The organism is Cytobacillus sp. FSL M8-0252, assembly GCF_038007345.1.
Taxonomy (GTDB): domain Bacteria; phylum Bacillota; class Bacilli; order Bacillales; family Cytobacillaceae; genus Cytobacillus; species Cytobacillus kochii.
In genome coordinates, this window is the sequence record NZ_JBBOWZ010000001.1 from 4496540 (window position 1) to 4727225 (window position 230686).

Below are 230686 nucleotides of genomic sequence, written 5' to 3' on the forward strand. Positions count from 1 at the left end.
GTAATACCTGCAATCTCTTCTATTGCAAAGTGATTCAAAATTGTATGTTTCAAACCTTCTAAATCATTCGTTTCTGCTATAACAACCTCACAATCAATTAATGTCAATTGCTCATAACGGCTAGAATTATTTGTTATGAACACTGGCCTTAACCCTAGTTCCACCGTTTTTTCCAGTGCCAGCATTCCTGTACCAGTCGTATTAGATTCAATAAACAGCAACTTCTTCATTCACTTTCTCCCCTCGATTGATATGGGTATATGACCAATTACACACATCCTTAATATCCTTTTCCTCGACAGGATTCATGTTTAAACAATTGCTGAAGATACCGTGTTTCCTTAAATACTTCTCATCATATATTGAATGAAAATAGCGATCCCCTCTGTCTGGAAAAATGCCAACAATCACATTGTCTTTGTTGACTTGTGTACTTAGCCATCTACTTACAGCATAAACACTCCCCGAGCTATTTCCAGCAAATATCTTCTCATGTCTAGCAAGTTCTAGAGTCCATGAAAAAGCTTCCTGATCATTCAGCCAATGCACACTATCTATTATGGAGTAATCAACATTTTGCGGCTTCAAGCTATTCCCCAATCCTCCTTGGAGTCTGTGGGGCTGATCTTTTTGTTGGAAAATCGCACTTCCTACTGCATCTACTGCAATAACCTTTAATGAGGGATTCTCCTTTTTTAAAGCTTTAGCCGTTCCACATAAGGACCCTCCACTTCCCACTGCCGCTACCAAATAATCAACTCTACCGATATCATTGATTAAGTCATTGGCCAAACCCTCATAAGCAAGGGGGTTATTAGGATTTTCATATTGTCTTGGCCAAAAGGCATTGGGATGGGATTCCATAAAGCGATGAAGGTAATTAAGTCTCGCCCTTTGCCACCCTCCCTCCTCTTCCATTTCTTTTACAATATGAACATGGGCTCCCAAAGCCTTCATTTTTGCCAACGTTAACTGATCAATACGTGGATCCGTAATAATATGCACATCATAGCCGAGATACGTTCCTACTAATGTAACTCCCATAGCCAATGTACCTGAAGAACTTTCTACAATGACGCCTCCAGGTTTTAAAACTCCCGCATTGATTGCTTCATAAATTGCCTTTTTTGCTACGCGATCCTTCATACCGAAAGGATTATTCATCTCTAACTTTGCATAAACCGGTGCGACACTATTTGCTTCCAGCCGTAGCCTGACTGCTGGTGTCCTACCTATAAGATTGATCATACTATCATTCACCAAAGCCACCCCCCGCCTTCTCTTGTAGAGGGTAGGGAGTGAAAGACTTCAGCACTTAGTCCAAAGGATTTAAACTTTTCAATACCCTTTTTCAATTTATCTATATAATTGGGATCCGTATCCGATAGTAAAACTCCAATATAAGTACCACTATGAGCTGTAACTATACCAACCCCTCCTATTTCTTGATTAATTCTTTTCATTTTATCTATTAACAATTTCGGTCTAACCTTTTGATTCATCTCTGTACTTCTTGTCGCTACCTGCCCCAATAAGTTCACATCGCCTACTACAATAGCACCTTCTGCCTGTTGTAAAAGACGTTCATATTCTACCTTTTCTTTTTGATCAAATGGTTTAATTTGGTGGTTGAACTCAATTGTATCTACTACCCCACCTTCATCAATTGCAAGAACGGTTAATGGTGGACAACTACCAAAGTTGCCTCTAATCTTAACTTCGCGATGGTAATAAGACACAACGCCTTCATACATAATGCCATCGGAGGGCTCAATTCTTCTCATCATCTCTTCTAAAAGATAAATAGGAATCTTAATTGGGTAACAGTCTTCTATTGCCCTTATAGCTGCCACCATATCAGCAGTCGAGCTCGCCAACCCTTTCCCCTCAACAAGCTCACTATCTATTTCCAGTCTTCCTCCTGTAGGTAAGTTAAAATAAGACAAAATATTAATAGCTAATTGTCTAGTTTTTTTCTTATGGGGAGGAAAAACTTCTAACTCTTGAGCAGATGGGGATGAGTTAAAATAGCAAGTCGAAAACCGATTAATTGGAAAAGTGACTAAAAATTCCTGATTATCTGGTAGGATCCCTTGTAGGAATTCTCCAAAGGTACCACATGCTCTACCAACACCGGTAATCACTTCGTTATCACATACCATTTTGGCTTCCTTAATCATTTACATTTTCCTTTCCGGGCACCCATTTATTCAATCTCTGCTTTGCCTCGGTCACCTTTTCTGTTATCCGATTAAAACGACGAATAAACTCTGCGTTTTGCCTTTTCTGACACTCTATGATTTCATTTACTTCCTCAGGATGAACAGAGCCGGCTGTAATTTTTACAAACAAAGCCTTTTCTGGGTCAAATATATCAACTAAAGTAGCTTGATTCATCTGAAGCTGTTTATAGCCATACCGCTCGCAGACTTGTGATAATAATAAAATAGGTAGTTTTTTTGGCGCAATTCCCTCATTGATTGCTAAGGTGATGAATTCACCTGAAATGACTTGGGCCTTACGATAAGGAATGCCTTCTTTAGCTGATAAATAATTGGCTAACGTAAATCCACCAAGGTAATCCTCTTCACATCTTTTTTTCATCTTATTTATGTTGAAATCAATATTCTCAAAAATAAGTAGCAGAAGATCAGCAATGTCATTTGCTGTTTGGAAAAGCCGTGGAAGGTTGCTCGATGATTCCTTTGAAACCTCCACTAGATTACTAAAGGGTGTATTCCGTTGACCCAACATAAAATCCTGATAATAACTAATTAGATGACTTGTTTTTCCTCTGATTCTCTCTAGTATAGGAAGATTTCTTTTTTGTGGCATGGAGGAAGAGATACCTACTAGTTCATCAGGAAAATGAAGGAATTGATATTCACTACTCCCCCAGTTCATCATATCTGTCATGAAACGGCTCATATTCACACCAAAGAATGCCAGACTCTCTCCTATTTCTAAGATCCAATCCCGTGATGCCACACATACTAAAGCATGTCCACCAAATGAATCGAAACCTAGATCATTTGCCATCATTTCCAAATCCCATGGATACTCCTGACCTGACATTGCCCCAGAGCCTAATGGACAACTTTCATTTATAGACTCCAAACAAAGAACCATTTTCTCTAATGTCTTCTGTATATGACGGCTTATGGCAGTCAGATAGAATCCTACACTCATCACCTGCGCCGTTTGAAAGTGTGTATAGCCTGGCATAATCGTCCTTTTGTACTTAGAAGCCAGTGCCCATAACTCTATCAAGAGCTTTTGAAATTTTTGAATGAGACTGATCCATGAATCCCTTGCATACATTAACTGTCCGCATGCCTGTAAATCATTTCTGCTTCTGTCTAAATGCCAATTTAATACTGGCTTACCCAAGTTCTCATCAATTGCCTTTTCAATAGAAAAGGCAATATCATTCATATTAGAATAGGCGCTTTTAATAATATTTTCTTTTTGTACAGATTCTACGCTTTCTAAGAGTTTTACAGCATCTGTTGTATTAATTAAATTCATTTCCTCATAAGATTTTATGAGCACTTTTTCAATAGAAAGATAATGTTCTAGATAGTTTTCTGACTCAAACAATAGCTGCGGATATAATATAAGCTTATTCATGATTTCATGCGGGGGACTCTTGACTCTTCCTGTCATTCTCAATTTGCTTCATCTCCTTTAACGATAATAATTGATCCATCATTGTTCCTATTACTACAGAATGTGGAGATTCCAGTAAATTATTATGATTACCATCAACTGGTATGACCGTTACCTTGCCTAACGTCCTATTCCGCCAAATGTTTTCATCTACAAGTGCATGAGGCTGAGTCTCATCAATCTTTTGACATTTAAAAAGAATTAAATCTGAAGTAATTTCTTGAACAAACTTATACGACTCGCATGCAATGTTATTCTGCCCCATTACTTCAATGATTCTTTTGACATCCTCTTGTTCTGAGCCTTTAGGTAGTACACCTTTTCTAATCGCTCTCTCTAAGACTTCTGCATATTTATCCTTATTTGAAAGTTGACTAAATGCCTCTAAGTCCATCCCTAAACTATGTGCCCATACGATCAATGGATCCCTATTAGCTACTGACTGCAAGTTATGAAAAGGGTGAGCATCAAAAAGTATCACTGATGACACATGATAGTTTCGCTCTTCTAATATTCTTGCCATTTCTACCGCAATTGTCCCACCCATGGACCAACCAGCTATTCTGTACGGACCTTCTGTTTGAATTTTTAATACTTCCTCCACATATTTAACTGCCATTTCTTGTATAGTACTTAATGGTTGCTGATTATCTCCATATCCAATGGATTCTATTCCATATATAGTAAGATTTATAGACATATCTTTCACGAGAGGCATATAACAGAGTGCCCCCCCACCTCCCGGATGAATCAAAAATAATGGGGGGTGAGTTGTATCTGATTGCTTTAAAACAACTACATTATTATCAACTTTCACTTTGTTGCCATCTTCAATAAATTCACTCAATTGTTCAATCGTTCTATACTTAAATAAATCAGAAATCGTCATACTGATATTAAACTCTTTTCGAACGGCAGCAACTACTTCAATGGCTTTTATACTGTAACCACCGAGATCAAAGAAATCCTCTTTAACCCCCAATTCTTTAATACCTAATACCTCTTGCCAAATGTGACAAAGTTTGATTTCCACATGGCTCTTTGGCATTAACTTCACTTTGCTCACAAGGTCATTTCGCTCAAAAGGCAATTCGTTGACGAGAAGTTTACCATTTGAGGAGAGGGGAATTTCATCCACCCAAACAAAGGATGCTGGTACCATATAATGCGGAAGCACTTGTTGCAGTCTGCGTTTAATGTTTGCAGCTATTATTTGACTATCTTTATTTTTAACAAGAAAAGCATAGATTTGATTTTCTCCATTATTTATATGTGTAACGACTGCAGCATCTGTTATCTCAGGGTAATCTAGAATGGTACTTTTTATCTCGTTTAATTCTATTCGAAAACCTCTAATCTTTACTTGGGAATCCTTCCTTGATATAAACAAAAACTCATTGTTTGCCAGTTGCTTCACAATGTCCCCTGTTTTGTAAAACATTTGATTTTTTCCACTTACATCTAAAGTAATAAATGTGTTTTTTGTTAACTCTTCATTGTTAATATACCCCTGTGATACACTTGGACCACCAATAAACAATTCTCCTTCAACGCCTTTAGGAACGAGTTGAAGATTCTCATCTAATACTATTAGTTGGTAACCTCCAAAGTTTTTCCCTATTGGCATCGTTACGTTAGGGTATGTTTTACTACATATATGATAACTTGCCGCAACAGTCGCTTCTGTTGGCCCATATAAGTTGACTAGTGTTGCATCGATATTAATCGACCTATAGAATTTTTCTACTATTCTCCTATTGAGTGCTTCACCTCCTGTGAAAACCAGTCGAAGCGAGTCATTATTATTAAATAGAGATTGATCATTCAATTTATCTATTAAACTATGAAACAGCTGTGCTCTCGTGACTCTTTCTTGATACATTAAATTCGCTAAATAAGCGATATCAAATTGATTCTCTTGTTTCGTGAGAACCAATGTACCTCCTCCTATCAGCGAACCAAATATTTCGGTTATTGACGCATCAAAAGTAAAATTTATGTTTTGTAAGACCCTTTCACTTTCTTGATAAGGAAACACTTCTAAGTAATCATCAATATGATTGAGCAATGATGCATGTGTAACTTTAACTCCTTTTGGTTTGCCGGATGAACCCGATGTATATATTACATATGCTAGCATCTCATCTGGAGGCAATTCCTTTAAACACAGGAGTGGTTTATCCAGCTCTGATTGCATTGCCTCTTTTATGTTTATAATCTGATAAGGGACCCCATGTTGATTCACTACTTTATCAGTCAACAAAAGCGGGGCATTTGCATCACTAAGCATATAATTCATCCTGTTTACAGGAAGCGCTGGATCAATTGGTAAATACGCACACCCGCTTTTGATAATTCCCAATATTGCCGCTATTTGCTCTAAAGTCCGACTCATCGAAAGACCTATTATGCTCCCTAGTTTACTACCGTTTCTTCTTATTATGGCTGCAATCTGATTACTCTTTCTCTCCAATTCTGCAAAAGTATAACTGCCTGAATCTGTTTTGACAGCGCAGGCATTTGGCTTATAAAGAGAGTGATAGGCAATCCTATCATGGATATAAGATGGCGGCCTTCCCTTCATATTAAAGCTTGTTAATTCGGCAATTTCATGCTTACTCATAAAGCTCAATTTAGATATTGGCTTATTAGGATCCGCCATAATATCTTGAACTAATTGAATATAATGATTAATGAACCTTTCCATTGATTGCTTGCTTAAAATATCAGGGTTGTACTCAATTTCTGCATATGCTTGATTTCCTTCAGCATTTATATACAGGACCTTATCAAACTTTGATGTACCTGTATTAATTTTTTCATACTCGACCTTTAAACATTGTTCACCTTCTGTTCCTTGCTCATGGTAAGTAAATAGAACCTGAAATATCGGATGATAAGAGTTTTCCCTTTTGGGATTAACCTCTTGGACAATTCTCTCAAATGGAACCGTACTGTTTTCGTATACATTTAGAAAAGATTTGATTGTCTTTTTCAATACGGATGAAAATTTACTATAGGGTTTTAAAGACATACGGATAGGAAGTGTATTAACAATAAATCCAATCATATCTTCGGTAAATGCTGCTTTTCTATTAGATATTGGACTACCTATCACAATATCTTTTTGACCGGTATATCTATAAAGCAAAATAAAATAGGCTGCCATAAAAAAGGCGTTCATTGTGGATCCACTCTTTTGAGTATACTCCCTTACCTTTCCTACCAACTCGTTAGGAAAAGATAGCCTAATATTGTTGCCGCTGTAGGTTTGTTCTCTTGGTCTTGGGAAATCAGCTTGTAATTGTAAAAAGGGAGAAGCATCTTTCAAGTATTCCTTCCAGAAGCCAATACTCTGTTCTAGTTTCCCATCAAGAAGTGACTCACTTTCCCAATTAGCAAAATCCGCATAGTGATATTCAGGATCGCTAATTTGAAGCTCATCCCCTTTTTCTAAGTGTGTATATATATTTAAAAGTTCTTTTTTGAATATATCTAAGGACCACGCATCATAAATAATATGGTGTACATTAAAAAGAAAGTAATGAAAATGCTCATCGATTTTAATTAATTCAAAATTAATGAGAGGACCCTTTTCGATATCAAATGCTTTTTTTGCAAAGCTCTGTATATACTCTTCTAACTTTACTTCTTCCTCAATTTCTTGCTTATTTTTCATTATCAATTTAAAAGTTGGAGAAGAGACAGAAACTTTTTGTACTGGCTCTCCATCCACTTCAAGAAATGTCGTTCGAAATATTTCATGCCTTTCAATCATTTTCATAATTGAAAGTTCTAGTATGTTTTCATTTAATCTACCACTAAGCTTAAAGATAAAAGGAATATTATAAGTTGGACTCTTTTGAAATAACTTTTCAAAATACCATATTCTCTTTTGTCCAAAAGAAGCCGGGAGAAGATACACATTTTCTTCTAATGACTCGTCCATTTTTTCACTCCTTTCCACTATAAGTAACTGTTCTTTTTATTCGCTCAACTTTTCTCACAGCTACGGTCTTATTATCACTTTGACCTGCTTTTAGAGAAAGATAGGCCGTTAAGCTTCGTATCGTAGGGTATTTAAAAATATCAATTAAGGATAAATCCTTGCCGATTTCATCTTTTACAGCGGCAATCATACGTACAATTAGCAAAGAATAGCCACCCAATTCAAAGAAATTGTCATCGGGACGTATCACTTTTCCTGGTAGAAGATGATCCCATATTCTTTTCATATCCTTTTCCATTTTTGTTTGAAAAGAATAAGAGCCCGTGTGTTCCTGTTGACTAGACCAAGCCATTAACTTCAATACATCTACTTTTCCATTTTTCGTAACAGGAATTTCTGGTATGGATATAAATTTGTTAGGTATCATCGACAATGTCAGTACTTCTCTCAACCGAATCCGTAGTTCATTCGGATTAAACATTTCCTTGTTTACTACGACAAAAGCAATTAAGTGAACATCTTCATCTGTATTTACATCTATTACTGCACAATCAGTAATTTGAGTTTCATTAACAATAGCCGCTGCTACTTCATTCTTATCTACTCTTACACCTCTTATTTTTATTTGATGATCTTTCCTACCCAAAATCTCAATTAATCCATCTGGACGATATCTCCCCAAATCACCTGTCCTATATAACACATCATCTGAAGAACCTGACCATTTATGTTGTTCAAATATCTTGTCTCGGGAATTAATATAGCCCTTAGACATATAAGGTGTTCTTATTGTAATTTCACCCATTTCACCAACTCCACATTGATCACCACTTTTATTCACAATAAGAAGTTGAGCATCAGAAATAGGGCTACCAATAGGCATTACTGTATTACTTTGTAATGCTGAATCGATGGGACAACTGCTCTTGGCTAAAGTTGTTTCCGTTTGACCGTAAAAATTATTGACCTGGGCACATGTTACCTCTCTCCACTTCTCTACCAAATAATCAGGTAACGGTTCACCGGCAAAAAATATGTGCCTTAATGAAGGCAATTTTATCTTCAAACCACTTCTAAACCAGTGCATGGTAATAGACGGGACAGCGTGAAGGAGCGTGATTTTTTTCTCATTGAGCCAATGAAAAATATCTTCCTCCTCATCCTCTACAGGTACACAAACTGTAGATCCACTTGTTAACGGTAAAAATATATCACGTAAGTATACATCAAACGTTGTATGAGTCAGCTGGGCACTTCTATCTTCATTACTGACACTAAAATGGTTTCTTTGCCAATTGAGAAAATGTGAAAGGCTATTATGAGATCCTAATATTCCTTTCGGTTGACCTGTAGTACCTGAAGTAAAGAATATATAAGCATTGTCATGATTGATAGGTTTCATACTTCTTGAATTCTCCAACCTATTAACAAACTCATCTACATGGTAAGTAGCGAGAGTACTAATTGAAAAAACGCTCTGATGAATGCCTAAATTGTCAGTAAGAATAATTGCCTTAGCTTTCGACTGCTCAATCATTTGAGTAACCCGTTGTGCAGGTAGGTCATTATCAATATTTAAAAACGTTCCGCCTGCCTTTAATACACCTACGATTGTGCCTATCATCGAATAACTTCTTTTGCCTTGAATAGCAATAACATCCCCTGGTTTAATGCCACATCTTCGTAAACCAATGCTCACTTTATTAGAATAATTAGATAATTGCGTATACGAGTAAAATTTATTACCTTCTTCCACGGCGATTTTCTCGGGCGTGTTCTTTGCCCAATATTCAACCTGTTCGGTAACAGAAGGATAGCTTTTTTTGTACAGTGGTTTCTCTGGGTTAGGTAATATTTTTTTTGATTTTCCCGTCATTAAACTCGGTTGTAGGATTGATTGTTCTTTGTTAGCGATAAAAGTATTTAATAGACTCAAGTATTGTTCAAAAAAGTCTTCCATTCGCTCCACTGAAAATAAATGATTTTGATAAGCTATACTGAATTTAAATTGATCTGCTGTCTCTTCAATATATAAAGTCATCAGGAATTTAGACGTTATATCCGCTACTTCTAGTTCAGCTATTTCCTCACCATGAACGCTGAACGTTTTTTGCTCTTCAAACTTCCGAAAATTTATTAATATGTCAAATAACGGATTCCGGTCTATATTTCTTTCAGGTTGAACAGCCTCAACAATTTGTTCAAAAGGAATATCTTGATTTTCGAATGCGCCCAAGACAATTGCTTTTGTCTTCATTAAAAACTCGGTAAAACTCAAATGCTCATTGATATCCGCTTTAAGTGGTAGCGTATTTAAATATAACCCTACTGCCTTTTCTAATTCGGTATTACTTCTATTAATAATCGGTGTACCTAGAGTAATTTCCTTTTGCCCACTTAAGCGGGATAAAAGAACATAAAATGCACTCAAGAAAAACATAAATGGGGTTACTTTATTGCTTCTAACAAAAGCCCTAATTTCATTGGCTTTATTCAAATCAATTTTTTTGTGAATCGTATGATTATATCTTGTGTTATTTTCTAAATGATCCATTGGAAGCTGAATAATTGGAATATCTTCATTAAATATCTTTTTCCAATATTCTAGTTGATGTTGGATTTTACTCTGCTTATTAGACAACCAATAAGTATAATCTAAATACTGAATTGGCTCTTCTGCAAAACAATCCTCATTCCCCATATAAACTTGAATAAGCTCATTTTTTAGTACATTTATAGACCAACCGTCACAAATAATATGGTGAAGTATTAGTACGAAGATATCTCGTTCCTCACATCGCAAAACACTTCCTCTAATTAACGGCGGGTCTTCTAGGTTAAATTTCATTTTCATCTCAAGATTAATGCACTCTTGTAAAGTAGCCTCACTTGCCTCTATAACCTTCACACACTGTTCATATCCAGGAATGACCTTCTGAAAAGGAAAACCATCGATTTCTAAAAATTGAGTCCTCAATGATTCATGCCGAATAATAAGTTTGTTTATTGCATCATTTAAACGATTTATATCAAACCTGCCAGTTGATTTTAAGATAAGCGGAAGGTTATAACTCGTATTATCTGTATTTAATTTTTCTAAAAACCAAATTCTTTGCTGTGCATCAGTCAAAGGATGCCAATCTTGTCTATCTGCTACCTTAACAATCGGTGACAATTCTGAAATAGAAGTAGAAGCTTGAATCAAATTGGATAATTGTTTAACTGTAGGATTTTCAAATAATGATCGTACGGTTAAAGAGATTTGAAAGGCTTTGTTTATTTGCGAGATAATCTGTACGCCTAATAAAGAATGGCCGCCTAATTCAAAAAAATGATCATTCAGTCCAACAGAATCAATGCCTAATCTTTCACTCCAAATATCTGCTACTTTTTTCTCTATCTCACTTTCAGGGATTGCGTAATCCTGATTAATCATAAGATGTTCCGCATTGGGTTGAGGAAGAACTTTTCTGTCTACTTTTCCATTTGCATTCAGCGGAAAATTCTCTAACTTCATATAATAGGCAGGTATCATATAAGAAGGTAAGTGTTCTGTTAGATGTTCTCTTATATCAACAGCCTGCTTATCTTCACCTACATTTAAAATGTAATAACAACTTAATTGCTGTCCATTTGCAGTGACAATGGCTTCTTTTATAAAATCTAAAGCTGCAATACTACTTTCTATCTCTCCAAGTTCTACTCTCATTCCTCGAATTTTAATTTGATTATCATCTCTTCCGAGGAACATAATCTCGCCATGTTCATTTAAATATCCTCTGTCCCCTGTTCTATACATCTTCTCCCCTTCAAAAAAAGGATCAGCAACAAAGGACTCATTTGTTTTTTTAGGGTCATACAAATAGTCCCTGGCAAGACCAATGCCAGCTATATAAAGATCTCCTGGAACCCCATATGGAAGTGGATTTAAATGATGATCAAGCACGTATACCCGATTATTATCAATAGGGCGTCCAACTGATACAATATCTGTTTCAAATTCGTCATCAGGCGTGCAATCATAGCACGTTGAATCAATAGATACCTCTGTTGCTCCCCAGGAATTAAATAATTTACCAGGCATTTTTTCGTAGAATTTTTTGACCAATGAAGCCTTTAATGCCTCACCACTAGATACAACAACCCTTAAATTAGATAATTTCTCTTTCTGCAAAGGTGTGATTTCCTCAATAACCATCTTGAGCATACTTGGCACAAATTGTAGCAGAGCCACCTTGTATCGTATTGCATATTCGATAATACTTGTCGGTTCACGATGTGCACCTGGAGGAATGAATGCGACTGTTCCTCCTGTCATCAACGGCCAAAAAAATTCTACTGCTGAATCATCGAAAGTTAAAGTTGTCTTCTGCAAGGCTACTTCATTTTCTTGTAGTTTATGTTTATTTTGCATCCAACACATACGATTAACCCACCCCCTATGTGTACTACTCACTCCTTTAGGGGCGCCAGTGGATCCCGAAGTATAATATACAGATACCAAATGATCTGGAGATATTTTCACCGTTGGCTTTTCACTCTTATAGGTACTGAAAGAATCTATTAATTCATATTCTATAAATGTAGTATTTGTAGCTGCTAATCCCTTTTCATCTGTGATACAAACAATTGATTTAGCACTTTTCAATAAACTATACACACGTTGTACAGGTGCTTCCTTATCGATTGGCAAATAGGCGCCTCCTGCCTTTAAAATACCAAGCATAGCAACCACAAGCCCCAAGGACCTATCCATCCTTAACCCTACCGGTTGATCAGGTTTCACACCTCTTTCTATCAGAACATGTGCTAATTGATTGGCGCGCTTATCTAGTTCTTCATAAGTTAAAATCTCATTTTCAAAGATTGCTGCAGTAGCAGAAGGCGTTTTTTTGACCTGTTCTTCAAAAAGCTCATGTAGGCAACAGTTAGGAAAATCCACCTTCGTATTATTTAAATCTACTATTAACTCCCTTTTACTCTCTTCCTTGATGATAGAAATATCTTTAATTTTGATCTGCGTGTTTTCCATCACCGATTGAAGGATTTGAAGAAAGATATTGTTATATTGCTTCATAATCTTTTCACTAAATAAATCACTTCTATATTCCCACTTGCCTATATATTCTGCCCCTTCTTTTTTAATAAATAATGTTAAATCGAATTTCGATAAACCATTAAAAACAGATTTAATGGGGCTGAGGTTTAAATCTTCAACTGTAACATCTGTATTTGGCATTTCTTCAAAAGCAAACATATATTGAAAGAAAGGACTTCCAAACAACTTCCTATTAGGCCTAACCTCTTCAACAACCTTTTCAAAAGGAACATCATCATTTGAAAACACATTCATCGCTTTATTTTTTATCTGCTTTAAGAATTGTTCAAAGCTGTTATCATTATCTATTTCATTTCGTATCACAACCGTATTAACAAATAGGCCAATAATGTCTTCAAAATTTGCTTGCTTTCTTCCGGCCACAGGGGACCCTACAGAAATATCATGTTCACCTGAAAGTCTATGTAGAAATATAATATAAATAGCCAAAAATACAGTGTACACCGTTACATCCTTATGCTTGCAATAGTTTTTTAGCTCCTTTATTATTCCTTCTGGTAATGAAAAGGTAATTTCTTCTCCTTGCATTGAATTGGATTGCTTTTGCTTACCAGCTGATAAGTTTACTATCGGTTGCTCTTTTTCTAGTTCCTTTTTCCAAAAGGCAAGTTGCTCATCCATATATGGCTGATTCCAATGGACAGATTGCATTGAAATATAATCTTGGTATGTTACCATCGTTTTTTCTTTCAATTCTTTTTCTTGCATAAATGATTGATAATGTCTAAAGAGCGCTTGAATAAAAACATGATCGGACCAACCATCTGAAATGATATGATGAAAATTAAAATAAAAAATATGCGTATTTTCTGCTAATTTATAAAGCTTGAATCGAAAAACCCTTTCTTTTTGTATATAGAAAGGAATTTTTGCATCGATCTTCATAAAATTAACTGCCTGTTCTCTTGCCAATTCTAATGGATAGTCTGACAGATCAACTTCCGATACAGTTATACCTTCAATGACATCTTTATATTGGTAAGGTTCTCCATCCTTGTCACCAAACCGGTAGGAAAAAATATCATTTTCTATACATGTTTGATGAAGACTCGCCTTTAAACCAACAGTATCCAAGAGTCCATTGATTTCTATATAATGAGGTAAATTATATAAAGGACTGTCACCTTCCAATTTATTTAAAAACCATAAACGTTTTTGTGCATCTGATAGGCAAGATGGTTCGCCGTTCTGTACTTCTTTGCATGCCAACTCCTCATTTTTACCATCCTGATACTTTTCATTTATGAGAATAGATAATTGTCTTATCGTCTTTGCTTCAAAAACATCCTTTAAAGTAAGGAAAAGGTTAAATGTTCCATTAATTCTTCCTACTAACCTTGCTACGAAAAGAGAGTTACCACCTAATTTGATAAAAGGCGTATCCATATCAACAACCTCTAAGCTTAGAAGTTGTTTCCAAATCGCAGCCACCTTTTCCTCTGTTATATTGGCAGGGACACTTTCTATATTGCTTCTATAAGGCGTTGGTAGCTTCTTTCTATCCACTTTTCCATTTAATGATAATGGGATAGATTCCACTTCTATAAATACGGAAGGAATCATATGTTCAGGCAACTTAGTATTAAGATCATCTCTCAATTCAGACTCCTCGAGCACAAAACCTCTACTAAATTGCACATATGCTACTATACTCATTTCTCCAGATTGGTCCCACGGTGTTGCTATGCACCTTTTTATTTCTTTTCTTTTTTCTAGAGAAGCTTCAATTTCTCCGAGTTCAACTCGAAAACCACGAACCTTTACTTGAAAATCTTTTCTCCCTATATATTCTATTGCTCCGTCTGACCTTTCCTTACACCAGTCCCCTGTTTTATATAAACGGCCCCTCTCTTTATTTGGATGATGTATAAAGGAATGTCTAGTTAATTCCTCTCGATTGTAATAACCTCTTGCAAGGCCAATCCCTCCGATATATAATTCCCCAGTCTCTCCAGGAACAACTGGTGCGAGGTTTTCGTCTAAAATATATAGTTGAGTATTACTTATCGGATAACCAATAGGTACAACTCTTTCACTTTCATCACCTGTACACTTCCAAAATGAAACATCTATTGCTGCTTCTGTTGGACCATAGTAGTTATATAAATTGGTGTTTTCATATTTAGAAAAAAAATCTAATTCAATTTTCTTTGTTAGGGCTTCACCACTGCAAATCACCCTTTTCAATGATGTTTTCTGTTTAGCTGGAATTACTTCAAGAAAGACAGATAACATGGACGGGACGAAATGTATGGTTGTTACGTTCTGTTCTTTAATTACATTCAACAAGTAAGTGGGATCTTTATGTCCTCCCGGCTTAGCCAATACGATAGCAGCACCGGTCATTAATGGCAAAAAGATTTCCCATACTGAAACATCAAAACTGTACGGGGTTTTCTGGAGTACTCTATCGGCAGTTCCTAAGACATGTTCATTCTGCATCCACTGTAAGCGGTTGTTTAATGCTTGATGTGTATTTGCCACTCCTTTAGGTTTCCCTGTTGAGCCCGAAGTGTAAATAATATACATTAAACGATTATTATCTCCTTGTACCAAAGGGGATTCTCCAGAGTGAACTTTCCATTTCTCCTCATCTACTAGAATTTTTTTATCTATTAATTTATTCATTGCTATAAATAAGTTTTCTTTTTCTTTTGAGGTAATTAAAAATGGCGAATGAATATCCTCCACCATATATAACAGCCTATCTGATGGATAATCTGAATCTAACGGCACATAAGCGCCTCCTGCTTTTAAAATACCTAAAAGCGTGATCACCATATTAAAGGAACGATCTAAACATACAAGTACAGGTTCTTCAGGCTGAAGACCTTCACTGAGTAGATAATTTGCCAACTGATTTGCTTTTTGATTTAAATCAGCATATGACATAGCTTTGTTTTCAAAAATAATTGCAGGAAGGTTAGGTGTTTGAATCGCTTGCAGTTCAATTAATTCATGTATACATTTATCACTATTCGGAAAATTTATTTCAATTGATGATGAACCCTTCTTCGTTATATCCATAATCCACCCTCCCTTTACACATTCCATTCTTTCACTACTAAACTTGCGTTATGACCACCAAATCCAAATGAGTTACTCAAAGCCACTTTTACCTGTTTCGCTACTGCCTCATGTGGGACAAAGTTAAGATTTAATTCAGGATCAATATGATCACAATTGATTGTAGGATGTATAAGATTTTCCCTTATAGAGCAGATACTTGCTACTAGTTCAACCGCTCCTGCTCCCCCTAGTAAATGGCCTGTCATTGATTTTGTTGCACTTATGGGAATATGTGTTGCTGCTTCCCCCCACAGTTTTTTAATGGCCATTGTTTCATAATAATCATTGTATTTTGTACTCGTACCATGAGCATTGATATAATCAATTTCAGAGAGTTCTACGCCAGCATCCTCAATAGCTTTCTTCATTGACATCATCATCCCCTCAGCACTTGGGTCAGGAGCAGTCTGATGATAGGCATCTGAAGTAGAGCCATATCCAGCGACTTCAGCTAGAATAGTAGCCCCTCTATTTCTTGCAAAATCTTCAGACTCAAGAATAAGAACTCCCCCACCACTTCCTAGTACAAATCCATCCCTATCTTTATCAAATGGTCTACTTGCACCTTGTGGGTCATCATTTCTAGTGGATAGTGCTTTAATATTAGAAAATCCCGCAAGATCTAATGGGGTCAAATCTCCTTCTGCTCCGCCAACAATCATTACATCTGCTTCACCCCACTGGATTGCTCTTAAACCTTCACCTATACAATTTGTACCCGTGGCACAAGCAGTAACAAATGCGCCACTCTTCCCTTTAGCGCCAGTTAATAAAGTGATTTCACTAGAGGCTGCATCTACTACCATAGATGAAACAAGATAGGGGCTGACCCTTTTAGCCCCTCGCTCAATCAGCCTTTTATCATTTTCTAATACAGTATTAAGCCCGCCAGAACCCGAACCAACGATTACACCTATCCGATAGGGGTCAATATTTTGTAAGGGCAAACGCGATTGTTTGAGTGCCTCTTTTGTCGCAATTAATGCATATTGAGTATATGCATCCATACGTTTAATTTCCTTACTATTAAAATAGTCTTCGGCTTGGTAATCTTTGATTTGTGCTGCAAACTTAGTAGTAAAATGCTCGGTATCAAAATTAGAAATGGGCTCTACCCCACTTTTACCACGAATTAAATTTGCCCAAAATTGCTCTACCCCAATTCCAATAGGAGTTACAACGCCCATTCCGGTTACAACTGCTTTTTGTTTCAATTTTTATCCTCCCTAATTACTGCAAAAATAGATTTTTAAACTTGTAAAAAAAATCAATAGTCTAGTAGGATAATGACGACTCTTTTTCCACTGCATTTGTCACTATCTCTTTTATTACTGGAACATAAAGATCAGCATCAAATTTTGATTCCAAATGTTCTTCCAAGTCATATTTAATTATTTCGTCACCTTGTTTCACTCTAATAACTGGATGAATATGCACACTTTGTGTAGCATCCCCTGGTACTCTTGGAATACTAAATGTTTCTTCAAATTTACTAATGTCCCCATATTCCAGCGAAATAAAGATGGTTAATTCATTAGTGTTCAATGTTGAATCTTTGAATTCATTAATTGTCCGATGACCATTTTCATACCAATGCTGCCCATCAAATTTTAATTGATAGCCAACATATCCAGGCTGAAGCCATAATTCTGGCGATTCATTCAACTCATCTAGTATTCTCTTTGATGGATCTTGTTCTAATGATTTTTCCATTTTGCTGATATTAAATTTTTCAGCTAGATGGTTCGCAAGTATTTGTGAGTTATAACGGAATCCGTGAATAAATCCACTTGTAGAATATCCTCTATAATCTAGACCATGTGTTTGTGCTCCTGCAAAATACAAATTGGATACCTCTGTCGATTCAAATACCCCATTAATCGATGGGAATTTTTTATGCAACAACTGGATGTTAAAATCCTTTATCAGTTGATCTATATTTGACTTAAAGCCTGTTGCTGCAATTACTTCATTGAAGAAAAGTGTTTCAACTTCACCGTCTGCATGAATATATTCAACGGTTACATTAAAACCTGTTGCTACTTTCTCTATACTCTTTATATGGCAATCAAGCAGTGCTGCTTGATGTTTAAGTTGATAGTTTTCTGCAAAAATCGAATTAACCGCTCGGATATTTCCAACATAGTGGGTTTTGTAAGCCATTTTTGCTGAGGAAGGGCTTGCTACCATAATCACATTCGCTTCATTTAATATCTCCTGTGCACATTCAAGTCCACTATTGCCTTTCCCTAAGATTAGAACACGCTTGTCCCTGTATGATTCTTTTGTTTTCATATTTTCATACATGGTTATATGCTCTATTCCCTCTATTTTTGGGATAACAGGTTTTAGACCTGTTGCTACAACAACTGCTTTGCTTGTAAAAGTTCCTTTAGTAGTAATGACCTCAAATAACCCTTGTTCTGTTTTATTCGTTTGAATCCACTGAGTATCATAACTAATCGGGATATTACATTCGTCAATAAGATCATTTAACATATCAACAATTGCTTTCCTATTTGGATAAAAATCCTGGCTATAATTTCTCATTAATATATTCTTCTCTTTTGTAATTAAGCTATTCCAATCGAACCTTTCTGCATATCGGCTTTTAAATGGTTTACCAGTATACAATTTATTATTACTAATAAGTTTTTCGTGAACGGGATACTTTGTGAAGCTATATCCAGCTCTGTTAAAAGCCTCTAGAACAACCATATTAGGTTCAGCCCCATTTTCTCTACATATCTCTGAATAAGTAAGTGCCGTTTGTATTCCACCAGGTCCTCCACCAATAATTAATACATCATAGATATGATTGTCCATTTTTACTTCCATATATAAATCTCTCCTTTTATTTTATTGTGATAGTATTTGAAGGTAGCGCCTTCTTGAATTTGAATTTTTCCGAAAAATGATAAGCAGGTAACGCCATCGCAGTCGTGATAATTGCCATCCAAACCATTAAACTAAATAAGTCTTGAGAAATAATGTTATATGTTAAGCCAACATTAAGTACGATTAATTCCATTAATCCTCTGGCATTCATTAATGAACCTACCCCTGATGACTCCCTCCATCCAAATCCAGCTGCCCTCATAGTAATCAAACAGCTAGCATATTTACTGATAGATGAAAAAATAAGAATGATTAAAAACATGATGAGCAGCGAGACGTTCAGTGTAGTAAATTGCGTGTTGATCCCAGAGTACGTAAAGAAAATGGGGACAAGGAAGACCACTACAATGTCTTCTAATTTTGAGCGAACCTGCTGTTCAAACACTTTATTCTTAGGCATAATGAGCCCCATCATAAAACCACCAAATACTGAATACACCCCTATATAATCAGTAAATGCTGCTGCACTTAAAACGAGGACAAGTATCAGCGCTAAAAGCCCCTGATGCATCTTTCCTGTTTCTACTACGCTTACAAATATTCTCTCTAGTAATGGTTTACATACTTTAAATAAAACAATGACAAAGATTATAGTTCCGAGAAATGTCACTCCTCCACCTTTGAGGGAATTTGTCTCTACTAAAGCAATAACTGCAGCTAGCGACAACCAACCTAAGACATCTATCACACTCGCAGATAAAAGTGTAATCCCACCTATTTTTGTCTTCATCATGTTTTTTTCTTGGAGAATACGTGCCAACATAGGAAAAGCTGTCATGGAAACTGCAATGGCAATAAACAATGCAAAATGGAGGAAATTATCTCCTTGAAAGAAAGCATCCTTCAAAATAAAAGCCAAAGCGATTCCTGCTACAAAGGGTACCAAAAAACCTGATAGCGATAATTTTGCTGAGTTTCGATAAAACTTTTTATCATACTTTTTAAAATTAACCTCTATTCCAACTAGAAACATATAAAGTGCCAGTCCTAAATGACTAAACATGTACAGGATATTTTTAATATCAGCATCAAACAAATTTGCATACAGGCCCGGAAATACTGCTCCAAATAATGTTGGTCCTAATATTACCCCTGCTAACATTTCCCCTAATACACGTGGTTGTCCGACATAAGTGCATAGCCTTCCAACACTTCTGGAGGCAATCAATATTAGGATAAAAACTACTAACATTTTTATAAATATATGCATCTCATTTCCCATATCACGGCTCCTTTTCTTGTACTATTTCTCCTAAAGTTTAATAGTCTAAAGGGTTTCAAAAATCCGTATTTTACGCAAAATTAAATTGATTCTATTGCGTTATAGCCATATTTTAGTAAGTTATTAGTATGAGAATGTAAAATAAAAAAACGAGAAGGTGGGAAAATGGTTGTTTTTAAAGAGAAGATGCATCACATCATCGACGGGGAATGTGCCATATGGTTAATTGACCTGAGTAAAACATACACGGAACAATACAGTATACTTTCAGCAGTCGAAATCACTAAAGCCAATCAATTTATACATAAGACGGAAAGACATCGCTATTTAACCTGTAGATATGCACTTAGAAATCTGCTCGGGTATTATTTGCATACTCCTCCTGCTTCAATCCATATCCAATACTCTAAATACGGCAAACCGTACATATCTAACAAGCATAAACATCCTTATACTTTTAATATAAGCCACTCAAATAATTGGGCCTGTATTGCAATTAGTTTAAGCCATTCAGTTGGAATTGATATCGAGGAACTCAAACCTTACCAACTAGATATGAATGATACTGCTAAGCTATTCATGACCAATACAGAATTGGACCAGTTGAAGAAAATAGAATCAGATGGCGAACGAGCTTTCATCCACTGCTGGACACAAAAGGAATCCATACTAAAACATTTAGGTGTTGGTTTTTATACTGACCCTAAATTAATTCATACCATCATTTCAAAGGATGTTTGTTTAAGAAACTATCCTACCGATTCATTATTTTTAAATACTTACACTCTTTCCAGTTATATATTGTCGCTTTGTACATCACAGCCTGTCTCCCCCTTCTTTTATAAGTATGATTCATTCTTTTAGTGAAATGTTTTAACAGGGAGATTGAACTATTTTTATTAAAAATTGGCATTTATTGTATACTCAGTATATATTAGTGGTATATACTGAGTATACAATATATATACTGAGTATATACTGAATAGGAGGCTTTATATGATTCAAATAGAAGGTATAAAGAAAACTTATGAAATTGGAAAGGAATCATACGAAGTATTAAAGGGCATTGATTTAACAATAAATGAAGGGGAATTTATTGCAATTATGGGACCCTCAGGTTCTGGAAAAAGTACGCTATTGAACCTTCTTGGTGGCCTTGACCAAGCGGATATTGGAAACATCCAAGTTAATCATGCAAAACTTCAAGACATGTCAGAAAAGGAAAGAACACTTTTCCGCAGAAAGAATATTGGATTTGTATTTCAGAATTATCAGCTTCTTCCTAACATGACAGTTGAAGAAAATATTGCTTTTCCTATGCACGCCGATCGTTTGCCAAAAGCAAGTATTCAAACAACTGTTACTAATCTCATCCAATCCACAAAACTGGAAGGCAAAGAAAAAAATTATCCTTCGCAATTAAGTGGTGGTCAACAACAACGTGTTTCTATAGCAAGAGCATTATCAATGGAACCAAAATTAGTACTCGCAGACGAACCGACTGGCAATCTTGACAGAAAAATGGGAACAGAAATATTAAGACTACTCTCTTCTCTTCACCAAGACCAGAAACTCACGATTATCATGGTTACTCATGATATGTATGCAGCAAGCTTTGCGAATCGTATTATTTTGTTAAAAGACGGAATGATTGAATCAGATATTAAGCAAGCAGAAGGCGGGGATCAAAATGCTATGGCTAGCATCATTACGAAACTTAATTCGTAAAAAATCACGTTCCTTCTTTACTTTATTGGCCATTCTCATTGGGATTACCACTATGTTCGCAGTTATCAGCACTGTCGAAACGGCAAAATATCTTACAACGGAGCAACTAAAGGAGTTCACAGGGAACGCTGATTATACTATCCATTCAACATCCAATACTTTTTCAGAAGAAATATTGGATGAAGTTGAAACAAACTCAGATATTAGTAGCATAACAGGGCTAGTCCATAGACAAACAAAAATTAATTTAGATAGTGCACATCATTCCGCTGAAAGCAATCTGAGATTAACCGGGCTTTCTTCCTTTGATAACGAGTTATTATCATTAGATGTCATTGCTGGTAACCTTGATCAAAAGGGCATTATTATATCAGAGACTACCGCCGAATTGTGGAATCTACGCGCAGGAGAAATATTGAATATACAACTTCCTAAAGGTAATAAAGATGTAGCCATATCAGCAATTGTAGCTGATACAGCTTTGTTGGAAGGTCCAGCAAGCTGGAATGAGGCAAGTAATAAGAATTGGCGAGCTCTTACAACTTTAGATAATATTCAAGAATTGTATAATGCACCAAACCAAATTGGTGAAATAAGAATAAAGTTTAAAGAGAATGTGGAACAAATAAGCAGTATAACAGCAATAAAGGACAGCTTACAAAATGAAGAACTCATATTTCAAAAGGTCGTTTTAGATGAAAGACAAACCAATCAATTAGAAGAGTTGTATTTCATGCTTTATGCCATTGGTGGACTCGCCATGCTTATTGGGGCTTTCATTTTATACAACACCCTTTATGTTAGTGTATCGGAACGAAAGAATGAAATAGCCATCATGAAGACTGTCGGCTATACACCTAATCAAGTCAAAATCCTATTTCTTATGGAAGTCTTATATCTCGTAATTATTGGACTTATTCTTGGCATTCCAGCAGGGTTTATGCTAGCAAACTTGCTCCAAGATGGGTTATTCGGTTCTTTCCAAACAAACATTGAAGTCAAAATGCAATTCATGTATGCACTTCCCCTTTCCATTTTATTAGGTATTATCATACCTATGCTCGCATCTTTAATTCCAGTTACTTATGCTAGCAAAGTAGATGTAATTAGTAGTTTAAAGTCCATACCTACTGAAAAGGTCAGCGGTCAAAAAAAGCGAACGATCATTGGGTGTATTGTATTATTAGGTGTGTTTATTCCTCATGCCATATCCATCGTTTTTCTTTTAGTAGCTGTTATACTTCTATATCCTATAATGATGAAGGCTTTGACGATTCTCTTTTCTAAAACTTCATTTTTGGGATACGAGGGAAGTATTGCCGGAAAGAGCACATTGCTTACATTAAATCGTTCTTCAAATATGTCATTAATTCTTGCAATTGCTATTTGTCTTGGCTTACTCGTTTCATCTATCTTTACTTCTTTAGAACAAAACATAAGCCGAGATGTCATCCGTTCCTTTGGTGGTAATATTCAGTTTAGCAGCGAGACTCCGATCTCTAATGAAAAACTAGAACAGATTAGTCAGATGGATGGTGTAAAAGATGTTATGGCTTATAGCGAAAGCCCAGCCACTTGGAGCATAGGCGATGAGAATCGCCAATTTACAATGATAGAAGTGAAGAATGATTGGTATAGTAATAATCCTTTATTTTACGCTCATGAATCTGAGCAAAAGCAAATATTGGATGCACTTGAAGAAAAAGATACCATTTTACTAGGAGAATATGCGTTTCGTGAGTGGGGCGGAAAAATAGGCGATACTATGACTATTTATCAAAATGGAAAAGAAAACAGCTTAAGAGTTGTTGGGAAAGTTAATACAACACAATATGGTGGCTATACTGCGTTTATTTCAGAAGAGAATATCAACCAACTGCATCCAAATGTTTCTCCTTCTAAGGGATTAATAGTCTTAGATGAACATACAGATGAAAGCTCTGTAAAAAATGAACTTCTTAACACTTTTCCTTTTGATTTAAGCTCTGTACAGACTTTAAATGAAGAAATATCTAAACAAGAGCGTGCCCTTCCAGGCGTAAAATCACTCTTCAGTGGATTATTAATGATTGCTATCATCATAACGGGAATTGGTATATTAAACACATTAACAATGAATGTAATGGACCGAGTTAGGGAAATTGGCGTGATGAGAGCTATTGCTTTTACAAGATGGCAAATCTATAAAACCATCATAAGTGAAGGGCTTATTATTGGGTTAAACGGTATTTTGATTGGCATATTTCTTGGAATTGCCACAATCTATTTAAACGCCAAAACCTCAGAGGATATACTGATAGAATTTATTGTACCATTAGAGACAATACTTATTTCTATCATTTGTGGCTTAATTGTCAGCATAGCAGCTTCAGTATTACCTTCATATACAGTCAATAAAATAACGATATCAAAATCACTTAAACAAGATTAGATGGGTAGAATTTTTACAACTACCCATTCATATTATTAAAAAGAGGAAAGAGGAATTTATATGTCAGTAAAGCATGCCATATTGACGCTTTTATCCCAGTCTCCTCGCCATCGTTATGATTTAAAAGTCTCTTTCGAATCTATGGTTTATAAACAGTGGGATTTAAACGCTGGACAAATATATACAACGATTGATCGATTAATTAGAGATGAATTTGTACAAGAAGCACAAGAAAAAGAGTCAGAACTGAAAATTTATCGCATTACACCAAAGGGGAAAGCTGAGCTTCAAAAATGGCTATTGCTACCGGTTGAAAGCTCCCTCCTTCAAGATGAGTTTTACTTTAAATTACTTTGTGCAAAACAACTATCATTTAAAAATCTTGGCGAGATGATTAAACAACATAAGGAACTCATCATTAAAAACATCTTTCAATTACAACAACTAAGAAATAGTCACGTATTTTCTGAAGAAAATGAGGCCATTCATTATTTAATTGATGGTAAGATACTGCATCTTGAAGCTGACATGAAATGGATAGAAATGCTAACAGAAAATTAGGAGGGTTTACCAAATGGATTTTATTTTAGACCATAAATGGGAGTTTTTTATTGCTGCTGAAGTTATTTTCTGGATTTCAATACTATCTTTTCTCATTTTAAGATATTGGTTCAAGTTAAATAAGCTCAGTTTTCTTTTCTTCGGCATTTTTATAGTGAACGACCTATGGATTGCCACAATGGGCTTTATGGATTATATGAGAACTGGTGAATTTACAAGCTACCAGGTTGTTATATTAATTGTGATTGTATACGCATTTACCTATGGGAAATCAGATTTCAGAAAGCTTGATCGATTTATACAGAAAAAAGTAGCAAACTGGAGAGGCGAAACAATTAATATAGAAGATCAAGTAAAAGAGTTGGATGGAAAGGAATTTGCTGCTGTAGAAAGAAAACACTTTTTTATGCATCTTCTCATATTTTTAGGTGTGCATATTCTTTTAGCCCTTTTTCTTGGATTATCAAACCAATTCTCCACGATTAGTTCTATAGGGGACTTCTTTCAACAATGGTTTGCATCAAGTAACGCTGCGTTCCCTTTTGATCATTCAGCAACAAATAACTTAAGTAGGATTTGGACAATTATTTTAGTTATTGATGGATTAATTTCTTTTTCCTACACAATTTTTCCAAAAGAATCGAAAAAACACGCATCGTCATAATTAGAAATGATTTTCCATCACTTTATAAAACAAAAGTCCGTTTACCAGTTTTTTGAGGGTAATCGGGCTTTTTACTTACTTTTTTGAACCTATGATTCAAACCATGCAAATATCAAAGTAATAATACATATGTTGAAAAATGGGCTCCTTCTTTCTACCAAATATCATACTATGTGATTTCTTTAAAGGTTAATGCTTTACTTCTTCTCTGGGTAGGTGTTGCATTCTTTTTCATCATTAAAACCTGGGCTAAATCATCAAATGATATATGTTGTTCTAGTTGCATAAGAGAAGATAAATTTTGTAATTCTTTTAAAAGACCTTCCTGATTTTTTATCGCAATTTTCAGCCGCTCTATATGAAGGTTAATGACTTTGTTAGGTGTGTAATCTTCATCTTTCAAAGTAGATTTAATCTCTTCGAGTGATAACCCCAAATCTTTCAGAGTAAGAATTTGAAATAAAATTAAAATGTCTTCCTCATCATATAACCTATGTCCAGATTCGGAATATTCAGATGGAGATAATAAACTAATTTGATCATAATATCGTAAAGTTCGAAACGTAAGCCCCGTTAGTTTTGATAAGTCTCCAACTGTCCAATATTTAGTCTTTTTAATGGTCATCCTCTCATTTCGCATTATTTTTTCATTGTGTAACTTTACCATAACATATTCCTCAACATTCAATATAGTAGTTATTTATAAATTTTAAATATTTTGTTAAAAAAGTGGATATTCGTAATGAGAAGCTTCCATCCCTATTTATTAAACAATTTTTCAACTTCAATTTTCTCTCCTTCTATGGGCAAATGACAAATGCCCTCAAAAGAACGATTTTAACGAGAGCCCTATTAGTTAAACTTATATGTTTTTAAATTTAAACTAGCAAAACTAATTTCATAAAGTTAAAAACCCCCAAAAGATATATAAGGAAATGAAATCTCTTAGTAAAATTCACAAATATGTCACTTATGAAGAAAAATTTGAACCGATATAATTACATTTATTCTCTTAAAAGAAAGGTTGTTTTTCATTTGCCTAGTAATAAAAAAGAAGGCCTTATTTTTGGCCTATTCATGTGTTTTGGGATGGTTTTAATCATGTCCGTTTACAACTCTGCTTTACACGGCTTTTCATCGTATAGCTTAGGTAGTGCATTGATTCAATTTGCAATAACGTTTATTGTTGCTTTTATCGCAGAGTCTTTCGTTGAGCCAGTCGCACACAAACTTGCAAGATCTCTACCTTATGATCAATCAAAAGAATTCAACTTTATTATTGTTTTTGCTTTTTGTATGGTTCCTATAATGGTTGCCATCATGTCAGCATACGGAATCATCTTGACCTTGATAACAATCGGGATTGAAGGTTCTATCTTTACCGCTTATCTAAAGACATTAGCTTTAAATATTATTGTGGCCCTTCCATCACAGTTATTAATCGTTGGCCCTATCTCGAGGAAATTACTATGTAAATATATAAAACCGGCGATACAAAAACCAGAACTAAATGGATAAAAGCGGGGTAGGACAAAATTAAATGACCTAACTTCAAAACGAACAAAAACAAATCATAATCTATAAAAAATCAGTTGCCAAAAAGTCCGTTCCATTGCACTAACAGACATTCGCTTTCCACGGGGAGGGAACGCTTGAGCCTTCTCTGCATTACCTGTGAGGTCTCAAATTTCCCTCTATTTCCCTGAGGGAGTCGAGTGTCTTTTGCTCTATTCCTCTATTTTTTTCATATAAGGATATAAATCACAAAAAAACCGAATGATTAGACACTTCATACCCCTAATCATCCGGATCAATCCTTATAGAGATAGAATGCCATCTTCAGATCTATTTTATAAACACCCCTAGGATAATGATTAATGTGATAAGGCCTAGTAAGATTAAAAATGGGTACATCAATGCAAATACATCTTCAAAAATAAGTTGTATAGGTTCATATCCAAAGAGAAAAGCAAAAAATACTATGGCAAGTATAATACTAATAATCCTATTCAAATTCATTCTCCTACCTTTAGATCTATCATTGCCCATTCTCTAAGTTGATAGATTGTTACTTTAATAAACAGTACTTTTATTTATTCATATGACCACAGCGCATCACGAAGCTTTTCTCTAGTTATTTTGGATCACCTTTTTCAATCACTCACCTATCAAATTCAAAGTATTAAAACGAGGAGTACTACTTGTTCTTCGTTTTAATAGGATAAAATATTTCTTTTTATTAATAATGAAAAGCACTGCTTTATGACCGACTGTAGTAATACCTGTTCTTTTAATTGCTGTTAAGGGGAACTTGAAACTTCCAGTCTGCACTTCTTCAATCACATGGTAAGGAATTTTGATTGTTTTCCTAAAAGAGGTAATCGTCGTAAGACCTGATAGGTCAATATTAAAGCTGTGTTACTATATTCTATTTAAATGCTCATCTTATTACCTCCATCCTTCCAGGTTCCTATCGATTATACTCCATTATCTTATTATACAATTATTTCCACTCTCCCACTTTACTCTAGACCTCCTGAGGAGATTACTCATTTGGGCATTTATCTTCAAGCAAAAATTTAGCTTCTTCTTCAATCATTTCTATATAGTTGTGCTTTTTAAAAGGTTTCGTAAATTTATGGATTCTTCTAAGGCTTCCTTTTACGGAAGTTTTTTCGTTCAGAACATCTACAACAACGGTCAAGTAAACCTTCTCATCATACATGACTAACCCAGTCACTTGGCCATTTTCCGTATCAACTATATATTCAGGGAATATCTTTAATGGAGCAAATAATGTCCATCCTACTTTTCTAGACTTTCTCCCAAACAGCCGAAATAACATATATCTATAAATCTCTTTTAATCTTCTCATTTATATTCACCCTTACTATTGATTAGTCTAACTTTCAAGACACGCTTTGTTTATTCCTGCTATTGTTGTTATGAACGAGCAAAAGCACGCACATATCAATGTGCGCGCTAATCCTGACTAAAGAAATAATTAATGATGGCCCCCACCAAAAACTTTTCCGACACCGTGGATTTTCTCTAAGATGACGATGAGAATCCCGGAGATGAATATGACAACACTGGATACAGAGGCAACAATTGGATTATAAGCATCTTGCATGGTAGAGAATATTTCAATTGGTAAAGTGCGTGTTTCAGGAGAGATCATAAAGAGTGAGACCGTTACATTATCAAAGGAGGTTAAGAAAGCGAAAAGGCCACCGGAGATAATTGCAGGTCGGATTAATGGGAGCGTGATTTTCCAGAAGACCGTCCATGGATTGGCGCCTAAAATTGCCCCCGCTTTTTCTAAATTATAATCAAAACCGCTTAAGCCAGTTAACACTAAACGAATCACGTATGGAATACAAATGATAATATGTGAAATCAGGAATCCTATTGACGTACCCGCAAGCATTAATGGTGTGAAGTAAATTAATAATGCTATCCCTAATACAAGCTGAGGTACACTAAGTGGCGCCGTTAAAAAGGATGTAATCGCTGACTTTCCGGGAATATCATACTTGGCAATAGCTAGCGCACCTAGTGTGCCGAATATAACGGCAAATAGTGCTGCAAGCACTGCAAATTGCAAACTATTCATAAAGGCGTCAATAAATTCAGGCCTTTCCAAGATTTTCGTATACCATTGAAACGAAAACCCTTCTGGCGGAAAGCTTGGATAGCTTGCTTTTGTGAACGATGCAGGGATGACAGCGATTAGTGGTATCAAGATGTAGATAATCCCAATAACAGCCAATGCTCCGCGTAATTTCCCAATGGCATTCATTAACGGAACACCTCCTTGAATTTACTCTTCTCAAACCCTCGAGTAAATAAAAAGACTGATAGAAGCGTTGTCCCAAGCAAAACGTATGATAATGCCGATCCAAATGTCCATTGCAGGAGATTATTAATTTGGTCGTATACAACAACTGGCATCACAGGCACATTCGCTCCACCCATAAGTGCCGGTGTTACGTAGGCACTCATCGATAAGCTAAAGACTAAAACGCAACCAGAGACAATACCTGGTAAGCTCAGTGGTAATGTAATCGAAAGGAAGTTCCTTAATGGACTTGCACCTAAGATGGCCGATGCCTTCTCTAATGATGGGTCAATATTGTATAAGCTTGTGACTATAGCTAGTACCATAAATGGTAAATAGGCATTTGAAAGACCTATAATGACACCAACCTCTGAAAACAATAGATTCATAGGCTTGCTAATTAGACCCATATCCATTAATAGTGTATTAACGGTCCCATTAGGTAGAAGTAATAAATACCAGCCAAAGTTACGAACAACAATACTAACCAAAAGAGGTGAAGCAATCAGTAGTGTAATAAGTGCGCGCATTTTTGCAGAAGCCTTTGCCATCGTTAAAGCGATCGGATAACCCAATACGAGCGCAACCAGACTAGATAATAAGCTAATCTTAACCGTAATCCATAAAGAGTTTAAATAATAGCTATCCGTAAAGAGCGTGATATAATTTGATAAACTGTAACTAGCTCCTTCACCACTTAAGCTATCAGTTGAAATAAAGCTTAAGTACAAAATATATAACATCGGTACAACAAAAAATCCGAATAAGAACAAGAGAATCGGTGTTAATAACAACAAGCCAGGTGCCCATGGCTTCCGTTTTTTCACGCGCCTCTCTTGTTGCGGCGGTTGTCCCTCAGGTGCTACTCTTTTCTGATGATTTTGAGCTCTTGCGGCTTCCATCCTACAAACACCTCGCTTCCCTCTTTCCATGATGAACGGTACTCATTTGTTAATATTTGCAGAGATTTCCCCATAAATGCGACATCTATTTCCCAAGAAGTCCCTAAGTAATTCAGTTGTGTGATTTTCGCAGGATGTAGTTCATAACCATCAACAGCCTCTTGTGACTCAGAAATATGAATGTTTTCTGGGCGAATGTATAATTTTACTTCATCCCCTTTTTGGAACGTGCGATTCTCTCCAATCACATTATCCCAACTTACTGATGTGACTTCTTGACCCGCTTGAACCATAATCCGCTTTTGATCTGTTGATGTAACAATACCTTCAAATGAGTTAGATTTACCGATAAATTGAAAAACAAATTCTGTTTTTGGATGTTTGTAGATGGATGTCGGTGTACTAATTTGTTCAATCTTACCTGCATTCATTACTACGACACGATCGGAAAGCGATAGTGCTTCTTCCTGATCATGGGTAACAAAGATAGTCGTTACACCGATTTCTTTTTGTAACCTTTTGATTTCTAAGCGAAGCTCATGCCTTAACTTCGCATCAAGGTTCGATAATGGCTCATCTAATAATAATAATTCCGGTTCAACAACCAACGCTCTGGCGATGGCTACTCTCTGTCTTTGTCCGCCTGAAAGTTCCCGGGGATAGCGATGTTCTAACCCTGATAACTTTACAAGTTCAAGAACACGATCGATTTTCTTTTTTTGTTCTGACTTGGAAATTTTTCTTAATTTTAAACCAAAGCTTAAGTTGTCATAAACCGTCATATGTGGAAAAAGAGAATACGTTTGGAAAACCATACCCAAATCTCTTTTATATGGAGGCACCTTTGTCACCTTTTTTCCTTTAATAAACACATCTCCTTGGTCTGCCTCAAGAAAACCCGCAATTAAATTTAAAGTGGTCGATTTTCCGCATCCAGAAGGGCCAAGCAAGGTGAGAAGCTCACCCTGCCTTACTTCTAAATCGATGGAATTAAGAACAATATTTGATCCGAATTTTTTTATAGCTCCCTTAATTTCTACGTCGCTTATCGCTGTCGTCATCTCATTATGCCTCCTCTTCTATTATTCTAGTAGTTTGCCAATTTCAGGAACGACTTCTTTATTCCAACGATCTGACCATTCCGCTCTAATTTCCGCGAATTGAGGGACATCTGGCTTAAATGTTGGATCATCCTCTGCTATCCCAATAGATTCTTGATATTTTTCAGGTAGTTCTACTCCTTCAGCAATTGGATAGAACCCTTCCTCTGCAATTAACGATTGTGCTTCCTCACTCACAAGATAATCAATAAATTGGAGAGCTTGCTCTTCTTTTGGTGTGTTCTTCACTAAAGTTGCACTAAAGGCTTGTAGTGGAACACCTTCTTTTGGTATCGCCATTTTAATTGGTATACCTGATTCAGCTAAATCACTAATTACATAAGAACCTAAAACAGATAGGTCAGCAGCACCTTGTTGAATCGCTGGCATCACCTGTGTTGAGTTTTTATAGAAAGTGGTTGAGTAACCTGCCAATTCCTTCGCTTTTTCTATACCAGGATTAACGTTATCTGTACTCCCACCATTTGCTATTGCTAACGCGTTTAATGTATTAAATCCCCAGTCATTTGTGATATCAACAAATGCGGTTTTTCCTTCATAATCTCCGGATACAAGGTCATTCCAAGATTCAATTGGTCCCCAACCATTTTTTTCGAATGATTCCGTATTATATGCTGGGGCAATAGCTAAGCCAAAAACTGGTGCCCCCGCACCCTCAACAGATACGAAATCATCAATGACATTGGAGAAGTTCGGTACATTCTCTTCACTTAATGTCTCAGTTAAATCTTTTTCATTCGCCCGATAAACATCAGTTGGTACAAAGAAAGCGATATCAATATGTGGCGCATTCTTTTGTAACTCTACTTTAGAAAGAATCTCTCCTGATAATCCTGGGATATAATTCACTTTAATACCGGTTTCTTCTTCAAATTTCGGTGCGATTACATCTCTTATCGTTTGTTCAATAACGCCACCATTACCCGCTACCGTAATTGACTTACTATCTGAGCCTCCGCCTTCTGAACTTGCTTGTTCACCGGATTTTTGTGGTGTTGGCGCCCCACAAGCAGCTAGACATAGCAACATAAAAATAGATAATGCCGTAATGATTTTTTTCATTTTACTTTCCCCCTACTTCGTTTATATATTGTTTGGCACCTGGATGAAGCGGAATCGCGATATTAGTTGCTGCTTCTTCAACCGTCATATTTGCTACGGCTGGATGATAGACGGCCCATTCATCTAAGTGCTCATAGATACCTTTTAAAATGTGATAAGCCAGCTCATTAGATAATTCTTCATTCGCATACAGCACGTTTTGTACTGTAACTGTCGGTGTCGGCTCCGTTATTCCCTCATATGTATAGCTCGGAATTTCTTGCCACTCATAACCCTCGTATTGCTGATTTAAGCGCTTACTTGTTTCCTCATCTACCTTAACTAACGTAAGATTCTCCTCCTCTAGCAATTGTTCGATAACTGGATTAGGTAATCCGGAAGAGAGGAAGGCAACGTCAATGGTACCATTGTTCATACCCGCAGCCGATTGGGTAAAGGATAAATACGAAATGTCCATTGTCTCTTGACTAAGCCCTGCTGCGTCTAATAGCCTTTCTGCCGTAAATCTTGTGCCACTTCCTTCTGCACCTAAACTGACTCGCTTACCTTTTAAGTCAGATAAGGATTCAATGGATGGATCTGATGTTACGATTTGCATATAGTTGCGATAGAGATTGGTTAATACATTTAAATGTTTTTGTGATAGTTCATCAGAATACAATACATCAGCCATCGATATCCCAAGCTCTACCTCATTACTACTTACGAGCTTCGCATTTTGAATCGAAGCATTTGTCACTCTTGTACCAAAAGCAGCCTTATTATATTCTTCTAAAATCGTCATTAACCCCGTACCTAGCGGATAATACACACCTGATACATCACCTGTTGCCAGCACGATTGACTTTTTCCCAACCGCTAGTTCTTCTGATGGAGCCTTATATGGATCATAAGAAGACCGGATCTCGGAATGAGTATTCGAACAACCGCTTAACAGAAAAATAATTGCCACCCACAAAAATGACTTCATCCCTACTAACATCCTCCTTAGTTTTATTAATGCAAATGTTGTGCCAAAATTCATAATATTGTTTTATGTATACGCTTACAATTTTATCGAAAGGAAAACCGGCAATTATTTCCGTATGAGGCAGAAAATATTGCCGGTTCTTTTATTTCTTATAATTCTTCAACTTATCCCGCAAACTCCTCTCCGAAATCTGCAAGGAATGAGCGGTTTTTTGCCTATGATCTTTATAGTGCTTAAGGGTAGCAGTAATAACTCGCTTCTCTACCTCCTTCATCGGGATACCAAGTGGTAATTGAATCATTTCATCCTCATTCATCGGATGTTCGGCATGACCTTGGACGAAATGGGGCAAATCTAACACGTCGATTAATCGGTCCATTGATAACGCCACAGCATACTCGATTATATTGCCAAGTTCTCTGACATTCCCTGCATACGGATAATGGAGAAGCACTTCCATCGCTTTCGGTGTCAGACCCTCTTTTTGTTTGTTCATTGATTGATTAAATTTTTGAATCAAATGATTGATGAGTAGCGGGATATCTTCCTTTCTTTGTCTAAGCGGTGGCATATGAATAGGAATCACATTTAAGCGAAAGTATAAATCTTCGCGGAACTCACCGTTTTTGACCATTTGCGCGATATTTTTGTTGGCTGCACTAATAATACGGATGTCGAGTTGCTTTTTCTTATTAGATCCAAGTGGTGTGACTTCACGCTCTTGGATGACTCGTAAAAGCTTTGCTTGTAGAGACAAAGGCAATTCACTCATTTCATCTAGAAATAATGTCCCGCCGTTAGCTGCAACACATTTGCCATCCTTCGATTGAGTGGCTCCTGTAAAGGCTCCTTTTTCGTAACCAAACAGCTCTGATTCTAGTAAATTATCAGGAATAGCCGCACAATTGACAATCTCTAATGGACCTTGATACCTTCTACCAGAAAAATGAATTTCCCTCGCAACTAATTCTTTGCCTGTTCCACTTTCTCCCGTAATAAGTACGCTTGAATCGATGTCCTTAATGCGATCAATCATTGAGAATACTTGTTGCATCGCCTTGCTTGTCCCTAAAAACGCACGTGCTTCCAGTTGTTTATCTTTTGACTCCAGGCGATTTGAGACTTGTTTATATTGCAGTGCGCGCATGATTAATACAGATAATTTATCCATATCAATCGGCTTTTCAATATAATAATAGGCACCTTGTTTAATTGCCTCAATCGATGTCTCAATGCTTGCAAAAGCTGTCATCATAATGGCCGTGAGCTCCGAACGTATTTCCCTCACTTTCTTTAAAATATCTAGACCGCTAACAGCCCCCATTCTTAAGTCTAATAAGACGATATCGATTCGTTTACTCTTCACCCACTCTATCCCTTCCTTTGGGTCTATGGTTGTATATACTTGATAATCATCTTCTAAGGCAAACTTTATTGACATACAAATCGCAGCTTCATCATCAATGACGAGTAGACCTGGCTTCATTGAGCGAATCCTCCTCTCGATAAATAGGTAAAGTAATAACGAACCGTGTCCCTTCTTCTTTCGTACTTGTTACGCTAATGTCCCCATTGTTTTCTTGTACTAAATGATAAGAAAGTGTAAGCCCTAGACCGACTCCTTTTGCTTTTGTCGTATAAAACGGATCAAAAATATGATGTTGTTGCTCCACACTCATCCCTTCACCATTATCTTTAATTGAAATTTCCCCGCATTCTCCATCTAGATGATACATTTCTAACTCTATACGCTTCCCAGTAACATTCTTTACTGCATCCACCCCATTCAGTAAAATGTTCAAAAGTACTTGTCTAATTTGCTGCGGATCAATATAAAAAACTAACCCATCTGGTACTTTTAATTGAAAGTCAATGTGCTCATCCTTCATCGTTACATGTAAGAATGTCAGCATAGTAGTTAACTCAGATGCAGAACATGGCTGAATACGTGGGGTACTTGGTCTCGCATAATCAATAAGATCGGTGACAATCTGATTTAGCCGGTCAACTTCTCTTGGTAAATGTTTGACTAACATCTCTTGAAAGTCTTTTTGTGCTATTTTTCTTGGAATTAAATTGATAAATGTTTTAATGGATGTTAATGGGTTTCTTATTTCGTGAGCAACACCGGCTACTAACTGTCCAAGCGCATGAAGCTTTTCCTGTGTGAGTAACTTCTGCTCTAATTGGACCTTTTCCGTTTCATCTCTGATAGTAAGCAAATACCCTGCTTGATTTTCCAAAGAATTATACATTTCGTTCAATGAATAATAGATAATTTTCCGTTGACCGTTTCGATGAAGCACAAATTGTTTGGCACTATCATGATAGAATTGCGTTCGTACTTCTTTAAAAATGGGTGACTGCTCAATCCCCTCTTGTTGGGGCCACTCTAAAATATCAAGTGCCCTTGAATTGCAACTCGTCATCATAAAGTTCAAATCAAAAGTAATAATGCCAGCATCTATATTATTGATTATTTGATCTTTAAAAGCATTGCTATCAGCGGTACGTTGCCGTTGGTCATGCAAATCCTCATTCAAAAGAGTCAGTTCTTTCGTATGTTCATTGACAGCTAATTTCAACCGATAATTCCATATATAGATGAGAATAAGAATAAAACCACCAATGGCCATAAATATTGATAAAATGGTAATGAAATCCTTTAACCTTGTGATTTCCTCTTCATTTTCACCTTTCGTCCAAAAATCAACCAGCTGGTTCATTTCCCCTGTTGCCTTTAAATCAATGATGGCTTTATCTAAGAACTGTCGAAATTCCTCGTCCCCTTCTTGTACAGCTACAGCATAATCTGCAGGATCCAAAATGATATCTAACACAACATATTGTTTCTCTAACTCATACCGATCTAAAAAAAAATATGAGGTCCATTTGTTGCCAATAAAAACATCCGCGCGGCCATTCCAAAGCATAAATAAACCGTTGTATTGGTTAGTCGTCACAGTAAAGTTATTATTTCGCAAGTTTATTAATGTATTTAATCCAGCCGTATCTTCTTTTAATACTATATGCGTATCCCGCAAATCTTCTATATTCTCTACTTCGTCTTTCAAGCGTCTAGGTATCACTAATGAATCCGACATCGTAAAATAAGGGGTGGAAAAGTCCATATACTTCTCCTTGTCTATACTATAGGTGACCCCGGCAACACCATCTATTTCTCCCCTTCTTAACGCTTCCTCAGCTTGCTTTCCATCCATAGGGATAAACTCAAACTTCACATCATTTTTGTCGGCTATCCTTTCTAAGACGGCAATGCTTAAGCCTTGTAGCTCCCCGTTTTGATTAAGATAAGAAAATGGTGGAAACGCTTTTTCTGTTCCTATTCGATACACTTGTTCTTCTGCTAGGACATGAGTGAATGGGAAGAGAGTGAAAAACATGAAAACGAGCAATACTTTGCGCAAAATGATCTCCTTATTATGTTAGAAAATTATAAATATTTTATATTTAAATAATAAATAAATCACTTTCATAACACAAGGCTCCAAAGAACATTTTTATCTATCAATTAATGATTCTATTTTTTACCAATAAACATTAAGGTTTAATCTATTGTAGAACGGATATATATACACTAAGAAGAGACACAAGATACTCTTCAAAAAAGAGGAGGATGTAAACTATGTATAAAATCGAAGTTGTAGAAAACGGAGTACAGGCGGTTAGCATCATTAACTCTCTTGAAAACGAAGGTTATACTAAGAAGGATATATACTTATTCGCACATGACAGAGACCGCTCAGAAAATTTAACAGATGCAACAGATACAAATGATATTGGTATGAAAGAACAAGGTGTTTTTGACTCCATCGGAAACGTCTTCAAAAGCCGAGGCGATGAATTACGTTCTAAAATGAGATCAGTTGGTATGACTGATGTTGAAGCTGAGAGGTATGAAGAAGTACTTGATCAAGGTAAACTTGTTGTTGTCGGCTCTACTAAAAACTAATCTTTATGTCTAATATAATTCCCCCCATTTCACTATATATGACCGGTAGCGAATCGCTACCGGTTTTTATAATTAAAGAGAAGGATGAAAGATTAATAGATTTTTCTCATATTCCCTTCTATTGATGAATTCATTTCAGCATGAGCATCTTGCAAACAGGGCAATCGTCCTTCTCAGATTAAAGAACGAAGCTGCGAATCCATTTGCAGATATCCCTCTGTGATAACTTGTTGAACCAAAGCAGTTTTTCATTCGGTCTTACGTTCTTTCACCTAGACTAATAGATAATCAATCCCGAAATGGCCCCTACGGCTAAAGCGATACTAATAACAATGGCGGGGTGCATTTTCATTTTTTCTAATAAAAAATAACTACCAATGACCATCAAAAGAGAATAAACCATCCCTAATGAAGAGAAGGAATCCTTCAGAAATTGGAAGGTCATGACGGCTAGCAACACAGCGATCACTGGACGGACAATTTTAGAAATATTTTTGACTTGAGGGGTGTCTTTATATTTCATTAAAATCGCCATCAGTACGAGCATTAAGATAATCGAAGGAGCTATTGTAGCAAAGAGGGCAACGAAACTACCTAAAATTCCCCCTTCTGCGTAGCCGATATAACCGGCCATTTTCGTCGCAATCGGCCCTGGCAAGGAATTCCCAATCGCTAGGACTTCACTAAATTCTTGAGTGGACATCCAGCCATATTTACCGACGACTTCATTTTCAATTAAGGGAATGGTCGCAGGTCCACCACCGTAACCAAGAATACCTGGAATAAAGAAAGCTAAAAAGATTTCCCAATAAATCATGATGGATTCTCCTTCCTCTTAAAAGGAATAAAGACGGAAATAATTAATATCATGATGAGAATACCTGGATGCAAGTGCGTCACTTCTGTAAGTAAGAAAGACGCTAATATGAGAATAATAGCTTTCTTCCACCCAAGCGTCGTGCCCGATTTCTTTACAAATTCCCAAGTCATTTGCGCCAGCATCACAGCTACAACCGGGACAATCGATGCTGACATATGCTTTACCCATGGAATATCTTTATAAGCTTGTAAAACTTGCAGAAGACTTATAAGGATAATAACAGTAGGGAGAACGGAAGAAACAAGGGCATTAATCATTCCTACGATTCCTCCGACACGGTAGCCAATGTAACCGGCCATCTTTGTCGCAATGGGGCCTGGCATCGTGTTAGCCAATGCCAAAGTATCGGCAAACTCTTCTTCTGTCATCCATTTGTATTTCTTTACTGCTTCTTGCTGGAATAGTGGTATAGAGGATGGTCCACCGCCAAACCCTAACATTCCAGTACGGAAGTTCCCAATCATTAATTCTTTTTGTAAACGTAAGCCTTGGCGTGTTTGAGGCTTAGCTTCTTCTCGTTGTTTTTCTTTCGCTGATGCTACCAAGCGGCAATCGTACCATCCGTACGGGATTCAGTTCCACCCATTAATACACCAGTCTCAGGATTACGCCAAATGATTTGCCCACGCCCAAAGCTTCCTCCATCCGGTGTAATTGTAACTTGATGACCCCTTCTTTCTAACTCTTGCACTATATAATTAGGAAACTCTGGTTCTACGAAAATAGATTTTTCTTTCATCCATTGCCATCTTGGCATATCTAGTGCAGCTTGCGGATTTAAGGCATAGTCGACCGTATTGGTTACTACTTGGAAATGACCTTGTGGTTGCATATAGCCGCCCATTACACCAAAAGGACCAACTGCCTTACCATCTTTTGTTAAGAAGCCAGGGATGATTGTATGATAAGTCCGTTTGCCACCTTTTAAATAATTCGGATGATTGTCATCCAATGAGAAATCATGACCTCTATTTTGTAAACTAATGCCCGTACCTGGGATCACAATTCCTGAGCCAAAGCCCATGTAATTACTCTGAATATAAGAAATCATATTTCCTTCTTCATCTGCAGCAGCTAAATATACTGTACCGCCTTTCGGCAACTCATAAGGTTCCGGATTGGAAGCGATATCCGAAATTGTTTGACTGCGTTTATCCGCATACTCCTTAGAAAGTAACTCTTCTGTTTCAATAGGCATATCTGCTGCCTCTGTAATAAATGCTTTTCCATCGGTAAAGGCAAGTTTCATCGATTCAATTTGTTCATGAAGCGTTTGGGCTGATTGCCATTGTGGCTTTGACAATCTCTCAAAATTATTAAGTGCCATCAACGCAACCATTCCTTGACCATTCGGAGGAATCTCCCATACATCGTAACCTCTGTACTGAGTAGAGATAGGATTTACCCATTCAGGCTCATATTTACACAGATCTTCTTTTGTTAAAAAACCTTCATGTTTCTTCATAAAAGCATCCATTTGTTCCGCTAATTCACCCTCATAAAAGGAGCGACCTTCCGACTCTCCAATTGCTTGAAGGGTTTTAGCGTGCCCTTCTGAACGCCATAATTCACCGATTTCTGGTGCTCTTCCCCCCGGTGCGAACGTTTCGAACCATCCTTCGAAAGCCTCATCAGTAAATTCTTCTTTAAACTTCGTATATGCCCTTTTCCAATACTTCCCTAGAATCGGTGTCAGCGGATAGCCCTCTTCTGCATATCTAATCGCTGGCTTTAATGATTCAAGTAAAGATAGTTTACCGAACCGTTTCGATAACGTTGCCCATGCGGCTGGTACCCCAGGTACAGTAACAGGGATGGTACCGTATGTTGGCATTTTTGTGAATCCACGCTTTTTAACCTCATCAGCAGAAATGGATTGAGGTGCAGGGCCAGAAGCATTTAATCCATGAAGTTGATCTTTTACCCAAACGAGAGCAAAGGCATCTCCACCGATTCCATTTGAAGTTGGCTCAACGACTGTTAATGCTGCAGCTGTTGCAATCGCTGCATCAATCGCATTCCCCCCTTTTTGCAATATCTCAATACCTGCTTGTGCTGCTAAAGGCTGTGAAGTCGCTACCATTCCTTTTTTAGCGAACACTGTATGTCTTTTTGCCGAGAATGGGTGATGTAAGTAATCCAAATTAACCTCTCCTTTTACATTTGTAAATATAAAATCAATTTTAACTTACGTAATGTATATTACACATTACAGATTATAGAATAAAATTAATGATAATAACAGGATTTAAATCTAATATATTTTAAATTCTCCAAAATCAACATGTTAATTATCTTGATTATTCTTACACAAATGTTAACCTACAATAAAAACACGAGATGCTAGCTAACAGCACCTCGCTCTTCAAAGGAATTTCACTTCGCTTCTTTAAAAATAGATTCCCCAGCAAAATGACAAGCTGCATAATGTTCCTCACCGTACTCTCTCCATTGAGGCTTCTCTTCCATACATTGTGTCCTCGCTATTGGGCAACGTGTATGAAAGGGACAACCAGAAGGAGGATCTGCCGGATTCGGTAAATCACCTTGTAATCTTATTCTATTTCGTTTCTTTTCAATAGAGGGTCTAGGAATAGCAGAAAGTAATGCTTGTGTATAGGGATGTAGAGGAGCATTATATAAATCCTCTACCTTTCCCTCCTCAACCGTATTCCCTAAATACATCACTAGTACTCTATCGCAAAAATAACGAACAACACCTAAGTCATGAGAAATAAACATATAAGATAGTTGATACTTTTGCTGTAAGGTTTTCAATAACTTTAACACCTGTGCTTGGACAGATACGTCGAGAGCAGATACTGCCTCGTCACAAATGATAAAGGATGGATTTAAACAGATGGCACGTGCAATCCCAATTCTCTGCCTTTGTCCACCACTGAATTCATGAGGAAAACGATCATAATGCTCTTCTTTTAAGCCTACTTCTTTTAATAAATCTAAAACCGCTAACTTTTTTTCTTTACTGGACATAGATGTATGTATGGAAAAAACCTCTGCTATAGCTGGACCTATTTTTTGTCTAGGATTTAAAGAAGCAAAGGGATCTTGGAAGATCATTTGCATTTCTTTCACAAATTTAAGCTTTTCTTTTTTTCTTAATGATTGTATTTCGGTCTCTTTGAATTTAACTGTCCCGGCCGTTAATTCTTCTAATCCTAGAATGGCTTTTCCTAACGTCGATTTTCCACACCCTGACTCTCCTACAACACCTAAACTTTCACCTTCATATAATTTAAAAGAAACATTTTCTACTGCTTTCACATGAGATTGTACCCTTTGCAACAAACCACCCTTGATTGGGTAGTACTTCTTTAACTGGTTAATTTCAAGAAGGGTCTTTTTTCTCCCATTATCATTTGCGACACTCATGGATTTGTTACCTCCTCTGCTTCAAGCCAGCAACTCACCGAATGAGAGTGAGACAAATCAAAGGCAGGTGGCTCTTGTTGTTTACATGTTTCCATGGCAAATTTACAACGGTCGTGGAATCGGCAACCTTGAATTTGTTGATTTAAACTAGGTAAAGAACCAGGAATAGCTTCAAGTTCAAAGTCAGGTTTGTCTACATCTGGTACAGAATTTAACAGTCCAACGGTATAAGGATGTTTTGGATGATTAAAAATCTCCTCTACTGTCCCTTCTTCTACCTTTTTCCCTGCATACATAACCATTACTCTGTCAGCTACTTCTGCAACAACACCCATATCATGAGTCACCATGATTACGCCCATATGATATTCTTGCTTTAAATCATTAATCAAATCTAGAATTTGCGCTTGAATCGTCACATCTAACGCAGTCGTCGGTTCATCTGCAATCAGTAATCCGGGGTTACATGACAACGCAATCGCGATCATTACCCTTTGACGCATGCCTCCACTTAATTCATGTGGATATTGACTCATTCTTTTCTCAGGATAAGGAATACCCACACTTTTCAGAAGATCAATTCCCTTTTTATGGGCTTCTTTTTTAGATAATTTCTCATGAATTATTAGAGGTTCTCTTAACTGATAGCCTATCGTTAATACAGGATTCAGCGCTGTCATCGGTTCTTGAAATATCATCGAGATTTGGTTGCCACGAATCTGTCTCATTTGTTCAGCTGTATGACTTTGAATAGCCTCTCCCTCATACTTAATTTCTCCACTTGCAATTCTACCGTTACTAGGTAACAATCCAATAATTGAGAGAGAAGTTATACTTTTACCACAGCCCGATTCGCCAACAATACATAATGTCTCACCCTTATTTAGCGAGAATGAAACATCGCGGACAGCAGGTAAATACCCGTCTGCTGTCCGAAACTCTGTAATCATATTTTTCACTTCTAGTAAAGCCTCTCCCATTGTTGCACCTACTTTCTTGTTACTTCTGATAGATTCCATTTACCAGTTGCTTCTAAAAGTAGACCTTCATAAGATTGATCCATTGCAGCTGTTACGATGGAGTGATACATAATAACGACTGCATCGTCATCTAACATTAAGCGATTAGCTTGATCTAATAGTTCTAACCGTTTATCTTGGTCTGTTGTTGTTCTCGATTCATCTACTAATTGATCAAATGCTTCGTTACTATATTGTGCTCTATTTGATGCACCTACATTATCAGTGTGGAAATTAGGATAAAATAATTCTGAGCCATCAGCCGTTAAGTTAGACCAGCTTAAGAAGGTTAAATCAAAGTTCCCTTGTCTTGCCGTATCTAGGAATGAAGCCCATTCCATTGACTCAATTTCGATGTTAAACCCGGCCTCTGACAATTGCGCTTGAACGATTTCAGCCATCAGTAAGAAATTACTTCTATTTGGTGTTAATAACTTATACGTTTTCTCTCCAAATCCATTTTCCTCTACTAAACTTTTAGCCTTTTCTAAATCATAAGGTGTACCTGCTTCAGCAGCAGATTCTACGTACCCAAATACTTTTGGCCCTATGACACTATCACTGCGAATGCCTAACCCATTCATTTTTGAAACAACAGCATCCCGGTCAATCGCGCTAGCAAAAGCTTCACGTAATTTTGCATCTTGGTATTCTTCTTTTCCATGATTCACAGTGAAATAGTATTCTGGTGTCCCATCCACCTTTTCAACTGTTACATTCTTAAGACTTTCAATTCTTTCAATCTGTTCCATAGGAAGGTTATCAATAAATTGTACTTCTCCTGTTTGTAACATCGAGATTGCTGTTGATATTTCTGGAACAACTTTAAAAATTAATTGTTGAATCGCAGGTGCGCCATCACGATAGTCTTCATTTGCTTCTAATACGACTTGATCCCCTGGTACCCATTTCGCAAATTTGAATGGCCCTGTACCGACAGGCTCTTTATTTAAATCTCCCTCTTTATCAGCTGTTGGGCTTACAATGGCTGCATTAGAATGTGACAGTGCCGCTAGAAAAGGACCGTATGGATATTTAGTTTTGATTTCAACTGTGTAATCGTCAATCACATTAATAGATTCAACCGGCTCCATTAGTGAAGCTCGTGGGGCTGCTGTCTCTGGATCTCTTAATTTATCAAAAGTATATTTAACAGCTTCTGCATTAAAGTCTGTTCCATCATGGAACTTAACTCCTTCTTTTAATTTAATCAGCCAAGTGTTCTCATCTGGATTTTCATAAGATTCAGCTAATTTAGGTTCTATTTCCATTGTTTCTGTATTTCTATCAAACAACTTTTCATACACATGGTCAGTCACATTAGCTGATGCACTATCATTTGTCATAATAGGTGATAGCCCTACTGCATCTGATAGTGAAGCATATGTAAATGTATCGATTTTACCGTTCCCTTCACCCTCCCCACTTGCCGGTTCATTACCGCTTGAACAAGCAGATACAATCATTAATGTGAATACCGCTAGTATTGCTAATAACTTTTTCCTCATTCTTAATTCCCCCCAAATTTTATACATTCATATTAGGATCAATGGCATCTCGTAATCCATCCCCTAATACATTAAAAGCAAATACAGTTAACATGATGGCAATCCCAGGTACAATCGTTAGATGTGGAGATGACCACATAAAAGCCTGTCCTTGCGAAATCATTGATCCCCATTCAGGGGTAGGTGGTTGTGCACCTAAGCCTAAATAGCTTAATGCAGCTGTTGAAAGAATAGCCGTAGCCATTCGCATTGTGGCAAAAACTATAATAGGCGCAAAACAATTTGGTAATATATGTTTAATCATAATACGAAGATCTGAAGCACCTACCGATTTCATGGCCATAATATATTCTTTTTCCTTTATCGATAAAACGGACCCTCGCACAATTCGTGCACAGGAAGGTATCGACCAAATACTTATAGCGATAGCTACATTTACTAAACTTGTACCGAGTACAGCAATAATGAGCATAGCAAGTAAAATCCCTGGGAATGAAAATAATAAATCGACAAATCTCATAATAATGCCATCTAATTTTTTGTAATATCCACCAAGTAAACCTAGCGTAACGCCACCAAGAAGGCCGAGCACTACAGCTACGATCCCTACTAATAGAGAAATTTGTGAGCCATAAACAATTCGGCTCCAAACATCTCTTCCATAATTGTCTGTGCCTAACCAATGACCCTCACTAAATACAGGTAATTCACTAGCTGATAGGTCCTGCTTCACGGGATCGTGGGTTGCAATAATAGGTGCCAACAACGCCATGGCGATTTGAAGAATGATAATGATTAACCCTAGAACCGCTAACTTATTTCGTAGCAACCTTTTTATAATTAACAACCACTCATTATCCTTTTTCGGTGTTACTGCTACTGGACTATTCGTTGCCTGAACAACCTCTGGCATCAGTTTTTCCTCCCTTCGTCATTACTGATATTTAATCCTTGGATCAATATATGTATAAACCACATCAACGACTAAATTCACAACAACAAAGAGTGTAGCTACTAAAAGAACAGAGCCTTGTACCATCGGAAAATCTCTAGCTGCTATGGCGTCAATCATTAGCCTACCTACACCATTAATCGCAAATACTTTTTCAGTGATAATGGTCCCTCCTAATAGCGAACCAAAGTTCACACCAATCACTGTCAAAACAGGAATCATCGCATTTTTTAATGTATGAATCCATATAACTTCGCGTTCTTTTACACCTTTTGCTCTTGCTGTTCTTACATAATCTGCCCTTACTACTTCAAGCATAGATGATCTCGTCATTCTAGCAATCATCGCAGCTGCCCCTGTCCCTAAAGTGATTGCAGGTAAGATTAATTCCTTCACCCCTTCAATGGTATACCATGGTGAAGATAACCCACCGACCGGGAGTAGTTGTAAGTTAACGGAAAATATAAGGATAAGGACAGCACCCATCCAAAAGTTCGGTATAGAGATACCCGCAAGAGCAAAGGTTGTTGACCCTACATCTAGCCAAGAATTTTGTTTAAGAGCTGATATCAACCCTGTTAAAATACCAATAACAATGGCGACAATCATACTGGCAATTGCTAACTTTAGCGTATTTGGCAGCCTTACCCCAATCGCCTCAGCTACAGACTGTTGGTTTTGATATGAATATCCTAAATCACCTTGTACAAGATCTACTACATAGCGACCATATTGTGTAAGAAAAGGGTCATCTAAACCAAGATTATCTCTTATCGCCTCCACATCTTCTTTTGATGCTGTTGGCCCTCCAATCATTGATGCCGGGTCACCAGGCGCCAAATACATGGATGAGAATACAAGAAAGGAAATACCAAATAGTAGAATCACAAGTTGAAAAAATCTTCTGAATATAAATCCGACCAATTTCACCCCTCCTTCGAAATCATTTGTTAATCATTTTCCTTTTTTTAATTACTAAATGTTTAAAATAATTTAAAAATGATTATAAAACATAAATATACAAAATTCTATATATTTTTTCATTTTTTTAAATTATTTTTTATTTCAATTTCCTTTTGTTTTCATTATTTGACAAATATGTTCATTATGTAACTTAAGTATAATTATTTATTATCTTTTAGTTATCGATAGGTAAAGCGTTTTCAAAAACAAAAGGTAATTTACCAATTTCTTGTCCCACACAAAAAAAAAGACCCGCCAGTGGCGAGTACCTGTTTTTCAAAAAATATTTAAGTTTAATAGGGTATCAAATCTCGTTGATCAGGAATCTAGCAAAGTTAGGAGGTTTTCTTTTCAGAAGACGGACAAATTGGTTGGTGCTGTTCAGCTATCTTTTCGGTTGTTCCGAAGTTGGACGTGCTACTTGGAATTACCTCCGCTATCTATCAGAATGTCTAATCAGAAGTTCCAATTGGCTTAATTGTTATTATCGCAGCTTGCATTCGATACAAAATAAGCAATGTTACTACAATTTTAACCCGCGACGACTTTTAAATCTTCTTAGCAATATGTTACTTTCCACACGCGTAATGCCATCTAGGGCATATAATTCTTCGTTAATAAACCTCTCAAGTGCATCAAAGTTATCTACTAACACATGTGTATGTAAAGTAGAGGGGCCGGTCATTTGGTAACAACTAGCAACACTTGCATTCTCCGCCAACGCCTCGGCTACTTTCACTAACGAACTCGGTTCACAATCAATCTCAAAAAAAGCGGAAACTTCTTTCCCTGCCTTGCCACTATTAATCACAACTGTAAACTGTTCAATCACACCATCTTCAACAAGTTTAGACACTCTTTCCCTTACGGCTACTCGGGAAAGACCTAATTGTTTACCAATATCAACATAAGACATTCTACCATTTTCAATTAATAAATCTAATATCTTCTTATCGACCTGATCCAAAAAAACACCACCTTCTCTTTTGACTATGTAAAAAATGAAATTAACCTGTATATTTAATTATCATATCAAACAGAAATTATCAAATACTATTTACGCTGTTGTCTCATTTAATGATTTTTTTATGAAAACAGCGTTACACAGTTAGCGATATGAGAGACAATGATTCAATCTTTTTTATACCACCTCCGACGGTATACATGGAATTGTAATAATATACGGTGTACAGATTCGTTTTGTTTCCTTTCTGTGTTTGCTTCTGACCGAACTTCAAATCGCTTTAACTCGACACTCAATTCAGTTTTCGATCTAAAATAACCTGCGTTGGTTGAGATTTCCCGTTTCCCCACTCTACTTATTGGACTTCTTATATGTTATGTTCATATCGGCAATAACACCCACCATGTTGTTTGTTTTTGGCTCCTTAAAAGCAAACAAGAAAAACCGCTCTTCAAACAGAAGATGCGGTTCTTATTAACCTAATAATTTTTGGTAGATGGAGCGTGCTTGTGCCAGGTCTTTTGTTCCGTGGATGAGTGCCCGACCATCTTGGAAGATTACAACTCTTTCTGGTTTCAGATCAATTGACAAAAGGTACGGGTTCCCTTTCGTGTCATAGCCCGACACCTTCATTTGTTGAGATAGCCTTTGCAAGTCTAATTGCTGGACAGTCGATGGCCTCACTTGCACCGTATCTCTTCCACAAAGTACAGTCGTCTTTGTTAAGTTTTCTTGTTGGAGAAACGGATAGGTCGGTGCCTCCCCACATGATAAGCAACCTGTATCCTTTATTTTAGCAACCTTTATATTCGAATATTGATTTCGCCACATGTCAAAGCTTGTAAAAGTCGTGCGAATGGCATCTAAGTCACCTACCAATATCTTGAGTGCTTCTGCGGTTTGATGAGCGATAACCATTTGCACAGCAGGAGCTATAATTCCACCTGTATCACAGGTCATACCTTGAATAGGAATCTTCTTCAACAAGCAATGCAGACAGGGTGTCACACCAGGAATAATGGTTAAACTCATTCCAAAGCTGCCGACACATGCACCATAAATCCATGGAATGTGATGTTTTTGTGATATATCATTTAAGAGCATTCGCGTTTCAAAATTATCTGTCGCATCAAGAATTAAATCAACTTCACTAACGAGATCTTCTAACAAAGACGGCACAGCATCAGCTACCATCGCCACCACTTCAACTTCTGAATTAATCGCCATTAGTCTCTTCTTAGCAGCAATAGCTTTAGGCAACTTCTCTTTTACATCCTCTTCCGTATAAAGCTGTTGTCTTTGGAGATTACTTGCTTCTACGTAGTCGCGGTCAATGATGGTTAACTTGCCTACACCCGAGCGAACTAACACTTCAGCATTGCCAGAACCAAGTGCCCCCGCCCCTATCATTAAGACATGCTTACGCCCAATGAGTGATTGCCCTTTTTCACCAATGGGAGAAAATAATAATTGCCTTGAGTATCTATCATTCATTACATTAGCCTCCACTAACTGGCGGAATAAAGGCAATCGTATCCCCTTCTTGAATCACATCATCATCTTCAGCAAACTCTTCGTTGATCGCTGTCATGACACTATCAATTGATGATAAACCATACGTTTCATGTACTTCTTGTTTTAACGCTAATACGCTCTTACCTTTCGCCTCTATTTGTAAACTTTCCACACCAACTTCATCCTTTAAATGAGCAAAAAACAATACATTATTCATCTAGATGTTTCGCCTCCGGTTTCCCTTCAGGATAAGATACTTTTTCCAATTGGTCGCCAATCCATTCTTGTCCATCTTCCCAATGTTCTTTTTTCCAAATGGGTACGATTTCTTTAATACGTTCAATGGCATATCGGTTTGCTTCATAAGCATCAGCACGATGAGGTGTCGAGACAGCAATCACAACAGCAACGTCCGTTATATCTAATTTACCTACTCTATGCACTATTGCTACTTCGGCTCCTTGCCATCGCTCCCTAATTTCCGTGCCAATTTGCTCAAGCTTTTTTATAGCCATACTTTCATATGCCTCATATATTAAAAACAAAGTCTTCTTACCTTTAGTTAATTCTCTTACTGTTCCAATAAACGTCGTAATAGCGCCTGCGTTTCTTTGTACGACATGATCAATTACTTCTTGTATATTGATTGGCTCTTTTGAAATTCCAAACTTCATTTTAACACCTCGCATCTAAGTTCTATTTTATCAATTCTTACTAGAAATTTGTATTGCTTTCCTCCAATCACTCGGGTCATTCATATTGAAGAAGCTTTGTTCAAAATTAACTAGACGATGCCGAGTTACATCTTCTTCTGTTACTTTTTTTACCTTTAACTGATTTAAGAATAACTGTAGCTTCAAATCATTTGCCTCTAAACATTTCTCTACTATTTCCCTTACTCTCTTATGGTAGACAGCAAGAAGTGGATGAATTTGACCATTCACTTCAGGAATAACTGCTGAATAGCCTTCGAGATGGTTTAAAAGCCATTTCATTGTTTCAGCCGTAACAAAGGGCATATCACAAGCAACAATAATATTTTCATCATTTGTAGAATGATATAGGCCAGACTCAATTCCAGCTAACGGACCTTTATTAGGGTAGCGATCACTTACCTTTTTAACAGGGAGGAAATGATAATCTTCTGGTGTATTTGTTACAATAAGAATATCATTCGTTACGGATTGCAACTCCCTTACTAGGCGTTCGATTACTGTTTCCCCATTCACCGCTAACAAAGCTTTATTTTCCCCCATTCTACTCGACTTACCACCCGCTAAAATAATTCCGGTACTCTGCATACTACCACCTTTTTCACCATTCACGTCTATATATACCATTAAAGCGATTTTCCGGCGGCTATGCAATGGATAAAACTGAAAGATAGACAAACGGGAAAATGTTTGTTAATTTAAACAATGTCCAAAACCTTTGACAGGAGAGGCAGGACTACGATTTGAAAAACCGGATAAAACCGCTAAGAATACAGCTACGCTTAACACAAGAGGCATTAGCAAAGGAATGCAACGTTAGTAGGCAGACCATTAATTGTATTGAAAACGATAAATATGACCCAACTTTAGCGCTCGCCTTCAAAATTGCAAGGTCATTACAGACAAATGTAGAAGAGGTTTTTAACTATGAGGAAAATTTCTAAAGATACGATAATTACCATGAAAGATTTTGTCGATGAAAAGCATGAGATTCTTCATCAACCAATAGAGGATTTAAGGTTACCGGCAACTGAGGAAGATTTAGCGGAGCTACAAGCGATGCTCGTATACTTACGAAATAGTCAGGATGAGAAATTAGCTAAGAAATACAAATTACGCCCTGGCACTGGCTTATCAGCCAATCAAATCGGCATTGCTAAACGAATGTTCGCTGCTAAATATGAAGATGAAAAAGGGCAATCATATGAATACCAATTGATTAACCCGAAGATTATCAGTCATTCAACAAATATTATTTGTATTCCAGAAGGAGAAGGCTGCTTATCAGTTAATCGTGAAGTATTCGGCCAAGTGCCACGTTATGAAAAAATTAAAGTTAGAGCGTATAATGAAAAAGGTGAGGAAGTCACACTCTCTTTTAAAGGATTTGCCTCTATTCTTATGCAACATGAGATCGATCATCTAAACGGTATTATGTTTTACGAGCGAATTGATAAAAATCAACCAATTATAAATAAAATATAACCAGATTCACTATATTAAAATAGAGACCATATACATTTTTAAAATAATTGTTATAATGATGATAAAATGCATGTCTAATCTATCACTCCAGGGAGGAAACGTCAGATGACTATGAAAAAAGTCTTAACTATAGCTGGATCAGATTCTAGTGGTGGTGCGGGGATTCAAGCTGATTTGAAAACTTTTCAAGAGCTTGGTGTGTACGGAATGTCAGCACTTACTACTATTGTAACAATGGACCCTAAAAACGACTGGCATCATAATGTTTTTCCAATTGAAATTAGTACATTAGAGGCTCAAATTGAAACCATCCTTTCTGTTGGCATAGATGCAATGAAAACAGGTATGCTTGGTTCAGTGGAAATTATTGAAACAGCTGCCAAAACAATTAAAGAGAGTGGCGTTCCTGCAGTTATTGATCCAGTAATGGTATGTAAAGGCGAAGATGAAGTACTACATCCTGAAACAGCGGATGCCCTTCGTGAGGTACTCGTTCCTTTAGCAACCGTTGTGACACCAAATCTTTTTGAAGCATCACAACTTGCACAAGTGAAACCGATCAAAACAATTGAAGAAATGAAAAAAGCGGCGGAAAAGATTCATGCACTTGGTCCAAAATATGTCATCATTAAAGGTGGCAGTAAGTTGCAATCTGAAAAAGCCATTGACCTTTTATTTGATGGAGAAAATTTCACAATCTTACAGGCTGAACTGATTAATACGCCTTACATCCATGGGGCAGGGTGCACTTTCTCAAGTGCCATCACTGCTGAACTGGCAAAGGGCAAATCGGTAACAGAAGCAATCGATGTAGCCAAAGATTTTATCACTGCAGCCATTACACATGGATTCAAACTAAATGAATATGTTGGACCAACAATGCACGGTGCTTACCGTACTTTTGGTGCGGATCGTACGAAGGTTGAACAATAATAACATTTTAAGGAGAATGTCTCTCGAGTGAGCATTCTCCTTTTTGTTTCTTGATCAATTCTTCTAATCATGCTGCTCCCTGAGTCACACATTATGCAAAACCACTTTTTTTTTAGTAAAATAAAAGAATCAAATGGATAGCTTAATTCTCATTTTGACAAATTATATAGAAATGCTTTTCGAAAGGGGGAAATGAATTTGGATATCGTCATGAAAGAACAAGTACAGCTGGCTTTGGATGAACGTGCAAATAAGGACGTTTATATCCACCTTGAAACAACAAACGGTGCTTACGCTTCACACTTTGATGAGACTTTCTTTTCATCAGGTGCCTATATTCGTAATGCCAAACTAAAATATATTCATAGTAAAATCGCCGGAAACGGACCTTACAGAATCGGGTTAAAAACTGACATCGGTTGGGTGTATGCGGAAGGCATTACCCATTATGAAATAGATGAACATGATCGCTTATTAATGGCTGGTCATGATTTTAAAGGTAAACTAGCGGTTTCTCTAGAAATTAGCGAAACACCCTTTGAATAAATAGCGGAAGGAGGAAGAATGATGGAAAAAGAAAGACAAGTACTTGTTATTTTTCCTCATCCAGATGATGAGGCATTTGGCGTTTCTGGTACGATTGCCAAGCATATTCAAAATGGCACACCTGTAACTTACGCATGCTTAACACTGGGTGAAATGGGTAGAAATATGGGCGATCCCCCTTTTGCGACAAGAGAATCATTGCCACATATTCGAAAACAAGAGCTTCAAAATGCCGCTAAAGCGATGGGCATAACTGACTTGAGAATGCTTGGTTATCGCGATAAAACGGTTGAATTTGAACCAGAAGATAAACTAGCACAACATATGGGTGAAATCATAGAAGAATTAAACCCCTCTTTGGTCATAACATTCTACCCGGGTTATGCAGTGCATCCAGATCATGATGCAACAGGAGCGGCAGTTATTCATGCCGTTAAAAACCTTCCAAAAGAAAAACGTCCAAAGGTATATTGCGTCGCTTTTTCTAACAATTGTGAGGAAGAAATTGGTGCGGCAGATGTTGTTCATGATGTAACAGAAGTTGCTGACATTAAATTGAATACATTAAAAGCCCATGTCTCACAAACACAGTTAATGATTAAGGAAATGGAAGAAAACCTTAAGAAACAGGACCCTGCTGTGATGGCTAGAATTAACCAAGAACGCTTTTGGACCTATCAATTTGATGAATAAATACTTTTTAAAAAAACAGAACCTCCATATACCGTTGGAAGTTCTGTTTTCTATTAAAAGCTTATTTTGTTTGATTTTCTTCAGGTCTTTCTTCTATCTGTTCGCCTTCTTTGGAGACATCTTCATCAGATATTTCTTTCGTACCTTCAAGCATATTTTTTAAATTCGTTAATTGATAGCCATCTTCACGATGTACCATGTTCACTAAAAATTTACGCAGAAGCTTCATTTTAAATCCTGTTGTTTTAATATTAGCTTCTAAATCAACCTGTGTACCTTCATCCACTTCATCAAAACGATAATAGTATTCTGCGATTAAACCGTTGGAATTGGAACGCGTTGCAAATACTTTATTTGTTTCATATGCTAATACTTCGATTTCAGATGTGATATCGGAAGCACGAACTCTTCTTGTTTCTCTCAGTTTTGTACCAACAGCTAATGGCCCATCATTGATCTTTTCTCTCTTTACTACAAGTGGCATGATCTCATGAATATTATCTATATCGACCATATAGGAAAAAACTTCTTCAACTGGTTTATGAATAATTACGGTTGTGCGAAAGTCAGACATTATGTTTTCTACAACTCCATTCGTTAACTATCTACATTCATTCTTACCATAAAGTTGGGGTCGCTGTCATCTTAGACGAATAGAAGATTAACTGCTGTTCACTTATCGTTTTGCTACTTATCTGATTTTTAATCGATATAACCGATCATCCTGTTCTGCCGGATTGCCGCGGCCGTCTGTATTATTACTGATAAAATACAGATGATCCCCATCGACATAAACATCTCTTACTCTACCTACGTCACTTACTAAAATAGACATTTCATTTGTCTCTAAATTTAACTGCATGACTGCGGTACCTCTTAAACTTGCTATATAAAGATTATTATCTGCATAAGCAATACCTGATGGTGCCCAGGTTGTGTCATCTCCTGAGGTGACGAGTGGGGTAATCATCCCTTCTTTTTCCTCTGTACCCGTAATTTCAGGCCAACCATAATTCCCATGTGCGGTTATTTTATTAATTTCATCATTTGCTGTTGGACCATGTTCACTTGCGTACATTTCTCCTTCATCTGTCCATGCCAAACCTTGAGGATTACGATGACCATAGCTATAAAGATAAGATTCTTTTGAAGGATTATCTTCTGGAATACTGCCATCTTTATTCATCCTTAAAATCTTTCCTGCTAACGAATTTTGATCTTGTGCAAGTTCAGGTTCTGTCGCATCTCCTGTAGTGACATATAATTTATCATCTGGACCAATCGCTAGCCTACCCCCATGATGAAAAGCACCACTCGGAATTTCATCTAAAAGTAAATCCGTTTCCACCCACACCTGTTTTTGATCATCCAATGATAATGTGACAACACGATTTAACGGTTGACCATCGAGCTCGTATGTATAATATGCAATCCCTTTTGTACCATCATCAATTAAAACAAACCCAAGTAATCCTGCTTCTTGTGCCGTTGATAATGATTTCTCTAATTCTACGGGTTGACGAGTTAATTCTCCCCCTTCAATTTTAGCAATTGTACCTGTTCTTTCGGATAAATAGAATACATCATCGCGCTTATTAATTGACCAAGGGATATCAAGGTCTTCTGCCACCACTTCTAACTTTTGCTGATTCGATACATCTACCGATTCTGGTTCTTCATCCATTTCATTGTTAGAATTACAACCCATAAGAATAAGTAGGAAACTTGCAACAAATAAAATAGTCAGTTTCTTCACTAAATCTACATCCTTTCTTTTTTTAAAATCTTGTTATATTAAAGTAATAATTTTCAGAATCATATGATAAAATTCTATCAAAAGGGGGAATGATAGATGAAAATAATTGTTAGCTTTTTTAATCGTTTAATGCAAAGATACTTACCAGACCCATTTCTATTTGTTATCATTTTAACATTTTTAGTGTTTGCACTTGGACTCATATTTACTGATAGTGGTCCATATCAAATGGTCCAATTCTGGGGTGAAGGATTCTGGGGATTATTATCTTTTGCTATGCAAATGGTGCTAGTATTAATTACCGGTCATGTATTAGCAAGCAGCGCTATATTCAAAGCTGGACTGAGTGCATTAGCTTCAAAAGCAAAAACACCTGGGCAAGCTGTTATTATTGTAACAATCATATCTTTACTTGCTAGTTGGATTAACTGGGGATTTGGATTAGTCATTGGTGCTTTATTTGCCAAAGAGTTAGCGCGTCATGTAAAAGGAGTCGACTACAGGCTATTAATTGCAAGCGCTTACTCAGGCTTTGTTATATGGCATGGTGGTATTTCAGGATCAACACCGCTAACAATTGCCACTCCAGGTCATTTTTCCGAAGATTTGATTGGGATTATTCCAACAAGCGAAACCATCTTTTCATCATTTAACTTGATTATCACTATCGGACTTTTTATTGTTTTACCTATTGTCAATCGTATCATGCTTCCAGCTAAAGATGATACTGTTACGGTTGATCCAGCGTTATTAAAAGAAGATTTACCTGCAGCGACATTAGAAAGAGATTCCATGACACCAGCAGAGAAATTAGAGAATAGCCAAATACTCTCGTTACTTATTGGCGTGATGGGATTAATCTTCTTATTTTATTATTTTGTTACTAATGGTTTTGCCCTAAATTTAGATATTGTAAACTTTCTTTTTTTATTTCTTGGTATTCTCTTTCATCGTACCCCTCGTCACTTTTTGCAGGCAGTTACGAATGCTGTTAAAGGTGGCAGTGGCATTATTATTCAATTTCCGTTCTATGCAGGAATTATTGGTATGATGACAGCTTCCGGCCTAGCGGCTGTTATATCCAATGGATTTGTTTCCATTGCTAATGAACATACTTTACCATTATTTACTTTCCTGAGTGCAGGTCTTGTCAATATTTTTGTACCATCTGGTGGAGGTCAATGGGCTGTGCAAGCTCCTGTTATGTTAGACGCAGCGATCGCATTGGATGTTTCCATTCCTAAAATCGCAATGGCGGTAGCATGGGGAGATGCTTGGACGAACTTAATACAGCCTTTTTGGGCTTTACCCGCTCTTGCCATCGCAGGTCTAAAAGCAAAAGATATTATGGGCTTTTGTGTACTTACATTAATTGCTAGTGGAATCATTATTTCGTTAGGTTTCTTACTATTATAAACGAACAAATTTACGAAAAGTACTAAGTAGGATTTATGCACCAGTCTGAAGTAATTCGTGATGTAAATCGCTTCAGACTGTGTGATAATTAGATTGGTTAATCCCCATAGTAAAATTATCATTTGTCTAAAGTCTATTTCACCTATTGGTGCATTCCCTTTTACGCTCAACATCGCCTCTTTTTGCTGCCACTTGCATCTACATAACTTCTGCACACTTATCCTCTGCTAGTCATCACCTATAGGATATTTATTAGACCAAAAGATGTGTTTAACAACTCATCTACCGTTTCTTACATTTAATTCTCCAATAAGCGAGGAGAAAGGACCCAATAAATTCGACCGTTTATTGTGTTGAGCAACATCGAATAAGTTTTTTATTTTACCATTGTATCTAACGTAACGTGAGGTTTTATAATACTACATAAGGAGGGCTCTTATGACAAATGATTATTACCGTATTGGAGAGTTTGCTAAGAAAACAAATACGACCATTCGTACATTGCATTATTATGATGAGATTGGCTTATTAAAGCCCGCACGCACTAGCAAAACAGGTGATAGATATTATTCTACAAATGAAATATTAACAGTTCAAAAGATTGTTACTTTAAAATATTTAGGTTATCCATTAAATAAAATACAGAAGCTTCTCAACAACAATGAGTGGGATCTGCAACAATCTCTTTCGTTTCAACGAGAAGAGCTCGTTATCAAAAGACAGCAAATAAATCACATGATTAAAACATTAGACCATGCTCTTTCTATTTTAGAAGAAAATCAAACAGTTGATCCTAATATTTTCATTATGCTCATTAACTCCATTCAAATGGAAGCGGAGCATAAAGAATGGATGAGGAATTTTATCCCTGAGCATATGATTCAAGATATCTACAATATTTCTGATGAAAAACAACAACAATTAAACAAACGAGTCGCTAAAGAATTTGCAAACATAAAAAAGTTGGTGGGCACCGATCATAATGATGAGCATGTCCAATCAGTGGTTGCAGCCATTTGGGATATCCTCTATGACCTTTATCCCAATATAGAGGAAATCATTCTCCGCATAACAGAAATAAATGACGATATTGATCGCCATCTCGCCGAAGCTCCTGTTCTTTTCCCCTCTCCATTTACAGTGGAAGAAGAAGAATGGCTTGCCCAAGCTATCTCCATTTATCTAGAAAAGAAAGGAATGGAAAAAATTGAAGACAAAAAAGAAAACGACTAGTCTGTGGTCATTATTAAAAGGCGCAAATGTACCAAAGTGGATCATAATTGTTGCTTTGCTACTCAGCCTACTTGAAACCGCAGCAGGATTGGTCGTTCCGTTATTCACAGCTAATATGGTCGACCAGTTAGCTACATCTCGCCTTGAACTTTCGCTCATTGCATTATTAGGAGGCGCGTTCATTATCCAAACAATTGCCTCAGGTTTTTCCTTTTATTTAATGACTTATATTGGAGAGAGAATGGTTGCCTCTTTACGAAGGAAACTATGGGAACATTCCATCCATCTCCCAATTCCTTTCTTTGATAAGCATCAATCAGGAGAAACAATGAGCCGAATCACACAAGATACAAATATAGTAAAAACTTTGATTACACAACATATTATTACGTTTATAACGGGAATGATTTCAATCATTGGGGCAATTATTATTCTACTAATGATTGACTGGCGAATGACACTCATCATGCTTATTGCTGTTCCATTAGCCGTTCTTATAATCATGCCGCTCGGGCAAAAAATATATAAAGTCTCTTTATCTACCCAAGATCAAATGGCTGACTTTTCAAGCAACCTTGGTCGGGTCTTATCAGATATTCGACTTGTGAAGGCTTATCAAGCTGAAAAAACGGAGATTGAAAAAGGGAATAAAAACATTCAGCGCTTATTCCAATTTGGTTTAAAGGAAGCAAAAATCCAAGCTGTCGTCTCACCATTTATGACCTTTATTATGATGTTTGTTCTTGTGGTCCTAATTGGATATGGCGGCGTACGAGTCGCTTCAGGGGAATTATCTGCTGGTTCATTAGTAGCTATTATTATTTATATGTTCCAGATTGTTGTTCCATTTACCCAAATGGCTTCCTTCTTTACTGCTTATCAAAAAGCAATGGGTGCAACAGAAAGAATTCAGGATATGTTGAATACACCTACCGAGAATATGAATGAAGGAACAAAAGGGATAATCCATCCAGAGGAGATTACTTTTAACCAACTCCAATTCTCATATAAAGATGACCAGATTATTAAAGATATCAATTTACACATTCCAGCTGGAAAAACAACGGCATTTGTCGGTCCAAGCGGTAGCGGTAAAACGACCCTATTCGCTCTGCTCGAACGCTTTTATGGACCTAATGGCGGCCTTATTCTATTAAATGGTAAGCCAGCAGAGGAGTATGCTCTTGAAAATTGGCGGGAACAAATTGGTTATGTTTCTCAGGAGAGCCCGCTGATGTCTGGCACGATTCGAGAAAACTTAACATATGGCACGAAAAGAGAAATTAGTGAAGAGGAATTACTGCAAGCAACTACACAAGCTCATGCAGCAGAGTTTATAGAGAGATTGCCAAATGGTTTAAACACTGATGTAGGTGAGCGAGGAATTAAACTCTCTGGTGGACAACGCCAACGCATTGCCATTGCTAGAGCCATTATTCGTGATCCAAAAATCCTTTTATTAGATGAAGCCACATCGAATCTTGATAGTTCATCCGAACAACTCGTACAATCAGCTCTCCAAAATTTAATGAAAGGCCGAACAACACTCGTCATTGCACACAGACTGTCAACTATCATTGATGCCGACCAAATTATTGTTCTTGAAAATGGAAAAATCACAGGAAAAGGGACACACGATGAATTGATGCAATCTCACCCTTTATACGTACAACTCGCTACAAAGCAATTAAATATCAGTCAAACTTAAGCTGAGAGAGAGGCATATACCTCTACTCAGCTTCTTTTATGACCTACTTTTAACAGGAATAGGTTGCTCAACACCGTCAAAGCCTTCTTGATAAATACGACTAATAATTGATTCAATTTCAGGCTCTTCGACAGTTAAATCTTTTATATTATGTGTTTGTGTAATTTGTGTGATAACACCCGAAGCAGATATATCTTCTCGATTAAAGCGTATCCAATACTTACCTGCTTCTACTTTAAACACTTCTGCTTTTTCAAGCGTCAATGGCTTAGAATGTTCTTCTAGATCTACTACAAGAGTACGGATTTTCCCAAATCGATTTTTCACTACTGCCATTTCTCCATCATACACTTTCTGCCCGTGATCAATTAATACCATCCTCTTACAAAGTTGCTCGATATCTTCCATATCATGGGTGGTTAAAATAACTGTAATATCGCGTTCTTTATTGATTTCTTTTATAAATGTCCGCATGCGTTCTTTCGCCACTACGTCTAACCCAATCGTTGGTTCATCTAAGAATAAAATGGGAGGATCATGCAGTAAGGAAGCGGCAATGTCAGCACGCATTCTTTGACCTAGAGAGAGTTGCCTGACTGGCGTATTGATGAACTCATCTAACCCAAGAATTTCCGTAAATGTATCCATATTTTCTTTATAGCGGCTATGTGAAACTTGATAAATTTCCTTTAATAATTCGAATGATTCAATCGTTGGTAAATCCCACCATAATTGCGTTCTTTGCCCAAAGACAACACCAATATTTTTTGCATTTGCTTGGCGGTTTTCATAAGGAACAATGCCATTTACTTTAACCGTGCCCGCACTAGGTACAAGAATTCCAGTTAACATTTTAATCGTTGTTGATTTCCCTGCACCGTTAGGTCCGATATAGCCGACCATTTCTCCTTTATCCACAGTGAAACTTACATCCTTTACCGCATGCTTCGTATAAAATTCACGTTTTACCAGACTTTTCATGGCACCAAGAAAGCCGGTCTCACGTTTCGCAACTTTAAATTCTTTCATCAACTGATCTACTTCTATGATAGCCATTCTTTACCCTCCACTCTGTTTATGACTGCCAACCTTTACTACTCTTTATGAGCCCGTACTCTTATAACGGCTAAGTCCTAGCATCCAAATGTAATAGGCAATAATGAAGAAAACAATACCAACTAATGGTGAAAAATAACCAATATTCTCTGGGAAGTATGGCGTTTCTTTACCCAAGATAACGCTTGCAGGAAAATAATTCACAAAACCAAAAGGAACAACAAACGCTGTAAACCATTGCACCATTTTTGGATAAATGACTAATGGGTAATTCGTTAAGTTTCTTGCCGGATACATCACTACCCAATAAAATTGCTCCGATTTCGTTGTCCAAAAAGCAAAAGCTGAGATAATCACGAGCAAGCCACCTTGTATAAGGACTCCACCAATCACTGCAGCTAATAAAAATAGGACATTAGCAATGGTCCAATGAATGTGCAATTCTACACTTACCCAAATAAAAATAAAGATACTAAAAATAAACTGTCCAAAGGATGCCACATCAAATTTCATCGCCATAAAGTGAAAAAAAGGATTAATCGGCCGCACTAAGAAACGATCAAATGTACCGTTCAAAATGTATGTATCAAGACTACGAAAATGGAAAAATAAAATAATGCAAAATCCCCAAGAAAGCACAGCTATCGCAAATAAAAATAACATCTCATAAAAATTCCATGTACCTAACTCCTGAAACTGATAGAGCATTACCCACATTGTTATCGCCGTTCCTGCATACGAGGTCAGCATCCCTACAATCCTCATAAAGAAGGCAAATCGGTATTGCAGCTGGGCCCTTATACCAGCAGCAACAAGTTTAAAATATAAATCAATATATCTCATGAATGTACTTATCCCCCTTGAACAACAACCTTCTGCGATGCTTTATTCCATACTAATCTTAAAAAGATATATGTAACGACCACCCAAAACAACTGAACCCCAATAGAAGTAAGGATTTGATATCCTGCAATCTCACCTATAAAGATTGCATTTGGAATGTAATAAATACCTTGAAAGGGCAAGTATGAGGCAAAGCTCGCGAGCCAACCTGGGAAAAACCACAATGGAATAACCGAACCAGATAGTAATGACATCGCAAAATAAAAGATATCCTCAACTCCGCCGGTTTCTACTAGAAAGAAAGTTAATAATCCAAAGGCCATTTCAATACAATAACGAATTAAAAACCCAATAAAAGCGGCAAATGAAAAAGCTAACCAGATAAGTGGATCGTTAGGTAATGAAAGGTCCATGAAGAAAAATAATATAATATACAAAGGTAATAGTGCAGTAATCATATAGAAAAACACACTACCAAAGTCTGCGAATAAATAACGTAAAGGCACATCAAAAGGACGCATTAATTCCAATGAAATATCACCCGTACGCACTTTCTCTTGTATTTCCCAGAGAGGAGTCCCAGCCCCGTTTACACCTGAGAGAAATTGACTTACTACAATATATGTAAGCATTGCTTGAAAACTGACGCCACCAGCCTCTTCTCTACCCGCATATAACGCTGTCCAGATAGAACCCCACATTAAAAGAAAGATCACATTAGAACCGAGTCTAGACCAGACATCAAATCGGTACACAGCCGAACGTAGAAAAGACTTTTTGGCAAACGTCCAATACAATCGATAATTGAACATCTACTTCCCACCTGCTTCTTTAAAAATCACGTCATCTGCAAACATTTTAACATAATTTTACTAAGACTCACCCCTTTAGTTTGACAATTATTAAAATTGACAATAGAATAACATCTCTACCATTTTTAAGTATAAGGTTGGCAATTAATATAGAATGAATTAAAATGTAGTCTGACTTATTTTTATTAGAAGGAGACATCAACTGATGCGTAAATATAAATTATCGGATATGTTGACCTTCCTCATTCCGTCAATTCTAGGTATCTTATTCTTTATGATTCCTATTAGTATTGATGGGGAAGTAACAATTCCTATCGCTATATTATCCGGCTGGATACAGGATTTATTAAATGGATCTATTCCACTTATTATGGTCGTTATTATTGTCCTTACTTTAGTAGGAACTTTGATTGCCAAGATTTCTCCTGCTATATTCAAAAACTCACCCTTTTTAAATAACCTATTCAATGTCACATATGGATGGGTAATTGTCCGCTTCATCGGGGCTGTATTTGCTGTTCTAACATATCTTCAATGGGGAGTTGAAGCAGTTTGGTCTACAGCTACTGGTGGACTTTTATTATTTGATCTATTGCCCGTTTTATTTAGTGTATTTTTATTTGCCGGCTTACTTTTGCCGTTATTAGTCAATTTCGGTCTACTAGAGTTATTTGGTTCTTTACTTACCAAGGTAATGAGACCACTTTTCAAACTACCAGGTCGTTCAGCAGTCGACTGTGTTGCCTCTTGGATTGGAGATGGTACAATCGGAGTGCTTTTAACAAGCAAGCAATACGAAGAAGGCTTTTATACAAAAAAAGAAGCGGCTATTATTGGAACTACTTTTTCTGTTGTGTCTATCACTTTCAGTCTTGTTGTTATTTCTCAAGTTGGCTTAGGGGATTACTTTATTCCTTTCTACTTAACCATACTAGCAACAGGGATCATTGCAGCATTCATTATGCCTCGTATCCCACCACTTTCAAGAAAAGCGGATACTTATTATAAAGAGAAAGCAAAAGAAGCAGATGAGGACATTCCTAAAGGCTATAATTCTTTTACTTGGGGTATTGATTCTGCGATTAATAGAGCAAAGAAAAATAAAGATGTTAAGGCTTTCTTCACCGATGGCTTTAAAAATATTTTAGATATGTGGATGGGTGTTGCACCAATTGTTATGGCCCTCGGCACACTCGCGTTAATTTTAGCTGAATATACGCCTATCTTCACTTGGATAGGAATGCCATTTATTCCTATTTTAGAGCTTTTAGGACTACCTGAAGCTGCTGCCGCATCTGAAACATTATTCGTTGGGTTTGCAGATATGTTTTTACCTTCTGTCATGGGGGCAGGAATAGAAAGTGAAATGACACGGTTTGTCATCGCTGCTCTATCCGTATCACAGCTCATTTATATGTCTGAAGTTGGTGGATTACTACTAGGTTCTAAAATTCCTGTATCTTTCTTTGACTTAGTATTAATTTTTATTCTTAGAACAGTTATTGCTTTACCAGTTATTACATTGGTTGCTCATTTTATTTTTTAACCCCGTTATTCTTTCTCGGGAAATAATTTTATTCGCCACCTGTCATTCCTAACAGGTGGCGTTTTTATATACATTGAATAGATTGAACTTTTGATAGATGTATAACTAAAAAGATCCATCGGTTATGATAAAACCTCCAACCATACAACGTTTGCCCCTTTACGAAGGTTGGACAAAACCAAAGTTGTTCTCCATTTTTAAGCGCCATACAGTGAATACGATATAATCCTTTCACACAAATTTGTTTCAAAATGAATTCAGGTTGTTCTTCAGGTAGATTGGGCATTTTTTTTGGCGGTTTATAAGAAGGGGGCGTTTGCTGGAATGTACCTATATCCATATTTTTTAACAGTTTCCCTTTAATACCTTTTGGTTCATGTACGTTAAAATGACTCATATTAATCACCTCATGCACATCTTATGTGAAAAGTGACTATTTGGACTCACACCTCTTTAGAAATTACTATAATCCCTATCCAGAAAACAAAAAAATGCCTGCAGTAACATCTTCTGAGGCATTTGGTATTTTATTGAGCGATCTCGTATAATTCTGCACTTGTCATTTTAATGAGGTCTTGCAACGTTAATTCTATCTGAGTACCTAATTTACCCCCACTAACAATCATACTTTTCAAATCCTTTGCTGATGCATCGATAATAGTAGGATATTGTTTTTTCATACCAATTGGTGAACAACCTCCACGAATATAGCCGGTAATCTTCTGAATATCTTTCACATGGATCATTTCAATTTTCTTCTCACCTGACGCCTTAGCAGCCTTTTTCATATCCAGTTCCTTATCGACTGGAATAACAAAGACATAGTTTTGTTTACTTGCACCGACTGTCACTAATGTTTTAAAAACCGTTTGACCTGATTTCCCCGTTTTTTCTGCCACCGAAAGACCATCTATTTTTCCATCCGCGACATCATAAGTCATGATCTCATAGCTTACTTTCGACTGATCTAATAACCGCATCGCATTTGTTTTTCCTTTTGCCATTCATCTACATCTCCTAGAAATAACGAAAAAATATATATTTATATTTGCTTATGTTCGATAAACTCTAGCTTCATATGGACGGAGTTCCATTTTCTTAGATAGCGATATATCGCCTTGTGCTTGATAGTTCCATAATAATAGCTTTGAACTATCCCTGACAAGTTGGTGATTTAAATTTAAAGTTACGTTACACTCAGACAGGTTTACTATAACCAGAAACCTCTGTTCTTCATCTTCTCTTGTATAAGCAAAAATCTGTTTATGATTTGGAAAAAGAAGATTATATTCACCCTCAATAAAAGTAGCGTGAGTTTTCCTTAAAGTAATCATCTCTTTGTAAAATTGCAATACAGAATGATTTGAATTTTTTTGGAGAGTAACATTGATTTTAGTATAATTTTCATTTGTCTCCATCCATGGTTTGCCCTCTGTAAAGCCTGCGTTTGAATCAGAACTCCACTGCATAGGTGTACGGCTATTATCACGAGAAGAAGCCCAGATGAGTTTCATAATCTCTTTGTGTGGCCAGCCTTTCTGTTGTTTGTCCTTATATAGATGATGAGTGAGGATATCATAATAGGAGGACATCCCTTCGAAGTGCACATTCGTCATGCCTATTTCTTGGCCTTGATAAATAAAAGGTGTACCTTTCATAAAGAAGTACATACATGCTAAGGCTGTGGCGCTTTCATACCAATAATCTTTATCATTTCCCCAAGTTGAAACAATTCTCGGCTTATCATGATTTTCGAGAAATAGAGCATTCCAACCGTCTGAAGCTAGCGCGACTTGCCATTTTGTTAATACTTTTTTCAGAGCAATGATATCCAGGATTGGGTTTTCTTCTGCATCCCATAAACCAAGATGCTCAAATTGAAAGACCATATCCATTTTTCCTTGATCTTTACCAACCCAAAGAAGAGACTCCTCTGCACTAACCCCATTTGCCTCCCCAACCGTAACGACTGGGTACTTCCCATACGTTTCTTTTTTTAATTCTAAAAGCCAATCATGTATTCCAGGTTGATTCATATGCTTCGAGAAAGAAGGAACATATGTCTCTTGATTAGTTGGAGGGATGTCTGGTAATCCTGGGCTTTTCTTGATATGACTAATCGCATCAATTCTAAAGCCGTCTACTCCTTTTTCTAGCCACCAATTGACTGTATCGTATAGTGCATGACGCACCGCTTGATTTTCCCAGTTTAAATCTGGTTGTTTTTTAGAGAATATATGCAAATAATATTCATCCGTTTCTTCATCAAATGTCCATGCAGAACCACCAAATATACTGGCCCAGTTATTCGGCTCTTGCCCATCTTTTCCTTTTCTCCAAATATACCAATCTCGCTTTTTCGATTCCTTGCTAACTTTCGACTCTATAAACCATGCATGCTCATCACTTGTATGGTTTAAAACAAGATCAATAATTAGTCGCATACCTCTTTGATGCACTTCTTCTAATAATTGATCAAAGTCATTCATTGTCCCGTATTCAGCTAGAATTGCTTGATAATTTGAAATGTCATAGCCGTTATCATCGTTAGGAGACTGATATATCGGACAAATCCAAATCAAATCAATCCCAAGTTCTTTTAAATATGATAGGCGTTGAATAATGCCTTGTATATCCCCAATGCCGTCCCCATTTGAATCTTGAAAGCTTCGCGGATAGATTTGATAGGCAATTGCGTTTTTCCACCAAGTCACATCCCATTCCTCACCTTCTACTAACGATTAATTAATGATTTATGAATCCATATGGCCGCCTGAGAGCCTTCACCCATAGCAATTGTCACTTGTTCTGAATGAGCCACAACATCACCAGCAGCCCAAACATGAGGGACATTCGTCATTTTCGAGCGCCCATCCGTTATAATATGCTGATTACCTAAACGTTCTACTCCTAATTTTGCTGCTAAGTCTGATTTTACATGATTCCCTCCATAAGCAATAAAACCCCTCTCACCTTCTACAATCTGCCCAGATTCCAATCGAACTCCCCGAAACGATGAGCCATCTGCCAATACTTCGGCTATTTTCTCTTCAATCACTTCGATTCCTAATTTCTCTAACTGTTGATAAGTTTGTGGATAAACTTCTTTTTTCTCATCATTAACGAATATTATTGAATTCGTCCAATAAGCAAGCGTCAATGCCATATTAGCACCCGTGTTTCCAGAACCCATCACAACCGTTGTTTTATCCTTCACCTCATACCCATCACAGTCTGGACACACGTACACAGTCAAACCTAGACATGGGCCGAGCGATTCATAAGGGGGAATATGGTCCATGATTCCTGTGGCAAGTAATAACCGCATGCCTCTATATTGCTTATTACTTCTTGTGTAAATAATGAACTCCTCTTCCTCGTATACAATGTCTACCACTCGTTCATCTTGATAATGAACACCATATTTCTCTCCATGCGCTCTTCCGATTTCCCTAAGATAAGGGCCGCTTACGCCATTAGGATAACCTAATATATTATGATAACTTTGACAAATTGACGATCGACCTTGATTATCATCTAGCACTAACACTCGGTGTTTATAACGACCTAATTGAATCGCTGCCTGTAACCCTGCGATTCCACCACCAATAATGATGCATTCGTATTTCATACTCCTCATCCCTCCTCATTTTCATCTTCGTATTGTTTCCAAACGGATGAAAAAAAATGAAAAAGGGCAACAAAAACTTATTATCCACAACAAATAAATTAACTTGTGGATAAATTATATATATTCACAGGGTTATACACATACGAACAAACGCTTGGTTTAATAGCTTTTTCCTGTGATATAAATAACTTCTTCCTTTGAGTCAATTTCACCTTTTTAAGTTATCCACTTTTTATTGTGGACAACTGTTGATAAGTGCTAATATTCTTTAAATTGTTTTCGAGCGATTTGATTTTTAACTTTTTAGTTACCCAGACTTGCGGTACACTCCTTTTTACTTTGTTTATTTCTGGAGGAGCTCTTCTTTTAGTCGCGATTCTTCCTTTTTCGCTACTCATTTCTTGGGGTACTCTCTTTTTAGTCGCGATTCTCCCCTTTTTCGCTACTCATTTCTTGAGGAGCTCTTCTTTTAGTCGCGATTCTCCCCTTTTCGCTACTCATTTCTTGAGGAGCTCTTCTTTTAGTCGCGATTCTCCCCTTTTCGCTACTTATTTCTTGGAAAGCTCTCTTTTTAGTCGCGATTCTCCCTTTTTCGCTACTCATTTCTTGAGGGGCTCTTCTTTTAGTCGCGATTCTCCCTTTTTCGCTACTCATTTCTTGGGGTACTCTCTTTTTAGTCGCGATTCTTCCTTTTTTGCTACTCATTTCTTAAGGAGCTCTCCTTTTAGTCGCAATTCTCTCTCTTGTTCCCAAATAAAAGACTTGTCCTCACAGCCCCACCCAACATGGGTTTAAAAATAACAAAAAGGTTGCCCACGTCGGCAACCTTTCTGCTATTTATTCATATGTGACAAAAAACCACCTAATAAATCATCAATATCTTCTTCTTCGGCTTCTTCCTTATGTGTTTCTAGTTCGTTTTTCTTCGCTTGATTCCAATCGAAACTATCTAGTTCATCTTCAAACGTCGCATCGTCAGCAGGTTCTTCCGCCGCAGCAGTTTCCTGCCATTCATCAACAGGGGTAACACCTGATTCTTCTTGCAAATATAATGCTTCATCGATATTAGCTGAGCCACTATTTAAAGAGGCTAATAATGCTGTGGCTCTGAGTGGGTCGGAAATAAGCTGATACACAATACTTCCGAGTAGTGCCTCAGAATGCTCATGTTTTAGCCAATCCTTTTGAACCTTTGTTAAGTGTTTCGGAAGTGGAATCGTAATAGCTTCTCTCTCATTACTCTTATTTTGATTGACTCCCGCAAGGACAATTTCTGCAACCTTACTAGAAAAATTTCTTCTCTCTGTTGTTTTTAATCTTTGTAGCTCTTTTAGTAAATAATCTGGTGTATCGGATGGTATTCGGAATGAAATTGACTGACCCCTTTTCAATTCCGAAGAAGCTGGTTTTTTCATCAAAACTCACCTAGTTTGATTTAACAGGTTTCTTATCCTGCTTATCTTTGTTTGTTCTTCTTGCATAATCTGCAACCAATTTATAATAGGCATTCGCCATCATCCAAATGCTTTCTTTTTCATCTTCAAAAAAGTCGATGTTAAAGCCATCTAAATTATTATTCAATGTCTTGAGGTAATCTTTTAGGACGATGGAACCACCACCAACAAAATAGCATATCTCAGTTTGCGAATTTTTTTGCCATACGTTTCTTAATAAACGATATTGCTTCTTCGCTAAGTCTAAAAGAATGCGATCTGTAATGTCATGAACGCTTGTGCGGCTACCTTTAACCATAATATGGTTGCGATTGTTTTTTCTTGTAATAATCTCCACGACATCGCGGCGACTATCAAGCTCTATACCATGTTTTGATCTTATTTCTTCTCTAATCGCTTCTAAAGATTCAGACACACCTAAATTAAAGCCCTGAGCTTTATCATCATCCACATTTCGATCTTTAATGACAGCGATATCTGTTGATAAACCACCAATATCTTGAATAAGTATGCGTTTATCTATTAAGTCTTTATTAATAATATTTAATTGATTGTCCATCACCAAATTAATGAATGCAGCAAAGCCTTCAGGATATACTTTAACATCATCAAATTTAATATTAACCTTTATCCCTTGGTATTTAGGTGTAATTAAAAATTCAACTTGATGAACAGAACCCATTAATTTAGAACGATAACCCGAATCCTTACCTTCTTTTGCTTCTCTCAATGGAAGTCCTGTACCTAATAAATAATTCGCATCAACCACATTACCAGATCTCTTAAATGTAGCTCCTTTTTCTTCATTAACTGCATCCAATGCCAATGCTGTAAATAACATGACCAATGTTTGATCTTCTTCAGATTTACTACTGCCTGGATCAAGCTCTGACGCGTTATCACTTTTGGTTGCTAAATGTCCCACACGATAGATTGCATTATTCTCTTTCAAAGCAGGGGAGTGGACACGAATATGTATGCCATCTAGCGGATCCTTACTATTTAGCTCTTCAATTCCAATGACTGGTCTATCCTCAATATCTCTTGCTACGACATTCGGTAAATTAAGCTCGTTCTCTACCTTACCAAAAATAGCTTTAAGCGAATCATTACCAACATCGACAGCCGCAATTCTTGCATTCGTCATCTCTTATCCAACCCTTTCATTCTCATAAATTTGAGTTAATAGTTTAAGAGTAATAGAGAATGAAGTATTAAGCAATGAAACAGGGAGAAAAGTTACCAAATCGTAAAAACGTAAACAAACAGCAAAATTACGCATACTTGTATACTTTAATGTTTACAAGAAGACAAAACTCGCACACACCTTGATATATCAACATGTATACATTTTTGCATACTTGTACACATAAGAACTATAATACGTAAACAATAACGTAAACTTGCATACTTATTTCGTTTACATGTATTCAATTACAGAATACATGTAAACACAAACCTCCCTACCTCTTAATTTGTTTATAAAAAATATTAAAGGGAACGATACTATCATGCCCTTAGGGAGGTCTATTGGAAGTGAATAAAAGATAGTATCAGAATCATTCAAGTAGAAAATACTATCAATGGTTTATAGTTCCCGCTAGTGGGTCTTCGGAATTCACATATAATTATCAAAATTTCCTGAAATGTAATCAACATGATTAGAATTTTTGATAAAGTTCACCTATTATAATTGTACCTAAAAACATATTATTTCATTATCAGAATAATCTTAATATAATTTTTTAAAAAAGGAGCATTCCCATTAAATCAATATTTATACGTTTATATGGCTAAAATATACTTATCTTTGATTTGACAAAAATCTGAAAAACATTATTATAGTATAAGTAAAAAAAGGAGGAAGTTATATGTCTGACGACAAACAACGTATTGTCGATAGTGTGCCTCAGAAGGGATTTTTTGGACATCCTAAAGGTTTATTCACACTATTTTTCACTGAATTTTGGGAGCGCTTTTCCTACTATGGAATGAGAGCCATCCTTGTTTTCTACATGTATTATGAAGTTTCACAAGGCGGTTTAGGTCTTAGTCAAACAACGGCTTTATCTATAATGTCTATATATGGTTCACTTGTTTACATGTCTGGAATCATTGGCGGTTGGTTCGCTGACAGAATATTTGGTACTTCTAAAGCTATTTTCTATGGCGGAATCCTTATTATGCTTGGACATATCGCATTGGCTATTCCTGGAAGCGTTGCCATGTTCTTTGTATCCATGGTATTAATTGTATTGGGAACTGGTTTATTAAAGCCTAATGTATCAAGTGTTGTAGGCGATATATATAGCGAAAATGATAGTCGCCGTGATGCAGGGTTCAGTATTTTCTATATGGGAATTAACCTTGGTGGTTTCCTTTCTCCTCTAATCGTTGGTTCACTAATGGATACAAGTTTCCATCTTGGATTTGGTGTGGCTGCGGTTGGTATGTTTGTTGGATTAGTCACTTTCCAAGTAACTAAGAAAAAATATTTAGGTCTAGCAGGTACTCAGGTACCTAACCCATTAGCACCAAATGAAAAGAAACGAGTATTTACACAAATAGGATTAGGTATTCTTATTGTTGCTATTCTAGTTGCTGTAGGTATTCCTACTGGATATTTAACATTTGAAAGTCTTGTCTTTATTGTCGGAATTTTAGGAGTAGGAATTCCAATTATATACTTTACTGTTATGTACAGAAGTAAGAAAACGACAGATGTGGAACGCTCAAGATTAATTGCCTATATACCTTTGTTCATTGCAGCAGTTATGTTTTGGGCAATTCAAGAGCAAGGTTCAACAATCTTAGCCAGCTATGCAGACAATCGTACGGATTTAGAATTTATGGGAATTACTATTTCCCCAGCATGGTTCCAATCTCTTAATCCTTTATTCATTATTGTATTGGCACCAATGTTTGCTTGGTTATGGGTAAAGCTTGGAGATCGTCAACCTACGATTCCACAAAAGTTCTCTCTCGGATTACTATTTGCAGGTCTTTCTTTTATCGTTATTCTTGTACCTGGATATTTCGCTTCAGAAGGTGCATTAGTAAGTCCACTTTGGTTAGTATTAAGTTATTTTATTGTTGTACTTGGTGAACTTTGTTTATCACCAGTTGGTTTATCAGCAACGACAAAACTAGCTCCAACTGCATTCTCTGCACAAACAATGAGCCTTTGGTTCTTAGCAAGTGCAGCAGCTCAAGCCATCAATGCACAAGTGGTTAGATTTTATTCAGCTGAAACAGAAGTACTTTACTTCGGTATTATTGGTGGTTTATCCATTGTCCTTTCAATCGTCCTTTTCTTGGTTGCACCAAAAATCCAGAAAAAAATGCGAGGAATTAAATAAATTCATAAAAAAGATGAACCTATACGACGGTTCATCTTTTTTCTTTTGCTTAAACCTCTACTTCTGTACCTATTCCCTGTTTTTTTGCTTTATCATATACAGCTGCTGCAGCTGCTAAGTCAAAATAAGCAGCTCCAACAGATTTGAAGAAAGTAATTTCTTCGTCTGATTCTCTTCCCTTAATGGTATGTGCTGCTAATTCTGTAAGCTCTCCATGTAGCTCATTAAAATGCCAATCACCTTTATTATTAGGAATAATAAAGTCACCAGCTTCTTCTTTTACACCTTCTATCGTATCAGCAACCACTTTACTCGCTCGTTTTAATGTTTCAACGTCCACTTCTTGCATATTAGGTAAATAGGATCCAATGCCATTGATATGTGTGCCTTGCTGCAAACTAGCTCCTTTGAATATTGGCTCCACTGCTCGTGTACTACAATTGACAATATCAGACCGTTTCACAGCATCATCAGGATCTGCTACCACTTCCACTTTCCCTTTATAATTTGGCAGGATCTCTCTCATTCGGTTATAAAAGTTCTCCGCTCTTTCCCTTGTACGGTTATATAAATATATATGATCAATATTTCTGACTTCGCATACAGCTTGTAGTTGCTCCTCTGCCATTGCACCACAACCAAGCACGGCAACAGATTTTGCGTCTTTTTTTGCTAAGTATTTTGTTGCGACGCCACTAAGCGCTCCCGTTCTTAATCTAGTTAAATAAGATGCATTCAGACAAGCCACGTGTGTACCGTTTTCTGTATCTGATAACAAGATGACACCTTGGGTTGTTTTTAACCCTTCTTTAGGGTTCTCAGGAAAGATTGTGACTATTTTTACTGCAGCTTTCTTCATTGTCTCCATTGCACTAGGCATATATAATGCCGATGCTTTTTTTGAAGGAATATCTAAAACAGTTCTTTGTGGACTCGCGATTTTACCTTGATGATGAGCAACAAGTGCTGCTTTCATATCCTCAATCGCATCTTTCATTACATATAATGTTTTAATTTCTTTCTCTGATAAAACAAGCATAAAAACATCTCCCTTACAGCTATTGACCACATCTCATAAAGCCCGATACGATGACGTACCGAGCTTTTTAAATTAACAATCTACTACATGGCTACATCTTGATCTAATTCTTGTTTACTTTTTTCACGTACAGCAATCATGGCAATAAGAGAAATCGCAGCACATAATATAATATATAATGCCACCGGTACATAGGAACCATTAAAGTAGGCCAGTAATGCAGTAGCGATTAATGGCGCGGTTCCACCTGCTACCGCAGCACCAATTTGATAACCTAATGTAATACCCGTATAACGAACATTTGATTTAAAAATTTCTGAGAACATTGTGCCTAAGACGGCTGTAATCGGTGCCCAGACAATCCCTAATCCTAATACAGTTGCAATGACAAGCCAAGTAACCGTTCCTTGCTGTAACATCCAAAAATAAGGGAAAGCAAAAACAGCCATTGTTATTGTACCACCAATATAGAGTTTCTTCCTACCGATCTTATCAGAAAGACTCCCCATGATAGGAATAAGAATAGTTGTAACAATGGTTCCTACTGTCACAGCATTTAGGGTCGCTGTTCTTGAAAAGCCCAATTCGCTCGTTGCATATGAAACGATAAACGTACCGAAAATATAAAACGGCGCGGTTTCTACTACTTTTGCTCCTACTGAAATGAGTACTTCTCTCCAAGACGTTTTAAATGTTTCAACAATTGGTATTTTAGCAATCTCTCCACTTTCTTGTGCCTTTTTAAACGATGGTGTTTCATCGATTCCTTTACGAATCCAAAGACCAAAGAAGACGAGTAATGCACTCATGATAAACGGAACACGCCAACCCCATGATAGAAACTGCTCTTCAGGTAATAATGTCATAATAGACAGCGCAATAGTTCCAAGAAGCATACCGATAGTTACCCCCATTTGTGGGACACTACCGAATAACCCACGTTTTTCCTTTGGGGCATATTCTACAGCTAATAAAACAGCTCCACCCCACTCTCCTCCGAGTCCAATTCCTTGGATAAGACGAAGAATAATCAGCAGAATAGGTGCCATGACACCAATGGTTTCATACGTTGGTAAGAAGCCCATTAATACAGTAGATCCACCCATAATGGTTAATGTTAATACTAATGTTTTCTTTCTTCCTACCCTATCACCAATATGACTGAAGATTACTCCACCAAGTGGTCGAATAAAGAATGCTAACGCAAATGAAGCATATGCCAACATTAAGCCGACTGTTGGGTCATCACTATGGAAGAAATATTCATTAAATACAAGAGCAGCAACCGTACCATAGAGAAAATAATCAAACCATTCAATCGAGCTTCCAACAAGGCTAGCAATTAATACTTTTCTATTCTGAGCTTTACTCATTCTAGCACCTCCCTATAATTATAAGAAATATCAAAATATTGTATTTTCAATATAATAGTATATTTATACAAAAAAATCTATAGTTTTCTAAAAAAAGTTCTTTTAACTTATTTAATTGGTTCATAATAGAATGAATGCCCAAGAAGCTATGCTAGTAAAAGATTTTCTCACCAAATCACTTTATAAGAATAATAATTAATAGATACTTCTTATTATCTGCACTAAATCCTTCATTACTGGACATAATAGAGGTATATAACTTTGATTTCCTACAGCACTTTCTTTTTCTCTGCCCTTATGATATTTATGTTATAGAGCTGTTATCAGTATTGGAGTGACTTTTGTGATCGAAAAGAAAAAAGCTTTACCTATCTTGTTTGCTGTTATGTTTCTCGTTATGTCCGGATTTGGTGTCATTATTCCGGTTATACCATTCTATGCAGAAGAAATTGGGGCAACCCCCTCGCAATTAGGTTTATTAATGGCCGTTTATTCACTTATGCAATTTATCTTCGCACCATTATGGGGACGTGTATCTGACCGTTATGGCAGGAAACCAGTCATGCTCATCGGCATATTAGGCCTCTCACTTTCGTTCTTCCTAATGGCTTTATCTAGTGAATTATGGATGTTATTTGTCGCACGCATCATCGGAGGAACGCTGTCTGCAGCAAATATGCCAACAGCGATGGCTTATGTTGCTGATATCACGACAGAGGAAGACCGTGCAAAGGGCATGGGGATGATTGGCGCTGCAACAGGTTTAGGCTTTATATTTGGCCCAGCAATAGGTGGGGTATTTTCCCAAGCAAGTTTAAGTACACCCTTTTATGTAGCAGGAACTCTCTCGCTCATTACGAGTCTTTTCGTCCTTTTTGTTTTAAAAGAATCGTTACCTGCAACAGGTACAGGCGAAGGTAGAGAGCGTCCTTCATTTTGGGAGGCGTTTAAAGGTACGACCTCCATTTTATTTATCTTGAATCTGTGCGTATCCCTGTCTCTTGCAGGATTAGAGGCTACCTTTGCTTATTTTGCTTTTCAAAAAGCAGGACTACAGCCAACAGAACTAGGTATCATTTTTATGATAATGGGCTTCGGTTCTGCTCTTGTTCAAGGCGGGTTAGTCGGTAGGCTATCTAAGAAATATGGAGAAGGAGCAGTCATTCAAGGGGGCATAATCGTCAGTGTGATTGGTATGGGGCTTATTTTAACATTAGATAACTTCTTAACCGCTGCAATCTTCCTTACGATTTTCGGAATGGGCAATGGCGCGATAAGACCTGCAGTGTCAAGTCTATTAACAAAATCAGCAAAAGGAGCGCATGGCAATATAACAGGGCTTTTATCCTCTTTTGATTCCTTAGGACGAATACTCGGTCCTCCTCTCGGCGGGTTATTATTTACTGTTTCGATTGGATTTCCTTATATTTCAGGAATGATTCTTTCCGTTTGTGCATTATTATTATTTCAAGTTTACCGTATGAAAGCACCAGGTAAAAAAAGCTTTGAAGCTTAAAAAAGGCTGTCTATGTAAGGCAGCCTTTTAATGTTGACTTGGAAAATAGCGTTTTTTGAGCTGTGTCGACGCAAGCTCTAATAGTATCGCAACAAGGAGAATACAATAGGTGATGAAACCAACTTCTCTTAAATCAAAGTAGAATCCCGATGCCATAAAGAGTTCAAAGCCAATGCCACCTGCCCCTGCGGCCGCCCCCATTGCAACAGCAACCGAAAAATTGATTTCAAAACGAAGAAATGTCCATGATAAAAGATAAGTCATTGTAGATGGTAAAACTGCATGAACGATAGTTTGCCACCAGCCAGCACCTGTCGACCGTAACGCTTCGAGCACCCCTTTATCAACTTCCTCAAATGATTCGGAGAAAGCTTTTACCAAATAGGCTACGGAATGGAACAGCATCCCTAAAACTGCAGCCGTACTCCCTAATCCAGCTGCAATCGCAAAAATCAAAACCCATAAAACCGTTGGAACCGCTCGTATGAACGCGACATACGTTTTAATAACTTTAGCTACACCTTGATTTGATAAGTTTTCCGCTGATAATAATGCAAGGAAAAAGGCAATTACGGCTCCAATTACTGTCGATAGAACGGCTAATGCTAATGTAACACCGACTTGATAAAACGCTTCACCCCAAGAAAAGTGATTCAAAGCTGGCGTAAGGAACATTGTCTGTAAATTGGTCATTGTCTCCTTTAATGCGGAAGTTAACTGAAAGCCGGTATAGTCAAAAAAAAGGAAGGCAACAACAGTTACAATGCCGAGGCTCCATAGAACGGCTTTTAATGTATAGTCAACCTTATTGCCTATTTTTATATTAATTCGACCCGTTTTACTGCGCTTTATATAGGCTATACCCATTATAAGATCACCTTTCTGATACGGTTCGATGTGAGTTCTATGGCGATGACTGTAAGGATAATTAATAATGTCACCAGCGCAACCGCTTCATAATTTAATGTCTTATAATACAGGTCAAACGTATAGCCGATGCCTGTACCTGTCAAAATACCAACCAAAGTTGCACTTCTTATATTCGTTTCGATCATAAACAACATCCAACTCAACATTTGTGGTAATGCCTGTGGAATAACAGCTTTGGAGATTACTTGAAAATATGTGGCCCCCGTCGCCGTTAAGGCTTCAAAAGACTTTAAGCCCACTTCATCAATCGTTTCCATAAACGCTCTCGTCAAAAAGCCAACTGTACCAACAAATAGGGCAAGAAATCCGGTTAGTGAGTTTTGTCCAAATGAGAGTAGAAGAATTAACGCCCATGCTACGACAGGGATATTTCTCGCGACAGAAGCTATTCCTCTAGATAAACCCGCCATTAAACCATTACGCCTCGTCGTTGTTGAACCCGATATTCCGAGGAAAAAAGAAATGAATGCCGCTATCGTTGTCGCAGCTACTGACATGAGAATGGTTTCAACCAATTTCAACATAATGTCAGGAAACTCACGCCAAGTATCCCCCGTAATCCATAAATTTTCAACCATCCATAGACCAGCTGTTGGAATAGCTAACAAGCTTTGATAAAAGTCAAATTGGACCATTTCAATCGATAACCATGTGAAGCAACAAACAATAATCAGTAAGAAGAGATGTTGCCATTTCCTACTTAATCGTTTTTGATCTGTTAACATATTCGCCTTCCTCATACCGTTATAAGCTCTCTTGTATCCATCCCATAGACTTCTCCAATGTGATGAGAGTCTAATTGTCTATTTGGCCCATTGAAAACTAAATGTCCTTTATTTAAACCGATAATTCTATTCGAATAGGATTGGGCTACTTCGACTTGATGGAGGTTAACGATACAAGTGATACCCATTTCTTCGGTAATAGACTTCAAATAATCCATAATGACCTTGGAAGAATGAGGATCTAATGACGCAATCGGTTCGTCACATAAGATGAGCTTCGGATCTTGGATAAGTGCGCGGCAAATTCCTACTCTTTGCTGTTGTCCTCCACTTAGTTGGTCACAGCGTTTATAAGCATGTTCAGCGATTCCCAGCTTCTCTAGGAGATAGAAAGCTCTTTCTTTTTCTTCTTCACTAAAAATACCGAACATTCCTTGTAAAGTCGACTTATATCCGAAGCGCCCATGAAGTACATTTTCGATAACTGTTAAACGTGGGACAAGATTATAATGTTGAAAGATCATCCCGATATTGGCTCTTTCTTTTCTCAATGACTTTCTGCCAAGTTTAAGAATGTTTTCCCCATTAAAAAGGATTTCGCCACTATCCGCTTCCACTAAGCGATTGATGCATCGCAGTAATGTTGATTTTCCAGCTCCTGATGGACCAATAACCGATAAAAATTCGCCTGTTTCAACAGTAAAATCGATATTTGTTAGTACACGGTGACCTTGATAGGATTTATTTAGTGCCCTAATTTCTAATAATGCCAAAGGATTTCGCCTCCTCATAGATTACTTAGATAGCTCTCTTATCGGGTTAAACCATTCATCATCTACTGGCGCCAATCTTTCTTCTCCAGACTTAAAGAATAAAGCCGATTGATCTGAGCCCTCAGGAACGAAGATTTTCTCATTATTTGCTACTTCGTCACTTGATAAGTAGTCTTGTAGCTTTTTGAAGCCTTCCTCCCCTAAAAGGTCGATATTGCCAACAAAAGGTGCATTTAAAACCGGCGTGACACTAATGAGCACAAATTCCTTACCCTTAACAAGACTAAATGGCTCAGCTGCATTATCTTTTACGCGATAAATCGAACCCGGACGATTCGCTTCGCCTTCCACAAGCTCAACATAATTTTCTACACATGTATCACAAAAAGCTGCTACATCAGCACTTCCCTTTAACAAATTAACCGCAGACCCTTGATGTGAATTGCCGAACAATACCTGAGAGAATAATGGGCCACCTTCCATTAAATCTTCTTCTGTTAAACTTTTATCGCTAAAATGGGCAATCAAATCAGAGGCAGGTACTTTAAATCCTGATGTGGAACTATTTGATACAAATGACATTTTTTTATCGGCAATTGTATCTAAAGAAAATTCCCCATTTTCTTTATAGTTATTTACATCATCAACATTGACAGCTAACCAGCTATGATAAACGGCATCGTCTAACGTGCCTGATTCTCCTGTTGAAACAACTAATGGTTGAATAGCGTCATTACGCTCTTTCGCCTCTATATAACCTTGTGCACCCATAAAAGCGAGCTCCGCATTGTTATTTACCATTGTCTCAATAGAGATCGCATAATCCGTTGTTAAATGGTGCTTCACTTCACGACCTGTTGCATCAGCAATTACCTCACCAATGTCATCTCTTGATGATTTCATATCTGATCCTGATTCACTTGGATACCAAACAATATCGACAACATCATCACTTGAAGAAGCCTCGCTATTTCCTTCTTCTGAGCAAGCACCAAGCAACAAAGTCAATAATACAAGCAGCAACCAACCATATGATTTTTTACCCATTTTCATTCACTCCCTTTATAAACGATTTAACTTATTTCACTTTTATTTAAGCATAATAATCTAAACAAAAGACTGAATTTACTGTCTTTTTACACGAAATATACCGGCTTTCACTAATCATTTACAAACCAAATAATCAGTTAACAATCGGTTTATAGGCGACTCATAGTCCCCCATACGGACTGATGAACCAAATGCACCGTGATAATCTGAACCACCTGTCATAAGAAGACCATACCTTGCCATAAGGATATCAATTCTTTGGTGATCCGCTTCACTATGATCAGGATGATTACGCTCAATACCATCCAATCCAATCTGACTATCTACAAGCTCTTCAATCAGATCATAGGAATCAAGTTGACCAGGATGAGCAATTACAGCAAATCCACCATCTGCTTTAATCGCTCGAATGGCATCATATACGTCCACATAAGCAATATCCCCAGCAGCTACTCCCCCTCCTTTAAACAGTGAACGATACAGCTTTTTATATGCTTCTGAGTCGTAAGGTTCTGACGTAATGGCCGCCATAATATGTTGCTTATAAATCGTCTCACTTGGTGAGGCGATTTGCGATATTGCTTTTATAGACAAATGGATGCCTTGCTGTTGAATTTGCCCAATTTGCCAAATGGAATGGGCTTGTCTACGCTTAAGCACTTCATTACATAATGCTAAAATATGCCCTTTGTTAGCATCATAATGGTAGCCTAGTACGTGTACTTTTCGGTTTCTTTTGAAATCAAATGCGGAAATTTCAATCCCAGGAATGAGCTGAATCTGATATGTTTCTGCCCATGTCAAGGCTTCCCCTTGCCCTTTTACCGTATCATGGTCAACGATGCTAATATGTGTGATACCGGTCGCTGCAGCTTTTTCCATAACCACTTGAATGGAATCTGCGCCATCTGAAAAACCGCTATGAACATGTAAATCCGCCTTCATCATAAGGCCGCTCCTGCCCTTTTGAACGATTGCTGGCTCATTTCAAAAATATGATCACATAATTCATCCATAAATTCGATATCATGGAAAACCCCTAGCAATGTTGTCCCACTTTCCTTTAACTTTTGAATCACTTCTTTCACCTTTTGCTTGGACTGTTGATCAAGACTTGCTGTTGGCTCATCTAAAAGGAGTAACCTTGGCTTTTTAACTGCTGCGATGGCAATGTTTAACCTTAACTTTTCCCCACCTGAAAATGTATTAGGGTACGTATCCCATAGTTTGCGATCAAGTTCAAAATGAGAAAGCACTTCCTCTGCTTCTTTTTGTGCTTCTAATAATGACCGCCCCGTCTCCAAAACAGATTGCTCTACTAATTCGCGGGCGGTTGTTCGTGGCATGACATTTAAAAATTGTGACACATACCCAATTTCATATTTTCGTAAATAGATAATCTCCCTTTCTGACGCTTTTTGCAGATCAATATATCCATATTTCTCTGAGTCAAAATAAATCCGCCCCGCTTCAGGTAAATATGTGCGATAAATACTTTTTAAGATCGTTGATTTCCCACTGCCACTTTTGCCCGTGATCCCAATAAATTCACCTTGGTTCATTGAGAAGTTCAACTGTTGCACAGCATGAATCGTCTGACCTAAATGCACAATTTGAAAGTTCTTCTCCAGACCTTCAATTTTTAAGAATGTCATCGTATTACCTCCTCCATCGCCAGGTTTTTTCGGTAATTTGTTGTCGTTATCACAACACCATTAACCATTGTTAATGTTACTGTTGGAAAACCATCATCCAATTTCTCAATGATGAGTAAATCGGCTTTATAGCCCGGTTTGATAGAACCAATTTCATGATTAAGGTTTACTGCCTTCGCTGGCTTTGAAGTGACCATTTGGAACATATCTAGGAGGTTCTGATCATACTTTTCATGGAGCGTAAAGATAGAATGGAGTAAGGCCGATGGATAATAATCACTACATAAAATATCTGCACATTGATTTCGAATCGCTTCTGCTGCAGATAAATTGCCTGAGTGCGAGCCACCTAAAAGGATATTGGGCGCCCCCACGATTGTATATAGACCGCTCTGCTTCGCCTTTTTAGCAACCTCTAATGTAATTGGAAATTCACTGATTGTGGTCCCAATGGATTGGACGAGGTCAATCTTACCTTTATGGTCATCATCATGTGAAGCAATGCTAACCCCTTGCCTTATCGCTATTTCAGCAATCTCTTTCATCATATCAATCGTCATCACTTTTGAAGATAGGCGGTCTTGGATAATACGATTTAACTCCTGTTCAGTTAAATCACGATAACCACGCATCGTTTCACGAAAAACTTCTAAATTACGATACTGACCTTGACCTGGTGTATGATCCATAAAAGATAGCAGGTGAATTTTACCTGAACGGAGGTTCTCTATTAAACGGTCGACACCTTCCAGATTATCTATTTCAAAACGAGCATGTAGGCGATGGCGAATAAGATGTTGCTGCTCGGATGTCTCCGTAATCGCTTCAACTAATTTCTGTACATTTTCTGGTAAGCGCATCGGCTTATGGGTGAAAATATCCTCCCGGTAGAAAGAAAGTGAATGAAACATCGTTGTAATCCCGTGTCCAATGAGAATCCTTTCTGCTTCACGCAGGCCCATTTGGACATTCATCATACTTGTCGGGCGCGGCGAGATGATAGATTCAATATAATCAGAGTGAATATCTATAAATCCTGGAGAAATATAACCCCCATTTGCATCTATTCTTTCAACATTGGTAAATGAAGTGAGTTCATCTTCTCTTACAATTGCCTTGATCCGTTCTTCTTCTACTAATACTGCATGTTTTTCTAGCATTCTATCTTCAAGTACAATCACACCGTTATGAATAATATACATATGCACCCTCCTCTTTTATAGCAACGAATAAACAAGCTGTTGTGTGTAAGCGTCTTGAGGATCTTCAAGGATTTGATCTGTTAGCCCTTTTTCAATTACTTCTCCATTTAACATCACCATTGTGCGGTCAGCTAGCATACGAATAACGGCTAAGTCATGTGATACCACAATCATGCTGATACCCATCTCACGTTGAATCGTTTTAATTAAATCAAGGACACTGGCTTGCACAGATAAGTCTAACCCGGTCGTTACTTCATCTAAGAAAAGAATGGGGGGATAGTTAGAAAGGGCTTTTGCAATTTGCACACGCTGCTGCATTCCCCCTGAGAACCGCTTGGGTTCTTCTTTCATTCTAAAAAGGGGAAGATGGACCTTGTCGAGCAATTCCGTTCCGACACGCTCCATTTCACCGACATGGCGATTGCCTGCTGCAATGAGTTTCTCAGCGATATTACCAATAGAGGAAAAGTCCATCTTCAACCCTTTTGCTGGATTTTGATAAACCATTCCGAGGATATGGTTGCGCACATATCTTTTTTGCTGATTAGAAAGAGCAAAAATGTTTTTCTCCTTAAAATCTTCATGGTTGATAAACATTTCCCCACCTGTCGCAGTCTCATCAAAATATAAACATTGCATAAGCGTAGATTTCCCACTCCCACTTTCACCAACAATCCCTAATATTTCCCCGGGAAATAATTCAAACGAGATATTTCGACAGGCATACACTGTCCCACAATAAGGGCAAAAATTCTTTTCTAACTGTCTCGTATCTTGATGCTGACAATGACTACAGCTTCTTCCAAACACTTTTTCTAATCGCTGGACTTGTAAGATAGGTTTATCACGCATAGCTTATATCCCCTTTTCCTTGAATCGCCCCATTTACTTGTGCTAAACAATGGTGAGAATCATTACATTGGTAATACACTTTATCTTTATCTGCATCTATGATCTCATCCAAAAACGTATCTGTTGCCCCGCATAAATGACAAGCTTGTTCTACGAAAGATTCGACAGTAAATGGGTAATCCTCAAATGCTAATGAACGGACATCTGTATAAGGTGGAACCGCATAGATTTTCTTTTCTCGTCCCGCCCCTAATAAAATAAGTGCTTCCGAATGATTCATTTTATGATTATCAAATCGGGGGATAGGACTCGGTGCCATCACATAACGGTCAGCTACATAGACGGGGTGGTCCGCTCCTGTTTTGGTCTGACCATATTTCATAATTTGTTCAAATAACTGTAGCCAAGCACCGCTGTATTCTTCTTCCGCATGGAGAATTTTCGTTTGTCTTTCACTTTTTTCTACTGACCGCAATGGTTCTGGAGCAGGGACCTGCAAGACGAGCACTTGACCTTCTGTTAAAGGCTGCTCAGGGATGCGATGTCTTGACTGAATAATCGTTGCTTCTGCTGTTCCTTCCGTAATGGCAATGCCTGTCGTTTTTTCAACTAGTTTTTTAATATTGACTGCATTAACTGATTCATCTGATCCTTGATCAATCACCTTTAATACATCGTCTTTGCCAATGATGGATAGCGTCACCTGTAATCCACCTGTACCCCAACCTCTAGCGATAGGCATTTCCCTCGAAGAAAAAGGCACTTGATATCCTGGAATACTAATCGCTTTTAAGATTGTTCTTCTAATCTCTTTTTTTGAGCCTTCATCGAAGAAAGCAAAATGATGGAGTCTTGTCATAATTATTACTCTCCTTTCTGTCCTTTTCTTGCACGATCGAGCTTAGATTGGAAAGTCACATAATGAGGAAGTTTCAAATGCGAAATGAACCCTGTCGATTCAACGGAATCAATATGCAATAAAACAAACTCCTCGTCATGTGTAGGAAAATCAGATGATGGGTGCTGCAAGCATTGATCTAAAATACTCATCGCTATCGCCTTTGTCTCATTTTGTCCGTAGCACATCCCATAGCCGATTTCAAAGTCGAGGGCTTCTTCACTTTCCTCACTTGCGCCCTTTACCGGCACAAATGATTCCACTTCTGTCACTTCAATAGCACCTATATAATATTGCTCTTCCTCACATTCATGTGGAGATGAGATGTGAATAGGCATCATACCCACCCTCAACTCCCCTACATTGGGATGAACTTGACCGTATCCCCGCATAGAAGCATAACCAAGAGAAATAACTGCACCTGTCTGTCCCCTTGTTAATGTCTGCAACCTTGCACTTCGATTGGCAGGAAATTGGAGGCTCTTCTTTGTGACATCAAAAGGCTCGCGATTATCATCTACATAAGTTTGCACAAGACCGTTTTCCCTTAAATATTCCACAACTTTAGGGAAGATTTGTGATGATGGCTGCTCTCTCAGCTGATCGATTCTTTCTTTATAATGCTGCAACCATTGTTTCTCTTCTTGTTGATCCTCTATTAATAAATCAAAATCTAACAACCTATGTGTATAATCCGTTGTTGCTCCTAATATTTGTCCACCAGGAATATCTTTAAAACTAGAAGAAATCCGCCTAGAAATGCGCATATCTTCTGTCTGGATTGCTTCGCTATAATACAATCGTGGTAATGTCGAACGATGGGCACGCAAGGTAAAAACGGCCTCCTCCATATTCCCTTCCGATTGTTTAATAGCCAACGCAGCTAACATAGGCGCATATAGACTAGCTTCAGACATCACCTGATCTACTAAGCCCTTCATCGTGGCAAGAATTGTTTCAATCTCTATATGCCTTTCACCTTTCAGCCGGTTATAACGAAGGCGTTCAATGGAGGCTTCGATAGCCTCTGTCCCTCCTTTAACGGCAACATATCCCATTACTTACTCACCTCACTGATTACTGTTGTCCTTGGTAAACAAACAAGCTTACCTACTTGGTCCGTTATCACGATATCGATTCCTAACGGAAATTCTTGATTTTTCTCTTCACGCGCTTGGTTGATTGTCTGAGAATAAGCGAGCTTTATACGCTTAGCCTTCTTGATCCCTGGCCCTGATAATAGCCATTCTTGCCCTGATGACAACTTCGGGGTCTCAATAATGATAGTGGCAGAAAGTTGGGGATCGATTAAACTACCATTTTTCGCCGATTGGATAGCGCTTATTAGACCAGCTTGTGGTAAATCAGCTGTAATGATGATAAAATCGGCTTCACTTTCCTTCACATGCTTGGCTAATGTCAGTTGAGAGATTCTTTGGACGAGTGGCGTATGGTTCCCTTTAATATGGAAAGTTGCCTCGCTATCGAGTAAGGTTACCATCGTTAAAAAAGTAGAATGATAGCAATCGATTGGATGGTCAATTTGAATCATTTGCTTAGCTAAACTATTTGTTTTACCAGGCTGCGCCATGCAATCCATTACCTTGCGAAACACAGCTTGTGTGTCATGGACATAATCAAGTGGCATTATTTTCACTCCCTTAAATTGACATCGTTTCAAAGGACACTTTTGTTTCCATTAATTGTGCCTGCTCTTTATTTTCCTGATTGATGATTGCTTCTTCTTTCGCTTGGAGAAATTGATTCCATCTCGCTATAATCGGCAATTTTGCGCCATAAGCGGCATCAATGATGGCAAGGTCACGAGACCACTCTTCTTCTAGACCGATGACCATTCCCTTACCTATGCTGCCCTCTATTTCTACCATCGTCTCCGTCATTAATACTTCCCCTAGATAAAATAGGGATTGCTTAGCTGTTTCTCTTACCTTCAGCATTGTTAAACCGTTTCTCGGTGCAACTATTTCTTTTACGTCGTAATGTTCGGTCACCTCTCTCGCCATCTCCTTAGCCAACGAGGCTCCCGCCTTCACTAAAATCGTTGTTCTTCTTTTTCGATTCATCTCCCTACCTCCTCTCGCAAGTTCATCGTAACTTGGCGCCAAGCTGTTGTGTTTTAATTTATTTTTAATATTGTGTAAATAAGGATTTACATGGCGGACACCTTTATAGAATCAACCCTTGCCAAAAACCCCTCTCCTTGTTTTGTGGTGAGGGGTCTTTAAAAATGAATATAGCTATATTGGTTTCGGGCTTGAGCTGCTTTTTTTGAGGTTATTAATGTGGTTGTCAGTTAGTAGGGTGAGTAAATCGGTGGTCGGTGGTTGCTCTCGCTTATCAAGCGATTAGCTACCATATTCCGTTTTGGTTTCGAAATAATGTTCAATTATGACCTTAATTTCATGATACCCTTTGACATGGAGCCTCTAAGGGTATAATTAATTACTCGCCGGAAAAAGCCAGAAGTATCAAAGGCTGGTACGCCCTACGATACAAGGTGATTATGCCCGCATCTCCATATAAATGTGGCGACAGCATCCTTCAAACTGTTGTCAGACTCATCCAATCAAAATGTATATTCTTAAATGAACGTTTCAGACTGAGACTGTGTGTAAATCATGGTTTTGCGCAAGAGCATGATGGACTTGGCTTTGTATTGCGCGCAAATCTTAGTTTCGCGCATTATTCTTTTGAATTTGACTATGTACTGCGCGCAAACCTTAGTTTCGCGCACCATTCTTTTGGATTTAGCTATGATCTGCGCGCAAACCTTAGTTTCGCGCACCATTCTTTTGGATTTGGCTATGATCTGCGCGCAAACTTTAGTTTCGCGCACCATTCTTTTGAATTTGGCTATGATCTGCGCGCAAACCTTAATTACGCGCACCATTCTTTTGGGTTTGACTATGTATTGCGCGCAAACCTTAGTTTCGCGCACCATCCTTTTGGATTTGGCTGTGATCTGCGCGCAAATCTTAGTTTCGCGCACCATTCTTTTGGATTTGGCTATAATCTGCGCGCAAACCTTAGTTTCGCGTACCATCCTTTTGGATTTGGCTATGATCTGCGCGCAAACCTTAGTTTCGCGCACCATTCTTTTGAATTTAGCTATGATCTGCGCGCAAATCTTAGTTTCGCGCACCATCCTTTTGGATTTGGCTATGACTTGCGCGCAAACCTTAGTTTCGCGCACCATTCTTTTGAATTTGGCTATGATCTGCGCGCAAACCTTAATTTCGCGCACCATTCTTTTGGATTTGACTATGTACTGCGCGCAAATCTTAGCTACACGCACCATTCTTTTAGATTTGGCTTTGTATTACGCGCAATTCATGGAATCGCGCAATAAGGTGTAGATTTTTCTATAACCTGCGCGCAAATCATGCTTTCTCCTTCTCTCACCGTTCTCTCTAGCAATATATATCTAAACACCAAGCAATCGGCCCCATTTTAACGGAGCCGATACTTAAATTTATCACTTCTATAAAGAATGCACGTTCGTTCTAGTATTTTTTCAGTGTCTTCGCATACGGTATGACTTTCAAGACAAATAAGTGGGAGGATATTATTGCACTTGAGCAACTCTTGCTCATAGGCGGAGGGGAATTGTACGCTTAATACTGCTCCATTATTGGTGAAGTGATGAAAACCATGAGCTCGGTAATAGGCGAACATGGATGTAATTCTCGGCGCATCTTTTTTAATCGTAGGGAAAACCTCTGTATTGACATACGATTGATGAATAGCAATTGGCTCCCCATTAATATAGCGAAGTCTCGACAACATATAGGTTTGGTTCTCTTTATTTATCTCATTATCTGGGGAAAATAGATTTATAGTTTGCAAATCATAACCGGAGGCTAGCATTTTATCTGTAAAACTTTCGCCCCCCGATAAGTGTAAATGAATCGCTTCTGATTCAGGCTTTAAATACCGCCCTTTTCCGCGTACTGAATAAAGGTGGCCTCGACCTTCTAAGTGTTGTAACGCTTTTCTCACAGTCATTCTTGGCAACTGAAACTCTTCTGCTAATTGATTTTCAGATGGGAACTTTTCATTCGATAGATACTCACCTGCAATGATTCTTTTCACTAATTCATCAATTAATAATGCTTCACTATACATCCCTCTCACCTCTCACCTTTATTTTACCAAATGAAGGGCTTTAATTTCAGAATTGATGAAAGTAAGTTTATAATAAAAGCATGATCACTAAAAGGAGGAATCATGATGTATATCGTAACGAATCGCATTAAAATGAAAAAAGGTTTTGCTGAAAGATTAGCACCTAACTTCACCAAGCCAGGTCCTCTACAAGAAATGAAAGGTTTCATTAAAGTGGAAACCGTTATTACACAAAACTTAGAAGAACATGATGAATTGAATGTGAATATGTATTGGGAAGACCTTGATAGCTTCCAAGCTTGGAAGGAAAGTGACATATTCAAACAAGCACATAAACGCCCCGAACCAAAACAAGGGGAAGAGCCTAAAGAATCTCCAATGCTTGGTAGCGAACTCGTTATCGGGAAAGTAGCAACGACAGTTGAAGCTATCGGAAAATAACGGATAAGAAGATCGTCGCTGTACGGTCTTCTTTTTTTCTAGAAGGTTGTCCTCCCTTTCGTTTTTAATATAATATATGGAAAAACAAGTGTGGTGAAAAGATGTTTACTCTCTTACTTATAGAAGACGATGAAAGCTTATATCGGGAGATCAGAGAAAGGTTAGAACAATGGTCATATAACGTGAATGGAATTGATGATTTCTCAAAAGTAATTGAACGATTTTCAGAGGTTAAGCCCGACCTCGTAATCATAGATATTCAATTGCCTAAATATGACGGCTTTCATTGGTGTCGTATGATTCGTAACCATTCTACTGTCCCAATTATTTTCTTATCTTCTCGTGATCACCCGACAGATATGGTCATGTCTATGCAACTTGGAGCGGATGATTTTGTGCAAAAGCCTTTTCATTTCGATGTGCTTGTGGCAAAAATCCAAGCTTTATTAAGAAGAGCCTATAACTATACGGCTGATTCTCAGACACTACAAACATGGTATGGAGCTAAAATCGATTATGAGAAATATGCGGTTTCTAACGAACACGGTGAGATTACCTTAACGAAGAACGAAATGTTTATTCTTAAACAATTGCTTCAACATAAAAATAAAACACTAAGCCGTGATGAACTTATTAAAGCTCTATGGGATGATGAGCGATTTATTAGTGACAATACTTTAACCGTTAATGTGAACAGGCTAAGAAAACGACTGGAGGAAATTGATTTAGGCAAACATATACATACAAAGGTAGGACAAGGTTATATGGCAATGGAAGAGGTCTATTAATATGGTGATTACTTTTTTAAAAGAACGAATAAGTTGGATACTCCTCTTCCTCTTCTCTCTCATGCTTATCATTGTATTTGCTTATATTGATCCTGGATTATCAATGTATTCGACCCTCTATATGGTTGCGATCCTGCTGGTTATTTTCATTATCTTTCTATTCTTGCGTTTTATAAAAGAGGTCTCCTACTACCGCCGATTAGAAAATTGGGCGCCTGGACTTGATCTCCACTATTTAGAAGAGGCCCGCTCACCTTTTGAAAAAATCATTGAATCTAGTCTTCAGAAACAAACGCAGCAATTAGAGATGGAAAATCAACAGATCAAATTGGAGATTGAACAAGAGAAAGATGAATTATTGCGGTGGATTCATGAGGTAAAGACCCCTTTAACAGCAATGAAACTCATCATTGATCGCCTAGAGCATCCAAGCTCGAAATCTGCTTTAGCTAACGAGTGGCTTCGCATTCATTTACTGCTTGATCAACAGCTTCACCATAAACGTATGCCAACTTTAGAAAATGATCTTTATATTGATAAGGTCTCACTTGAGGAAATATTATTTAGGGAAATACGAGACTTGCAATCTTGGTGCATGCAAAAAGGAATTGGTTTTGAACTCGATCTCGCAGTAAAAGAAGTGACAAGTGATGGTAAATGGCTTGGGTTTGTGATTAGGCAGATTTTATCTAATGCAGTAAAATATAGTCACTCATCCGAAATTACCATTGAATCGGAGGCACTTGGTGACATTAACGTTCTCACCATTTCAGATAGAGGGAAAGGTATTTCACAAAAAGATTTACCGCGTATATATGACAAGGGTTTCACTTCAACCGCTGACCATGCAGGACATGCAGCTACAGGAATGGGTCTTTATTTAGCCAAAAAAGCAGCTGATACATTAAAAATAAACATTCAAGTTAGCTCAATCATAAATGAAGGGACGACAGTAACACTTGTATTCCCTAAAATGAATGATTTCGTTGATATAAGAATGACAACGAAGTGACAATAATGTCACACGCAATGATATTTTGTTCGCTGAATCGAAGGAGAAAGTCTCTCTATCCCTTTACAATGTAGGTAAGCTTAGAAAAAGGAGCATTCACATGAATATATTAGAAGCACATAAAATTCATAAAACCTACGGTAGTAGAGGGAATAAACAAGAAGTTTTAAAAGGCTTGGACCTGCATATAAAGCAAGGTGAATTTGTCAGTATTATGGGCGCATCGGGGTCTGGGAAGACAACCTTGCTCAATATCCTTTCGACGATCGATCACTTAAGCGCTGGTTCAATTAGTATTGAAGGCAAAGAAATGACGAAAATGAAAGAAAGACAACTTGCGGAATTCCGTAAACATTATCTCGGCTTCATTTTTCAAGATTATAATTTACTTGATACATTGACAGTAAAAGAAAACATCTTACTGCCATTATCAATCAAAAAAGTATCACGGACTGAAGCCAATAAGCGCTTTTCTGACATCGCCTCTGAATTAGGGATTGAAGATTTAGCTAACAAGTACCCAAGTGAAATTTCAGGTGGTCAAAAGCAAAGAACATCAGCAGCTCGTGCTTTTATACATGATCCTAGTATCATTTTTGCTGACGAACCGACTGGTGCTCTTGATTCGAAGTCCGCTTCGGATTTACTCAATAAATTAACGCGACTGAATGAAACAAGGAAGTCAACGATTGTTATGGTCACGCATGACCCCGTTGCGGCTAGTTACTGTAGTCGTGTGATTTTTATTAAAGATGGCCATATTTACACGCAATTGAACAAAGGTGATGAGAAGAGGCAAGATTTCTTTAAAGATATTATGAAGACACAAGCCATTCTGGGCGGTGTACAAAATGAACATTAATTTGCTCATTTGGCGTAATTTAAAGAAGAATTTGAAGAATTATTACCTTTATGTTTTTGCACTTGCTTTTAGCTCTAGTCTTTATTTTGCCTTTGTTACATTACAATATGACCCTGCATTAGATGAGGCGAGCGGTACTATAAAAGGTGCAGCAGCTATACGGGCAGCATCTGTCCTTCTCATCGTAATTGTTGCTGTATTTCTCTTATTTGCTAACAATCTTTTTATAAAAAGACGTGGGCAAGAAATCGGGCTCTTCCAACTTATCGGTATGACGAAAGGGCAAATCTTCCGTCTACTTACAGCTGAAAATTTCTTATTATATTTCAGTTCTTTAATGATTGGTATTTTTCTTGGTTTTCTCAGCTCGAGGTTTGTGCTAATGATTCTGTTTAAATTAATATCGATCGATGAATTAGCGGAATTACAGTTTTCATCCCAGGCGTTAGTACAGACGCTAATTGTTTTTGCTGTGATTTATTTACTCATTATGGCAAATAACCTTTTCTTTATTCACCGTCAGAGCATACTATCACTGTTCAAAGTAAAAGCAACTACAGAAGGAACTGTAAAACGGGTCACGGTTGTAGAAATTGTAATTGGAATATTAGGACTTTGCTTTATTACAACAGGTTATTATGTATCATCCAAACTTTTCAGTGGTAATTTTACATCAATAAATGAATTATTTCTCGCCATGATTTTCATCCTTGGGAGTGTCATTATCGGTACTTACCTTTTCTTCCGTGGGTCGATTACTTTCATTGGTAATGTCATTCGCAATGGTAAAGGCGGCTATCTTAACATAACAGATGTCCTCTCTTTGTCATCAATTATGTTTCGCATGAAATCCAATGCCTTATTATTAACGGTAATAACAACCGTATCGGCATTAGCTATCGGTTTACTCTCTTTATCCTATATTCAGTTCTATTCAGCAGAAAAAAGCGCATTTGAACGTGTACTAGCAGATTTTTCTACGAATAGTGAAAAAGAAGCAAACATGCTAACAGAGGCATTCACTGATCATAATATAGCTTTTACAGAAGAAACAACGGAAATCGTAGTTACTACCTTTAATATGGCAGACATGATTCAACTATCTGTGGATCCTGAATCAGCAGGTATGGATGTACAGAAGATGGAATCGACCGTAGTTAGTGATAAAGATGTAGACGGTTTAGACGTTAAGCCAAATGAAGTATTCTTTACTGGTTGGCCTGCCATGTTTGATTCTATCATGGATGTAAACGAAAACAGCTCTATTGTGATGCATACAACAGCAAATGAATATAAATTAGATCTTATTGGTTTAAATGATGAACCTGTCATTCCATTTTATTTCACATTTGGCGGCTCTCCTACTGCTGTCGTCGATGACACAGTATATAAGCAATTGCAAAAAGCATTGAATCCAGATTTACAAACCATTTTTAAAGACCAAGGCAACGTTTTTTATAAAATCAACCTGGAAAATCAGGACGATGTAGTAAAAGCAAATGATCTATACGAAACGCTGGACATCGAACGAAATACCTGGTCCCTGCAATTAGAATTTCAAGGTGTGAAAGAATTTATCGGTTTGACATTATTTATTACCGGCTTCTTAGGGCTTACATTCTTAATCACTTCAGGCTGTATCATTTATTTTAAGCAAATGGATGAGGGGGAAGAAGAAAAGAATGGCTATACGATTTTACGTAAGCTTGGCTATACTCAGAACGATCTCTTAAGAGGAATTTGCGTGAAACAGTTTTTCACTTTCGGTATCCCACTTGTTCTCAGTCTGTCTCATAGTTACTTCGCTGTTAAATCGGGCTGGTTCTTGTTCGGAACAGAAATGATGACACCAACTATTATTGTCATGGTTATCTATACTGTGCTTTATTCCATCTTTGGATTATTAGCAATTTTACATTATAAGAAAGTGATTAAAGATGCATTATAATTAATGAAGGGCACCGTTCATTTTAAGAACGGTGCCCTTTTTAATGCATTTTTTCACATCATAAAGTTTAAATGCTTTAATTGTTTGTTAAACTCCTGTACTCTCATAAATCTTCCTTCTCTTAAGTACTCTTTCCCTTCTTTAAAGAGGATGATTGTCGGTACAGAAAATACCAAAAACTCACCGGCAATTTCGCTTACAACCTGATAGTTAACTTTTCCTAGTTTTATCTTTTGGTAATCCTTTACACTCTCAAATAATTTGGGATACAATGCATGACATACACTACATTGATCACTCCAAATATAAAGGAGGGCAAAGTTATTTTCTTGAATAAATGCTCTCACTTCTTTAATAGATTTCAATTCTGAATGCTTATTCACTTTTTCAAACCCCTTTAAAAGCACAGCATCATTTTTTAGTAATTTTTATTTTAGTCAGTGCTCTCCCTTTTACTTCTAATATTTCAAAAGTAAGATTGTTTTGTACAATGACTTCACCTACCGCCGGAAAATGGTCTATTTGCTTTTGTATGTAACCTGCAAGTACATCATCTTCCTCTGGTATATCTGTCTTAAATACAGAATTGAGTTGATATAATGTAATTTTTCCATTACAGATGATTTCTGTGTCATTCAGCTTATGAATATGCCTTTCAGTATCCAGATCCATTTCATCTTCAATTTCTAACCCGATCATGGCTTCAATAATGTCTTCATGAGTAACAATTCCTTCTGTTCCACCATATTCGTCCAAGACAATTGCTAGATGTTTTTTCTCCATCGTCATTTGGCGAAAAACACGCTCAAGAGAAGCAAATTCATAAATAACCAAAGGATCTGTATCACAATAATCCTCTAGTGTTTTATGTGGTTTCGCAGCCCAAGATAATAAGTACTTTGAATGAAAAACTGCGACAATACGATCAATATCCTCCCGATAGACAGGATACCTTGTATACGGATGTTGAATCACAGTATCCCTTACTTCTTCAAATGTAGTTGTAATAGGAAACGCAACAAGATCTATTCTTGGGGTTTTTAGCACGTCTTTTACATTTAAATTATGAAAATTAAGTACACCTTTAATACGATGAGACTCTTCTTTTTTAAAGATCCCTTCCGTGTCAGCGATTTCCACTATTGCCCGTAACTCTTCCTTAGAAATTGATGATTCTTGCTTCTGCCCCTTTGATAATATGCGGGTAATAAAACCCGTTAATCCATTTAAAATGACTGTCACTGGTTTTAGAATAAAAATAACAGACCGAATCACAGGATATACAAGATACGATATACGATCAGGGAAAGCTGCTGCAATGGATTTCGGAATTACTTCCGAAAATATAATAATAACCACTGTTAATATGGCCGAAGCGAGCGCAACATTAAAGCCATATTGAATAGCAAGGGTTGTTACAAGTGTCGGTAGCAAGATATTAGCAATGTTATTACCAATGAGAATAGAAGTAATAAACTCACTTGGCTTTGAGACGATATTAAGTAGCTTTTCAGCCTTTTTATCATGGTTTTTCGCTTTCGTTCGCAGCCTCATCTTATTTGTTGCAGTTAATGCCGTTTCACTCCCTGAAAAAAAGAATGAAACAAATAAGAGAAAAATAATAGCAATAATCAACTCTAGTCCCCCTCACAATGGAACAGCAATTAAACGTTATTTTATATACCAATAGTATACCTAACTACTCCTCCTACAAACATATTTGATTGACTTTAAAAAAGGTTTATATATTCTAGCAGCTAAAAGAAGGCTAGGAACCGCTTTTCGCACCTGCCCCTAGCCTTTATTATCACCTTATTTTACTCTTTAATAATTTGCAGCTTTTCTTTCATACTTGTTCGCGGCTTTGCTTCAGGAATATGATCGGCATAACCAATCATTAAAGTAGCTACTACTTTCTCCCCTGGTTTTACACCAATCGCTTCTCGGAAGACAGGATTATAGATCCAATCATTGGTTCGCCAAATCATGCCAATGCCTCTTTCCCATGCAGCTAATTGGAAATTTTGAATCATCGCACTCACTGCACCATAATCCTCATCCCATGTCTTTTGACGAGGGTCCTCAGGCATCACAACAACTATGTGCAAAGGTATAGAGCGAAAATAAGCGGATTTATTTTGTGCTTTTTCAGGTATGGTCCCATCCTTTAATTTTTGCGTTTGGCAAAATGCATCAATAAACTTCTCTTTCCCTTTTTCAGCGAATAGTAATAAACGCCATGGTTCCGTCATTTTATGATTTGGTGCCCATTTTGCCACCTCTAGTAATTCTACAATTTCATCTATGCTTACAGGATCTTGTTTGAACTTTTTAATCGAACGGCGATCCTTGATGATTTCATCGATCTTTCTCTCCATTTCCAGTCACCTCTTCTAACATTCTGCTTACCAGAACTATTATACTATTTTCTGAACTTTCTTTCATGCTCAAGCAACCAGCCTTTTCTTTCCATCCCACCTGCATAACCAGTTAACTTTCCGTTTGTGCCAATAATACGATGGCAAGGTACAATGATACTCATTTTATTTTTACCATTAGCGCTCCCGACTGCACGGACAGCTTTTTCATTTCCGACAATGACGGCAATGTCTTTATATGAGGCAGTCTCGCCGAAAGGAATTGTTGTTAACGCTTGCCAAACATTCGTTTGAAAGGTTGTCCCATTGAGCTCATAAGTAATTTCAAATGCTTCTCTCTTCCCTTGAAAATATTCCTCTAATTGCTGTACACATTCCTTTATTACATCTGGCGAGTCATTTCTCAATGGTTCTGCGATTTCCGTTCTATCAAGAAATTGAACAGCTGTGATGGCTTTTTCTGTTCCTTCGATTGCTAGCACACCTACAGGGGAATTTATTTGTACAATCGATTTTTGCATAACAAGCTCACTTCCTCATTTTTTACTTGTATTCTAACACTCTTTCTAAAATTTAGTTAGAGAAAGAAGGAAATCACCTTGTAAGCGCTTAACTATTTATAAGTAAAAAAATATTAGAGGGAGAGGATCAGCGAATGAGTTTATTGAACGCATCATTTCACTTAAATCTACAAACGGATTTAAAATTTGGTTATGAGGTCGTTCAACAAGAGCTTTCAGACAAAATTAAAGCGACAGGAAAGAAGAAGGTCTTCGTTTGTACAGATAAAGGACTGATTTCATCAGGTGTCGTAGAAAAAATTACCCAAGTATTAGAAGATGCATCCATTGAATATGCTGTTTATGCAGAAATCGAGCCCAACCCGTCTGCTCATTCGGTTATGGAAGGCATGAAGAGCTTTCAATTAGAAGGCGCAGACTTGATTATTGCCCTTGGAGGCGGTAGCTCTATGGACTTTGCCAAAGCGCTGGCTGTTGCAGTCACACACACCGGACATGTACTGGAATATTCTCTTGGCGGTAAGCCAATAGAAGATAAACTACCATTACTTTTTGCGATTCCAACAACAGTTGGTACTGGGTCTGAAGTAACGATTGCAAGTGTCATTACAGATAGCGATGGTGGTAGAAAACTTGTTCTAGGATCTCCTTATCTTGTACCAAAAGTTGTGTTTGTGGACCCGGCACTCACACTTGGATTGCCACGAAAGCATGTTGCTGCTACAGGGGCTGATGCACTTGTCCATGCCATTGAATCTTATGTATCATTACCAGCTAATCCTTTTACAGATGCTCTTGCTCTTCAAGCGATTCGCATGCTCTGGACCTATTTACCACAAACCTATGCTCATGCAGACAATTTAGAAGCAAGGGGGCAAGTCCATCTTGCTAGTACATTGGCTGGCATGTCATTTAGCCTCGGTGGATTAGGGATTGTTCATTCCTTATCACATCCAATGTCTGCACGCTACGGTGTCCCCCATGGACTTGCGAATGCTGTGATACTACCAAAAGTGATTGCCTACAATCTTCCAGCATCAACAGAAAAATATGCAACAATTGCAAGCATGATTGATCCATCCTTACATTCCGTTAGTATGCAACAAGCAGGCAAAACTCTTATTCCATTAGTAGAAGAATTAATGCATTCTATTGATATTCCACAAAATTTTGCGCATCTCGACCACCACTTTACAGATGAAGATATCGCCCAACTAGCAGAAGATGCAATGAACGATCATGGAACCGTACATTATAATCCAAGAAAAGCAGTGAAAGAAGATATTGAAGCCATTTATAAAAAGGTCTTACCTGTGAATATAGACGAGAAAATTTATCATTAACTAAGAAAAAAGAGCAGTCCTTCCGAGCTAGACATGAATAAGCTTAATTCTGGAGCGGAAATACGACAGCATAAGTTGATCTTACGAATGTAGTTCATTCATCTTTGTCGCGGCTCAACTTCTACCAAAGGACCGACAAACTTCTGATCCAATTCCAAAGCTTTTAACAACGTTCCGTACGAGAGGCTAAAACTAAAAGAAGCTTGCCCAATTTAATTATTAAATCGGGCAAGCTTCTTTTAGTTACGTGTACGTTGTAGGAAAGCTTTGGTTCTTTCCATTTTGGGGTTATTGAATAGTTGCTCTGGTGTCCCTTCTTCAGCAATGACGCCTTTATCCATGAAGACAACGCGATCCGACACTTCACGGGCGAATTCCATTTCATGGGTGACAATAAGCATGGTCAGGCCTGTGCCAGCCAGTTCCTTCATCACCTTTAACACTTCGCCAACCATTTCAGGATCGAGTGCTGAGGTTGGTTCATCAAACAACATCACATCTGGCTCCATTGAAAGTGCTCTTGCAATCGCCACACGCTGTTTTTGACCTCCGGAAAGCTGTCTTGGTTTAGCTTCTACATAAGCCTCCATCCCGACCACACGCAAATATTTCTTCGCGATTTTTTCTGCTTCCTCTTTTGAACGCTTTAATACTTTTATTTGCCCAACAACACAATTTCCCAATACATTATGGTTATTAAATAGATTAAAAGATTGAAAAACCATGCCGAGATTTTTACGATATTGATGGACATTATGTTTATCGTCGAGGATATTTTCACCGTTATAGATAATTTGTCCACCACTTGGTTTTTCTAATAGATTGACACATCTTAATAGGGTCGATTTCCCAGACCCTGATGAGCCGATGATTGTAACTACTTCTCCTTTATTCACTGAGAAGTTAATATCTTTTAATACTTCATGACTACCAAAAGACTTACTTAACCCTTGAATATCAACAACTGTATTCACTTTTCCAACTCTCCTTTCCGCCACCTATGCTCCTGTTGTTTTCCTTTTGATATCTTCTGCCGTATCCATTTCACCTGCAACGACGTAATTTTCCGGTCCATCCATTCTTCTTTCAATATAGCGTAGAATTAATGTAACGGTATAAGTCATAACGAAATAAATAATACAAACAACAAAGAATGACTCAAAGTAGCGGAAATTATTCCCTGCAATTGAATTCGTTTGGAAAAATAATTCAGATATAGAAATCACGCTTAACACGGCAGTATCTTTTATATTAATGATAAATTGATTACCTGTAGCTGGAAGAATGTTTCGAATGACCTGAGGTAAAACAACATTCATCATTGTTTGCAAATGGTTCATCCCAATGGCTTGGGCTGCCTCATATTGACCTGGGTCGACAGAAATAATCCCTCCACGAACAATCTCAGCCATATAAGCACCCGTGTTAATGGAAACAATAACGATACCAGCAATGAGCGGATCCATTTGATAGCCAAAGGCCATTGCTGCCCCGTAAAAAATAACCATTGCCTGTACAATCATTGGTGTGCCTCTAAAGAATTCAATATAAGCAGATAACAAGAAATTCACTATTTTTAATAACAACCGTTTAGGACCATTCTCAGGTATTGGTATTGTTCGAAGAATGCCTGACAACAAACCAATTAGGGCACCGAAAACGGTACCAATTAAGGCAATGACTAATGTCACACCGGCGCCTCGTAAAAACATTGGCCAATATTCGACAACGATGCGAATAATCCATTCTATACTCATAACAATGATCTCCTTTTCTCTCATCATGATTGGCCATTACCAATCAATCTGCTAAGGATTTGCGCTTCAAAGGTTTAATACGACGGAGAGGATGCGCTACCCTAGTTGTTTATTTCTCATGTCTCTCCTAACCTTCTTCTCGATATAAAACCGGCTACATCTCATGCAGCCGGCTCATTTAGTTATTCTGCCGCTGGCTGATTCTCAATAGCAGCATCCATTAATTCTTTTTGCTCTTCTTCAGAAATATCTGCAAGGATTTCATTGATTTTATCTGTTAATTCGCTACCTTTTTTCACCCCTACTGCAATGGCAGTATCTTCTTCACTTGTCTCAAATCCTTCAGTAAATTCAACCATCGCAAAGTTATCATTAGCAGCTGAAGCACTTACACCTTCCGGACGTTCAGAAACATAGCCGTCAATAATTCCAGACTCTAATGCAACACGCATAGCAGGGAAGCTCTCCATCGCTGTTTGCTGTTGTACGCCGTCAATTTGATCAATTACTGAATAATGAAATGTATTTAATTGGGCAGTAACCTTTGCCCCACTGAAGTCTTGAATGGATGTGGCATTTTCGTAATCGCCACCTTTTTTCACTACCATGACTAAATCAGATTCGTAATAGTTATCGGAAAAATCAATCGTTTCTTTTCGTTCTGCTGTTGGTGACATACCAGCAATAATAGCGTCAATTTTATCTGAACTTAATGATGGTACTAATCCATCCCATTTTGTTTTCACAATTACTAACTCTTTTCCTAAACCTTCTGCTATCTTCTTCGCAATCTCAACATCGTAACCGCCTGCAAACTCTGAATTACCTTCAATTGCTACTGCGCCATTGCTATCATCCATTTGCGTCCAGTTAAATGGCGCATAACCCGCCTCTAGTCCTACGCGAAAAACGTCTTTATCTTTTCCACCTGAACCTGTGCTTCCTTCAGCCTCATCATTTGAACCACAAGCAGCTAGAAACATACTCAGTACTATAGCCATAGCTAGTAAAGCAAATCTCTTTTTCATCTCTATTCCCCCTAATATATTTTTCTACTAATTAAACTATTCCGAATTAAGAAAAAGAATAACAAAAAAAGACCTGAGATGAACTCAGGTCCTTGTTATTCTTCCGCCTAAATCCTCTACTTTTCCCATTTTAGAGATAGTGCACCTTAATAAATCGGGTAAATTTATTAAGACAGTCCTGCAATTATTCACTGCAGACCCAACATGCTATACAAACGGGTATAGCACATTTCGGCGATATTTCCTTCTCTTTAGTCTCATCATGCCTTATCACTCTACTAAAGACTGTTAAATACCGCGCCTCTACCCCACCAGAAAAAGTGAGGTTTATTCAATTTGATATCTATTAGGCTACAATAGTTTAATAGCGTCTGTCAATATAAACTCTATGGAAAATTGGTCCTTTTTTCGCACAACCTTTTGATTAGAGCATAATTACCAATGTTAAGCTTGTTGGCTTGAAGCTAACTCTTTTAACTGTATGCTCAAACGATTAATATCCGCTACCGAATGATTTACGTTTGACACCATCTCATGTTCATCTTCTATGATAGCAACAATTTCCTCTGTAGCTGCGGCGTTCTCCTCTGATATATTTGCCATATTTTCAATCTGCTCTTGAATTTGTTCAAATTTTTCTGTGGCAGCGGAAACTTCATTGACACCTCTCACTAACTCTAAGTTGTTTTCTTGTAATGATGTTTGTATCTCGTTGAAAAAGGCAGATATCTCTGTTAGAAGTGCTTGTCCCTGCTTTACAGCACCTTCCCCTTCAAGAGAGCTTTTACGTGCTTCAAGAGACTGAGTGAAAAGAGTATTCGTCACTTCAGAGATCGCCACCGTGATTTCAGCACTTTGCTCAGCTAACTTCCTTACTTCATCTGCAACGACCGCAAACCCTCGCCCATGCTCTCCGGCTCTTGCTGATTCAATTGCTGCATTTAATGCGAGTAAATTAGTTTGATCGGCAATTTGTTTAATGCCTGCTAATAATTTATTCACTTGTTCCATACTTGAATGAACATCTGATACCGTCGATGCTGTCACACTAATCGTTGTATTTACAGTATTCATATGCGATGTAACATCGACTATCTTATTTAAACCATCTTGTACTTTCTCATTCATATTCTCCGACTTTTCTACGACACCTTCTGAAATGGCAACAGATTCTTTTGTATTTTGTAAAGACTGACTCATAGAATCATTGACAATATTTAAGCTGTTCGCTTCTTCTTGAATACTTGTAGCCATCTGTTGAGCAGCTTCTAATACTTGTTGACTTGACTCATGTATCGTTTCAATATTTTGCTTAAAAAGTCCAATATGATTTTCTAGAGTCACTGTACCTTTATCTATTGAACCAAAGGTGTCTTGCAACTGTATGAGGAGGTCCTTTGACTCCGTTTCTTTTTGCTCTGCTTGGTCAATTAATTCCCTACCCCAACTAGCTAATAAATAAAATAAGTACAAAATCCCGTTGGCGACAAGAATAATAGTAAAAATACTCCGGACACTATTACTTTCTCCTAATAACTGATGGCCAATTATAAAGTAGGTAGCAATAAAACTAACATTATAGAATACAGAAAAAGCAACAATCATTTCTTTCTTAAAATATAGCACCACCATTGCAATCGTTAAGAATAAAATATAATGCTTATTCAATGCATATCCGTCCACAAAAAAGAGCATCATCACAATGAGGTTTGGTATAGCAGCATATAAAAAGCCCTTTACGTAATCATTGATACGCAAAAAATACAGAACAATAGCCATGACAATGACAGAAATCCCAGCACACATAATGACAATTGTATCGCTCAAACCCCGGTCAATAACAATAGGTAAGACTAATAAAACAGCTAATGTCATCAATCCCCACATATTCACTTTATGAACTCTTAATAATTCATTCTTTTGCGTACCCAATTATTTTTCCTCCTAATTTAATCCAAAAACAAGGACTTTAAGCCTATTATTTGGGTTTTTTTTCTTTTATTTCTATTATTTATTTCGGTATGATTAACTTTTATGTTAGTGCTTTACAACTAAATATTTTAGGAGGATGCATAATGAGAATTGCTATCATGGGAACAGGATCTTTAGGGACGATTATTGGGGCACACTTATCAAAAGGGGCACATCATGTGGAATGCATCGATGTAAATACTGACCATATTAATGCCTTAAACAGTAACGGCGCAACAGTTGTGGGGACTGTAAACTTGCAGGCTTCTGTGAAAGCCATCACGCCACATGAAATGACTGGCATTTATGACCTTGTCTTACTTTTAACAAAGCAAGTATACAATAAATCAGTGCTCCTACAACTTCAAGCGCATATGAACGAAGCAAGTATATTACTCTCTTTACAAAATGGTGTTCCAGAAGAAAGTTTAGTAGAATCACTTGGTTCATCCATCATTATTGGTGGTTCTGTAGAGTTTGGTGCTACTTGGGTAAAACCAGGTGTATCACAATTAACATCAGACAAAGAGGCATTCTCTGCTCACGCTTTTCAAATTGGTGAGTTAGACGGACAGATTACTGACCGCGTGAACCTAGTAAAAACCGTTCTTGAAGATGTCGGTGGCACAATCGTTTCAAATAATCTAATCGGTACAAAATGGTCCAAACTTCTTGTTAATGTAGCGATGAGTGGTATGTCGGCAGCACTAGGTTGTACATATGGAGATATTTTGAATAACGAGGCAGCTGTCACAAGTGCAGTGATGCTAGCTGATGAAGCGTTAAAAGTTGGTTACGCGAATAACATTCAATTTAGCGAACTAGCTGGTGTAAATGTTGGAATCTTCTCTATTAACGAAGACAAGAGCAATCTACCTATGGTCATCCAAGTTGCTAAACAAGCATTTGGTCCTCAAGCACTGCTCAAAGCTAGTATGCTACAAGATTTAGAAAAAGGATTACAAACAGAAGTCGATTATATTAATGGTTACATTTCAACAAAAGGGAACGCCCTACAAGTATCTACTCCAGTAAATGACCTTGTCACAAGCATGATCAAACAAGCAGAAGAAACAAACCAACTGCCGGACTTTAATGAAAATATTAAAGCATTTGAGTCCCTATTAAACAAAGAATTTGCTATTCATTAATCCATACTTGAAAGACAGGCTGAGTGAGACGTGCGAAATCAAACCCCTCACCAGCCTTTTTTCCTTCCTCATTCCCATGCAGCATTAGAGAAATAATTGGTTAATACATAAGTATAATCCAGTAAATAAAAGGATGAAGTAGGAAATAATTGAGAAAAACTTTTGGCTCATGACTTTAAATAGTAATTGTCCTAAAAATATACCAATTAGTGCCACAGGAGCTCCAACCAAACTAGCGAGCCAAACTGTTTGTGTAGTACCGGCGACAACCATTTGGATAGCCAGACTGATTACATAGATATATAAATAAAAAGCAATTGTCGTTCCTCTGAGAATTTCCATATTCGTTTTGGTGCCCGAGAAATACAATAATAACGGCGGACCAGGCATACCAATACTTGTCGTTAATGTTCCAGATAGCCCACCAGCGCCATAATCTCTATTTCTCGTTTGCTTCATCTTTAATTGAGCAATCATCAACACAGTCAAAACCAAGATTAGAATACCTATCCCTAGTTTTAGCCAGTTAAGCGGTAACCAAAGAAAAATGACCATCCCTATAGGTAAACCAAAAATACTGCCGATGATGAGTCGTTTTAACACTTTTTGATCAACATCGACCTTGACTTTCCCTATCATGACAATCGAAATAAACAAAGATAAGATTAAGTTGATCTGAATGGCCTCCATCGGCTCAAAAAACAGCAGTAAAAATGGCGTCGCTAGAATAGAAAAGCCATATCCCGTACTCGCCTGTAATATAGAAGCAACTAAAATAAGAAGTATATATAAAATGAGCAATTGAGCAAACCACCTTCACTATTACAGAAACTTTCTCCCCTGTCTCTATTTTACCATTTCAGCTAACAAAAACCCTCATAAGATGGACCGTTTGTTTCACGTGGAACGAGAAATTAGTGTGGGGACTTATCAAATTAAGATAAGAAAGTGCCTCTTAGTTATAGGGGTGCAGGATTCGTTCAAAAAGCTTTGTTGGATACGAATATATCTATTTTCACGTTGCAATCATTTTTATTTTATTACGACTCTTTATAATTTACTGTTGCTTTAAATTAAAGCATTCATTACTTCTTTACTGCCCTAATGATATAAACTGGCTCACTTCCTAATTTCCGCGGAGAAACGGTCATTTTCATATCGCTAAAACCGGCATTTTCCATTGCCTTCATCATATCCCCAGATGATACTCTCGGTCCTCTGGCATCTGCGGTTTTTTCAATATCAATGCATAAGAATGTACCTCGAGCTTTTAAGGTACGCTTGATTTCTTCTAGTACAGCGGATAATGGTTTTACTTCATGTAGCGAGATTGAAGCGATCGCAATATCTACTTGTTCATCTGCTAATGGTATGTCTTTAAAATTAGCTATTACGGGCTGAATATTTGTGATCCCTCTCTTCTCTGCTGTTAGCTGCAAATAGTTTAAAATTTCCTCATCCAAATCAAGTGCATAAACCAAATCTACCCTTTCTGCTATAGGTAGTGCTACGTATCCTGCACCAGCTCCTATATCTAATACGACGTCACTATGATTGAGGGGGAGGTATTGAAATAATTCCTCAGCTGAAAAACGGTCAATATTTTCTAGATTTCTAATCTTTCTTTTTACTTTTTCATTCATAAGTATTAACCCCTTTTTAATTATAGATATAAACGCTCTTTAATAACTATAATTTATTTAAACTTCTTTGTAAATGGGGAATATTGTAATGGATGAAAAAACGGAGCAGAGTTTGTTCTGCTCCTTTCTTTATGAGGATGCCTTTGTTTGGAGAAGCTTAATACCTAAGCCGACAAAGATCATGCCAGTTACCTTATTAATAATAAATTCTGCTTTAGGATTATTTCTAAGTTTCTTCGTTGTTGTAGAGGCAAAAAGCGCGACTATCGAACACCAAATGGTTCCTGTTACAACATAGGTCATACCAAGGATGATAAAAGGAAGTGGGCCATATCCATTGTCTACAGATATAAATTGGGGTAGAAATGAAATATAGAAAAGCGCCACTTTTGGATTGGTTAGATTGGTTAGTAAACCTTGAGCAAACACTTTCCTTGCAGTTAAAGGTTTCGTCTTTTTAACTTCAAATTGTGAGGATTTTTGAATGACCATACGTACGCCAAGATAAATTAAATACGCCGCACCAATCATCTTTACAATAGTAAATAAAATGACTGACGTTGTAAGAATAAGAGATAATCCGATAGCAGCTAAAAATGTATGCACCATTGCTCCTGTAGATATACCAAGAACAGAGTATAACCCTGCCTTCTTACCTTGTGAGACACTCCGTGAGACGATATACATCGTATCTGTCCCAGGGGTAATATTCATAATAATCGCGGCGGCTAAAAACACCGTAAAACTTGTGATGCCAAACATCTAATTCGCCCCCTCAACCAATACAAGTATTAAAATTACTTCTATTGTACTCCTCTCGCAAGAAAAGAAATAGAATATTTTTAAAGATTATTTCTGAACAAGGATAGCCATTGTCTCGCTTCTATCAGTGTAAGGTTCTCCAGCCACATTACTATACTCATTAATCACTTTAAATCCAGCATCCCGGAGCTCTCTTATCAACCGCTCCTTAGTAAAGTATTGATACCAAATGTGATACACATCAGCCGATTCTTCAGTCAGTACCAAAGTTTGTTCAAGAGAAATTTCATCATCATATTTTTTGTTATGAGAGATTTCCAAATGAGGATGGGCAGACCAAAACCCCCCATGATTATTCATTGACCATTGTTTTCCCTCTACAAAAGAATGATACTTATTAACGGTAAATACATCTAAAAATAGGCGTCCAGATTCAGTTAAGCAGCGATAAATATTCTTTAACAGCTGCTTGCGATTATTTGGTGATAATGCACCATAATCACAATAGATAAGCGTCGCAAAATCAAACGTATTTACGTCATCCATGATCAGATAATCCTCAAAGCGGTACTGTATCGGTAAATGCCTTTCACTAGCCTGGGATTTGGCGTAATCAATAGAGTTCTCGGAGAAATCAATCCCGGTAACCGCATAGCCTCTCATTGCCAGCTGTTCACAATAAAGACCTGGACCACAACCGAGATCAACTACTCTGTCTCCACTGTTCATAAGCTGTGAAATAAATCTTACCGAAGCATCTATAAATTTCGGTTCTCTACTCGCTCCTTCATGGTTTGGATTAAGATGTGCTTTTAAAAGCTGTTTTGCAATATACTCATCTTGCCAAAACATTTTTTCAGATGGTTGAAAAGCTTCTGGCTGTTCAATTTTGCTTAAAATCTCCTTATACATAAAAAGTCCTCCTGATCGAAAGTTATTGCATATTATAACAGAATTCAAGGAAGGTAACGATCATTCTCTTGCTGGATGAATACATGGTTAACGGCTATACTATAAGAGATTCTTACTGAAAATTAGAGGTGTACAACGTGAAGCACGTAAATATTTTGATTGCCGATGATGAGGCGGAAATTGCTGACCTTGTTGGGCTCCATTTGGAAAAAGAAGGATTTCATATTTTCAAAGTAAATGATGGAGAAGAAGCATTAAAAATTGTACAATCACAGCCAATTGATTTGGCTGTCTTAGATATTATGATGCCCCGTTTAGACGGACATGAAGTCACTAGAATGATTCGCAAACAAAACTATCTTTTTCCGATTATCTTTTTGAGCGCTAAAACATCTGATTTTGACCGTATCACCGGGCTTGTCATTGGAGCTGATGATTATATGACCAAACCGTTTAATCCTATGGAATTAGTGGCACGCGTCAAATCACAATTACGACGGACAATGCTGTATAATCAATCAGCTTCAAAAGAGAATATTTTAGAGTTTCGAGGACTTACGATTGATCCTGATCAACATAAAGTAACAAAATATGATACGGTCCTCTCTCTCACCCCGAAGGAATTTGATATTCTCCTCTTACTCGCTAACCATCCGAATAAGGTTTTTAGTGCAGAGCATATTTTTCAAACTGTGTGGGGAGATGCTTATTATGACAACCAAAATACAGTGATGGTTCATATTCGCACATTAAGAAAGAAACTTGGGGAAGACAAGAACGAGTTTATTAAAACCGTCTGGGGAGTAGGTTATGCCTTTCATGGTTAATTATAAAATTAATTTTCAAACGAAACTATTACTACTCGTCTTCGTTAGCATGATATTAGCTGGCGTAATCACATATTCACTTTTTGCATATATGCAATATTATTATCATCAGTTTGTGTTCATCGATGATCCTTTAGCTCGAATCAGATGGGCATTAGGAAATAAGGGTCTATTTATTATTTTTGCGATTCTATATATTCTATTTACACTCGTCATTTTCAAATTACTTACAAGACGAATTTCATCGTATTTCAGTCATATTTCACATGGTTTAAAGCAATTAGCTAACAGTGATTTTCAATATGAAACAAAAATTTCTACTAATGATGAATTTAGCCAGATAGCGATAGATTTAAATACAGCTAGTCTCAAGCTAAAAGAGGCGATTGAGCGTGGAGATTTTGCTGAGTCAAGCCGTGATCAGTTAATTGTCAATCTCGCCCATGACTTACGAACACCACTCACATCAGTCATCGGCTATTTAGATATTATCAAAAAAGACACTAGCTTAACCGAGGAACAAAAAAAGCATTATACTAACATTGTCTATAAAAAAGCTGGGCGGTTAGAAGAATTAATTGATCATCTTTTTGATATAACGAAATTAAATTATGGTAAGCTCTCTATTATCAAAAGTGAAATTAATTTAAGTGAGTTATTATTACAACTCTGTGAGGAAATGTATCCTGCCCTTAAGAAGAATCATTTAGAGGCAAGACTACATTTACAGCCCTCCTTAATGATTGAAGCAGATGGGAGACAATTAGCACGTGTATTTGAAAATCTCCTAAATAACGCAATACGCTATGGGGCAGATGGACAATTTATCGATATTCACACTTCATTAGACGATGAAGGAGCGATTGTGCAGATTATTAACTACGGTGATGATATCAGAGAAAAGGACCTACCTTATATTTTCGATTCCTTTTACACATCCGACCCTTCTCGTGCCCATCAAGAAGGTGGAACAGGGCTGGGGTTATTTATTGCCAAGAATATTGTTGAACAGCATGGCGGTCGTATTACTGTCAATAGTACAGTCATACAAACAAGCTTTGAGATTAGACTTCCCATTCATCCATCTACTTTGGATAATTAAAGGGATGATTTAAGAAAAACTTTATATTTACCCCTACTTTTTTTTAAGCTTTATTCTTTATCTTTAATTTTATGAATTGAAGGAGGAATAAACGTATGAAGAAGTGGGGATTTTTTTTAGCCATCATTTTATTTTTATTAATAGCCATCAATCAATATCTTACTTCGAATAAAGCCAATTTATTAAAGGAAGATATTGAATACGCCAATGAGGAGAACGAAAACAATGATTTCAAGCCCATACCTTCTAATCGAAATTTATCTGTAGAAGAAGATATGATAAACGATGGTCAGCTATTACTTGTTAATGAAGAACATCCATTGAAGAAAAATACAATACTAGACGATGTAGTCAACGTATTTGACTATGATGAATTAGAGAAAGAGTTTGGTCTTATCGATGATGATATACAATTGTCGATAGATTTATTAAATCGATTTAATGATATGATCCATGAAGCTAACAAAGAAGGAGATTTTCAATTTTTACTAACAAGTGGCTATAGAAGCTGGGACGCACAACAAACGCTGTATCAGGAAAAAGGGGCGGATTACGCTCTACCTGCTGGTTATAGTGAACATAATTTTGGACTTGCCCTTGATGTCGGTTCTCAAGCAACAACTATGTATAGAGCAAAGGAAGCCCAATGGTTAGAAGAGAAAGCTTGGATGTATGGCTTTATTTTACGATACCCTGAAAACAAAAGTGATATTACTGGCATTTCATATGAACCATGGCATATTCGCTATGTTGGTTTACCACATAGTGCAGTAATGCATAAGAAAAATCTTGTATTAGAGGAATATTTAAAACTGCTAGAAACAGAAAAGACAATTGACTTTACATTAGGTGATGTAACTTATCATATTCGATATTACCCGGTCCATGATAGCAAAACTATTACCTTACCGGATGACGATTACTATCAAATTTCTGGTGATAATAAAGAAGGTGTGATAGTCACTACTTACTCTCTTTAAAAAAATAACAGAGCTTTGACCATACTAATACATGAGAAACAAGAAAATTACCCGAGTGGTGTGCACAATTCAGCATGCACACCACTCGAGTATAATTAAGCAGGACTTCATAACCGTTGTTATAATACATCTTTCTCCATACCCAATCTTTGAACCACATCTGCTCGATCGACTTCATCAATCCAGTTACCATACTTTTCATATAGCTGCCTCAGTATCTGAACATTGCGGGCAATTACTTCACAACCACGATCATCGTATATGAAAAAGATGACATCTCTCGTTAAATTAATAAAGAAAACATCTGGATAATTGACATGATAACCACCAAAACGTGGTTTTAAAGGAAAGTCTTCATGAGCAGCTGCTTTTATAAGTGATTCTATTTGTATGTCTCGGCACTGACATAATAAAGAGAATTGTTGTAATTGGTATGCGTCTGCATCCTCCGCTTCAAAAGGGTAAGGCATGGTTTCCACCTGAAGTTGATACAACTTTTTACGTTGCTTCAAATGAGATTGGTAAACCTTTAATTTTCTCGTTCTCTTTTCTTTTTCAACCATTTTATACATATTAGTCACTAGCATCACTTCATCCTCGCTAGCAAATAACTCATTAAAAAGAGTTGTTGCCTGTTCATAAACAAGCTCAAATCTATCCATATTTAACTGACCTTGTTCGTTAAATTGGTAGATTTCTTCAGCGAACGTGAAAGGAATACCGATATTCCATTGCTGATAAATACTTGGCATTAGTTTTAATCCTGGAAAATGAGACTGCAAATAATTTGGTAACTCCATAGAAGCCCTTTCTTACATGATTGCATATTGTTCATTTAACACATCTGTAATAAACATATGACCAGGTGCATGCGTAATCATAATCTCTGGTTTTGCCCGCATCGCCACTGCTTGTGGGGTTACGCCACATGCCCAAAATACAGGAACTTCTCCATCTTTAATGGTAACCGCATCTCCGAACTCAGGCTTGTTAATATTTTTAATCCCTATTTTTTCAGGATTTCCTAAATGTACCGGGGCACCGTGGACTGAAGGAAAGCGACTCGTTACTTGAATAGCCCTTATCGCATCCGCTTCTTTCATTGGTCTCATACTTACCACCATCGGGCCTTCAAACATACCAGATTTTACACATTCAATATTAGTTTCATACATAGGCACATTGCAGTTTTCTTCAATATGTCTGATTGGAATATGATTATTTAAAAGCGCTTCTTCAAAAGTAAAGCTACATCCAATTAGGAAGCCAACCATATCTGTACGCCAATAACCGGTTGCATCCTGCACCTCATCCACAAGTTCTCCATGCTTATATATACGGTACTTAGGAATATCTGTCATAATATTGCCGTTTGGTGCGGCTAACTTTGGTATAACTGATCCGACCTCTGTTACATCTATAATCGGACAAGGCTTTTGGTTTCTTTGACAAAATAATAAAAAGTCAAAGGCAAGTTCTTTTGGTAATACAGCTAAATTCGCTTGGATAAAGCCATTAGCAATGCCAGCAGTAGGCTGCTTCCAATGACCGTCCCTAATCTGCTTACGTGCTTCTTCAGGACTTACTGTTGTTAAATTCAAACTTATTCACACCTTTCAAGCTATTATTCAAACAATTGTGGAATCCCATTAATTAAAGAGTAACCGCCCATTAATGCCATAACAATGACAATTAGTAGTCCAAACAAGGTTAACCATAAAGGATGTTTATAATCGCCAACAATCTTCGCCTTATGTGCAGCAATTAACATCACACCTAGAGCGATAGGCAAAATTAGTCCATTTAATGAACCAACTAATACGAGAATTTTCACTGGTTGTCCAATAATAACAAATACAAGGGTAGATATTGCGATAAAACCTACTGTAAACCATTTCGCATTTTTATCAATGAAATTGGTGAATGTCCGAATAAATGAAACGGATGTATAGGCCGCACCAACGACAGATGTAACCGCTGCTGCCCACATAATCACACCAAATATTTTATAGCCAACATTACCGGCAGCATGCTGAAACACGGATGCTGCTGGATTATCAGGGTTTAAAGTTAACCCTTGAGAAACAATCCCTAAAGCAGCTAAGAAAAGGAAAATTCTCATTAATGAAGCAATTCCAATGGCACTCACTGCACTTCTTGTTACTTGTGGTAAAGCTTCTTTCCCTTTAATACCAGCATCTAATAAACGATGCCCACCGGCAAAGGTAATGTAACCACCGACTGTTCCTCCTACTAGTGTAACAATAGCTAAAATATCAATCGTTTCAGGTACAAATGTACGTGTCACAGCTTCACCAACTGGAGGAGAGGCAGTAAACATGACATAAACCATCAATCCAATCATGACAAACCCTAGCACTTGTGTGAAACGGTCCATTAGCTTTCCTGCTTCTCTGACAACAAAAATACCAATAGCAACTAATCCACTTAATAAAGCGCCTAATTCTGGAGAAACACCAAATAATACATTCGTTCCAAGTCCAGCTCCAGCAATATTACCGATATTAAAAGCCAGTCCCCCCATCACTATGAGTAAGGCCAAGAAATAACCTAATCCAGGTAAAACCTGATTAGCGATATCTTGGGCTTTCTTTTCTGAGACGGCTAAAATTCGCCAAATATTTAATTGTGCTCCGATATCTATGATAATTGATACTAAAATAACAAACCCAAAGCTTGCTGCTAGTTTTTCTGTAAAAACAGTTGTTTGTGTTAAAAAGCCCGGCCCTATTGCTGAAGTAGCCATTAGGAAGGCTGCACCTAAAATAATACTTCTAGTTGATTGTGTTTTCATTAAGCTTCTCCTATTCGTCTCACTTGTATATTTTCTTTTTGTAGAGTCGCATGAATGAGTTTAGCAAATGCCAATGCATGTTTGCCGTCACCATGAATACAAACAGTATCTGCTAAGATGTCAACATCCTTTCCACTTACAGACGCTACTTTCCCTTCCTTTACCATACGAACGACCTGTGCGACCGCTACCTCTTGCTCGGTAATTAATGCATTTGATTCTCTCCTTGAAGTCAAGGAACCGTCATCTTGATACGTACGGTCAGAGAATACTTCACTTGCCGTTTTTAAACCTATCTTCGCACCCGCTTTTACTAGCTCGCTACCAGCTAAGCCAAACAAAATTAATTCTGGATCGACTTTGTACACCGCTTCTGCAATAGCTTCAGACAACTGAGCGTCTTTTGCTGCCATATTGAAAAGGGCTCCGTGTGGTTTAACATGTTGCAACTTTCCTCCCTCAGAATGAACAAAAGCGGACAATGCGCCAATTTGGTAGACAACAATATCATACGCTTCTTGAGGGGAGATATTCATTTCTCTTCTACCAAAGCCAACTAAGTCTTGTGTTCCTGGGTGAGCACCAATCCCCACTTTTTTCTCTAATGCCAGTTTCACTGTCTTACGCATCGTTGTTGCATCACCTGCATGAAAGCCACAAGCAATATTTGCACTGGTCACATAATTTAATATTTCTTCATCATTACCAATTGAATAGTTTCCAAAACTCTCACCTAAATCACAGTTTAAATCAATCTTTATCATCGTTATCCCCCTATTGATATTTTATTTGGATACTCCTTTTATACTCATAGAGCCTTTGCTCCTTTTGAATAAAGAGCTTTTGAGCTTCTGTAAAAGATATTTTTTCAAAATATACCTCTTCTCCAGGCTTTGTTTGAGCCAATACATGTAAATCGATGGATGCCACCTGCCCAATCTTCGGGTATCCCCCAGTCGTTTGCCTATCAGCCATTAAGATGATTGGTTGCCCATCGGGAGGTACTTGAATGGTCCCCATAGCAACAGCCTCTGAGATCATTTCTTTCTCTTCTGATAATGCGAGTGCACTACCATTCAGGCGATATCCCATTCGATCCGATTGTGAAGCTACCTTATAAGGGTTATTGAATAATGCTATTTTGCTTTCTTTATTAAAAAGAGAAAATTGCTTCCCTTCAATGACTCTAATTCTTTGATTAGAGGGTCTTCTCATCTGAATCGGTATATGCCATTTTGCTTCAACAAATGGCTTGTCAGATTGTTTTAATGAAGCGATCATTTTTTTCGATAAGCTACTCTTCTCTTTTACAGTTAATCGATCGCCTTTTTGAAGCGCGCGCCCATTATGTCCACCAATATGTGCACGTAAATAAGTAGCATAACTATCCATGACCAACTCGACATCAAAACCACCAGCAATGGCTAAATAAGTACGACAGCCCTCTTTATACGAGGCGAATGTTAGCTCACTTCCGGCATTTACCCAAATAGGTTTCCACAGACTTACTTGCTGTCCATTAATTTGCGGACCGATATCTCCACCACAAAGACTAATCAAACAATCTTCGTGAAAAACAATTCGTGGGCCGATTAATGTCATTTCTAATGTAGGTTGTTCTTCGGAGTTCCCGACAAGCATATTCGCAATCTTATGAGCATCTTGATCCATGACACCACTGGCGATTACACCATATTTCTGGTATCCTGTTCGGCCAAGATCTTGTAGGGTCGATAATAAACCTGGTTTCTTAATCTCTATCATGACTGTTCAGCCTCCAATTGCTTATACTCATCAAAGCTAATTGGCTTAAATTGAATGCGATCGCCAGCCCTTAACAAAGTTGGCATTTCTTCCTGTGGTGTAAATAATTCGATTGGCGTCCTTCCAATCAATTGCCAACCTCCAGGTGTTTCAATAGGATATACACCTGTTTGCATCCCTGCAATCCCAACAGTCCGAGCTGGAATTTGTAGCCTTGGTGATTTCCTCCTAGGTGCAGCAATCTTATCAGACATCCCTCCAATGAATGGAAACCCCGGGGCAAAACCAATCATATGGACCAAATAATCACCAGCTGAGTGAATTTCGATTACTTCATCTGGTGTTAGGTGATTTAACCGGGCAACCTCATGTAAATCGGGACCAAATTCTCCACCATAACAGACAGGAATGTCAATTTTCCTGGAAGATAGGCGATTTTGTGTATCCACAGATTTTAATAATTCATTCAGTTCTGCGCATACAAATTCATAAGGTAGTTGTTCTTTATCGCATAATTGACTAACCTTCCAAATGTCATAAAATACCGCAATATTCGTGTAAGCTGGAATGCATTCCTTCATCCACGGTAAGCGTTGATCCTCGAGAAAATTCGAGAACATTTGAATTTTTTGTTGGGTTTCAGATGAAATCTGATCCCCTAATTCTATAAGAAGAGCTTGGTCTCCCAACGGACAAAAATGCCATTTCAATTTACACCCCTCCTTATCTAAGCTGTTCAGTTTATTTGTAAAAAATTCAATTATACTAATAATCTATCTATACAGATTATTTTATTTAAATAATACAATAAAGTATTAAAAATAAAAAGCAACCCTAACGATATTTACTATCTTTCAATAATAAAGATTGTTAGAGTTGCTTTATTGATGAATGCTTATTAGTTTTTTGTATTTAATTGATAATGATTCATCAAGTTCGTGATTTGATTACAAAAATGAGTAGCATTTTTCTCGCAATCCTCTTTTACCCAGTTTAGTATAATTTTGGTGAACCCGCCAATTTGAAATTGAATTAAGTATTCTGCAATATCAACGTCAGTGAAAACTTCCGCTAGCCCCTCTTCGATCATTTCAATGAATTCTTCCATAACTAAGTATTCCAAATCATGTGCAAATAGCTTTCTCAATACTGGTTTTTGTAGTTCTGTGATCATAAACATCATATGGATCATTTGCGCTATAGTTAGATTATCTTGTTTCTTCCTCATATTGAATAAATCTCTATACAATTGACGTAAATAGATGCGTATAATATCTTCTTTTGTGCCAAAGTTTCTATAAAAAGTTATTCGTGCAATCCCTGCTTGTTTCGTAATTGCTGATATTTTTATTTCACGAAATTGAAATTGATTCATCAAATCCATTAAAGCACTACACACAATCTCACGTGTTTTGGTTACTTGCTTATTCGTTGCTTCATTCAATTGTCTACTCCTTTTTAAGGATATTATTTACTTTCTCTCTATAAACACAATTGCTCTAATCTAGTTCTAAATTCTCAATTAATTACAACGAAACACATTCTTTTTACCTATAACATATTTATTTTAACACAAAACGCTCTATAAAAACCTGCTCAAAAATATATAGATAGAATCGTCGAATTAACAGTATACTAATTTTGAATCCATAAAAACTAGGTGATAGTAAATGACCTTTGATCAACTAAAACATTTTTCAACTGTGGCAAAAACACAATCATTCACTGTGGCAGCTCATGAACTTTTCCTTTCTATATCGGCATTAAGTCAATCTATCAGTAGTTTAGAGACCGAGCTAGGGTTGATGTTGTTTAAACGCTCCCGTTCTGGTGCCCATTTAACTGCTGAAGGCGCTCTATTAATTGAAAAGGCCGAAGAAATCATGAAGATGACGAAAGAGTTTCAAACATTCGCGCAAGCGCAAACAGAAAAACTCCAAGGACATCTTCGTATTTCTACAATACCAGGTCCTTCAAACGCTTTACTTGCCGCTGTATTTTCATTTTAGAAAGAACATCCAAATGTCTCCATAGAGCTTCAAGAGTTAGGACCAAAGGAGATAACAGAAAAACTAATCAACGAAGAAATGGACGTGGGTATGCTTGTTGTTGGACCATCTTCTGAAGTAAATGAAGATAAATTCCACTTTGAACCACTGCTAGAAGGCTATATGGTTGCTGGGGTACAAGCCCATTCCACACTTGCTGAAAAGCCTTTTATTTCAAAAAAGGATTTATCAAGATATCCCATTATTTTATATCAAGATGCTTACCTTAATCAGACGATCAAACAGCTTCTTGATAACAATAGCCAAAGAAATCTAGTTGTAAAAACCAATCATACAAATGCAATTACCCAATGGGTATCTAGTGGTAATGCAATAACGATTGGACTTGATTATTCATTTCAGCATATTGATGGGATTACCGGGGTGAAAATACAAGAATTAAAAGAAGAAAGAGTTCACTACGGCTGGGTTCATTTAAAGAAAAAACATATAAACCGACTGACAGATATTTTCCTTGAAACATTAAATCAGGAAATTAATAAGCTTATTGCGCAATCAAACGAGATGTGACATTTATGAAAAGGAACGTCCTCTGCATAAGAAAATGAAAATTGACTAAGAACATCCGTTTAAAGGTGTAAAAATCCGAACGCACACGAACCCTAAAAAAGGCATTCGAGTGACTGTTCGGATTTTGTTCTTATACTAAAATAACCCACAAAATCATTGCTACGATGATAGAAACAAGTCCTTGTAATAATGTCGCCATCGTTTGAGCTTTGTAAGCATCTGTTACCTTCATACCAGTAAATTGTGTAACAACCCAGAAGTAACTATCGTTCACATGACTAACGGTCATTGCACCCGCTCCAATAGCCATTACAACTAATGCTAGCGGTACTGCTCCTTCAATACCGACAACCGGAAGCATTGGGGCAATTAATGAAGATGTTAGTACTAATGCTGTAGTTGATGAACCTTGTGCTGACTTTAATGCTGCGGCAATCAAGAAAGGGATAATCAAGAAAAGCGCACCCGTAAACATATCGGAAATGTCCCAACCTTGAATAATATCCGCAACACCAGAGTTTTTGATTACTGTTCCAAAAACCCCGCCTGCTCCGGTAATTAAAAGTACTGGCGCGGCATCTAATAATCCTTTACCAACCCAATTAGTTAATGTTTCCTCATTAAATTGAGGTAATAATGGTAGAGCAGCGAGAATACCTATGAACAATGCTATAACTGGTGTACCTAAGAAACCAATAAATTGTGCAAACCAACCTTCGTATCCCAGAACGGCAACAATTGAACCTAAACCGATTAATAGAATGGGTAAAATAATTGGGAAGAACGCTTGAAAAGTCGAAGGCATCTTACCAAATGAAGCGACAACCTTATCATAATCGAATTCTTCTGTGTTACGATCCTCTGGAACTTCAATTTTTGTTGCTACTTTAACTGACCAAAGATAACCAATGGCAGCAGCAGGAATGGCCACAATAAAACCAATTAAAATCACTGTTCCTAAATAGGCTTCTGCACCAATATTTCCCGCAGCGGCAATTGGGCCTGGTGTTGGTGGTACAAGTGTATGAGTGGCATATAATCCTGTAGCTAGTGCTACAGACATTGAAGCCATCGTTACTTTAGCTCTCTTAGCTAATGCCTGGCGTAAACTATTAAGAATAATAAAACCAGAATCACAGAACACTGGAATAGAAACGATGAAACCAATAATACTCATGGCAAGCTGTGGTCTCTTTGGACCCACGATACGTAACACAACCTCTGCCATTCGATAAGCCGCACCTGCTTTTTCTAAGATCACTCCAATAATTGTTCCAAACACAATGACAAGACCGATACTTGTCATAACACCGCCAAATCCACTATTAATGCTCTCAACTATTAAATCAAATGGCATTCCTGATGCAAATCCAACGAATAGAGCACCTATTAGTAAAGACATAAATGGATGAATCTTAAACTTTGTTGTCGCTAATACGATAATTAAAACCCCAATAGCAATGATGAAGAATAACATTCTTTTCCCTCCTAAAAATGGATTTATCTTTGAAACGCAATAAATGTTCTCATTACTCGTTCAGCAGCATCCGCTAGCAATTCTGCTGAACGCTCCATCGCCTCGTCTAACTCCATAGGACTTGTCACTAAACTGTGGACACTAGTAATGCCATATTCATATAACTCTTCAATACCTTTACCAATAGAACCCGCTAGAACAAAGACAGGAATATGATTTATTCTCGCTGCCTCTGCCACACCCATAGGTGTCTTACCAGAGGCTGTTTGAAAATCACACTGGCCTTCACCAGTAAATACACAATCGGCATTCACCATTCTTTCCTTTAGTCCAGTGTACTCAATAACAAGATCAATCCCTCTTTTCATATCTGCATTGAAAAAGGCTTGGAAAGCACCACCAATTCCTCCTGCTGCACCTGCACCCGGCCGATCATGTAAGCGAACTTTAGTCGCATGCTCAATCACATCTGCCCAGTTACCCATATAGTGATCTAACATCTCAACCACTTCAGGACTTGCCCCTTTTTGAGGACCAAAAACATGGGAAGCACCATTAGGACCAATAAACGGATTCTGTACATCAGAAGCGATTAGAAATTGACAATCCTTAATCCGCGAATCAAGAGAGTCTAATTGAACAGACGTAACTTCACCTAGCGCTTCACCACCAAGACCAATTTCATCTCCGGCATCGTTCATTATTTTCAGCCCTAGAGCTTGTAACATACCAGCTCCGCCATCATTGGTAGCGCTTCCACCAACTGCTAAAATAAAATGGCGATAACCATCATTTAACGCTTTCTTAATTAATTCTCCTGTGCCAAAAGTTGTAGCAATCAGTGGATTGCGTTCACTTTTATCTATAAGCTCTAGACCAGAGGCACTCGCCATCTCAATAACACATGTCTTTTCATCGCCGAGTACACCATACTCCGCCGCGACCTTTTTGTGTAATGGACCCATCACACTAACTTTTACCTTTTTCCCCCCCGTTGCGGAAACAAGACTATCCATTGTTCCTTCTCCACCATCCGCTACAGGAACAGAAATAACTTCGCACGAAGGAAGCGCTTTCTTAACACCTTTAGCAATTGCTTCTGCAGCAGAAACACTCGATAAGCTACCCTTATATGAATCAGGTGCAATAACTACTTTCATAAACTCGCCACCTAACATCTATTGTGTTATCCTTATTATAATTATGTGTCATACTATTTGTCATCGTTATGATTGAACAAAAAAACAGATTATTTTGGTTAAATTTTTATCTATTATAAACAGATTGTGATATTATTTTACTGATATATAACAAACGAAATGAAGAGAATAAGGATGGGCCATATATGTTAACTCGTGAAATTGCCGCAGAAATTGTTAAGCAAACCATGGTTAGACTGGATAGAAATATAAACATTATGGATGATAGAGGCAAAATAATTGCATCTGGTAACCCCGATCGAATCAATATGATTCATGAGGGAGCAACAGAAGTTTTACGTACTGGTAGAGCTGTCACCATTAGTGATAAGGATATACAGTGGAAAAACTCATATCCCGGTGTTAACCTACCTATTCATTTTCAAAAAAAAATCATCGGTGTGATTGGCATTACTGGTGACCCAGATGAAATTTTTGAATTTGGTGAGTTAGTAAAAATGATTACAGAGATGATGATTCAACAATCCTTTAGTTTAGATCAGTTAGAGTGGCAACAAAAAGCGAAGGATCATTTATTCGATGATTTATTGCAGGACTCAATTGAAGATTCATCGATTGAACAACGATTTAAACTATTTGAGATTCATCTTTTGCCCCCCTTTCAAGTGTCAGTCATTAAAACAGATATGCCCAAATTGAAAAAAAATGACTTCATCCAATGGGTGGAAAGATTTTTTCCCAAAGAGAATACATTGATTGGTTTCCTAGGAATCAATCAACAATTTATACTTCATACCGGGTTAACAGAGGAGCAAATCATTCATCGGTATCAAAGTTTCATTTCATTTATAGAAGAAAATCAACTTACTGCAAGAATTGGGTTGGGTTCCAATGTGAAGACTGTCAATAACATTCAACATTCCTATCGGCAATCCATTTCGGCTTTAACATTAAGTGCAGAGTCTTCTATTTTTGCTACTTTTAAAGATATTGAAGCACAAGCATTACTGAATGAACTGAGTGAAGCATCTAAAACTTACTATTATACAAGAGTACTGAATGGACTTTCTGAGAAGCTAATTGAGACACTTGAAAGCTTGTTTGCAAATAATTTAAACCTTGGAGAATGTGCGAAAAGTTTATTTATCCATAGAAACTCACTCATTTATCGGCTAAAGAAAATCAAAGAAATAACCGGATATAACCCACAGCATACTCTCGATGCGATTACATTGCAACTTGCGATTTGGCTTAGACAAATGCATAAAGAGTAACTGGTTAAATACCTTCCTCACTTGTTGGTTCTCTGACTCTTGTAAAAATACTATTTGTGATTTCAAGTAAAAAAAGCTCGCCATCTGGTGAGCTTTTCTAATCTATCTACTAATTAATGAAATGAAATAAAATACTTTAAAAAACCAAATCTGGTGGACCATACTAATTAGACAATCGCGCAAACGACTGTAAAGTTTCATCTATATCATCTTTTGTCCGTGAAACAATATCTTTTAGCTCATCAGTTATCTCATACACATTCACGACTTGCTCTGTAATATTCTCAATATTTATATTTACTTCTTTCATCGCATTATCAGCTGAGACAGATAGCTTTTTAACTTCTTTGGCAACAACTGCAAACCCTCTTCCTTTTTCACCAGCATGAGCTGCCTCAATAGCAGCATTAATTGCCAATAAATTCGTCTGAGATGCAATATTTCGAATAAGTTTAGATGTTTCTTCAATTAGCTTCATTTGTTGTTTCAACGTTTCTAAAGCTAATACCTTTTCATTAGAGTTAGATAATACCAGTTCAACCAGATGTGTGGGCGCCATTTTTAATTTTGAGATCATCTCATTTGTATGCTGCTCCCTTTCAGTAATGTCCGTGGCAATTTTTAAAACTCCCTTTACCTCTCCTTTCGTTCCTATAACAGGAATATATGTCGCTTCTAACCACAATAATTGGCCAAACTTACCCACTCTTTTGATTTTCTCTTGAAACTTTCTTCCCCTTCTCAAATTACGCCATAGCTCAAGATAGGTTGAACCATTCACCTCTTCAATAGTACAGAAATTCTGATGATCCATTCCTACCATTTCTCCTGACTGATACCCCAGTACTCTGGCAAAATTATCGTTAACCCATATCACTTCTCTATCCAAATTAAACTCAATCATGGCTAAATTTCTCTCAAGTGATGCTAACACTTCATTATTATCTAACACTTGATGATTTTCCTGAAAACCAATTGTTGTATTCATACATGCTCCCTTTCATACGCTAGTAGTTCTTTTTACCCACATCAAACATAAACGAAACCTACAACAGAATATAGTTTTATTTCATCTACTTAAACAAAAAGGTCTTTCCTTTGTTTTTTGCCAAAAAGGAAGAGATAATAAATAGATGGAAATTTGCCAAAGGTGGGGTTAGCACTGAATAAAATGAATATGGAACTCATATTAAAGACACTTGATTATACACGCGTTGGTATTTTAATTACCGATCCGAGTAAGCATGATAACCCTATTATCTATTCTTCTAAAGGTTTTACTGATATGACAGGTTACACCAAAGAGGAGGTAATCGGTAATAATTGTCGTTTTCTACAAGGCGAGCAAACAAGTAATGAAACCATTGCTCGTATTAGAGAAGCAGTAACAAGAAAAGAATCCATACAATGTGAAGTTCTAAATTATAAGAAGAACGGCGATATTTTCTGGAATCACTTAACAATTGATTCGGTTTATATGGAAGAGGAGGAAGCCCATTTTTTTATCGGTGTTCAACATGATATAACTGAACAGAAAGAGGCCGAGCAAAAGTATTTACAGTCCTTACAGAGAATCGAAGAACTTGAAACACCTATTATTCCACTCACAGATAAGGTATCTGTTCTCCCTTTAGTTGGAGAGATGAATGAAAGTCGTTACCATAAGATGACAACGCAATTATTGCAATCATTAGAGAATACATTTGCTGAAACCCTATTAATCGATGTAAATGGATTAACTACTTATAATGAAGAAATTATGCAAAGATTTATTGAACTAGCAAATGTATTATCATTAATGGGTACGTCTATGATATTATGTGGAATCAAACCGGCAATGGCACAGAAATCAATTACATTTGCCGATCGACCTACAAGTAAGCTTAGAACCGCTAGTACAATTAGAGCTGCTCTTGATATTGCTTCTAAATAAAGGAAAAATGCAACTCTAATTGATAGCAGTTGCATTTTTTTCAAATGATTATTTTGGTGTCAGGCTAAACTTTCAATGAATAAACCAACAACTTATCCTGCCATCGATTGTTTCTTCTCTTCTTGTTTCTCTTTTTTTCTAATCTCAGTGAATTTCCGGGATTCAGCCACAATGACTGGAGATAGAAGCAAGAGAGCAATTAAGTTTGGTAAGGCCATTAGTGCATTAAAGATATCAGCAATTCCCCAAACCATTTCTAACTCTAAAGCCGAGCCAATGAGTACTGTTATGACAAACAGCACCTTGTATATCACTGCATTTTGATCACCAAATAAATAACCAAAACATTTCTCGCCATAATAAGACCAACCAATAATAGTCGAATAAGCAAAGAACATAATACCAATAACTACAAGCATATTACCTACACCAGGTAAGAAGAATTCAAATGCTTCTCCCGTTAAACTAGAAGCATTTTCATGCCCGACATAAAGACCACTTAATACAATCGTTAAACCAGTAATCGAACAAACAATAATTGTATCAATAAATGTTCCTGTCATTGAAACTAACGCTTGTCTACCAGGATAATCTGTTTTAGCCGCTGCGGCTGCGATGGGTGCTGAACCAAGCCCCGCTTCATTAGAGAATACCCCACGAGCGATACCATAACGAATGGCCATCCCGACTGCACCACCAGTTGCTGCGGATGGGTTAAAGGCCTCAGAGATAATAAAACCTAATGCTTGAGGTACTTCAGTAATATTCATAAAGATAATAATAAGTCCACCAGCTAAATAAAATAATGCCATGAAAGGAACGAATATACCCGTAACTCGACCAATTCCTTTAATTCCACCTAACAGTACTAATCCTGTTAATACCATTAGAACAACACCCGTAATCCATGGGTTCACCCCGAAATTGGCTTCAAATGAGCCAGCAACAGTATTTGCTTGTGTCATATTACCAATTCCAAATGATGCCAAAAATCCAAAGAGAGCAAATAATACAGCTAACCATTTCCAGCCGAGACCTTTTTCAATATAATACATCGGTCCCCCGGAGATTTCACCTTTACTATTCGTCACGCGGTATTTAACTGCTAAAATGGCTTCACCGTATTTTGTCGCCATTCCAAAAAATGCAGCTAACCACATCCAGAATAAAGCACCGACCCCACCAAGCATCACTGCTGTCGCTACACCGGTAATATTTCCTATCCCAAGTGTGGCTGCCATTGCTGTCATCAAAGATTGAAAGTGGGATATATCCCCTTTATCTTTATTGTTTTTATCACTTTTACTAAAAGTAAGCTTTAAGGCATACGGAAGTTCCCTTATTTGGATAAACCCTAACCTAAAAGTAAGGAAGATCCCCGTTCCCACTATCAATACTAGGGTTACTGGCCCCCATACAAAATTACCTACTACGCTTATTAAGTTCTGTAGCCATTCCATCATTTTCCCTCCTCTTTCATTTTCTGTTATACAACAATAAACAATTAGATTGAATTATTATATTATAATAGATTCTTTACAAAAAATAAATACGAATTAAAGCATTACCACGTTATTTTGTTGAACATTTTCTAAATTTTTATCATAGTAAGAAAATTAACTTAACTTATAAAGTCTAAAAATTCTAAACTATTAGCCTATAATTCTCTTCTTATATAAGAATCACCTCTTTTTTTCTTCAAAATAATGATGAATTCTGTCGAACAAATAACCAATACTTTTGTTTTAAGAATATATTACTGTAAAATTAAATCTTTTGAAGCGGGAACAATGCCTTAAGGGAGAGGAGATTTACCCCATAAGAGGACCTTTATAGAACCTAGAATGGGTTGTATGTATTCAAACACATCTTAAAAATTTAAGTGGTAGACCATCCTATCATATCTAACGATAGTGTTTTAAATTTGAACATTACATGGGAGGAATCACTTGATTGAAGCAAATAAAAAAAGTAGGGGTCGCCTACTTTTTTGGTTTAAGCTTGCACTTCCCGATATTCTGCTTTCTTCTTAAATAGGGCAGCGACAAAGGGACAAGCTGGGACAATTTTTTTATTTTGACTTTTCACCTCTTGCACAACCGAATCCACTAGTTGTTCAGCAAGTCCAGTCCCTCTTGCTTCTTCCTCTACATATGTATGATCAATAACAATGGTGTGATCGTTTCTTTCCGAAAAAGTAACTTCTCCTTGTTCCTTCCCACTATCATCGATACCATAATGTCGATTGCTTGCTTTTTTAATTTCCACGCCTCACACCTCCTTCTTTTGAATGATGGTCTTCATGATGCTTTTCTCAAAAACACGAACCGTACACGTTATAAGAGCAGCGTACCTTTTTAATTATAGTATGTGCTAATGTTTACTGGGATATGTACTATTTTCGCTTTGGTTTATCCATCTGAATGACGGGCAACTCCTACTTGCTCGGCCTTCATCTTTGCTTTTTATGGAGGAATCCTATACGGTCCCTCCTTGTTTACCCTGGTAGAACTATGGCTCTATTTTTTTGGGAACGATAAGTTACCATGATGATAATAGTAGGGTTCACTTTCAATTGCCATTACGGTATGTTGACGAAGTGCTTTTGACGTGAGTATTCTAGGCTCATTTAACTCTTGTACCTGCGATGCAAAAATGGTTTGAGGCAGAGGACAATCAAAAGCATTTAACCATTGACTATCTTTTTTAGCTTGTATAAGGTGCCAACATCCTTTGGGGATATTAACTACTTGGTTGGGGGAAATAGTGAACAACTTGATTTGATGTACATCTGGTAACACAAATGATACTTCTATTCTCCCCTGTACACAATATAAGAGTGAAGAAGCATTCAGGTGACATTGAATGGGTGTCACTTCACCCTTCTCTAAGGAGACAATCAATAAGGTAATATTCTCATCATTACAAAACACCCTTCCCACTCCTTCAACATCAAATTGCTTCATTATATGTAACCTAAATGGAATAGTGACGAATGATTTATCTTAAATAGTGAATAATAATTAAATCTTTATTTGAGCTAAGAATACCTTTCTAAGAGGATTCGTCCGCCACCCTTCCCCCCATTTCCTCCATACTGAAAAAAACAATTCTTATTAACTCCTTGAATAATCGAAAATTCGAGATATAATACTTGTATACAAGTATACTAAAATGAGAAGGTGTTATGATGAACGAACCAATAGAATTTCTCTACCCTTCCAAATGGCTTACGAAAGCTTCGACAGGTGAGCGCGTTGTAAGTGAATTAAGGATGCAAATTCTCTCAGGACGTATTGAAAGCGGTACCATTCTTTCTGAAAATAAATTAGCTGCTGACTTTTCAGTAAGTCGATCACCAATAAGAGAAGCATTAAAAATTCTTTCTGCTGAAAATATTATTCGCCAAGAACGAATGGGTGCAGTCGTCATTGGCTTATCCGAGAAAGAAATAGAAGAAATATATGATGTGCGTATTCTTATTGAAACGTTTATCTATCAACGACTTGTACGTTCAGATATTACAGACCTTGTAAAAGAACTCAATAAGATTTTAGAAATGATGAAAGTCTCTATTAAATATAATGATGCGGATGAATTCTCACTTCAGGATTTACAATTTCATGAGACAATTATTCGAGCCGCTAATCACTCATATATATTAATGATCTGGAATAATTTAAAACCAGTCATGGAAGGATTGATTCTATTATCCATGCGTAAGCGTTTTAAAGAAAACCAGCACGATTTCGAACGCATATTCACAAACCACGCACTCTATATTGAAGCGATTGAGAAAAAAGATAAAACATTAATGATTCAATCTCTCCATCAAAATTTTGATGATGTGCAAGGAAGAGTTGAAGATATGTGGAAATCCCAAGAAATTCTTGCAGAAGGGGGCGGAACAAAATGACAACCTATATGTTAGGTGTAGATATTGGAACAACCAGCACAAAGGCTGTTCTTTTTACAAAAGACGGGAAAGTCATTCAAAAAGAAAACATCGGCTACCCATTGCATACACCAGATATGTCTACAGCTGAGCAGGACCCTGAAGAAATCTATCAAGCGGTCAAGCAGGCGATAACGAACATTATGAAAAAAAATAGAGAAATGATGCCAGCATTTATTTCCTTTAGTAGTGCCATGCATAGCCTAATTGCTATCGATGAGAATGATCAACCATTGACTCCATGTATTACATGGGCCGATAACCGCAGTGAATCATGGGCACATAAAATTAAGGATGAATGGGGTGGCCATGAGATTTATAAACGTACAGGGACCCCTATTCATCCAATGTCCCCATTGAGTAAAATAACATGGATCACAAATGAACGCCCAGAAATAGCCCAAAGAGCGAAAAAATACATTGGCATAAAAGAGTATATTTTCAAGAAGTTCTTTAACCAATATGTTGTTGATTATTCTATCGCATCAGCAATGGGAATGATGAATCTTACTGAATTAACATGGGACAAAGAAGCATTAAAGATAGCGGGCATTCGCGAGGACCAGCTATCCACCCTTGTTCCCACAACACAGATATTCACGCACTGTGACAGTGAGCTTGCCTTACAAATGGGACTTGATCCTCATACCCCTTTTGTTATCGGTGCAAGTGATGGTGTCCTCTCTAATCTTGGTGTCAATGCAATTGGCAAAGGGGAAATCGCCGTCACCATCGGAACTAGTGGAGCCATTCGTACGATTATTGACCGTCCGCAAACAGATGAAAAAGGCCGGATTTTCTGTTATGCACTAACGGAAGATCATTGGGTCATTGGTGGCCCTGTTAATAATGGTGGGATTGTCCTTCGTTGGATTCGTGACGAATTTGCCTCATCCGAGGTAGAGACTGCCAAACGTTTAGGACTCGATCCATATGAAGTGTTAACAAAAATTGCTGAACGTGTGAGACCGGGTGCAAATGGACTTATTTTCCATCCTTTCCTTGCGGGTGAAAGAGCACCTGTATGGAATCCAGATGTTCGAGGCTCATTCTTTGGTTTAACCCTTTCACATAAAAAAGAACATATGATTCGCGCCGCATTAGAAGGTGTCATTTTCAACTTATACACTGTTTTCCTCGCACTTATGGAGTGTATGGACGAACCTGTTACGCGTATTCAAGCGACAGGCGGATTTGCCCGCTCTGCTGTTTGGCGCCAAATGATGGCGGATATTTTTGATTCTGAAGTGGTCGTACCTGAAAGCTATGAAAGTTCCTGCTTAGGGGCATGTATCCTTGGGTTATACGCTACAGGAGAGATTGAAAATTTTGCAGTAGCTTCTGACATGATCGGTAGCACACATAAACATACACCAGATGAAGATGCAGCAAATGCGTATCGTCAACTAATGCCTAGCTTTATCAACCTGACAAGAGTATTAACAGAGGAATATACAAAAATCGCTAACTACCAAAGAGGCTTGATTGGAAAAGATAGCGAATAAAAAGGAGAGAAAACTATGCCATTATTTATTGTTGCTTTAGGTATCATTGCCCTATTGCTCCTTATTATGGGGCTCAAACTCAACACATTTGTCTCACTTATTATCGTTTCATTTGGTGTTGCCCTAGCTCTTGGCATGCCTGCATCAGAAATTGTTGGCACGATTGAAAGCGGTCTTGGTGGAACACTTGGACATATCGCCCTAATCTTTGGTCTAGGTGCTATGCTTGGTAAATTAATCGCTGATGCTGGCGGTGCACAAAGAATTGCAATGACCCTTGTCAATAAGTTTGGTGAGAAAAATATCCAATGGGCAGTTGTCGTATCATCCTTTATTATCGGGATTGCCCTATTCTTTGAAGTAGGTCTTGTATTACTTATTCCCATCGTATTTGCGATTTCAAGAGAATTAAAAGTATCGATTCTTTATCTCGGTATCCCAATGGCAGCAGCATTATCTGTTACACATGGTTTCTTACCGCCTCACCCTGGTCCAACCGTCATTGCTGGTGAGTACGGTGCAAATATCGGTGAAGTTCTATTATATGGGATGATTATTGCTATCCCAACAGTGATTATTGCTGGTCCAGTTTTCACTAAAATTGCGAAGAAAATCGTACCAAACTCATTCACAAAGAGCGGAAATATTGCTTCTTTAGGTGAGCAAAAACAATTTAAACTTGAAGACACACCAGGGTTTGGTATCAGTGTATTTACAGCGATGTTACCAGTTATCCTTATGTCGATTGCAACAATCGTTACTTTACTTCAAGAAACGATGGGCTTTAGCGATAGCATAATCGTTATCGTGATTAAGTTCATTGGTGATGCTTCAATCGCGATTTTGATCTCTCTACTTGTGGCCATTTACACAATGGGCATTGGCCGCAATATTCCAATTAAACAAGTAATGGACTCTTGCACAACAGCCATCACACAAATTGGAATGATGCTACTGATCATCGGTGGCGGTGGTGCTTTCAAGCAAGTATTGATTGACGGTGGGGTTGGTGATTATGTTGCCCAATTATTCGAAGGCACGACCCTTTCACCTATCTTATTAGCCTGGACCATCGCAGCCATCTTGAGAATTTCTTTAGGTTCTGCGACAGTTGCAGCATTAACAACAGCTGGACTTGTTATCCCTTTACTCGGTCAAACAGACGTTAACCTAGCTCTCGTTGTACTCGCAACAGGTGCAGGTAGCTTAATCGCATCCCACGTCAATGATGCAGGTTTCTGGATGTTTAAAGAGTATTTTGGTTTATCAATGAAAGAAACGTTTGCTACATGGACATTATTAGAAACAATCATTGCCATTTCAGGCCTAGTATTTACTTTATTATTAAGCTTGATTGTTTAAGTGACAAAAAGCAAAAAGCCGAGAGAGTTACGATCCACTCACTCGGCTTTTTGCTTTGTTATTAGCTAATTCGGAGAGAACCGTTATCGTATCAAAAAGCCGATCTGAAATTATAAAAGCTTGAATGGGATGGAAAATATCGTTAAAGGTTTAAGAAAATTAAAGGCACGCACAATGAGTCATACATAAACCTCGGATCTAAACGTTCTTGCTGTAAGCTACTGTGACTTTGCGTTCACAACTTTGATTTTTTATTCGATTTTTTGCGCGTATTCCCTGTTTGTGCGCACTTCTTTCCTTTTCTTTACTCACTTTTGCGCGTATTCCCTATTTGCGCGCACTTCTTTCCTTTTCTCCACTCACTTTTGCGCGTATTCCCTGTTTGCGCGCACTTCTTTCCTTTTCTCCACTCACTTTTGCGCGTATTCCCTGTTTGCGCGCACTTCTTTCCTTTTCTTTACTCACTTTTGCGCGTATTCCCTGTTTGCGCGCACTTCTTTCCCCCTTTCTTCACTCGCTTTTGCGCGTATTCCCTATTTGCGCGCACTTCTTTCCTTTTCCACTCACTTTTGCGCGTATTCCCTGTTTGCGCGCACTTCTTTCCTTTTCTTTACTCACTTTTGCGCGTATTCCCTGTTTGCGCGCACTTCTTTCACTTTCTTCACTCGCTTTTGCGCGTATTTCCTATTTGCGCGCACTTCTTTCCTTTTCTCCACTCACTTTTGCGCGTATTCCCTGTTTGCGCGCACTTCTTTCCTTTTCTCCACTCGCTTTTGCGCGTATTCCCTATTTGCGCGCACTTCTTTCCTTTTCTCCACTCACACTTTTGCGCGTATTCCCTGTTTGCGCGCACTTCTTTCCTTTTCTTTACTCACTTTTGCGCGTATTTCCTATTTGCGCGCACTTCTTTCCTTTTCTTCACTCACTTTTGCGCGTATTCCCTATTTGCGCGCACTTCTTTCCCTTTCTTCACTCGCTTTTGCGCGTATTCCCTATTTGCGCGCACTTCTTTCCTTTTCTTTACTCACTTTTGCGCGTATTTCCTATTTGCGCGCACTTCTTTCCCTTTCTTCACTCGCTTTTGCGCGTATTCCCTATTTGCGCGCACTTCTTTCCTTTTCTTCACTCACTTTTGCGCGTATTCCCTATTTACGCGTACTTCTTTCCTTTTCTCCCTCGACTTTTGCGCGATCATCCCGCTTCATTCCCCACCAACCAATTCATTAAGAAGGTTCTGATTCAATACATCAGACTCACATAGACAGATACATTTATAAAATGCCACAAGAGGCTGGGACAAAAGGTTTTCCGCAAATGAAAAAAACGAACTAATATTTGAAACTCTATTTTAGAGCTTCAGATTAGTTCGTTTTTTATTATTTTTCACGTGTTTAGTTATGAATTAGAAGTGAAGAATTTAGTTTTGTTTCAGCTTCTAGATCATAGACATTTCTATGTTATTCAAATGCCGGAATCGCCGTTTCATCATAATTTTCTTCTAAGAATTTTTTCACTTCAGGACTTGTCATTGCTTCTGCAAGTTTTTGAATCGCTTCTGAATCTTTGTTATCTTCGCGAGCGACAAGTGTAATGGCAAAGTCATTATCAATACCTTCTGTTAGTAGTGCATCACTTTTTGGTGTTAAGCCCAGTGGTGCAGCATAAGCAGGAGTCATTACGACTGCATCAGCATCATCATACATTCTCGCTAGCATTAATAAATCTACCTCTTCGAACTGATAATTCTTTGGATTAGATGTGATGTCTGATTTCGTATAATATGGACCTGTTTTTTCTTTTAATTCAATCACATCATGTTGCGCTAGTAATGCTAATGAACGGTCAATATTGGATACATCATTGGCAATGGCAATCGTTGCTCCTTCAGGTAAATCAGCTATATCTTCAAAGTTCTTTGAATAAACACCATAATTGGCAAAATAAATCTCTTGTATTGCCACTAAATTCGCATCATTACTACGATTGTACTCCTCCATATAAGGAACATGTTGAAAAAAGTTTGCATCTACTTCTTTTGCCGCTAATGCTGTATTGGGTTGCACATTATCACTTAGCACAACCATCTCTAGATGAATGCCCTCTTCTTTCAGTTGTGGCGCTACTAACTCAAGAATCTCTGTCATCGGTGGAATAAGCGAAGCGACTTTTAGTGTTACCTCTTCTTTACTGTCACCACCATTTATTTGTTTATCGTCTGTTTGATCTTCTGTTTCTTGACCACAAGCAGCAAGCATCAAAATACTTAGTATCATTAAAGCAAATAGTCTTTTCATATTTTCCTCCTTCAGTATGTAATCATCTCTTATCAATCACTCTCGCAACTGTTGTCCCAATAAACTGGATGCACTGTACGAGAATGACCATAATAATGATCATATATATCATTAAATCCGTCATAAATTGTTGATATCCATAGCGAATGGCGAAATCACCAATTCCTCCACCACCTACTACCCCCATAATAGTGGAATAAGATATAAAACTAATAATTGAAGTCGTTAAGCCAAGGACTAGCCCTGAACGTGCTTCGACAAACAAAAATTTGAAGACAACTTCGACAACCGATGCCCCCATTGCCTTTGCTGCCTCTATTACGCCTCTAGGGACATCTAATAAAGACTGCTCTACAAGGCGAGAATAATGTGCGATAGCGATAATAGAAAGCGGTACAGTTGCTGCCGCTGTGCCTATCGCTGTCCCAATAATGAACCTTGTAAAAGGAATCAAGAAGACGACTAATAATAAAAATGGAAAAGAACGAATCGTATTAACCAATAAATTTAAAATCGAAAAAACAGCTCGGCTTTCTAGTAAATTCCCTTTTCGACAAAGAAAAAGTAGTGTTCCAACAGGGAGTCCCACGATGACAGCGGCAAGAATAGACATCCCCACCATCGCAAAAGTCTCGCCAATCGCTTGCCATATTTCCGCCTCATACCTTTGCAATACTTCAGGCATCCCCGCTCACCTCACCTGTTAATTTTTCAATAAAATATTCAGGGGTGTGGTCCACATCAGGGATGCCTTTTGGTTCTAGCTCGATTGTCTTATAGACAGAACCATCTGCCATGACCGATACGCGGTGACAAATACTTTGTATAACCTCCATCTCATGGCTAACAATGACAATCGTGACCCCTAATGTACGATTAATCTCCTCTAGCACAGCAAGAATTTCTGCTGTTGTATGAGGATCAAGCGAAGAAGTTGGTTCATCGCATAATAACACCTTAGGCTCGTTCGCAAGGGCTCTAGCAATCGCCACTCTTTGTTTTTGACCGCCACTTAAACTTTGTGGGTACTGCTTTTCCAAATGAGCAAGACCGACGAACCTCAAGCATTCCATCACTCTTTCTCTTCGTCGATGCTTCGGATAGTTTGCTAGCTGAAGACAAACCTCGACATTATCATAAATGGTTAAATTCGCCACAAGATTAAAATGCTGAAAAATCATCCCCATTGATTTTCTCGCTTCTCTTAACTGTTTTGGTTTCATCGTCATCAAGTTTTTTCCATCAACAACGACTTCACCGCAATCGGGTACTTCAAGCAAGTTCATTAACCGTAGTAATGTCGATTTCCCCGCTCCACTTGCACCAATGATGCCGTAGATCTCGCCTTCATTTACTTCGATATCAACCGCTTTAATCGCTTCATAATCAGCGAAGCGTTTACTTATATCATGCATTTGAATCAAATGAAATAAACCCCCTTTCCATTTATGAAAGGTAATCAATAACGGATATATTATAGCTCAATCCCTCTATAATGTCATTTTGACGGGCATTTACAAACATTCTGTCTACTTATAATGATGGAATCTGAATTAGAGACAAAAAAATCCCCCGCCATTTATTTTGGTAGGAGATTTTTGAATTAATGTAATTTTATTGATCCACCATCAACAAGAATAGTTTGTCCAGTAATGTAGTTTGAATCTTCACTTGCTAAGAATACAGCTACTTTTCCGATATCATTTTCAGGATCACCTAAACGGCGTAATGGAATCTTATTTACCATCGCATCATATGCTTCTGGCGCATGTTGCTTCCATTGTTCAACACCTGGTGTTAAAGCAATTGGAGAAATCAAGTTAATATTAATATGATCAGGTCCCCATTCATTTGCTGTTACACGTGTGATGGCACGTATCGCTTCTTTCGCAGCAGCATAAGCTGTTTGTGTCACTTGTCCATCAATTCCCGCTCCTGAAGCAAAATTAATGACTTTTCCTTTATTTTTCTTTAACTCAGGATACGCCGCTTGCATAAAGCGAACCGTTGGATAAAAACCAGTGTTAAAAGAAAGGTCAAAATGTTCTTGAGTTGTTTCATTAAAGAGCACCTGCTTAGATACATGTGCATTATTTACGAGAATATCAAGTTTACCAAACTTCTTAACAACTTCTTCAACAATTTGCGTAATGTTTTCTTGTACTGTGATATCTTTGATAAACAGCATACCTTCTGTGTGAACACGAATCTCTGCTAATGTCTCTTTCCCTTTTTCTTCATTCACATCAACAATGGCAACATGCGCGCCTTCTTTCGCCATCGCAAGCGCCATTCCTCTTCCGATTCCAGAAGCACTCCCAGTAATAATCGCAACCTTACCATTCAATTTCATGAGAAAGACCCCTTTATTAAAATAATATATTTAGACATCTAAATACTTTACGAATAAATCATATCAGATTATATTAGGATTTGACAATAGATAATACTTACACACTAAGGGAAATATAGGGTTTAGAACAGCAACATTACGGACGGATTTCATAAATGATTTATTAATAACCGGAGAGGGAAAAGGGTTTGTATAGAAAAACGCCAGGGGACTAAAGGGCTATTTTCACAAAAGTTACATTTATTCTGTCAGATTATGCGGGTAATTCGCCTATGCACAATCATAAATACGCTACTCTGAACTCGTATCTAATCACAATCATTTTCCAAAATTCCTCTGATTTTCAACTATTTATCATGCGGCTGTTCGGACAGGCTTACAATATTCCCCACCAATCAATAACCATTCATAAACACAAAAAAACCTGAACATTCCACACTTCAGCTGTGATGTTCAGGTTTCTCTCTCATATATTAATTATGAATCGCTTTATTTTGATCTAAACCGAGCGCTCGGTCAGTCGTTTGATTTACTTTTTGGAGTAACTCCGGATTTTCTGATAAAGAAAGACCGTAAGATGGTACCATCTCTTTAATTTTTGGCTCCCACTCTTTTATGTTTTCTGGGAAGCAGCGCTCAATGATATCCAGCATTACTGGAACAGCTGTTGATGCCCCTGGTGATGCGCCTAATAAAGCAGCTATTGAACCGTCGCCTGCCGTTACCACTTCAGTACCAAATTGGAGCGTCCCTTTTCCGCCTTCTTCTGTATCTTTAATCACTTGCACACGTTGTCCAGCAATGACTAATTCCCAGTCTTCACTTTTTGCATTTGGAACGAATTCACGTAATTGCTCCATACGCTTTTCTTTTGACTGTAGCACTTGCTCAATTAGATATTTTGTTAAGCCCATTTCCTTCACACCAGCTGATAACATGGTTAACACATTGCTTGGCTTAACAGAAGTGATTAAATCAAACATGGATCCATTTTTTAAAAACTTTGGTGAGAAGCCGGCGAATGGACCGAATAATAATGATTTTTTGTTATTAATGTATCTTGTATCCAAATGCGGCACAGACATTGGTGGTGCACCCACAGGCGCTTTACCATAAACTTTCGCATGATGCTGTTCCACGATCTCTTGGTTTGTACAAGACATAAATATTCCACTTACAGGGAACCCGCCAATGCCTTTCCCTTCAGGAATACCTGACTTTTGTAGTAAGTGTAAGCTACCGCCTCCACAACCGATAAAGACAAAGTCTGCTTTATGGTTTTCCAGGTTTCCACCTGCATGGTCACGTACTTTCACTTCCCAGCCGCCATCTCTTGTGCGTTTTAAATCATCTACACTATGCTGATAGTGCATTTCCACACCTTGAGACTCTAGTTGTTGGAATAATAAACGTGTAAGAGCACCGAAGTTTACATCTGTCCCTGAATCGATTTTTGTTGCGGCAATCGCATCAGTAGTTGCACGGTTTTCCATAATTAATGGAATCCATTTTTTTAATGTTTCATGATCTGTCGCATACTCCATACTAGCAAATAGTGGATTGCTAGACATTGCTTCATGACGTCTTTTCAAAAACTCTACATTTTTTTGTCCTTGCACTAAACTCATATGTGGCAAAGGCATAATGAACTCTTGTGGTCTTCTAATTAATTGACTATCAACTAGATAAGCCCAAAATTGTTTAGAAACTTGGAACTGCTCGTTAATATTGATGGCTTTCTTAATATCAACAGAACCATCTGGATTTTCTTTCGTATAGTTAAGCTCACATAATGCAGCATGACCTGTACCTGCATTGTTCCACTCATTTGAACTTTCTTCCCCTGTTTTATCCAATTTCTCAAACACTTTGATTTTCCAGTCTGGAACTAATTCTTTTAAGAGCGAACCTAAAGTCGCGCTCATAATCCCAGCACCAATTAAAATCACTTCTTTGGTTTCCCCGTTGCTCATTTTTTACCATCCTTATACCGTGAAATTTGCAGAGAAAATAAGACAATAGTCTAACCTACACCAAAAACGCTTCTCTACCCTTCCAGTTGTTGGTCGATGTAGGCAAACGTTTACATTGTGCAGGCACCTTCTCTTTAAAATGCGCTAAATTAAATGTCATCAATCTTTGCAAAATATATATTTCTCAATACTAATTATACTATAAAATTGGCAATTATCCATCATAGAAGAAATTCTTCTCCCTCTATAATAGTATAAATCCTATTTATATTATATAAAATTTTTTGATATTTGACTGAAAAAAATAATGGAAAACAGATAAAAGTTGGAAAGTTCCGCGCATTTTTTCTTAGTGGGTATTATTTTATTTGCTTTTAACGGATATTTTGCTGTTTTATTCAACTTTACCATTCTAATTATTTATTATTCCAAAATACTTAAAAGCCCCCGAATAAAAATTTCAGGGACCTATCTTTACGATTTTATTTTTTCTATTACTTCTGAAGGAATATCACTTTCTTTTACTTCATCGTAAGACGTGACTTCATTACTATCATCAAGGTAAAGCATTAAGTAGGCATCCTCACGCAAAGCTCTAGAAGCAGAGAATTCTACTGCGATTGCTTTGCCTTCTTTATTATAAGCTGGCAGCTCATACCAATACCTTTTCATCACTTCTCCTGATTCTAATGTTTCTTCTTCTACTCTCGGCTCTTCATTTAATTGAACATACGCATTCTCTTTGCCTAAACGATTAAAATCTATATTTATTAATAGAATAACTGCCACAATAAAAACGATGACAATTCCTCCAATAACCCCAGTTGTCTTCTTCATTTATCTCTCCCCTAACATTGAAAATATCGTCTTTTGAAAGCTTCTTATCGTTAAGAAATAATAGATGAAATAGATCATTGTATATGCTAGCATCCATATTACTACTGGTATAAGCAGATTCATCATTAGCAAATTAGAAAATGCAACTAAGGCGATCGCTCCATGCATTAATCCAAGTAGTAGTGGTGCCGTAAAGATCATTCCCACCTGATGTCTAATCGTTCGTTTCATTTCTTTTTGTGACACACCAATTTTGTATAACACTTGATATTTCCCTTTATCTTCTTCTGCTTCAGTCATCATCTTAAAGAAAATGATGCTACCCGTAGCGACTAAGAATACGAGTCCAAGAAAGCTTCCAACAAATAGCATAGAGCCTGAAGCTTCAATGGAATCTTTATATTGTTGTGTTGCACTTGAAAATTGTTCTGTAGAAGCAGCTAAATCATCTGATAGTGCTTGCTGCTTTTTATAATCTTCCACTTGAACCGCTTGGTAGGTCACCTGCGGGCTGTCTATTTGTTCAAACAAAGCATCTGTTACAACTAATAATTTACCTCCCATTGTGAAGGTATTAACAACGGATCGATCCTCGTAAGCGATCACATTTAATGTCTGCTTATTAAGCTTAACCTCATCTACTTTCGTCGACCAACGCTCATCATAATACGTATCCAGGATGAATGCCTCTTCCTGATTAATGGTAGGGAGGTCCTCCCACCCTTGTCGTGTAGCCAATTGCTTGAAGGTTGAATAATCCATTACTTGGTAGTCAATTTCCATGCCACCTTCAGCTATACGGACAGTTTTACTTTTGATTTCCTCTTCATACACAACAATGTCTTGTGTAATTTTCTGTGGCTCGCCCTCCCACATAAATGTAATAGGCGTATAGGTCTCTATTTCTTTATCCGCATTATAATAAAGCCCAAATACCGCACCACCAGCAGTAATTGTTGTCGCACTTAAAGTTGCAATCACTGTTAGTGTTCGTGCATTTCCACGAATGCGGTGCAATAGCTGTGACGTTGTCCATAGATTTAAGCCTTTCCAAGCCCAGTTCTTTTGATTTTTTAATTTCGATAAAATATAAACAAGTACACTATTAAAAATAAGATACGTTCCTAACACCGTTAATCCAATAATAACTAATGGCATAGCTACACTAAGTAAGCGCCATACTTCTGAAGTCATCAAATCTTGCAACGCCAACCAATAAGCACCTGCTAATGATGCCACACCTAATAAAGCCGAAATAAGACGTGCTTTCGGAAATTCCTCGCCTTTCTTTTCTGCGTGAAATAAATCAATTAACTTAAAACGATAAATTACACGATACCCTTGTAATGACGTAAATAAAAACAGAATCATAAAGACGATGACTGTATTAACAACTGCACTTGGTGAAAATGCTAGACTACTCATTACTTCAAGTCCCATTAATTTTAATAAAACCATTAAGAGAAGTTGTGATAGTAAGAAGCCCAAGCCAACACCAATAATTAAGGCAATTACGCCAATAACGATATTCTCGAAAAAAAGCATAAAACCGATGGAGCGTTTACGTACCCCAAGTAAGGAATAAAGCGCTACTTCCAGCTTCCTTTTTTTCATAAAAAAAGAGTTCGAATAAAGGATAAATACAGCAACAAAAATAATCAGGACAAATGCAGATGCACTCATAATACTACTGACTTGCTTTGAGACTGCTGCCAAGGCAGTGATGTCTTCACTATATTTCAACGTGACAAAAGTAAAATAAATGATAATAGAGAAAATCATCGAGCCGATGTACAGCCCATAACTCTTCACATTTCGACGAATATTTTTGATCGCTAAATCAAATAGCGTCATTATCGTCACCGCCTAGCTGTGCCAATTCCGCTAAGATCATTTGGAAAAACTCTTTTCTCGTATGTGAACCACGATAGATTTCCTTTGATAATTGGCCATCTTTAATAAAAAGAATTCTTCGGCAAAAACTAGCAGCATAAGCATCATGCGTAACCATCATAATCGTTGTTTCATGCTTTTCATTTAATTGGCTCATGCTTTCTAGTAAGTCTGTTGCTGACTTTGAATCCAAAGCACCAGTCGGTTCATCAGCAAAAATCAATTTAGGATTCGAAATCAATGCACGACAAGCTGCCGTTCTTTGTTTCTGACCTCCAGATATTTGATAAGGATATTTATCCAATAAAGAAGCAATCCCGAAAGTATGCGCTAATGTCTCTACTTTTTCAGCCATTTCCTTTGCTGATTTTTTAGCAATCGCCAGTGGCAAGACAATATTTTCGCGAACAGTTAATGAATCGAGTAGATTGTAGTCTTGAAAAATAAAACCTAAATGATCACGGCGAAAATCCGCTAACTTCTCTTCTTTCATTTTGGCAATATTGTCTTCTTCAATATAAATATCACCGTTTGTCGGAGAGTCAATTGTTGCCAATACATTTAGTAAGGTAGACTTCCCAGCTCCTGATGGCCCCATAACGCCTACAAATTCCCCATGGCTAATGTCAAATGATATATTCTGAAGCGCATGAAATGTGTTTGCACCTTTTCCGTATATTTTTTCTACCTTTTTTACAACTAATAATGATTCCATATATTAAGCACCTCTTTCTTATGTCTCTACTTTACCTCCCCATCCTTACACTAAATTCACTTCTACCTTACAAAATCCTTAAATTGTATATAATAATCGTTAAACACTGTTAAGATAAGGCTAATAGATAGATGAAAGGAAGGAATCAATGTGAAACAGCCTCGTATTCTAATCGTTGATGATGAACAAGATTTATGTCAGCTCATGCAAACATCTCTAAAAAAAGAAGGATTTCAATCGATACAAACAGCAGGTACAGTTAAGAATGGTTGGGAACAATTCCAGGCTTTCTCCCCACATTTAGCGATTCTCGATGTGATGCTTCCTGACGGTGAGGGATACGATTTATGTAAAAAAATCCGTGAAGTCTCGAGAATTCCAATTTTATTCCTATCCGCCAAAACAGATGAAATCGATAAGATATTAGGATTGGCAATTGGTGGAGATGACTATATTACAAAACCATTCAGCCCAAAAGAAGTTGCTTATCGTGTGAAAGCGCAACTCCGACGTGCTGGCAGCTATTCACAACAGGTATCTGAACAAGCAATGATAGAAACAACGATGATGACTGCCGGTCCTTTTGCCTTAAATAAAGAACAAACAGAAGTGTACAAGCAGGATCAACGCATAGAACTAACTGCTAAGGAAGTTGGGTTAATGGCTTGTTTTATCCGAAACCCAAATCGAATACTTAGTAAGGAAACATTGTTTCAAACCGTGTGGGGTGAAGACTTCTACGGAGCAGATAATACTTTAATGGTTCATATCCGCAGATTACGTGAGAAAATAGAAGATACCCCCTCCAAACCGACCTTCATTACGACGGTTAAAGGGCTCGGGTATCGACTGAATGTAAAATAGGTGAGGACAAATGAAATGGAAATTAACTGGTAGGTATTTATTCTCAATTTTAAGCATCGTTTTCATCGTCATCATTGTTAATACAATGGTTTTAATTGGTTTGCTTATTTATCAGCAACAACAAGGCATTGATCAAGTAGAAAGTGGTTCAGCCGAACGATTCACCCGTTCATTTTCTAACTATTTAACATTAGAAAATGAACAACCAACTCTTTCAGCTGAAGGAGTAGAAGCGCTAGAATCATTCGGTGCGTGGCTGCAAATTTTAAATCAAAATGGAGAGGTGATTTCCTCTAAATTTGCACCTGATGGAGTTGCAAATCATTATAGCCCTGTAGAACTTGTACATAAATATAAGTATATGGACGATCATTTTAATACGTATTTCCTCGGGGAATTCGAAGAATATAGTTACATCATTGGTGTCCCCCAAAGTAAAGAGGAGCGCGTTACTTTTATGATGGATACCACTTCAGTCATTACGTATGTCTTCAAAGCAATCATTGCCATAACGATTGTTGATTTGATTATCGCAGCTATTGTTGGGCTACTCTTTAGCACAATACTGACCAAGCCTGTTCATTATATGATTGAACGCATTTCTCAACTTAAAGCACGAAATTTCACTGTTCAAAAGACGAAACGAGCAGGTATTTATAAACCTGTGTTTGCCAATCTGAATGAAGTTTCCACTACCCTTCAAGCGCATGAGGAAGAACGTAAAAACTCGAAAATATGCGTAACGAATGGATAAGTAATGTTTCCCATGATTTAAAAACACCGCTTGCCTCCATTCGCGGCTATGCCGAGTTATTAAATGAGGAGCAAGTTTCCCACGCGGAGAGACAGGAGTACGCAGAAGTCATTGAGCGGCAATCTCTTTATATGAAAGAACTACTAGATGACTTTAACCTAACACTGCGATTACGCAACCAAGAATTACCTTTGCACATACAAGAAATAAAGGCAGAACGATTTACGCGGGAAATGGTTATAGACATCCTGAATGATCCTCGTTATGACGGCTATCATATCAATTTTGAAAGTGATGATCCGGCACTCATTTGGTCCATCGACCAGCATTTAATGAAACGAGCTCTATTGAATTTTATTCACAATGCCCTTCTGCATAATGCATCAGACGTTGAGGTAGATATTCGTCTAGAAGCTGGAAAACTAATCATTGAGGATAATGGAAACGGCATCGCTCCCGACGACCTAGAGCAAATTTTTGACCGATACTACCGTGGCACTAATACAAAAGCACAAGGTACTGGGCTTGGAATGGCGATTGCGAGAGATATCATTACAGCCCACGGTGGCACCGTTTATCTGACTAGTGAACAGCATCAAGGTACAAAGATTGTTATTGCATTAAAAAAGGAAGATTAGCGATTTAATACACCCCTTTCCTAAACCTAGACATAGAAAAAGGGGTGTATCTCTGTTATGAAGAATGATAAGAAGGAATGAAGTATGTTCTTTTTACAGAATATTCTAAATTAAAATTGACTACCTCATAGCATGTCTCTATAATTAACGTGAAATCAGTCTTACCATTAACTATGAAAGAGAAGGTGACAAGAAATGTCTTTTCAACCTAAGATGACATTTATTAATTTACCTGTGAAAGACCTAAAGAAGTCAATGGACTTTTTTAAACAAATTGGGTTTACTTTCAACGACGATTTCACGAACGATGACGCCGCATGTATGGTCATCAATGAATATACTTTTTCCATGCTCATGACAGAGGGACAGTTTAAAAACTTTACCGCCAAAAACATCATTGATTCTAATGACCAAATTGAGGTCATTACATCCTTTGCTGCTGAAAGTAGAAACCAAGTCAATGAAATCATTAAAAAAGCGCTAGATGCTGGTGGTAGATTGGCATCTGAAGCAAAAGACTTTGGATTTATGTATCAAATGGGCTTTCAAGATCTTGATGGACATACGTGGGAAGTCATATATATGGATAGTCAAGCGACAAGATAAAGGAGGCAATTAATTTGAGCCTATCTCTAGGACAAATCATGTTATACGTCAACGACCAACAAACAAGCTTGCAATTTTGGATAGAAAAAATCGGCTTCAAACTGATCGCGGAAAATGACGAAGGAGATTTTAAATGGTATGAGGTTGCTTCGTCCGAACAAACAGAAACAACCATTGTCCTTCAAGATAAACAAACCGTGGCAAAGATGAGCCCGGAATTAAACCTTGGGACACCATCTCTAATGTTTTATACAACTGACATTGAAAAGCTCTACCAAACATATAAGAATAAAGAAATCACAGTAGGAGAGCTCGTTGAAATGCCTTTTGGTAAAGTATTCAACTTTGCCGATAACGAAGAGAATTATTTTGCGGTAATGGAGAAGAACTAGGTTAGCAAAACACATGGGCTGTATGTTCGTGTGTTTTTTTGTGGTAGGTGGTTGACTGCAATTGCCTATGGCTGTTACTTCTGTTTCACTGCTGATTCAAGCAATTTTTGCTACTGACGCGGGTTTTTGACTCGTTTTTTGCTTAATCCTATCAGGTTTTCCTACTGTCTCCGTTTTTTGACGCGTTTCCTGCTTAATCCTATCAGGTTTTTCTACTGACTCCGTTTTTTGACACGTTTCTTGCTTAATCCAATCAGGGTTTCCTACTGCTTCTGTTTTTTGACGCGTTTCTTGCTTAATCCAATCAGTCTTTTCTACTGCCTCCGTTTTTTGACGCGTTTCTTGCTTAATCCTATCAGGTTTTCCTACTGCTTCTGTTTTTTGACGCGTTTCTTGCTTAATCCAATCAGGTTTTTCTTCTGCCTCCGTTTTTTGACACGTTTCTTGCTTAATCCTATCAGGTTTTCCTACTGTCACCGTTTTTTGACGCGTTTCCTTCTTAAACCTATCAGGTTTTCCTACTGCTTCTGTTTTTTGACGCGTTTCCTGCTTAATCCTATCAGGTTTTTCTACTGACTCCGTTTTTTGACGCGTTTCCTGCTTAATCCAATCAGGTTTTCCTTCTGCTACGGGTTTTTGACGCGTTTCTTGCTTAATCCTATCAGGTTTTCCTACTGCCACCGATTTTTGACGCGTTTCTTGCTTAATCCAACCAGGTTTTCCTACTGTCACCGATTTTTGACGCGTTTCTTGCTTAATCCAACCAGGTTTTCCTACTGTCACCGATTTTTGACGCGTTTCCTGCTTAATCCAATCAGTTTTTCCTACTGACTCCATTTTTTGACGCGTTTCCTGCTTAATCCAACCAGTTTTCCCTACTGCTTCCGATTTTTGACCCGTTCGGTTTCTCGCCGTATCCGATCAATTTTTGCAAGCCCTACAAAAATCCCCATAAACATGCGTAAAAAAAGCAAGGGACATTCCCCCGCTTCTTTTACGTCCCGCAATATGTTTGATAATTATCATCCTGTACCGGTACCTCTTTATACTTCTCCTGCTCTGCCGTATGTGCATATGGATGAGCGAGCACCGCTAATAGCTCCTCAAATAAATGATAATCCCCTTTGTTCACCGCTGCAGTTAATGCTTTTTCAACATAATAATTTCGTGGAATAACAGCTGGGTTATGATTTTTCATTAACTGTTCCACTTCCCCTTCTGAACCTTCCTGTCTCTTTAACCGCTCTTGCCAACGAACTATCCACTCTTTGAACGCTGGCTGATCTAATGTTCGATAGGTCAGGGCGATGAATGTGTTCGTATAATCCGCGCCTTGCTCCTTCATGATTTCGAGTAAATCGTGAATAAGAGCCTTATCTGATTCTTCTGCTGTAAACAGACCGAGTTTTGCCCTCATTTCTCCGGTCCACTTATGAATATAGATACGATTGTATTCACCGATTTCCTCTTGCGCAATTTTCACCGCTTCCTCGGTTTCATCATGTAATAAGGGAATCAGTGACTCTGCGAAGCGCGCCAAATTCCAACCAGCCATATATGGTTGGTTCCCATATGCATAACGACCTTGAACATCAATGGAGCTGAATACCGTTGCTGGGTCATACGTATCCATAAAGGCACATGGACCATAATCAATCGTTTCTCCAGAGATCGTCATATTATCCGTGTTCATGACACCATGAATAAAACCGACCGCTTGCCATTTAGCAATCAAACCCGCCTGAACTTCGATCACTTTACGCAACAAGGCCACGTATGGATGGTCTTCTTTTAAAAGCTCAGGATAATGACGCTCAATGGTATAATCAGCTAACGTCTGCAATTCTTCCGGTTTCGTGAAGGTAGCTGCAAATTGAAAAGTGCCTACACGAATGTGACTCGCCGCTACTCGTGTCAAAATGGCGCCTGGTAATAAAGTTTCGCGTGCAATATCATCACCCGTTTCGACTACGGCTAAGCTCCTCGTTGTTGGAATGCCCAAACCATGCATCGCTTCACTGATGAGATACTCCCTCAACATCGGTCCAAGCGCCGCACGGCCATCCCCACCGCGAGAATACGGTGTTCTACCGGCACCTTTTAACTGAATATCAACGAGATCACCGTTTACCATCACCTGTTCACCTAAAAGAATGGCGCGCCCATCACCTAGGCGATTAAAATGACCAAACTGATGTCCTGCATAGCTTTGTGCAATCGGCTCACTGCCCTCTGGCAATTGGTTTCCGGCTAACACCTTAATGCCCTCATCACTCTGTAACCACTCTTTGTTAATCCCTAAACTTTCGGCTACTTCTTTATTCCATTGCACCATCTCGGGATCACTTGCTCGCTGTGGTTTTGTTTCTGTAAAAAGACCGGGAGACAGCTTCTTATAACTATTTTGCAAATTCCAGCCTGACACATGTCTTTCTGGCATTCTTATCGCCTCTCCTTTTGTATCATATTTGTTTTATTATATCTCTTCTTTTATGAAATTAAAAAAATAGCTACCCTCTTTTACTTCCTGTAACTTTAACTACTAAGAATATAAAGATCTTCGTTATCCCTTTTTGCAAATGAAAATTTCTTTAACAAATGGATAGACGAAGCGTTCTTAGGATGAACACTCGCATAAATAGTAGAAATATTTAATTTTTTATTTGCAAATGTTAGAAGTAAGGTGATTGCGTCTGTCGGATAACCTTTTCCCCAATATTGCCTGTCTAATCCATACATGAGGTAGTATCTTTTATTGACATCGTCAAAAGTAAAACCTGCATAGCCCATATAATCATTGTTTTCCTTAGAATAAATAGAAAACTCCCAATTTCCGTTTTCACCAAAGGTCTGACATTGCTCAGCATATAATAACTCTCTTTCCGCATAACTTATTTTCGGAATGCCTCCCGTATACTTTCGTGCATCCTTATCATTCAGCATTTTCCAAACACAAGGGAATTCTTGCAGTTGGGGACTACCTAAATAAATATGACTACCTATGAGTTTCATCATTCACATCTCCTCTTCCTCTGTCAAATATACCATACGAGGAACTTAAGTATATCAATAAATTTTTATTGTTTTTCAATAAATAACCTTGTATCCTATATATGAAATAATTTTATTATGGAGGGTTATAATGTCTTTATTATTATTTGTTGGTTCACTCATCATGTTAGTTATTATATTCTTTAAAAACCCCATCCTCTCTCAACTTGGCAAGGGGAATCCATTCGTGCACCTTTTAAAAAAGACGCCATGGTTCCAATCATGTTGGGGAGCTGGGATTCTCCTATTCTTCATGAATACAGTCCTATTTTCTGCTACCATTCTGGCTCTTTATATTGTGGGCTATTTTGTCATTCCCTATGTTCACTTAATTTTTATGGTTTTAGCTGTATGCACAAGCATCTATTTATGGGCATCAGTAAATAAAGCCTGGCATGGCTCAAAAGGGGATAGATTAAAGTTAGCTACTATTGGAAGTAGTTTTTACATGGGATTAACCGTTTTATTTACTTTTTTGTACATCACTCTTGAGCCATCCTATCAAGGAGAGGATATTTTCATGCAGGCTATGGGTTTATTTCTAGCTATAATCGTTACAACTACTGCATGGATTACATGTTTTTTCATTACGGGGTTCTACCAACAAAACGCGGAAAAGATACGTTAAGCAAAATGGATGAGGACCTTGAACAAGTAATACTTCCATCGAAATGGTTAAAAATCATACTGTGTCAGAAGCCTTGCGCTTACTGGCTTTTTCTTTTTGAGGGTTTTCCGAAAAAAGACCTCAAAATAAAGTTGGACTTGCTTCTGGTTTAGCCTGTATAAACGCGGGTAAATAGAGACAAACCCCCCTAAAGGAGGTAAGATTTATGGCAATTGGAGAGAGATTTAAAACAGGTCAACGTTCCACTGCTCATGCTTACTACGAATGGGATGGTTATACAGATGGGACGCGTACACCTAGTCCAACTGGCGAGGAAAAGAAAATCCAACTAGAAACCGAAGAAGTTTTCCCACCGATTAGCTCTTGTGACAAAGGTGCTTTTTGGCGAAAAACATCATACGCATAACGCAACGCCAATCTAGCTTATTGCTGGGTTGGCGTTATTATTAGCTTTTCTTTCTCTTCTGAAATTTATAGAGCCTCTCTTCTAAAGCTGTATAAACCTCTCTCGGCACCTCCACCAATTCTACATCCTCTCCAAGAAAGAGTAACCAACTGGCTATTTCCTCTAGTTGATCTCGTTTCTCCATGGTGACATATATTTTTGCTATAGCTGTTGTTTGATAGGGGTCTGTATAGGTAAGCGCCACATTGAAAGGATGATACTTTTTATATTGAGCAATGGCTTTTGGTCCAAGTTTCATGACGATATTGTCTTTCACATGATGTTCAGCCATCTTTTTTAGCATGCTGTTTCTGCTTAATCTTTTTTTCGTATGAAAGACGTTCACTTCGGTCAAATGATCGACTGCTATCAGCCTTTTCTTTTGTTCGCTTATATCAAAGCCTTCCACCCACCAGATGTTTTTCTCACGGTAAAGGTGCATAAGATAAATAGGATAGTCCACATCGTTAATAGAAAGGGTCATATAACGGTCTGTTAGTATCAATTGAATCAGTTTTTCTAACATCGGGTGAGGTAAATCGGATAGTTCTAAGAGTTCAGGATTATGAGGGTTCGTTCCTTCAAATAAGAGAATCTTATTTAAAAGCACGAGATCATCTTGTTGCGCTTCTGAAATCAGACCGAGTAATTTCTCAGCTAACGATTGGCGACTCTTTAAATAAGGTAATTGCAAGTTTCTCGTTGCCATAAAGGCTATAAATAGTGCTTTTAACTCGTTATCAGTGAAGCGAACAGAGGGAAGAACAGCGTTTTTCATGACAGCATAACCACCGTCTCTTCCCACTTCCGCAACAAGAGGCACACCCATACTTTCGATCTCGCGTATATCTCGTATCGCTGTTGACCGAGAGATTTGAAATTCCTGCATGATTTCTGAAATCGTAAAATGGGCGCGATTATTAACGTATCGCATCATGACATTAATTCTTTCAACCTTTTTCATCTCAGTCTCCTAAACAGTGTCATTTTTTGACATGATTTAAAGTTATTATAAACTCATCAAATGAAAACACCAATCATTTGGTTAAATTTCAAGAAAGAGGGACGATAAAAATGGCTAATTATTCATTACAAGAAAAAGAAGGTTTCGTCGTATTAGGCTTTGGAATTGAAATTGTAGCGGACTATAGAGACCAAGAAAGCATCAATCAACAGAAAAGCGATTTCTGGGAAACTGTGAAAAAGGATGGCACACTTGAGCAGCTTCAATCGGTGGCAGACAATAATTATATTTTCGCAGTCAACGAAGCGGTCAATAACAAAATGATGCATTATGCAGGCGTGATGACGGAAAAGACATTACCTGATGCAACGAGAATTATCCAATTTCCTAAAGGACCCTACCTCGTTGTCGAAGGGAAAGCTGACTCCGCTCAAGAATTAAGTAATCAACTAACAGCTGTGGCCTTTGGTCAAGCATTAGTAGAAATGACTGACTATGCCTATGTTGGCGGACCCAACACAACAGTGGAAATGAGTGAGGACAACGGTATGGTATACGGTGAAATGTGGATTCCTGTTGTTAAAAAATAATAGGAATGGTGATCCCACTTTAAAAGTGGGATCACTTTCGTTTATATGCAACTAGCTAAAAGCGCAATTCCCTCTTCAATTTCCTCATTGGATAGTCCACCAAACCCAAGCATGATATACCTTTGGCTGTCGCTAATTGGATGTAGCCAAAAACGTGAAGGGGCGTAAACTTTTACACCTTTTTTTAACCCTTTTTCAATCACTTGTGGTGCTGCCTGCCCTTGTAATTCTAGGAGGATATGTAAGCCCGATTTTTCCCCAATAATTTCTACTTTATTGCCTAAATGTTGCTCAATACTATTTAATAGTGTTTGATGTTTTCTCTGATATGTTTTTCTCATTCTCCGAATATGCCGTTCAAAATCACCTGCATGCATAAACTTAGCCATAGCTACTTGTATCATTGGTGAAACTGGCTGATTATAATCAGGAAACATCTGTCCGTACTGCTTCATTAATGAAGGTGGAAAAACGATAAAGCTCATGCGCATAGAAGGGAGAAATGATTTTGAAAAAGTTCCTAAGTAGATGACTTTTTCTTCTTCATCTAGCGATTTGAGCGAGGGGATAGGCTGACCTTGATAACGAAACTCCCCGTCATAATCATCCTCGATAATATAACCAGCTGATTGATAAGCCCAGTTAAGCATTTGCGTTCTTTTACCGACTGGAAGAATCATCCCAAACGGAAATTGGTGGGAAGGGGTCACATAAACGGCTTTTGCCTTACTTTTCTGTAGATGATAGATAGATAAACCATCTTTCTCAAGCGGCACAGGGACCATCTCACAGCCTTGATCAACAAAGACGGTACGCACCCCACTATAGCCTGGCTCTTCTATCGCCACCTCTTTTCCCTGCAGTTTCAAAAGTCGGCAAATGATCTCTACTGCTGATTGTGTGCCACTCGTAATCAAAATCTGCTCTGGTCTCGTATGAACTCCTCTTGATTGCAATAAATAGGTGGCAATCTCTTGCCGTAATAACCACTCTCCTTGCTTGTCGCTATACTGAGATAACGTCTGTCCTTCCTCTTCGATGGCATGAGAGAGAGATTTTTTCCAACTTTTAAAAGGGAATTTTTCTACATCGATGTTTCCATATTCAAAGTCAATCATCGTCTTAGATGATGACTTCCTTTCAATTATTGCTGGTGATGCCTCTTCTGAAGATTGCGAGAGTCGTTCCTCTATTTCTGCCACCCAAATCCCACTGCGAGGTATACTCTCAAGATATCCTTCTGCTTGTAACTGCTGATACGCTGCGTCCACAGTATTTCTACTAATCTGCAAGTGATGGGTCAGTTGCCTAATCGATGGCACCTTTGTCCCCGGCAATAGCCGTCCCTCTTCAATTTCTGTCTTCATCCAATGATAAAGCTGACTATAAAGTGGTATCGTTTTTTCCCTGTGAATAAATGGTGTGATTTCCATCCCACATAACCCCCAACTGTCCCTAAGAAACTTTCCCTTTCTGGCACTTTTCTTAAATACAGATTTTTCTTACGATTATTCTAACATTTACGAAGAAGGATGGGGATAGAAATGTCATATGAAATTCGCAATCAAAAATTAGCGTGCACAGATCAGGCCCTAATTGAACAACTAATAAGTAATACACGTACAGGCTATCTGGGATTAACTGATGGTGATCAACCTTACGTCGTTCCGTTAAACTATACCTGGATGAACGGATCGCTCTATTTTCACGGTGCTGCTGCCGGCAGAAAAATTGAAATAATCCGCGAGAACCCTCATTGCTGTTTCACCATCGCAGAAGATTACGGTACAATGGTTAGCCCGATTCCGGCGAAAACGGACACTGCCTATATGAGCGTTATGCTTTTCGGGCAACTCCAAGCCGTAACCGACATAACAGAAGCCACCGCCGCTATGCAAGGTATGCTCGATAAATACGTCCCCGGATACTACGATAAAAAACTGGCTCAAACTCATGTGGAAAAATACCAATCTTCTTTAGGGAGTTATACGATGGTTTTTAAATTGACACCAGCTGAGGTGACGGCGAAGGAGAATAAAATGGTGGAGGAGGCTCGGTTTTATCCTGGGAGAAGGGTATGAAGCTACGGTACTTCTTAAATCGATCAGAAGGAGAGGGGAAGTTTTTGCTCTACTTAATGCACCTATAAAAGCACCTTCGTTTGCGAACGAGGCGAAGACATGTATGGCTAACGCGCGTATCTCTTGTTCCTTTTCTCTCGGGTTTTGCGCGTATCTCTTGTTTTCGAGCAATTCCCCTTCCTCTTTTCTCGGGTTTTGCGCGCATCTCTTGTTTTCGCGCAATTCTTCTTCCTCTTTTCTCGGGTTTTGCGCGCATCTCTTGTTTTCGCGCAATTCTTCTTCCTCTTTTCTCGGGTTTTGCGCGTATCTCTTGTTTTCGCGCAATTCCCCTTCCTCTTTTCTCGGGTTTTGCGCGCATCTCTTGTTTTCGCGCAATTCTTCTTCCTCTTTTCTCAAGTCTTGCGCGTATCTCTTGTTTTCGCGCAATTCTTCTTCTTCTTTTCTAAGCTTTTGCGCGCATCTCTTGTTTTCGCGCAATTCTTCTTCCTCTTTTCTCAAGTCTTGCGCGTATCTCTTGTTTTCGCGCAATTCTCCTTCCTCTTTTCTCGGGTTTTGCGCGTATCTCTTGTTTTCGCGCAATTCTCCTTTCTCTTTTCTAGGGTTTTGCGCGTATCTCTTGTTTTCGCGCAATTCTTCTTCCTCTTTTCTCAAGTCTTGCGCGTATCTCTTGTTTTCGCGCAATTCCCCTTCCTCTTTTCTCGGGTTTTGCGCACATCTCTTGTTTTCGCGCAATTCTTCTTCCTCTTTTCTCGGGTTTTGCGCGTATCTCTTGTTTTCGCGCAATTCTTCTTCCCCTTTTCTCAAGTCTTGCGCGTATCTCTTGTTTTCGCGCCATCGCACATCCCCGCTTTTCGCGCAATTCTCCTTCCTTCTTTTCGGGGTTTTGCGCGCACCTCCTCTTTACGCCCAAAGCCCTTTTGTTCATCCTTCTTCTTATAGATCATAATCGAGTAGGAGGGGGTGATTAACCCCCGACCTCTCACACCACCGTACGTACCGTTCGGTATACGGCGGTTCGAAAGTTTATGTAATAATGTTTGTTAATTGTTTTAATCCTTGTTGAAGCCAATATCTATTGTTCATGGCTTGGTCCAAGGCAGGACTCTTGGAATTTCTCCAGTATCCCTTACGGGAGTTTGCATATTGCCACGCCTTACCTTTCTTGATTCCCAATCTCGTCAGGTTCCTAAATTTGGTCCTGACTTTCTTCCACTCTTTCCAACGGCAGGCACGTAGCCTTCTCCTAATATGCCCGTCTATCTTTCCAGCATATTTCTTGATGTCAGCTATTTTGAAGTAGTTGCCCCACCCTTGGATTAATTGATTGATTTTAAGAATTCGGTATTCCATGGCTATTCCCCAGTTGCGGTTCGTTAACTTTTTAAGCTTTTCCTCGAGTCTCTTTTTCGATTTCTTTGGCACGTATACTCGGGTGGTGTTGCTCGAAGAGTAAAAACTCATCCCTAAGAATATACGTGCCACTGGCTTTTCCACTGCACTTTTCCCCTCATTCACCTTCAGTTTTAATTTCTTCTCAATAAAGTCCATAATACCTTGTTTCACTCGTTCTCCCGCTTTATGGCTCTTGACGTATATGTTGCAATCATCCGCATAGCGAACAAACTTATGTCCACGCTTCTCCAATTCTTTATCAAGCTCATTTAACATAATGTTACTAAGAAGAGGGCTTAATGGACCTCCTTGTGGAGTCCCTTCTCTATTTACTGTAACTAGCCCATTCTCCATAATACCCGCTTGTAAGTATCGTCGGATTAGCTTTAAGGTCGGTTTATCCTCAATTGTTTTTGAAATTAGGGACATGAGTTTATCATGGTGAACTTTATCAAAGAATTTCTCAAGGTCAATGTCCACAACGAATTGATATCCATCTTCGATGTATGTCCTTGCCTGTTCAATAGCTTGATGTGCACTTTTGTTCGGTCTGAAACCATAGCTGTTCGGATTGAATAGTCTATCAAAAATGGGTGTCAAGACTTGGACCATGGCTTGTTGGATGACTCGATCCGCTACCGTAGGAATTCCTAGTTTTCTTTTCCCTCCATCTGGTTTAGGGATTTCGACTCTTCGTACTGGTTGGGGCTTGTACTTTCCGTCCTGTATAAGCCTTATAATTTCTTGTCCCTGTTCTTTAAGGTGAAGACGGGTCGCTTCTATATCTTTCGCATCGACTCCTGCTGCCCCTTTATTCCTTTTCACCTTCACAAAAGCTAGGTTTAGATTATCTGGGCTTATAATTCTTCGAATTAAATTATCATTAGTTTCCATATTGGTCCCATGTCGTCAAGTTTGTACAAAGGTAACTCTACATTTCAAAAGAATCTCCTGGATTCCGTCCAAGGCTCCCCTTGAAACCCAATCGGTTTCTGTTTCATCGTCCCTTTGTAAATAGCTCTAACATGTTCTCTCCTTTCGTTCAGTCCTTCTCAACCGTTAGGTTGGTACTATGACTTCTGCTGACTTCTCTTAATTCAGTTATTTATCGCTAAATAGATTCCTATTAAGGGGATTAAGAGATCTCCCAGGGTAAGTTCATTCACTTTCTCCTCATATATCTGTCACATTTATTCCCATCCCATCCGGGGATATTTTGGACTTTGTTTTGTTTTGCAAACTCATCCAGGAATGGAAACCTCAAATGTGATTCGTGTACCTCAGACCAAGGATTTGCCTAGGGCTTCCTTCAGATTCCACGTCGCCATGGACACCCTTGCCTTCAGCTAATGGTTCGCATATCCCAACGCCCATAGCGGACTTTCACCGCCAAGTTAATGAACATGCCTGGCACACAAAAAAGTGAAGAATCCCAAAGATTCTTCACTTCTCTACCCGTTCATTTCCTCGCCACATGGACTTTCAATTGCTTTCCTTTGACAGTTGTATGCTTCATTGTTTCCAACACAAGCGGACCTTTATCATTTAGAATTTCTACATAGGATGCCGTATCTTGGATAGTAATAATCCCTATGTCATCGGCGGTGACACCGTCTATTTTAGCGATGGTTCCAACGAAGTCGACTGCTCTAAGTTTCTTTTTCTTACCGCCATTGAAATAGAGTTTCATGATCTGTTTATTTAACTTTTCGCTTTTCGCCTCTTTTAATGGTGGTTCGCTGTTCAGCTTTTCTAAAAATGCCGGCCTCGCCACTGACACTGCTGCTTTCGAAGGCGCTTCAGATGTTGGGATTTGGAAGCCAATATATGCTTCTATTTCTTTAAGAAATTTATCTTCACGCGGTGTCACAAAGGTAATCGCCTTACCGTGATGTCCTGCTCGCCCTGTTCTTCCTGTCCGGTGCACATAGCTTTCCTTCTCTAACGGAATATCATAATTAAAAACGTGCGTGATTTGATCAATATCAATTCCTCTTGCCGCGACATCCGTTGCAACTAAATAACGGAATTCACCTCTGCGGAAGTCTTCCATTACTTCTAAGCGATCGTATTGTTCCATACCTCCATGAATCATATCACAGTCGTACCCTTTATCGGTCAACTCGTCACAAAGTGTATCAACACGCTCCTTCGTCCGACAGAAGATAATCGCACTATCTGGATTTTCAATAGTTGTCACATCCGCTAACAATGACAACTTTTCGTTTTCTGAAACTGTATAAAGACTATGTTCAATTTGCTTTGTGGTCAGCCCGCTTGCCTTGACCTCAATATCTATAGGGGTTTTCATATAATCAAGTGATAACGTTCTTACGCGGTCAGGTAGCGTAGCTGAGAAAAGATACGTATTCCGCTGTTTCGGCATCTCGTCAATAATCGCTTCAACTTGTTCGATAAAGCCCATATTAAGCATTTCGTCGGCTTCATCAATGACTAAATATTTCACTTCATCGAGCGCGAGCGTACCCTTTTCAATATGATCAAGCACACGCCCAGGCGTACCAACGACAACATGCACTTTCTGCTTTAACTCATTCTTTTGGATATGAAACGGTTGTTTACCAACGACTGCTGCTGCCTTAATCCGTTTAAAACGGCCAACATTGATGATATCTTCTTTCACCTGTACCGCCAGTTCCCTTGTTGGTGTCAAAACAATCGCCTGCGGCTTATTTTCCTGCCAATCGACTAACTCACAAATCGGAATAGCGTAAGAAGCCGTTTTCCCGCTCCCTGTTTGTGATTTCACCACAAGGTCAATCTTCTCAAGTATTAACGGTATCACCTTTGCTTGTACTTCTGTTGGTGTATGATAATCTAAACTATCCAACGCTTTTATCATCTCATTGCTTAATGGATAATCTGAAAAACTTTTTTTGGTCATGTGAAAACCTCATTTTTTTCTTATTATTCTCGTTCATAAACTTCTATTATACAGTATCCAAATACGAAAGAGAAAAACGGTCTGTTCATACACATTAACAAGGTAGTTTCTCTTTAAATATTTTGTATGTAAAAAATACTTGAAATTTATAAGAGACTGAACTAAGAAAAGTAATACTTGAAGAGTCCTTCATACTAGTAAATTCGAAGGAATAACACATAATACATTATCTTCATTTAAATTCACCATTAAATTCGAGTGCCTATTAAGTAAAAAAAACCTATTGATATAAATGAATACAATTTTAGATAATAATTACTTATAAATATACATTTTCAAGAAATTAAATGATAATATTGTAATAGGTTATTGTTACTATTATTTTGAGGAGATGAAAAAATGAAAGATGTTACTTTTTCAACTAATCTTCTTTTCTTTTGGGTTAAGGGGAAAATCGAAATAGATAAAAGGTTTATAAAGACTGATTTATCTAATACTATCTTAGGATTCTTACCTGCAGGAAAAGACCAACAGAATATTCCTTTAAAAAATATTTCTGGATCTATGTTATCTTCTAAGTATTACTTAAAGCCGATGATTTTTGGCCTGATTTTATTTTTCATCGGTATGGGGGTATTTGCAAATAGCTTCCTAATGGGACTAATCTTCTTAATCTTGGGGGTCGGAATAGCCGGCAACGGGATTCAGACTATTCTTTTAATAGAAAAATCTGGATCACCTTACATTATTAGGGTTCCCTTTTTCGAAAAAGGAAAAATGCAACAATTAAATAATCATATTCATGATGCTTTGGCTGATGATACAGATAAAACTGACCTAAATTTATTTTTCGACAAAAAAACGGTTTAATCTCTCATTTCCATTTTTATAATTTAATTAGCATTTACCATTCGTTCAATGCACTTCATACTATTCATAACCTAAACAAAAGCCATTGTTCTCTGTAAAAATAGCAGAGTAAATGATGGTTTTTTTGTGATTACTTCTTATTAAAAAATACACCACAAATCATTGAAACTCGACCTACTCTATTGTAGTAAGATTATTACCTTACATATCAACACAGCTAAAATCAATGCCTTCTTAGAAACCTCCCCCTTATAATACAAACTCTTATCTGTCAAAAAAACACCTAGTAAATTTTTTCGAAAACGGTTTGATTCGTAGGTAAAATACCCGTATAGTTAGTACTTAACGAATCATTTAAAAAGGATGTGGCAATATGCGCCTTAATAAATATATTAGTGAATCAGGAAAGGCTTCTAGAAGAGGAGCGGATAAATTAATTGCTGACGGGAGAGTCACCATTAATGGGAAACGTGCTGCGATTGGTACTCAAGTCGAACCAGGCGATGACGTTCGTGTAGACGGTAATCAAATCCGTGTAGCCAGAAATAATGTTTATATTGCGCTCAATAAACCTGTAGGGATTACGAGCACAACCGAAAAGGGTGTCAAAGGGAATATCGTTGACCTCGTGAATCACCCATTACGCATATTTAATATCGGCCGTTTAGATAAAGACTCAGAGGGCTTAATCTTAATGACCAATGACGGTGATATCGTGAATGAGATCTTACGTGCGGAAAACCAGCATGAAAAAGAATATATCGTTTCTGTCGACAAACCGATCACGCCTGAATTCGTGAAGCAGATGTCAGAAGGTGTGAAAATCTTAGGGACCACTACCCTACCTTGTAAAATCGTCCCCTTATCCAAATTTGATTTTCAAATCACTTTAACACAAGGTCTCAACCGCCAGATTCGCCGCATGTGTGCTGAATTCGGCTACGACGTATTACGTTTACAAAGGATTCGCATCATGAATATCAACTTAGGTTCCCTCCCGCCTGGACAATGGCGCGATTTGTCTAAGAAGGAGAAGAATCAATTGTTTAGAGAGTTGAATTATGAGCCTAAGGAATGGTAAAAAAGGGAATCTAGGCTGACCTAGATTCCCTTTTTATTTCCCAAACCGTTTACGATACCCACATTTCCTACATAATTCCTCGACAGCCTCTCTTCGCGAAAAACCATCAACGAGATTCTTTGCTCGATCCATTTCAATAATCTCCGAAAAAGAATTTTCATTAATATTGCCGAGATTGATGATACCCTCCCCATCTAAACAGCATGGAATTACGGTACCATTGGCTAAGATGCCCGCTTGATTACGCATGCCGTAACAGAAGCCTTTGCCATCATCCTCTTCTTCATGAAGAGCGGGCCACTGAAATTCATAATCTTGATTAATATATATACGATCAGCAATTTTCACACCGCTACCAGGTACGACCTTTTCTTCAATGCGATAATCCAAGTTAAATTCTTTTTCAATGATTTCCAGCACTTCTCTATTTCGTTTTTTCTCCAAATTCGTCGCATTATCTTGCGTCAAGTTCCATAGCCTTAGTGACACAATCAGCTCCGATTGACTCGTCGCTTCCTTAATAAACGAAAGAATACTCTTTACATATCCTTCTTTATCCTCCGAACCTATATGGCCATCAAAACTGTGAAGTGAGAAATTCATCTGCCTTAGAGCCGGCTTGTTCAATAACTTCTCCCTCTTCTTATTAATGAGCGTCCCATTGGTTGTAATATTGACCTTAAAGCCTTTTTCGTGACTGATATCAAGCAACTGCCCAATTTTCGGATGAAGCAGCGGCTCACCCTTTACATGCAAATAAATATAATCCGTATGCGGCTTAATCTGATCCAACCGCTTCGCAAAATCTTCCAAAGAAATAAACTGCTTCGCCCGTTCTGTCGGCGGACAAAAACTACAAGCCAAATTACAAACACTCGTAATCTCCAAATAAAACTTCTTGAACTTTTTCAACTTCTCTTCCTCGATTCTTTACCTACTTCAAACAATTTGCACTACTATACTAATTAAAGCAGATATATCGTGGGATGGGTATAGGGAGTTTTTGGCCTACTACTACAAATAGGTATTGATTAGCTCGTAACACCTTTCTTCAGTAAGATTGGCTAGCACCGATACATATTCTAGCTGTTCCTGTGTTCCACCTTCAAACTTTAATGACGCATTTTTTGCCGTATCATCTCTATCATTGAGCCAATTTCGTTGTTCTTCTCTTAGATGATCCATCTCTTCTGTTGAAAGTTCCTCCTCTAACACCTGATAAACTTCATTTAACAACGCATCCCAAGCATCATATCGATCACCCTCTACTTTTTTCATTGCATAAGTGGAAGCATCCGCTGGTTTTACTTCTTCCAACTCTTTTTGCGTACGATTGAACTCTTTTATATACGTCTCTTTTAAAGAATTTTCATTATGAGTGATTGGAGGCTGTTCCTTTTCGCTTTGGGTAGAGACTTGTTTTATTTGTTCCGGATCCAACTGTTTATGTGTCTCATTACCAGTATTTCCACAAGCCGAAATCATAAGCAATAATAAAAGCCATACAGTGGTAATAAAAATCCCCTTATTCTTCATACAATCTTCCCTCTTTCCTCTATTCCATATCTCCTATTTTTGCATAAAAAGGGTAATTTTTCACCTATGAATCTGTAAATATCTAACTTTCTTCGCTACAATAAAAGGAAGACCTTTTTGGAGGGAGTAAACAAAAATGGTTCCTATCTCTAAGATTTCTCTTTGGTGTCTGGGAATAATCATCATGTTGGGTGGATGTTCTAATCCAACTGACACGAGTGAGACAAATGCTTCTGATGACGCCTTAGTAAGTGTGGCGGAATACAACGGTGACGGCTATGCCTTACCATACGGAAAAGAAACCGATCAGATTGCCGAAGATCATCGAGAACAAATTGAAAAGGCCGCAGTCGCACTTTTTCAAGAAAACTACCAAACCGAAGTCATAGTGCACAATGTAGTCGGAGCTCTAGATGCCGCCACGGTCTTTGTGGAATCGGTGGGTGAACCTCATTTTTATACATACGCCGTTGTACCAATTGATGAAAAAGAAAAGAAAGTGATGACCGAGCAAATTTCAGCCGATGCCTTTCAAGTAGAAAACGCTATTAAGGGCGGGTTATATCATATGATTTTTAGCGAAGAGTTCAAGAAGCTTGATGATTACTTTGAGTCATTGGTTGCAGAAGGAGAAGTAGTTGGTAAAACAGAAGCAGCGCTTGAAAATGTTGGTGGACATGGCTTTATGACGCCTTATTATTTTATTTCTACTGACCCTGATGATGCCGCCATCAAACCCGTGTATGACCTTTATTTACAAAACCCCGATTCGAATATTGAAACGCTAAGAGATGCGTATGAGGAAAGCTTATTTGATAAAGAAAACTTCCAAATTAATATCCAATTGTTTATGAAAGAGCAACAAGCAGAACCAAGTGAAGAGATTTTCACACAAGTGATAAGTGACCTCGAGGAAATGAACAATATTCCTAAAGGCACCTATAGCTTCTATTTAAATGATCATTTCATTCATGCGGAATCTGGTGAAGGCACTAAGGAGAATTCTTTGAAGCGGGCTTTTCCGGATTATATTGTTAAGGAATAGATAATTCAACAAAAACACACTGACTTTATTCCTATTTTTCCATCAAAAGGGTAATTTTTCACCTTTTATCTGTAAATAACTAACTTTATTCGCTACAATATTAATATGGCATAGCCCTTTAGGGAGGATAAACAAACGATGAAGAAGCTAACTAAATTTTTGCTCTACAGTGTTGGAATTACAATGATACTTGGAGGATGTTCAGATATGAATGGTACAAATAACAATATTGATAATGCAAAAGGAAATGATACACAAACAAACCCTTCGAATGACTCTCTTGTTAGCGTTCAGGAGTACACCGGAGAAGGTTATGCGCTCCCATATGGCAAGAAGACGGACCAAATTGCTGAAAAGAACCTGAAACAAATTGAAGAAGGAACTATAACATTTTTTCAGGAAAATTATAAAACCGAGGTAACTGTGCACAATGTAGTCGGGGCTAAAGATGGTGCAACTGTCTTTGTTGAATCTTTGAGCGAACCTCACTTTTATACTTATGCAGTCGTTCCAGTTGATGAAAGTGAAAATCAGGTAATGATTGATCAAATTTGGGCAGATGAGTTTCAGGTAGAGAACGCCATTAAAGGCGGATTATATCACATGATATTTAATGAAGAGTTTAAAAAACTAGATGAATACCTAGAGTCAGTCGCGTCAGAAGAACCAGTGACCGGAAAAACAATAGAGGCACTAGAAAATGTTGGTGGTCATGGCTTTATGACTCCCTATTACTTTATAGCTTTAACAAGTAAGGAAGAATCTATCCAACCCGTCTATGACCTTTATTTAAGCAATCCTGATGAAAGCACAGAAAATTTACGAAACGCATATGAAGAAGAATTATTTAATACTGAAAACTTCAAAATTAATATTCAACTATTCATGGCTGACAAGCAAGCAAAACCTAGCGAAGAATTATTTAATAAAGTTACTAAAGAGTTAGAAGAGATGGACTCAATCCCTAGTGGGACCTACAGTTTCTCTCTTAATGATAACTTTATTGATAACCAGAGTTCTGAAGGTGCAAAAGAAAATTCTTTAAAACGTAGTTTCCCAGATTATATTATTAAGGAATAAAGCAGGTGAATAAATGGATAAACTAAAGGATTCACCAAATATAAATACGAGTATCGGTTCCAATAATGATAAAGATCTAGTTGAACTCGCAGGTCTACATGCATACACATACCCATTACTTGATTCAGTTTTACAAGTAAATAATGTAGATTATACGGTTATTGATACCCTTTACGAAAACCCAACAGGACTTGACGCCATGACAGTCATAAATATGGAGACTGATGAAATATCTATAATTTATGTTGGTACGGATGCAAGTGGAGAATATGGGGAGCAGGATATTCTTACAGACGTTCAACTGTTAAGTGACCTAACACCCGCACAGTTATCTGCAGCAAGAAACTATTATACTAGAATGAATGAAAAATACTACCAAGTCGGCGGTGTCCAATCAATCGCAGGAAATTCCCTTGGTGGTGGGTTGGTAGGCGCTGTGGCTGTCGAGAATCCAGAGGTTAATGCAGTTACTTTAAACCCTGCTCTCCTTCCTGATGGGATGGTTGATCCTAATCAGACTTATGATAATATCACTAACTACTTCAGTAGCTACGATGTATTGACACAGACTTTGATCGCATTAAATCTGCATGACAGAATTCCAGGTAAACAGTATGAAATCTTTAATGGAATTCCCGGATTTTCCATGCTTGCTACAAACCACACAGGCTATTTACGTAATGAAGATGGTTCCCAGTACTATGTGATTGGAGAAGTTGGCAAACCAGGATACGGTAAGATTTATATCGATGCAGATGCTCATATCGTTTCTAGCATCTGGACGGGTATCCCCCTTTATGGCGGTCAATCTGAACGTATTGAAATTAACAAAGAAAACCTAGATATACTGGCTACATCTCTACAGAATCATATAATGGAAAGATTGAATCTTTCCCGTGAATACCTTGGCCATTCGGTTGCAATTGTGGAACACGAAGGCAATCGGTTTTATGAACGACTTAACCAGCTGCAAAATACGTTTGAGAATTTGTTTGATAATATTTTTAGTGAACCCCTATTTATTGGTATCACGAATATTAGCAACCGATTAACAGCAGAAATTGATCATCTAATTTCCATATTAGATATTGCAGAAAACAATAGCAAATCTTTGAACTATATCTTAAATTCTCCACCAGCAGAACTTCTTGAACATATTTTTCAAACAGACATCAGTGTAGAAAGTATATTTGCACAGCTTCGTAATCAGCTATACGAACTCAAGGCAGATATTCAAAATATCTCAAGAAACATGATGCAAATCATCTCAGACAAAATTCCTGAAATTTTTAGAGGTGGCAAGGAAGCTTGGTATGATGCAGTAGTTGGTGAATTAAATGCCCATTATGGCATTGTGAATGGTAATAGAGATAAGCTTCTTTCTCATATCACTGAATTCCAAAAACAAGTACAAGATGTTGCCACGAACTTTCAAATGCAGGATCAGTCTCTAGGGCAATCGATTAAAAATAAATCAACTCATTCTCACTCCGTTTCAGTCCAGGGAACGAACACTTACACACTTGAAGACTCCCCTTACATGGAATGGAAAATGAAAATAAAAGACATTCAACTAGACACTGCCTACACTGCATTTACAGTATCGACACAGGCACTGCTTTTCCCTCTTTTAGAAACAGGGAAAGTCGTGACTTTCGCCATCGAGAGCACACTTGAAATCCTATCAACCAGTATCAAAGGAGCAACAAATATAGCATTAAACCACACATTACCTGGAAAGCTCATCAGTCTATTCACAGACTATGATGATAAAATCAGAAACACCGTCTCAAACACACTCCAGCCACTAGACGAACTAGCTTCTACCGTCGAAGGCATCCGTAAAGGACTAGAACGATTAATTAGCGAATACCCAACACTACTCAATCACTTTAGACCTTACGTAGAAAGCGCCATCTTTAACAACAATGGCTATTTTAATGTCCACCTCTATAACCAAGCATCCACCGCCATCCTAAAAGAGATGCAAATGCTATTTGACGATGTCGTTTATCAATTAGGTGACAACAAAGCGGATGCTATTAATGCTTTATGTGAGATATCACGAAAGCTGAAGGTGAATATGGGGGTATTGTATGAGCAAGTAGAACGTGGGACTTTGAGTTGAGCATAGACCCCTTGTTTTAGGGGTTATTTTTTATTTTCAGCCACAATTAAAATTGCATACATATAAATTACCAGTTTTATCAATGAGCCATATTTGTACGAGACCTGCGAGGTGACATATAATGAAAGTATTAGACGCTGATGAGTTACAGTCGGGCATAAATAACACACAAAATGGATTGAAGCACTTAAGAAACCAGCTCGAAACGCTAGAAATGAGCATCCTTTCTATTAGTAGCTTAGAAAGCGAGCTCCGCGGGGAAGGCGGAAATTCCATCCGCGCGTTTTACAAAGACGTCCATCTCCCCTTTCTCCAATCGATGAAACAAATGGTAGAACAATATGAAGCAACATTAAAAGAACTCACCCAATCACTACGTTCACTAGATTCATCCAGTCGAGCGATGATACGACAAAGCTTCATACAACAAGACCTAACTCAAGGCATCAGAAGAACAGAAAACATCACAAGCGACTTAACGGACGAAGGCAACCGCACCATCCAATCAGTCGATGATATCGTCTCCTTGCCGAGGCTGGATGATTATCGGGTACATCAACATGCCCAATCGGCCACTAATCAAATGACACAAACGATTGAGAGACTACATCACTTCGACCAACAACAAACAAATAAACTAGAAGCAACTGCCCAAGACCTATCAAGGCTCAAAAGCACCATCAGTGAAATCCAAACATTATTCCAAAATGGGACATTAAGTCTATCAACCTATCAGCCTAATCAGCTCGCTCGCCTGTTAAACGACCCAGTCATTGGCGGCATGTCATTATCACAAACCTATGGACCATTGGCACTCGGCATGATGCCAAATGCACCATTTTCATCTATGAACTTTGCCTTTAGTGGTCAACCGATAAAGGATGTCGAAAAGAATCAATCAACCTTAGGCTGGATTTCGACTGGTTTAGACTTTGTACCAGTTCTCTCCAATCTCAAAGCCGGTATCGAAGCTGCCACAGGAACCGACTTCATCACCGGTAGAGAAATCGGCAACCTAGAAAGAGCTGCCCTCGTCGCCGCGATCTTTGGTGGACCACTTGTCAAAGGTGGCATCAAAGTCGTGAAATGGGGAAGTAAACTTTTCAGTAAGGTGAAGAATGTCCTTAACCCGCAGAAGGTTAAAGCGGTGGTTGATGGGATCTTTAGTAAGGTGACACAAGGGTTTCATGCTTTGAGGAATACGGCTGCTGAATTGACGAAGAAGATCGGAGAGATCCGAATAGCGCTGCCGATGCAGAATCAGCATGCGGTGGCGGGTGGTACGTCAAGCTTTGGCTTTAGATCAACAACAATAGGTAAAATGGCGTCTGGCACGTTGGTGAGAATGAGTAGTTCCCTTAGGGGTAGGGTAGGTAAGAATACGGGTGAAGGTAGTAAGATAGAGAATATATCTAAATTAACTACAGAAGATATCCCGACTGCAAAAAGTGGCAAATTTAATGATTTCTTTAATTCTCTTTCTAGTGCAGAATTGGATGAATTATGGAAAGATAAAAAGATTAGAAAGAAAATTGAACGTCAGCTTAGAGAGCCTGGTGGTTTACATGAATGGCATTTAGTATCAAGGGCTCCACAATTCAAGTTTTGGGATATAAGTGCTGAAAAAATTAAAGATTTAAGAACAGCAATATCTGATGTTAAATTTGTCAATCCTAATGGCGTACATGGAGGATTAGGTTCTACAAGAGCACATAATGAATTATTGGCAATTATTGATACATCAAATGACTATAACACATTTATTAGAAGACTTAATAATTGGGCTTACTATAGATTAGAGGGTGGAATTTCATCATTGCCAGAAGGATTAAGATTAAAATAGGGGTGTGTTATTTATGGAAAAGCAAGGAATGGTTTCAATATGGTTAGGCAATATTAAAACACAAAACCAGTTAGAGAAATACGTCAATTTAACATACGATGAAGACGGAGAGTCTGTACCTTCCAAATTTTTTGTGGATTTCAATATTGATATGGACGAAACAGATGAGGATTTTATTGAAAAAGCGGTATTAGAAGAAAAGAGTGATAATATCTCTGCTTTATTAGAGGGCTGTTCATATGAAGAGATTATACTGCCTAAAATTAGAGGATATGTTAACTTAAATAAGTTGTATAACGCTGTTATTTTAATTTACAATTTTGAGTACGAGAACATAGTTAATTCTTTTGAGGATTTTGATTATATCACTTCTACAAGTTACCTAAAATAGTAATACCTAGATTAAAATAAGCTGTTGAATAGTTTGAAACCTTGATGGGTTATATACCTCTCGAGGTTTTTATACTTTACACATGAGGATGAAAAAGATTGTGGTTTTAAACTTAACAAGACCTGACCTCAAAGCGATGGCAACCGCACCATCCAAACAGGAGTAACTAATGATATTATATTTTTTAGAACCAGAAGTATCAGGTGGTCATGGTGAAGATACCATTTATGGAACAGAAGAAGAAATTACTACTAAGGGTATATCAGGTAAGGTGAAATTTTTACATTATGAATTTGAAGGATGGCTAGGAGATGACCTTTTAGAGTCCACACCAGCCTTCATCGTGTCAAGTAAACTTGGAGCAGAATTAGAGAATAGTGATTTTATAGATTACAAACTTGAAGAGTGTTTGATTACAACGTCAGATGAATTTAAAGAAATGTATCCTGATATAGAAATACCTGCATTTAGCAGATTTATTCCACTTGGTAAAATTGAAGTAGAAGAAGACCACTTCAAAAACTGGTCAGGACATCATTTCAGTTTATCATCGAAAGGTGAGTTAGTTGTAACTCAAGAGGCATTGGATTTTTTAAATAGATTTTCAATAGATAATTGTTTTATTACACATCTAACACATAAATAAATTATATAAACCTTAGAGATATAGAATTCTCTAAGGTTTTGGTTCTATACTAAATGTTGGGGTAAGTCTACAATTCTGAGAAAAAAAAAGCACGTAACTACCAAATATCTTATACTTAAGTTGTCGAGACAAAAGATAAGATAGGAGTTACGTGTATATGAATTCTACCATACTTACCTGGATTTGAAGAAACCCTTATTAAAAAAACAGAAACAAGAAATGGACAGTACATCATTCACTTTGAAATGCCCATTACTCTACATGATTGTCCTTACTGTGGAGGACAAACAAAGAAAGTCCATGATTATCGTATAACGAAATTGAAGCACGTAAAAATAGCCGAACGAATGACGATTTTATTCTATCGCAAGCGTCGTTATGTATGTGGATGTGGAAAAAGATTTGCCGAAAAGAATCCGATTGTGGATCGTTTTCAACGGTACTCCAAAGATTGGAACCAAATGGCTCAATTACGGGCAGTGAAAGAGAAAACATTTAAGGAAACGGCTGAACAATATGGAACATCCGTAAGTACAATTATTCGTCGATTTGATCGGATCATTCCACAAGCCTTACACAAAAAGCAATCAATTCCTCCTGTCATCGCCATCGATGAGTTTAAAGGGAATGCAAGAGATGAAAAGTTTCAGTTCATCATCGCGGATGGGGAAACAAAAGATCCAATCGATATTTTGCCAAAGATGATTTTTAATTCGTGGAGGTAAATCTTTAATGGCTAAATTGAATATATTATTAGAGAAAGATTATTATGAAGTCAAACACATTTCTATTTTAAGAAAAAACACTAATATGAGTATATCCGAAATAAAAAAATTAATTAATAATAATGATTTTATTTTGTCGTATAATCTATTAGAAATTGATGAATTATTGAAAATGAGAAAAATAGTACTCTTATTACTAGATGCTGGTGCTAAAGTTCACATATTTGAAGAGAATAGAGAGGTAAGCATTCAGTTTTTGGATAATCTCATTGAATCTCATTTAGATACTGAGAGATATCTGGAAGAAGTTGATAAGCAAATGTTTAATAAGGATTAATACAGTTATTTGAGATCTTAATTATCTTATACTAGTAATAGTCATTTACAGCTCAAACTCCCATTGAAGAATACATTCTACATGAAATGAAATTTATAACAGATTTAGGCATATCATCTTAGAATGGTATGTGGCACTTAAGGTAGTCTTTAATTAGATTTTTTCAGTGTCTCCTCAGGTAAAATAGAAAAGAATAACTGGAATGGGTCTTTCCAAGATTCCAAAGCACTTGATTGCCAACTAAAGGCAACAAGTGCTTTTTGTAATTTAGGACCTTTTTGGGAAGAACATGTGCCTTTTGAATTATTAGAAAAATATTTTGAAAGGTAAGGGTGATTTATTGTGGTAATGAAGGATGTTATGAGTAAATATTTTAATTTAAGAAAAAAATATTTTAATAAAGGATTAGATTTTTTATTTAAAACACAATACAATGAAGAAGTTGATTCGCTTATATATCAGGGTGAAATGGATGATGAAGAAGAAATTTTATGGAAACCTACTGAAAAAAATAAAAAGAATGATCTAATGCAGATTGAGGAGAAATTTGGTATAAGGCTGCACACATCGATTAGAGACTATTTTAATTCATATTGGTTTGCTGAGATAGATGGATTCATATGTACTCATTATATTAGGTTAGAACCTGTATTACCAAATATTGAATTCGATTCTTTCGAAGGCAATTTAGAAGGATATATAAACAATCACAATAAGATTGATAAGGTCCCCATAGGTATAGAGGGGAATGGTTAAATAGTTGTATTAGATAATGTAAGTGGTAAGGTTGAATTGGAAGATTATGAACGAGGCTCGTTTAAAAAGATTTCAGACAGTTTAGATGAGTTAATTTCTGAATTAAAGTTACAAAAATAATATAAAAAGAACATTTAAATTTGCATCACTTAAAACAGATAAAAAGCACTTGATAGTCCGTTAGACAACAAGTGCTTTTTATCTGTTTACATACTCAGCAAACCATTAATTTATACGTGATTATCCATCCTAACACATACAAGACAAATCTTCATGCAACAAAACCTATCTCAAAACATCAGAAAAACGAAAAACAAATCACACAAACCATTGAAAGTTTACAACGTCGACCAATAACAAACTAATATTTTTTGAAGGTGGTGAATCGGCTTTAATGTCAATGGAATCAAATGAAAAGACTGAAGAGTTTACCGCCATTTCACAACTTTGATTCCGCCTTTGACGAGCGGTCCGCCGAAGATTGCAACGACGAGGGCAGCTCTTTCTAGGTTGCCGATTTCTCTACCCGTGATGAAGCCGGTCCTTGTGGCAGAATTGGGAAGACCATTAATGGTGCAAATATTTTAGTGATTAATCCAGCAGAGTAGAAAGTGAGGATTTATATGGTATATACTGCTCTTGTTAAAAGGCTAGACCCACTAATTGAGGAAGAAGTGACAATTGAGATTGAGGGTGTTGAATTTACAGGATTTGCATTTATTTGTCCTTATAAAATTGAAATAGGAAAAAGTTACCCTGTATCAATGGGGTTTACTATCTTAAATGAGTTAATAATTCATACCATCCAGGAAAAAAAGAAAGAAATAGAACGTATTGGTTTGAGTTATGATTATTATATAAGAGGTTTGTTACATGAGGATACAATTGATGCAGGGTTAGTTTTTACTGACGATGATGAGTATTTCTCTGATTATCCTGAATTGATGAATAAATATATAGAAATAAAAGTGGACAGAATAAGTATAGAATTCTTAAGGACAACTACTAATTAAAAAGAGGAGAAGTTTAAATTCATAAAGTATTAGTACTCGCAATAGTATAATACTATACCTTCTGGAAAAACTATCACACTGACTTCTCTATCTATAAATGTGGAATTATAGCAGAGAGTATTGAGGAGTACTTAGAAACCACACCGGCCTTTATCGTTTCAATTAAACTTGATATTGCTGGTTCGACTACTTATGGGATAAGATTCTATGATGGTATTAATGCTAGTGCAAAAGGTAGATACTTGTTCGAAATATTTTCACCAAAGTCTAATAAAAATAATTTATCACTTCCACCAGATTGGAACAGAATGACGGGAATTCAACAATGGCAAGTTAAACCAGACACAATTATAATTAAAGGAAAGGCTGGCCCGCAGTTTCAGATGGGCAATCAATATATCGGAGGAGTAGAACAATAGTATATAACAAATCTGGACGACTTAATAAAAAATTAAACTTTATTAAAGAAGCAGAAAAAGTAAAAATAAACATAGAATCTGAAATTAAAGGACATAACCTAGGACACGGTAAAGATGGGACAACAAGTCAACTTGAAAACATCTATAAAGATATAGAACTAATAATAAAATCCAAAAGCCATATCCCAACATACCCTAGGATCATTACCGACACTTGGGGTTTTAATAGCGAACTTGGAATACAATTATTAGATTTATATGAGATATATAAGAAGCAAGGATAACTATGTAAAATTGTTATTTTTTAATATATATTAGGAAAAAGAATAAGTATAGTACTTGTACTAAACATAAAATTTAATAAATGAAGATAGTATAGTAAGAATTCAAAAAAGCAATACGAGTAAACAGTACTGCAGAAGTCATAATTGATTAATAAGGAGTGCTATCTTCAATGAATACTGTACTTATTGAAGACATTGAATATGGTAATGTAAATGGCAAACCATTATTGTTAGATATTATTCGCCCTACCAGGCTTCCAGAAGAACCAATGCCGGTAATTATTTATATACATGGTGGGGGTTGGTCCAGTGGAGATAAAGCTGGAATAGGTGGTCGAGAATGGAATTCATATTTTGCTAAAAATGGTTATTTTGTCGTTAACATCAATTATAGATTGAGTGGTGAAGCCATTTTTCCCGCGCAAATTCATGACTGTAAAGCAGCCGTACGTTGGTTAAGAGCCAATCATGTAAAATACCATATTCATCCTGAAAAAATAGGCGTTTGGGGTCATTCTGCAGGAGGACATCTCGCAGCTCTCTTAGCCACATCTATTGGAAGTGATGTATCAGAAGGCAAATCAGGACACCCTAATTATCCAACTCATATAAATTGTGCAGTTACTGTCTCAGCTCCTATTGATATACTCAACATGGGCGGTTGGCATGATCTAGAAAATTCGCATGAAGCCAAGCTTATTGGAGAAATAACCGTTCGAAAAAATATTGAACTTGCCCAAAAAACTAACCCTATTCAATACATCAACGACCAAAGCGAGAACATACCTTTTCTAATCATACATGGTGAAGCCGATAAAGTCGTTCCTTTCTCTCAAGCCCAATTGATATATGAAAACCTTCCTAATGCAGCGCTTCTTTCTGTTAAGGGAGCTGACCATGGGATGGAAGGTGGAATTCTAACAATCACTACGTTATTAGATATGATTTTATCTTTTTTTGATCAGTCATTGTTTAATAGAAATTTATAATGTACGTACATAAGAATGAAGCCTAAAAAGGGGGAATATACAATTATCCCCCCTTTGGAATTTTTGAGCCAAATTAAATTCAATAATTCCAACCCTATCACTTATACGATCATAACTAAGAAACGCCCCATTATCAGGCGAGACTCCTGAAATTTTGAAGACACCAACTTTTTTATTAACATCACCTTCAGAAAGTTGCTCTATTGTAATCCAGGCAATTATGATATCTTCCCTTCTATTCAACTACTCACTCCCATTATCATCTATTTGTTAAAAACTTATTAAACCCTTGGGTAGAACTATCCAGTATTTGTAATAACCTATCTATCAAAATTATCGGCATTTCATCCATAATTTTCATGGTTCATTAATAAGTCATATATAAAGTTAATCATCTTTTAACCTAAAATAGCTTCACAAATACTATACCCCCAATATATAACAATTGATTTGTAATGTATGATACTATATATAAAAAAAGACATACTGAGGTTAAAAACATGAATGGATTAGTATTTGAAAAGATAAGTTTTACTCGTGATCATGTAAATGCTGTAAAGACTCTGCACCTAAATAACTATCCGATTTTATATATACTATATAACGAGAAAAAGAGACCGTCCGCCTATATTGGACAGACGGTTCAAGCTTCACGACGTTTGAAAAAGCATAGAGAAGATAAAAAACGGAAAAATTTGAGCCATTCTATATTAATTGGACATGAAAAATTCAATCAGTCTGCGACCTACAATATTGAGTCGAACTTAATTAACTATTTCATTGCTGATAACCACTATCAATTGCAAAATGTTAGTCAAACACGTTCTAGGGTCATGCATAATTATTATCAGAAATCCTTCTATAATGAAGAACTCTTCCAAATGATTTGGGAGAAGCTTAGAGAAGAAAAAATCGTAAGCGATACTGTTGAAAACCTAAGGAATAAAGATATTTATAAACTTTCTCCATATAAAGAGCTTAACCCTCAACAACTCGATATTAAAAATGAAATTCTCAAATTTTGTAATGAAAATATTAAGAAGAACGGGAATCATGTTTTTGCTATTGAAGGTGACGCGGGGACTGGTAAAAGTGTTCTTTTAAGCTCTCTGTTTAATACCATTCAGGATCTAGCCAAAGATGATAGCTCTTTATTATATGGAACAGACAATTATTTGCTGGTGAATCACACTGAGATGTTGAAGACATATAAAAGCATTGCCAACAGTCTACCCAACTTGAAGAAAAAGAATCTGATGAAACCGACACCGTTTATAAACGAAAAGACAAAGGCGCAAGAAATGGCAGATATCGTTTTAATAGACGAAGCGCATTTGCTTCTTACAAAGGAAGATTCTTATAACAATTTTCGTTACCAAAACCAATTAGATGAAATCATAAAACGTAGTAAAATCACCATTGTTATCTTTGACCCAAACCAAGTTTTGAAGATTAAGAGTTATTGGAATGAACGATTACTAGCAGAAATCACTAGACAATATAACGCTAAGACGTTAGTACTTAAAGATCAAATGAGAATGAATGCTAATCCAGAAACAATTAAGTGGATTGACAATTTTGTTGCAAAAAAGATTCTGCCATTACCTTTAGAAAATGACTCTACCTTCGAGCTTAAATTTTTCGAAGATCCAGGTACGTTCAAAACAGCTATTAAAGAGAAAAACGCAGAAATCGGTCTTTCTCGTATTGTCTCAACCTTTGATTATTTACACAAAAAAGACGGTAATACTTATATAGTTGATGAAAATGGAATCAATATGCCTTGGAATAGCACCCAAGATAGTACAACATGGGCAGAAAACCCAAATTCTATTAAGGAAGTTGGCTCCATTTATACTGTACAAGGATTTGACTTAAATTACGTTGGCGTTGTCCTTGGTCCATCGGTGAGCTACGATGTCGACCAAGGGAAATTAGTCATTGATCCTTTGAAGTATAAAGATACCGGAGCATTTATTTCACGAACGGATTTACTGCCTGAAAAAAATCAAGAAATTAAAGAGGAAATTATCTTAAATTCTATTAATGTACTAATGAAGCGAGGCATCCATGGATTATATATTTACGCCACAGATCCTAAATTAAGACAGAGACTACTCGACTTAAAAAGGGGAAATTGATTATGAGCGATATTAAGAACTTAATCAACACCATTAACGATTTTAGAGATGAAAGGAACTGGAGACAATATCACAACCCAAAGGACCTTGCCATCTCAATTTCTATCGAAGCAGCTGAACTACTAGAAGATTTCCAATGGAAAAGCAGCGAAAAAGCACTCAAAGAAAATGGAGAAAATATTCGCGAGGAAATCGCAGATGTTCTAATTTACTCCTTAATGTTATGTTCTGACTTAAACTTAGATGTAAAAGAGATTATAGAGGATAAGATTGTGAAGAACGGGAAGAAGTATCCTGTGAATAAGTGATGACATCTACTGTTATCCCATTCTCCCTCATATTCCTATTGAGATGAAGGGGGATCTTTAAATAAACTGATGAAGTATTATATTAAAGGACCCTCTTCTTTTCTATAATGTTTGCAGTGATTCGTCATCACCAACTAGCCTTTCTCCTCAAATTCTTCGCTTATGCATAATAAAACAATCAATTTTCTAAAAACAAAAGAAAGATATCTTTAAAGGTAATTAGTTTTTACATACCAATTATAATGCAATCTATCTACAAATTTATCATCAGTATTTTTTAACTGTAACAGTTTATCTTGGTCTTCCATTTTGCGGTGCCTATTAATTGTTGAGAAAAAATAATTTTCTCAACATTTCGTCTGAAACGCTGCTTTCCCTTCCAAAATATCCTGCAAAAACTTTTTTGATTTGGTTAATTGTTTCCTGATATCATCTATTTCTTTGATTTTTTGTTCAACGATTGTTTTCTTTTCATCGTATGATAAGTTCATTTGTTGATTGACCATCATACTTATCTCTTCTATTGAAAAATCTGCGCATAGAAGTGCTTTTACATCCTCTAGGTACTCCACAATTTCTTCAGCATATACGCGATAATTATTTACATCTCGTTCAATATAACAGTCAGGAATTAGATTTTTGCGTTCATAGAATCTTAATGTGGATATGGGTAAATCCGTTAATTTCGAAACTTCATTTATTTTCATCATATGACCTCTTTTTTTATTGCTATAAACCTAGGTTCATAGTTCATAATGTGCTTATGATAACCAATGGCATATAAAATGTCAAAATAATCTAAAGTTATCAAAAGGAGCGATTTTATGTTCAACCATATTCTGAATAACGATTTCGTCGATATAGTCAAAGGAAGGCGTTCTGTTCGTCATTATGATGAAGATTTTAAAATATCGCAAGAAGAGTTAAGAGAGATTATTGCGGAAGCTAGTTTGGCGCCATCCTCTGCAAATATGCAATCTTGGCGTGTAGTTGTTGTAGATACTCCCGACGGAAAAGAAAAACTTAAACCTCTTGTACGTTTCAATACATTACAAAATGATACTTCTTCTGCCATGTTATTAATTTTTGGTGATACAAAAAGCTATTTGTATGCAGAAGAAATATTTAATACAGCTGTAGAACAAGGGAAAATGCCGCCTGAAGTGAGAAATAGCCAACTCGAGACCATTCTATCAATCTATCCAACACTATCAAAAGAAATGAAAGTTGAAATTGCAAAAATAGATAGTAGTCTCTTTGCAATGCAATTAATGTTAGTAGCTCGTGCGCACGGATATGATACAAATCCAATGGCGGGATTTGAAGCAGATCAGCTAGCAAAAACTTTTGAATTGGATGAAGAACGATATACTCCCGTAATGATTCTTTCAATTGGTAAAGCCAAATTAGCTGGATACGAATCCATTCGATTAAGTACTGACAAAATTTCGTTTTGGAGATAAACCTGACAATCCATTAGAAGTGCAAAAAAAGAGAAGAAGTTTCCTACTAATAGTGGGAATGCTTCTTCTCACTTCCCTTCCATTTCATGTTGAAACAGAGTTTGATTGGTGTGTTTATGATCCCCTCCCTAACAAACCAACCAACTCCCTAAAAACAAAAGGAGGATTCCTTTGCAAAGTATCTAGACTAACTGTTTTCTGAGCCTCGCTCCCTATCAGAGACACTTCCCTTTTGTCTTTATTGATTTTGATTAAAACATTCTTAATCCTGTATTCTTCTACCTTAGTTGCTATATCGATTTCTACTGAGTCCAGTTCAATAGATATTTTATCGGAGACCCTTCTTAGCATTCTCCAGAGCGTTTTTTCTTCTTTCGATCTCATAAATAGTTCTGGGAGCTCTGTCGACTCTTTCAAATGATTTAATGTGGTCTGCATATAGACAGACACACCGTAGCCTACAGGTTTAATGATTGGGTTGCAGTTGATCCAATGGTCCACTTCAAATTGCATGTATTCTTCGCTGCCTACTTTTTCAGGTCTTATTTCTTTGGCCCTGCCATAGCAGATGACTCCATTTTGTTCTAAAACACCTTTTTTTACGTAAAGAGCGATATACTTTGTCTCTTGCCAGCCTGATTTAAGCTTAGTGATAGGAATACGATAGCTGCCTGTCTGTTTAGATTGAATATACTCTTCTCGATCTTTCACAAGGCCAACAAGCACTTTCTCTTCCAAATTGGAATGCCATTCTTCTAATGACCCTCTTGGTAAGATGCCTTCATGTTGGATTTCTTCAGGGCTTTTTTCGATCAGTCTCTCTACAAATTTTTCGACTAAGCCTGTTGCATTAGGGAGAAATGGCAAGCCACCAATATTGACCTTATCAATGCTCTTATAGAAGTGATGATTTTGGTACAACTCTTCAAAGGACCACGGAAAAAGGACGTAGGCGCCAAAGGCTGTTCGTTCATACGGCCCCTCATTATAGGCTACAATCGAATCTCGATAACGGTGCATTGTGTTTATATCATCCTCAAGTGGCCCGGGGTGCTTATATCGATTTTGATAATAACTGCCTTCTTGGGCGTAATCGATACGATATTTGGCATCGAATACATAGTTATAGGTAAAATCCTTGCCTTTCTTCGCAATGCTAAGCATCGTATCTGGCTTTTGAGAGATGGTAGGCAAACCGCTTTCGTACTTTTGGTATGTTAGAATAATCTCCTCTTTCGTATAAGGGTGTTTGTATTTTCGCATAGCCGACCGATTCGTTTGCAGGTTTACAAACAACTCGTCCCTGTTGACCTGGATGATATCTTGACTGATCAGTAGATACTTCTTATCAAGGATTTGCCCAAGCTTCAAAAATGTCCAATATTCATAGAGTGTAGCTACATCTTTCACCGACATTTGATACAGCTTTCCTTGTAACATCAACCCTTTCGACACTGTCAAATAAATTTGAAATGCTTCTCGATAGCCTGGTGCCATCTGCAGCACTAAACTATGAATAGAGCGATCTAGTTTTTTGATGCCTTTCCAAAAGGGGCTTTTTTGCTTCGCTTCTAATTGCTTAATCATCTCAATCAACTTGTCTAAAAGGTCCGTATCCACTTCGACTTCCCATCTCATGCCTTTATGTCTTAATGTCTCCAGTAAATCATAGAGCTTATGAGATACCCGTTGCATCATCCATTTCACATATCGATTTTCCAACGTATCATAGGTAAGTTCTTTTTTCATCCGGAGACCTTCGATAGGCATAAATGTTTTATGGTTGTTCTGAATTGAGATGCCCTTGTTAACCTCCGTAAACAAATGCGGCCTTTTCTGCAAATAGGTTCGACTTCTCGTGTCTAATTTATTTAATTGATCTCCTCTTACCTTTTCATAGGTCTTATGTAAAAGATGATGTGGCTGCCGTTCAATTTGGTTAACGGCTTGAATGAACTGATCAAAATGCTTACTAATGAGACGGTAAAATTCACTTCTTGAAGGCTTGCCTTCGAGTTTCAATCTAGCCCCTAAATAGGTTTTGCGAATAAAATGGAAGGCGAGATTATAAATTTCATCGTTCACCTCTTCCAGAAGCTTTTTATAATCATTTCGATAATCAAGCTTTGCTGGAAACACTTCTAACGTCACATCTAACAGTTTTTGACTACCGTCCCTAATTTCAAAAGTGGTTAACCCGACTTCATTCTGGAATCGTAAGTTACCCATCAACATATATGTATTGGCTATCTCTACCTTAGCGACGGCTTGTCTTAAGCCCGGATGTTCATGGTAAAAAGATAATTCTCTATTTGTCTTCGGCACGACAATGACTTGATACACACCATTCTCGAAAAAAATTGGCCGTAATTGAGAGGATTCCTTAAGCAATTGTGTTTCAATATTATAAATCAATACCTGACTTACTTTTTCTCCATGAACAGAAAACTGCATGACATCATGCCGATCCATTGCCCGGTATTGTTTCAATCCTTCATATCGCTCGTGATACGGCTTACCTTTCACCACAAGAGACATATCCTCCGTTTCGATCTTCACCAGTTCAACATCATCATGATACCCAGAAGGATGTAAAGCCATCTTCTTGTAACCTCCTCAGCATCTCAACCACTTTCCTGACGCTCCTAGGGTACAGCACACTCTCTACATCGAACGACGCATTCTCATCGTCCTGATACGCCGTATTCGTGAATAGTTGATACAATTCCCTTAGGAGTTGATCAATTCTAGCGTCACTTCCGGATAAACGAGGCAGGATCTTCTGAAGGATACAATGATCAAATGCTTCCTCAAAGGTCAATAATCCTCCTTCCTTGTTATAGGCAAGATAGAAAGAAATTTCATCCCTCACCCGGTAACCTATATGGGCATTAATTAGCTGGAGAGACTGATTAATTCTCACGAGCTCAGCTGTTGCCTTTTCGATCATTTCCGTATCTTCCTTATAAAGATCCTTCAGATGTAAATACTCTGAAGCCAGTTGATTCTGCCCTATCACCACAGGCTCAGCTTCTTCAAGGTCTTGAAGAAAAGATAAATGATCCAACTCCACACGATTAAACTCGATTGTATTCGCACGGTCCAACACCTTTTTACTAAACGGATGTGTCGTTTCATCCATATTTACTGTGCCAATCACAAATAGATTATTAGGCAGTGTGATCACCTCATTCGCAACCTCTTCCGATAATAAAGCAGATGTAACCACCTTCCCATCCTCCAACCGACGACTCTCCATGACACTGAGAATATCACTGAAATAATATTCAACCCGTGCCAAATTCATTTCATCTAAAAGAACAAAATAAGGCAGATCTGGATGCTTATGTGCTGCTTTAATGGCTTTTGTTAAAGGACCTTCTTTAAAATCTCCCTTAATATCTACATAACCTAATAAATCCGAACCATCGCTCCAGTCAGGCCGCACAGGAATCAATGTAAACTGGCCGTTTTTCTCATTCGCACCGACACTCTCAGCAAACCATTGCACCATCTTGGTTTTCCCCGTTCCAGAAATACCGGAAAGGATCACAAACGGCTTGGTTTTCAAAGAAAGATATAAGTTGATGACTTCCTCTTTTGGATAATAAAACCCTTTGCTTTGTATGTAAGAATAGACGTGATTAATTAAATCCTTTGTGGGCAAAAACTCATAGCTTTTCTCCCTGATTATCTCCTCATCACTATTGTTTAAAGAGTTATCATAAATAGTACGATCATTCAGCGAGATATAATTCTCATATATTTTGATCATGCTTCTTAAATCATCTAAAATCACATTTTCTCCTGGCATCTGATCCACATCATAACGAATATATGCCGCAGTAGATAGCGCATAGCCCTTTGCCTTCTTACTCTCTCCCAGATTAATATGATCATCTATCTTAACCTTGCTATTTGCGGGTATAGACCCCCTCATCTCAGCTTTAATTCTCAGCATCTCATCCTTAGAAGTTTCCGTTATCCCCTGGGCCAATGTAAGATAGATACTTTCCATATCCTCACTGAACAAATAGACAATATAATAACCCCTCTGCGTCGAAACAGTAATTTTGCGATTCATGATCGCAATCCAAGGAACAGACGCCCAGTTCCCTTGCCCCACCGATCCAGTCACAACATATTCGGAAGGGTCAATAAAAGGAAGGTTATGTATAGCCGCGGTCACCTCACTTCGAACAAAGGGTCCCAATTGGTGCCCCCCGAAAGCTTCCCTCTTTGCAGCTAAATATTGATTCGCAATCCTGATTAATTTCTCTCGTATATTTTGAGACATGATCTGCTCCTTTTTATTTAAAGTGTCAAAATAAGGCTCTGTTGGATTCCACTCTTTATCAATTAAAGTTGTACTTTGTAACCATATTAATAAATTGTGCGTTCTCTCTTTAGCTACCGACTCTACCATTAGGTTTTCACCCCTAGAATTCCGCACAATTAGCATACCAAGTTCTTCAAGAGCCAGCCTTTTGTCCCTTTTAGGTAGATGTCTTAATAAATCAAGGCAAATAAGGGCTGCTCTAAAATACCCTTGATTCATAATGATCTTCTTTACAAAATCACCTTTATTTTCAGCTGCCTTATAAGCATCGAACTGACTTTGATTGATCTCATTAAATTCATTCACCAAACCTAATAATTTTGCATCCTGCCTGGCTCTTGACTTAACCCTATATAGATTACCTTCGACTTGCTTACTGAGTCGTATTTTCCAATTTTCACTTCATCTAAGAAGGTGATTACCTTTTCATACTGCTCATTCGGCAACTCATCTGTCTTGAATTCCTTTAACTTGATGGTTGCTTTATCACCTTGGGTCAATAATTCAACAAAAGGTAGTTGGGCGAAGTAAGATAGAATGAACGTACTTTTTTCACTTTCTGTCATTAACTTATCGACAGTGGTTGTTCTTTCTTTAGTAAATGATTTCCACTCATTCAATATAAAATTAAAATCAATATCTACATACGGAGAATGCCTTTTACCTCTATTGTATTCATCCCTAGATGATTCTGTTTCTATATGTATTCCTTGATTGTCTACCTTTGTAATTTTCTGTATATTTGGGGGTTTGATGTATTTTATTCGTTTTGATAGTTCAATAATAAGTTGCTCAATCATTTCTTCACTCCGTTTACAGATCAATCCAATTATTTGTATATATTATACTATAATAAAAAAGCCATTCAATTGAGTGAATAGCTTCTAAAGTAACAAATAATTATTTGTGCTGTTGTTTACACTCAATCCAATGGTATTGAATTGCTTTTTAACAAGGAGACTAATTGTTTATGACACGGTTTTGCGTAATGTGGCTAAGTGCCGTTTTATTTTAAATAATTGAATTTTTTAATAGCATTTCTTTATTTCGTAAAGAAACTACTTGTACATTATCCATATATGACTCATTTAGCGATATTTCACCTAAACATAATATTCCTTGTATGTCTATATCAGTATCAGCTATATACTCATTAGCACTATTTTTTGCATAAGACATATATTGCGTTAGCTCCTTTAAGCCTTTTGATGCATATTCCAATGATTCTGTATTTTTAATTTCCCCTATAATAATAGAACAAAGCTTGTTCGTTCCTCGATGCACTCTTTCAATTAAAATATCAGGTCTACCACGCCAATAAATCGATGACTTTTCTACCGAAAAAAACTTTTTTGCCAATGCGTTGTAAATGTTAATAGCTTTCACTTCTTGATTTAAATAAGCATTAGAGCTATTCAAAAGCTCATCACGATGAATGATAAAATTTACATGCCCTGAGCCAATACTATTATGGTATAAGCTAACATCATATTCACTATCTACCCAGCTTGCTACCTTTGTCCCACCGTCCATAATGGAATAAACTACATTGCTTTGCTGCTTTAAAATTTGCACAATCCAATATAGTTCAAATAATACGTCTTCATTTGCTGGAAGAATGAAAAATTCATGTAGCACATCTAGTAATTGCTGCTGAGTATAATCACCTTTTTCAATTTTTCGAATACGTTCTAAAATATATGCTGCTTCACGATAAATTGGCTTACGATGCAATTTTACTTTTTCAATCATTCGATCTGTTACTGACTGCTCTGCAATACGTGAAACATAAATATTATGTTCTAGGGCGATACGCACATTTTTTCGAACAACCATTATGTCTTGATACCATGACCGGGAATTAAATTGCATTAAAAATCGATCTTCATAGCAATATGAATCAATCTTACCAAGTACTTCCTTTAATACTACATTTTCCACTGTATTAAACGTTCGTTCCGATTCTTGAATCGTAAAATGAAACCGGTCTTTCGGATTTGACTGCATGCGCTTTTGAAGCGTTTCCTGCCATTTAACTTCCCCACGCACTTCATAATAACTTTCTTGAATATTTGCTTTTGTGCTCGATTTAATTGAAGTTAACCCGTTACCAAGCGACTTCATAAAAGCAATCGTACGTTCATGTTTCATTAGTCGGAGTTTTAATAAGTCCTGAAGTCGATCAATGGATCCATTTTGTTTTAAAATAGAATCAATTTGAACTGTTCCATCCTTCAAATAGCCATATAAGTAACTTCCTACTTCTTCAATCATCCAACTATGCTTCATCTACAACACCAATTTGAAAGAAATCTTCAATAAAATCGCTAATTAAACTAATAGCGACAACATCCCCTATCTGTTCATTGAGCTGACGAATAAATGTTTGAATTTTATAGTCGCTTACCCCTTCAAATTGAGGTAATACATATAAAATGATTGCGGATGTAAAATCGCCGTCGCTTTCAATCGTGTATTTCGCAATATCATACACAATAGCTGGACCGAGTTTTCGGTATTGGTTCAGTATTTCCCATAATCTTCTTAACTCATCCGTATATTGGTAGCCTTGGATAGACCACGCATCTAAATATCTACTAATTAACGATTCAGTAATTATTTTCGGTACGGACACGGGAATAAAGGCAAATCTCCGCATAAATGCATAGCTCATTTCAAACAATGATGATTTATCGATTGTATTCATTGTGCCAATAATACGCCAATTTTTAGGAACGATGTAATCAGATGGCTGAACATCCTTGACCACTTTATTTTGATGCTTCAATACAATTTGGGAGCCGTCTTGTGCTTTATACGGTAGTACCGTTTCATCTCCTGTTAATACAGAGAATAACGGACCAAATGCTTTATCAATATCTGCTCGATTAATCTCATCAATAATTAACCATTCATTGACGTTTTCATCATTTTTATTTTTAAAGCATTGTAAAAATAAACCCGGATCGAAAAACAGCTGTCCCTCCTGTGTTGGTTTGTACCCGCCAATTGTGTCGTATGTTGTCCAGCTTGATGTAGCTGTAACGAGCTTGTTTGCTACCCCTATCTGCTTACATATATCACTTGCAAGCTTCGATTTCCCAGTGCCAGGAGGTCCAGTGAAAATAATATGTTTTCCACTATTTAACGCGGTTTGAATTTGACTTTGTAGAATATCTTCATTTTCAAAAACTAAATTTCCTAAGCTCATAATTTCAATTGGTTTACTGATTGAATAACCTGCCGATGGTTCTTTTACTGGCGGAGTTGGTTCTACGACTGTTTTTGAAGACGTGGGGTTCCATGTTTCTAGCAAGTCTGGATTGTGATAAAAATTCACAACTCCTTTTTCTTCCTTTTCTAACACTTGGCGAATTTCATATAACCTTTTATCAATATCTCTTTCCTGTGTAGATGGAATGCGGTTTTTAAATGCTTCGACTATCATTTTTTTATGTCCTGAACTAGCCATACATTCAAAATAATCCGGTGCTAATAAATGCGCAAAAATATGCTGCATCTGTACATTTTTCCCAATTATTTCTTTTGTTTGCACAATCATCTCTTTGAGCTTCCATGGGTCTTGAATAATTGCTCGTCGTTCGTCATTTGTACGCTGTTTCATATTAATAGAAAATTGGATAACGAACGAAAGCTCTTCAAACTTCGCTGTGTTATAGTATGTACCGGTTGCACCAATCCCAAGTTCAAGCGCGTTTAACAATGGATGTTTATCTACATAATAAATATTGTTCCAGCTCGCAATGTCCTTTAATTTACTCAACTTGGTTTTGTAGCTAATCGTTTTATAATATGGAAATAAATAATAAACATAAATTACTTCCATCGCTAATTGATAAATTGCATCAGTTGACCCTTTTAGCTGTAACTCAAATTTTTTATCAAATGTAGTTTTATTTTCATATTGCGGATTATCATTAAAGCGCTTTTTCAGTACTTGTAAATTTTCAAGCGTCCAAACAGATGTGTCATCAAATAATAATGACCCATCATTAATAACGCATTTCTCTCGCCACATATCGGCAGCGGCATACACCTTCTCTCGATCGCCAACTTTATCATAAAAAACTTTCGCCATTTTAATACCTCCGAATAAATGAATAATATTATGTTTAGCTTCGAAATTAGTTGATGTTTATTAACCTGAAATACATTCTACTTCTAATTTATTATAAACTACGAAATTAGTTAGATAGTACTGTAATATACAATTCACGTAATCCTTTCCCACTAAATGGTGATCTTTGATATACAGAATTAGATTTTCTTTGTTTCATTTAGAGAAACAATCACAGACTTTTCTTTTTACTAAAAAACCATGCAAAAGAAAAATTACAAAAGCTTATTGAAAAACTAGAAAACATAGGAAACTAAATTATGGTCCCTTCATTTTTATCAGTTCATACTTATGATACGGTTCTGTGCCTTCTATGATTTTGTGAAATGAATTTTATTTTCTCAAATATTAGGTACAACTTAGGAGGTTTTAGATAAATAATAACAAACAATACTTCACTTCTAGATTAAATAAATTGTTGTTTACTATGCTCTTTTATTGGACTTTCAATTATTTCCACGATAATAGGCTCTCATAAATACTATATGGTTCCTATGTTTATCATTAGTTTTGAGAGTGGCTTAATATTAGAATGGTGAAATATCATGATTGGAAAAAAGCTCTCTTCTATAAAATAAAAGGCTACCTAGAACGTTGCTATAACAACGATTTAGATAGCTCCTTTTTATACTCACATTTACTTATGATACGGTTCTCCGTTCCTCATTCACTGGTAAAATGTCACCAAAAAAAATTGAAGGTGGTGGAGGAAGTGGGGTATCACCTTCCTCGAACCATAATGTAATCGAATCAATCCCTTTTCTGTCTTTTGTTAAATCAATTTTCTTAATTATTGAACGCAGAAGCACTTTTCGTGTTTTACTATCGGCTATTGCATACAATTCATCAAAATCTTTTAATGCCTCTAATACTAAGTCTTTGTTAATATTTAGAGCCGTAGAATGATTTTTTATATAGACTTCATAACTTTCTATTCTTTTTTCAAGTTCTTCTCTTTCCTTCACTGTCTGACGCAACATCAGATTATAATTCTTTTCTTCTTCTTCATTTTTTTCTTTTATCGCTTTTCTTGCCCTCAATAGAAGGCTTGCCTCTTCCTCCATTTTATCTTTAAATTCATGCTTTAGGATATCTAACTCCCTTTTATGATCATTAATTACTTCAGATTTTTCTTCATCTATATTATTGCATAGTCCCTCAACTAATGAAGGAGAAAGCATAAGGCTCTTAACCTTCTGTAGAACTTTCTTTTCAATCTCATCCTTAACCACCAAGTTTGAATTACATGCTGCTAAACCTCTTTGATGGAAGTTTTGACACTGATAATAAAGATAATAACTTTGTTTATCAGGCTTTTTAGTTTTTGACATAACCATACCTTTTCCACATTGTGGACATTTTAATATTCCTGCTAATACAAATTCTCCTTCAAAGTTACTCGTGCTAGTAAACTTCTTTTGTTCATTGTTAACTTCCTGAACTCTCTCCCATAATTCCCTCTCGATTATAGCAGAGTGTTCACCTTTTACTAACTGGATATTAGACTGCTTTCCTGCCCTCCGTTTCTCACTCCACTGTTTATGCTTTCCCCATCTAATAAAGCCAGTGTATGTAGGATTTTCAAGTATTGTTTTTACAGAGTTTATCCCAAAATGTTTCCCCTGTTTAGTTACATAACCCTTGGTATTTAAGTGGTTAACGATACTTTTATAGCCATTTCCCAGTGCTCTTAGTTCAAAAATTTCCTTAACTATATTACTCTCATTTTCATTCTCAACTAACCTTCCTTTTACTGAATCATATCCTAGTATTTTTCCTCCGTTCCATTTTCCACTTTCTGCCCTTTTTTTCATACCACTACTTACTCTTTCTATTATCTGAGTCCTTTCATACTCTGCGAATGTCCCTAACAACGAAATGAACATGTAACCATTTGAAGTGGAACTATCTATATCACAAGTACTAACTAATAACTTTTTATTAACGGGTCTTAAGTAATTTGTAATTAGATGCAAAACTTGTTCATTATTTCTGGAAAGTCTGTCAACTTTCCAAACTCCTATTGCGTCGAATTTATCTAGGTTTCTAATTAGTCTTTGAATATTAGGGCGATCAAAGTTCTTTCCAGAATACCCGTCATCAATAAATACCTCTATGGCGGTATAGCCCTTCCTTTCTAAATATATCTTTAATTGTTCGACCTGACTATCAAGTGAAAATCCTTTAGTTTGTTCTTCAGTTGATACACGTGCATAAATTGCAGCGGTTTTATTCATAATTAATCATCCTCCTGTATTCTATATGAGATCTCGCAGCATATAGCCACCAGATACTAGTTTTAGTCACGCTTTGTCTCAGCGTAGGTTTTTACAAGTTGGGCTAATACTTCAAGAAGTTGTTGCTTTTTTATCTCTTCAGTTGAAGGTAAAATTAAACTTTTTGACTTCGTAAGTAAACTCATAACGATGCACCTCCTAAAATGCTACCTGCTATATTTTTAAATGAATTATTGATTTGTTATTTAGGTCGATCTTACAAATCGTTAATTTTTCCTTCTGCAGTTAATACCTCTGTTTTAATTAAATAGTCTACCGCGTTTGGAAATTTAGTTGTTGCAGTTTTCGCTTCTTCTAACCATATTTCTTTTAATAGTGTTGGTTTGATTAAATAATCGCCCTCAATAACTCTTAAAGTTATCTCTTTTCCGATTAGGACGTTAAGAACTTTAGGATTGGCAACAAGTGCCGGTGATATTATTAAGACAGTTGATTTTCTCTTCAAATTAGAAAGGTATTTTTCTAAACTACTATTCTCAAACGTGGAAATACCACATGCATTTTTGAGATTAAGGTTATGTTTATCTGCAAAATTAAATGCTACTGTCAAATACTTTAAGAATTCCTTATCTGCTTCCATACGCTTTCCTTTAATTGACTCTGGCAATAATGTGAAAAATGTTACGTTTTCCAAAAGTATCATCTCCTTAAGTAGTTTTGGTTATATCAATAAGCCGATATGTTAATACCAGTAGTAGACTCAAAATGATTTATAATATCATTAGTAAAGTTCGAAATCTTTTCACTTTGAATTAGTCCCTTTTTAAAATCATTACTTAAAATTTCCCACTCTGCCTTACTGGATTTGGCTATACTATGTAAATCAGATTTCAATTTGTCGTTAGAAATCTCCTCAATTCGATATCTTCGTTTGCTAGTGGTGACTTCAATAAGAATAAAATGAAAGCCTTCATTAATGAAAAGGTTGATAATATCTTTTTTAAATATGGAACGGTCCTGTACAGCAATCGTTTTTATGTTTTGCTTTCTTAGTATGTTAATAAAGTACTTAGCCACTAATGGATTGCTTTTGTAAGAAAGGTACTCAGCGACTTCAATACCTTTGACTTTTTTTAATAAGGATTTTAGTACAAAATGTTTTAAATTTAAGTCTGTGCTATCGTCCCTTTCAGAACTTAAATGAACCATATAACCAACTTTATTTACTGTAGTGTTTTTCATAAAAAATCTCCTCTCAAGAATCAAGTATTGAATAAAAATTAAAAATAATGGCCGTAACAGAAGTTCAGATTTATTTCTATATGCTCTAAAAACGCCATTTTAAGATGCAGCATTTTTTGTGATATAACTCCATATTTTTTTTACTGAACCGTAGTAATCCATAGTCTCATAAATTAACTGGTTAAACTGGTTAACTGTCCAGTCTGATTGACTATCAGTAAGATACTGATACACAATTTCCTTTGTTGAATTAGACGTGATTATAAAATCAACTATCTGATTTTTTTCATTCACTAAACAATAGGTCACCTTTTCCTGATCTAGTAGATACAGCAAGTCATTTTTCTGAATGGTTTTATCAAACCAATGGTGATAGATTCTATTTGCTGAATTTCCAAACTTCACCAAGTAAATAAACCCTGTAGCATTTTCGTTGTATTTCAAACATCCCCTGACGTTAACAAAGTTATCTCTTGTTAACTGTTTCAACCTATACTCATAATCTTTGATTAAAAATACAGTTTCAGTTACACCTGTCATGCTGTTGTATTGTACTGCTGCATTCATATAACCCAGTTCAAGTTTCTTAACAAATTCTTTCATTTTAATTTTTTGGTTCATGTTCCTGTCTCCTTTAGATTAGTTTTTTTATTTAAAACTTCGATAATAATATAGATAAAGGATGAGTGAGTTTTAAGCATTTCCAGTTAGTTCATCAAGAATCGCCAACAACTCATATTCATCTCTTGAAGATAAATCACCAAAATCGAATTGAACTTCCATAACATAATCTTCACAAGTTAATATAAAGTCCCTAAGGTCATCAATATCACTAAATCCTATTAAGTCACAGACGACTTTATAGTACTTTTTGGATTCTAACACTTCCTTTAAATCGCAAAGTCCGCTGTAAACCATTGCATCAGCAAAGCCTGATTTATCAATAAACAATTGTCTACTGACATGCTTAGCCATATTTGATTTATTACTTTCATCAAAAACAATACCAAGTATCCCTTTATCTCTATTGAAGTCTCGTTCAGCCTCTTGTTTTTTCCACTTTATCTCCTCAAGCAGCCGCGCATTTTCCTCTCTGTTGATAAATTGCAAGTTGTCTTGGTCTTGAGATAAGACTTCAACTAAGTTTCCGAAGTCTACACTTAACCCCTCATCGATGGCAGTCTGATTAAAAACAAACTTTTTCTTTCTGGCCTTATCCATACTTGTGTCAAGAAGACCATTATGAAATTTAAGAGTTTCAAATCCGGCCAAAAAACGGAATTGGTATATGTAACTTCCAATACAATCATAAGGAAGACAACTTACGAAAATAACCGTACTTACCTTTTTGGAACTCATATACTCATAAAGGGTTCTCAAACAGTTCAAGTCCTTTAGATTGTGAGAAGTTTCATCGTACAAAACCTCCAATATTGCTAATCCATTATCAAGACAGTAATTTCTTACTTTTTCTAAATGAGGTGCTGCCTCATCTTGTGTATAGCCTTTGGCATAAATAATTGCTGATCTTTTCATAGTTCCATCACCTTTTCTGAATATTCGGTCTTTTTAACCTAGATAACTACACTTTTCCCTGACAAATTTCTCACAGAGCAACAAAACATCGTTATTTTTAAGCACGCTCTCATACAATGGTTTTAATGATAAAAGATCAACACAAAAAATCCCTCCCTGATTATTACAAAGTTAAAAGAACAAAGATAAAATTAATATACAGTTCGCGCAAAGCAAATACACACGAAGGTGAAATGCACGAAACGACAGACGTAGAGAAACGATAAAGTAATTCGCATACTCTTGTCCTATTTAGTTCAGTATATTAAGTATATCTTTTGTCCTCTTCTCTTTAAGTAATAAAAAGGAAGAGATTTGAATTTATATATATGAAAAATTAAAAATCTTAAATAACTAAATTAATATAATATATATTGCTTATTTAGATAATACTACAGAATATTATTCCTGTAAAGGTCCAAATTGGTCTTTTTTTATTTTATTTCTGGTAAACCTTTTTCTCGCTACTGACGAAGTACTATTAAACCATGCTCTAGTTTATACTTCTTACATACCTCTTTAAACTCTTGAAAGTCTTTAATATCTACGGTATCTATACTATGAAATAATATCCGATAAACATCTTTCCTATTTAAATTTAATAAAAATGATTCTAGAATATTTAAATCAGCAATTAAATATAGTATTCGTTTTTCACAATTTAGCCCTGTATTTATTTGTAACTCTCCCCCGAAATAGCACTCACTGCTCAAATGAAGTTCGAAGTAATCTACCATATTGAATCACTATCCTTAAACTAATCTCATATACTCATATAGGTTAGTAAAATGAAATAACGTATACCCAAGTACCAAAGATATAGGAATACTGTATAAAAATAGTCTTTCTTGCCACCTTTCAACTGTTCTTCTCTCTTGTTTAAAGAATGAAGGTAAATATTTGATACTGAGGAGCAATAAAAACCATACAAGACCTACAACACAAAAATAACTAGAAAAATAGTCTAAATAGTACATGTTTCTTTCTCCTATCAAAACAAATATGGTGTTTGCTTTTAACTTTATAGGAGTATTCTAACGCGTTTTATTTCATATTTCCGCAAATGGAAAAAGGGAAAGGCTCCTAGGTAGCCCTTCCCCAAAGTGTATTCTATATATTCGATATATTCTCCCTAAATCATACAACGTTTATTTAATTTAGTAAACGTCCCAGAATCAGTTGTTTGAGACATTCTCGTCCTAAAAATAAGCAAAATGATTAAATGTTGACTATTTTCTATTTTATTCGCCTCTTACATTTTTTTCATTTATTTCAATCATTTATTTCCCTTATGTATCCATTTTTTTCAGATGAAAAAAATAATTATTTTCATCCAAATTTATTTTGAGTTTTATTTATAATCATTGTTATTCATTAAAATAGATTTAATGAATTTAAGGACTATTAATAAATATTTTCAAAAATTTCTGTTACAACGATTAGTATCCATCTTCAACACTTACTAAATAACGAAGAATGTTTTTAATATCCTCTTCGGCATCTTCTCTAGAATCAAAACTACCACCATGAATAAGTTCAAATGCCTCGTTCTCGAATATTTCTGCAAATACAGAGTAATATAATGCACCGTCTTTTTCCTGAAATATTGCAATACGATATGTATGACCTTGAACTTGTAAATCTTTTTTCAAAATATAATCTTCCAAAATGAATCCCCTCCTTTCTATATGTAGTTATAGAAAGAAGGATGCTTTCCTTTTGATATATCAATAGTCTTGATTAATATCAATATAAACTTTACGCTTATTTTGCTTGAATATAATTTTTATCAACTTCAATAATAGTTCCTTGATCTTTATCTATTGTTAAATACTTTCCATCAATTTCATATTCTAAACTAATTCTTAAATTTGGATCTTCCTCTTGTAACAACTCTACGCACTTTAAAGTTGATACAAGTTGCGCTTTACAAACTTCTACGAAATTCTCAGAAGACATTCCATTAATTGAGTAAATTTTTGCGTGTTCTACCCCAGTGTAGTAACCTGTTAACTCCTGCATAAGATTATTAGAAAAATATTGTGCACATTGAGCGTTGATTTCTTTCCAAGTATCTAATTTAGTATGAACAACGATATGGCCTTTAGAAGTCCTATCGATTGTTGCTCCCCCACTAGTAATATAATGTCTTAATTTCTCTTTTAAATTAATCTGTTTACCATTAAGTAAGTAATATTGAGAAAAAACATAAATAAATGAGTTCATATAGACTTCGCTGTTAACCAGATATATCAAATTCTTCCTTATGGTTTCTTCTCGTTTCTTTTTCTCGTGAACTTCATTAATTGTATGTTCAATGGTTTTATTTGAAGTTTTTGAAAGACTTCCAGTTAAAATTACATATATCACTGTAACTATAACAAGCGTCATATTTATTAAGACTGAGAGTGCACCAGTATTATTGTTCAGAAATTCAAATAAACTTACAATACTATTCATGCTAATCAGGCTTCCCCCTCTTAAATTAGATTTTAAGGATTTCTTTTTTGTTAATATGATATACGTTTAAATCTACTATAAGGTTCAATTCTTTGAAATATTAAACATAAAAAAATAGGGAATGTGATCTCCCCATTTAGTAAATTGACTATTGATTTTTATTAAAACTCTGTTTTCTTTAAAGCACTTTGGAGTTCTTTAATAGAAGGTGTAACATAAATTCGAGTAGTATCCATGGAACTATGACCTGCTAAATCTGCTATAGATTGGAGTCCCACTCCACTATCTGCCAACTGTTTGCAATAGGTATGCCTTAAAGAATGGGGGGTAATCTCGATACCTAGTTGGGTGCTATATTTTTTTAAAATATGCTGTGCGGCTCTGGTGCTTAATAGACTGCTTCTGCTGCTAACTAAAATATAATCGGAATCATTATCCCTATTTTCCAACCATATAAGTATGTGTGCTTTTGTTTTCTCAGTTAGAGGCACAACTCTGTGCTTAGATCCCTTCCCCAACACATTTACCAAATTATTGTGAAATGAAATTGAATTCTTTGTTAAGGAGCAAGCCTCCTCAATTCGTAATCCAAGATTCACTAGAAGAATAATAAGTGTTTCATGTAATAACCCTTTTTGAAAGTTTTTATGTTTTGTTAATTGTACTGCATGTAATAAACGCCCAACTTCTTGTCTCGTTAGCCAACGAATGGTATTCTGTTTTTGAACCTTCATAGTTGAAATCTCTTGACCCAAGTTAATAGGAGAAAATCTTGATTCAAATAAAAACTCAGACCACTTTTTTACTGTTACTAGTTTTCGATTAACAGTCATTGGAGATAAAGTAGAGGTTTCTTTTATATCACGCTCGAAATCTTTTATATCAGTATTCGTTATGGCCTCCACCATAATTGGATCAGAGTGTCTAGAAAACAACCAATTCTCTAAAAAGTGTAAATCTTGAACATAACTTTTAATAGTGTTCTTACTTCTGTTCAGTTCAATCAAATAGTTTCTAAATTCATTAATTGATTGGGAAAAGGTAACTGAAATAATCTCCATAATGGATATCCTCCTGCACTATGTTATACGACAAAAATTTAATACGAAATATTTATGTTATGCGACAAAAAGATATAGGCTATGCCCTTCGTTTTGTCGCATAAGACATATTATCTGACAAATTTTTCTGTAGTCGTATTATAGCGTGCCCCCTGACTTTTGCCAGCCTCAATTAGTAGAAAATCGAACAAATTCTTATTTGTCATTAAAACCGTTTAAATTATGTTGATCTAAAAACAACAAAATTCAACACACTTTATTTTTTGACAGTAATTCTTTTATATAGGCAAGAATATTTTCAGTGTAATATTCATATTCTCCTTGATTTTTTGAAGTACCTATTGAAATTAGGGCTCCTAAAATTTTATTACTTTCTTCCGCTGAAAAATCATGTTGCTTACTAGTCAATCTGAGGTACCCCATCATCATTTTTTTCTTATTGATTAAATCTTGCTGCTCATTAAGTTCAAAGTTTAATTGTTCATAAATATTATCTTGCACTAATCATCCTCTCCTTTCTCTTTTCCAATTAAATTGGCTTACAACAGTTGTAACACAAAATAAAAAAAACGAGGTGAATATGAAATAAGATATTTGTGACGGATTTTTGTGAAAAAATGAAAGTTATCATATCACATGATATTCTTATAAAAAAACCATCTAAAAAGTAGCAAGGAGTAATTATTAAGTACTTGAGTGCAATTTTTCTCACTTATAATTGTCATATTTACGTTGTGTTATTTTATAAAGGAAGGATGTGCTTTATGGATGATATAAATTTGATTGTTGAAAAAATGAAACAGTTATTTATAACTGTTAGATACAAATACATAAAACTTAATGAAAATGGCAGTTACCATACATTCAATAAATCCAATAATGAAAATCACGTATCCCTTCACGATGGATTTCTAAAATCACATATCATGCAGCATAGTACTTATGGTATATTCTGCAGGAAAACACACAGTAAGTTTGTCACGTTTGATGTAGATATTCCAAATATTCCGGAAGCAAAAAAGGTAGTTTTGGCTCTCTATGAGTCATTAAATACTCTTGGGATCCCAACCAATAACATCTTTACTAGTTGGAGTGGTACAAAGGGTTTCCATGTTGATGTTTATTTTTCAGATGAAATTCCCTATAAGTCAGTGAAAAAACTATTCGTTGCAGCAGTTTCGATAGCATATAACTTATTAGGTGGAAACATACATGGGGAAATTGAACTTCGGCCTACACCTACTCAAGGATTGAAACTTCCTCTCAGTATTAATCATAAAAGTAAGGATAAGAATAATAATGTATGCTGGTATGTTGATGTATATAATGACTTTTATCCTATACGATCCTTTGATTACTTTTTAAATATTGAACCTCTGGATGTGGATATAATTAAAGACTTGATATCAGATATACAAGAAGGTGAGGAGGAATTTGGGGACAACAAAAGTCACAGTAAGGAGTTAGAAAGAACCCCACTTGGTAATCTGGATTTTTCCGAAGACACATTTGATTCCTTAGAAGATCTCTATAAAAATGGATTAAGAAAACCGGGAACCAGAAATACTGTTACTTGTAAACTCGCAGTGCTTTTCAATACTCTACGAGAAGAAAAAGATATATGTATACAAGAACTGAAACATTGGATGGATAAACAAGATAAGGAGTTTTATAATACACCACTTAAAGATTGTTATACAGAAATTGAAAGAATTGTTAATTTAGTCTATGAAAAAAATGTAGTTCTATCTAGAGGCATAAATGAAATTATTGTCTCTAGAAGTGAAATGGTGACATTATATCAATATCCCAAAAAACTCCACAAGACTCTATTTGCTTTATTCATTCACTCCAAACGATTTGCAGATAGAAATAATGAGTTCTATATGACTTATGAGCAAATTGCACTGGCTTCTCAATGTTCTGTTAGAACAGCCATAAATCATATCAAGTTATTGGAACAAAACAATTTAGTTAAGGTTACAAGGTCGCCTATATATATTAGAGGAAAAAAGCCTGATAGTCACCCGAATATATATGAACTTACTTTAAACAGGTTAAATACAGATAAGGAGATCTCTGTTATTATTAACATAAAAAAAGTTAAGGCTTATCCTAATAGCAGAATTGAAATTATAAAAAAAGTGTTCCCTAATAATGAGTGGTGGGACCTAGAAAACATACTAAGATCAGCATTAAATAAACAAGTAGATTAATAATTATGTACTTGTATGAAATTTTTTTCAATTATATCTGTTCATATCGCCATGTGTAATTCTTTAAGAAATTCTATAAAAAAAGCGTGTGAAACTACAAATAGTTCACACGCTTCCATTTGTCTTTACTCATCATAAAAGAAAAAGGAATCCTCGCCTAGCAAAAGAGAAGTTAACACTGGAAGACACAATTAAATATGAATTCAAAGAACGTATAATTTTATTTTCAACAAATGTTTCTTTAAACCTTTTTTTTTATTGTATTTTGGATAATTTTTTCCGTAAGATAATAGAAATTATTCCTACTAATTAGTCCCAATTAACATTCAACTTGCTTCTTAAACTTTATCGCTTCCATCTTCTCTTTTTCCCTTTTCACTTTAATATAGCCCTTCAATATACTAAACCAAATCCACCCACCAATTATGAGAAATAGTGGTATATATAATGCTAGGTAAAGGTCCCTTTTGAAGTAATAAATTGCAATGCCTGTTACTATATACACAACGACCTTAACGACGAAAATTACCACATAATGTATTTTATTGATTGCCTCGTAGTCCTTTTCTAGTTCTAGGTAGAAGTACACAAATGACCTTTCAAAGAATGCCCCCCCAAGTGCTAATAAAAACATTGAAAACAATAAATAATCTATTGAAGATAACTCTAAATACCTTATAGATAAAGGGTAACAGATTAGTGTGAAAATAGCCGAGTATATGAACAACATAATATAAAAGCATATTTTATGTAATAACTTTGGAATCATGTACTGCATTGAATGGCTCCTCTCCACACAATATTATCTGGATAAATTTGTATACTATTTTAACTGATAATTGCTTAAATAGCAGCCCAAAACCCGTTTCTCTATTAAAAAAACAAGGATATTCTCCTTGTTTTCACTAGTCTCTTGGATCAAGGTTATGAACCTTGTATAAGCATTTAAAAATTTCGTCTTGATCTAAAATATATTCTGATAAAATTGGAATAAGATTATGAACCATTTCATCGAAGGTATGATAGACCTGATTAAAACAAATTATGTTAAAGGAGCCCATTTCCTTTTTATCATTATGATTGTTTACTACCCTATGCTTTTTACGAAAAATATAAATAAGGTATAAATATTTGGACTCTTCTCGAACTTCTTCTCCTTTAAACCTAATACGTTCAAATCTTGTGAACAAAATATTATGCTCTTTGTGTCGAAATTCAACAAATTCTGTGTCCATTCCTTCCACTTTGAATTGCTCCTTTTTCATGAGTAAGCCTCCATTGTCTATGATTATTTAATATATATACATGTTATACACAAACGTATGTTCTCCTTTTAAAAAATAAAAAAAAGAGTAGATCAAGTCCACTCTTTCTTTCATTTCAAATATCTCATTATCGTTATGCTGATAAAGAATTACTCCATTGTTCTATTACTTCATCAACACTTGCTAACCATGCAGTTGAATCATTTCCTGCCTCTATGTTCTTATCAAAAATGTTCGAAAGGAGATTTTGTATATCTTTATGATTTACCCTAACACCTTTCTCATTCAATTTTTTCACCTTTTTGAGAACATTTACATACTGGATAATTGTCAAAGGGATAATCTTTTGGACTTTTCCTTCATAGCCTAGTTTAACACTCATCCAGAAAGTATTTAATGTGTCACGATGAATATTAGGTGCAATAAACAAGCAGAAATTATCTAGCGATTTATTTGAGTCTCTCTCTTCAAACTCTCTTAAATGTCTCATTATTGGTTGCCCTTCATTAAACCACTGATCACGACCTCTTAGAAGTGTAACTTCACAAATCATGCTAAATGATGAATATTTGCATTCTATATCCGGATTATTACCAGCGGCTGTAAATAAAGGAAGGTTATCATCACCCACTGAGTAGTTTGGAGTAATCTCCCTTGCATCGTCTAAAGCCATTAGAGATAAAGTAGTATAATACTCAAGATTTAATGGATCTTGACCACTAATACTTCTTTTCCTTGTGGCTAACTCTGTTAATTTCTTAATATATAAATCTATGTTCTCTAAACTTCTCTCTTTTAATATTGCTAAATCATTATTTAGTGTTTTTATTACTTCTCTTAGTTTTGCTATTTCCTTGTTATAATCGTTTATATTTGTTAAATCAACTTTACTTAAAGTGAACTGATGCAAAGCCTGATCTCGGTACTGGTTGTTAATATCAGTTTGTAAAAACCTTGCTTGTTCTAATAGATTTTCATAAACTGACTTTAAATCATCCATATTTTCCCACGGAAGAGCAGGTTTATTAATATCAGACATATAACGTAAATAGTCCTCGGCATTTTTAAAACTTAACGCGCGGCCGTCAAAATTCTCCAATAACCTTTTAATCTCTACTCTTCTAGTAGGGGCTAAATCAACATATCTGCCATTTCCTCTGTAATATAATAACTTTGTTTGTCTAAAGTATCTTATAGCAGAATCGCCATAATCATAAAGGTTATTTACTTTAGTTTCTATTTTCTTCTTCTCAGAAAGGTTTAGTTTAAAGACCTCTATTGCAGTTTCGATAAATCTTCTGTCAACATAACGTTGTGCAGCGTTTTTATCAAGCGAACGTTTCTCTTTCCTAAATTCAATTATTTTTGATACTTGCTCTTTTATATCCTTATAATCAATTAAGGTTGTTAAGAATAATGAAAACTCCTCTTTTGAAACTCCAACAGGTTTGTGGCCTAAGTTTTTCCACTCTTTATTAACCTTACTTATGACATGCATAACTGCAATGAAAGGCACAATATCAAAATCTTTGTATCCTTTGTCAGTTGGGTTAGGTATTTGCCATTTTAAAAAGTACCTGAAGAATACATTGACTAAGTCTACTTCATCTTTTAATAACATCTTTCCTAAATCAGTTATTTTAACTGCACCCATTGATTCTTTAGCAATTGCTAATCCCATTTTTGTGATATTGCTGACTGCTGTTCGACCTCTCATAGCATACGCTAATTCTTGATCGTTATTGAAACTCTTATTCTCATAGAATACTTGACTTAATAAATCTGACAACTCACTATCCGTAAATTCTTCTGGATCCTCAAACTTCTGCTTATAATAATCTGATATTCCAGTTGGTGTATATAATTTCGTCCTGATTAATTCTTTAAAAAACAACCCTTGGGTTTTCTCGTTAAAAGGTTTTCCCTCAAACCGTGAAAGCACCCTCAAGAAATCAACGATACGCTCAGGATTTCTTAAAGTGGTACTTATACTCCATGTTCCCGGCAAAAAAATCTCCCCCTAGATAAATATATTTGAAAACTCTGTACCATAATTTCTCTTATTAGCATTAAAATCTTCAAAGAATTCTTGGTCATAATGAACTTCTTTAAAATCAGAGAAATAGTCCCTGCTATTAGAACTATAATTTTGCATATCGTGTAGCCAACCCAAGAAGACAATTCTACTCATACAATATTTATTCTCAGATGTAATACCTCTGGTAGCATCTAAACTCAAAACTTCTATAATTGAGATTTTCTCATTTGGATTATCGCTATAATTAATTAAAAATAATCGGCCATTTAAATGCTGTTTCTTATTCCATAAGGATATATATTTCTGTTTATTATCACTTGTGCCACCTGTCCAACAATACCTCATTGGATGGGCTTGTATATTATTTATATGTTGATTTTCCCTTTTAAGAAACTCATATATTACATATTCATTTGTCGATGGTATATATTGAAATAAATCTAGATCAAAACCTTTAGTGGTATCACCATTGAGCAAACTTTTGGTTAATACAAGACCATTATCATCTTGGAATTGGCTGTTATTATAAAGGGATTGTAATAAACCATTTACATAACTATCAATGTTTGTATTTCTAGCGGCTCCTAATCCTTTTGAATTGCTTTGTCCGTCAATATTATTTAGTCCTCTAAACCACTGTTGAAGTTGGTTGAAATTTAATATCTCACCACTTACTTGATTTAAATAAGGATTTAATTCAATTCTAATATACTTTTCAAGTCCTTGTTGATAAAAGATAAATATTCTTACTGCCTGCTGATAATTACGTAGAAAGATGATTTTCTCTTTTTCTACATTACTAACCATAGCAGATAGTGCTTCCCAGAATAAGTTTTGATTAAGCAACTCATAACCGTTCACTGTAAGACCATTAATATTATTCACTTCCATAAACTCAAAGAAGTAGTAATGACCATTAGTATTAGCATACTGAACCCTATCAATTGTGTATAACATATATCATACTTCCTTTTAATAGAATCTAACTCCTCTTATCATCATAATCCATATTACCCATTTGTTAAATAGTTTCCAATAATATATAACAAAAAACCTCCTCAACAGCGCTGAGAAGGCAATAATTTATTTCCTATAATTAGTAATGAGTACTTCAGATGTCTTAGTTGTCTTTTCTTTGATTTGATAGTTTGAATTATTATAGTTATAGTCTAGATGGTAAATCTCATAATTCTTAGCCCAATTTTTTAAAATGGTATTTTCTTTACCCTTATGGTCAAGTACATTCGATAAAGCAAATTTAACACCTTTTGCATTTAGCATATCTAATATGTTCAATAAGTCATTTTCTTCAGTTTCAGTCCAACCATTTTGCTCATTATATGTTGCAGTTGAGATTAAATATGGTGGATCTGCATAAAGAAAATCCCCTTTTGAAAGTCCTATATCAACTTCACGAAAATCATGGCATACAAAATCAATATTTTTTTCTTTGATTGTATCGATAAAATTAATTAAGTTAGATTGTATTTTGTCATTAAAATCTCTTTTACCTACGGGTATATTATAATGCCCTTTTTTATTAAACCGGATTTGATTATTAAATCCATAAACCGTTAAAAGATAAAACATAAGATCATAATAAGTATTGTCGTTTATACGATTATTGTAATCCTCTCTTAACTTTAAAAATCGCTCCTTATTATAAACTGCAAGTCCACTCCCTGATTCACATTCATAATAAGAATAACCATTCTTATTGGTATCCGTTAACTCATACTTTAGGATGATACTATTTATAATGTTAAATACTTCTTCCTTCGTTGTTCCCTTTAGAGTATTAAAAAGTCTTAATACCTCTACCTGCTTATCTATGCCACGAAGACTTCCCTTTGCATTAACGTTTATTGCAACATTTGCTCCACCACAAAATAAATCAACAAAATTATTTATATCTTGTGGAAATAAAGGGAGGATTTGCTTTAATAATTTATGCTTTCCACCTGTATAGTTTAAACATGACTTTAGATATTTCATCTCAGTTTGTAACACAATTATCACCTACTTATTTCACAAAGATACAGTATTTCCTTATGATCTTCAATGTTTGTTTTACCAGTTGTGTATGCTTGGAAATCAGTATCAAAGATACTTACCTTTCCTCTCATTTTGAGTATCTCGACTATCTCTTCTGCAGATATTTTTGCATTTGAACGGCCTACACCCTTTTGTGCCATATTGTTATATGAAACAAGAATATACTTACCAGATATATTAGAAATTAAGTCTTCGAAAGCCTTAGTAGCCTTCATAGTACAATATTCACTTTTTATATGAGAACGATTTATCATTTTTTTTGCAACTCCTGAAACCTCAGGCTTTTTCCACTCAGCAATATTCTCCAATAAGTGATATGCATCTCCATATTGTCGTGAATTATATGGTGTATCAATGTAAATTAAATCAGCACTAATTCTCCTTACTAACTCATTCGCATCCTCATTAAAAATACAATTACCTTTATTATAGGAATCCTTAAATTCTGGTACTAAAAGTTTGATTTCTTTTAATGAATCTAATTTTCTTCTGTAAGCGTCATAGTGACCAACTGTATTTGCAACTTTGTCCATTGCATAAAGTAATGAAGTAATAAGAATAGCCTTCTCTCGGAAGTTAATTTGATTTGTTAATTTTTCAATTTCTTCTCTTATATATCCAATTTTCCTTGCATTATATTCTGTGAAATAGGTTCCACCAAAGTGTTCTGATACATAGTTGTCTTCTAGAGGATTAGAATTATTAAATTGGTTTATTAAACTCTCGACTTTATTAAGGTCAATTGGCTCATCACTAAACCATGTCCAATACGCTAAATGATTAGAATACAAAATGTCATTTACTATAATATTCTTACCTTCTATGTTAAATCTATCGGCAACTACCCCCGTACCTCCAAAAATATCAGCAACAGTATTTACATCTTTACAATTCTCTTTAACAATCTTCCATATAAATTCCAACATCTTATACTTGCTACCTAAATATCTTCTGTTCTTTATGTTAAGTCTTTGATCATAATCAATTGGTAATTTCAACTGTTCTTCCTTTTTTCTAATAGTATTTGTAATTTCATCAACATGTTGCTCCGTCCACATTCTCCAGCCTCTCCAATCTTTCTCTGGTTCAGTAATATCTCCAGCCTTTACCCAGTTATAAAGTGTCTGTCTAGACAGATTAAATTGTTTTAGTATTTCTTTAGTACGTACCTGTGGGATCATTTTTCCACCTCATTTACGCATCACCGCATCGTTTCAATTTTATTATTTCGATTATATCATCAACTTAATGCGACATAAACTTTTTTCTACTAATCTCCTGATAAAAAATGACTTAGTATAAAGGATAGAATGATATAATTTCATTATTAAAATTGGTATAGGGAGGTTTCTATGTCTTTTCCAAAGTTCGATCATAATAAGGGGAGTAAGGGTGTAAACTTAGTTGAGAGAGCCGTAATGGATGAATTATGCTGGATTTTTAGAGAACAGCCAACTCAAGATTACGGAATTGATGGTCATATGGAAGTAGTTGACGATGAGTTTGTAACTGGGAGACTTATTGCACTACAAATTAAGGCCGGCAGCAGTTATCTTAAAGAAGAAAACAGCATAGGATATATTTTTAGAGGAAAGATGGAACATTATAATTACTGGACAAATCATTCTTTACCAGTTGTATTGGTTCTTTGTGATTTAGATAATGAAACCATCTATTGGGAAACAATCAACGATGAGACAGTAGAGAAAATTTCTGAATCCAGTTGGAAAGTAATTGTCCCGAAAAACCAAATTCTTGATAAAAGTTCTTTGAACACTTTAAAAAAAATTGCTGAGAATACTACTGATTATGAAAAACGGTTAAATTCATTAGTTTTAGCAAGAACTTGGATGGAGGAATCATTGCAGGGAAACAAAGTAATTTTAAAATCTGACGAGTGGATCAATAAGTCCTCTGGACGGGGATCATTTCATTTATCTGTGGTTGAGGAAGAAACAGGATATGAAAAGATAGTCCAAAGTTGGCCAATGGTCTTCTTTCCTTTTGCTAGTTATGAGGATCTGTTTCCTGAATTGTTCCCTTGGGCTAATATCTCAGTAGATGAAGAGTTTTATGAGGAATACGAGGAAGATGAATTCCTTCTAGACAATGCTGTTTGGGATAAGGAAGATGGGGACTACATTGTTTTTGGGGACTATGAGGAATGGAAAGAGAGACAACCTAAAATTAGGCCATATACTATTCATTCTGGGGAGGTAGCCTCCTACCAATTATTACTAGACCTTAATGATTTAGGACGCTCATTTTTAATGTTGGATAATTATCTTAGAAATGGTCTAACTAAAACTAAAGAAACTAATGATGATGAAGATTTAACAAAATGGTTTTAATGTATTATTACGCTCATATAAGGCCCTAAAGCACCTCCACTAGATAAAAAGCCTAGGCGTGCGTTTAACTCGCATTCTAGGGCTATTTAAGAGCCAGTTTCTCTGTTATAATTTGGCCTAGACCAAACACTAAGTTTGGTCTTTTATTAAACCTTGAGCAATCGTTTAATTTTGGAGATTTACCAATATTCTATTTTCTCTAAACTCAAGTAATGTTTATCGTTCATTTCTATTATTTGATTATTCAACCTTATTAAGTCTAGGCCTACAAGATATGTATAAATCCTACTAAATTGAGTTAAATTTGTTGTAGTTATTCTTTTACTGTATTCATTCTCATACAACTTTACCCAGTCAGAAATTAATTCCTTTCTACGGCTTGGTCCTTTTTTTTGTATGAGATACAAAAACTCTAAAAAACCAAAGTAGTTATAAATAAATCCCTTTGTTAAATAACCAATTTCCTTAGTTTTATAATAATTCTCAGCCATTGTTGTTAATTTGATTTTATTATCCTTAGTTTTCATTAAAAGATTTGCTCTCTCTAAGACCGGTCTAACATTACGAGCAGTATTGAAAGATACCCCAAAATCCTCCATTATTCTTTCGTTGAACTGATTAATATGCAGTTCTTGAGTATCCTTAACATACTTAAATACCAGTTCTAAATCTTGTACTAATGATATTTCTTTTCTAGGAATTGCTAATATAGATTTATACCTATCTACTGATTCTTCAATATCATTTTGTAGTTTAGTCAAAATCATACTATCCATTTTTGATCACTCCTTTTAACCTTGAATATTCTATTTTAATTGCCAATTAAATTTGTAAACCAATAGTCTCCGTATGAACTCCATGAAAAAGAATAGTTTTTATTCAGAGTAAAATCAATATTATATCCTCCAATTGGAGTACAAAAGTGTGTCCCAGCAGTTACCGTCGTACCATCCGATATATCATAGATCCAACACTTTGCACTTCTGTTTGTTGGATTTACTGAGGTTCTGTAATCCGACATGACTAAACTAATCCCTAAATCAGCAAGATTATAATTACAATACCCTTCAAGTAAGTATAGATCGAAGTAAACATCTTTCATAAAAATATCATGAGCACCTCTTGGTCTTCCTGACGAGGCTAACTCTTTATAGCATTTTAATTCAATTGCAATCGTATATGATACTAAATCAGAATTAGTTGCCCTTATCAAAATATCAATTTCTCTATTCTTCCCGTTTAAAAAACATGTTGACTCCAACTCTATCTCTATTTTTTCCCTTTCATTAAAAGTAATTATTGGTATAAATTGTTGCAAGATATATGAATACTTTAATTGCATAGATGCTTCCTTATTAATTTTTACTAAGCCACTTCCAACCTTTTGTGAAAATATTTCCCATGAATATATCACCATACCTCTAACTCGTTCAAAAAAGTCATCACTTGAAATCATGTTGTAATCACCCTTTTTTCTTAACTTCTTCCCTATTATTACCTTTCTATTATATAGTAAACCGTTAGAGTCTAGTTTCTATTTTAATAACCACTTATGAAATATCTGAACTAATAATCAGAATTTATTGGATAAAAGGTAGGTATTTTGTGGACTCAGAGGAGTTTTTACTGGACAGCAGCATGGGACAAAGTTGATGGATAATACTAGAGATTCTCATGAAAAACCCTATAGAACGTTTTGAACTGCTTTCTTTCCCCTTTACCCTATTGTCTTTAGATTTTATTGTGTGAGTATAGCCGCCTATTCTATTAATCTAGAAGTAACAAAGGTTTAAATGGACCGATCATTATTGTTTTTAACCCTCCATAAACAAATCATAGATATTCACTACACAAAAAGGAACAAAAATAGTTTTTTGTTCCTTCTGTTATTTAATAAATCATAGATTGTATTTTACTTTTCTCATTTGAAAGGCTGTATTTCCTCCCTCTAATGTGTCGATCACTGACTTTTTAACAGAAGGATTATCAACAGAACCTATACAATCATCAACTATTGAGCCAGTTCCATCAATTTCTTGCATTACAATGATTAACTCTGCATCTCCAAATACCGGGATATTTGCATTATGACTAGCAAAAATAAATTGTCTATTTAACTTATAATCTCTTAATCCATCAACAAAGTTATTTGCTATATATGCATTATCTAGGTTATCTTCTGGCTGGTCTATTATTAAAGGATCATTATTATCTAACATTAAGATGTTTAGAATTGCAGTACATTGTTGCCCCTTAGAAAGTTTATTAAGTGATTTGAAATTTTCTCCATCGGAACCCCCACCAGCAGTATTTAACTTAACATCTATAATATCTAACAATTGTACTAGTTCAAGTTCTAACTTTTTTTCTAAAGGCAATTGCGAAATTATATCAGCCTTTGATTTAGTAATATTATACTCGCTCATTAGTTTACTACTACCTTGATTAATATGTTCAATAAAGGATGGTAAAGAGAATTCTTCTTGCTCTCTTATCCAATTTAAACTCTTTGATCCTAATCCTTCAATTTCAGATAACTTTTCAATTAATTCTTCTCTATTTTGTTTTGGATGTACTTCAACTTGCACTTTTCCTTTGAGTTTTCCTTTATTAATTTTTTTTACTGCTTTTCTTAAAGCGTCAAAAGAATCATCTTCATTTTTTTTCAACTTTTCTAACAAGGTCTTCCTATCTTGAATAACCTTTTCTAATTCTTCCTCAATTCTTGTTGATTCGTTTTTACTTGGATTAATACGAGCAATTTCCGAAACAGTCTCTCGATACTCCATGGCTATTTCAGGCCCAGTCTTTCCATTAAATCCTTCTAACGATTTGATTGATAACTTAATTTCACCTTCAGATTCATTTTTTATTTCTCGCCATTGTTCGTTAATTTCATCAATCTTCCTAGCAGTTTCTTTGACTAATTTTTCATAGTCATCTTTCAATTTGTTTAAACCCAAGTTAAAGCCATCAATTATCTCTTTAATAATAATAAATTTTTCTGAGTTAGGTGTCTCTTTTATAAAATCGTCAGTAAAAGGTGTATCTATCTCAAAAAATTCTACTTTGTGTTCAGTAATTACCTCTAAAGATTTCTTTAGGTATTCCTCTTCTGTAGATAAGTGTTCTATTGCACTCAATTTAGCAGAAATACCAGTATCCTTAAAAAACTTTACCTTTTCCTCAAGTTTAGGTAATCTAGAGACCTTATTGGATACCTCGTCCTTCCTTTCTATTTGATCTAGAAGACTTATGGCATTTTGTTTTAGTTCTTTTATAATTGCTTCTCTTTCTAAATGTTTATCTGTTTGATTTGGAAGAAATCTATGTAAAATACTTAATTTAGCCTCTTCATTTGAAACCAATTCAATAATTTCATTTTGGCCAAATATTTCAACATGAGGTAATATATCCTTTACACTTAAATTGGATACGGTTCCATCGGCATTCTCTATAACACATGGATCCTCGTATCTTTTTATAATCTTATATTTTTCACCGTATCTTTGATTTGAAGTAACGTGCAACTCAATTCTTCCATTATCTAATCCCAAATTTGCTTTTATTAATTCCTTAAAATATTTTATTGAATCAGCACTCTTTGGTTCACAATCTAAAGCATATCTAATGAGTTCTAATAAAGTAGATTTACCAGTTCCTCTACCGCCGATAGTAGTATTTAAATTTTTAGATAAATCAATTGATAATCCATCGAGATATCCTCCAAAAATCTCTATCTTGTCAAGGCTACTATGATAGTGTTCGTTCTGATCATATGAAAGTTTTACTCGTGCAGAAGGGTCTCTAAATGCCTCTTTAAAACACGAGAAATTTAACTCAGACATCTTTACTAAAGAGTATGAATTTTTTTCAAGTAAATCATCGGGTTTACAAACATCCTTTGCGTTAATAAAAGCAAAAGGAGTATCTTTTTTATACATTGGTTCCTTATTTTTTATAATATTTATATATCTAGGATCTACCTCTTCTAGGCTATGTGGTATTTGTGCTGCTCTAAGTCGAACATCTTTCCAGACATGATTCATTTGACCCAATTTCAAAATCCCGTTGTCACTCGTTATATGTGCAGCATACCAAAAGCCACCAAGTTCATCTTCAACTAATTGAGCAATTTGAAGACATGATAATTGACTCGGTAATACACCATTTTCTACATCTGTAAGCCCTAATCTACCTAAATATCTGTTTAACTGTTCTGGCTTAGTATCTTCTGAGAATAGACAAACAATATGAATTTTTTCAGCAGTTGCTATTTCAAACCCCGGAAAAACAGTAATACCATTCTTATTTAATAAATCTCTTAGCCTCTCTGCTGTTTCAATGTTTCCATGATCTGCTAATCCTATTACTTTAATATCTTTTGATATACAATTTTCTAGAATTAATTGGTTATACTCTTCCTCACTTGTATCATGCTTCCCACCTCTATAGGCTACATAACTATAGGGGTTCACTTGCAATGCACACTTATAAAATTCAGCATATTTCTTCACTTTTAGCCCTCCTTCTACTAAGAATTACAATATTTATTCCATTATATAACAAATTCCGCAATCTTTTTACCTACAATTTTAAACCTTTCTAGACTAATAGATTATTTATTAAATTTACCAATTACATTCCTCAACCTCCTATATAATGGTATATTAGAATTAGGAAAATACTAATATTAGTGGGGAAAATGGGAGGTTTTTTTTTTGGACGATAATAATATCTATGAATCTATTGACGCAATAAAAGAAGAGTTAGAAAAGTTAAATCAAACTCAGGTTAGAATAGCATTATTCGGACAACCGGGCTCTGGAAAATCATCATTAATTAATGCGCTAATTGGTGAAGATGTAGCAAGAGTTTCTCAAGAAACTGATACTACAATAAGTGAAGATCCATATAAATGGGAGGATTTAATCCTAACTGACTTACCGGGTTATGGGACCAAAAATTTCCCTGCTGATTCTTTTTTTGAAAGATTTGATGTGCTTAGTTACGATATCTTTATTTGTGTATTTTCAGGTAAATTTAAACAAGAAGATACAGAATTTTTCAGGAGACTTCATAAAGAAAATAAAAAGTGCATTTTTGTCAGAAATTCAGTAGACAGTATGTTTGAAAAAGGGAAATCAATAGAGCAACTAAAGGAAAGTGTTACAAACGATGTTAGAGAACAGGTAGGAAAGGATGTAAAAATATACTTCACTAGTTGTCGAACTGAAGAAGGATTAGATGATTTAACCCAAGCCATCTATGAAAACTTAAATAGTGTTAAGCAGATAAAATTTTCATTAGATGCAAAGGCATATTCTGAGGATTTTTTAGAAAAAAAGAAAAAAGCATGCTATAAGTTTATTTATTTAGGCTCATCTCTTGCTGCTGCAAATGGAATAAACCCTATCCCAGTCGTCGATATCACTGTGGATCTCTCTATAATTACAGGAATTTTTGACCGCATAAGAAAATCTTTTGGTTTAAGTAAAGAAATAATTGAAGATAATAAACCTTTGTATAATGAAAGGTTACTTTCTATTGCAAATAAAGTCTTAAAATATACTACTAAGACAGCAATCACTAAATTACTCGAAAAAGTTGCTAAAGACCAACTTGAGGAACAAGCAGTAAAAACAATTCTAAAGCAGATTGGCAAGAGGATACCACTAATTGGTCAAGGTGTTTCAGCCACTACATCTTTTATTGTAACCTTTGCAGCAAGCAAGAGTTATTGTAATGATTGTGCAGAGATTGCTACAGCGATTCTAAAAGATAAACTCTATTCCAGTACAAATTAAAATAAAAAGAGAAGTAAACAGGGAAATACCTATGTATTCCCCTGTTTATTCGTTTAAAATTTATCCAACCATTCTCTTTTGATTTCCAATTCCACTCGCTGTTTTACCACTATTTGTGATACGGTTCCCCCCGATTAATCCGAAACCCCCGATAAATCTGCTCCAACAACAACAACCTCATCACCTGATGCGGAAACGTCATTTTAGAAAACGACAACGCGAGATCACTCCGACTCTCGACTTCCTTACTAGTTCCGAGTGACCCTCCGATAATAAAAGCAATCTTACTCTTACCATAAGTAGCAAGATCGTCTAGTTTCTTTGCGAGTTGTTCGGAGGTGAGCATTTTGCCTTGGATTTCTAGGGTGATGACGAAGGTGTCTGGGGCGATGTGGGCGAGTATGCGGTCGCCTTCTTTGCGTTTGACTTCTTCCATTTCGGCAGCGCTCATGGATTCTGGGGCTTTTTCGTCTGGTACTTCGATTAGGGTTAGTTTGGCGTAGGCGCTTAAGCGTTTTTTATATTCGTCGATGCCTTGTTTTAAGTATTTTTCTTTTAGTTTGCCAACGGATACGATTGTGATGTTCATACTGGGCCTTCCTTCCGTGCTTTTTTCTTTCCCTAGTTTACCATAAAGGCTGCAGACTTATTGATGATCCTAGTTGTTACCTGAAAAAATTTTCTTCTTTTCGCAACCTTTCCAAATCTCTTGGTATCTATGTATTAAACTCGATTCTATCTGGAGAAGGGGGGCGGTATTTTTGCATCTTGTAGAACGTTAAAACAGAAAGAAGAAGAAACTTATTTAGAAGTAATGGATGACTATGGTGATTATCTACTAAGGGCTGTTTTTTTTGATAATGAAGGATTACCAGCTGGCAGAAGATACGGTTCAAAATACGTTTGTGATCGCTTTTCAGAAAGTAGATTAGCTTGAGGATGAGGCGAAGTTGAAAAGTTGATACGTTCATTCATCTTAATCGCTGCCGCTCATAGATGAGGAAATAAAGTTCTGGTTCGAATTTAGTCCCTTTTGCTCTCATATTACAACTAACAAAATAGATGAGCCAAATTCTGTCGATCCCATTACATTACTCGCTTTCACCAACCCAAACAACCGCTTTTCTTGGTCTGTTGACGCTTTCGATGAAAATGATGAATTACTGAGGAGAAGCAACGGCTACCGCTTAGGTAATGATACGATCGGTCATCTTCCCTTTTTTTACTTAAAAACGAGAACACTAACTGAAGCCGACCAACTTTTGTTAGATAAGAAATTTACTGAGGCATTAAAAGCGTACAAGACAAATCCCGAGGATAAACATAGTCAACGAATGATCAAACGACTAGAGGAATTAGATGAGTAAAATGATGAAAGAGGTTGGGGCATAAGTATTCTAGCTAATGATTTATCCGAATGATAATGATTAGGAGTCCTAGCATCTAATCATTCGGTTTTTTGTGTGATTTGAACCCTTATATGAAAAGAATAGTGAAATGGAGCGGAAGACACTCGACTCCTGCGGAAAATAGAGGGAAAGCTGAGACCCCACAGGCAATGTGTAGTGACCCCTAAAAGTTAGACACAGTTATTTCATGAGGCAACTTGTTCAAAATGAGTTCGGTATTGTACCGGACTCATTTTCAATTTTCCCTTTAACCGTTTCCTATTATAGTATTCTATATATTTTTCTAATTCTAGTTTAAAGTGGTTCACACTTTCAAATTCCTTAAAATAAAGCAATTCTGACTTCAGTATCCCAAAGAAGTTTTCCATTACAGAGTTATCGTAACAGTTACCTTTACGTGACATACTCTGTTTAACCCCTTTTGCTTGAAGCAAGTTGCGATATTGGTTCATTTGATAATGCCATCCTTGGTCGGAATGCATGAGTAATTGATGCCTTTCTGGTAAGGATTCTAATGCTTTTTCTAACATGTCCGAAACTAATGAATACGTTGGTCGAAAACCGATGGTATACGTAATAATTTCACCATTAAATAAATCTAATACAGGCGATAGATACAGCTTTTCACCAAATAGCTTGAATTCTGTAATATCTGTTACCCATTTTTCATTCGGTGCGTCCGCACTAAATTGACGGTCTAAATGATTTGGCGCTATTTTACCGACTGTGCCTTTATAAGATTTATACCTTTTCATCCGCACTAGGCATCTTAAACCCAGCTCTTTCATGATTCGTTGAACCTTCTTATGATTTACTTTTTTCCCACGATTCACTAGCTCATCCCGAATACGACGGTAACCGTAACGACCTTCATGTTCTTCATAAATGGCTTGGATTTCTCCTTTTATATCGGTGTCTGGATCAAGTCGATTCATTCGTTTTACTAAATTATAATAGGTGCTGCGTGGAATGCCAGCGAGTTTTACGAGTGACTTCACCGAATACTTATGCCTTAACTCATAGACTACTTGTGCTTTGTCTTGTTTGGTGATTTTTCCTTGTTTTGAACTAAGGCATTCAACTTTTTTAAATACTCATTTTCCATTTCCAGTTGTTTTATTCGATTTTCTAGTACTTCAAAAGAACGGTCAGTAGAACTTTGTTTATTTGAACCTTTTTTCATGGATAGACGCCCCTGTTCCTGTGACTGAAGGGCATCTATCCCTTGTGTTTCAAACTTTCTTTTCCATACAGCTAGAGTGGAATGCGCTGGGATATTAAAAATAGCTGCCGTTTCACATAGAGAAGTACCATTTTCAGTCATATATTGTAGTACTTCTAGTTTAAACATTTGTGTATAACTTGTACAACGTTTCACCAATGCCTCTGAGCCATTGTAGTTGTATTGTCTTACCCATTTAACAATCGATTTGTGATCTATTCCAATAGATTCTCCAATTTCTCTGTAACTTTCTTTTCCGCTTAAATAGCGAGTCACGGCTTGTAGCTTCATTTCCGCAGTAAATTTGAACAAAAAAACTGCACCTCCAATAGTTGTAGATAGTGTCTAACAATTGGGGTGCAGTTCAATGCCGAGGAGGCTCAGCCCCTCCCCGCGGAAAGCGAGTGACTGTAGCGCAATGGAACGGACTTTTTTTGCAAATGATGTTTTAAAATCAATTTGCTATTGTTCTTTTTTGAGGTTAGCTCATTTAGTTATGTCCCAGTCTCATTTCATCCCTCAAAAGATATACACAGCTCATCCTCACACCATAAACAGAATATCCACAGAAGTTATCCACATATCCACATTTTCTATCCACATCTTGTATGGGATTATTTGTTCGCCACCATATATACGGCTGGGTTAGGGCAGAATTCACAGGTTGTTGATAAGTTTTCTTCTGGTGCACATTTTGTTAACACTGGGAAGGTTTCGTGTTCGTCTACAATGGTATCGATGGCGATATCAATATGTTCTTCGCAGCTATAAATCATCTTCGGTGCCTCCTCATTTATCTATTTATAATTTATCCACATCTCATCTTATCAAAACTAAAAAAAACAGGAAAGTGATGCCTTCACTTTCCTGTGGATGAATTTAGAATGTATTTTCGGTTTTTAAGGCCATTGTTGTTTCTGCTAATTTACCTTCGCGATAATACATCACCTTCATCTCATCTCCTACGTCCTGACCATATAAATGGTGGCGTAAATCTAAGACATCGGTAATTTCTTCGCCATCTAGCTCAACAATGACATCCATTTCTTTCAGTCCTGCTTCTGCAGCTGGGCCATTTGGCTCGACTCCGCTCACAACTACACCATTTTCTACATCTTTCGGAAGTTTTAACGCTTCTTCTTGATAATAGGCAGGGATATCACTTACTGAAGCGATTTGTACGCCCATATATGGTCTTCTCACTTCACCATGCTGTTCTAAGTCACTGATGACCGTTTGCGCAAAATTAATCGGAATAGCAAGCCCAATGCCTTCCACAGAGGATTCGGCAATTTTCATCGAGTTAATGCCGATGACTTGTCCGCTAATATTGACGAGTGCCCCACCGCTATTTCCTGGGTTAATGGCTGCATCTGTTTGTAGGACTTCAGCATTCCAATCGACTGTACCGTTTTGATCGATATCGACTGGTACGGTCCGATTTAAGCCGGAAATAATCCCTTTTGTGACTGAGCCTTCAAATTGACCGAGTGGATTTCCGATAGCAATCGCAGGCTCACCAATTGATAGAGCGTCTGAATCACCAAATTCTGCGACATCCTCTACAATCGAGCCATCTATTTCAAGTACAGCTAAGTCTGTCCATACGTCGGAACCCACGAGCTCAGCAGCAATTTTCTCACCATTGAAGAGATTGACTTCAAGCCGCTCCGCACCGTCGACGACATGGTGATTCGTCACGATAAAGGCATGGTCCCCCTCTTTCTTATAAATGACACCAGAGCCAGAGCCTGCTTCTACTCCTTGTGTGCTTTCACCATTTTGTCCATTCGACCACATGCCTGCCGATTGGATGTTGGAGATGCTAACAACCGCTCCTCTTGCCTTTTCGACTGCTGATGTGATTTCTGTTTCCACATCTACCGATACCTTTTTCGTTTCTACTTGGCTGTTTTCATCTGTGTTTGATAAGCCTAATGTTTCTCCACCATTAGAGCCCCCGTTCATTTGGGGAACAACGAATAAAACGAGCAATGCACCGATAATGACACCGACAAGACTAGAGAATATGTAACCTGCTTTACTTCCCTTTTTGGTGCGTCCCTCTCGATTATAATGATCATCATAATAGCCCATTACACAACCAACCCTTTCATTCCATTTTCTTTTTTAAGATATATCCTTCTATTTTTATAAAAAATGAGGTCTCTTTTTTCCCTAGTGTTATCATAACTCTTCTTCATTAGAAACATACTAGGAATGAGTAAGATTACCTGATGAAACGTGTAGAGGCTTACTCCGCTACTATTATTATACGCATAGATGAAAAAAGACAAATACTAAAATGCATAAGACAAGAAAATCTTACGAATTTGTTCATACTTTCTTTCTGATTTTGTAAAAAGCGCAAAAAAGGAAGGGGTAGCATCTAAGCCTCCCCTTCCTTCTACCCATTATTTCTTGCCTTAAACAGCTGTTAAAGCTGTAGGTTTTTTCGGATCTGTATCAAAGAGCTGGAATCGCTCTCCGACGCGTATGCCTTTTGTTTCAAGTGTTTGTGCGACAGCCATGCGTGCCAAGTCCTTCATATTATTATCTTGACTTAGGTGGGCAAGATAAAAGCCTTTCGTGCGATCACCGGCCACTTCGCTCATCGCAATCGCCGCGTCTTCATTGGAGACATGGCCGACATCGCTTAAAATCCGACGTTTAATATTCCATGGGTAACGTCCCATTCTTAACATTTGCACGTCATGATTACTTTCAAATACATAGGCATCGGCGTTTGAAATAAGTCCCTTCATGCGATCACTTACATACCCCGTATCTGTGATGAGCACAAGTTTCTTCTCGCCTTGATGAAAAACGTAAAACATCGGTTCGGCTGCATCATGTGAGACGCCGAATGATTGAATATCGAGGTCGCCGAAGGTTTTTACGGTTTCCATATCAAAGGTGAATTTCTGCTCTGTTGGGACTTGTCCAATTAACGGAGACATCGCCTGCCATGTTTTTTCATTGGCATAGATCGGGAGCCCATATTTCCTTGCAACAATACCGACACCTTTTATATGGTCACTATGCTCGTGTGTCACAAGTATCCCGTCTAAACGACTCATATCACGATCAATTTCTTTAAATAATGCTTCCATTTGCTTGCCACTGAGGCCAGCATCCACTAAAAAGGAGTGGGTGTTGGTCTCTACAAAAATGGCATTCCCCGTACTGCCGCTCGCGAGAACGCTAAATTGAAAAGACATAGGTTTCTCTCACTCCATTGTTTTATTCTCATTTTTATTTAGTTCGAGTACATTTAGCTCGAATCCGTGTACATATAGACTGTATTCACCATCAATGACGAAGCGCCAAGCTGGTGTTAATACTTGAAGATTACTCATATCGACATACGTATGAAGCCCAAGCTCTGGTTCTGATACTTTACTTCCAGACGGGATCTTGCCACTATTGTATAGAGAAGATAATGCTTCAGATGGCGGCTTGATCAATTTTTGATCATCCTCAATTGGTTCAATTGTTTCCAAGTATGTTTGTGTATAAGAGACGATTTCATTATTTTCATTTAAGAAGAAGGTTAATTCAGCATTTTTATTTTGGTAGATGATTTTCTCTTGGTATGTTTGATAATACGTAATGGTATTGCCTTTCTTCTCCCAAAAACGATACTCATTACCGTATAAGACTTGACTCTGAATAAAGGACTCTAATTCCTTTGGATCAAAGTCTTCACTTACTTTCATCAATGGCTTATTGACATCAAATATATACTCGACACCGCCATCAACCTTAATGTCTTCTCCATTCAGGCTCTTCAATTCATCTTTTTCAAACTCTTTAGGAGTTGCCCGTAACAACTGGCCACTGACTTCTTCTGTCGTAAAAATATTTGCGTCGTACGAAATGTCATCATCCTTTAATTTTTCTTCTAACGTGCTTGATAAAGGAAATTCCGTTTCTTGTTCTTTTGCTTGGACGACAGTAAAGTACTCATACAATAAATAGACATTGAGCACAAGAAAGGTCAGTATAAAAATGGTTTTTATTTTGCTCCAATCCATCTACTTTCCCCTCCTGCCTCAATTTGGTATAAACTCATCCTTGGTAAACTTCTTCCACTCATTATTATAACGATAATACCAAGCTGGCTGCAAATTGATGATTTCCGAATTAGTTGTAGCCACATTCTTTTCTACCTTCATCTCGTAAGCCACCGTTACATCTTGCAGCAAGTTACGCTCAAAATTAGGCAGCTGCTCAATCTCTTCGATGACTTCCTTACCGGATAGTAAACGGCTTTCCTCCCCACCACTCACAATCGTTCCGAGTGCGAAGTTGCTACGCGTATATTCATTAATGTCTGTATCGCCAAGCTCTACTTCTATCTTCGCTCGATGATAATCACTAAAGATGGGAATTCCTTGTTGGTTATGAAATAATCGGAAGACAACCTTATTACTCTCTGGTACCTCTTCAAAGTAACGATAATTGCCTGTCCAGCCCTTATGTGCATTCATAAAATCAATGCTTCGTCGCAGTAGATTCATCCCAACAAACTCATCACCAACAACAGAAGAGATGTTTTTATAAGAAATCATATTGCGATCTTCATAGACACGCATAATACTCGTACTATCGGTATATTCAATCATGGATGGTTGAGTTGTACTCTCTTGTACAACAGATGGATCACTAAATAATGACTCCATCAATGTACGTGGTTTGATTTTATCCATTAAATAGATGCGTTGTGTCGATACAGGAATATGCTCATCCGGTACATAAATCACGCGATCATTCTGGCCCTTATAACCAAGAAGCGAATAGAAATCTTCATCTTCACTGGCCGTCTCGTAATACTTCGTACGGAAATCAGCCATCGATGGACCTTGTACTTCTCCACGGTAGACCGTACCTTGATCTCTCGATATAAAATAGGCTAAACCGACATCATCCTCTATAGAAGTCGTGTCAATCATCATTGTGTCAAATGAAAAATCGGTAGCGTTCTTATCTATATTGGGCATGACTTCGCGAAAAGCATTAAGTGAAACGTCATCTGGGTAGACCATTATAGAATGTCCTGACTCTTCTATCCATTCATGTAATGAACCGATATCGTTGGAGACATTAGCTAGATTTAATAGTTCCCATTTGTTCATATCATTAGTGATTTGGTCGATTTCCGCAGATAAGGTTGTTCCAATTTTCTTATCATCGTAGAAATGAATAAGCTGACTAGGTCTAATGACTTCGCTATACTCTTTGTCATCTCCTATCGGTTCAATCGCTTGTCCTGGGTTCTCGACAGGCGTTAAATTAGGTCGATACGTCCATAAATTAAACGTCAATAAGATACTACAACCTACTAAGATAATTAATAGGATATTCTTTATCTTCTCATAGGTCATTCCCAATCATCCTCTTCGGAACGGATATACGGCAAGCTAAAGGAGATCGTTGTTCCTTTTCCTTCAATACTTTCCGCCCAAATTTCACCACCGTGCGCTTCTACCATTTCCTTGGCAATCGCTAGTCCTAATCCCGTTCCTCCTAATTTTCTTGTTCTTGCTTTATCTACACGATAAAAACGATTAAAGATTTTTGATACATTTTCTTTCGGTATACCCATACCTTCATCAGCCACGCTTATGATTAAATACCCCTCTTGTTCTTCAATACTGAAGGTAATCTTTCCTCCTTCAGGTGAGTATTTCATCGCATTGGAGATGATATTATCAAGCACCTGAGTGAGTTTATCTGTATCAATCTCAACAAAATCAGCCGTTGTTGGCACCCTACGTTCGAAAGTGACATTTTGTTGTTTCGTGAACTCAAAGCGATCAATAATTCGGTTATAGAATTGTGTGAAATCAACCCACTCTTTATTTAATTGATAGTCGCTACTGTCCATTTTCGATAGCTGCAATAAATCATTGACCAAACGAATCATACGCTCCGTCTCATTTTGAGTGACATCAAGGAAATTCGGAGCAATCTCTTTATCCTGCCACGCTCCATCTGTTAATGCTTCTAAATAACTGCGCATGGTCGTTAGTGGTGTTCTTAGCTCATGTGAAACGTTAGCCACAAATTCGCGGCGCTCTTCTTCAATTTTTTCTTGCTCGGTAATATCATGTAAAACGGTTATAAGTCCATTAATAAAGCCTGTTTCCTTTTGAATAACTGAAAAATTGGCCCTTAAAATAAGATTGCTCTTTTCATCACTATAATCTAAGATAACCGATTCTCTTTCTTCAAGTAGCTCTTCAAATGTGTAGTCTTCTTCCAACCCTAATAATGAAACAATTGAATTAGATAAGACTGTTTCACGTGAAACATGCAACATTTCTGCAGCAGGTTCGTTGATGAGAATGACACGCCCTTTGCGGTCAGTGGCAATAACGCCATCTGTCATAAAGGTGAGGACAGATGATAGTTTCCTTCTTTCCCCTTCAGTGGTAGCTTGTGCTTCCTGCAGCTTTCTAGTCAAACTATTAAAGGTCATAGCTAATTGACCAATTTCATCTTGGCCATAGATTTTTACTTTTCTAGAATAATTCCCTTTTGCCATTGCTAACGCTTGTTTTCTCATATCGGTGATAGGTCTTGTAATGGTTTGCGCAAGTAACACACTGAGCACAGCGGTTAAAATAAGAGCAATTGCTGTACCTGTTGAGAAGATTTTGATAATCTCCCTCATCTGTGTATAGACATTCTCAATTTTAGACGTGACATAAATCACACCTTTTACGTCATTATCAATAATAATTGGTTTAATGTAGATCCATACTCGTTTGCCATTAATGACACTATCCTGTTCATTCGGTTGACCATTTTTAATTGACGTACGAATAAGCGCATTAGACATCTTCTGACCAACCTTTGATTGATCAGAAACATTCGATGTCCCTAGCACTCTCATAGACGTGCCCTCAATAACGGCGACTTCACTAATATCATCAGTGTTGTAGTCCTGCAATAACCTGCGCAGGTCCACCTCCAATGTGGCATCACCGTCTTCCGGCACTCGTTCTTTCACAAATTGTTCTTCTAAATAATAAGATAGCAGCTTCATCTGGTTTTCAATCGTTGTTTTAAAGTTAGCATTTAACGTATCCTCTAATTGCCTGACGAAATAAGCACTGACAATTTGCATGGCAATGAGGATGAGCAACACATATATAATGACGAATTTCAGATGAATTGATCGAAAAAATCCTACCTTGTTCATGTTCTACTTACTCCTGTTCTGGATTTCGCAAGTAGTATCCGACACCTCTTCTTGTAACGATCCATGTCGGATGACTTGGATTGTCTTCGATTTTTTCACGCAAACGTCTAACGGTTACGTCAACTGTTCTAACATCTCCGTAATAATCGTAGCCCCAAACAGTTTGAAGTAAATGTTCACGCGTCATTACTTGTCCAATATGCTTAGCTAAATAATGAAGTAATTCGAATTCTCTATGCGTTAGTTCGATCGTTTCACCGCGTTTAGAAACGATGTATGCGTCCGGGTGAATCGTGAGTGAGCCAACCTCAATTTCATTACTTTCATCTTCTTCATCCACTTTTGATGCAATTTGTTGATGACGACGAAGATTGGCTTTTACTCTGGCAATTAATTCCCTTGTGCTGAATGGTTTTGTTACATAGTCATCTGCTCCTAGCTCTAGCCCTAATACTTTATCAATTTCAGAGTCCTTTGCTGTGAGCATAATAATCGGCATATCATATTTCTTTCTTACTTCTCGGCAAACCTCAATGCCGTCTTTCTGTGGAAGCATAATATCTAATAGAATCATATCAGGCTTTACTTCTTCTACTTTTTCCAATGCGGAAACACCGTCATACACACAAGTTACATCGAAGCCTTCTTTATTTAAGTTAAACTGTAATATATCTGCAATTGGTTTTTCATCATCTACTACAAGAATTTTCTTATCCATCGTTGTTCTCCTTTATCCAATTATTATCTACTATCGTCACAATCATGTATCTTTTTCAAGATTATCATATCTAAGCTTATTGGGCTTGTAAAAGCATTTTGTAAAATTTCGTCAGCATGTATCCTACTCTACTTTATCACGTTACATACAAGTACGCATCATTTGTAATGTATCATATATGTACAAGTTATGGAAAAGCAAGATGGAAGGGGCTTTTTGTTTTGCGAGCGCTCTTAGATGGAACCTTGCCATACACACAAAAAAGCACGATAACTTCTGTTTATCAAAGCAGAGTTATTCGTGCTTAATGTTAGCTAAAACACTCATGTCCAAGCGCTTTTTTGATCATTGACTAATATAGTCTAATGGGTTTTTCAACTGACCATCTTTGTATAATTCAAAATGAAGGTGAACACCTGTTGAGTTACCAGTAGAGCCCATCACACCTAACTTAGAACCTTTCGTTACTGTCTCTCCTGCACTCACTGAGAGAGAATCTAAATGAGCATACAAGGTACGGTAGCCATTTTGATGGTCTATTTCTACTTTATAGCCATAACTGCTACTAAAGCCAGCTGAAATGACCTTTCCATTATCGGCTGCTTTAATGGTTCGATTACTTGGTCTGGCAATATCAATCCCTTTGTGGAGCTTACCCCAACGATGGCCAAGCTCGCTTGACACATATCCACCAACTGCTGGCCAAGCAAAGTCACCATCGCCAACATCAGGATTTTTTGTTCCTTTAATAAGGATTTCTTCTACAGGCTCATCAATGATTTCCTCTTTTAGTTCACTTTTATCGACTTCTTCACCATTTGATTCTTTCAAATGGTATAACACGTTACGTTTTCCTTTTTTCCCTTCTTGCTTTACTTTCTCTTCCCCTTTCAACATATCATCATCTTCTATTACTTTTGTGTTAAAGGGAATGTCTTCTTCTATATATTCTGATCTATTCGTAATCACATCAACGTACGGTTCGATTGTTTCAACAACAAGTTCTTGACCAACCTTTAGTACATCTTCTTGACCTATATCATTCAGGTCTTCAAGTTCTTCTGTAGATAAATGAAATTCGTCAGCAATCGTACTAATAGAGTCGCCTTCTTCAACTCTATATTTCTCTTGTTCTACTGTTCCTTTATTTAAGAAATTGATGACCTCATCAACAGACTGCACCTTGTTCGGATCTACTTTTTCTTTCTTCCATTCTATTTCCTCGGAAAATTTCGCATTCAACAGGCGGGTATCACCAATTGCTAATTCTGGTAGTGGCTCTTCTTCTTCTGAGCGCTCTTTTAACTCTTTATAGTCTTTTTCAGAAATGTACTGTAACTGTAGTTGCTGAAGCACTTCATTCGCTTCTTCTTGGTTCTTTACATAAGCAATTGTTTCACCATCAATTTCTAGTGCGACAGCATCTGCTTTAATAGAGATCCCTCTCAGCGCGTTTTCTGACGTTAACTCTTTGTCGCTTGCTTCATTAAAGGCTTTCCCTTCATCTTCAGGTAGATAGGAGAGCTCATGGTCTAACGCCTTTTGTATGCCCTCATAGGACTTCCCTTGGTTTTCAAGTTCATCCTCTACTATATTTTCAATCACTTGGGGATTATCAACTGTCCCCACATATTGATCACCTATATATACATAATACAAATCCGACTCTTCTGCTTCTGCTAATACTGATGTGGATCCACTCCACGCTAAACAACCACCAATCATAACGATTGCGGCCGCTTTCTTCCATTTATGTGTAACACGCTTAGATGTATGTTCTGTATATGTAGTCAGTCTTTGCTTCCATTGCTTCATGGTTCTTCCCCCTATACTACTTTACACCTTCTTGTTCTTATTAGTGCTATCAGACTAATCACTATTGCACCTAACTAATGTACCATATCGTCATTTTTACGAGTTTGATGTCTCGGTAATGTAATTAAACTGTATTTATGGTGACATAGTTTGACGTAATATAGGAAAAAACTACATAGAAAAGGGGGTATTTTGTCATATGATTGTAATAGAGGAAGGAGAAAAATATAAAAAAAGAGAGCACGAATTAAATTCATACTCCCTTTTTGATGGCTCAGGACGGAATCGAACCGCCGACACAAGGATTTTCAGTCCTTTGCTCTACCGACTGAGCTACTGAGCCATAAAAACAGCTTATCCAATTTTCATGATCACTATACAAGTGAATCATGGCGGTCCGGACGGGACTCGAACCCGCGACCTCCTGCGTGACAGGCAGGCATTCTAACCAACTGAACTACCGGACCAAATCTATATAAAATTCGTAATCAATGAAAGAATGAGCGCTTGCATCCCTATGATTACTACTATTAAAAAAGATGACCCCTACGGGATTCGAACCCGTGTTACCGCCGTGAAAGGGCGGTGTCTTAACCGCTTGACCAAGGGGCCATACGAATATAAAATGGTGAGCCATGAAGGACTCGAACCTTCGACCCTCTGATTAAAAGTCAGATGCTCTACCAACTGAGCTAATGGCTCGCTTTTTAATTTGAAGCGTTTTCTTTTCTTGACGACGCTTTTTATATTATCATAGGGTGATAGCTTTGTACACTCCTTTTTTTAATATTTTTTCAGAAAAACTTTTTCTAGTTAAAATCCTCTCATAACTTGTCTTATAAAAAAGAAAAAAACTAAATAACATGGGTCATTTAGTCTTTTTTTCAGTAGATAGATGTGTGAGTTTAATTGCCCCTAAAATAAGTGGGATTTGTAGTGGTAAACGCATCCATAAAAATAACGGATGAATCTTTTTACCTTTATAAAAAGTATTATTTTTTACTGCCATGTTGATATTAGCTGGGAAAACAAGCACCATGAAGAATGAAAGCAGCTTACCTACTAGACTTTGACCTCTTTTCGCCCAAAGTAACATCGCAAATGCGACCTCCAGCACACCTGTAATGAGGACAATCCCTTTTTTAAACGGTAAAGTTTCCGGCACAATCTTACGAAAATTTCGTTCCCGAACAAAATGAAGGACTCCTGCTACAAACAAGATCAATGAATACATGCCTTTTAATATTTTCAAATTCTTCCACCACCTTAGTACGTTCAATGCCCTAATTTTTTACTTTCTAAACCATTCTACTATTCTCAACATCACTCTATGTAAAAGTGACGACTCCACCTTTTCAACTTTATAGTGAAGTCGTTTATTTAGATTTTTAAAGATGATTATTACCATCCAATCTACTCATTAGAGAAGCTAATTGATTTTTTAAATCTTTTATCTCACGACTAATTGTTGCATTTTCCTGTTGTAAAGCCTCCATCTTTACGTCACTCTCTTCTTTTTGCGTACGATATTCCTGCATCGTCACAGCGCTTTGCTTTTGCAGCTCTTCTATCACTGCTATGTCTCTTTTTAACTTTCGGTTTTCATCATCATTCGGCTTGATCAAAACTAATACTTGGTTATCCCCTGTCCGTTTAATGACGCGGAACCCACCCGTTGCCTTCGTAGCAATTCCATCATCATTAGAATGACAATACCCATCGACTTCACATGTGCCATCATCTCTTACAAGAATTTGGCCCACTAGTCCAACCGGTACCCACTCTGGGCGTTTTTCTCTTGGAATGTACGTCTTTTGCGTGTCCCATTCTGGATTCATAACTGGTTGTGTCTCTGTTGAAGCAGGAATTATGACGTTTCCTTCTTTATCTTTCTTTTCAAGGATCTCCACTTCATGATACGTTCTTCTTCCCCATTCATCCAATTGGTAGCGCCCATGCCAGCTAAGGCCTGCACTATTGCCAATGATGCTCGGAGTCGCGCTAGTAACCCCAAGTATATAGTTATCTAATGATGTAGCCTTTTTGATTTTGTCACCCTCTAAGGTAACAAAGTAGCCCACTTCTATTTCTTCTCCATTCACAGATTCAAACATTTCTGCAAAGTCGGCTCCACCTGTGTTGTAGGACGCACCGTCGATGTACATTTCTCCATTGCTGGCGAGCCATTTGGCGCCAATTGCTCTGGCATTAGTCCCTGTGCCATTACCAATAAACCATGAATTGGCTTCTTCTGCATTGCCAAACACACCCATAATATGTGAGGCAGCAAAACCTTCCGTGGAGGTATAGAATCCTTCCGCATGAGAATAAATTCCACTTGCTACAGTTTGCCGACCTTGAGCATGAGAATAATTACCGCTAGCTAACGTTTCATAGCCTTCTGCATGAGCCGCTTGACCACTAGCACTATTATAAATACCTTCTGTATGAGATGCTTCGCCAGTTGCATTTGTTCTCGACCCTTCCGCATGTGCTGAAGCAGCACTTGCAGTTGTATAAATACCTTCTGCATGCGAACCACTCGCACTTGCAGTTGAAAAACCACCTTCTGCATGCGAATACCAACCACTTGCCTCTGTTTGATATCCTTCCGCATGAGAACGATCAGCCCTTGCGATTGTTTTATCTCCTTCTGCATGGGAATACCATCCATATGTCTCTGTTTGATACCCCTCTGCGTGGGAATACCATCCATATGTTTTTGATTGATATCCTTCTGCGTGTGAGTATGGGGTAATAGCTTCTGTTTGATACCCCTCAGCATGGGTGCATATACTATTAGCCATTGTCATCTGCCCCTCAGCGTGGGAATTTTCCCCTGCAGCTGTCGTTTGGTTACCTTCAGCATGCGCATTTAATCCACTTGCTGTTGTTTGGGAACCCTCGGCATGGGCATTCTCTCCACTTGCTGCTGTATATGAACCTTCCGCGTGAGATGACGCGCCACTTGCTTCTGAATGATCCCCTTCTGCATGAGCAGAGTTTCCAGCAGCAACCGTTCCATCTCCTTCTGCGTGAGAAGTCGCACCGATTGTTCTTGTTTGATAACCTTCAGTATGAGAACCAATGCCAATGGCTTCTGTTTGTGAACCTTCCGCGTGCGAAGCAACCCCTGAAGCAACACTTTGATACCCTTCTGCATGAGTAACATTTCCAATTGCCTGTGTTTCAAAACCTTCTGCATGCGCACCAAGTCCAATCGCTTGTGTTGCTTGCCCCTCTGTATGTGAAGCAATTCCTTGTGCAGTTGATTGGTACCCTTCCGCGTGGGAAACATCCCCGGTTGCTTGAGATCCATCCCCCTCCGCATGGGCTGTTACTCCAGATGCAAGGGTGTTCACTCCCTCCGCATGGGCACTATCTCCGACTGCCTGTGTTGCAAAGCCCTCCGCATGCGCAGCAATGCCAATTGCTTGTGTTTGACTTCCTTCTGCATGCGAGGCACTAGCTGTTGTTTCCGTCATATAGCCTTCTGCATGTGAGGCATCCCCTGCCGCAAGTGTATGCGATCCTTCTGCATGTGAAGCCTCCCCGTTTGCAACAGTTTCAAAACCTTCCGCATGCGCAGCAGCGGCGTTCGCAATTGTATTTAACCCTTCAGCCGTTGAACAATCTCCTAATGCTTGTTGGTTACATGGATTATCCATCAATTTATCTCCTTCCAACATCGTTTTATATTTAATGTATGAAAATAGGTAAAGTCGGCTTGTACAAATACCTATACAATGTAGAAGGTATATCATATGGAACATAGAAAAAAAGACCGTACCTTCTAAAGGTACGATCTTAAAAAGCTTATTTTTTAGTTTTGTCTCCAAGGGCTTAAGACCACATTTGTTTGCGTACGGTCAGGGCCAACAGAGAATACTGACAATGGAATGCCTGTTAATTGAGAGACACGCTCTAAGTAGTGACGTGCATTTGCTGGCAACTCATCTAAAGATTTGCAAGCTGTAATATCTTCTGTCCAGCCTGGCAGCTCTTCATATACTGGTTCGCAATCAGCCAGGACTTTTAAGCTCGCTGGGAATTCTTCAATGATTTCGCCTTTGTAGCTATAAGCCGTACAGATTTTCAAAGTATCAATGCCTGTAAGAACATCAATAGAATTGAGTGAAAGATCTGTGATTCCGCTCACACGACGCGCATGTCGCACAACGACACTATCAAACCAACCAACACGACGAGGACGACCTGTTGTTGTACCATATTCACGACCAACTTCGCGGATTTGATCACCAATCTCATTATTTAATTCAGTTGGGAAAGGTCCATCTCCTACACGAGTTGTATAGGCTTTGGAAACCCCAACAACATGTTTAATTTTTGTTGGTCCTACACCAGAACCGATTGCGACACCGCCAGCTACTGGATTAGAAGAGGTAACGAATGGATATGTTCCTTGATCAATATCAAGCATAACCCCTTGTGCACCTTCAAATAATACTCTACGGCCATCATCAAGTGAATCATTCAATACAACGGATGTATCACATACATATTTCTTCACTTGTTGACCGTACTCATAATACTCTTCCAGGATGTCTTCGATTTTGAAGCCTTCTGTTTCATAAATTCTTTCAAGTAAACGGTTTTTATCCGCTAAGTTACGAGCAAGCTTCTCTTCAAATACTTCTTTATCTAATAAATCTGCGATACGGATTCCAACACGAGCGGCTTTATCCATATAAGCAGGTCCGATTCCTTTTTTCGTTGTACCAATTTTGTTATCGCCTTTGCTGTTCTCTTCTACCTCATCTAATTTTAAGTGGTAAGGTAAAATGACATGGGCGCGGTTACTAATACGTAAATTATCTGTTGTCACGCCTTTTTCATGTAAGTAAGCCAATTCTTGTACCAATGCTTTAGGATCAACGACCATTCCGTTACCAATGACACAAATTTTATCACTATAAAAAATACCTGATGGAATTAAATGCAATTTATACGTTTCACCGTTAAATTTAATTGTATGTCCAGCGTTATTACCGCCTTGATATCTTGCGATCACTTCCGCATTCTCTGATAGAAAATCCGTGATTTTCCCTTTACCTTCGTCTCCCCATTGTGTTCCTACAACAACTACTGATGACATTACGAATGCACCTCCGAGGTTTCTTTTTCCCTTATCAAACAAACTAATTTTACAATTTTATTATGATAAAGTCAATAAAACACGAACATTTTATTCATATATCGAAAAATACGTTCGTGAAACAATTGAGTAATTCTTGCATCAAGGGTTGGATGACACCTGTTTTTACTGCTTCTCAGTTATTAAACTCTGTTAGTAAATATACGAAAATAAAACGACGGTTAGGTGGTTTTTGTACTGTTGATCTTATATGACATTGATTTTTATTAAATATATGGGGGATTATTTTTGCTCGGCTATGTTTGTGTTTTTCCTTTTGATGTACGAGCAATTCACTTCTGCCCCGTTATCTTTATAATTCCCCCCCAAACCACTTCCACTCCACCATTTTCACCAATATCTATCTCAAAACATGTGCAATCTCACCGCTCCTTTTATATTTACCCATTTGCCGCGACTTCCATTAAAAAAGAGGGAACCAGCCAAATGCTGTTTCCCTCTTTATGCCCCAGGCGGAGCAAATGAATCGTCAAATCTTTTTTCTAGGTTGACGAATTTATTATATTCTTTGACGAAGGCGAGCTGGACGGTACCAACCGGGCCGTTACGTTGTTTAGCGATGATGATTTCGATGATGTTTTTGTCTTCGGACTCTTTGTCATAATAATCATCACGATATAAGAAGGCAACGATATCAGCATCCTGCTCAATACTTCCTGATTCACGTATATCAGACATCATTGGACGTTTATCTTGTCGTTGCTCAACGCCACGGGATAGCTGAGATAAGGCAATAACAGGTACTTGCAGTTCCCTCGCAAGTGCTTTTAGGGAACGAGAGATTTCAGAGACTTCTTGCTGACGGTTTTCACCAGAACGGCCGCTACCTAAAATAAGCTGCAAATAGTCAATGAGAATCATGCCTAAGCCATGTTCCTGCTTCAAGCGGCGACATTTTGAACGAATTTCAGTGATTCTAACACCAGGCGTATCATCAATAAAAATGCCAGCATTCGATAGGCTCCCCATCGCCATCGTCAGCTTGCCCCAATCATCATCGGTTAAAGAACCTGTTCTGAGACGTTGTGCATCGATATTTCCTTCCGCACAAAGCATACGCATAACGAGTTGTTCAGCACCCATCTCCAAACTAAATATCGCAACATTTTCTTGTGTTTTTACGGCAACGTTTTGCGCGATATTTAAGGCAAAAGCTGTTTTACCAACGGAAGGTCTAGCGCCAACGATAATTAAATCATTGCGCTGAAAGCCTGCTGTCATATGATCAAGCTCAGCAAACCCAGTCGCTATTCCAGTGATATCACCTTTACGATTATGCATGACCTCGATATTATCATACGTACGAACAAGCACATCTTTAATATTGTGGAAAGCCCCTGCATTTTTACGTTGCGATACTTCTAATATATTTTTTTCTGCTTCGCCAAGTAGTGATTCTACTTCATCTTCTCTCGTATATCCATCTTGGGCAATGTCTGTTGCCGTACGGATAAGTCTACGTAAGATCGATTTTTCTTCTACTATCTTAGCATAATATTCTATATTTGCTGCTGTTGGAACAGATGCAGCTAATTCACTTAAATAAGTTACTCCGCCTGTATCCTCTAACATTTTGGCTGCGTTCAATTCTTCTGTTACTGTTACTAAATCAACGGCTTCTCCCTTGTCATTTAGTTTCAGCATGACATTAAAGATTCTTTGATGAGCCGCTCTATAGAAATCTTCAGGAATTAATAGTTCTGAAGCCATTGTTAACGAGGAAGGCTCCAGAAAGATTGCGCCTAGAACAGCTTGTTCAGCCTCTATGTTTTGCGGAGGGAGACGATCAGCAAATAATTCACTCAAAACAAATAGAACCCCCTCATACTGACACATTTTAAACACGTTAGATGACAAAAATGTGATCAGCCTTCACCGATCACATTTTTTCACTCTATTATTTTACCATGAATTCTTTTGATGCGTTGTTAAATTCTTTAATTGGCTTCTTTTACATGTACATTTAACGTAGCAGATACTTCTGTGTGCAGTTTAACCGGTACTTTTGTGTATCCTAAAGTACGAATGGCGTCACTTAATTCGATTTTGCGCTTGTCGATTTTAATATCATGCGCCTTCTTTAATTCTTCAGCAATTTGCTTGCTTGTAATCGAACCGAATAGACGACCGCCCTCTCCAGCTTTTGTTGAAAATTCGAGTGTCAACTTCTCCAATGTTTCTTTTAATTGCTTCGCTTCTTCTAACTCAGCTGCTGCTTCTTTTTCTTCTTTCTTTTTTTGTGCATTCAATGAACTCACATTTGAGTTATTTGCTTCTACAGCGAGTCCTTGTTTAATTAAAAAGTTATGTGCATAGCCGTCTGCTACGTTCTTCACTTCACCTTTTTTCCCTTTTCCTTTAACATCTTTTAAGAAAATGACTTTCATTCTTCTTTTCTCCCTTCTAAATACTCATCAATTGCTTCTTTTAATTTACCTTCCACATCATTGATTGAGACATCATCTAATTGAGTAGCAGCATTTGTCAAATGGCCGCCCCCTTCTAGCGCCTCCATAATGACCTGTACGTTAATATCACCTAATGAGCGAGCACTCACACCAATCATTTCATCAGCACGATAAGAAATGACGAATGAAGCTGTCACACCGTCCATTGCCAGTAATGTATCAGCTGCTTGTGCAATTAACACTTGGTCGTATATATCGTCCTCAGCACCTTTAGCAATGGCGAGGCCATTTCGGTAAAATTCTACCGTTTCAATGATTTTCGCCCGTTTAATATACGTGTCGACATCTTCTTTCAAGAATCGTTGCACAAGGACTGTATCCGCTCCTTGTCCTCTTAAATAAGATGCTGCATCAAAGGTTCTGGCGCCTGTTCTTAACGTAAAGCTCTTCGTATCAACGATGATTCCAGCGAGTAGTGCAGTCGCCTCAAGCATATCAATTTTACGATTCTTCGGTTGATATTCTAGCAATTCCGTCACTAATTCTGCTGTCGAAGAGGCATAAGGCTCCATATAAACAAGCAGCGGATTTTTAATAAAATCTTCGCCGCGACGATGATGATCAATCACAACTACATCTTCTATTTTAGCAAGCAATCGCTCTTCTATCACCATAGAAGGCTTATGGGTATCAACAACAACAAGTAAAGTATCGTCAGTTGCCATCTCTAACGCTTGATCTGGCGTGATGAATTTCGCATAAAGCTCTTCTTTTTTCTCTATCTCACCCATTAAACGATTTACGCTTTGATCAAATTCGTCTTTATTAACGACAATATAGCCATCACGATGGTTCATCTCTGCTACCTTCTGAATACCAATGGCAGCACCAATTGCGTCCATATCCGGTCGTTTATGACCCATGACGATGACTTTATCACTTTCAGAGACTAATTCCTTTAAAGCGTGAGAAATAACGCGTGCCCGCACCCTCGTTCGTTTCTCGACGGGGTTCGTCTTCCCTCCGAAAAATTTCACTTTACCATTTGGCTGTTTAATTGCTACCTGGTCACCACCTCTACCGAGAGCAAGGTCTAAACTAGACTGAGCTAAGACACCTAGTTCTGGCAAATCGGAAACCCCTGCTCCGACACCTATACTTAATGTGAGTGGCACATTTTGTTTTGCCGTCGTTTCTCTGACAAAATCAAGAATGGTGAATTTACTTTTCTCGAATTGGTCCAAAATACTTTCGTTAAAGACGGCAATAAACCGCTCTGAAGATACACGCTTAAAGAAAACGCCATTTTCCATGGCCCATTTATTCAGAATAGAGGTGACAAGATTATTCAAACTACTTCTTGTCTGGTCATCCATTCCTTGTGTTAAATCATCATAATTATCTAAAAAGATAATAGCAATAACGGTACGTTCATCTTCGTATAATTTTTCAATCTGTGTTTGCTCAGTTACATCAAAGAAATAAAGCAGACGTTCATCAGGCTTATGTACCACACGAAATTTGCGATCTGTTAGCGTAATGGTTTCTGATTCAATCTCTTTCTTAATGATAGGGATTAAGGCATCTGCCACATCATAAAGTGATCTCCCTACCAATGTATCTTCCCCAAAGCATGATGCCATATAAGGATTCGTCCAATCGATATAATACTCATCATTAATCAGCATAATTCCAATTGGCATCTCCATTAATGCTTCTTCCCCTACCTTTTTCACACGGTAAGATAAGGTCGATATGTACTCCTCTGTTTCCTTCCTCTGCTCATAATCAAACTTAAATAATAGGTAGAAAGGAATGCCGAAAAGGAGGAGCGCAACGAGACTCAATATCCAATTGTACAACGCCATAATCGCTAGAAGAACGACGGTTACACCAATTAAAGCAAACAGGCAATAACGCATCGTTTTCTTTTCTAAATACGAGGGCATGTTTTCAACTCCTAAACAGTAGTGTTATGCATCCCTATTATCTAATCGTTTTCTTAAATCAAATCCTATATCAATTATACCTAATATCCTCACAATATAAAGGAAGATTGGCATTAAAAAGGTAAATATGAGGATGGCAATGGGCACAATCTTTGGCCAATTCTTTAATCTGCTATAGAAGAAGATAAAGGCGAGCCCTTGAATCACCATAATTAGCTGTAAAACGAAAAGGAGATTCATAATGGCCATCGTTGTAAAAGAACCTTCCTCTGGTCTCATGACAAATTGGGCAAGGATGGTTAATAAATAATACCATAAAATACTTTTCGGGAAACTGATATCGGCAAATGAGCGCCATTTTTTCACTTCAATACCAAATCTCCTGACAATGGGTACACCAATCAGCTGAATAATAAATACATACATTGCAGAAGAAAGCACAAGGAGACTTGGAAGTAATGTCTCTAATGCAGTAATTGTCGCTTCTAACTGCTCGATAATTTGTTCTGCTTCATTATTATCTATCGTAGATAACATGTTTTTTGTCATATCCATTGATTGCTCAAGAACTACTTTTAGTTCCTCAACAAAATTGATATTCAATAGCACGTTCATGCCAGCAAAAACGAGTAAAAACATCGCTAAAAACGCTAAAGAACCACCGAGCAACATCGCTGTCCGTTCTTTCTTCAGCTTAATTAACTCTCCAATCACTAACCCTGTTAAGCCAAAGATAAGGGTTAATGGAATGGCTGTAATGGTTCCAACAATGAATGAAATCAAAATAGCCGCAACAAAAAAGATAGCCGCATCACTTCGCTTATTTTTAGCGGCAAATAACATAAAAGGAACCGGTAAGCCGAAAGTGACAATTGTTCCGATAATCGGCAAATAAAGGGACATCAATAGTAACACAGCAAAAGCAGCTAATAAAACTGCCCCTTCAGTAAGTTTATGTACATTTTTCAAATAGATTCACCTCTCAAATTGGGCACAAGCCCGCATCTATTATTGTATACACTCATGGATAGGTATTCAACTGAATGAATGCTTCATTTCGTGTAAATATATTCTTTCATAACCAAATCATCCTTATCTATCAAGAAAACAGGCAATCATGCAAAAAACCTCCAAGAATGAAGGTTCAATCATTCTAGAAGGTTCTCATTACGATTTTCCCTTTTATGCTTCGGTTGAAACGACCTTGGTTTGGTCAGTTTGTTTTAATAGGTTAAAAAACTGTTTATTTCTTGTATGATAAAGAATCATACAAATAATACTGCCTCCTGAAACGAGCATGATCACCCATATCGGCCACCATTCAAGAAATAAACCAAATAGGATATACCCTAAAGGTGTTGCTGCACTCGCACCTGTTTCGAGTATGGCCATCACTCTACCACGATATTCATCTTTTGTACTTTTTTGAATGAGTACCATCACTGGAATATTAATAATCATGATTGCTGCCGCTAGGAGTAGCACGATCCCTATTAAATAAACGAAGACCACTTGATTAGAAATCTCTATCAGTTGTGGCATTCCTATTAACATTAACAATATTCCTAAGCACACCATACCAATTCCAATACTGAATGATTTATTTTTCATCTCTGCTTTTAACGACAGAATCGTACTCATGACTAACATGCCCACAGCAAAGCTACCCTCAATAAGACCAAATTGATAAGTTGGCATTTGGCGAATCGTAAGAACGAGATAAGGTAGTGCTACGGGAAAAACTGCAAACCAAAAATTCACCCATATAGACATAAAGATTAATTGGCGAAGCAAGGTTTGTTTTTTTACATAGGATAGACCTGCTCTTAACTCGGTCTGAATCGTTCCTACTTGCTGTTTTTCTGTTTTTTCGACAAATAAGTAATAGTTAATAAAAAGACTGGCTATACCGGAAAGGAAAAATCCACATATGTTGATCAACATGAAGCTTGAGAGAGGTAATAGTCCGAAAAGGATGCCTCCAAGTATTGGCCCTAATATAACGGAGAAGGAGGCCACGGCTTGATTGAGAGACATTGCTTTTTGTAAGAAATCTGGACCGACCATATTGTATATGGAGGACATCACTGCTGAAGAATAGAAGGTATTGATGATACTGAGTACGCATGTCGCTAAATAAAGTAGCCAAATGTCTTGTGTGACAAAAATAAACAAACCACAAATAACGGCAATCCAAAGGGCACAAGCAAAATTGGTTGTAATAATGATTCTTTTACGGTTCCATCGGTCGCTCAATGTCCCAGCAAGTGGGGCGAGTATAATACGAGGTAGAATAGTAAGTAAGAGGGTAATCGAAAAGTTGACGGCCGAACCCGTAACCGCAAGAACATATAATCCTATCGCGAAACTATAGATAGATGACCCAAACACAATCACTACTTTCGCTAAGAGAAACAGCACCAAATTCTTTTTTATGGCTGCTGACGATGGCATTTAACTTTCCCCCTCTTTCGGTAGTTTCTTAAACGAGCAATTCACTTCATAAGTATCACGATTTTTTGTCTGCTCATCAGGTTTAACCGTCTTTTTAAAATACTTCAAAAACAGCTCATCTACCTCATCTTGGAATAATTGC

At 37.0% G+C, this 230686-nt stretch carries 209 protein-coding genes, 4 tRNA genes, 3 pseudogenes and 1 riboswitch (2 of these 217 cut by a window edge); of the genes and pseudogenes, 65 read left to right on the forward strand and 151 right to left on the reverse strand.

All coding sequences use genetic code 11. The annotated features are described in order from the left end of the window. The 9 genes from MKX83_RS22775 to MKX83_RS22815 all read right to left on the reverse strand — a co-directional run. A protein-coding gene (locus tag MKX83_RS22775; protein ID WP_341058183.1) for an ATP-grasp domain-containing protein crosses the window boundary here: on the reverse strand, positions 1 to 230 show its start. The gene continues 1009 nt to the left of window position 1, outside the view; the window shows 230 of its 1239 coding nt (coding positions 1-230); the start codon lies at positions 228 to 230; the stop codon falls past the left edge of the window. After that, a complete protein-coding gene (locus tag MKX83_RS22780; protein ID WP_341058661.1) occupies positions 208 to 1263 on the reverse strand; it encodes a PLP-dependent cysteine synthase family protein in 1056 nt (351 codons plus the stop codon). Before MKX83_RS22780 ends, MKX83_RS22775 begins: the two co-directional genes overlap by 23 nt. Further along, positions 1257 to 2180: a GHMP family kinase ATP-binding protein gene (locus tag MKX83_RS22785; RefSeq protein WP_095371510.1), complete on the reverse strand. Its 924-nt coding sequence runs from the start codon at positions 2178 to 2180 to the stop codon at positions 1257 to 1259. The genes MKX83_RS22780 and MKX83_RS22785 overlap by 7 nt, the downstream gene beginning before the upstream one ends. After that, positions 2173 to 3666 (reverse strand): argininosuccinate lyase, encoded by a 1494-nt coding sequence (locus MKX83_RS22790; protein ID WP_224936940.1) that lies wholly within the window; start codon positions 3664 to 3666, stop codon positions 2173 to 2175. Before MKX83_RS22790 ends, MKX83_RS22785 begins: the two co-directional genes overlap by 8 nt. Further along, on the reverse strand, positions 3635 to 7618 hold the full coding sequence (locus MKX83_RS22795; protein ID WP_341058186.1) for an amino acid adenylation domain-containing protein: 3984 nt from the start codon (positions 7616 to 7618) through the stop codon (positions 3635 to 3637). Before MKX83_RS22795 ends, MKX83_RS22790 begins: the two co-directional genes overlap by 32 nt. Before the next feature lie 4 nt (positions 7619 to 7622). Then, positions 7623 to 15764: a non-ribosomal peptide synthetase gene (locus tag MKX83_RS22800; protein WP_341058189.1), complete on the reverse strand. Its 8142-nt coding sequence runs from the start codon at positions 15762 to 15764 to the stop codon at positions 7623 to 7625. A 14-nt stretch (positions 15765 to 15778) separates the two neighbouring features. Then, a complete protein-coding gene (gene fabF, locus MKX83_RS22805) occupies positions 15779 to 17020 on the reverse strand; it encodes a beta-ketoacyl-ACP synthase II (RefSeq protein ID WP_341058191.1) in 1242 nt (413 codons plus the stop codon). A gap of 61 nt (positions 17021 to 17081) precedes the next feature. Continuing rightward, entirely contained in the window at positions 17082 to 18644 is a 1563-nt protein-coding gene (locus MKX83_RS22810; RefSeq protein ID WP_233435183.1) for an NAD(P)-binding domain-containing protein, read from the reverse strand. A gap of 16 nt (positions 18645 to 18660) precedes the next feature. Then, entirely contained in the window at positions 18661 to 19926 is a 1266-nt protein-coding gene (locus tag MKX83_RS22815) for a cation:proton antiporter (protein WP_095371506.1), read from the reverse strand. Positions 19927 to 20091: 165 nt separating this feature from the next. Between MKX83_RS22815 and MKX83_RS22820 the strand changes: the two genes are divergently transcribed. The 5 genes from MKX83_RS22820 to MKX83_RS22840 all read left to right on the forward strand — a co-directional run bounded on the left by MKX83_RS22820 (position 20092) and on the right by MKX83_RS22840 (position 25310). Continuing rightward, positions 20092 to 20790 (forward strand): 4'-phosphopantetheinyl transferase family protein, encoded by a 699-nt coding sequence (locus MKX83_RS22820; RefSeq protein ID WP_307316496.1) that lies wholly within the window; start codon positions 20092 to 20094, stop codon positions 20788 to 20790. A gap of 132 nt (positions 20791 to 20922) precedes the next feature. Continuing rightward, a complete protein-coding gene (locus MKX83_RS22825; RefSeq protein ID WP_095371504.1) occupies positions 20923 to 21654 on the forward strand; it encodes an ABC transporter ATP-binding protein in 732 nt (243 codons plus the stop codon). Continuing rightward, positions 21617 to 24085, forward strand: a complete 2469-nt coding sequence (locus MKX83_RS22830; protein WP_341052538.1) for an ABC transporter permease — start codon at positions 21617 to 21619, stop codon at positions 24083 to 24085. The genes MKX83_RS22825 and MKX83_RS22830 overlap by 38 nt, the downstream gene beginning before the upstream one ends. 60 nt (positions 24086 to 24145) lie before the next feature. Further along, complete coding sequence (locus MKX83_RS22835) at positions 24146 to 24646, forward strand: PadR family transcriptional regulator (RefSeq protein ID WP_095371502.1); 501 nt, start codon at positions 24146 to 24148, stop codon at positions 24644 to 24646. Positions 24647 to 24659: 13 nt separating this feature from the next. Next, a complete protein-coding gene (locus tag MKX83_RS22840; protein ID WP_095371501.1) occupies positions 24660 to 25310 on the forward strand; it encodes a hypothetical protein in 651 nt (216 codons plus the stop codon). Between the two features lie 169 nt (positions 25311 to 25479). Here MKX83_RS22840 and MKX83_RS22845 read toward each other — a convergent pair whose 3' ends face one another. Then, positions 25480 to 25977, reverse strand: coding sequence for a MerR family transcriptional regulator (locus tag MKX83_RS22845; RefSeq protein WP_341058202.1), 498 nt, complete (start codon positions 25975 to 25977; stop codon positions 25480 to 25482). A 410-nt stretch (positions 25978 to 26387) separates the two neighbouring features. Here MKX83_RS22845 and MKX83_RS22850 point away from each other — a divergent pair, with 410 nt between their 5' ends. Beyond that, positions 26388 to 26828, forward strand: a complete 441-nt coding sequence (locus tag MKX83_RS22850) for a DUF2798 domain-containing protein (RefSeq protein WP_224936941.1) — start codon at positions 26388 to 26390, stop codon at positions 26826 to 26828. A 1027-nt stretch (positions 26829 to 27855) separates the two neighbouring features. On the opposite strand, the gene MKX83_RS22855 is transcribed toward MKX83_RS22850, so the two are convergent. The 8 genes from MKX83_RS22855 to MKX83_RS22890 all read right to left on the reverse strand — a co-directional run bounded on the left by MKX83_RS22855 (position 27856) and on the right by MKX83_RS22890 (position 36634). Then, positions 27856 to 28185, reverse strand: a complete 330-nt coding sequence (locus MKX83_RS22855; protein ID WP_341058203.1) for a hypothetical protein — start codon at positions 28183 to 28185, stop codon at positions 27856 to 27858. A gap of 129 nt (positions 28186 to 28314) precedes the next feature. Next, positions 28315 to 29112: an ABC transporter permease gene (locus MKX83_RS22860; protein WP_341058204.1), complete on the reverse strand. Its 798-nt coding sequence runs from the start codon at positions 29110 to 29112 to the stop codon at positions 28315 to 28317. After that, entirely contained in the window at positions 29112 to 30053 is a 942-nt protein-coding gene (locus MKX83_RS22865) for an ABC transporter permease (RefSeq protein ID WP_095371497.1), read from the reverse strand. Before MKX83_RS22865 ends, MKX83_RS22860 begins: the two co-directional genes overlap by 1 nt. Continuing rightward, positions 30014 to 31114: an ABC transporter ATP-binding protein gene (locus MKX83_RS22870; RefSeq protein WP_095371496.1), complete on the reverse strand. Its 1101-nt coding sequence runs from the start codon at positions 31112 to 31114 to the stop codon at positions 30014 to 30016. The genes MKX83_RS22865 and MKX83_RS22870 overlap by 40 nt, the downstream gene beginning before the upstream one ends. A gap of 21 nt (positions 31115 to 31135) precedes the next feature. Continuing rightward, complete coding sequence (locus MKX83_RS22875) at positions 31136 to 32236, reverse strand: ABC transporter substrate-binding protein (RefSeq protein WP_095371495.1); 1101 nt, start codon at positions 32234 to 32236, stop codon at positions 31136 to 31138. Between the two features lies 1 nt (position 32237). Then, a complete protein-coding gene (locus MKX83_RS22880; RefSeq protein ID WP_157733854.1) occupies positions 32238 to 33206 on the reverse strand; it encodes a TAXI family TRAP transporter solute-binding subunit in 969 nt (322 codons plus the stop codon). Positions 33207 to 33348: 142 nt separating this feature from the next. Continuing rightward, the gene (locus tag MKX83_RS22885) at positions 33349 to 34692 is read right to left on the reverse strand and encodes a sigma-54-dependent transcriptional regulator (RefSeq protein ID WP_095371493.1); all 1344 of its coding nucleotides are present in this window, start codon (positions 34690 to 34692) and stop codon (positions 33349 to 33351) included. Next, entirely contained in the window at positions 34667 to 36634 is a 1968-nt protein-coding gene (locus MKX83_RS22890; protein WP_341058209.1) for a transporter substrate-binding domain-containing protein, read from the reverse strand. The genes MKX83_RS22885 and MKX83_RS22890 overlap by 26 nt, the downstream gene beginning before the upstream one ends. A gap of 218 nt (positions 36635 to 36852) precedes the next feature. On the opposite strand from MKX83_RS22890, the gene MKX83_RS22895 reads away from it, so the two are divergent. Beyond that, positions 36853 to 37179 carry a general stress protein gene (locus MKX83_RS22895; RefSeq protein ID WP_095371491.1) on the forward strand — a complete coding sequence of 109 codons (327 nt, stop codon included), beginning with the start codon at positions 36853 to 36855 and terminating at the stop codon, positions 37177 to 37179. A gap of 277 nt (positions 37180 to 37456) precedes the next feature. Here the strand turns inward: MKX83_RS22895 and MKX83_RS22900 are convergent, their stop codons facing one another. The 13 genes from MKX83_RS22900 to mobA form a co-directional block, all read right to left on the reverse strand. Continuing rightward, the gene (locus tag MKX83_RS22900; RefSeq protein WP_095371490.1) at positions 37457 to 37996 is read right to left on the reverse strand and encodes a chromate transporter; all 540 of its coding nucleotides are present in this window, start codon (positions 37994 to 37996) and stop codon (positions 37457 to 37459) included. Then, on the reverse strand, positions 37993 to 38523 hold the full coding sequence (locus MKX83_RS22905) for a chromate transporter (RefSeq protein ID WP_095373579.1): 531 nt from the start codon (positions 38521 to 38523) through the stop codon (positions 37993 to 37995). The genes MKX83_RS22900 and MKX83_RS22905 overlap by 4 nt, the downstream gene beginning before the upstream one ends. Positions 38524 to 38597: 74 nt before the next feature. After that, the gene (locus MKX83_RS22910) at positions 38598 to 40202 is read right to left on the reverse strand and encodes a gamma-glutamyltransferase family protein (RefSeq protein WP_307316474.1); all 1605 of its coding nucleotides are present in this window, start codon (positions 40200 to 40202) and stop codon (positions 38598 to 38600) included. 233 nt (positions 40203 to 40435) lie between these two features. Further along, positions 40436 to 41452 (reverse strand): ABC transporter ATP-binding protein, encoded by a 1017-nt coding sequence (locus MKX83_RS22915; RefSeq protein ID WP_095371488.1) that lies wholly within the window; start codon positions 41450 to 41452, stop codon positions 40436 to 40438. Then, positions 41449 to 42432, reverse strand: a complete 984-nt coding sequence (locus tag MKX83_RS22920) for an ABC transporter ATP-binding protein (protein WP_095373578.1) — start codon at positions 42430 to 42432, stop codon at positions 41449 to 41451. The genes MKX83_RS22915 and MKX83_RS22920 overlap by 4 nt, the downstream gene beginning before the upstream one ends. 8 nt (positions 42433 to 42440) lie before the next feature. Then, entirely contained in the window at positions 42441 to 43979 is a 1539-nt protein-coding gene (locus MKX83_RS22925) for an ABC transporter substrate-binding protein (RefSeq protein ID WP_341058213.1), read from the reverse strand. A 19-nt stretch (positions 43980 to 43998) separates the two neighbouring features. After that, positions 43999 to 44892, reverse strand: a complete 894-nt coding sequence (locus MKX83_RS22930) for an ABC transporter permease (RefSeq protein ID WP_095371487.1) — start codon at positions 44890 to 44892, stop codon at positions 43999 to 44001. Positions 44893 to 44913: 21 nt separating this feature from the next. Beyond that, positions 44914 to 45855 (reverse strand): nickel ABC transporter permease, encoded by a 942-nt coding sequence (gene nikB, locus MKX83_RS22935; protein WP_095371486.1) that lies wholly within the window; start codon positions 45853 to 45855, stop codon positions 44914 to 44916. 562 nt (positions 45856 to 46417) lie between these two features. Beyond that, positions 46418 to 46861 carry an Lrp/AsnC family transcriptional regulator gene (locus MKX83_RS22940; RefSeq protein WP_224936847.1) on the reverse strand — a complete coding sequence of 148 codons (444 nt, stop codon included), beginning with the start codon at positions 46859 to 46861 and terminating at the stop codon, positions 46418 to 46420. A 471-nt stretch (positions 46862 to 47332) separates the two neighbouring features. Beyond that, complete coding sequence (locus MKX83_RS22945) at positions 47333 to 48352, reverse strand: thiazole biosynthesis adenylyltransferase ThiF (protein WP_095371485.1); 1020 nt, start codon at positions 48350 to 48352, stop codon at positions 47333 to 47335. A 4-nt stretch (positions 48353 to 48356) separates the two neighbouring features. Beyond that, positions 48357 to 48590, reverse strand: a complete 234-nt coding sequence (gene moaD / locus MKX83_RS22950; protein WP_095371484.1) for a molybdopterin converting factor subunit 1 — start codon at positions 48588 to 48590, stop codon at positions 48357 to 48359. Then, a complete protein-coding gene (locus MKX83_RS22955; protein ID WP_095371483.1) occupies positions 48583 to 49047 on the reverse strand; it encodes a molybdenum cofactor biosynthesis protein MoaE in 465 nt (154 codons plus the stop codon). The genes moaD and MKX83_RS22955 overlap by 8 nt, the downstream gene beginning before the upstream one ends. A gap of 30 nt (positions 49048 to 49077) precedes the next feature. Beyond that, positions 49078 to 49713 carry a molybdenum cofactor guanylyltransferase gene (gene mobA, locus MKX83_RS22960; protein WP_095371482.1) on the reverse strand — a complete coding sequence of 212 codons (636 nt, stop codon included), beginning with the start codon at positions 49711 to 49713 and terminating at the stop codon, positions 49078 to 49080. Positions 49714 to 49829: 116 nt separating this feature from the next. Between mobA and MKX83_RS22965 the strand changes: the two genes are divergently transcribed. The 5 genes from MKX83_RS22965 (at position 49830) to bshB2 (ending at position 52743) form a co-directional block, all read left to right on the forward strand. Continuing rightward, a complete protein-coding gene (locus tag MKX83_RS22965) occupies positions 49830 to 50030 on the forward strand; it encodes a helix-turn-helix transcriptional regulator (protein WP_095371481.1) in 201 nt (66 codons plus the stop codon). Continuing rightward, positions 50014 to 50571 (forward strand): peptide deformylase, encoded by a 558-nt coding sequence (gene def, locus MKX83_RS22970; protein WP_307316458.1) that lies wholly within the window; start codon positions 50014 to 50016, stop codon positions 50569 to 50571. Before MKX83_RS22965 ends, def begins: the two co-directional genes overlap by 17 nt. A gap of 105 nt (positions 50572 to 50676) precedes the next feature. Continuing rightward, on the forward strand, positions 50677 to 51504 hold the full coding sequence (pdxK, locus tag MKX83_RS22975) for a pyridoxine/pyridoxal/pyridoxamine kinase (protein ID WP_095371479.1): 828 nt from the start codon (positions 50677 to 50679) through the stop codon (positions 51502 to 51504). A gap of 192 nt (positions 51505 to 51696) precedes the next feature. Further along, entirely contained in the window at positions 51697 to 52050 is a 354-nt protein-coding gene (locus MKX83_RS22980) for a YojF family protein (protein WP_370873353.1), read from the forward strand. Between the two features lie 21 nt (positions 52051 to 52071). Then, positions 52072 to 52743 carry a bacillithiol biosynthesis deacetylase BshB2 gene (bshB2, locus tag MKX83_RS22985; protein WP_095371477.1) on the forward strand — a complete coding sequence of 224 codons (672 nt, stop codon included), beginning with the start codon at positions 52072 to 52074 and terminating at the stop codon, positions 52741 to 52743. A gap of 61 nt (positions 52744 to 52804) precedes the next feature. Here the strand turns inward: bshB2 and MKX83_RS22990 are convergent, their stop codons facing one another. Together MKX83_RS22990 and MKX83_RS22995 are read right to left on the reverse strand one after the other, a co-directional pair. Next, positions 52805 to 53317 carry an SRPBCC family protein gene (locus MKX83_RS22990; protein ID WP_095371476.1) on the reverse strand — a complete coding sequence of 171 codons (513 nt, stop codon included), beginning with the start codon at positions 53315 to 53317 and terminating at the stop codon, positions 52805 to 52807. A gap of 117 nt (positions 53318 to 53434) precedes the next feature. Continuing rightward, complete coding sequence (locus MKX83_RS22995) at positions 53435 to 54499, reverse strand: PQQ-dependent sugar dehydrogenase (protein ID WP_341058229.1); 1065 nt, start codon at positions 54497 to 54499, stop codon at positions 53435 to 53437. A 96-nt stretch (positions 54500 to 54595) separates the two neighbouring features. On the opposite strand from MKX83_RS22995, the gene MKX83_RS23000 reads away from it, so the two are divergent. The 3 genes from MKX83_RS23000 (at position 54596) to MKX83_RS23010 (ending at position 58856) form a co-directional block, all read left to right on the forward strand. Then, on the forward strand, positions 54596 to 55915 hold the full coding sequence (locus MKX83_RS23000) for a short-chain fatty acid transporter (protein WP_341058232.1): 1320 nt from the start codon (positions 54596 to 54598) through the stop codon (positions 55913 to 55915). Positions 55916 to 56353: 438 nt separating this feature from the next. Then, the gene (locus tag MKX83_RS23005) at positions 56354 to 57148 is read left to right on the forward strand and encodes a MerR family transcriptional regulator (protein WP_095371474.1); all 795 of its coding nucleotides are present in this window, start codon (positions 56354 to 56356) and stop codon (positions 57146 to 57148) included. After that, positions 57123 to 58856 carry an ABC transporter ATP-binding protein gene (locus MKX83_RS23010; RefSeq protein ID WP_095371473.1) on the forward strand — a complete coding sequence of 578 codons (1734 nt, stop codon included), beginning with the start codon at positions 57123 to 57125 and terminating at the stop codon, positions 58854 to 58856. Before MKX83_RS23005 ends, MKX83_RS23010 begins: the two co-directional genes overlap by 26 nt. 36 nt (positions 58857 to 58892) lie before the next feature. Here the strand turns inward: MKX83_RS23010 and MKX83_RS23015 are convergent, their stop codons facing one another. Genes MKX83_RS23015 through MKX83_RS23025 form a run of 3 tightly spaced genes read right to left on the reverse strand, consistent with a single transcriptional unit; the run spans position 58893 to position 61567 of the window. Then, positions 58893 to 59912: an ABC transporter ATP-binding protein gene (locus tag MKX83_RS23015; RefSeq protein WP_095371472.1), complete on the reverse strand. Its 1020-nt coding sequence runs from the start codon at positions 59910 to 59912 to the stop codon at positions 58893 to 58895. A gap of 45 nt (positions 59913 to 59957) precedes the next feature. After that, complete coding sequence (locus MKX83_RS23020; RefSeq protein ID WP_095371471.1) at positions 59958 to 60755, reverse strand: ABC transporter permease; 798 nt, start codon at positions 60753 to 60755, stop codon at positions 59958 to 59960. A gap of 8 nt (positions 60756 to 60763) precedes the next feature. Next, on the reverse strand, positions 60764 to 61567 hold the full coding sequence (locus tag MKX83_RS23025) for an ABC transporter permease (protein WP_095371470.1): 804 nt from the start codon (positions 61565 to 61567) through the stop codon (positions 60764 to 60766). A 205-nt stretch (positions 61568 to 61772) separates the two neighbouring features. Here MKX83_RS23025 and MKX83_RS23030 point away from each other — a divergent pair, with 205 nt between their 5' ends. Beyond that, a complete protein-coding gene (locus tag MKX83_RS23030; protein WP_095371469.1) occupies positions 61773 to 63113 on the forward strand; it encodes a YjiH family protein in 1341 nt (446 codons plus the stop codon). 64 nt (positions 63114 to 63177) lie between these two features. On the opposite strand, the gene MKX83_RS23035 is transcribed toward MKX83_RS23030, so the two are convergent. From MKX83_RS23035 to MKX83_RS23065, 7 genes are all read right to left on the reverse strand, one after another. Beyond that, a complete protein-coding gene (locus tag MKX83_RS23035; protein ID WP_095371468.1) occupies positions 63178 to 63510 on the reverse strand; it encodes a hypothetical protein in 333 nt (110 codons plus the stop codon). Between the two features lie 130 nt (positions 63511 to 63640). Beyond that, on the reverse strand, positions 63641 to 64117 hold the full coding sequence (gene ybaK, locus MKX83_RS23040) for a Cys-tRNA(Pro) deacylase (protein ID WP_095371467.1): 477 nt from the start codon (positions 64115 to 64117) through the stop codon (positions 63641 to 63643). 48 nt (positions 64118 to 64165) lie between these two features. After that, positions 64166 to 65827: a glycoside hydrolase family 13 protein gene (locus MKX83_RS23045; protein WP_340976938.1), complete on the reverse strand. Its 1662-nt coding sequence runs from the start codon at positions 65825 to 65827 to the stop codon at positions 64166 to 64168. A 20-nt stretch (positions 65828 to 65847) separates the two neighbouring features. Continuing rightward, positions 65848 to 66744, reverse strand: a complete 897-nt coding sequence (locus tag MKX83_RS23050; protein ID WP_307316435.1) for an NAD(P)/FAD-dependent oxidoreductase — start codon at positions 66742 to 66744, stop codon at positions 65848 to 65850. 417 nt (positions 66745 to 67161) lie between these two features. Further along, positions 67162 to 67449 carry a hypothetical protein gene (locus MKX83_RS23055; RefSeq protein WP_341058243.1) on the reverse strand — a complete coding sequence of 96 codons (288 nt, stop codon included), beginning with the start codon at positions 67447 to 67449 and terminating at the stop codon, positions 67162 to 67164. 128 nt (positions 67450 to 67577) lie between these two features. Next, positions 67578 to 68159 (reverse strand): hypothetical protein, encoded by a 582-nt coding sequence (locus tag MKX83_RS23060; protein WP_341058245.1) that lies wholly within the window; start codon positions 68157 to 68159, stop codon positions 67578 to 67580. Positions 68160 to 68169: 10 nt separating this feature from the next. Further along, on the reverse strand, positions 68170 to 69345 hold the full coding sequence (locus MKX83_RS23065) for a ParM/StbA family protein (protein ID WP_095371462.1): 1176 nt from the start codon (positions 69343 to 69345) through the stop codon (positions 68170 to 68172). 724 nt (positions 69346 to 70069) lie between these two features. On the opposite strand from MKX83_RS23065, the gene MKX83_RS23070 reads away from it, so the two are divergent. After that, on the forward strand, positions 70070 to 71557 hold the full coding sequence (locus tag MKX83_RS23070) for a peptide MFS transporter (RefSeq protein WP_095371461.1): 1488 nt from the start codon (positions 70070 to 70072) through the stop codon (positions 71555 to 71557). 49 nt (positions 71558 to 71606) lie between these two features. Here the strand turns inward: MKX83_RS23070 and MKX83_RS23075 are convergent, their stop codons facing one another. Together MKX83_RS23075 and MKX83_RS23080 are read right to left on the reverse strand one after the other, a co-directional pair. Continuing rightward, entirely contained in the window at positions 71607 to 72596 is a 990-nt protein-coding gene (locus MKX83_RS23075; RefSeq protein WP_341058248.1) for an ornithine cyclodeaminase family protein, read from the reverse strand. Positions 72597 to 72679: 83 nt separating this feature from the next. Continuing rightward, positions 72680 to 73969, reverse strand: a complete 1290-nt coding sequence (locus MKX83_RS23080) for an MFS transporter (RefSeq protein ID WP_341058251.1) — start codon at positions 73967 to 73969, stop codon at positions 72680 to 72682. A gap of 346 nt (positions 73970 to 74315) precedes the next feature. Here MKX83_RS23080 and MKX83_RS23085 point away from each other — a divergent pair, with 346 nt between their 5' ends. Further along, a complete protein-coding gene (locus tag MKX83_RS23085; RefSeq protein WP_095373575.1) occupies positions 74316 to 75485 on the forward strand; it encodes an MFS transporter in 1170 nt (389 codons plus the stop codon). Between the two features lie 27 nt (positions 75486 to 75512). On the opposite strand, the gene MKX83_RS23090 is transcribed toward MKX83_RS23085, so the two are convergent. The 12 genes from MKX83_RS23090 to phnG all read right to left on the reverse strand — a co-directional run bounded on the left by MKX83_RS23090 (position 75513) and on the right by phnG (position 85657). Then, positions 75513 to 76352, reverse strand: coding sequence for an ABC transporter permease subunit (locus MKX83_RS23090; protein ID WP_322909872.1), 840 nt, complete (start codon positions 76350 to 76352; stop codon positions 75513 to 75515). After that, a complete protein-coding gene (gene phnE / locus MKX83_RS23095) occupies positions 76352 to 77140 on the reverse strand; it encodes a phosphonate ABC transporter, permease protein PhnE (RefSeq protein WP_095371457.1) in 789 nt (262 codons plus the stop codon). The genes MKX83_RS23090 and phnE overlap by 1 nt, the downstream gene beginning before the upstream one ends. An 11-nt stretch (positions 77141 to 77151) precedes the next feature. After that, complete coding sequence (gene phnC, locus MKX83_RS23100; protein WP_095371456.1) at positions 77152 to 77913, reverse strand: phosphonate ABC transporter ATP-binding protein; 762 nt, start codon at positions 77911 to 77913, stop codon at positions 77152 to 77154. Between the two features lie 21 nt (positions 77914 to 77934). Further along, positions 77935 to 78960: a PhnD/SsuA/transferrin family substrate-binding protein gene (locus tag MKX83_RS23105; protein WP_095371455.1), complete on the reverse strand. Its 1026-nt coding sequence runs from the start codon at positions 78958 to 78960 to the stop codon at positions 77935 to 77937. A 117-nt stretch (positions 78961 to 79077) separates the two neighbouring features. Continuing rightward, on the reverse strand, positions 79078 to 79911 hold the full coding sequence (locus tag MKX83_RS23110; protein WP_341058256.1) for a PHP domain-containing protein: 834 nt from the start codon (positions 79909 to 79911) through the stop codon (positions 79078 to 79080). Beyond that, complete coding sequence (locus tag MKX83_RS23115; RefSeq protein ID WP_341058260.1) at positions 79908 to 80618, reverse strand: phosphonate C-P lyase system protein PhnL; 711 nt, start codon at positions 80616 to 80618, stop codon at positions 79908 to 79910. Before MKX83_RS23115 ends, MKX83_RS23110 begins: the two co-directional genes overlap by 4 nt. Continuing rightward, on the reverse strand, positions 80615 to 81820 hold the full coding sequence (gene phnM / locus MKX83_RS23120; RefSeq protein ID WP_095371453.1) for a phosphonate metabolism protein PhnM: 1206 nt from the start codon (positions 81818 to 81820) through the stop codon (positions 80615 to 80617). Before phnM ends, MKX83_RS23115 begins: the two co-directional genes overlap by 4 nt. 15 nt (positions 81821 to 81835) lie before the next feature. Then, positions 81836 to 82675: an ATP-binding cassette domain-containing protein gene (locus MKX83_RS23125; protein ID WP_307316403.1), complete on the reverse strand. Its 840-nt coding sequence runs from the start codon at positions 82673 to 82675 to the stop codon at positions 81836 to 81838. Continuing rightward, the gene (locus tag MKX83_RS23130) at positions 82668 to 83534 is read right to left on the reverse strand and encodes an alpha-D-ribose 1-methylphosphonate 5-phosphate C-P-lyase PhnJ (protein WP_307316401.1); all 867 of its coding nucleotides are present in this window, start codon (positions 83532 to 83534) and stop codon (positions 82668 to 82670) included. Before MKX83_RS23130 ends, MKX83_RS23125 begins: the two co-directional genes overlap by 8 nt. Positions 83535 to 83539: 5 nt before the next feature. Further along, positions 83540 to 84631: a carbon-phosphorus lyase complex subunit PhnI gene (locus tag MKX83_RS23135; protein ID WP_095371450.1), complete on the reverse strand. Its 1092-nt coding sequence runs from the start codon at positions 84629 to 84631 to the stop codon at positions 83540 to 83542. After that, complete coding sequence (gene phnH / locus MKX83_RS23140) at positions 84631 to 85221, reverse strand: phosphonate C-P lyase system protein PhnH (RefSeq protein WP_095371449.1); 591 nt, start codon at positions 85219 to 85221, stop codon at positions 84631 to 84633. The genes MKX83_RS23135 and phnH overlap by 1 nt, the downstream gene beginning before the upstream one ends. 13 nt (positions 85222 to 85234) lie before the next feature. Beyond that, positions 85235 to 85657, reverse strand: a complete 423-nt coding sequence (gene phnG / locus MKX83_RS23145; RefSeq protein ID WP_307316397.1) for a phosphonate C-P lyase system protein PhnG — start codon at positions 85655 to 85657, stop codon at positions 85235 to 85237. A 440-nt stretch (positions 85658 to 86097) separates the two neighbouring features. Between phnG and MKX83_RS23150 the strand changes: the two genes are divergently transcribed. Beyond that, complete coding sequence (locus tag MKX83_RS23150; RefSeq protein ID WP_341058268.1) at positions 86098 to 86943, forward strand: hypothetical protein; 846 nt, start codon at positions 86098 to 86100, stop codon at positions 86941 to 86943. A 101-nt stretch (positions 86944 to 87044) separates the two neighbouring features. Here the strand turns inward: MKX83_RS23150 and MKX83_RS23155 are convergent, their stop codons facing one another. Then, a complete protein-coding gene (locus tag MKX83_RS23155; protein ID WP_095371446.1) occupies positions 87045 to 87719 on the reverse strand; it encodes a GntR family transcriptional regulator in 675 nt (224 codons plus the stop codon). Positions 87720 to 87824: 105 nt separating this feature from the next. Here MKX83_RS23155 and MKX83_RS23160 point away from each other — a divergent pair, with 105 nt between their 5' ends. The 5 genes from MKX83_RS23160 to MKX83_RS23180 all read left to right on the forward strand — a co-directional run bounded on the left by MKX83_RS23160 (position 87825) and on the right by MKX83_RS23180 (position 92770). Continuing rightward, the gene (locus MKX83_RS23160; RefSeq protein WP_095371445.1) at positions 87825 to 88160 is read left to right on the forward strand and encodes a heme oxygenase; all 336 of its coding nucleotides are present in this window, start codon (positions 87825 to 87827) and stop codon (positions 88158 to 88160) included. 101 nt (positions 88161 to 88261) lie between these two features. After that, positions 88262 to 88948 (forward strand): response regulator transcription factor, encoded by a 687-nt coding sequence (locus tag MKX83_RS23165; protein WP_341058271.1) that lies wholly within the window; start codon positions 88262 to 88264, stop codon positions 88946 to 88948. Between the two features lies 1 nt (position 88949). Then, positions 88950 to 89960, forward strand: coding sequence for a sensor histidine kinase (locus MKX83_RS23170; protein WP_095371443.1), 1011 nt, complete (start codon positions 88950 to 88952; stop codon positions 89958 to 89960). 100 nt (positions 89961 to 90060) lie between these two features. Continuing rightward, positions 90061 to 90822 (forward strand): ABC transporter ATP-binding protein, encoded by a 762-nt coding sequence (locus MKX83_RS23175; protein ID WP_095371442.1) that lies wholly within the window; start codon positions 90061 to 90063, stop codon positions 90820 to 90822. Then, a complete protein-coding gene (locus MKX83_RS23180) occupies positions 90812 to 92770 on the forward strand; it encodes an ABC transporter permease (RefSeq protein WP_322909875.1) in 1959 nt (652 codons plus the stop codon). Before MKX83_RS23175 ends, MKX83_RS23180 begins: the two co-directional genes overlap by 11 nt. 53 nt (positions 92771 to 92823) lie before the next feature. On the opposite strand, the gene MKX83_RS23185 is transcribed toward MKX83_RS23180, so the two are convergent. The 4 genes from MKX83_RS23185 to MKX83_RS23200 form a co-directional block, all read right to left on the reverse strand. Beyond that, on the reverse strand, positions 92824 to 93153 hold the full coding sequence (locus tag MKX83_RS23185) for a thioredoxin family protein (protein ID WP_322909876.1): 330 nt from the start codon (positions 93151 to 93153) through the stop codon (positions 92824 to 92826). A gap of 28 nt (positions 93154 to 93181) precedes the next feature. Continuing rightward, a complete protein-coding gene (locus tag MKX83_RS23190) occupies positions 93182 to 94405 on the reverse strand; it encodes a hemolysin family protein (protein ID WP_341058283.1) in 1224 nt (407 codons plus the stop codon). Between the two features lie 182 nt (positions 94406 to 94587). Then, positions 94588 to 95148, reverse strand: a complete 561-nt coding sequence (locus MKX83_RS23195) for a nitroreductase family protein (RefSeq protein WP_341058284.1) — start codon at positions 95146 to 95148, stop codon at positions 94588 to 94590. Positions 95149 to 95192: 44 nt separating this feature from the next. Then, a complete protein-coding gene (locus tag MKX83_RS23200; protein WP_095371437.1) occupies positions 95193 to 95669 on the reverse strand; it encodes a methylated-DNA--[protein]-cysteine S-methyltransferase in 477 nt (158 codons plus the stop codon). 134 nt (positions 95670 to 95803) lie between these two features. Between MKX83_RS23200 and MKX83_RS23205 the strand changes: the two genes are divergently transcribed. Next, positions 95804 to 97012: an iron-containing alcohol dehydrogenase family protein gene (locus MKX83_RS23205; protein WP_341058286.1), complete on the forward strand. Its 1209-nt coding sequence runs from the start codon at positions 95804 to 95806 to the stop codon at positions 97010 to 97012. Positions 97013 to 97251: 239 nt separating this feature from the next. Here the strand turns inward: MKX83_RS23205 and MKX83_RS23210 are convergent, their stop codons facing one another. The 4 genes from MKX83_RS23210 to MKX83_RS23225 all read right to left on the reverse strand — a co-directional run bounded on the left by MKX83_RS23210 (position 97252) and on the right by MKX83_RS23225 (position 101729). Next, positions 97252 to 97986, reverse strand: coding sequence for an amino acid ABC transporter ATP-binding protein (locus MKX83_RS23210; protein WP_095373573.1), 735 nt, complete (start codon positions 97984 to 97986; stop codon positions 97252 to 97254). 24 nt (positions 97987 to 98010) lie between these two features. Continuing rightward, positions 98011 to 98769 carry an amino acid ABC transporter permease gene (locus MKX83_RS23215; RefSeq protein WP_095371435.1) on the reverse strand — a complete coding sequence of 253 codons (759 nt, stop codon included), beginning with the start codon at positions 98767 to 98769 and terminating at the stop codon, positions 98011 to 98013. A gap of 182 nt (positions 98770 to 98951) precedes the next feature. After that, a complete protein-coding gene (locus MKX83_RS23220) occupies positions 98952 to 99797 on the reverse strand; it encodes a transporter substrate-binding domain-containing protein (protein WP_095371434.1) in 846 nt (281 codons plus the stop codon). A gap of 129 nt (positions 99798 to 99926) precedes the next feature. Continuing rightward, positions 99927 to 100111, reverse strand: a riboswitch (Lysine riboswitch). 130 nt (positions 100112 to 100241) lie between these two features. Beyond that, complete coding sequence (locus MKX83_RS23225) at positions 100242 to 101729, reverse strand: methyl-accepting chemotaxis protein (RefSeq protein WP_233435338.1); 1488 nt, start codon at positions 101727 to 101729, stop codon at positions 100242 to 100244. A 143-nt stretch (positions 101730 to 101872) separates the two neighbouring features. On the opposite strand from MKX83_RS23225, the gene MKX83_RS23230 reads away from it, so the two are divergent. Then, positions 101873 to 102919: a ketopantoate reductase family protein gene (locus tag MKX83_RS23230; RefSeq protein ID WP_328198359.1), complete on the forward strand. Its 1047-nt coding sequence runs from the start codon at positions 101873 to 101875 to the stop codon at positions 102917 to 102919. A gap of 84 nt (positions 102920 to 103003) precedes the next feature. Here the strand turns inward: MKX83_RS23230 and MKX83_RS23235 are convergent, their stop codons facing one another. The 4 genes from MKX83_RS23235 to MKX83_RS23250 form a co-directional block, all read right to left on the reverse strand. Then, complete coding sequence (locus MKX83_RS23235; RefSeq protein ID WP_328198358.1) at positions 103004 to 103720, reverse strand: sulfite exporter TauE/SafE family protein; 717 nt, start codon at positions 103718 to 103720, stop codon at positions 103004 to 103006. A gap of 284 nt (positions 103721 to 104004) precedes the next feature. Further along, entirely contained in the window at positions 104005 to 104562 is a 558-nt protein-coding gene (locus tag MKX83_RS23240) for a class I SAM-dependent methyltransferase (protein WP_341058291.1), read from the reverse strand. Between the two features lie 129 nt (positions 104563 to 104691). Next, the gene (locus MKX83_RS23245) at positions 104692 to 105324 is read right to left on the reverse strand and encodes a LysE family translocator (protein ID WP_224936897.1); all 633 of its coding nucleotides are present in this window, start codon (positions 105322 to 105324) and stop codon (positions 104692 to 104694) included. Between the two features lie 87 nt (positions 105325 to 105411). Beyond that, positions 105412 to 106236 (reverse strand): class I SAM-dependent methyltransferase, encoded by an 825-nt coding sequence (locus MKX83_RS23250; RefSeq protein WP_341058294.1) that lies wholly within the window; start codon positions 106234 to 106236, stop codon positions 105412 to 105414. Positions 106237 to 106373: 137 nt separating this feature from the next. On the opposite strand from MKX83_RS23250, the gene MKX83_RS23255 reads away from it, so the two are divergent. From MKX83_RS23255 to MKX83_RS23265, 3 genes are all read left to right on the forward strand, one after another. Beyond that, entirely contained in the window at positions 106374 to 107063 is a 690-nt protein-coding gene (locus tag MKX83_RS23255) for a response regulator transcription factor (RefSeq protein WP_095371429.1), read from the forward strand. Beyond that, positions 107056 to 108165 carry a HAMP domain-containing sensor histidine kinase gene (locus MKX83_RS23260; RefSeq protein WP_341058297.1) on the forward strand — a complete coding sequence of 370 codons (1110 nt, stop codon included), beginning with the start codon at positions 107056 to 107058 and terminating at the stop codon, positions 108163 to 108165. The genes MKX83_RS23255 and MKX83_RS23260 overlap by 8 nt, the downstream gene beginning before the upstream one ends. 95 nt (positions 108166 to 108260) lie before the next feature. Continuing rightward, a complete protein-coding gene (locus MKX83_RS23265; RefSeq protein WP_341058299.1) occupies positions 108261 to 109145 on the forward strand; it encodes a M15 family metallopeptidase in 885 nt (294 codons plus the stop codon). Positions 109146 to 109264: 119 nt separating this feature from the next. Here the strand turns inward: MKX83_RS23265 and MKX83_RS23270 are convergent, their stop codons facing one another. The 7 genes from MKX83_RS23270 to MKX83_RS23300 form a co-directional block, all read right to left on the reverse strand. Then, positions 109265 to 109945: a DUF3885 domain-containing protein gene (locus tag MKX83_RS23270; protein ID WP_095371427.1), complete on the reverse strand. Its 681-nt coding sequence runs from the start codon at positions 109943 to 109945 to the stop codon at positions 109265 to 109267. A gap of 12 nt (positions 109946 to 109957) precedes the next feature. After that, positions 109958 to 110746 carry a putative hydro-lyase gene (locus MKX83_RS23275; protein WP_340976989.1) on the reverse strand — a complete coding sequence of 263 codons (789 nt, stop codon included), beginning with the start codon at positions 110744 to 110746 and terminating at the stop codon, positions 109958 to 109960. 23 nt (positions 110747 to 110769) lie between these two features. Then, positions 110770 to 111960, reverse strand: a complete 1191-nt coding sequence (locus MKX83_RS23280; RefSeq protein WP_341058302.1) for an NRAMP family divalent metal transporter — start codon at positions 111958 to 111960, stop codon at positions 110770 to 110772. Beyond that, the gene (locus MKX83_RS23285) at positions 111960 to 112724 is read right to left on the reverse strand and encodes a LamB/YcsF family protein (RefSeq protein ID WP_095371424.1); all 765 of its coding nucleotides are present in this window, start codon (positions 112722 to 112724) and stop codon (positions 111960 to 111962) included. The genes MKX83_RS23280 and MKX83_RS23285 overlap by 1 nt, the downstream gene beginning before the upstream one ends. A 10-nt stretch (positions 112725 to 112734) precedes the next feature. Continuing rightward, complete coding sequence (locus MKX83_RS23290; RefSeq protein ID WP_095371423.1) at positions 112735 to 113724, reverse strand: 5-oxoprolinase subunit C family protein; 990 nt, start codon at positions 113722 to 113724, stop codon at positions 112735 to 112737. Then, entirely contained in the window at positions 113721 to 114434 is a 714-nt protein-coding gene (pxpB, locus tag MKX83_RS23295; protein ID WP_095371422.1) for a 5-oxoprolinase subunit PxpB, read from the reverse strand. The genes MKX83_RS23290 and pxpB overlap by 4 nt, the downstream gene beginning before the upstream one ends. 188 nt (positions 114435 to 114622) lie before the next feature. Then, complete coding sequence (locus MKX83_RS23300) at positions 114623 to 115168, reverse strand: TetR/AcrR family transcriptional regulator (protein WP_095371421.1); 546 nt, start codon at positions 115166 to 115168, stop codon at positions 114623 to 114625. Positions 115169 to 115394: 226 nt separating this feature from the next. On the opposite strand from MKX83_RS23300, the gene MKX83_RS23305 reads away from it, so the two are divergent. Further along, positions 115395 to 115733, forward strand: coding sequence for a LysR family transcriptional regulator (locus tag MKX83_RS23305; protein WP_341058307.1), 339 nt, complete (start codon positions 115395 to 115397; stop codon positions 115731 to 115733). A gap of 15 nt (positions 115734 to 115748) precedes the next feature. Continuing rightward, positions 115749 to 116303 (forward strand): annotated as a pseudogene (locus MKX83_RS23310) (LysR family transcriptional regulator substrate-binding protein); the annotation flags it as partial. Positions 116304 to 116433: 130 nt separating this feature from the next. On the opposite strand, the gene MKX83_RS23315 reads toward MKX83_RS23310, so the two are convergent. Beyond that, positions 116434 to 117780 (reverse strand): GntP family permease, encoded by a 1347-nt coding sequence (locus tag MKX83_RS23315; protein WP_095371419.1) that lies wholly within the window; start codon positions 117778 to 117780, stop codon positions 116434 to 116436. A gap of 23 nt (positions 117781 to 117803) precedes the next feature. Beyond that, positions 117804 to 118940, reverse strand: coding sequence for a glycerate kinase (locus MKX83_RS23320; RefSeq protein WP_341058309.1), 1137 nt, complete (start codon positions 118938 to 118940; stop codon positions 117804 to 117806). A 185-nt stretch (positions 118941 to 119125) separates the two neighbouring features. Between MKX83_RS23320 and MKX83_RS23325 the strand changes: the two genes are divergently transcribed. Further along, a complete protein-coding gene (locus MKX83_RS23325; protein WP_341058311.1) occupies positions 119126 to 120214 on the forward strand; it encodes a CdaR family transcriptional regulator in 1089 nt (362 codons plus the stop codon). Positions 120215 to 120377: 163 nt separating this feature from the next. On the opposite strand, the gene MKX83_RS23330 is transcribed toward MKX83_RS23325, so the two are convergent. Then, entirely contained in the window at positions 120378 to 121202 is an 825-nt protein-coding gene (locus MKX83_RS23330; RefSeq protein ID WP_095371416.1) for a methyl-accepting chemotaxis protein, read from the reverse strand. A gap of 183 nt (positions 121203 to 121385) precedes the next feature. Here MKX83_RS23330 and MKX83_RS23335 point away from each other — a divergent pair, with 183 nt between their 5' ends. Then, on the forward strand, positions 121386 to 122147 hold the full coding sequence (locus MKX83_RS23335) for an STAS domain-containing protein (RefSeq protein ID WP_341058314.1): 762 nt from the start codon (positions 121386 to 121388) through the stop codon (positions 122145 to 122147). 92 nt (positions 122148 to 122239) lie between these two features. On the opposite strand, the gene MKX83_RS23340 is transcribed toward MKX83_RS23335, so the two are convergent. The 3 genes from MKX83_RS23340 to MKX83_RS23350 form a co-directional block, all read right to left on the reverse strand. Beyond that, positions 122240 to 123610 (reverse strand): alanine/glycine:cation symporter family protein, encoded by a 1371-nt coding sequence (locus tag MKX83_RS23340; protein ID WP_095371414.1) that lies wholly within the window; start codon positions 123608 to 123610, stop codon positions 122240 to 122242. Between the two features lie 532 nt (positions 123611 to 124142). Beyond that, a complete protein-coding gene (locus MKX83_RS23345) occupies positions 124143 to 124415 on the reverse strand; it encodes a GNAT family N-acetyltransferase (protein ID WP_095371413.1) in 273 nt (90 codons plus the stop codon). Positions 124416 to 124666: 251 nt separating this feature from the next. Continuing rightward, complete coding sequence (locus MKX83_RS23350; RefSeq protein ID WP_095371412.1) at positions 124667 to 125113, reverse strand: cupin domain-containing protein; 447 nt, start codon at positions 125111 to 125113, stop codon at positions 124667 to 124669. Positions 125114 to 125337: 224 nt separating this feature from the next. Between MKX83_RS23350 and MKX83_RS23355 the strand changes: the two genes are divergently transcribed. Genes MKX83_RS23355 through MKX83_RS23365 form a run of 3 tightly spaced genes read left to right on the forward strand, consistent with a single transcriptional unit; the run spans position 125338 to position 128969 of the window. Then, positions 125338 to 126063: a GntR family transcriptional regulator gene (locus MKX83_RS23355; protein ID WP_307316326.1), complete on the forward strand. Its 726-nt coding sequence runs from the start codon at positions 125338 to 125340 to the stop codon at positions 126061 to 126063. Further along, entirely contained in the window at positions 126060 to 127607 is a 1548-nt protein-coding gene (gntK, locus tag MKX83_RS23360) for a gluconokinase (RefSeq protein WP_095371410.1), read from the forward strand. The genes MKX83_RS23355 and gntK overlap by 4 nt, the downstream gene beginning before the upstream one ends. A 15-nt stretch (positions 127608 to 127622) precedes the next feature. After that, on the forward strand, positions 127623 to 128969 hold the full coding sequence (locus MKX83_RS23365) for a GntP family permease (protein WP_095371409.1): 1347 nt from the start codon (positions 127623 to 127625) through the stop codon (positions 128967 to 128969). A 327-nt stretch (positions 128970 to 129296) separates the two neighbouring features. Here the strand turns inward: MKX83_RS23365 and MKX83_RS23370 are convergent, their stop codons facing one another. From MKX83_RS23370 to MKX83_RS23410, 9 genes are all read right to left on the reverse strand, one after another. After that, positions 129297 to 129434: a hypothetical protein gene (locus tag MKX83_RS23370; RefSeq protein WP_341058319.1), complete on the reverse strand. Its 138-nt coding sequence runs from the start codon at positions 129432 to 129434 to the stop codon at positions 129297 to 129299. Positions 129435 to 130426: 992 nt separating this feature from the next. Next, positions 130427 to 131263: a MetQ/NlpA family ABC transporter substrate-binding protein gene (locus MKX83_RS23375; protein ID WP_322909881.1), complete on the reverse strand. Its 837-nt coding sequence runs from the start codon at positions 131261 to 131263 to the stop codon at positions 130427 to 130429. A 22-nt stretch (positions 131264 to 131285) separates the two neighbouring features. Further along, positions 131286 to 131948, reverse strand: a complete 663-nt coding sequence (locus MKX83_RS23380; RefSeq protein WP_095371406.1) for a methionine ABC transporter permease — start codon at positions 131946 to 131948, stop codon at positions 131286 to 131288. After that, entirely contained in the window at positions 131941 to 132687 is a 747-nt protein-coding gene (locus MKX83_RS23385; protein WP_095371405.1) for a methionine ABC transporter ATP-binding protein, read from the reverse strand. The genes MKX83_RS23380 and MKX83_RS23385 overlap by 8 nt, the downstream gene beginning before the upstream one ends. Positions 132688 to 132866: 179 nt before the next feature. Beyond that, positions 132867 to 133616, reverse strand: a complete 750-nt coding sequence (locus MKX83_RS23390) for an SDR family NAD(P)-dependent oxidoreductase (RefSeq protein ID WP_341058321.1) — start codon at positions 133614 to 133616, stop codon at positions 132867 to 132869. Positions 133617 to 134089: 473 nt separating this feature from the next. Beyond that, entirely contained in the window at positions 134090 to 135589 is a 1500-nt protein-coding gene (locus MKX83_RS23395; protein WP_095371403.1) for a malate:quinone oxidoreductase, read from the reverse strand. A 474-nt stretch (positions 135590 to 136063) separates the two neighbouring features. After that, the gene (locus MKX83_RS23400) at positions 136064 to 136426 is read right to left on the reverse strand and encodes a YxeA family protein (protein ID WP_095371402.1); all 363 of its coding nucleotides are present in this window, start codon (positions 136424 to 136426) and stop codon (positions 136064 to 136066) included. Continuing rightward, positions 136427 to 138280 carry an FtsX-like permease family protein gene (locus tag MKX83_RS23405; RefSeq protein ID WP_095371401.1) on the reverse strand — a complete coding sequence of 618 codons (1854 nt, stop codon included), beginning with the start codon at positions 138278 to 138280 and terminating at the stop codon, positions 136427 to 136429. It abuts the gene before it with no gap. Continuing rightward, positions 138267 to 139034, reverse strand: a complete 768-nt coding sequence (locus MKX83_RS23410; protein ID WP_095371400.1) for an ABC transporter ATP-binding protein — start codon at positions 139032 to 139034, stop codon at positions 138267 to 138269. Before MKX83_RS23410 ends, MKX83_RS23405 begins: the two co-directional genes overlap by 14 nt. Before the next feature lie 150 nt (positions 139035 to 139184). Here MKX83_RS23410 and MKX83_RS23415 point away from each other — a divergent pair, with 150 nt between their 5' ends. The 5 genes from MKX83_RS23415 to MKX83_RS23435 all read left to right on the forward strand — a co-directional run bounded on the left by MKX83_RS23415 (position 139185) and on the right by MKX83_RS23435 (position 142288). Continuing rightward, positions 139185 to 139898, forward strand: coding sequence for a response regulator transcription factor (locus MKX83_RS23415; RefSeq protein ID WP_341058324.1), 714 nt, complete (start codon positions 139185 to 139187; stop codon positions 139896 to 139898). A 10-nt stretch (positions 139899 to 139908) separates the two neighbouring features. Then, positions 139909 to 140652, forward strand: coding sequence for a hypothetical protein (locus tag MKX83_RS23420; RefSeq protein WP_324837877.1), 744 nt, complete (start codon positions 139909 to 139911; stop codon positions 140650 to 140652). Continuing rightward, entirely contained in the window at positions 140634 to 141290 is a 657-nt protein-coding gene (locus tag MKX83_RS23425; RefSeq protein WP_341058329.1) for a sensor histidine kinase, read from the forward strand. Before MKX83_RS23420 ends, MKX83_RS23425 begins: the two co-directional genes overlap by 19 nt. 195 nt (positions 141291 to 141485) lie before the next feature. Next, a complete protein-coding gene (locus tag MKX83_RS23430; RefSeq protein ID WP_095371398.1) occupies positions 141486 to 141896 on the forward strand; it encodes a VOC family protein in 411 nt (136 codons plus the stop codon). Positions 141897 to 141934: 38 nt separating this feature from the next. After that, the gene (locus tag MKX83_RS23435; protein ID WP_411675022.1) at positions 141935 to 142288 is read left to right on the forward strand and encodes a VOC family protein; all 354 of its coding nucleotides are present in this window, start codon (positions 141935 to 141937) and stop codon (positions 142286 to 142288) included. A gap of 96 nt (positions 142289 to 142384) precedes the next feature. On the opposite strand, the gene MKX83_RS23440 is transcribed toward MKX83_RS23435, so the two are convergent. From MKX83_RS23440 to MKX83_RS23450, 3 genes are all read right to left on the reverse strand, one after another. Then, positions 142385 to 143125: a hypothetical protein gene (locus MKX83_RS23440; RefSeq protein ID WP_341058334.1), complete on the reverse strand. Its 741-nt coding sequence runs from the start codon at positions 143123 to 143125 to the stop codon at positions 142385 to 142387. Between the two features lie 157 nt (positions 143126 to 143282). Beyond that, complete coding sequence (locus MKX83_RS23445) at positions 143283 to 144728, reverse strand: protein adenylyltransferase SelO (RefSeq protein ID WP_341058339.1); 1446 nt, start codon at positions 144726 to 144728, stop codon at positions 143283 to 143285. Between the two features lie 95 nt (positions 144729 to 144823). Next, on the reverse strand, positions 144824 to 145303 hold the full coding sequence (locus tag MKX83_RS23450) for a GNAT family N-acetyltransferase (protein WP_341058341.1): 480 nt from the start codon (positions 145301 to 145303) through the stop codon (positions 144824 to 144826). Between the two features lie 127 nt (positions 145304 to 145430). Between MKX83_RS23450 and MKX83_RS23455 the strand changes: the two genes are divergently transcribed. Both MKX83_RS23455 and MKX83_RS23460 read left to right on the forward strand, forming a co-directional pair. Continuing rightward, positions 145431 to 145967 (forward strand): hypothetical protein, encoded by a 537-nt coding sequence (locus tag MKX83_RS23455; RefSeq protein ID WP_341058343.1) that lies wholly within the window; start codon positions 145431 to 145433, stop codon positions 145965 to 145967. 205 nt (positions 145968 to 146172) lie between these two features. Further along, positions 146173 to 146373 carry a YjzC family protein gene (locus MKX83_RS23460; RefSeq protein ID WP_095371392.1) on the forward strand — a complete coding sequence of 67 codons (201 nt, stop codon included), beginning with the start codon at positions 146173 to 146175 and terminating at the stop codon, positions 146371 to 146373. A gap of 40 nt (positions 146374 to 146413) precedes the next feature. Here MKX83_RS23460 and MKX83_RS23465 read toward each other — a convergent pair whose 3' ends face one another. Next, the gene (locus tag MKX83_RS23465; protein ID WP_341058345.1) at positions 146414 to 147376 is read right to left on the reverse strand and encodes a helix-turn-helix transcriptional regulator; all 963 of its coding nucleotides are present in this window, start codon (positions 147374 to 147376) and stop codon (positions 146414 to 146416) included. Positions 147377 to 147486: 110 nt separating this feature from the next. Here MKX83_RS23465 and MKX83_RS23470 point away from each other — a divergent pair, with 110 nt between their 5' ends. After that, positions 147487 to 147966: a GyrI-like domain-containing protein gene (locus MKX83_RS23470; RefSeq protein WP_341058347.1), complete on the forward strand. Its 480-nt coding sequence runs from the start codon at positions 147487 to 147489 to the stop codon at positions 147964 to 147966. Between the two features lie 41 nt (positions 147967 to 148007). Here MKX83_RS23470 and pdxR read toward each other — a convergent pair whose 3' ends face one another. Beyond that, positions 148008 to 149399: a MocR-like pyridoxine biosynthesis transcription factor PdxR gene (gene pdxR / locus MKX83_RS23475; RefSeq protein ID WP_281202975.1), complete on the reverse strand. Its 1392-nt coding sequence runs from the start codon at positions 149397 to 149399 to the stop codon at positions 148008 to 148010. A 111-nt stretch (positions 149400 to 149510) separates the two neighbouring features. Here pdxR and MKX83_RS23480 point away from each other — a divergent pair, with 111 nt between their 5' ends. After that, a complete protein-coding gene (locus MKX83_RS23480) occupies positions 149511 to 150047 on the forward strand; it encodes a pyridoxamine 5'-phosphate oxidase family protein (RefSeq protein ID WP_095371388.1) in 537 nt (178 codons plus the stop codon). On the opposite strand, the gene MKX83_RS23485 is transcribed toward MKX83_RS23480, so the two are convergent. The 3 genes from MKX83_RS23485 to MKX83_RS23495 all read right to left on the reverse strand — a co-directional run bounded on the left by MKX83_RS23485 (position 149943) and on the right by MKX83_RS23495 (position 154344). Continuing rightward, the gene (locus MKX83_RS23485; protein WP_341058355.1) at positions 149943 to 150830 is read right to left on the reverse strand and encodes a hypothetical protein; all 888 of its coding nucleotides are present in this window, start codon (positions 150828 to 150830) and stop codon (positions 149943 to 149945) included. The genes MKX83_RS23480 and MKX83_RS23485 overlap by 105 nt on opposite strands. A gap of 240 nt (positions 150831 to 151070) precedes the next feature. Further along, positions 151071 to 152333, reverse strand: a complete 1263-nt coding sequence (gene ltrA, locus MKX83_RS23490; RefSeq protein ID WP_341054110.1) for a group II intron reverse transcriptase/maturase — start codon at positions 152331 to 152333, stop codon at positions 151071 to 151073. 565 nt (positions 152334 to 152898) lie between these two features. Next, positions 152899 to 154344: a DEAD/DEAH box helicase gene (locus MKX83_RS23495; RefSeq protein ID WP_341058357.1), complete on the reverse strand. Its 1446-nt coding sequence runs from the start codon at positions 154342 to 154344 to the stop codon at positions 152899 to 152901. A gap of 399 nt (positions 154345 to 154743) precedes the next feature. Here MKX83_RS23495 and MKX83_RS23500 point away from each other — a divergent pair, with 399 nt between their 5' ends. After that, the gene (locus MKX83_RS23500) at positions 154744 to 155214 is read left to right on the forward strand and encodes a hypothetical protein (protein WP_095371385.1); all 471 of its coding nucleotides are present in this window, start codon (positions 154744 to 154746) and stop codon (positions 155212 to 155214) included. Between the two features lie 373 nt (positions 155215 to 155587). After that, complete coding sequence (gene rluF / locus MKX83_RS23505) at positions 155588 to 156295, forward strand: 23S rRNA pseudouridine(2604) synthase RluF (RefSeq protein ID WP_095371384.1); 708 nt, start codon at positions 155588 to 155590, stop codon at positions 156293 to 156295. Positions 156296 to 156328: 33 nt separating this feature from the next. Here rluF and MKX83_RS23510 read toward each other — a convergent pair whose 3' ends face one another. Together MKX83_RS23510 and MKX83_RS23515 are read right to left on the reverse strand one after the other, a co-directional pair. Continuing rightward, the gene (locus MKX83_RS23510) at positions 156329 to 157207 is read right to left on the reverse strand and encodes a radical SAM/SPASM domain-containing protein (RefSeq protein WP_095371383.1); all 879 of its coding nucleotides are present in this window, start codon (positions 157205 to 157207) and stop codon (positions 156329 to 156331) included. Positions 157208 to 157309: 102 nt separating this feature from the next. Continuing rightward, complete coding sequence (locus tag MKX83_RS23515; RefSeq protein WP_328200319.1) at positions 157310 to 157831, reverse strand: lysozyme inhibitor LprI family protein; 522 nt, start codon at positions 157829 to 157831, stop codon at positions 157310 to 157312. Between the two features lie 184 nt (positions 157832 to 158015). On the opposite strand from MKX83_RS23515, the gene MKX83_RS23520 reads away from it, so the two are divergent. The 12 genes and pseudogenes from MKX83_RS23520 to MKX83_RS23575 all read left to right on the forward strand — a co-directional run bounded on the left by MKX83_RS23520 (position 158016) and on the right by MKX83_RS23575 (position 169487). Beyond that, positions 158016 to 158876, forward strand: a complete 861-nt coding sequence (locus MKX83_RS23520; RefSeq protein WP_341058365.1) for a DUF1672 family protein — start codon at positions 158016 to 158018, stop codon at positions 158874 to 158876. Positions 158877 to 159014: 138 nt separating this feature from the next. Next, positions 159015 to 159956 (forward strand): DUF1672 family protein, encoded by a 942-nt coding sequence (locus MKX83_RS23525; RefSeq protein ID WP_341058368.1) that lies wholly within the window; start codon positions 159015 to 159017, stop codon positions 159954 to 159956. 13 nt (positions 159957 to 159969) lie between these two features. Beyond that, positions 159970 to 162084: an SA1320 family protein gene (locus MKX83_RS23530; RefSeq protein WP_341058370.1), complete on the forward strand. Its 2115-nt coding sequence runs from the start codon at positions 159970 to 159972 to the stop codon at positions 162082 to 162084. A 121-nt stretch (positions 162085 to 162205) separates the two neighbouring features. After that, positions 162206 to 163927 carry a T7SS effector LXG polymorphic toxin gene (locus MKX83_RS23535; RefSeq protein WP_341058372.1) on the forward strand — a complete coding sequence of 574 codons (1722 nt, stop codon included), beginning with the start codon at positions 162206 to 162208 and terminating at the stop codon, positions 163925 to 163927. 13 nt (positions 163928 to 163940) lie between these two features. Continuing rightward, positions 163941 to 164318, forward strand: a complete 378-nt coding sequence (locus MKX83_RS23540) for an immunity 22 family protein (RefSeq protein WP_307318957.1) — start codon at positions 163941 to 163943, stop codon at positions 164316 to 164318. A 169-nt stretch (positions 164319 to 164487) separates the two neighbouring features. Continuing rightward, positions 164488 to 164964: a hypothetical protein gene (locus MKX83_RS23545; protein ID WP_307318963.1), complete on the forward strand. Its 477-nt coding sequence runs from the start codon at positions 164488 to 164490 to the stop codon at positions 164962 to 164964. A 245-nt stretch (positions 164965 to 165209) separates the two neighbouring features. Then, positions 165210 to 165689, forward strand: coding sequence for a transposase family protein (locus MKX83_RS23550; protein ID WP_341058379.1), 480 nt, complete (start codon positions 165210 to 165212; stop codon positions 165687 to 165689). A gap of 7 nt (positions 165690 to 165696) precedes the next feature. Next, complete coding sequence (locus MKX83_RS23555) at positions 165697 to 166026, forward strand: hypothetical protein (RefSeq protein WP_341058381.1); 330 nt, start codon at positions 165697 to 165699, stop codon at positions 166024 to 166026. Positions 166027 to 166386: 360 nt separating this feature from the next. Beyond that, a pseudogene (locus tag MKX83_RS23560) lies at positions 166387 to 166902 on the forward strand (SecY-interacting protein Syd). Between the two features lie 503 nt (positions 166903 to 167405). Next, positions 167406 to 167795 carry a hypothetical protein gene (locus tag MKX83_RS23565; RefSeq protein ID WP_341058384.1) on the forward strand — a complete coding sequence of 130 codons (390 nt, stop codon included), beginning with the start codon at positions 167406 to 167408 and terminating at the stop codon, positions 167793 to 167795. Positions 167796 to 168037: 242 nt separating this feature from the next. Then, complete coding sequence (locus MKX83_RS23570) at positions 168038 to 168214, forward strand: hypothetical protein (RefSeq protein ID WP_341058387.1); 177 nt, start codon at positions 168038 to 168040, stop codon at positions 168212 to 168214. A 454-nt stretch (positions 168215 to 168668) separates the two neighbouring features. Continuing rightward, on the forward strand, positions 168669 to 169487 hold the full coding sequence (locus MKX83_RS23575) for an alpha/beta hydrolase (protein WP_341058389.1): 819 nt from the start codon (positions 168669 to 168671) through the stop codon (positions 169485 to 169487). On the opposite strand, the gene MKX83_RS23580 is transcribed toward MKX83_RS23575, so the two are convergent. Beyond that, positions 169482 to 169730: a hypothetical protein gene (locus tag MKX83_RS23580; protein ID WP_341058392.1), complete on the reverse strand. Its 249-nt coding sequence runs from the start codon at positions 169728 to 169730 to the stop codon at positions 169482 to 169484. The genes MKX83_RS23575 and MKX83_RS23580 overlap by 6 nt on opposite strands. A 257-nt stretch (positions 169731 to 169987) precedes the next feature. Here MKX83_RS23580 and MKX83_RS23585 point away from each other — a divergent pair, with 257 nt between their 5' ends. Together MKX83_RS23585 and MKX83_RS23590 are read left to right on the forward strand one after the other, a co-directional pair. Beyond that, positions 169988 to 171628 carry a DUF2075 domain-containing protein gene (locus MKX83_RS23585; protein ID WP_095371375.1) on the forward strand — a complete coding sequence of 547 codons (1641 nt, stop codon included), beginning with the start codon at positions 169988 to 169990 and terminating at the stop codon, positions 171626 to 171628. Positions 171629 to 171630: 2 nt separating this feature from the next. Further along, positions 171631 to 171936: a nucleotide pyrophosphohydrolase gene (locus MKX83_RS23590; protein WP_095371374.1), complete on the forward strand. Its 306-nt coding sequence runs from the start codon at positions 171631 to 171633 to the stop codon at positions 171934 to 171936. 347 nt (positions 171937 to 172283) lie between these two features. Here MKX83_RS23590 and MKX83_RS23595 read toward each other — a convergent pair whose 3' ends face one another. Beyond that, positions 172284 to 172643 carry a MerR family transcriptional regulator gene (locus MKX83_RS23595; protein ID WP_095371373.1) on the reverse strand — a complete coding sequence of 120 codons (360 nt, stop codon included), beginning with the start codon at positions 172641 to 172643 and terminating at the stop codon, positions 172284 to 172286. 117 nt (positions 172644 to 172760) lie between these two features. Between MKX83_RS23595 and MKX83_RS23600 the strand changes: the two genes are divergently transcribed. Further along, positions 172761 to 173399 carry a nitroreductase family protein gene (locus tag MKX83_RS23600; protein ID WP_341058398.1) on the forward strand — a complete coding sequence of 213 codons (639 nt, stop codon included), beginning with the start codon at positions 172761 to 172763 and terminating at the stop codon, positions 173397 to 173399. 114 nt (positions 173400 to 173513) lie between these two features. On the opposite strand, the gene MKX83_RS23605 is transcribed toward MKX83_RS23600, so the two are convergent. From MKX83_RS23605 to MKX83_RS23675, 15 genes and pseudogenes are all read right to left on the reverse strand, one after another. Further along, positions 173514 to 176000 (reverse strand): restriction endonuclease-like protein, encoded by a 2487-nt coding sequence (locus MKX83_RS23605; RefSeq protein ID WP_341058400.1) that lies wholly within the window; start codon positions 175998 to 176000, stop codon positions 173514 to 173516. Beyond that, positions 175972 to 178538 (reverse strand): annotated as a pseudogene (locus tag MKX83_RS23610) (MrcB family domain-containing protein). The gene MKX83_RS23605 and the pseudogene MKX83_RS23610 overlap by 29 nt, the downstream one beginning before the upstream one ends. 211 nt (positions 178539 to 178749) lie before the next feature. Then, positions 178750 to 180027 (reverse strand): hypothetical protein, encoded by a 1278-nt coding sequence (locus MKX83_RS23615; RefSeq protein ID WP_341052648.1) that lies wholly within the window; start codon positions 180025 to 180027, stop codon positions 178750 to 178752. Continuing rightward, a complete protein-coding gene (locus MKX83_RS23620; protein WP_341058405.1) occupies positions 180017 to 181837 on the reverse strand; it encodes a MoxR family ATPase in 1821 nt (606 codons plus the stop codon). The genes MKX83_RS23615 and MKX83_RS23620 overlap by 11 nt, the downstream gene beginning before the upstream one ends. 680 nt (positions 181838 to 182517) lie before the next feature. Beyond that, positions 182518 to 184113: a recombinase family protein gene (locus MKX83_RS23625; protein WP_341058408.1), complete on the reverse strand. Its 1596-nt coding sequence runs from the start codon at positions 184111 to 184113 to the stop codon at positions 182518 to 182520. Positions 184114 to 184175: 62 nt separating this feature from the next. Next, complete coding sequence (locus tag MKX83_RS23630) at positions 184176 to 184298, reverse strand: hypothetical protein (protein WP_341058413.1); 123 nt, start codon at positions 184296 to 184298, stop codon at positions 184176 to 184178. Between the two features lie 71 nt (positions 184299 to 184369). Further along, a complete protein-coding gene (locus MKX83_RS23635) occupies positions 184370 to 184807 on the reverse strand; it encodes a hypothetical protein (RefSeq protein ID WP_341058415.1) in 438 nt (145 codons plus the stop codon). Positions 184808 to 184839: 32 nt separating this feature from the next. Beyond that, positions 184840 to 185355, reverse strand: a complete 516-nt coding sequence (locus tag MKX83_RS23640; RefSeq protein WP_341058416.1) for a hypothetical protein — start codon at positions 185353 to 185355, stop codon at positions 184840 to 184842. 99 nt (positions 185356 to 185454) lie between these two features. Then, the gene (locus MKX83_RS23645; RefSeq protein ID WP_341058418.1) at positions 185455 to 185976 is read right to left on the reverse strand and encodes a hypothetical protein; all 522 of its coding nucleotides are present in this window, start codon (positions 185974 to 185976) and stop codon (positions 185455 to 185457) included. A gap of 72 nt (positions 185977 to 186048) precedes the next feature. Continuing rightward, entirely contained in the window at positions 186049 to 186891 is an 843-nt protein-coding gene (locus MKX83_RS23650) for a hypothetical protein (RefSeq protein WP_341058421.1), read from the reverse strand. A 503-nt stretch (positions 186892 to 187394) separates the two neighbouring features. Beyond that, entirely contained in the window at positions 187395 to 187667 is a 273-nt protein-coding gene (locus MKX83_RS23655) for a hypothetical protein (protein ID WP_341058423.1), read from the reverse strand. A 702-nt stretch (positions 187668 to 188369) separates the two neighbouring features. Further along, positions 188370 to 188597, reverse strand: coding sequence for a hypothetical protein (locus tag MKX83_RS23660; protein WP_341058427.1), 228 nt, complete (start codon positions 188595 to 188597; stop codon positions 188370 to 188372). A 97-nt stretch (positions 188598 to 188694) separates the two neighbouring features. Further along, complete coding sequence (locus tag MKX83_RS23665; protein WP_341058429.1) at positions 188695 to 189390, reverse strand: hypothetical protein; 696 nt, start codon at positions 189388 to 189390, stop codon at positions 188695 to 188697. Positions 189391 to 189551: 161 nt separating this feature from the next. Beyond that, positions 189552 to 190451, reverse strand: a complete 900-nt coding sequence (locus MKX83_RS23670) for a tyrosine-type recombinase/integrase (protein WP_341058431.1) — start codon at positions 190449 to 190451, stop codon at positions 189552 to 189554. A gap of 246 nt (positions 190452 to 190697) precedes the next feature. Further along, positions 190698 to 190952, reverse strand: a complete 255-nt coding sequence (locus tag MKX83_RS23675; protein WP_341058434.1) for a hypothetical protein — start codon at positions 190950 to 190952, stop codon at positions 190698 to 190700. A 263-nt stretch (positions 190953 to 191215) separates the two neighbouring features. On the opposite strand from MKX83_RS23675, the gene MKX83_RS23680 reads away from it, so the two are divergent. After that, positions 191216 to 192667, forward strand: coding sequence for a TOTE conflict system archaeo-eukaryotic primase domain-containing protein (locus MKX83_RS23680; protein WP_341058436.1), 1452 nt, complete (start codon positions 191216 to 191218; stop codon positions 192665 to 192667). A 319-nt stretch (positions 192668 to 192986) separates the two neighbouring features. Here the strand turns inward: MKX83_RS23680 and MKX83_RS23685 are convergent, their stop codons facing one another. From MKX83_RS23685 to MKX83_RS23710, 6 genes are all read right to left on the reverse strand, one after another. Then, positions 192987 to 193445 (reverse strand): hypothetical protein, encoded by a 459-nt coding sequence (locus MKX83_RS23685; RefSeq protein WP_341058438.1) that lies wholly within the window; start codon positions 193443 to 193445, stop codon positions 192987 to 192989. Positions 193446 to 193572: 127 nt separating this feature from the next. Continuing rightward, complete coding sequence (locus MKX83_RS23690) at positions 193573 to 193932, reverse strand: hypothetical protein (protein WP_341058442.1); 360 nt, start codon at positions 193930 to 193932, stop codon at positions 193573 to 193575. Positions 193933 to 194065: 133 nt separating this feature from the next. Next, on the reverse strand, positions 194066 to 195940 hold the full coding sequence (locus tag MKX83_RS23695) for an AlwI family type II restriction endonuclease (RefSeq protein ID WP_341058446.1): 1875 nt from the start codon (positions 195938 to 195940) through the stop codon (positions 194066 to 194068). Between the two features lie 12 nt (positions 195941 to 195952). Next, entirely contained in the window at positions 195953 to 196927 is a 975-nt protein-coding gene (locus MKX83_RS23700; protein WP_341058448.1) for a hypothetical protein, read from the reverse strand. A gap of 126 nt (positions 196928 to 197053) precedes the next feature. After that, positions 197054 to 197980, reverse strand: coding sequence for a DNA adenine methylase (locus MKX83_RS23705; protein WP_341058450.1), 927 nt, complete (start codon positions 197978 to 197980; stop codon positions 197054 to 197056). A gap of 5 nt (positions 197981 to 197985) precedes the next feature. Beyond that, positions 197986 to 199206 carry a DNA adenine methylase gene (locus tag MKX83_RS23710; RefSeq protein WP_341058453.1) on the reverse strand — a complete coding sequence of 407 codons (1221 nt, stop codon included), beginning with the start codon at positions 199204 to 199206 and terminating at the stop codon, positions 197986 to 197988. A 171-nt stretch (positions 199207 to 199377) separates the two neighbouring features. Here MKX83_RS23710 and MKX83_RS23715 point away from each other — a divergent pair, with 171 nt between their 5' ends. Continuing rightward, the gene (locus MKX83_RS23715; protein WP_341058455.1) at positions 199378 to 200376 is read left to right on the forward strand and encodes a DUF4365 domain-containing protein; all 999 of its coding nucleotides are present in this window, start codon (positions 199378 to 199380) and stop codon (positions 200374 to 200376) included. Between the two features lie 179 nt (positions 200377 to 200555). Here MKX83_RS23715 and MKX83_RS23720 read toward each other — a convergent pair whose 3' ends face one another. The 3 genes from MKX83_RS23720 to MKX83_RS23730 form a co-directional block, all read right to left on the reverse strand. After that, positions 200556 to 201152 (reverse strand): hypothetical protein, encoded by a 597-nt coding sequence (locus MKX83_RS23720; protein WP_341058458.1) that lies wholly within the window; start codon positions 201150 to 201152, stop codon positions 200556 to 200558. 35 nt (positions 201153 to 201187) lie between these two features. Next, positions 201188 to 201832 carry a hypothetical protein gene (locus tag MKX83_RS23725; protein ID WP_341058460.1) on the reverse strand — a complete coding sequence of 215 codons (645 nt, stop codon included), beginning with the start codon at positions 201830 to 201832 and terminating at the stop codon, positions 201188 to 201190. Positions 201833 to 202274: 442 nt separating this feature from the next. Continuing rightward, complete coding sequence (locus tag MKX83_RS23730) at positions 202275 to 204893, reverse strand: TrlF family AAA-like ATPase (protein WP_341058465.1); 2619 nt, start codon at positions 204891 to 204893, stop codon at positions 202275 to 202277. Between the two features lie 204 nt (positions 204894 to 205097). Between MKX83_RS23730 and MKX83_RS23735 the strand changes: the two genes are divergently transcribed. Further along, entirely contained in the window at positions 205098 to 206183 is a 1086-nt protein-coding gene (locus MKX83_RS23735) for a GTPase (protein WP_341058468.1), read from the forward strand. 109 nt (positions 206184 to 206292) lie between these two features. On the opposite strand, the gene rlmH is transcribed toward MKX83_RS23735, so the two are convergent. The 23 genes from rlmH to MKX83_RS23850 form a co-directional block, all read right to left on the reverse strand. Beyond that, positions 206293 to 206772, reverse strand: a complete 480-nt coding sequence (gene rlmH / locus MKX83_RS23740; RefSeq protein ID WP_095371367.1) for a 23S rRNA (pseudouridine(1915)-N(3))-methyltransferase RlmH — start codon at positions 206770 to 206772, stop codon at positions 206293 to 206295. Positions 206773 to 207777: 1005 nt separating this feature from the next. Further along, a protein-coding gene (locus MKX83_RS23745; protein ID WP_341058473.1) for an IS3 family transposase occupies positions 207778 to 209126 on the reverse strand; the annotation gives its coding sequence in 2 pieces (ribosomal slippage) (positions 207778 to 208682 and positions 208682 to 209126; 1350 coding nt in all). Positions 209127 to 209428: 302 nt separating this feature from the next. Next, positions 209429 to 209590, reverse strand: a complete 162-nt coding sequence (locus tag MKX83_RS23750; protein WP_341058476.1) for a CxxH/CxxC protein — start codon at positions 209588 to 209590, stop codon at positions 209429 to 209431. 103 nt (positions 209591 to 209693) lie between these two features. Beyond that, a complete protein-coding gene (locus MKX83_RS23755) occupies positions 209694 to 210911 on the reverse strand; it encodes a S1C family serine protease (RefSeq protein ID WP_341058479.1) in 1218 nt (405 codons plus the stop codon). Positions 210912 to 211240: 329 nt separating this feature from the next. Then, the gene (locus MKX83_RS23760; protein ID WP_095371360.1) at positions 211241 to 212035 is read right to left on the reverse strand and encodes an MBL fold metallo-hydrolase; all 795 of its coding nucleotides are present in this window, start codon (positions 212033 to 212035) and stop codon (positions 211241 to 211243) included. A gap of 9 nt (positions 212036 to 212044) precedes the next feature. After that, complete coding sequence (locus tag MKX83_RS23765; protein WP_095371359.1) at positions 212045 to 212851, reverse strand: two-component system regulatory protein YycI; 807 nt, start codon at positions 212849 to 212851, stop codon at positions 212045 to 212047. 18 nt (positions 212852 to 212869) lie between these two features. Further along, the gene (locus tag MKX83_RS23770) at positions 212870 to 214201 is read right to left on the reverse strand and encodes a YycH family regulatory protein (protein WP_095371358.1); all 1332 of its coding nucleotides are present in this window, start codon (positions 214199 to 214201) and stop codon (positions 212870 to 212872) included. Beyond that, a complete protein-coding gene (gene walK / locus MKX83_RS23775) occupies positions 214198 to 216024 on the reverse strand; it encodes a cell wall metabolism sensor histidine kinase WalK (RefSeq protein ID WP_095371357.1) in 1827 nt (608 codons plus the stop codon). Before walK ends, MKX83_RS23770 begins: the two co-directional genes overlap by 4 nt. A gap of 7 nt (positions 216025 to 216031) precedes the next feature. Then, positions 216032 to 216742 carry a response regulator YycF gene (gene yycF, locus MKX83_RS23780; RefSeq protein ID WP_095371356.1) on the reverse strand — a complete coding sequence of 237 codons (711 nt, stop codon included), beginning with the start codon at positions 216740 to 216742 and terminating at the stop codon, positions 216032 to 216034. A 345-nt stretch (positions 216743 to 217087) separates the two neighbouring features. Continuing rightward, entirely contained in the window at positions 217088 to 218557 is a 1470-nt protein-coding gene (locus tag MKX83_RS23785) for a M23 family metallopeptidase (RefSeq protein ID WP_341058483.1), read from the reverse strand. A 270-nt stretch (positions 218558 to 218827) separates the two neighbouring features. Next, positions 218828 to 218900 (reverse strand) — tRNA-Phe (locus tag MKX83_RS23790). 47 nt (positions 218901 to 218947) lie between these two features. Beyond that, positions 218948 to 219024, reverse strand: a tRNA-Asp gene (locus MKX83_RS23795). A 73-nt stretch (positions 219025 to 219097) separates the two neighbouring features. Further along, a tRNA-Glu gene (locus tag MKX83_RS23800) sits at positions 219098 to 219169 on the reverse strand. 14 nt (positions 219170 to 219183) lie between these two features. After that, positions 219184 to 219259 (reverse strand) — tRNA-Lys (locus MKX83_RS23805). 166 nt (positions 219260 to 219425) lie between these two features. Then, positions 219426 to 219809, reverse strand: coding sequence for a DoxX family protein (locus tag MKX83_RS23810; RefSeq protein ID WP_341058485.1), 384 nt, complete (start codon positions 219807 to 219809; stop codon positions 219426 to 219428). Between the two features lie 136 nt (positions 219810 to 219945). Further along, positions 219946 to 222225, reverse strand: a complete 2280-nt coding sequence (locus MKX83_RS23815) for a peptidase G2 autoproteolytic cleavage domain-containing protein (protein ID WP_341058487.1) — start codon at positions 222223 to 222225, stop codon at positions 219946 to 219948. A gap of 155 nt (positions 222226 to 222380) precedes the next feature. Next, positions 222381 to 223673, reverse strand: coding sequence for an adenylosuccinate synthase (locus tag MKX83_RS23820; protein WP_341058490.1), 1293 nt, complete (start codon positions 223671 to 223673; stop codon positions 222381 to 222383). A 501-nt stretch (positions 223674 to 224174) separates the two neighbouring features. Next, complete coding sequence (gene dnaB / locus MKX83_RS23825; RefSeq protein WP_095371351.1) at positions 224175 to 225539, reverse strand: replicative DNA helicase; 1365 nt, start codon at positions 225537 to 225539, stop codon at positions 224175 to 224177. A 131-nt stretch (positions 225540 to 225670) separates the two neighbouring features. Continuing rightward, positions 225671 to 226120, reverse strand: coding sequence for a 50S ribosomal protein L9 (gene rplI / locus MKX83_RS23830; RefSeq protein ID WP_095371350.1), 450 nt, complete (start codon positions 226118 to 226120; stop codon positions 225671 to 225673). Next, entirely contained in the window at positions 226117 to 228090 is a 1974-nt protein-coding gene (locus MKX83_RS23835; protein WP_095371349.1) for a DHH family phosphoesterase, read from the reverse strand. The genes rplI and MKX83_RS23835 overlap by 4 nt, the downstream gene beginning before the upstream one ends. A 24-nt stretch (positions 228091 to 228114) precedes the next feature. After that, positions 228115 to 229059: a YybS family protein gene (locus MKX83_RS23840; RefSeq protein WP_095371348.1), complete on the reverse strand. Its 945-nt coding sequence runs from the start codon at positions 229057 to 229059 to the stop codon at positions 228115 to 228117. Between the two features lie 213 nt (positions 229060 to 229272). After that, positions 229273 to 230544 (reverse strand): MFS transporter, encoded by a 1272-nt coding sequence (locus MKX83_RS23845; protein ID WP_341058499.1) that lies wholly within the window; start codon positions 230542 to 230544, stop codon positions 229273 to 229275. Then, positions 230545 to 230686: the 3' end of an ArsR/SmtB family transcription factor gene (locus MKX83_RS23850; RefSeq protein ID WP_233435335.1), read on the reverse strand. The gene runs 347 nt beyond the window's last position; 142 of the gene's 489 nt are visible here — the last part of the coding sequence; its start codon lies off the right edge, out of view; it ends in the stop codon at positions 230545 to 230547.

Bases quoted from the DNA above. Each gene is read 5' to 3' on its own strand.
- MKX83_RS22785 (WP_095371510.1), bottom strand. From the start codon at position 2,180: ATGATTAAGGAAGCCAAAATGGTATGTGATAACGAAGTGATTACCGGT.
- MKX83_RS22790 (WP_224936940.1), bottom strand. From the start codon at position 3,666: ATGACAGGAAGAGTCAAGAGTCCCCCGCATGAAATCATGAATAAGCTT.
- MKX83_RS22795 (WP_341058186.1), bottom strand. From the start codon at position 7,618: ATGGACGAGTCATTAGAAGAAAATGTGTATCTTCTCCCGGCTTCTTTT.
- MKX83_RS22800 (WP_341058189.1), bottom strand. From the start codon at position 15,764: ATGGATATAACGAAGAAGGGTTCATCATCAATTGAAATAAATTTTCCG.
- MKX83_RS22810 (WP_233435183.1), bottom strand. From the start codon at position 18,644: ATGGAAGTAAAAATGGACAATCATATCTATGATGTATTAATTATTGGT.
- MKX83_RS22815 (WP_095371506.1), bottom strand. From the start codon at position 19,926: ATGGGAAATGAGATGCATATATTTATAAAAATGTTAGTAGTTTTTATC.
- MKX83_RS22820 (WP_307316496.1), top strand. From the start codon at position 20,092: ATGGTTGTTTTTAAAGAGAAGATGCATCACATCATCGACGGGGAATGT.
- MKX83_RS22825 (WP_095371504.1), top strand. From the start codon at position 20,923: ATGATTCAAATAGAAGGTATAAAGAAAACTTATGAAATTGGAAAGGAA.
- MKX83_RS22830 (WP_341052538.1), top strand. From the start codon at position 21,617: ATGCTATGGCTAGCATCATTACGAAACTTAATTCGTAAAAAATCACGT.
- MKX83_RS22835 (WP_095371502.1), top strand. From the start codon at position 24,146: ATGTCAGTAAAGCATGCCATATTGACGCTTTTATCCCAGTCTCCTCGC.
- MKX83_RS22840 (WP_095371501.1), top strand. From the start codon at position 24,660: ATGGATTTTATTTTAGACCATAAATGGGAGTTTTTTATTGCTGCTGAA.
- MKX83_RS22845 (WP_341058202.1), bottom strand. From the start codon at position 25,977: ATGGTAAAGTTACACAATGAAAAAATAATGCGAAATGAGAGGATGACC.
- MKX83_RS22850 (WP_224936941.1), top strand. From the start codon at position 26,388: ATGTGTTTTGGGATGGTTTTAATCATGTCCGTTTACAACTCTGCTTTA.
- MKX83_RS22855 (WP_341058203.1), bottom strand. From the start codon at position 28,185: ATGAGAAGATTAAAAGAGATTTATAGATATATGTTATTTCGGCTGTTT.
- MKX83_RS22860 (WP_341058204.1), bottom strand. From the start codon at position 29,112: ATGAATGCCATTGGGAAATTACGCGGAGCATTGGCTGTTATTGGGATT.
- MKX83_RS22865 (WP_095371497.1), bottom strand. From the start codon at position 30,053: ATGGAAGCCGCAAGAGCTCAAAATCATCAGAAAAGAGTAGCACCTGAG.
- MKX83_RS22870 (WP_095371496.1), bottom strand. From the start codon at position 31,114: ATGACGACAGCGATAAGCGACGTAGAAATTAAGGGAGCTATAAAAAAA.
- MKX83_RS22875 (WP_095371495.1), bottom strand. From the start codon at position 32,236: ATGAAAAAAATCATTACGGCATTATCTATTTTTATGTTGCTATGTCTA.
- MKX83_RS22880 (WP_157733854.1), bottom strand. From the start codon at position 33,206: ATGAAGTCATTTTTGTGGGTGGCAATTATTTTTCTGTTAAGCGGTTGT.
- MKX83_RS22885 (WP_095371493.1), bottom strand. From the start codon at position 34,692: ATGAAGCCAGGTCTACTCGTCATTGATGATGAAGCTGCGATTTGTATG.
- MKX83_RS22895 (WP_095371491.1), top strand. From the start codon at position 36,853: ATGTATAAAATCGAAGTTGTAGAAAACGGAGTACAGGCGGTTAGCATC.
- MKX83_RS22900 (WP_095371490.1), bottom strand. From the start codon at position 37,996: ATGATTTATTGGGAAATCTTTTTAGCTTTCTTTATTCCAGGTATTCTT.
- MKX83_RS22905 (WP_095373579.1), bottom strand. From the start codon at position 38,523: ATGATTGGGAACTTCCGTACTGGAATGTTAGGGTTTGGCGGTGGACCA.
- MKX83_RS22915 (WP_095371488.1), bottom strand. From the start codon at position 41,452: ATGAGTGTCGCAAATGATAATGGGAGAAAAAAGACCCTTCTTGAAATT.
- MKX83_RS22920 (WP_095373578.1), bottom strand. From the start codon at position 42,432: ATGGGAGAGGCTTTACTAGAAGTGAAAAATATGATTACAGAGTTTCGG.
- MKX83_RS22925 (WP_341058213.1), bottom strand. From the start codon at position 43,979: ATGAGGAAAAAGTTATTAGCAATACTAGCGGTATTCACATTAATGATT.
- MKX83_RS22930 (WP_095371487.1), bottom strand. From the start codon at position 44,892: ATGCCAGAGGTTGTTCAGGCAACGAATAGTCCAGTAGCAGTAACACCG.
- MKX83_RS22945 (WP_095371485.1), bottom strand. From the start codon at position 48,352: ATGAATGATAGATACTCAAGGCAATTATTATTTTCTCCCATTGGTGAA.
- moaD (WP_095371484.1), bottom strand. From the start codon at position 48,590: ATGAATAATGTATTGTTTTTTGCTCATTTAAAGGATGAAGTTGGTGTG.
- MKX83_RS22955 (WP_095371483.1), bottom strand. From the start codon at position 49,047: ATGAAGTTTGGAATTTCAAAAGAGCCAATCAATATACAAGAAGTAATT.
- mobA (WP_095371482.1), bottom strand. From the start codon at position 49,713: ATGGTATATATAGACGTGAATGGTGAAAAAGGTGGTAGTATGCAGAGT.
- def (WP_307316458.1), top strand. From the start codon at position 50,014: ATGAGGAAAATTTCTAAAGATACGATAATTACCATGAAAGATTTTGTC.
- pdxK (WP_095371479.1), top strand. From the start codon at position 50,677: ATGACTATGAAAAAAGTCTTAACTATAGCTGGATCAGATTCTAGTGGT.
- MKX83_RS22980 (WP_370873353.1), top strand. From the start codon at position 51,697: ATGAATTTGGATATCGTCATGAAAGAACAAGTACAGCTGGCTTTGGAT.
- bshB2 (WP_095371477.1), top strand. From the start codon at position 52,072: ATGGAAAAAGAAAGACAAGTACTTGTTATTTTTCCTCATCCAGATGAT.
- MKX83_RS22990 (WP_095371476.1), bottom strand. From the start codon at position 53,317: ATGTCTGACTTTCGCACAACCGTAATTATTCATAAACCAGTTGAAGAA.
- MKX83_RS23000 (WP_341058232.1), top strand. From the start codon at position 54,596: ATGAAAATAATTGTTAGCTTTTTTAATCGTTTAATGCAAAGATACTTA.
- MKX83_RS23005 (WP_095371474.1), top strand. From the start codon at position 56,354: ATGACAAATGATTATTACCGTATTGGAGAGTTTGCTAAGAAAACAAAT.
- MKX83_RS23015 (WP_095371472.1), bottom strand. From the start codon at position 59,912: ATGGCTATCATAGAAGTAGATCAGTTGATGAAAGAATTTAAAGTTGCG.
- MKX83_RS23020 (WP_095371471.1), bottom strand. From the start codon at position 60,755: ATGAGATATATTGATTTATATTTTAAACTTGTTGCTGCTGGTATAAGG.
- MKX83_RS23025 (WP_095371470.1), bottom strand. From the start codon at position 61,567: ATGTTCAATTATCGATTGTATTGGACGTTTGCCAAAAAGTCTTTTCTA.
- MKX83_RS23030 (WP_095371469.1), top strand. From the start codon at position 61,773: ATGCGTAAATATAAATTATCGGATATGTTGACCTTCCTCATTCCGTCA.
- MKX83_RS23035 (WP_095371468.1), bottom strand. From the start codon at position 63,510: ATGAGTCATTTTAACGTACATGAACCAAAAGGTATTAAAGGGAAACTG.
- ybaK (WP_095371467.1), bottom strand. From the start codon at position 64,117: ATGGCAAAAGGAAAAACAAATGCGATGCGGTTATTAGATCAGTCGAAA.
- MKX83_RS23050 (WP_307316435.1), bottom strand. From the start codon at position 66,744: ATGAAATACGAATGCATCATTATTGGTGGTGGAATCGCAGGGTTACAG.
- MKX83_RS23055 (WP_341058243.1), bottom strand. From the start codon at position 67,449: ATGAGTAGCAAAAAAGGAAGAATCGCGACTAAAAAGAGAGTACCCCAA.
- MKX83_RS23060 (WP_341058245.1), bottom strand. From the start codon at position 68,159: ATGAAAAAACCAGCTTCTTCGGAATTGAAAAGGGGTCAGTCAATTTCA.
- MKX83_RS23065 (WP_095371462.1), bottom strand. From the start codon at position 69,345: ATGACGAATGCAAGAATTGCGGCTGTCGATGTTGGTAATGATTCGCTT.
- MKX83_RS23070 (WP_095371461.1), top strand. From the start codon at position 70,070: ATGTCTGACGACAAACAACGTATTGTCGATAGTGTGCCTCAGAAGGGA.
- MKX83_RS23075 (WP_341058248.1), bottom strand. From the start codon at position 72,596: ATGCTTGTTTTATCAGAGAAAGAAATTAAAACATTATATGTAATGAAA.
- MKX83_RS23080 (WP_341058251.1), bottom strand. From the start codon at position 73,969: ATGAGTAAAGCTCAGAATAGAAAAGTATTAATTGCTAGCCTTGTTGGA.
- MKX83_RS23090 (WP_322909872.1), bottom strand. From the start codon at position 76,352: ATGGGTATAGCCTATATAAAGCGCAGTAAAACGGGTCGAATTAATATA.
- phnE (WP_095371457.1), bottom strand. From the start codon at position 77,140: ATGTTAACAGATCAAAAACGATTAAGTAGGAAATGGCAACATCTCTTC.
- MKX83_RS23105 (WP_095371455.1), bottom strand. From the start codon at position 78,960: ATGGGTAAAAAATCATATGGTTGGTTGCTGCTTGTATTATTGACTTTG.
- MKX83_RS23110 (WP_341058256.1), bottom strand. From the start codon at position 79,911: ATGATGAAGGCGGATTTACATGTTCATAGCGGTTTTTCAGATGGCGCA.
- MKX83_RS23115 (WP_341058260.1), bottom strand. From the start codon at position 80,618: ATGACATTCTTAAAAATTGAAGGTCTGGAGAAGAACTTTCAAATTGTG.
- phnM (WP_095371453.1), bottom strand. From the start codon at position 81,820: ATGTATATTATTCATAACGGTGTGATTGTACTTGAAGATAGAATGCTA.
- MKX83_RS23125 (WP_307316403.1), bottom strand. From the start codon at position 82,675: ATGCGTGATAAACCTATCTTACAAGTCCAGCGATTAGAAAAAGTGTTT.
- MKX83_RS23130 (WP_307316401.1), bottom strand. From the start codon at position 83,534: ATGACAAGACTCCATCATTTTGCTTTCTTCGATGAAGGCTCAAAAAAA.
- MKX83_RS23135 (WP_095371450.1), bottom strand. From the start codon at position 84,631: ATGGGATATGTTGCCGTTAAAGGAGGGACAGAGGCTATCGAAGCCTCC.
- phnH (WP_095371449.1), bottom strand. From the start codon at position 85,221: ATGCCACTTGATTATGTCCATGACACACAAGCTGTGTTTCGCAAGGTA.
- phnG (WP_307316397.1), bottom strand. From the start codon at position 85,657: ATGAATCGAAAAAGAAGAACAACGATTTTAGTGAAGGCGGGAGCCTCG.
- MKX83_RS23150 (WP_341058268.1), top strand. From the start codon at position 86,098: ATGCCCGCATCTCCATATAAATGTGGCGACAGCATCCTTCAAACTGTT.
- MKX83_RS23155 (WP_095371446.1), bottom strand. From the start codon at position 87,719: ATGTATAGTGAAGCATTATTAATTGATGAATTAGTGAAAAGAATCATT.
- MKX83_RS23160 (WP_095371445.1), top strand. From the start codon at position 87,825: ATGTATATCGTAACGAATCGCATTAAAATGAAAAAAGGTTTTGCTGAA.
- MKX83_RS23165 (WP_341058271.1), top strand. From the start codon at position 88,262: ATGTTTACTCTCTTACTTATAGAAGACGATGAAAGCTTATATCGGGAG.
- MKX83_RS23170 (WP_095371443.1), top strand. From the start codon at position 88,950: ATGGTGATTACTTTTTTAAAAGAACGAATAAGTTGGATACTCCTCTTC.
- MKX83_RS23175 (WP_095371442.1), top strand. From the start codon at position 90,061: ATGAATATATTAGAAGCACATAAAATTCATAAAACCTACGGTAGTAGA.
- MKX83_RS23180 (WP_322909875.1), top strand. From the start codon at position 90,812: ATGAACATTAATTTGCTCATTTGGCGTAATTTAAAGAAGAATTTGAAG.
- MKX83_RS23195 (WP_341058284.1), bottom strand. From the start codon at position 95,148: ATGGAGAGAAAGATCGATGAAATCATCAAGGATCGCCGTTCGATTAAA.
- MKX83_RS23200 (WP_095371437.1), bottom strand. From the start codon at position 95,669: ATGCAAAAATCGATTGTACAAATAAATTCCCCTGTAGGTGTGCTAGCA.
- MKX83_RS23205 (WP_341058286.1), top strand. From the start codon at position 95,804: ATGAGTTTATTGAACGCATCATTTCACTTAAATCTACAAACGGATTTA.
- MKX83_RS23215 (WP_095371435.1), bottom strand. From the start codon at position 98,769: ATGAGTATAGAATGGATTATTCGCATCGTTGTCGAATATTGGCCAATG.
- MKX83_RS23220 (WP_095371434.1), bottom strand. From the start codon at position 99,797: ATGAAAAAGAGATTTGCTTTACTAGCTATGGCTATAGTACTGAGTATG.
- MKX83_RS23230 (WP_328198359.1), top strand. From the start codon at position 101,873: ATGAGAATTGCTATCATGGGAACAGGATCTTTAGGGACGATTATTGGG.
- MKX83_RS23240 (WP_341058291.1), bottom strand. From the start codon at position 104,562: ATGAATGAAAAAGTAAAAAGAAAGATTAGAAATCTAGAAAATATTGAC.
- MKX83_RS23245 (WP_224936897.1), bottom strand. From the start codon at position 105,324: ATGTTTGGCATCACAAGTTTTACGGTGTTTTTAGCCGCCGCGATTATT.
- MKX83_RS23250 (WP_341058294.1), bottom strand. From the start codon at position 106,236: ATGTATAAGGAGATTTTAAGCAAAATTGAACAGCCAGAAGCTTTTCAA.
- MKX83_RS23260 (WP_341058297.1), top strand. From the start codon at position 107,056: ATGGTTAATTATAAAATTAATTTTCAAACGAAACTATTACTACTCGTC.
- MKX83_RS23265 (WP_341058299.1), top strand. From the start codon at position 108,261: ATGAAGAAGTGGGGATTTTTTTTAGCCATCATTTTATTTTTATTAATA.
- MKX83_RS23270 (WP_095371427.1), bottom strand. From the start codon at position 109,945: ATGGAGTTACCAAATTATTTGCAGTCTCATTTTCCAGGATTAAAACTA.
- MKX83_RS23280 (WP_341058302.1), bottom strand. From the start codon at position 111,960: ATGAAAACACAATCAACTAGAAGTATTATTTTAGGTGCAGCCTTCCTA.
- MKX83_RS23285 (WP_095371424.1), bottom strand. From the start codon at position 112,724: ATGATAAAGATTGATTTAAACTGTGATTTAGGTGAGAGTTTTGGAAAC.
- MKX83_RS23290 (WP_095371423.1), bottom strand. From the start codon at position 113,724: ATGATAGAGATTAAGAAACCAGGTTTATTATCGACCCTACAAGATCTT.
- MKX83_RS23305 (WP_341058307.1), top strand. From the start codon at position 115,395: ATGACCTTTGATCAACTAAAACATTTTTCAACTGTGGCAAAAACACAA.
- MKX83_RS23315 (WP_095371419.1), bottom strand. From the start codon at position 117,780: ATGTTATTCTTCATCATTGCTATTGGGGTTTTAATTATCGTATTAGCG.
- MKX83_RS23320 (WP_341058309.1), bottom strand. From the start codon at position 118,940: ATGAAAGTAGTTATTGCACCTGATTCATATAAGGGTAGCTTATCGAGT.
- MKX83_RS23325 (WP_341058311.1), top strand. From the start codon at position 119,126: ATGTTAACTCGTGAAATTGCCGCAGAAATTGTTAAGCAAACCATGGTT.
- MKX83_RS23330 (WP_095371416.1), bottom strand. From the start codon at position 121,202: ATGAATACAACAATTGGTTTTCAGGAAAATCATCAAGTGTTAGATAAT.
- MKX83_RS23335 (WP_341058314.1), top strand. From the start codon at position 121,386: ATGAATATGGAACTCATATTAAAGACACTTGATTATACACGCGTTGGT.
- MKX83_RS23340 (WP_095371414.1), bottom strand. From the start codon at position 123,610: ATGATGGAATGGCTACAGAACTTAATAAGCGTAGTAGGTAATTTTGTA.
- MKX83_RS23350 (WP_095371412.1), bottom strand. From the start codon at position 125,113: ATGAAGCAATTTGATGTTGAAGGAGTGGGAAGGGTGTTTTGTAATGAT.
- MKX83_RS23355 (WP_307316326.1), top strand. From the start codon at position 125,338: ATGAACGAACCAATAGAATTTCTCTACCCTTCCAAATGGCTTACGAAA.
- gntK (WP_095371410.1), top strand. From the start codon at position 126,060: ATGACAACCTATATGTTAGGTGTAGATATTGGAACAACCAGCACAAAG.
- MKX83_RS23365 (WP_095371409.1), top strand. From the start codon at position 127,623: ATGCCATTATTTATTGTTGCTTTAGGTATCATTGCCCTATTGCTCCTT.
- MKX83_RS23375 (WP_322909881.1), bottom strand. From the start codon at position 131,263: ATGAAAAGACTATTTGCTTTAATGATACTAAGTATTTTGATGCTTGCT.
- MKX83_RS23380 (WP_095371406.1), bottom strand. From the start codon at position 131,948: ATGCCTGAAGTATTGCAAAGGTATGAGGCGGAAATATGGCAAGCGATT.
- MKX83_RS23390 (WP_341058321.1), bottom strand. From the start codon at position 133,616: ATGAAATTGAATGGTAAGGTTGCGATTATTACTGGGAGTGCTTCTGGA.
- MKX83_RS23395 (WP_095371403.1), bottom strand. From the start codon at position 135,589: ATGAGCAACGGGGAAACCAAAGAAGTGATTTTAATTGGTGCTGGGATT.
- MKX83_RS23400 (WP_095371402.1), bottom strand. From the start codon at position 136,426: ATGAAGAAGACAACTGGGGTTATTGGAGGAATTGTCATCGTTTTTATT.
- MKX83_RS23405 (WP_095371401.1), bottom strand. From the start codon at position 138,280: ATGACGCTATTTGATTTAGCGATCAAAAATATTCGTCGAAATGTGAAG.
- MKX83_RS23410 (WP_095371400.1), bottom strand. From the start codon at position 139,034: ATGGAATCATTATTAGTTGTAAAAAAGGTAGAAAAAATATACGGAAAA.
- MKX83_RS23420 (WP_324837877.1), top strand. From the start codon at position 139,909: ATGAAATGGAAATTAACTGGTAGGTATTTATTCTCAATTTTAAGCATC.
- MKX83_RS23425 (WP_341058329.1), top strand. From the start codon at position 140,634: ATGCGTAACGAATGGATAAGTAATGTTTCCCATGATTTAAAAACACCG.
- MKX83_RS23430 (WP_095371398.1), top strand. From the start codon at position 141,486: ATGTCTTTTCAACCTAAGATGACATTTATTAATTTACCTGTGAAAGAC.
- MKX83_RS23435 (WP_411675022.1), top strand. From the start codon at position 141,935: ATGTTATACGTCAACGACCAACAAACAAGCTTGCAATTTTGGATAGAA.
- MKX83_RS23440 (WP_341058334.1), bottom strand. From the start codon at position 143,125: ATGGAGTCAGTAGGAAAAACTGATTGGATTAAGCAGGAAACGCGTCAA.
- MKX83_RS23445 (WP_341058339.1), bottom strand. From the start codon at position 144,728: ATGCCAGAAAGACATGTGTCAGGCTGGAATTTGCAAAATAGTTATAAG.
- MKX83_RS23450 (WP_341058341.1), bottom strand. From the start codon at position 145,303: ATGATGAAACTCATAGGTAGTCATATTTATTTAGGTAGTCCCCAACTG.
- MKX83_RS23455 (WP_341058343.1), top strand. From the start codon at position 145,431: ATGTCTTTATTATTATTTGTTGGTTCACTCATCATGTTAGTTATTATA.
- MKX83_RS23460 (WP_095371392.1), top strand. From the start codon at position 146,173: ATGGCAATTGGAGAGAGATTTAAAACAGGTCAACGTTCCACTGCTCAT.
- MKX83_RS23465 (WP_341058345.1), bottom strand. From the start codon at position 147,376: ATGAAAAAGGTTGAAAGAATTAATGTCATGATGCGATACGTTAATAAT.
- MKX83_RS23470 (WP_341058347.1), top strand. From the start codon at position 147,487: ATGGCTAATTATTCATTACAAGAAAAAGAAGGTTTCGTCGTATTAGGC.
- pdxR (WP_281202975.1), bottom strand. From the start codon at position 149,399: ATGGAAATCACACCATTTATTCACAGGGAAAAAACGATACCACTTTAT.
- MKX83_RS23480 (WP_095371388.1), top strand. From the start codon at position 149,511: ATGTCATATGAAATTCGCAATCAAAAATTAGCGTGCACAGATCAGGCC.
- ltrA (WP_341054110.1), bottom strand. From the start codon at position 152,333: ATGGAAACTAATGATAATTTAATTCGAAGAATTATAAGCCCAGATAAT.
- MKX83_RS23495 (WP_341058357.1), bottom strand. From the start codon at position 154,344: ATGACCAAAAAAAGTTTTTCAGATTATCCATTAAGCAATGAGATGATA.
- MKX83_RS23500 (WP_095371385.1), top strand. From the start codon at position 154,744: ATGAAAGATGTTACTTTTTCAACTAATCTTCTTTTCTTTTGGGTTAAG.
- rluF (WP_095371384.1), top strand. From the start codon at position 155,588: ATGCGCCTTAATAAATATATTAGTGAATCAGGAAAGGCTTCTAGAAGA.
- MKX83_RS23515 (WP_328200319.1), bottom strand. From the start codon at position 157,831: ATGAAGAATAAGGGGATTTTTATTACCACTGTATGGCTTTTATTATTG.
- MKX83_RS23520 (WP_341058365.1), top strand. From the start codon at position 158,016: ATGTTGGGTGGATGTTCTAATCCAACTGACACGAGTGAGACAAATGCT.
- MKX83_RS23525 (WP_341058368.1), top strand. From the start codon at position 159,015: ATGAAGAAGCTAACTAAATTTTTGCTCTACAGTGTTGGAATTACAATG.
- MKX83_RS23530 (WP_341058370.1), top strand. From the start codon at position 159,970: ATGGATAAACTAAAGGATTCACCAAATATAAATACGAGTATCGGTTCC.
- MKX83_RS23535 (WP_341058372.1), top strand. From the start codon at position 162,206: ATGAAAGTATTAGACGCTGATGAGTTACAGTCGGGCATAAATAACACA.
- MKX83_RS23540 (WP_307318957.1), top strand. From the start codon at position 163,941: ATGGAAAAGCAAGGAATGGTTTCAATATGGTTAGGCAATATTAAAACA.
- MKX83_RS23545 (WP_307318963.1), top strand. From the start codon at position 164,488: ATGATATTATATTTTTTAGAACCAGAAGTATCAGGTGGTCATGGTGAA.
- MKX83_RS23550 (WP_341058379.1), top strand. From the start codon at position 165,210: ATGCCCATTACTCTACATGATTGTCCTTACTGTGGAGGACAAACAAAG.
- MKX83_RS23555 (WP_341058381.1), top strand. From the start codon at position 165,697: ATGGCTAAATTGAATATATTATTAGAGAAAGATTATTATGAAGTCAAA.
- MKX83_RS23565 (WP_341058384.1), top strand. From the start codon at position 167,406: ATGGTATATACTGCTCTTGTTAAAAGGCTAGACCCACTAATTGAGGAA.
- MKX83_RS23575 (WP_341058389.1), top strand. From the start codon at position 168,669: ATGAATACTGTACTTATTGAAGACATTGAATATGGTAATGTAAATGGC.
- MKX83_RS23585 (WP_095371375.1), top strand. From the start codon at position 169,988: ATGAATGGATTAGTATTTGAAAAGATAAGTTTTACTCGTGATCATGTA.
- MKX83_RS23590 (WP_095371374.1), top strand. From the start codon at position 171,631: ATGAGCGATATTAAGAACTTAATCAACACCATTAACGATTTTAGAGAT.
- MKX83_RS23595 (WP_095371373.1), bottom strand. From the start codon at position 172,643: ATGAAAATAAATGAAGTTTCGAAATTAACGGATTTACCCATATCCACA.
- MKX83_RS23600 (WP_341058398.1), top strand. From the start codon at position 172,761: ATGTTCAACCATATTCTGAATAACGATTTCGTCGATATAGTCAAAGGA.
- MKX83_RS23605 (WP_341058400.1), bottom strand. From the start codon at position 176,000: ATGGCTTTACATCCTTCTGGGTATCATGATGATGTTGAACTGGTGAAG.
- MKX83_RS23615 (WP_341052648.1), bottom strand. From the start codon at position 180,027: ATGAAGCATAGTTGGATGATTGAAGAAGTAGGAAGTTACTTATATGGC.
- MKX83_RS23620 (WP_341058405.1), bottom strand. From the start codon at position 181,837: ATGGCGAAAGTTTTTTATGATAAAGTTGGCGATCGAGAGAAGGTGTAT.
- MKX83_RS23625 (WP_341058408.1), bottom strand. From the start codon at position 184,113: ATGAATAAAACCGCTGCAATTTATGCACGTGTATCAACTGAAGAACAA.
- MKX83_RS23630 (WP_341058413.1), bottom strand. From the start codon at position 184,298: ATGAGTTTACTTACGAAGTCAAAAAGTTTAATTTTACCTTCAACTGAA.
- MKX83_RS23640 (WP_341058416.1), bottom strand. From the start codon at position 185,355: ATGAAAAACACTACAGTAAATAAAGTTGGTTATATGGTTCATTTAAGT.
- MKX83_RS23645 (WP_341058418.1), bottom strand. From the start codon at position 185,976: ATGAACCAAAAAATTAAAATGAAAGAATTTGTTAAGAAACTTGAACTG.
- MKX83_RS23650 (WP_341058421.1), bottom strand. From the start codon at position 186,891: ATGAAAAGATCAGCAATTATTTATGCCAAAGGCTATACACAAGATGAG.
- MKX83_RS23655 (WP_341058423.1), bottom strand. From the start codon at position 187,667: ATGGTAGATTACTTCGAACTTCATTTGAGCAGTGAGTGCTATTTCGGG.
- MKX83_RS23665 (WP_341058429.1), bottom strand. From the start codon at position 189,390: ATGAATAGTATTGTAAGTTTATTTGAATTTCTGAACAATAATACTGGT.
- MKX83_RS23670 (WP_341058431.1), bottom strand. From the start codon at position 190,451: ATGGAGATTATTTCAGTTACCTTTTCCCAATCAATTAATGAATTTAGA.
- MKX83_RS23680 (WP_341058436.1), top strand. From the start codon at position 191,216: ATGGATGATATAAATTTGATTGTTGAAAAAATGAAACAGTTATTTATA.
- MKX83_RS23685 (WP_341058438.1), bottom strand. From the start codon at position 193,445: ATGCAGTACATGATTCCAAAGTTATTACATAAAATATGCTTTTATATT.
- MKX83_RS23690 (WP_341058442.1), bottom strand. From the start codon at position 193,932: ATGAAAAAGGAGCAATTCAAAGTGGAAGGAATGGACACAGAATTTGTT.
- MKX83_RS23700 (WP_341058448.1), bottom strand. From the start codon at position 196,927: ATGTTATACACAATTGATAGGGTTCAGTATGCTAATACTAATGGTCAT.
- MKX83_RS23710 (WP_341058453.1), bottom strand. From the start codon at position 199,206: ATGATCCCACAGGTACGTACTAAAGAAATACTAAAACAATTTAATCTG.
- MKX83_RS23715 (WP_341058455.1), top strand. From the start codon at position 199,378: ATGTCTTTTCCAAAGTTCGATCATAATAAGGGGAGTAAGGGTGTAAAC.
- MKX83_RS23720 (WP_341058458.1), bottom strand. From the start codon at position 201,152: ATGGATAGTATGATTTTGACTAAACTACAAAATGATATTGAAGAATCA.
- MKX83_RS23725 (WP_341058460.1), bottom strand. From the start codon at position 201,832: ATGATTTCAAGTGATGACTTTTTTGAACGAGTTAGAGGTATGGTGATA.
- rlmH (WP_095371367.1), bottom strand. From the start codon at position 206,772: ATGAACATCACAATCGTATCCGTTGGCAAACTAAAAGAAAAATACTTA.
- MKX83_RS23750 (WP_341058476.1), bottom strand. From the start codon at position 209,590: ATGATTTATAGCTGCGAAGAACATATTGATATCGCCATCGATACCATT.
- MKX83_RS23755 (WP_341058479.1), bottom strand. From the start codon at position 210,911: ATGGGCTATTATGATGATCATTATAATCGAGAGGGACGCACCAAAAAG.
- MKX83_RS23760 (WP_095371360.1), bottom strand. From the start codon at position 212,035: ATGTCTTTTCAATTTAGCGTTCTCGCGAGCGGCAGTACGGGGAATGCC.
- MKX83_RS23765 (WP_095371359.1), bottom strand. From the start codon at position 212,851: ATGGATTGGAGCAAAATAAAAACCATTTTTATACTGACCTTTCTTGTG.
- MKX83_RS23770 (WP_095371358.1), bottom strand. From the start codon at position 214,201: ATGACCTATGAGAAGATAAAGAATATCCTATTAATTATCTTAGTAGGT.
- walK (WP_095371357.1), bottom strand. From the start codon at position 216,024: ATGAACAAGGTAGGATTTTTTCGATCAATTCATCTGAAATTCGTCATT.
- yycF (WP_095371356.1), bottom strand. From the start codon at position 216,742: ATGGATAAGAAAATTCTTGTAGTAGATGATGAAAAACCAATTGCAGAT.
- MKX83_RS23785 (WP_341058483.1), bottom strand. From the start codon at position 218,557: ATGAAGCAATGGAAGCAAAGACTGACTACATATACAGAACATACATCT.
- MKX83_RS23815 (WP_341058487.1), bottom strand. From the start codon at position 222,225: ATGGATAATCCATGTAACCAACAAGCATTAGGAGATTGTTCAACGGCT.
- MKX83_RS23820 (WP_341058490.1), bottom strand. From the start codon at position 223,673: ATGTCATCAGTAGTTGTTGTAGGAACACAATGGGGAGACGAAGGTAAA.
- rplI (WP_095371350.1), bottom strand. From the start codon at position 226,120: ATGAAAGTCATTTTCTTAAAAGATGTTAAAGGAAAAGGGAAAAAAGGT.
- MKX83_RS23835 (WP_095371349.1), bottom strand. From the start codon at position 228,090: ATGCCCTCGTATTTAGAAAAGAAAACGATGCGTTATTGCCTGTTTGCT.
- MKX83_RS23845 (WP_341058499.1), bottom strand. From the start codon at position 230,544: ATGCCATCGTCAGCAGCCATAAAAAAGAATTTGGTGCTGTTTCTCTTA.